174 protein-coding genes, 1 tRNA gene, 5 pseudogenes, 2 riboswitches and 1 other annotated feature (1 of these 183 cut by a window edge) are annotated in these 230,686 nt (G+C 61.4%); of the genes and pseudogenes, 82 read left to right on the top strand and 98 right to left on the bottom strand.

Going from position 1 to position 230,686, the window contains the following annotated elements:
- The 3 genes in view from ABEG21_RS00900 to ABEG21_RS00890 are tightly spaced (at most 42 nt apart) and all read right to left on the bottom strand, a layout consistent with a single transcriptional unit that may run on beyond the window.
- Positions 1-668, bottom strand: partial view of a GMC family oxidoreductase gene (locus ABEG21_RS00900; protein ID WP_347555430.1) — the 5' portion only. The gene continues 1,105 nt to the left of window position 1, outside the view; 668 of the gene's 1,773 nt are visible here — the first part of the coding sequence; its start codon is at positions 666-668; its stop codon lies beyond the left edge, outside the window.
- Positions 669-710: 42 nt separating this feature from the next.
- Entirely contained in the window at positions 711-1,436 is a 726-nt protein-coding gene (locus ABEG21_RS00895; protein ID WP_347555429.1) for a gluconate 2-dehydrogenase subunit 3 family protein, read from the bottom strand.
- On the bottom strand, positions 1,433-1,897 hold the full coding sequence (locus ABEG21_RS00890) for a hypothetical protein (protein WP_347555428.1): 465 nt from the start codon (positions 1,895-1,897) through the stop codon (positions 1,433-1,435). The genes ABEG21_RS00895 and ABEG21_RS00890 overlap by 4 nt, the downstream gene beginning before the upstream one ends.
- On the opposite strand from ABEG21_RS00890, the gene ABEG21_RS00885 reads away from it, so the two are divergent.
- A complete protein-coding gene (locus ABEG21_RS00885) occupies positions 1,876-2,874 on the top strand; it encodes a LacI family DNA-binding transcriptional regulator (RefSeq protein ID WP_347555427.1) in 999 nt (332 codons plus the stop codon). The genes ABEG21_RS00890 and ABEG21_RS00885 overlap by 22 nt on opposite strands.
- Before the next feature lie 35 nt (positions 2,875-2,909).
- On the opposite strand, the gene ABEG21_RS00880 is transcribed toward ABEG21_RS00885, so the two are convergent.
- Complete coding sequence (locus tag ABEG21_RS00880; protein ID WP_347555426.1) at positions 2,910-4,238, bottom strand: MFS transporter; 1,329 nt, start codon at positions 4,236-4,238, stop codon at positions 2,910-2,912.
- 55 nt (positions 4,239-4,293) lie between these two features.
- Positions 4,294-5,355: a lactonase family protein gene (locus tag ABEG21_RS00875; protein WP_347555425.1), complete on the bottom strand. Its 1,062-nt coding sequence runs from the start codon at positions 5,353-5,355 to the stop codon at positions 4,294-4,296.
- A 267-nt stretch (positions 5,356-5,622) separates the two neighbouring features.
- On the opposite strand from ABEG21_RS00875, the gene acnA reads away from it, so the two are divergent.
- Genes acnA through ABEG21_RS00860 form a run of 3 tightly spaced genes read left to right on the top strand, consistent with a single transcriptional unit; the run spans position 5,623 to position 9,978 of the window.
- Positions 5,623-8,253: an aconitate hydratase AcnA gene (acnA, locus tag ABEG21_RS00870; protein WP_347555424.1), complete on the top strand. Its 2,631-nt coding sequence runs from the start codon at positions 5,623-5,625 to the stop codon at positions 8,251-8,253.
- Positions 8,254-8,308: 55 nt separating this feature from the next.
- On the top strand, positions 8,309-9,202 hold the full coding sequence (locus ABEG21_RS00865) for a GntR family transcriptional regulator (protein ID WP_347555422.1): 894 nt from the start codon (positions 8,309-8,311) through the stop codon (positions 9,200-9,202).
- A gap of 38 nt (positions 9,203-9,240) precedes the next feature.
- The gene (locus ABEG21_RS00860; protein WP_347555421.1) at positions 9,241-9,978 is read left to right on the top strand and encodes an ABC transporter substrate-binding protein; all 738 of its coding nucleotides are present in this window, start codon (positions 9,241-9,243) and stop codon (positions 9,976-9,978) included.
- A 74-nt stretch (positions 9,979-10,052) separates the two neighbouring features.
- Here the strand turns inward: ABEG21_RS00860 and ABEG21_RS00855 are convergent, their stop codons facing one another.
- The 4 genes from ABEG21_RS00855 to ABEG21_RS00840 form a co-directional block, all read right to left on the bottom strand.
- Positions 10,053-10,457, bottom strand: a complete 405-nt coding sequence (locus tag ABEG21_RS00855) for a PIN domain nuclease (RefSeq protein WP_347555420.1) — start codon at positions 10,455-10,457, stop codon at positions 10,053-10,055.
- Entirely contained in the window at positions 10,454-10,648 is a 195-nt protein-coding gene (locus ABEG21_RS00850; protein ID WP_347555419.1) for a type II toxin-antitoxin system VapB family antitoxin, read from the bottom strand. Before ABEG21_RS00850 ends, ABEG21_RS00855 begins: the two co-directional genes overlap by 4 nt.
- Positions 10,649-10,833: 185 nt before the next feature.
- A tRNA-Arg gene (locus ABEG21_RS00845) sits at positions 10,834-10,909 on the bottom strand.
- A 195-nt stretch (positions 10,910-11,104) separates the two neighbouring features.
- Positions 11,105-13,180, bottom strand: a complete 2,076-nt coding sequence (locus tag ABEG21_RS00840; protein ID WP_347555418.1) for a UvrD-helicase domain-containing protein — start codon at positions 13,178-13,180, stop codon at positions 11,105-11,107.
- A gap of 216 nt (positions 13,181-13,396) precedes the next feature.
- A riboswitch (glycine riboswitch) is annotated at positions 13,397-13,549 on the top strand.
- 10 nt (positions 13,550-13,559) lie between these two features.
- A riboswitch (glycine riboswitch) is annotated at positions 13,560-13,735 on the top strand.
- 68 nt (positions 13,736-13,803) lie between these two features.
- On the opposite strand from ABEG21_RS00840, the gene gcvT reads away from it, so the two are divergent.
- The 4 genes from gcvT to ABEG21_RS00820 all read left to right on the top strand — a co-directional run bounded on the left by gcvT (position 13,804) and on the right by ABEG21_RS00820 (position 20,072).
- Positions 13,804-14,913 carry a glycine cleavage system aminomethyltransferase GcvT gene (gene gcvT, locus ABEG21_RS00835; RefSeq protein WP_347555417.1) on the top strand — a complete coding sequence of 370 codons (1,110 nt, stop codon included), beginning with the start codon at positions 13,804-13,806 and terminating at the stop codon, positions 14,911-14,913.
- Positions 14,914-15,023: 110 nt separating this feature from the next.
- A complete protein-coding gene (gene gcvH / locus ABEG21_RS00830) occupies positions 15,024-15,404 on the top strand; it encodes a glycine cleavage system protein GcvH (protein WP_347555416.1) in 381 nt (126 codons plus the stop codon).
- A 169-nt stretch (positions 15,405-15,573) separates the two neighbouring features.
- Positions 15,574-18,561, top strand: coding sequence for an aminomethyl-transferring glycine dehydrogenase (gene gcvP, locus ABEG21_RS00825; RefSeq protein ID WP_347555415.1), 2,988 nt, complete (start codon positions 15,574-15,576; stop codon positions 18,559-18,561).
- An 89-nt stretch (positions 18,562-18,650) separates the two neighbouring features.
- Positions 18,651-20,072 carry an L-serine ammonia-lyase gene (locus ABEG21_RS00820; protein ID WP_347555414.1) on the top strand — a complete coding sequence of 474 codons (1,422 nt, stop codon included), beginning with the start codon at positions 18,651-18,653 and terminating at the stop codon, positions 20,070-20,072.
- 4 nt (positions 20,073-20,076) lie between these two features.
- Here the strand turns inward: ABEG21_RS00820 and ABEG21_RS00815 are convergent, their stop codons facing one another.
- The 6 genes from ABEG21_RS00815 to ABEG21_RS00790 form a co-directional block, all read right to left on the bottom strand.
- Positions 20,077-20,715, bottom strand: coding sequence for an NUDIX domain-containing protein (locus tag ABEG21_RS00815; protein ID WP_347555413.1), 639 nt, complete (start codon positions 20,713-20,715; stop codon positions 20,077-20,079).
- 26 nt (positions 20,716-20,741) lie between these two features.
- Positions 20,742-21,428, bottom strand: coding sequence for an HD domain-containing protein (locus ABEG21_RS00810; protein WP_347555412.1), 687 nt, complete (start codon positions 21,426-21,428; stop codon positions 20,742-20,744).
- A 16-nt stretch (positions 21,429-21,444) separates the two neighbouring features.
- On the bottom strand, positions 21,445-22,563 hold the full coding sequence (locus ABEG21_RS00805) for an NAD-binding protein (protein ID WP_347555411.1): 1,119 nt from the start codon (positions 22,561-22,563) through the stop codon (positions 21,445-21,447).
- A 223-nt stretch (positions 22,564-22,786) separates the two neighbouring features.
- Entirely contained in the window at positions 22,787-23,341 is a 555-nt protein-coding gene (locus ABEG21_RS00800) for a GAF domain-containing protein (protein ID WP_347555410.1), read from the bottom strand.
- Positions 23,338-24,726 (bottom strand): MFS transporter, encoded by a 1,389-nt coding sequence (locus tag ABEG21_RS00795; protein WP_347555409.1) that lies wholly within the window; start codon positions 24,724-24,726, stop codon positions 23,338-23,340. Before ABEG21_RS00795 ends, ABEG21_RS00800 begins: the two co-directional genes overlap by 4 nt.
- An 82-nt stretch (positions 24,727-24,808) precedes the next feature.
- On the bottom strand, positions 24,809-26,053 hold the full coding sequence (locus tag ABEG21_RS00790; RefSeq protein ID WP_347555408.1) for an amidohydrolase family protein: 1,245 nt from the start codon (positions 26,051-26,053) through the stop codon (positions 24,809-24,811).
- Between the two features lie 133 nt (positions 26,054-26,186).
- Here ABEG21_RS00790 and ABEG21_RS00785 point away from each other — a divergent pair, with 133 nt between their 5' ends.
- Together ABEG21_RS00785 and ABEG21_RS00780 are read left to right on the top strand one after the other, a co-directional pair.
- Complete coding sequence (locus ABEG21_RS00785) at positions 26,187-27,287, top strand: LysR family transcriptional regulator (RefSeq protein ID WP_347555407.1); 1,101 nt, start codon at positions 26,187-26,189, stop codon at positions 27,285-27,287.
- 161 nt (positions 27,288-27,448) lie between these two features.
- Entirely contained in the window at positions 27,449-29,077 is a 1,629-nt protein-coding gene (locus tag ABEG21_RS00780; protein ID WP_347555406.1) for a Na+/H+ antiporter, read from the top strand.
- A gap of 57 nt (positions 29,078-29,134) precedes the next feature.
- Here the strand turns inward: ABEG21_RS00780 and trpS are convergent, their stop codons facing one another.
- The 21 genes and pseudogenes from trpS to ABEG21_RS00675 all read right to left on the bottom strand — a co-directional run bounded on the left by trpS (position 29,135) and on the right by ABEG21_RS00675 (position 57,905).
- Positions 29,135-30,211 carry a tryptophan--tRNA ligase gene (trpS, locus tag ABEG21_RS00775; protein WP_347555405.1) on the bottom strand — a complete coding sequence of 359 codons (1,077 nt, stop codon included), beginning with the start codon at positions 30,209-30,211 and terminating at the stop codon, positions 29,135-29,137.
- Between the two features lie 172 nt (positions 30,212-30,383).
- Positions 30,384-31,517 carry an MBL fold metallo-hydrolase gene (locus ABEG21_RS00770; protein ID WP_347555404.1) on the bottom strand — a complete coding sequence of 378 codons (1,134 nt, stop codon included), beginning with the start codon at positions 31,515-31,517 and terminating at the stop codon, positions 30,384-30,386.
- On the bottom strand, positions 31,514-32,134 hold the full coding sequence (locus ABEG21_RS00765; RefSeq protein ID WP_347555403.1) for a YigZ family protein: 621 nt from the start codon (positions 32,132-32,134) through the stop codon (positions 31,514-31,516). Before ABEG21_RS00765 ends, ABEG21_RS00770 begins: the two co-directional genes overlap by 4 nt.
- A gap of 376 nt (positions 32,135-32,510) precedes the next feature.
- A complete protein-coding gene (locus ABEG21_RS00760; protein ID WP_347555402.1) occupies positions 32,511-33,671 on the bottom strand; it encodes a branched-chain amino acid ABC transporter substrate-binding protein in 1,161 nt (386 codons plus the stop codon).
- A 256-nt stretch (positions 33,672-33,927) separates the two neighbouring features.
- Positions 33,928-37,947, bottom strand: coding sequence for a trifunctional transcriptional regulator/proline dehydrogenase/L-glutamate gamma-semialdehyde dehydrogenase (gene putA / locus ABEG21_RS00755; protein WP_347555401.1), 4,020 nt, complete (start codon positions 37,945-37,947; stop codon positions 33,928-33,930).
- Between the two features lie 199 nt (positions 37,948-38,146).
- The gene (gene priA, locus ABEG21_RS00750) at positions 38,147-40,585 is read right to left on the bottom strand and encodes a primosomal protein N' (protein ID WP_347556840.1); all 2,439 of its coding nucleotides are present in this window, start codon (positions 40,583-40,585) and stop codon (positions 38,147-38,149) included.
- 470 nt (positions 40,586-41,055) lie between these two features.
- Entirely contained in the window at positions 41,056-42,162 is a 1,107-nt protein-coding gene (hemE, locus tag ABEG21_RS00745) for a uroporphyrinogen decarboxylase (RefSeq protein WP_347555400.1), read from the bottom strand.
- Between the two features lie 1,103 nt (positions 42,163-43,265).
- Positions 43,266-43,685, bottom strand: a complete 420-nt coding sequence (locus tag ABEG21_RS00740; protein WP_347555399.1) for a F0F1 ATP synthase subunit epsilon — start codon at positions 43,683-43,685, stop codon at positions 43,266-43,268.
- A 180-nt stretch (positions 43,686-43,865) separates the two neighbouring features.
- The gene (gene atpD / locus ABEG21_RS00735; RefSeq protein WP_347555398.1) at positions 43,866-45,269 is read right to left on the bottom strand and encodes a F0F1 ATP synthase subunit beta; all 1,404 of its coding nucleotides are present in this window, start codon (positions 45,267-45,269) and stop codon (positions 43,866-43,868) included.
- Positions 45,270-45,304: 35 nt separating this feature from the next.
- Complete coding sequence (gene atpG / locus ABEG21_RS00730; RefSeq protein ID WP_347555397.1) at positions 45,305-46,177, bottom strand: F0F1 ATP synthase subunit gamma; 873 nt, start codon at positions 46,175-46,177, stop codon at positions 45,305-45,307.
- A 157-nt stretch (positions 46,178-46,334) separates the two neighbouring features.
- The gene (gene atpA / locus ABEG21_RS00725; RefSeq protein ID WP_347555396.1) at positions 46,335-47,876 is read right to left on the bottom strand and encodes a F0F1 ATP synthase subunit alpha; all 1,542 of its coding nucleotides are present in this window, start codon (positions 47,874-47,876) and stop codon (positions 46,335-46,337) included.
- Positions 47,877-48,037: 161 nt separating this feature from the next.
- Positions 48,038-48,595 carry a F0F1 ATP synthase subunit delta gene (locus ABEG21_RS00720; protein ID WP_347555395.1) on the bottom strand — a complete coding sequence of 186 codons (558 nt, stop codon included), beginning with the start codon at positions 48,593-48,595 and terminating at the stop codon, positions 48,038-48,040.
- A gap of 2 nt (positions 48,596-48,597) precedes the next feature.
- Complete coding sequence (locus ABEG21_RS00715; RefSeq protein WP_347555394.1) at positions 48,598-49,068, bottom strand: F0F1 ATP synthase subunit B; 471 nt, start codon at positions 49,066-49,068, stop codon at positions 48,598-48,600.
- Between the two features lie 282 nt (positions 49,069-49,350).
- Positions 49,351-49,629, bottom strand: coding sequence for a F0F1 ATP synthase subunit C (gene atpE, locus ABEG21_RS00710; protein ID WP_347555392.1), 279 nt, complete (start codon positions 49,627-49,629; stop codon positions 49,351-49,353).
- Positions 49,630-49,712: 83 nt separating this feature from the next.
- The gene (atpB, locus tag ABEG21_RS00705; protein ID WP_347555391.1) at positions 49,713-50,561 is read right to left on the bottom strand and encodes a F0F1 ATP synthase subunit A; all 849 of its coding nucleotides are present in this window, start codon (positions 50,559-50,561) and stop codon (positions 49,713-49,715) included.
- A 150-nt stretch (positions 50,562-50,711) separates the two neighbouring features.
- Positions 50,712-51,338, bottom strand: coding sequence for an ATP synthase subunit I (locus tag ABEG21_RS00700; protein ID WP_347555390.1), 627 nt, complete (start codon positions 51,336-51,338; stop codon positions 50,712-50,714).
- Between the two features lie 475 nt (positions 51,339-51,813).
- Positions 51,814-52,722 (bottom strand): ParB/RepB/Spo0J family partition protein, encoded by a 909-nt coding sequence (locus ABEG21_RS00695; protein WP_347555389.1) that lies wholly within the window; start codon positions 52,720-52,722, stop codon positions 51,814-51,816.
- Positions 52,723-52,841: 119 nt separating this feature from the next.
- Positions 52,842-53,597: pseudogene (locus ABEG21_RS00690) on the bottom strand (ParA family protein); the annotation flags it as partial.
- Positions 53,598-53,879: 282 nt separating this feature from the next.
- The gene (gene rsmG / locus ABEG21_RS00685; RefSeq protein WP_347556839.1) at positions 53,880-54,506 is read right to left on the bottom strand and encodes a 16S rRNA (guanine(527)-N(7))-methyltransferase RsmG; all 627 of its coding nucleotides are present in this window, start codon (positions 54,504-54,506) and stop codon (positions 53,880-53,882) included.
- An 83-nt stretch (positions 54,507-54,589) separates the two neighbouring features.
- Entirely contained in the window at positions 54,590-56,575 is a 1,986-nt protein-coding gene (mnmG, locus tag ABEG21_RS00680; RefSeq protein WP_347555388.1) for a tRNA uridine-5-carboxymethylaminomethyl(34) synthesis enzyme MnmG, read from the bottom strand.
- A gap of 856 nt (positions 56,576-57,431) precedes the next feature.
- Positions 57,432-57,905, bottom strand: coding sequence for an Lrp/AsnC family transcriptional regulator (locus tag ABEG21_RS00675; RefSeq protein ID WP_347555387.1), 474 nt, complete (start codon positions 57,903-57,905; stop codon positions 57,432-57,434).
- A gap of 282 nt (positions 57,906-58,187) precedes the next feature.
- On the opposite strand from ABEG21_RS00675, the gene ABEG21_RS00670 reads away from it, so the two are divergent.
- Positions 58,188-58,481: a 4a-hydroxytetrahydrobiopterin dehydratase gene (locus ABEG21_RS00670; RefSeq protein WP_347555386.1), complete on the top strand. Its 294-nt coding sequence runs from the start codon at positions 58,188-58,190 to the stop codon at positions 58,479-58,481.
- 360 nt (positions 58,482-58,841) lie between these two features.
- Here ABEG21_RS00670 and ABEG21_RS00665 read toward each other — a convergent pair whose 3' ends face one another.
- Positions 58,842-59,063, bottom strand: coding sequence for a DUF3717 domain-containing protein (locus tag ABEG21_RS00665; RefSeq protein ID WP_347555385.1), 222 nt, complete (start codon positions 59,061-59,063; stop codon positions 58,842-58,844).
- 171 nt (positions 59,064-59,234) lie between these two features.
- Here ABEG21_RS00665 and ABEG21_RS00660 point away from each other — a divergent pair, with 171 nt between their 5' ends.
- Positions 59,235-59,915 carry a response regulator transcription factor gene (locus ABEG21_RS00660; RefSeq protein WP_347555384.1) on the top strand — a complete coding sequence of 227 codons (681 nt, stop codon included), beginning with the start codon at positions 59,235-59,237 and terminating at the stop codon, positions 59,913-59,915.
- A gap of 391 nt (positions 59,916-60,306) precedes the next feature.
- Positions 60,307-61,842, top strand: coding sequence for a sensor histidine kinase N-terminal domain-containing protein (locus ABEG21_RS00655; RefSeq protein WP_347556838.1), 1,536 nt, complete (start codon positions 60,307-60,309; stop codon positions 61,840-61,842).
- A 3-nt stretch (positions 61,843-61,845) separates the two neighbouring features.
- Here ABEG21_RS00655 and ABEG21_RS00650 read toward each other — a convergent pair whose 3' ends face one another.
- The 6 genes from ABEG21_RS00650 to mnmD all read right to left on the bottom strand — a co-directional run bounded on the left by ABEG21_RS00650 (position 61,846) and on the right by mnmD (position 71,518).
- Positions 61,846-62,427, bottom strand: coding sequence for an SET domain-containing protein-lysine N-methyltransferase (locus ABEG21_RS00650; RefSeq protein WP_347555383.1), 582 nt, complete (start codon positions 62,425-62,427; stop codon positions 61,846-61,848).
- Between the two features lie 19 nt (positions 62,428-62,446).
- On the bottom strand, positions 62,447-63,568 hold the full coding sequence (locus tag ABEG21_RS00645; protein ID WP_347555382.1) for an NADH:flavin oxidoreductase/NADH oxidase: 1,122 nt from the start codon (positions 63,566-63,568) through the stop codon (positions 62,447-62,449).
- 287 nt (positions 63,569-63,855) lie between these two features.
- On the bottom strand, positions 63,856-64,548 hold the full coding sequence (locus ABEG21_RS00640; RefSeq protein ID WP_347555381.1) for a MarR family winged helix-turn-helix transcriptional regulator: 693 nt from the start codon (positions 64,546-64,548) through the stop codon (positions 63,856-63,858).
- 769 nt (positions 64,549-65,317) lie between these two features.
- Positions 65,318-66,445 (bottom strand): YbdK family carboxylate-amine ligase, encoded by a 1,128-nt coding sequence (locus ABEG21_RS00635; RefSeq protein WP_347555380.1) that lies wholly within the window; start codon positions 66,443-66,445, stop codon positions 65,318-65,320.
- Between the two features lie 62 nt (positions 66,446-66,507).
- Complete coding sequence (locus tag ABEG21_RS00630; protein WP_347555379.1) at positions 66,508-67,875, bottom strand: cation:proton antiporter; 1,368 nt, start codon at positions 67,873-67,875, stop codon at positions 66,508-66,510.
- Between the two features lie 1,294 nt (positions 67,876-69,169).
- Positions 69,170-71,518: a tRNA (5-methylaminomethyl-2-thiouridine)(34)-methyltransferase MnmD gene (mnmD, locus tag ABEG21_RS00625; RefSeq protein ID WP_347556837.1), complete on the bottom strand. Its 2,349-nt coding sequence runs from the start codon at positions 71,516-71,518 to the stop codon at positions 69,170-69,172.
- 542 nt (positions 71,519-72,060) lie between these two features.
- On the opposite strand from mnmD, the gene ABEG21_RS00620 reads away from it, so the two are divergent.
- A complete protein-coding gene (locus ABEG21_RS00620) occupies positions 72,061-72,339 on the top strand; it encodes an HU family DNA-binding protein (protein WP_347555378.1) in 279 nt (92 codons plus the stop codon).
- A 323-nt stretch (positions 72,340-72,662) separates the two neighbouring features.
- Here ABEG21_RS00620 and ABEG21_RS00615 read toward each other — a convergent pair whose 3' ends face one another.
- Positions 72,663-73,142, bottom strand: a complete 480-nt coding sequence (locus ABEG21_RS00615; protein ID WP_347555377.1) for a lytic transglycosylase domain-containing protein — start codon at positions 73,140-73,142, stop codon at positions 72,663-72,665.
- 44 nt (positions 73,143-73,186) lie between these two features.
- Between ABEG21_RS00615 and ABEG21_RS00610 the strand changes: the two genes are divergently transcribed.
- The 4 genes from ABEG21_RS00610 to gspF all read left to right on the top strand — a co-directional run bounded on the left by ABEG21_RS00610 (position 73,187) and on the right by gspF (position 79,220).
- A complete protein-coding gene (locus ABEG21_RS00610; RefSeq protein ID WP_347555376.1) occupies positions 73,187-73,528 on the top strand; it encodes a hypothetical protein in 342 nt (113 codons plus the stop codon).
- Positions 73,529-73,839: 311 nt separating this feature from the next.
- Complete coding sequence (gspD, locus tag ABEG21_RS00605; protein ID WP_347555375.1) at positions 73,840-76,455, top strand: type II secretion system secretin GspD; 2,616 nt, start codon at positions 73,840-73,842, stop codon at positions 76,453-76,455.
- Positions 76,452-77,897 carry a type II secretion system ATPase GspE gene (gene gspE / locus ABEG21_RS00600; RefSeq protein ID WP_347555374.1) on the top strand — a complete coding sequence of 482 codons (1,446 nt, stop codon included), beginning with the start codon at positions 76,452-76,454 and terminating at the stop codon, positions 77,895-77,897. Before gspD ends, gspE begins: the two co-directional genes overlap by 4 nt.
- A 75-nt stretch (positions 77,898-77,972) precedes the next feature.
- Positions 77,973-79,220, top strand: coding sequence for a type II secretion system inner membrane protein GspF (gspF, locus tag ABEG21_RS00595; protein WP_347555373.1), 1,248 nt, complete (start codon positions 77,973-77,975; stop codon positions 79,218-79,220).
- A gap of 5 nt (positions 79,221-79,225) precedes the next feature.
- Here gspF and ABEG21_RS00590 read toward each other — a convergent pair whose 3' ends face one another.
- Positions 79,226-79,645 (bottom strand): type II secretion system protein N, encoded by a 420-nt coding sequence (locus ABEG21_RS00590; protein WP_347555372.1) that lies wholly within the window; start codon positions 79,643-79,645, stop codon positions 79,226-79,228.
- 220 nt (positions 79,646-79,865) lie between these two features.
- Between ABEG21_RS00590 and gspG the strand changes: the two genes are divergently transcribed.
- From gspG to ABEG21_RS00545, 9 genes are all read left to right on the top strand, one after another.
- A complete protein-coding gene (gspG, locus tag ABEG21_RS00585; RefSeq protein ID WP_347556836.1) occupies positions 79,866-80,294 on the top strand; it encodes a type II secretion system major pseudopilin GspG in 429 nt (142 codons plus the stop codon).
- A gap of 50 nt (positions 80,295-80,344) precedes the next feature.
- The gene (locus tag ABEG21_RS00580) at positions 80,345-80,809 is read left to right on the top strand and encodes a GspH/FimT family pseudopilin (protein ID WP_347555371.1); all 465 of its coding nucleotides are present in this window, start codon (positions 80,345-80,347) and stop codon (positions 80,807-80,809) included.
- Between the two features lie 2 nt (positions 80,810-80,811).
- Positions 80,812-81,285 carry a type II secretion system minor pseudopilin GspI gene (gspI, locus tag ABEG21_RS00575; protein WP_347555370.1) on the top strand — a complete coding sequence of 158 codons (474 nt, stop codon included), beginning with the start codon at positions 80,812-80,814 and terminating at the stop codon, positions 81,283-81,285.
- Positions 81,263-81,940, top strand: coding sequence for a prepilin-type N-terminal cleavage/methylation domain-containing protein (locus ABEG21_RS00570; RefSeq protein ID WP_347555369.1), 678 nt, complete (start codon positions 81,263-81,265; stop codon positions 81,938-81,940). Before gspI ends, ABEG21_RS00570 begins: the two co-directional genes overlap by 23 nt.
- On the top strand, positions 81,937-83,064 hold the full coding sequence (gene gspK, locus ABEG21_RS00565; protein ID WP_347555368.1) for a type II secretion system minor pseudopilin GspK: 1,128 nt from the start codon (positions 81,937-81,939) through the stop codon (positions 83,062-83,064). The genes ABEG21_RS00570 and gspK overlap by 4 nt, the downstream gene beginning before the upstream one ends.
- A gap of 15 nt (positions 83,065-83,079) precedes the next feature.
- Entirely contained in the window at positions 83,080-84,813 is a 1,734-nt protein-coding gene (gene gspL / locus ABEG21_RS00560) for a type II secretion system protein GspL (protein ID WP_347555367.1), read from the top strand.
- Complete coding sequence (gene gspM, locus ABEG21_RS00555) at positions 84,810-85,355, top strand: type II secretion system protein GspM (RefSeq protein WP_347555366.1); 546 nt, start codon at positions 84,810-84,812, stop codon at positions 85,353-85,355. Before gspL ends, gspM begins: the two co-directional genes overlap by 4 nt.
- 104 nt (positions 85,356-85,459) lie before the next feature.
- Entirely contained in the window at positions 85,460-86,242 is a 783-nt protein-coding gene (gene gspN / locus ABEG21_RS00550) for a type II secretion system protein N (RefSeq protein WP_347556835.1), read from the top strand.
- 94 nt (positions 86,243-86,336) lie between these two features.
- Positions 86,337-87,854, top strand: coding sequence for an efflux transporter outer membrane subunit (locus tag ABEG21_RS00545; protein ID WP_347555365.1), 1,518 nt, complete (start codon positions 86,337-86,339; stop codon positions 87,852-87,854).
- Here ABEG21_RS00545 and ABEG21_RS00540 read toward each other — a convergent pair.
- Both ABEG21_RS00540 and gshA read right to left on the bottom strand, forming a co-directional pair.
- The gene (locus ABEG21_RS00540; RefSeq protein WP_347555364.1) at positions 87,799-88,557 is read right to left on the bottom strand and encodes a glutathione S-transferase; all 759 of its coding nucleotides are present in this window, start codon (positions 88,555-88,557) and stop codon (positions 87,799-87,801) included. The genes ABEG21_RS00545 and ABEG21_RS00540 overlap by 56 nt on opposite strands.
- A 152-nt stretch (positions 88,558-88,709) precedes the next feature.
- Positions 88,710-90,338 carry a glutamate--cysteine ligase gene (gene gshA, locus ABEG21_RS00535; RefSeq protein WP_347555363.1) on the bottom strand — a complete coding sequence of 543 codons (1,629 nt, stop codon included), beginning with the start codon at positions 90,336-90,338 and terminating at the stop codon, positions 88,710-88,712.
- Positions 90,339-90,906: 568 nt separating this feature from the next.
- On the opposite strand from gshA, the gene ABEG21_RS00530 reads away from it, so the two are divergent.
- Positions 90,907-91,143: a hypothetical protein gene (locus ABEG21_RS00530; RefSeq protein ID WP_347555362.1), complete on the top strand. Its 237-nt coding sequence runs from the start codon at positions 90,907-90,909 to the stop codon at positions 91,141-91,143.
- A gap of 174 nt (positions 91,144-91,317) precedes the next feature.
- The gene (locus tag ABEG21_RS00525; protein ID WP_347556834.1) at positions 91,318-92,310 is read left to right on the top strand and encodes a serine/threonine protein kinase; all 993 of its coding nucleotides are present in this window, start codon (positions 91,318-91,320) and stop codon (positions 92,308-92,310) included.
- Positions 92,311-92,709: 399 nt separating this feature from the next.
- On the opposite strand, the gene ABEG21_RS00520 is transcribed toward ABEG21_RS00525, so the two are convergent.
- Complete coding sequence (locus tag ABEG21_RS00520; protein WP_347555361.1) at positions 92,710-93,474, bottom strand: phytanoyl-CoA dioxygenase family protein; 765 nt, start codon at positions 93,472-93,474, stop codon at positions 92,710-92,712.
- Between the two features lie 298 nt (positions 93,475-93,772).
- Here ABEG21_RS00520 and katE point away from each other — a divergent pair, with 298 nt between their 5' ends.
- Both katE and ABEG21_RS00510 read left to right on the top strand, forming a co-directional pair.
- Positions 93,773-95,920: a catalase HPII gene (gene katE / locus ABEG21_RS00515; RefSeq protein WP_347555360.1), complete on the top strand. Its 2,148-nt coding sequence runs from the start codon at positions 93,773-93,775 to the stop codon at positions 95,918-95,920.
- Between the two features lie 357 nt (positions 95,921-96,277).
- Positions 96,278-96,484: a hypothetical protein gene (locus ABEG21_RS00510; RefSeq protein ID WP_347555359.1), complete on the top strand. Its 207-nt coding sequence runs from the start codon at positions 96,278-96,280 to the stop codon at positions 96,482-96,484.
- Here the strand turns inward: ABEG21_RS00510 and ABEG21_RS00505 are convergent.
- The 5 genes from ABEG21_RS00505 to ABEG21_RS00485 all read right to left on the bottom strand — a co-directional run bounded on the left by ABEG21_RS00505 (position 96,477) and on the right by ABEG21_RS00485 (position 103,897).
- Positions 96,477-97,856, bottom strand: coding sequence for a hybrid sensor histidine kinase/response regulator (locus ABEG21_RS00505; RefSeq protein ID WP_347555358.1), 1,380 nt, complete (start codon positions 97,854-97,856; stop codon positions 96,477-96,479). The two genes, ABEG21_RS00510 and ABEG21_RS00505, sit on opposite strands and share 8 nt — an antisense overlap.
- Entirely contained in the window at positions 97,853-98,584 is a 732-nt protein-coding gene (locus ABEG21_RS00500; RefSeq protein ID WP_347555357.1) for a chemotaxis protein CheB, read from the bottom strand. Before ABEG21_RS00500 ends, ABEG21_RS00505 begins: the two co-directional genes overlap by 4 nt.
- A gap of 4 nt (positions 98,585-98,588) precedes the next feature.
- The gene (locus ABEG21_RS00495; RefSeq protein WP_347555356.1) at positions 98,589-99,416 is read right to left on the bottom strand and encodes a CheR family methyltransferase; all 828 of its coding nucleotides are present in this window, start codon (positions 99,414-99,416) and stop codon (positions 98,589-98,591) included.
- Between the two features lie 117 nt (positions 99,417-99,533).
- A complete protein-coding gene (locus ABEG21_RS00490; RefSeq protein ID WP_347555355.1) occupies positions 99,534-102,851 on the bottom strand; it encodes a response regulator in 3,318 nt (1,105 codons plus the stop codon).
- A 113-nt stretch (positions 102,852-102,964) separates the two neighbouring features.
- The gene (locus ABEG21_RS00485; RefSeq protein ID WP_347555354.1) at positions 102,965-103,897 is read right to left on the bottom strand and encodes a LysR family transcriptional regulator; all 933 of its coding nucleotides are present in this window, start codon (positions 103,895-103,897) and stop codon (positions 102,965-102,967) included.
- A 278-nt stretch (positions 103,898-104,175) separates the two neighbouring features.
- Between ABEG21_RS00485 and ABEG21_RS00480 the strand changes: the two genes are divergently transcribed.
- The 3 genes from ABEG21_RS00480 to ABEG21_RS00470 all read left to right on the top strand — a co-directional run bounded on the left by ABEG21_RS00480 (position 104,176) and on the right by ABEG21_RS00470 (position 106,488).
- Positions 104,176-104,769 carry a cytochrome b gene (locus ABEG21_RS00480; RefSeq protein WP_347555353.1) on the top strand — a complete coding sequence of 198 codons (594 nt, stop codon included), beginning with the start codon at positions 104,176-104,178 and terminating at the stop codon, positions 104,767-104,769.
- Positions 104,770-104,828: 59 nt separating this feature from the next.
- Positions 104,829-105,419 carry a YceI family protein gene (locus ABEG21_RS00475; RefSeq protein ID WP_347556833.1) on the top strand — a complete coding sequence of 197 codons (591 nt, stop codon included), beginning with the start codon at positions 104,829-104,831 and terminating at the stop codon, positions 105,417-105,419.
- Between the two features lie 175 nt (positions 105,420-105,594).
- A complete protein-coding gene (locus ABEG21_RS00470; protein ID WP_347556832.1) occupies positions 105,595-106,488 on the top strand; it encodes an SDR family oxidoreductase in 894 nt (297 codons plus the stop codon).
- On the opposite strand, the gene ABEG21_RS00465 is transcribed toward ABEG21_RS00470, so the two are convergent.
- A complete protein-coding gene (locus ABEG21_RS00465) occupies positions 106,468-107,442 on the bottom strand; it encodes a LysR family transcriptional regulator (protein ID WP_347555352.1) in 975 nt (324 codons plus the stop codon). The genes ABEG21_RS00470 and ABEG21_RS00465 overlap by 21 nt on opposite strands.
- 156 nt (positions 107,443-107,598) lie before the next feature.
- On the opposite strand from ABEG21_RS00465, the gene rocD reads away from it, so the two are divergent.
- Positions 107,599-108,840, top strand: a complete 1,242-nt coding sequence (gene rocD, locus ABEG21_RS00460; RefSeq protein WP_347555351.1) for an ornithine--oxo-acid transaminase — start codon at positions 107,599-107,601, stop codon at positions 108,838-108,840.
- A gap of 28 nt (positions 108,841-108,868) precedes the next feature.
- Entirely contained in the window at positions 108,869-109,966 is a 1,098-nt protein-coding gene (locus ABEG21_RS00455) for an arginase (protein ID WP_347555350.1), read from the top strand.
- A gap of 234 nt (positions 109,967-110,200) precedes the next feature.
- On the opposite strand, the gene ABEG21_RS00450 is transcribed toward ABEG21_RS00455, so the two are convergent.
- Together ABEG21_RS00450 and ABEG21_RS00445 are read right to left on the bottom strand one after the other, a co-directional pair.
- Positions 110,201-110,932: a helix-turn-helix domain-containing protein gene (locus ABEG21_RS00450; RefSeq protein ID WP_347556831.1), complete on the bottom strand. Its 732-nt coding sequence runs from the start codon at positions 110,930-110,932 to the stop codon at positions 110,201-110,203.
- Between the two features lie 315 nt (positions 110,933-111,247).
- Positions 111,248-112,591, bottom strand: coding sequence for a hypothetical protein (locus ABEG21_RS00445; protein WP_347555349.1), 1,344 nt, complete (start codon positions 112,589-112,591; stop codon positions 111,248-111,250).
- Between the two features lie 109 nt (positions 112,592-112,700).
- Here ABEG21_RS00445 and ABEG21_RS00440 point away from each other — a divergent pair, with 109 nt between their 5' ends.
- The 3 genes from ABEG21_RS00440 (at position 112,701) to hemF (ending at position 116,156) form a co-directional block, all read left to right on the top strand.
- Positions 112,701-114,155, top strand: coding sequence for a PAS domain-containing sensor histidine kinase (locus ABEG21_RS00440; protein WP_347555348.1), 1,455 nt, complete (start codon positions 112,701-112,703; stop codon positions 114,153-114,155).
- Complete coding sequence (locus ABEG21_RS00435) at positions 114,152-114,868, top strand: response regulator transcription factor (RefSeq protein WP_347555347.1); 717 nt, start codon at positions 114,152-114,154, stop codon at positions 114,866-114,868. The genes ABEG21_RS00440 and ABEG21_RS00435 overlap by 4 nt, the downstream gene beginning before the upstream one ends.
- Before the next feature lie 187 nt (positions 114,869-115,055).
- The gene (gene hemF, locus ABEG21_RS00430; protein WP_347555346.1) at positions 115,056-116,156 is read left to right on the top strand and encodes an oxygen-dependent coproporphyrinogen oxidase; all 1,101 of its coding nucleotides are present in this window, start codon (positions 115,056-115,058) and stop codon (positions 116,154-116,156) included.
- 42 nt (positions 116,157-116,198) lie between these two features.
- On the opposite strand, the gene ABEG21_RS00425 is transcribed toward hemF, so the two are convergent.
- The 3 genes from ABEG21_RS00425 to ABEG21_RS00415 form a co-directional block, all read right to left on the bottom strand.
- Positions 116,199-118,391, bottom strand: a complete 2,193-nt coding sequence (locus tag ABEG21_RS00425; protein WP_347555345.1) for a glycoside hydrolase family 15 protein — start codon at positions 118,389-118,391, stop codon at positions 116,199-116,201.
- Complete coding sequence (locus tag ABEG21_RS00420) at positions 118,384-119,223, bottom strand: glucose 1-dehydrogenase (protein WP_347555344.1); 840 nt, start codon at positions 119,221-119,223, stop codon at positions 118,384-118,386. The genes ABEG21_RS00425 and ABEG21_RS00420 overlap by 8 nt, the downstream gene beginning before the upstream one ends.
- A gap of 214 nt (positions 119,224-119,437) precedes the next feature.
- Positions 119,438-119,749 carry a hypothetical protein gene (locus ABEG21_RS00415; protein ID WP_347555343.1) on the bottom strand — a complete coding sequence of 104 codons (312 nt, stop codon included), beginning with the start codon at positions 119,747-119,749 and terminating at the stop codon, positions 119,438-119,440.
- Between ABEG21_RS00415 and ABEG21_RS00410 the strand changes: the two genes are divergently transcribed.
- The 5 genes from ABEG21_RS00410 (at position 119,748) to ABEG21_RS00390 (ending at position 127,713) form a co-directional block, all read left to right on the top strand.
- The gene (locus tag ABEG21_RS00410; protein WP_347555342.1) at positions 119,748-121,490 is read left to right on the top strand and encodes a penicillin-binding protein 2; all 1,743 of its coding nucleotides are present in this window, start codon (positions 119,748-119,750) and stop codon (positions 121,488-121,490) included. The genes ABEG21_RS00415 and ABEG21_RS00410 overlap by 2 nt on opposite strands.
- Positions 121,491-121,662: 172 nt before the next feature.
- The gene (locus ABEG21_RS00405; RefSeq protein ID WP_347555341.1) at positions 121,663-122,703 is read left to right on the top strand and encodes an alpha/beta fold hydrolase; all 1,041 of its coding nucleotides are present in this window, start codon (positions 121,663-121,665) and stop codon (positions 122,701-122,703) included.
- 1,190 nt (positions 122,704-123,893) lie between these two features.
- A complete protein-coding gene (locus tag ABEG21_RS00400; protein WP_347555340.1) occupies positions 123,894-124,919 on the top strand; it encodes a SagB family peptide dehydrogenase in 1,026 nt (341 codons plus the stop codon).
- Positions 124,916-126,505, top strand: coding sequence for a carbamoyltransferase C-terminal domain-containing protein (locus tag ABEG21_RS00395; protein WP_347555339.1), 1,590 nt, complete (start codon positions 124,916-124,918; stop codon positions 126,503-126,505). The genes ABEG21_RS00400 and ABEG21_RS00395 overlap by 4 nt, the downstream gene beginning before the upstream one ends.
- Positions 126,502-127,713 (top strand): MFS transporter, encoded by a 1,212-nt coding sequence (locus tag ABEG21_RS00390; protein WP_347555338.1) that lies wholly within the window; start codon positions 126,502-126,504, stop codon positions 127,711-127,713. The genes ABEG21_RS00395 and ABEG21_RS00390 overlap by 4 nt, the downstream gene beginning before the upstream one ends.
- A 26-nt stretch (positions 127,714-127,739) precedes the next feature.
- Here the strand turns inward: ABEG21_RS00390 and ABEG21_RS00385 are convergent, their stop codons facing one another.
- From ABEG21_RS00385 to ABEG21_RS00375, 3 genes are all read right to left on the bottom strand, one after another.
- On the bottom strand, positions 127,740-128,792 hold the full coding sequence (locus ABEG21_RS00385) for an alkene reductase (protein ID WP_347555337.1): 1,053 nt from the start codon (positions 128,790-128,792) through the stop codon (positions 127,740-127,742).
- Positions 128,793-128,924: 132 nt separating this feature from the next.
- Positions 128,925-130,094 (bottom strand): MFS transporter, encoded by a 1,170-nt coding sequence (locus ABEG21_RS00380; RefSeq protein ID WP_347555336.1) that lies wholly within the window; start codon positions 130,092-130,094, stop codon positions 128,925-128,927.
- Positions 130,095-130,206: 112 nt separating this feature from the next.
- Complete coding sequence (locus ABEG21_RS00375; RefSeq protein WP_347556830.1) at positions 130,207-130,512, bottom strand: metalloregulator ArsR/SmtB family transcription factor; 306 nt, start codon at positions 130,510-130,512, stop codon at positions 130,207-130,209.
- A 587-nt stretch (positions 130,513-131,099) separates the two neighbouring features.
- Here ABEG21_RS00375 and ABEG21_RS00370 point away from each other — a divergent pair.
- Positions 131,100-132,755 carry an alkaline phosphatase family protein gene (locus ABEG21_RS00370; protein WP_347555335.1) on the top strand — a complete coding sequence of 552 codons (1,656 nt, stop codon included), beginning with the start codon at positions 131,100-131,102 and terminating at the stop codon, positions 132,753-132,755.
- A 5-nt stretch (positions 132,756-132,760) separates the two neighbouring features.
- A complete protein-coding gene (locus ABEG21_RS00365; RefSeq protein WP_347555334.1) occupies positions 132,761-134,416 on the top strand; it encodes a cytochrome c peroxidase in 1,656 nt (551 codons plus the stop codon).
- Between the two features lie 100 nt (positions 134,417-134,516).
- Here the strand turns inward: ABEG21_RS00365 and dbpA are convergent, their stop codons facing one another.
- The 5 genes from dbpA to ABEG21_RS00340 form a co-directional block, all read right to left on the bottom strand.
- Positions 134,517-135,950 carry an ATP-dependent RNA helicase DbpA gene (dbpA, locus tag ABEG21_RS00360; protein ID WP_347555333.1) on the bottom strand — a complete coding sequence of 478 codons (1,434 nt, stop codon included), beginning with the start codon at positions 135,948-135,950 and terminating at the stop codon, positions 134,517-134,519.
- Positions 135,951-136,021: 71 nt separating this feature from the next.
- Entirely contained in the window at positions 136,022-136,924 is a 903-nt protein-coding gene (locus tag ABEG21_RS00355) for an alpha/beta fold hydrolase (RefSeq protein WP_347555332.1), read from the bottom strand.
- 3 nt (positions 136,925-136,927) lie between these two features.
- Positions 136,928-137,707: a DUF4118 domain-containing protein gene (locus tag ABEG21_RS00350; protein WP_347555331.1), complete on the bottom strand. Its 780-nt coding sequence runs from the start codon at positions 137,705-137,707 to the stop codon at positions 136,928-136,930.
- A gap of 386 nt (positions 137,708-138,093) precedes the next feature.
- The gene (locus tag ABEG21_RS00345) at positions 138,094-138,765 is read right to left on the bottom strand and encodes an amino acid ABC transporter permease (protein WP_347555330.1); all 672 of its coding nucleotides are present in this window, start codon (positions 138,763-138,765) and stop codon (positions 138,094-138,096) included.
- 99 nt (positions 138,766-138,864) lie between these two features.
- Positions 138,865-139,725, bottom strand: coding sequence for a transporter substrate-binding domain-containing protein (locus tag ABEG21_RS00340; RefSeq protein ID WP_347555329.1), 861 nt, complete (start codon positions 139,723-139,725; stop codon positions 138,865-138,867).
- A gap of 407 nt (positions 139,726-140,132) precedes the next feature.
- On the opposite strand from ABEG21_RS00340, the gene ABEG21_RS00335 reads away from it, so the two are divergent.
- The gene (locus ABEG21_RS00335) at positions 140,133-142,544 is read left to right on the top strand and encodes a glycogen debranching N-terminal domain-containing protein (RefSeq protein ID WP_347555328.1); all 2,412 of its coding nucleotides are present in this window, start codon (positions 140,133-140,135) and stop codon (positions 142,542-142,544) included.
- Between the two features lie 71 nt (positions 142,545-142,615).
- On the opposite strand, the gene ABEG21_RS00330 is transcribed toward ABEG21_RS00335, so the two are convergent.
- On the bottom strand, positions 142,616-144,241 hold the full coding sequence (locus tag ABEG21_RS00330) for a diguanylate cyclase (protein WP_347555327.1): 1,626 nt from the start codon (positions 144,239-144,241) through the stop codon (positions 142,616-142,618).
- A gap of 415 nt (positions 144,242-144,656) precedes the next feature.
- The gene (locus ABEG21_RS00325) at positions 144,657-146,093 is read right to left on the bottom strand and encodes an MFS transporter (protein WP_347555326.1); all 1,437 of its coding nucleotides are present in this window, start codon (positions 146,091-146,093) and stop codon (positions 144,657-144,659) included.
- A gap of 965 nt (positions 146,094-147,058) precedes the next feature.
- Here ABEG21_RS00325 and ABEG21_RS00320 point away from each other — a divergent pair.
- Positions 147,059-147,352 (top strand): hypothetical protein, encoded by a 294-nt coding sequence (locus tag ABEG21_RS00320; protein ID WP_347555325.1) that lies wholly within the window; start codon positions 147,059-147,061, stop codon positions 147,350-147,352.
- 28 nt (positions 147,353-147,380) lie between these two features.
- Here the strand turns inward: ABEG21_RS00320 and ABEG21_RS00315 are convergent, their stop codons facing one another.
- On the bottom strand, positions 147,381-148,286 hold the full coding sequence (locus ABEG21_RS00315; protein WP_347555324.1) for an aspartate dehydrogenase domain-containing protein: 906 nt from the start codon (positions 148,284-148,286) through the stop codon (positions 147,381-147,383).
- The gene (locus tag ABEG21_RS00310) at positions 148,283-149,329 is read right to left on the bottom strand and encodes a 2-oxoglutarate and iron-dependent oxygenase domain-containing protein (RefSeq protein ID WP_347555323.1); all 1,047 of its coding nucleotides are present in this window, start codon (positions 149,327-149,329) and stop codon (positions 148,283-148,285) included. The genes ABEG21_RS00315 and ABEG21_RS00310 overlap by 4 nt, the downstream gene beginning before the upstream one ends.
- Before the next feature lie 379 nt (positions 149,330-149,708).
- Here ABEG21_RS00310 and ABEG21_RS00305 point away from each other — a divergent pair, with 379 nt between their 5' ends.
- The 5 genes from ABEG21_RS00305 to proC all read left to right on the top strand — a co-directional run bounded on the left by ABEG21_RS00305 (position 149,709) and on the right by proC (position 154,429).
- Positions 149,709-150,560 (top strand): transporter substrate-binding domain-containing protein, encoded by an 852-nt coding sequence (locus ABEG21_RS00305; RefSeq protein ID WP_347555322.1) that lies wholly within the window; start codon positions 149,709-149,711, stop codon positions 150,558-150,560.
- A gap of 21 nt (positions 150,561-150,581) precedes the next feature.
- Positions 150,582-151,247 carry an amino acid ABC transporter permease gene (locus tag ABEG21_RS00300; RefSeq protein ID WP_347555321.1) on the top strand — a complete coding sequence of 222 codons (666 nt, stop codon included), beginning with the start codon at positions 150,582-150,584 and terminating at the stop codon, positions 151,245-151,247.
- An 83-nt stretch (positions 151,248-151,330) separates the two neighbouring features.
- Positions 151,331-152,089, top strand: coding sequence for an amino acid ABC transporter ATP-binding protein (locus ABEG21_RS00295; RefSeq protein WP_347556829.1), 759 nt, complete (start codon positions 151,331-151,333; stop codon positions 152,087-152,089).
- A gap of 82 nt (positions 152,090-152,171) precedes the next feature.
- Entirely contained in the window at positions 152,172-153,590 is a 1,419-nt protein-coding gene (locus ABEG21_RS00290) for an FAD-dependent oxidoreductase (RefSeq protein WP_347555320.1), read from the top strand.
- Positions 153,591-153,613: 23 nt separating this feature from the next.
- Complete coding sequence (gene proC / locus ABEG21_RS00285; protein WP_347555319.1) at positions 153,614-154,429, top strand: pyrroline-5-carboxylate reductase; 816 nt, start codon at positions 153,614-153,616, stop codon at positions 154,427-154,429.
- Between the two features lie 48 nt (positions 154,430-154,477).
- On the opposite strand, the gene ABEG21_RS00280 is transcribed toward proC, so the two are convergent.
- The 6 genes from ABEG21_RS00280 to ABEG21_RS00255 all read right to left on the bottom strand — a co-directional run bounded on the left by ABEG21_RS00280 (position 154,478) and on the right by ABEG21_RS00255 (position 163,204).
- Complete coding sequence (locus ABEG21_RS00280) at positions 154,478-156,235, bottom strand: tetratricopeptide repeat protein (RefSeq protein ID WP_347555318.1); 1,758 nt, start codon at positions 156,233-156,235, stop codon at positions 154,478-154,480.
- A gap of 61 nt (positions 156,236-156,296) precedes the next feature.
- Positions 156,297-158,567, bottom strand: coding sequence for a xanthine dehydrogenase family protein molybdopterin-binding subunit (locus ABEG21_RS00275; protein WP_347555317.1), 2,271 nt, complete (start codon positions 158,565-158,567; stop codon positions 156,297-156,299).
- 20 nt (positions 158,568-158,587) lie between these two features.
- Entirely contained in the window at positions 158,588-159,625 is a 1,038-nt protein-coding gene (locus tag ABEG21_RS00270; protein ID WP_347555316.1) for a xanthine dehydrogenase family protein subunit M, read from the bottom strand.
- A 69-nt stretch (positions 159,626-159,694) separates the two neighbouring features.
- Positions 159,695-160,204 carry a 2Fe-2S iron-sulfur cluster-binding protein gene (locus ABEG21_RS00265; RefSeq protein ID WP_347556828.1) on the bottom strand — a complete coding sequence of 170 codons (510 nt, stop codon included), beginning with the start codon at positions 160,202-160,204 and terminating at the stop codon, positions 159,695-159,697.
- Positions 160,205-160,868: 664 nt separating this feature from the next.
- Positions 160,869-161,891, bottom strand: coding sequence for a substrate-binding domain-containing protein (locus tag ABEG21_RS00260; RefSeq protein ID WP_347555315.1), 1,023 nt, complete (start codon positions 161,889-161,891; stop codon positions 160,869-160,871).
- A 29-nt stretch (positions 161,892-161,920) separates the two neighbouring features.
- Complete coding sequence (locus tag ABEG21_RS00255) at positions 161,921-163,204, bottom strand: serine hydrolase (protein WP_347555314.1); 1,284 nt, start codon at positions 163,202-163,204, stop codon at positions 161,921-161,923.
- A 350-nt stretch (positions 163,205-163,554) separates the two neighbouring features.
- Here ABEG21_RS00255 and ABEG21_RS00250 point away from each other — a divergent pair, with 350 nt between their 5' ends.
- From ABEG21_RS00250 to ABEG21_RS00225, 6 genes are all read left to right on the top strand, one after another.
- Positions 163,555-164,265: an FCD domain-containing protein gene (locus tag ABEG21_RS00250; protein ID WP_347555313.1), complete on the top strand. Its 711-nt coding sequence runs from the start codon at positions 163,555-163,557 to the stop codon at positions 164,263-164,265.
- 703 nt (positions 164,266-164,968) lie between these two features.
- Positions 164,969-166,171 carry a UDP-N-acetylglucosamine 2-epimerase (non-hydrolyzing) gene (wecB, locus tag ABEG21_RS00245; protein WP_347555312.1) on the top strand — a complete coding sequence of 401 codons (1,203 nt, stop codon included), beginning with the start codon at positions 164,969-164,971 and terminating at the stop codon, positions 166,169-166,171.
- A gap of 188 nt (positions 166,172-166,359) precedes the next feature.
- Positions 166,360-168,957, top strand: coding sequence for a cellulose synthase (locus ABEG21_RS00240; RefSeq protein ID WP_347555311.1), 2,598 nt, complete (start codon positions 166,360-166,362; stop codon positions 168,955-168,957).
- 63 nt (positions 168,958-169,020) lie between these two features.
- Complete coding sequence (locus ABEG21_RS00235) at positions 169,021-171,228, top strand: glycosyl transferase family protein (RefSeq protein WP_347555310.1); 2,208 nt, start codon at positions 169,021-169,023, stop codon at positions 171,226-171,228.
- Positions 171,225-172,259 carry a hypothetical protein gene (locus tag ABEG21_RS00230; RefSeq protein ID WP_347555309.1) on the top strand — a complete coding sequence of 345 codons (1,035 nt, stop codon included), beginning with the start codon at positions 171,225-171,227 and terminating at the stop codon, positions 172,257-172,259. Before ABEG21_RS00235 ends, ABEG21_RS00230 begins: the two co-directional genes overlap by 4 nt.
- Positions 172,256-175,060, top strand: coding sequence for a hypothetical protein (locus ABEG21_RS00225; RefSeq protein WP_347555308.1), 2,805 nt, complete (start codon positions 172,256-172,258; stop codon positions 175,058-175,060). Before ABEG21_RS00230 ends, ABEG21_RS00225 begins: the two co-directional genes overlap by 4 nt.
- Before the next feature lie 12 nt (positions 175,061-175,072).
- Here ABEG21_RS00225 and ABEG21_RS00220 read toward each other — a convergent pair whose 3' ends face one another.
- Complete coding sequence (locus ABEG21_RS00220; protein WP_347555307.1) at positions 175,073-176,023, bottom strand: ketopantoate reductase family protein; 951 nt, start codon at positions 176,021-176,023, stop codon at positions 175,073-175,075.
- A 281-nt stretch (positions 176,024-176,304) separates the two neighbouring features.
- Between ABEG21_RS00220 and ABEG21_RS00215 the strand changes: the two genes are divergently transcribed.
- Complete coding sequence (locus tag ABEG21_RS00215; protein ID WP_347555306.1) at positions 176,305-176,898, top strand: DUF2844 domain-containing protein; 594 nt, start codon at positions 176,305-176,307, stop codon at positions 176,896-176,898.
- A 78-nt stretch (positions 176,899-176,976) separates the two neighbouring features.
- The gene (locus ABEG21_RS00210) at positions 176,977-178,290 is read left to right on the top strand and encodes a DUF3443 family protein (RefSeq protein ID WP_347555305.1); all 1,314 of its coding nucleotides are present in this window, start codon (positions 176,977-176,979) and stop codon (positions 178,288-178,290) included.
- Here the strand turns inward: ABEG21_RS00210 and ABEG21_RS00205 are convergent.
- The 3 genes from ABEG21_RS00205 to ABEG21_RS00195 all read right to left on the bottom strand — a co-directional run bounded on the left by ABEG21_RS00205 (position 178,271) and on the right by ABEG21_RS00195 (position 181,559).
- Positions 178,271-179,098, bottom strand: coding sequence for a deaminated glutathione amidase (locus ABEG21_RS00205; protein WP_347555304.1), 828 nt, complete (start codon positions 179,096-179,098; stop codon positions 178,271-178,273). The two genes, ABEG21_RS00210 and ABEG21_RS00205, sit on opposite strands and share 20 nt — an antisense overlap.
- A 204-nt stretch (positions 179,099-179,302) precedes the next feature.
- Positions 179,303-179,647, bottom strand: coding sequence for a DUF3597 domain-containing protein (locus tag ABEG21_RS00200; protein ID WP_347555303.1), 345 nt, complete (start codon positions 179,645-179,647; stop codon positions 179,303-179,305).
- 376 nt (positions 179,648-180,023) lie between these two features.
- Positions 180,024-181,559 carry a methyl-accepting chemotaxis protein gene (locus tag ABEG21_RS00195; RefSeq protein ID WP_347555302.1) on the bottom strand — a complete coding sequence of 512 codons (1,536 nt, stop codon included), beginning with the start codon at positions 181,557-181,559 and terminating at the stop codon, positions 180,024-180,026.
- 700 nt (positions 181,560-182,259) lie between these two features.
- Here ABEG21_RS00195 and ABEG21_RS00190 point away from each other — a divergent pair.
- Complete coding sequence (locus ABEG21_RS00190; RefSeq protein ID WP_347555301.1) at positions 182,260-182,841, top strand: hypothetical protein; 582 nt, start codon at positions 182,260-182,262, stop codon at positions 182,839-182,841.
- Positions 182,842-182,891: 50 nt separating this feature from the next.
- Here ABEG21_RS00190 and ABEG21_RS00185 read toward each other — a convergent pair whose 3' ends face one another.
- The 4 genes from ABEG21_RS00185 to atzF form a co-directional block, all read right to left on the bottom strand.
- Complete coding sequence (locus tag ABEG21_RS00185; protein WP_347555300.1) at positions 182,892-183,650, bottom strand: GntR family transcriptional regulator; 759 nt, start codon at positions 183,648-183,650, stop codon at positions 182,892-182,894.
- A gap of 85 nt (positions 183,651-183,735) precedes the next feature.
- Positions 183,736-184,401 (bottom strand): isochorismatase family cysteine hydrolase, encoded by a 666-nt coding sequence (locus ABEG21_RS00180; RefSeq protein ID WP_347555299.1) that lies wholly within the window; start codon positions 184,399-184,401, stop codon positions 183,736-183,738.
- Positions 184,402-184,478: 77 nt separating this feature from the next.
- Positions 184,479-185,171, bottom strand: coding sequence for an isochorismatase family cysteine hydrolase (locus tag ABEG21_RS00175; protein WP_347555298.1), 693 nt, complete (start codon positions 185,169-185,171; stop codon positions 184,479-184,481).
- Positions 185,172-185,181: 10 nt separating this feature from the next.
- Positions 185,182-187,107: an allophanate hydrolase gene (atzF, locus tag ABEG21_RS00170; protein ID WP_347555297.1), complete on the bottom strand. Its 1,926-nt coding sequence runs from the start codon at positions 187,105-187,107 to the stop codon at positions 185,182-185,184.
- A gap of 152 nt (positions 187,108-187,259) precedes the next feature.
- On the opposite strand from atzF, the gene ABEG21_RS00165 reads away from it, so the two are divergent.
- From ABEG21_RS00165 to ABEG21_RS00150, 4 genes are all read left to right on the top strand, one after another.
- Entirely contained in the window at positions 187,260-188,336 is a 1,077-nt protein-coding gene (locus ABEG21_RS00165; protein WP_347555296.1) for an ABC transporter substrate-binding protein, read from the top strand.
- A gap of 117 nt (positions 188,337-188,453) precedes the next feature.
- Positions 188,454-189,203, top strand: coding sequence for an ABC transporter permease (locus ABEG21_RS00160; protein ID WP_347556827.1), 750 nt, complete (start codon positions 188,454-188,456; stop codon positions 189,201-189,203).
- A 90-nt stretch (positions 189,204-189,293) separates the two neighbouring features.
- On the top strand, positions 189,294-190,103 hold the full coding sequence (locus ABEG21_RS00155) for an ABC transporter ATP-binding protein (RefSeq protein ID WP_347556826.1): 810 nt from the start codon (positions 189,294-189,296) through the stop codon (positions 190,101-190,103).
- Between the two features lie 405 nt (positions 190,104-190,508).
- Entirely contained in the window at positions 190,509-190,829 is a 321-nt protein-coding gene (locus ABEG21_RS00150; RefSeq protein ID WP_347555295.1) for a hypothetical protein, read from the top strand.
- A gap of 76 nt (positions 190,830-190,905) precedes the next feature.
- Here ABEG21_RS00150 and ABEG21_RS00145 read toward each other — a convergent pair whose 3' ends face one another.
- Positions 190,906-191,868, bottom strand: a complete 963-nt coding sequence (locus tag ABEG21_RS00145; protein WP_347555294.1) for a hypothetical protein — start codon at positions 191,866-191,868, stop codon at positions 190,906-190,908.
- A 404-nt stretch (positions 191,869-192,272) separates the two neighbouring features.
- Here ABEG21_RS00145 and ABEG21_RS00140 point away from each other — a divergent pair, with 404 nt between their 5' ends.
- The 12 genes and pseudogenes from ABEG21_RS00140 to ABEG21_RS00085 all read left to right on the top strand — a co-directional run bounded on the left by ABEG21_RS00140 (position 192,273) and on the right by ABEG21_RS00085 (position 209,928).
- Entirely contained in the window at positions 192,273-195,092 is a 2,820-nt protein-coding gene (locus tag ABEG21_RS00140) for a type VI secretion system Vgr family protein (RefSeq protein ID WP_347555293.1), read from the top strand.
- The gene (locus ABEG21_RS00135) at positions 195,092-196,498 is read left to right on the top strand and encodes an N-acetylmuramidase domain-containing protein (protein ID WP_347555292.1); all 1,407 of its coding nucleotides are present in this window, start codon (positions 195,092-195,094) and stop codon (positions 196,496-196,498) included. Before ABEG21_RS00140 ends, ABEG21_RS00135 begins: the two co-directional genes overlap by 1 nt.
- 4 nt (positions 196,499-196,502) lie before the next feature.
- Positions 196,503-197,219: a hypothetical protein gene (locus tag ABEG21_RS00130; RefSeq protein ID WP_347555291.1), complete on the top strand. Its 717-nt coding sequence runs from the start codon at positions 196,503-196,505 to the stop codon at positions 197,217-197,219.
- A gap of 316 nt (positions 197,220-197,535) precedes the next feature.
- Positions 197,536-198,623 (top strand): IS3 family transposase gene (locus tag ABEG21_RS00125; RefSeq protein ID WP_347555290.1). Its coding sequence is split into 2 segments (ribosomal slippage): positions 197,536-197,788 and positions 197,788-198,623, totalling 1,089 coding nucleotides; the frame shifts between segments, so codons are not numbered across the junction.
- Positions 198,624-198,760: 137 nt separating this feature from the next.
- Positions 198,761-199,393 carry a hypothetical protein gene (locus ABEG21_RS00120; protein ID WP_347555289.1) on the top strand — a complete coding sequence of 211 codons (633 nt, stop codon included), beginning with the start codon at positions 198,761-198,763 and terminating at the stop codon, positions 199,391-199,393.
- A gap of 155 nt (positions 199,394-199,548) precedes the next feature.
- Positions 199,549-200,752 (top strand): annotated as a pseudogene (locus ABEG21_RS00115) (IS3 family transposase).
- An 88-nt stretch (positions 200,753-200,840) separates the two neighbouring features.
- The gene (locus ABEG21_RS00110; protein WP_347555288.1) at positions 200,841-201,485 is read left to right on the top strand and encodes a hypothetical protein; all 645 of its coding nucleotides are present in this window, start codon (positions 200,841-200,843) and stop codon (positions 201,483-201,485) included.
- Between the two features lie 176 nt (positions 201,486-201,661).
- Entirely contained in the window at positions 201,662-202,903 is a 1,242-nt protein-coding gene (locus ABEG21_RS00105) for a pyridoxal phosphate-dependent aminotransferase (RefSeq protein ID WP_347555287.1), read from the top strand.
- 293 nt (positions 202,904-203,196) lie between these two features.
- Positions 203,197-204,651, top strand: a complete 1,455-nt coding sequence (locus tag ABEG21_RS00100) for a DUF3375 domain-containing protein (protein ID WP_347555286.1) — start codon at positions 203,197-203,199, stop codon at positions 204,649-204,651.
- Between the two features lie 27 nt (positions 204,652-204,678).
- Positions 204,679-205,362 (top strand): DUF4194 domain-containing protein, encoded by a 684-nt coding sequence (locus ABEG21_RS00095; protein WP_347555285.1) that lies wholly within the window; start codon positions 204,679-204,681, stop codon positions 205,360-205,362.
- Positions 205,355-208,747, top strand: a complete 3,393-nt coding sequence (locus tag ABEG21_RS00090; protein WP_347555284.1) for an ATP-binding protein — start codon at positions 205,355-205,357, stop codon at positions 208,745-208,747. The genes ABEG21_RS00095 and ABEG21_RS00090 overlap by 8 nt, the downstream gene beginning before the upstream one ends.
- Positions 208,744-209,928, top strand: a complete 1,185-nt coding sequence (locus ABEG21_RS00085) for a DUF3322 domain-containing protein (protein WP_347555283.1) — start codon at positions 208,744-208,746, stop codon at positions 209,926-209,928. Before ABEG21_RS00090 ends, ABEG21_RS00085 begins: the two co-directional genes overlap by 4 nt.
- A gap of 184 nt (positions 209,929-210,112) precedes the next feature.
- Here ABEG21_RS00085 and ABEG21_RS00080 read toward each other — a convergent pair whose 3' ends face one another.
- Positions 210,113-210,607, bottom strand: a complete 495-nt coding sequence (locus tag ABEG21_RS00080) for a lipocalin family protein (RefSeq protein WP_347556825.1) — start codon at positions 210,605-210,607, stop codon at positions 210,113-210,115.
- Between the two features lie 821 nt (positions 210,608-211,428).
- Between ABEG21_RS00080 and ABEG21_RS00075 the strand changes: the two genes are divergently transcribed.
- Together ABEG21_RS00075 and ABEG21_RS00070 are read left to right on the top strand one after the other, a co-directional pair.
- A complete protein-coding gene (locus tag ABEG21_RS00075; RefSeq protein WP_347555282.1) occupies positions 211,429-211,698 on the top strand; it encodes a hypothetical protein in 270 nt (89 codons plus the stop codon).
- A gap of 436 nt (positions 211,699-212,134) precedes the next feature.
- Complete coding sequence (locus tag ABEG21_RS00070) at positions 212,135-213,367, top strand: nuclease-related domain-containing protein (RefSeq protein WP_347555281.1); 1,233 nt, start codon at positions 212,135-212,137, stop codon at positions 213,365-213,367.
- A 351-nt stretch (positions 213,368-213,718) separates the two neighbouring features.
- Here ABEG21_RS00070 and ABEG21_RS00065 read toward each other — a convergent pair whose 3' ends face one another.
- From ABEG21_RS00065 to ABEG21_RS00035, 7 genes and pseudogenes are all read right to left on the bottom strand, one after another.
- Positions 213,719-215,848, bottom strand: a complete 2,130-nt coding sequence (locus tag ABEG21_RS00065; protein WP_347555280.1) for a peptidase domain-containing ABC transporter — start codon at positions 215,846-215,848, stop codon at positions 213,719-213,721.
- Positions 215,845-217,005, bottom strand: coding sequence for an HlyD family efflux transporter periplasmic adaptor subunit (locus ABEG21_RS00060; RefSeq protein WP_347555279.1), 1,161 nt, complete (start codon positions 217,003-217,005; stop codon positions 215,845-215,847). Before ABEG21_RS00060 ends, ABEG21_RS00065 begins: the two co-directional genes overlap by 4 nt.
- 104 nt (positions 217,006-217,109) lie before the next feature.
- Positions 217,110-218,078, bottom strand: a complete 969-nt coding sequence (locus ABEG21_RS00055) for a hypothetical protein (protein ID WP_347555278.1) — start codon at positions 218,076-218,078, stop codon at positions 217,110-217,112.
- Positions 218,075-219,259, bottom strand: coding sequence for a radical SAM protein (locus ABEG21_RS00050; protein WP_347555277.1), 1,185 nt, complete (start codon positions 219,257-219,259; stop codon positions 218,075-218,077). The genes ABEG21_RS00055 and ABEG21_RS00050 overlap by 4 nt, the downstream gene beginning before the upstream one ends.
- Before the next feature lie 76 nt (positions 219,260-219,335).
- Positions 219,336-219,491 (bottom strand): hypothetical protein, encoded by a 156-nt coding sequence (locus ABEG21_RS00045; protein ID WP_347555276.1) that lies wholly within the window; start codon positions 219,489-219,491, stop codon positions 219,336-219,338.
- 643 nt (positions 219,492-220,134) lie between these two features.
- Positions 220,135-221,364 (bottom strand): annotated as a pseudogene (locus tag ABEG21_RS00040) (IS256 family transposase); the annotation flags it as partial.
- 118 nt (positions 221,365-221,482) lie between these two features.
- On the bottom strand, positions 221,483-221,932 hold the full coding sequence (locus ABEG21_RS00035; protein WP_347555275.1) for a hypothetical protein: 450 nt from the start codon (positions 221,930-221,932) through the stop codon (positions 221,483-221,485).
- A gap of 167 nt (positions 221,933-222,099) precedes the next feature.
- Here ABEG21_RS00035 and ABEG21_RS00030 point away from each other — a divergent pair.
- Positions 222,100-222,375 (top strand): annotated as a pseudogene (locus tag ABEG21_RS00030) (transposase); the annotation flags it as partial.
- Positions 222,376-222,384: 9 nt separating this feature from the next.
- On the opposite strand, the gene ABEG21_RS00025 reads toward ABEG21_RS00030, so the two are convergent.
- Positions 222,385-223,542, bottom strand: coding sequence for an IS30 family transposase (locus tag ABEG21_RS00025; RefSeq protein ID WP_347555274.1), 1,158 nt, complete (start codon positions 223,540-223,542; stop codon positions 222,385-222,387).
- A 64-nt stretch (positions 223,543-223,606) separates the two neighbouring features.
- Positions 223,607-223,723: a sequence feature (AL1L pseudoknot), on the top strand.
- On the opposite strand from ABEG21_RS00025, the pseudogene ABEG21_RS00020 reads away from it, so the two are divergent.
- Positions 223,610-224,563: pseudogene (locus tag ABEG21_RS00020) on the top strand (IS3 family transposase); the annotation flags it as partial. Its footprint overlaps the feature before it by 114 nt.
- Before the next feature lie 78 nt (positions 224,564-224,641).
- On the opposite strand, the gene gyrB reads toward ABEG21_RS00020, so the two are convergent.
- From gyrB to dnaA, 3 genes are all read right to left on the bottom strand, one after another.
- Positions 224,642-227,122, bottom strand: coding sequence for a DNA topoisomerase (ATP-hydrolyzing) subunit B (gene gyrB / locus ABEG21_RS00015; RefSeq protein WP_347555273.1), 2,481 nt, complete (start codon positions 227,120-227,122; stop codon positions 224,642-224,644).
- Positions 227,123-227,569: 447 nt separating this feature from the next.
- Positions 227,570-228,673, bottom strand: coding sequence for a DNA polymerase III subunit beta (dnaN, locus tag ABEG21_RS00010; protein ID WP_347555272.1), 1,104 nt, complete (start codon positions 228,671-228,673; stop codon positions 227,570-227,572).
- Positions 228,674-229,117: 444 nt separating this feature from the next.
- Positions 229,118-230,686 (bottom strand): chromosomal replication initiator protein DnaA, encoded by a 1,569-nt coding sequence (gene dnaA, locus ABEG21_RS00005; RefSeq protein WP_347555271.1) that lies wholly within the window; start codon positions 230,684-230,686, stop codon positions 229,118-229,120.

Genomic DNA, 230,686 nt, shown 5'->3' with positions numbered 1-230,686 from the left:
GCACCGATGGTTCCCGCAGGAATCGGAAATGGGTGATAGCCCATCTTCTCGGTGGTCGCGGCAAAAATGTCGTTCCAACGCGAACGCACCAGCGGCGGTGTCGGATATTCGTTCTGACGTGAGCCTTCGAACGGATTGCCGCCCGCTTGCTTCTCGCCGTTCAGTACGCCCGCCTTCCCGCCGATACCGGCGATCTTCTCCCAACGGTCATAGTGCGGCTCGAGGTCGTTATAGGAAACGCCCCAATCCTGCACGATCAGGCCGTCCGCGAGCTTCATGCCGTGGTATTTATCGCGCCAGCGGGTTGCCATCTCGAAATCGGCCGGATTGAAACGCCAGGCATTGGCGGCCCAATGTTTACCGGCGCCGCCGACGCTATAACCCATTTGCCAGATATTCCAATCACGGCCGGGGAGCGCCGTTTCGCTGGGCTTATTCCGAAAGGTCAGGGTTTCGACGCGCGGCGGCTTCAGCACTTCGCGACGGACGCCGTAGCGCAGCTCATCCGCGGCGATATTGGGCGAGAAATTGGTATGGGTCTGTTCCCATGCGCCGCGCTCTACGGCAACGACATTCAGTCCTGCCCGCGTCAACTCTTCGGCCATCAGCGAGCCGGCCCATCCAAGGCCGACGATGACCGCATCGGCCTTTGGTCGTTCGTAATTCATGTCAGCGTTTCCTATTGTGTTCTGTACGCGATGGAGGACCGCTTAGATGTGCCCGGCGATGCTGACCGGTTCGATATCGAGCTTCTGGCCCTTTTTCTCGGCGTAATCGCGATAGTCGTAACGCGCACCTGGAAAGCCGATCATCTTCCAGCCGACCATGTCCTTGTTTCCGCCATAGATGGGATCGGCGAAATAGCCTTCCTGGACGTTTGCGAGAAACTGCTTGAACAGAACACCGGAATTCACCGACGGCAGCGACAGCTTTCCCGCTTCCATTTCTTCGAGGAGCTGGTCCTGTTGCGCGTTGCTCAACCCGTCGAATGACTTGCTGAAGGTCTTCTTGCAATAGGCATCGATGTCCGCAAGGCCCTTTCTATAGCATTCGGCCGGCGTCAACGGGCTTTGGTCACCTTGTGAATCTGTGCCGGTCTGGAAGGGGCCCGCCTTGTACTTCCAGGAACCATGGCCATAGGGGCCATCGAGCTGATGGTCGATGAACACGACGCAGCCGGCATCGGTCGCGCCCGCGCTCACTTCATCTGCCGGAATCAAGCGATTGAAAATGGCACCGATCTGCGCGGCTTCCTGCTCAGTGAAAAACACGCGCTTGGTCGGGTCGACAGGCACCGGCGGCGGCGTTTCTTTGGCGAGCCATTTGGTGCCGCCCATCAGGATTCGCGTCGCCGCACCGACGGGACGGTAAACGGCGGCCGCGGTCGCCGTGCTGATCAGCGCGAGACCGGCTTTCAATATGCTTCGACGTTTCATCTGAATTTTTTAGCAGGGATCTGGCCTAACGGGCCCGAATACGCGCGATACCACGCCATTGCATCGGGTAAGGCATCGACGCAATGGCGCGAGTCGGCAACGCGGCGTAGCACGGACGCAGTGGGAGCTCGCATCTTTTTGAGAGCGCTCTCTTTTATTGGTTTTAAAAAAAGAGAGCGCTCTCTTTCTTTTATATCAAAAAAGGCTCGGGACTGCCGAACCTTGAATGTCATGCGCGCGGAACGACTGCGGCATGCGGCCATACGACCACCGGGCGAAGAATAAAAGTAAAGCGTTGCAGTGTCAACTGGTCGCATGGACACGCCGGAACAGACGAAGTAGTCGCGGTAAAATAACGGGTGATGACGGCGCAGCTCGCGAAATGCCTTCTTCGCGCGATGATGCTGCTGCGGCGACAAACCTTGGCATATGAGGGCAAGTGAAGACAAAATTTGCGACATTGAGCGACGTCGCGCGCGTGGCGGGTATGTCGCGAGCACAGGTGTCGCGGGCCTTGCGCGGCGATCCGGGCGTCAAGGAGACCACGCGCGAGCACGTTGCATCGGTCGCGGCGGGCCTCGATTATCGTCCGAACCTGGCTGCGCGAAACCTGGTGTCGGCGCAGACCAGTACCGTCGGCGTCGTGATCGGCGAACCGTACAATCCCTTCCATATTCAGCTGGCCACCTCGATAGATCACGCGCTTGCCGAAGCGGGGTTGGACCCCGTGCTGTCATTGCGGGCGCTCGACGACGCGTCCACGCTGCGGGAAGCCGAGCGCTTCATCAATTTGCGCGCGGTCGGTGCGATCCTGATCAGCACACCGCGGGACCCCAGGGCCATCCAGGCAATGGCGCAGAAGTTGCCCTGTGTCTACCTGGGCAAAAGCGTCGACTACAAGAACGTCTCGACGATCGATATCGACGACGAGGCCGCCACGGCGGAGGCGATCCGCTATCTCGTCGGCCTCGGGCATCGTCGTATTGCCCACTTGGCGGGTACCGACGAAATCTCGGCGAAAGAGCGGACGGCCGCCTACACGGCCGCCATGGAAGCAGCAGGGCTCAAGCCGAATATCGTCTTTGGCAGCCACGACTCGGTATCGGGTCATCGCGGCGTCGACGCGTTGATGAAGGGAACACGCGCGCCCACGGCGATCTTTGCGTCCAACGACGCCATCGCGATCGGCGCGATCGGTCGGCTTCGCGGTATCGGGCTGCGCGTACCGCAGGATGTTTCCGTCATCGGCATCGATGACATTCCGGCGGCGTCGGATGCCGCGTTCTCGCTGACGACGATGCGGCAGGACAGCGACGAACAAGCGCGGCTCGCGGTTCAAGCATTGGCCTTGATGACGGCCAATACCAAACGGCATACGACGAAATTGGTGCTGCCGATGAAGATGGTCGTGCGGGATTCGGTTGCGCCGCCCAAATGACTCGGCCGGCGGCGTCCTCACCGGCTCCGGACACACTATGCCCGTTTGCTCGCGGGCGTGAGTTCGCGCTCCGGTCCCGACGGTGTCTCGTGGATGCGGATGAAAAGCGTCATGAAAAACGAGATGACCAACAGCGCCGACAGGAATAACAAGCCGGTCGTGGAACTGCCCCCTTGCCCCTTTACATAGCCGATGGCGAAGGGGCCGACGAATCCGCCGAGATTCCCGATCGAATTGATGACCGCGATCGAAACGGACGCGCTCGAACGCGATAGAAACAAGGTCGGCAACGCCCAGAACGGGGATTTAAACGCGTACAGTCCGGCGAGGCTCAAACTGATCATCGTGATCGACACGTACGGATTGCCCGTCATGCCCGCGCCGAACAGTGCGGCGGCCGCCACGGCCAAGGGAATGGCCGAATGAAGCCGGCGCTCGGCGCGACGATCGGAGCTACGTGACCAGAGCACCATCACGATCGTCGCAAAAATATACGGCACCATCGCGATCAGTCCGATCTCCGTATGACTGAGCGTATTCGAGAAGCCTTTGATGATCTGCGGCATCCAATATCCAACGCCAAGACTGCCGCACTGATACACGAAATAGATAAACGCAAGGTAAAGCACTTTCGGATTCGCCAGCACGCGCATCGATGGCACATGCTTTACCGTAGGACGCGCTTTCTTATCGCTCTCCAGTTCCGCGAGCAGCCAATCCCGCTCCTCCGGCTTCAGCCATTTCGCATCTTTTGGGCGATCCGCGAGATAGAGAAAGCACAGCACGCCGCCGATCAAAGCCGGCATGCCTTCCAGCACCAACATCCAGCGCCAGCCACTCCACTGGAACCAGGCCACATGGTCCATGATCCATGTGCTCAATGGGGCACCGATGATATAGGAGACAGGTATTGCCGCCGTGAACAACGCGACGGTGGTGGCCAGTTCCTTCATGCGGAACCAATACGTCAGGTAGACAATGATGCCGGGGAAAAATCCAGCTTCCGCAACGCCCAGCAGGAAGCGCAGGATATACAGCTGCGTCGCGGTCTGCACAAAGGCGGAGAGGATCGCGACCGCCCCCCAGGTCATCAAGATACGCGCGATCCAGACGCGCGCGCCGAACTTGTTGAGAAAGACGTTGCTCGGCACCTCGAACAGAAAATATCCAATAAAGAAGATGCCCGAGACGAAACCGAAGGCTTCGCTGCTCAAGGCCAATTCTTTATTCATCTGCAGCGCGGCGTAACCGATATTCGCCCGGTCCAGGTAGGACACGATATACAGCACGAATACGAAAGGAATGATGCGCCATGAGATCTTGCGGACAAGCGCGGTCTCGTTGATCGATTGTGAAGCTTGCATAGTGATGCATCCGCGACCAAGCCGCGCGATGTCCGTGTTAGGTCAGTGGGCCGGCTCAAGCCTGCTGTTGCGAGAACACCATGCAAACAGGGCTGCCCGTTTCAACGCTCGCACCCGTGGGGCGGATGCGTCCCGACGCGTGATCGACGGCGAAGGTGACGATGCTGTCGCTGTCTTCGTTGAGTACGTACATCAGCCGACCGTCGGGCGTCGAGGTGATGAAGCGCGGCGTGCGGCCGCGACTTTGCGCTACGTCGATCAGCGTCAGCGCGCCCGTTTCCTGATTGATTTTGAAGACGGCGACACTGTCATAGCCGCGATTCGACGCGTAGACGAATCGTCCCGTCCTGTCGACTTCGATCTCCGATGCCCGGCTATTGCCAGTGAAGGTATCCGGTAGCGTCGACACGATTTGCAGCGGTTGCAGCACGCCGGTCTGGGACAGATAGCGATACGTCGTCACGGTGGAATCCAGCTCGTTGACGCAATAGGCGAAGCCGGCCGTCGGATGAAACGCGATATGCCGCGGTCCGGACGTTTCTCGCGCTTGCACGAAGGCCGGCGTTGCACGCGTCAGCCGCCCTTCAGCGAATCGATACGACAGAACGCTGTCCGCGCCTTTGGCCGGAACAATGACGAATTCGCCCGACGGGTCGAAGGGATTGAAGTGCGGCTTCGGCACCTTCTGCTCGATGCGATGCGGCCCGAGCGTTCCCTCCACTTTTACCAGTTGAGAGACCGCTTGCAGCGAGCCGTCTTCCGCGATCGGCAAGACCGCGAGCGTGGAGCTGATGTGATTCGAGACGACGATGTATCGGCCCGTGGGATCGATTGCCAGATGGACCGGATTGTCGCCCTCGGTACTTTGTTTATTGAGAAACGTGATTTTGCCCGTCGACTTATCGACGACAAATGCACTGATATCCCGCAGATCGCCGTGGACCACATAGAGGCGCTCGCCATTGGCACTCAGTGCGAGAAACGACGGATTCACTTGGCCGCCGAAGAGCTGAACCAGTGCCAGCGCGCCTGACACCGGGTCGACGGAATAGACGCTGATGCCATCGCCTCGGGCATTGCGCTCTCGCGTGGTACGGCATCCAACATAAGCAAACATGCGATTTCCTTTCATCTTGGAGGGGGGCAGCGCCCCAGAATCGGCCGCGAACGCCGACGGACTCCACCGCGACAGCGCCGCACACAGGGCCGCACACAGGGCCGCCGAGGCCGCCGTCTGCAGCACGCTGCGACGACGGGTCCGGTGGCGGCGCGCGTTGGGATCGCCCCGTTCATCCGTCGGTTCCACGGCATCAGTCTCCTGTTTTATTCTTCTGGGGTTTGTACTATATTGCACTTTGCACGAGTAAAATGCAAAAATACAGCTATGGAAAACACTTACTCCCCCCCAGAAGCGCGCCTGCAATCCGGCGACCTGTCCCTCCGCTACATCGATCTGCCATCGATGTTTGGTGAGGCGCTCATGCGCCTGCCAGTCGTGCTGCGTTTGCTATTGGAGAATGTCATCCGCAACACCGACGGCGACGAACGTCGCGCAGCGGTGGACGGGATCTTTGCCTGGCTGGCGCAGGGCAGCAGCGAGGTCGAAATTGCGTTTCAGCCGAATCGCGTCTTGATGCACGACACGACGAGCACACCGGCACTGGTGGACGTGGCGGCGATGCGAGACGCGCTGGCAGAGGCGGGGGCGGACCCGACGGTGTTGAATCCTGTATTGCCGGTCGATTCGTCGGTCGATCACTCGCTGGCGGTCGAGTACTTCGGTCGCGCCGACGCCGCGCCTAAAAACCTGGCGCTCGAACTGCGACGCAACGAAGAGCGTTACACCTTCCTGCGCTGGGCCTCGAAGGCGTTGAGCAATGTGCGCATCCATCCGCCCGGCACGGGCATCATGCACACGATCAATCTGGAGCAGCTCGCTACCGTGGCGACAGTGGTCGATCGCGCGGGCGAGCGCTGGGCCGTCCCGGATACCTTGATCGGCACGGACAGTCATACGCCGATGATCAACGGCATCGGCGTATTGGGATGGGGCGTGGGCGGGCTCGAGGCGCAAACCGTCATGTTCGGCATGCCGGTCATGCAACGTATTCCGGACGTCATCGGCGTGTGCCTGATCGGCGCCTTGCGTCCGGGGTCGCTAGCCACCGACCTTGCCCTCACGGTCACGCAGCGTCTGCGGCAGATAGGCGTGTCGGGCGAGTTCGTCGAATTCTTCGGGCCCGGCGTGAGTACCTTGAGCGCCGGGGAGCGAGCGGTCGTCGCCAATATGGCGCCCGAATACGGAGCCAGCACCGGCTTCTTCCCGATCGACGACGCCACGCTGACTTACCTTCGCGCCACCGATCGGCAACCGGAGTCCATCGCCTTGGTGGAGACCTTGTCGAAGCGGCAAGGGACGTGGTTCGACCCGGCATCGGAACCGGTCTATACGCGGCAGATTCTGATCGATCTGAACGAGATCGGTATGCATGTTGCCGGCCCTCGACGGCCGCAGGATCTGCTGCGTTACGACGAGATCCCCGCCACGCTCGCGAAGTTGGCTTTCCTACCCAAAGGCGACGGCCATACGATGCCGAAGCATCCGATTGCGATCGCCGCCATCACCAGTTGTACCAATACGTCCGATCCCGCGCTGCTGATAGCCGCGGGACTCCTCGCGCGCAAAGCCCGGGAGCGAGGGCTCACGGTACCGTCGTGGGTCAAGACCTCACTCGGCCCCGGTTCTCCTGCCGCTGCGGCCTACCTTGCACGCGCCGGCTTGATCGACGATCTATCGTCGGTCGGATTCGACATCGTCGGCTATGGCTGCACCACCTGCATCGGCAATTCGGGGCAACTCAGTGAACCGATCAGCGCGGGCATTGCCGCGGGCGCGGCCTATCCGGTCGCGATGTTATCGGGAAATCGCAATTTCCCCGGCCGGATCCATCCGGATCTGGATCTTGGATTTCTGATGTCGCCCCCGCTCGTCATTGCCTTTGCGCTAGCGGGCGACGCGGAGATCGACCTTCGCGAGAAGTCGGTGCAGATCGGCCGCGACGGCGAAGCGGTGTATCTACGCGATCTCTGGCCGAGTCGCGAAGAAGTCGCGGCGCTGGTCGAACGCGCAGCGGAGCCGACCGACTATCCCAAGGCCTTCGCCATTGCGAGCCGGAATCCGCTGTGGCACGAGATGCGCGTTCCAGACAGCGCGCAGTTCCCGTGGCAGGCGCAGTCCACCGCGCTGCGCAGGCCGCCCTTTGCCGCGCTGACGGAGGGCAGTCAGTTGGGCGTGTACCAGGCGTATCCGTTACTGGTGCTCGGTGACGATGTGACCACGGACCATATATCGCCGGCGAGCGCCATCCCCAAGGACAGCAATGTCGCCGACTTTCTGGTCGAGCGGGGTGACGATCGAAACGACCTCAATGTCTTCGCGTCGCGTAGGGGAAACTGGGAGGTCATGGTGCGCGCCGCGTTCTATAACAAGACCTTGGTCAACCTGCTGCAGCCGGACGCGCCGGTGGCCAACACCTTGCACGTGCCGAGTGGCGAGGTCGTGCCGATTTTCGAGGCCGCCAATCGATATCGCGCGGCGAATGAGTCCGTCGTGCTGATCGCCGGCGAGCGATACGGCACCGGATCGTCGCGCGACTGGGCTGCCAAGGGCCAGCGTCTGCTCGGTATTCGCGCGGTATTGGCGGTCAGTTTCGAGCGGATTCATCGATCGAATCTGATCGGCATGGGCATTTTGCCGATACGGCTGCCTAAAGGCGTCACGCCCGACAGCCTGGCCATCCGCGCGGGCGACCGGATCGAAGTGAACGCTGCGCCCGATACGATTTCGCCGCGTTGTAAAATCAATGTCAGAATCATCCGTGCGGACGGCAGGATAGAACCGTTCGACGCAGTGGCGGGGGTGGAAACGCAGTTGGAGACGGCTTTGCTTCGTGCGGGCGGCGTCATTCCCCTGATATTACATAAGACACTCGCGGCGCAATCGCTCCCGGCCTGATGCTGAAGGGGCGGCGGAGGCGTCGCCGCGCAACCCAGCAGCAGCCAGCATTGCCATGACCGAGAATTCCATCGCTTCGCAAATTGTCGCGCTCATTCACGCCGAAGGGATGGCTGTCGGCAGCCATCTGCCCGCGCAGTTGATTGCTGATCGCCTGAGAGTCTCACGGTCGCCGGTCAACGATGCGCTTGCCTTTTTGCACGATAAAGGCGTATTGACGCGGCAACGCAATCGCGGCTTCTTTCTGGCACAGCCGGTAGATGCACCGCTTGACCAGATCGTGGATCAGCTCGGGCTGAGCGAATCGGATGCCGTCACCAGCGTTTACTTTCGTATCGCCGATGATCGTTTGAAGGGGCTGATTCCCGAGGAGGTCTCGGAGCAGTTGTTGAAAACGCGATACGCGTTGACGAGCGCACAGCTTAGCGCGGTGCTCAGCCGTATCGCGCAAGAGGGGTGGGCGCAACGCAAGCCCGGCTATGGATGGCAGTTCTCGTCGATGCTCACCACACCGGACAGTCTGCTGAAATCGTATCGGCTGCGTCTCGCGCTCGAACCGGCTGCTTTACTGGAGCCCGGCTATCGACTCGATGCGAAGGTATTGGAGCGTTGCCGCGCCGCGGAAATGCATTTGCTGGAAGGCGGTATCGAAACGGACAGCGCCGATCAGCTTCACGATCGTGGCGTACGGTTTCACGAGTCCTTGGTGGAAGCATCGGGCAATTCGTTTTTTATCGATGCCATCAAACGCGTAAACCGCGTGCGGCGGCTGCTTTCTTATCGCTCGATGCAGGATCGCAAGCGTTACACCGAACACTGCAAGCAGCATCTGCATATTCTCGATCTTCTGGAGCGCGAACGTAATGCGGAAGCGTCGGAAGCACTGGCCGACCATCTTCGACATACGCTCGATGCGCTTTCGAATATCAGCGACATTCTTAGACCCTAGACCGACAGTGCAGGCCGGTCGCTTTACCGCTTCTATCCATGGCTATTGATGCATCCATCGTTCGTGCCTTCGCGCCGACCGGCAATCTGCGCGCTTCCATCAATCTCGGCAATCCGATTTTGGCAAATCGGGATGCGGCAACCGGTATGCCCTTTGGCGTCTCGGTCGATCTCGCACATGCATTGGGCGAACGTCTTGGCGTGCCGGTCGAGTTAGTGGTATTCGATGCGGCGGGGAAGTCCGTTCAGGCCGTCAGCGACGAGCAGGCGGACTTTGGATTTTTTGCGGTGGATCCGAAGCGCGGTGAGAGCATCGCGTTTACCGCACCTTATGTATTGATCGAAGGGTTTTATATGGTGCGCGATGCATCGCCGATCAAGACGAACGAGGCGGTGGATCGGACGGGGATTCGGGTGGTCGTTGGAAAGGGCAGCGCCTACGATCTGTTTTTGACGCGGGAATTGCAGCATGCGGAAATCATCCGTGCGCCCACGTCGCCGACCGTCGTGGCAACGTTCCTTGAGCAGAATTTGGAGGTTGCCGCTGGGGTGAAGCAGCAACTGGAAAGCGACGCGGCCAAACTTACGGGCCTACGGCTGCTCGATGAGCGCTTCATGGTGATTCGGCAAGCGATGGGCCTGCCGAAAAGTCGCGGGCCTGAGGCGGCCAGCTTCCTGGCAGCGTTTGTGGAAGAGATGAAGGCGTCGGGATTTGTTGCCGATGCTTTGGGACGGCATAAGATTGCAGGGGCGTCGGTGGCACCGAGGGAGGTTTGATTAGGATTGCATAGGATCCGCAAGATTTTCTTTCGATGCGCTGCGTGTGATGCCGTTATACAAACAGAATGGGATTAATCATTGTGTAACGCTGAGCGGAGACCCAAGCTATCCACAAACGGACGAAAGTCTCTGTCACTGAACAGCAGGGATACACCGTTCTCGATACAGTAGGTTGCTATCAACGTATCGATCGTCTTGCGGATTGTGACGCCCTGCGCCCGCAGCGTGCGATAGTTTCGCGCTGCCTGGATTGCGTTCTGCGACCCGACAAGCGGCACGACAACCAGCCCCTTGGTCATCAATTGCTTCGCAACGTTGAAGTCTGCCTCAACGGGAAACCCTTGCAACACTTCCGCCAAGATCAAATCGCCAGTCTGCAAGACCTCGGTGCCCAACAATATATCCAACTTATTGGTTTCCGGCGATTTTATGCCGCGAAAATAGTCGATCCAGACACTCGAATCGACTAGCGTCATTGATCGACTCTCATTGCTTCAAGATCGCCTTCCCACTGCAACTTGCCTCGATATTGGCGAATTTGCTCCTGCTGCTTGAGCCGGATCAGTGTTTTAAGACCCAATTCCACCGCTTCCCGCTTAGTCTTTACGCCGGTCACGGACAAGGCTTCGCCCATCAACCGATCATCGATTTCGATGTTGGTCCGCATAACCGTCACCTGATATGTGTATAGATCTGATTAATTATACACACTCGCGCTAGCGCTACGCCATCCGCGCAGCGGTGTCGCTTAGAGACTCGTCGGGCCGCCGGAACTGGACCAGCGATAGCGGCGTTTTCGACATTACTAGCCGAACGGCACACAACTTTCACTTCTGACCACTGGATTTTGATTGGTGCGTCCGGCTGGGATCGAACCAGCAACCCCTGCCTTCGGAGGGCAGTACTCTATCCATTGAGCTACGGACGCAGATGAGGCAAAGCTAATAGTTCGTGGCGGCTGTGGGTGCGAAAGACGAAAAACAGGTTCGCAGCGCCGACACGTTTGTTGGTTGCCAAAAAACCACACCAACAATAAGACGGCTAGTCTAACACAAGTCGCGAGGAAGCGACCAATTTTGTACACATCCCCGCGCAAGTGCAACAACGAGCAGGAAAGCTAGCCTCACGTCCCCAACAACGCCTTCAACGCGGCCATCCGATCCTTCGGCGTCATCGGTGCTTCATCGGCCGTAGGGGGTGGGGCTTCCGCCAGCCCCATCTCCTCGATAAACCGTGACGCCTCGCAGACCACCGTCTCACGCGCCCGCTTCCGCTTCTTGCACCACGAGAGGTGCAGACTCCGCTGCGCCCGCGTAATCGCCACATACATCAGCCGACGCTCTTCCTCGATCCGCGCATCATCGGCCGGCGCGTCGTCGCTGCCGCGGTGGGGCAGAATCCCCTCCTCGCAGCCCACCAGAAACACGTGCGGATACTCGAGCCCCTTCGACGCATGCACCGTCGTCAGGCGCACCGCATCTGGATCTTCTTCCTTGCCTTCCAGCATCGACATCAAAGCGACGGTCTGGATCAGTTTCATCAGATCCTTGCCCTCGTCCGCGAGGCCATTCGCCGTGTCATAGCCGGTGGCTTCCTCCTCGTTCTCGACCGTCGCCTTCGTACCCTTGCGCTTCAGCCATTCGAGGAATTCCAGCACATTCTGCCACTTGGTCTGCGCCGCGCGATCGTCGTACGCGTCGTACAGATAGGCCTCGTAGTGCATGCCCTCCATCAACTCGTCGAGCAGCGTGTTCGCCGCTTCTTTCTTCGCACGATCGGTCAACCGTTGCAGGAAGTCGCAGAAGGCGCGCAGCGGTTCGAGCTGGCGCGGGCTCAGCCGCGCCTCGATGCCGCCCATATAGACCGCCTCGAACAGCGACACCTTCGACTGCCCCGCATAACTCCCCAGCACCTCCAGCGTCGCATTCCCCACTCCGCGTCGCGGCGTCGTCACGGCCCGGATAAAAGCCGGGTCGTCATCGGCGTTTGCGATCAGGCGCAAGTACGAACACACGTCCTTGATCTCGGCCTTGTCGAAGAACGATTGGCCGCCCGACAGCACATAAGGGATGCGCTCGCGTCGCAGGATCTGCTCGAAGATTCGCGCCTGGAAATTGCCCCGATACAACAAGGCATAGTCCCGAAACTGCGCGCGGCGCTCGAACTTGTGCGCGGACATCCGGAACACCACGGACTCGGCCTCGTGCTCCTCGTCGTTCGCGGCGTTGACGGTGATCGTGTCGCCCATCCCGTGCTCGCTCCACAGCTTCTTCTCAAAAAGCTTCGGATTGTTCGCGATCACGTTATTGGCCGCGGTCAGGATCCGCACCGTGGAGCGGTAGTTCTGCTCCAGCTTGATCACCTTCAATTGCGGGAAATCCACCTGCAACTGCGCCAGATTCTCCAGCGTCGCGCCGCGCCAACCGTAAATGGCCTGGTCGTCGTCGCCCACCGCAGTGAACGCCGAACGTCGTCCGGCGATCTGCTTGACCAATTGGTACTGGCAGGCGTTCGTATCCTGGTATTCGTCGATCAGCAGATAGCGCAGACGGTTCTGCCACCGGTCCCGCACTTCCTCGTTGCGCGCGAACAACTCGGCCGGCAGTCGGATCAGATCGTCGAAATCGACCGCCTGATACGCGTGCAAGGTCGCCACGTAATTCCGGAAAACAATGGCCGCCTGATGCTGATCGACGTCTTCGGCAACCGCGGCAGCCTGCTCCGGCGTCAGCATCGCGTTCTTCCACAACGAGACCTGCGTCTGAATCTTCCGGATCATCCCCTTGTCGGTACTGCCCACCTGCTCCTGAATCATCGAGAAGCAGTCGTCCGAGTCCATGATCGAGAACTGCGGCTTCAGCCCGACGTGCTCCGCCTCCTGGCGCAGGATCTGCACGCCCAGCGAGTGGAACGTACATACGGTGAGCTGGTTGACGGGCACCTTCCGCCCCTCCTTGCCCGGCGTGGTCAGCGTCTTGCCTTCGAGCAAGGTCGCAATCCGCTCGCGCATTTCCGCCGCCGCCTTGTTCGTAAACGTCACGGCGGCAATGTGCTTCGGCTCGAAACCTTTGTGCTCGATCAAATGCGCGATCTTCTGCGTGATCACGCGCGTCTTGCCACTGCCGGCACCCGCCAGCACGAGGCACGGACCGTCAAGATAGTGCACCGCTTCACGCTGTGCGGCGTTCATGCCCGACATGGGTAACTCTCTGAAAAAAAGGCGATATCGCCCGCCCGGTCAACACGGCAGGATCGATCACGGAAGGGTCAGGAAGAGTGGCGATGTTAGCACGCGGAGGCCCCCTTTTCCGGGAGCCAGTACGCCAGCGAGGGCCGATTTGGCTGTTTGGTCTGTCAGCCGGATGGGGCAATACTTTTCTCTATTTGACTTCGCCGCGCGGCTGCCTTACAGTCGCCGGGCGCATCGGGAGAGCGCGACGTCATGGGCCAGCGGGCATGCGCATTGCGCACCCCCTTTACCGAATTCCACTGTTTTCGGTAATAGCCGACGTCGCCGCCGAAGGGGTAATACCCACAAACTCTCAGGCAAAAGGACCGATCGCGCCGGAAGCTCCGGCTTCCGCATCTCTGGAGAGCGGCAGCGGACGCGTGTATCGCGCGTCTAGCCTGCCCACCGAAGGGGCGCGCATGTAAACGCCGCCGGATCGGATCGAACGCTTGGGACCTGTCCCCGTTCGACCGCTGGCGCACGATTCCATGCAATCTCTCAGGTATCGAGGACAGAGGGGTCGGCACTGCGCGCCTGCAAAGGCGGCGCGGCGTCGACCCCTTTTTTCGTTTTCGATGCCGCTGGGGCCCCAAATGACCGAATTGAATAAGACCGCACTGAACGCCGTCCATCGCGCCGCTGGCGCCCGCATGGTCGACTTCGGAGGCTGGGACATGCCCGTCAACTACGGCTCCCAAATCGAGGAACATCGCGCGGTCCGCACCAGCGCCGGCATGTTCGATGTCTCCCATATGCGCGTGGTCGACCTGACCGGCGAAGCAGTCCGGCCCTTCCTGCAACGCGCGCTCGCCAACGACGTGGCAAAGCTGCAAACGCCCGGCCGCGCCCTGTATTCCTGCATGCTGAACGGCGACGGCGGCGTTGTCGACGACTTGATCGTCTACTTCTTCGAGGAAACGTCGTTCCGCCTGGTCGTCAACGCCGGCACCGCCGATAAGGACATCGCCTGGCTCGGCCGCTTGAACGCCGAGGGCGACTTCAACGTCTCCGTCGTGTCCCGCCCGGACCTCGGCATCATCGCCGTCCAAGGGCCGGAAGCACGCGCCAAGACCTGGACAGCGATTCCCGGCTCCCAGGCCGCGTCCGAGCCGCTGAAGCCGTTCCACGCGGCCCAGATTCCGGACTCGCCCTTCGGCGAGCTGATGATCGCCCGCACCGGCTATACCGGCGAGGACGGCTTTGAAATCGTCTGCGATGCCAACGCCAGCGCGGCACTCTGGCAGGCCCTGGTCGATGCCGGCGTACGCCCGGCCGGCCTGGGCGCGCGCGACACGCTGCGCCTGGAAGCGGGCATGAATCTGTACGGCCAGGATATGGACGACACCGTCTCGCCGCTCGACGCGGGCCTTGCCTGGACCGTCGATCGCTCGACCGACCGCGCTTTCATGGGCCGTGGCCAACTGGATTCGGATGGCCAGCGCGCCGCCTTCGTCGGCCTGTTGCTGCAAGGCAGCGGCGGTGTGCTGCGCAGCCATCAGAAGGTGCTGACCGCATCCGGCGAGGGTGAAATCACCAGCGGCACGTTCTCGCCGTCGCTGCAGCGCTCGATCGCTTTCGCGCGGGTGCCCATGGACGTCAAGCCGGGTGACACCGTACAAGTGCAGATTCGGGACAAACAATTGCCCGCGACCGTGGTTAAATTACCGTTCGTGCGGCAAGGCAAGACATTGGTCTCGCTCTAGTCGTACGCCGGTTCGGGCGAATCGGACGTTTCCGAGCACAGCGGACGCACACCTTATTTAGCGCAGCAGCCTTGCTGCACAACACAATTCGATTTAAGAGAGAGGATGCCATGACCACCCCAGCCGACCTGAAGTACACGGAGTCGCATGAATGGATCCGCACCGAAGCCGACGGCACGTTGACCGTGGGTATCAGCGACCACGCGCAAGAAGCCCTTGGCGATATCGTGTTCGTCGACCTGCCTGAAGCCGGCCGCCAAGTCAGCGCCGGCGAAGCCATCGCCGTCGTGGAATCGGTGAAGGCGGCGTCGGACATCTACGCGCCGGTGGCAGGCGAGATCGTCGCCGCCAATGGCGATCTGGGCGATGCGCCCGACTCCGTCAATGCCAAGCCCTACGAGGCATGGCTGTTCAAGATCAAACCGACCGATGCCGCTGCGACGGCCGCGCTGCTGAGCGCCGACCAGTACAAGCAGTCGATCGGCGAGTAAGGCGGGACGCGCGGCAACCGCCGCGTTGCCGCACACGCTTTACCCGGATTGGCGACGACGACGTGCTTCGTCGATGCCCTTCCGGTGCCGTCCCTTATTTTTTGCAGCATTCGTCAAAGTCGCGCTCATGTGGGCGCGACTGTGCTCCGCTTCCTTCGCCCGTCCCATCATGACCGATCTCTCCGTCCCGTCGGCACTGCCGGCTCAGGATTCCGCCTCCGCCCCCGTGCCGCCGTCGGCCTTGCTGCCGCTGTCGTCCGTGTCCCTGTCCTCGCTGGAACGCCATAACGCCTTCGAAGCGCGTCATATCGGCACCATCGACGCCGACGAACGCGCGATGCTCGACGTGCTCGGCTATGCCGACCGCGGCGCGCTGATCGATGCGGTGATTCCGCAAGACATCCGTCGCACCGAAGCGTTGCCGCTCGGCGCGTTCACCGAGCCGCGCGACGAAGCCGAGGCCATCGCGTTGCTGCGCACCCTGGCGGATCAGAACCAGGTCATGCGCAACCTGATCGGCCAGGGCTACTACGGCACACACACGCCGAACGTGATTCTGCGCAATATCCTTGAGAATCCGGCTTGGTACACGGCCTATACGCCCTACCAGCCGGAAATCTCGCAAGGGCGTCTGGAAGCGCTGCTGAATTATCAGCAGATGATCACCGATCTGACCGGCCTGGACGTCGCCAACGCATCGATGCTCGACGAGGCCACCGCGGCCGCCGAGGCGATGACGCTGGTCAAGCGTGCCGGCAAGTCCACGTCGACGGTGTTTTATGTCGCCGATGACACGTTGCCGCAAACCATCGAAGTGCTGCGCACGCGCGCCGAGCCGCTGGGCATCCAGGTCGTCGTCGGCCCCGCCGCCGACGCCGCGCAATCGGCGCCGTTCGGCGTACTGCTGCAATACCCGGGCGTCAATGGCGATGTCCGCGACTACCGCGCGTTGACCGAGGCGCTGCACCAAGCAGGCGCCAAGGTCGTGGCGGCCGCGGATCTGCTCGCGCTGACGGTGCTGTCCGCGCCGGGCGAATGGGGTGCCGATGTCGCCGTGGGCAATAGCCAGCGCTTCGGCGTGCCGATGGCCTTCGGTGGCCCGCACGCCGCCTTCATGGCCGTGCGCGACGAACTGAAACGTCAACTGCCAGGCCGTCTGGTGGGCGTCACCGTCGACGCACAGGGCCAGCCGGCGCTGCGTCTGGCGCTGCAAACGCGCGAGCAGCATATCCGCCGTGAAAAAGCGACGTCGAACATCTGCACCGCGCAAGCCTTGCTGGCGATCATGGCAAGCATGTACGCGGTCTACCACGGGCCGGCCGGCCTGCAAGGTATTGCGGCGCGTGTGAACCGCATCACCGCGATCGCGGCGCAAGGGCTGCGCGCGCTCGGTTGGACCGTCGTCAACGAGACCTACTTCGATACCTTGACCGTGCATACGGCAGGCGCGACGTCGCAGTTGCACGACGCGGCCGTCCAGGCCGGCTACAACTTCCGCCGGATCGACGACGCGCACCTCGGCTTGTCCTTCGACGAAACCAGCACCCGCGCGGATCTGGACACGCTGTTCGCCCTGTTCTCGAACGCCGGCACCTCGGCCGCCTCGAATGTCGACATCGGCGCACTCGACGCGACGATCACGAAGGCCGCCGCGCTGAGCTGGCCGGACGCGCTGACGCGCCGGACCGCGTTCCTGACGCATCCGACGTTCAACCGCTATCACAGCGAAACCGAGATGTTGCGCTATCTGCGCAAGCTGGCCGACAAGGACCTGGCGCTCGACCGCACGATGATCCCGCTGGGCTCGTGCACGATGAAGCTGAACGCCACGGCCGAGATGCTGCCGGTGACCTGGCCGGCCTTCGGCGCGATCCATCCGTTCGCACCGTCGACGCAGACGCTGGGCTATCAGACGATGATCGCGCAGTTGGAAGAGATGTTGGTCGCCTGCACCGGCTATGCGGCCGTCTCGCTGCAGCCGAACGCCGGCTCGCAAGGCGAATACGCCGGCCTGTTGATCATCCGCGCCTACCATGCTTCGCGTGGCGAAGCGCAGCGCGACGTCTGCCTGATCCCCGCATCGGCCCACGGCACGAACCCGGCATCGGCGCAGATGGTCGGCATGAAGGTGGTGGTGGTGGCCTGCGATAGCAACGGCAACGTCGATCTGGACGACCTGCGCGCCAAGGCGGCGCAGCACGCCGACAAGCTCGCGGCGATCATGATCACCTACCCCTCGACGCATGGCGTGTTCGAATCGCGCGTCCGCGAAATCTGCGATGTCGTGCACGAGCACGGCGGCCAGGTGTATGTCGATGGCGCGAACATGAACGCGATGGTCGGCCTGGCCGCGCCGGGAGCGTTTGGCGGCGACGTCTCGCACCTGAACCTGCACAAGACCTTCTGCATTCCGCACGGCGGCGGCGGACCGGGCGTCGGTCCGGTGGCCGTGGGCGCGCATCTGGCGAAGTTCCTGCCGAATGCGACGTCGGTCGGTTATCAGCGCGGCGAAGACGGCATCAGCGCGGTCTCGGCAGCGCCCTTCGGCTCGGCCGGCATTCTGCCGATCTCGTGGATGTATATCGCGATGATGGGCGCGGCCGGCCTGCGTCGTGCCAGCGAAAACGCGATCCTGTCGGCCAACTACATCGCCAAGCGTCTGTCGCCGCACTTCCCGGTGCTGTACGCGGGCCCTGGCGGCCTGGTGGCGCACGAGTGCATCATCGACCTGCGTCCGATCAAGGACAGCAGCGGCATCAGCGTCGACGACGTGGCCAAGCGCCTGATCGACTACGGTTTCCATGCGCCGACGATGAGCTTCCCGGTGCCGGGTACCTTGATGATCGAGCCGACCGAATCCGAGTCGAAGTTCGAATTGGACCGCTTCATCGATGCGATGATCGCGATCCGCGAAGAGATCCGCGCGGTGGAAAGCGGTGCGCTCGATCGCGAGGACAATCCGCTGAAGCACGCACCGCACACGGCGCCGGTCGTCACCAGCGATAGCTGGTCGCATGCCTATACGCGTGAACAGGCGGCCTATCCGGTGAAGTCCCTGCGGGCGACGAAGTACTGGTCGCCGGTCGGCCGTGCGGACAATGCGTACGGCGATCGGAATCTGGTGTGTTCCTGCCCCGATATCACGTCGTATCAATGACGTGTGCAGCACCGGCCGCGACGTGCCTCGCAGCGTCGCGGCCCTTTGACTGTGCGATTTGCGCCCCCTTGATCTAGGAGCGACACACCATGGCCGTCAGCGTTTTCGATCTGTTCAAGATCGGCATCGGCCCTTCCAGTTCGCACACGGTCGGACCGATGCGAGCTGGCCTGCTTTTCGTGACAGCGCTGGCCGAAGACGGCTTGCTGACATCCGTCGCGAAGATCGATGTCGGCCTGTACGGCTCCCTGGGTGCAACCGGCCGAGGACACGGCACGGACCGGGGCGTGATGCTCGGCCTGATGGGTGAAGCGCCGGACACGATCGACGCCGCGTCGATCGGACCGCGCCTCGAGGCCGTGGAACGCGAGCGCCAATTGGCTTTGATGGGCACGCACGTCATTGCCTTTGTTCCGCGCGAGCGCATCGGTTTCTTCCGGCAGGCCTTGCCGGCGCATCCGAACGCGCTGCGCATCACCGCGCGCGATGCGCTGGGTTCGGTCTTGCGAGAGACGACGTATCTCTCGGTCGGCGGCGGCTTTATCGTCACCGAAGGCGCCGCCAATACCCAGATCCTGCGCGCGCCGGATAAGCTGCCCTACGCCTTCCATTCCGGCGACGAACTGCTTACGCTTTGCGCCACGTCGGGGCGTTCGATCGCCGAGTTGATGTGGGAGAACGAGCGCACCTGGCGCGATGACGCGGCGATTCATGCCGGTCTTGCCCGTATCTGGGACGCGATGCAGGATTGCGTCCGGCAGGGCTATCAACGCAGCGACGCTGCGACGCCGAACGCCAACCCGTTATCGATCGCCACCTTGCCCGGGCCGCTCAATGTCCGGCGTCGCGCGCCAGAGTTGTACCGCAGCCTGATGCAACGCGAAGAAGCGACGCGGACGGGCGCGGTGGGCGATCCGCTGGCGCAGCTAGACTGGTTGAACCTGTTCGCCATGGCGGTCAATGAGGAGAACGCCGCCGGTGGCCGCGTCGTGACGGCGCCGACCAACGGTGCGGCGGGTATCGTTCCCGCCGTCCTGCATTACTACATGCGCTTTATCGACGGCGCCAATGCGGCAGGAATGGAAACTTTCCTGCTGACGGCCGCCGCCATCGGCATCCTGTACAAGATGAACGCGTCGATCTCCGGTGCCGAAGTCGGATGCCAGGGCGAGGTCGGCGTGGCCTGCTCGATGGCGGCCGGCGCGCTGGCGGCCGTGCTCGGCGGCACGCCGCGTCAAGTCGAGAACGCCGCCGAGATCGGCATGGAACACAACCTCGGTCTGACCTGCGATCCCGTGGGCGGCCGCGTCCAGATTCCCTGCATCGAGCGCAACGCGATGGGCGCGGTGAAGGCGTTGAACGCCGCACGGATGGCGTTGCAAAGCGATGGCGCGCACTACGTGTCGCTGGACTCGGTAATCAAAACGATGCGCGAAACGGGCGCCGATATGAAGACCAAGTACAAGGAAACGTCGCGCGGCGGTTTGGCCGTGAATATCATCGAGTGCTAAGGAATCACGCGCTCAGCGAGGCGTGCAGTTTCGGCAACTTCGCCAACGCCCCCAATAGCCGAGGTTCGTCGATGTCCGCGATGTCGACCCATTTCACCGGCAACTCCGGCGTCGTGACTTTCTCCAACGGTGCGAAGACGTAGAGAAAGTCGTAATGCCAATGCGCGGGCTCGCCTTTCTTCGAATTTTCCGGAATGGCGTGAATATCGATATCGAGCAACATTGGCGTGCCCTGGCCGTCGATCACCGGCGCGACGCGCCAGCCGGTTTCCTCTTCCGCTTCGCGCTCCGCCGCGCTATCGGGTAATTCATTTCCTTCCAGATGACCGCCGGGCTGTAGCCATCGGCCGATGATCGGGTGACGAATCAACAACGCCCGCCCCGCCTCGACGACAATGCCGCTGCCGGTGATGTGACCGGGGAAAATACCGCGGGACGACAAACCGCGCGATGCTGCTGCGTCGCTCGCCAGATCGCCACTGAGGCGTTGGAGTCGCGTCGCTTCCTCGGGAAAGACCTGCAGATAACGCTGCAACGTCGTCTCGACCGTTTTGTGCCAGTCGTCCTGATGCGAGGCCTCCACCCCCGTTCGCACGGGGAAGGCATAGGCTTGCCCGTTCACGCTTAACTGAATCTGCTTCATCGCTTTTTCCATCTCATCCGGGATTGTCACGCCACGCCCGCCGACGCATACGATAACTCACGTTCCAGCACGCGCAGGTAATCCCGCATATAGTCCGTGCGTCGCCTGGCTTCCGCGGCGCCCGCGTCCGTCATGAACTCGGCCTCGAGTCGCAGTAATTTTTCATGGAAGTGGTGAATCACCGAATGGGCTTTTCCGTGTCGGAACTGTCCCTCCAAAGGCGTGTCGGACCGCAGCGGCTGCCCCAGCTTCGCACCGAACATCATCGCCCGCGCGATACCCACGGCGCCGAGCGCGTCCAGCATATCGGCATCTCGGACGATCATCGCTTCGCGCGAGACGTCGAGGCTGCGTATATCGTCACCGGCGCATTTAAAGCGCTCGGTGAAGTCGATGCACTCGCAGATCCGGTCGACGTCCGCTTCCGGCGCGCCGGCCTTGGCCAGGACAACGCGAACCAGCGGGTCGGCAACGAGCGGCGACACATGGGAGCCGGTCTTGATTTCCAGGAAGCGATGATAATCATGCAGCAGAGCGGCGCTCCGTACGATATCGACGTTGACCGGCCGATCGACATCGACCGCTTCGTGCTCGGCAATCCACTTCGCATGCTGCTCGACGCGCATCAGATGATCGAAGTCGTGCGCCACCACGCTCGTGTCGAAATCATCCCGCACTTGCGCACGAATTCGCTCCAGATACGGCACACCCATATTTCACCTCGCGGATTTAGTTCACGGCGTTCATGTGATGTTTCAGCCAGACCTTTGAAATCGAGGCGCGACTGGATCGGTCCAACTCGGAAATCTCGCCCGGCAGAAAACGATCGACCCGGGATGCCGCGACCAATAGCTCCGCCTGCACTAGCTTGACGTAGGGTCCCAGACTGCCGTTATGCAGAAAATTGACGGAATGACCGTGATTACAGATCGACACCGTACCGCGACAGGGCGTCTGCACGATGCCCCAGATGCCGGTTGGATCCATGACGCGCTTGATGGCATCGAAGTCTTCCAGCTCATCGTCTCCCGACGTGGCGCAAAACACATATTTCCGGCTGCTCGTCCGGTCGAAGTCCTGCATGCCGATACAGTGATTCCCCGTCGCGCAAAAGATCAATTCCGCACGGCGTAAGGCATCGTCCTTCGGAAACACCTGGAAACCATGGGCCAATGCCAGCGCTTCGCGCGCGGGGTCTCGTTCGCAGACGAAGACGATGGCGCCCCGCTGTTTCAAGCATTGCGCGATGCTCGAGCCCACTTTGCCATAGCCGAACACAACGGTTTTCATTGCCGGCAGGATGACGTTCTGTCGCCGCAGCGCCGCGTCGGCGGAAAACACGACCGCTTGCCCTACCAGGAAGTCTTCCGGCTCTTTCAACGCGCTACGCGCCACCGACACGACCGGCTTGCTGAGGCCCATCGGCGCGGCCGGCAATCGCGCAAAGGTCCGTTCGTATCGCTGATGCCCGTTTTCCGTATCCTCGACAATACCGATCAGGTTGCGTTGAATTTTTTCAGGAAAGTGGGAAACGGCATCGGCGAAATAGCCGCCCATATCGACGATGACGAACTTTCCTGCTGCGTCGAGATGCGCGAGGAGATCGAGATAACGCGTACTGCGGTTGTCGATGTCGCTTCGACTGACATTAAAGACGGCCGTCAGCGACGCCAATTGCTGTAAGGTCCGCTTATCCGCCGTGTTGGGCTTCGGAATGACACCGATCAACCTGTCTCGTCGGACCATCGCGGTCACATATTCACTGACACCGGGAACCGCGTGCGTCACCAATAGTACCTTCGCGCCACCGTCACACATCCCATCGAGTATGTCCAAGAAGAAGTGCATGGCAGCGCCTTTGTGGATGACCGAGTGATTTTTATTATCATGGCAATTCTCTCGGAAATATATAGGAGGATTCCTAAATATCTGCAGCGATAGAAGGGTTACCGACGGCGATGTGCCTATCGGAAAGTCATGTATCGAAGGGGATGGGATAAAGCGGAGAGCAGGCGCCTGCAGCGCCTGCTTAAGACATCGTGTCGAACGACGTTCGACACGTAAAGGGAAGTCAGGCCGCGGCGGTAGCCGGATCCTTCGGCACCGGGACCGTCATCAACGCCGGCGCGACGAGCTGTGCGATCACCGCTACCGCCGCCAGATCGACATCTTTGTACCAGTTCGCCTCGTGCAGTAGATTGAGCGACCCGACGGTCTTTCCTGCCCAACGCACCGGCATGTTCAACACGCTCTCGCACCCCAGCGATGCGATCAAGGCGTGATCTGAAAACACCTCGCGCAAATCGTCCGCCGTATTGCCGATAAACGGCACGCCATCCCGAACGACCTGATCGCCCCATCGTTGCGAGACGATCTTCTTGCGTCCGCCGAGCGGATAGTCGCCCGCCAGATTCGCGTACACGCGGATCGACTCGGTGACGGCTTCGTCGTACAGCAGAATCGTGAACAGCTTGAAACCCAGTGCCTCCTGCAAGGCCGCATCCGCCGCCTTGAATACCGCGTGAATCGCCGAGTCCCGATCCGGCTCGCGATGCGCGGCCGCCAGCGCCTGCAGCAATGGCGCGGTGGCTGCAATATGTCCCGAGAGCTGTTGCCGTGCCGTCATGAATTCAACTCCTTTACAGCAATCGCTTCGAGGGACAGGCCCTTGGTCTTCACGCCCATGATCAACACGGTGGCCGCACCCGCGATCAGCACGACCGTCGTCACACCGAACACGCCGCCGAAACCGAACACCGGGAAGATCGCACCCACCAGCGTCGGCGACACGATCGCGCCGATACGTCCCACCGCCGACGCGACGCCGGTGCCGGTCGTGCGGATATTCGTCGGGAACACCTCCGACGTATAGGCATAGACGCCCGCATAGGTCCCGTTCATGAAGAAGGACAGGCACATGCCTGCCACCATGATTGCGGCGTTGCTCTGCAATACCGTCATCGACAACGCAGCCACACCGCCCAGCACCATGTACGAGGCGATCGTCGTTTGCCGACCGAAGCGCTCATTGCACCATGCCGCGGAGAAATATCCGGGGATCTGCGCGACATACATCGCCAGCGAATACGCGAAGCTCTTCGTGATGCTCATGCCGTGTTGAATCAACAGGCCCGGAATCCAGGTGAAGAACGAGTAGTAGCTGAATGTGATCGCCAGCCACATTGCCCACGTCATTGCCGTGACCTTGGCCTGTTTGCCTTGCCACAATGCCGCGAAGTTGGCGATGAAGGACGCGCGCTTGGTCGGTGCCAGTGCGGCCGATGCGGCAAACGCCGCTTCCGCTTCCGCGGCACTCTGCACATCGATCGCCACGCCAGCGGCGCGCAGTTCGCGTTCGATACCATCGACGGTGTCGCGCGCTTCCTGTTGCCGGCCCTGGCTTTCGAGCCAGCGCGGCGATTCGGGCAAGGCACGACGCCACCACAGCAACATCACCACCGGCAACGCCGTGATGACCATGACGATGCGCCAGCCGTCGTCGCTCGCCGGCACGATGAAATACCCCAACAGCGCCGCCGCGACGAAGCCGAACGAGAAGAAGCCCGCCAGCGATCCGACAAAGCTGCCGCGATACTTCTTCGCCACGAACTCGGTCAGATAGGGCGCGATGATGACGCTCTCGGCACCGCTGCCGAAGCCCGCGCAGATCCGCGACGCCAGGAAGGTCGGCCAGTCATGCGTCATCGCGCTGCCCAGCGACGCGACGCAGTAAAACAGCAGCGCATACATCATCACGCGCTTGCGACCGATCAGGTCACCCAGCAAGCCGGCGCACATCGCACCGAAGAAATAGCCGATATAGGTCGAGCTGCCGAGATAGCCCGTCTGCAGACTGGTCAAATGCCATTGCGTGCGCAACACGGGCAACACGAAGGCCATGACCGCCGCATCCATCGCGTCGAACGTATAACCCAGCCCCCCGATCAACAACAGGCGCTTGTGAAAGCCGCTGAACGGCCAACTTTCGATTCTGGACGAGATCGACGACATCGAACGCGCTCCGGTCAAAGGTGAAAGGAAAAGGCAAATGGGCAGGCCCGGATGGCATCCCCGGGCACCGCCCCTCAAATAATCAAGCGGCCAGACGGTTCGAATGGAAACAGCCGTCCTTCATGACGGCACGCAACGTATCCGGCTGCTGGAACAACGCCAGATCGGCGGTGGGATCGCCATCGACGACCAGCAGGTCCGCCAAGGCGCCCGGTGCGATCACGCCTAGTCGGCCTTGCTGATGCATCAGCTCGGCATTGACCGATGTCGCGCTCATCAGAATGTCGACGGGCTTCATCGCTTCCTGGCGCAACGTGAATTCCTCGTACTGCGAGCTGTGCATATCGCCGAGCAGATCCGAGCCCAGCGCGATCTTCACGCCGGCGCGCTGCGCGATGCGCACCGCCTCGATGCCCTGGCTCTTGACGCGGTCCGTCTTCTCCAACATCGGCTCGGACCAGCCCAGCGCTTTGCCGTTGCGCGCGATGGCGGCATAGGTCGACAGCGTCGGGACCAGGAAGGCGCCGTGCTCGGCCATGACCTTTGCCGCTTCCTCGTCGAGCAGATTGCCGTGCTCGATCGACCGCACGCCGCAACGCACGGCGCGAATGATCGCTTCCGGCGAATAGGCGTGCGCCATCACATAGGTGCGTGCCGCGCGCGCTTCCTCGACAATCGCCGTCAGTTCCTCGATCGAATATTGCGTGCCTTCCAAGGGATCGTTCGGTGACGAGATGCCGCCGCCCGCCATCACCTTGATCTGCGTCGCGCCATTACGGATCTGCTCGCGTACCGCACGCCGCACTTCCGACACGCCGTCGGCGATAAAGCCGAGCAGACCCACCGCGCCGCAACAGGCGCAATTCATGCCTTGGAAGTAGGCGGGCCGCGCATCGCCATGGCCGCCAGTCTGCGTCAGCGCCTGGCCGGCGATGAACATCCGCGGACCGGCGAAGATGCCCTGCGCCACCGCTTGCGCCAGCCCGGAGTCGGCGCCACCGGCATCGCGCACGGTGGTGTAGCCGCGGTCGAGCATGCTGCGGAGGATGTCGCTGGACTGCGCCGTGATCAGCGACTGCGGCATCATCGACAGCTTGAAGAAATCCGGAATGGTCGCGGTCACGTGCACGTGCGCGTCGATCAGCCCCGGCAGCACGATGCGGCCGTCTAGGTCATGAACTTGCGTCGCGCCCGCCGTGTCGACAGCGCCGCCGACGTGCGTGAAGATGCCCTTTTCGACGACGATCGTCGTATCCGGACGCAGTTGGCCCGTAAGGCTGTCGAAAACGGTGGCACGGCGAAATACGATACGGTCGGGTGTGCTCATGGCGGCGGCCCTCTGTGGCTGACAATCGAATAACAATCTTCTGATTCTGGGTAGCCAATTTACTGACTACAATGACAGCGCTTCGACAATTTCGTTGCCTTGGAGGCAACATCACTGTTCATCGGTGCGCTTTATGGAAGGTTTGACGATCACACGCCTGCGTTATCTGTACGAGGCGGTCCGCTTGGGCGGCATCCGCGCGGCGGCGGACCATCTCGACGTGGCGCCGTCGGCCGTGAGCCGGCAACTGGCTATTCTGGAACGGGCCGTGCGTTCGCCGCTACTGGAAAAGAATCGTCGCGGCGCAAAGCCGACCGAGGCCGGGGCACTGCTGATCGAACACTACCGCGCGCACCTGACGCGGGAAGAAGTGCTCGTATCGAAATTGGAAGGGATCCATGGCCTGGAATATGGCACCGTGGCCGTCGGCGCGATTCAGGGGTTCACCGAAGACCTGATGAATCATGCGCTGCGCGTGTTCCATCAGCGCTATCCCAAGGTATCGATCACCCTCGAACTCGGCGGTGTCAGCGATATCCAGCAATGGCTCGAATCCGATCACATCCATCTGGGCCTGACCTACGGGCCGCCGTTCGACAGCCACGCGATGCGCTTCAAGGAAATCGCCGCCGCCGATCAACCGGTCTGCGCGATCGTGCGGCGCGATCACCCGCTCGCCCAACGTCGCTCGGTGACGATCCAGGATCTGGTCGATTACCCGTTCGCGCTGGCGCGTCGGGGCTATGGCACGCGCGATATCGTCGAGCGCATCGAGTTATCGGGCGATCTGGGGACCTCGTTGGGCGCGCCTTCCGCGGCAATGGCGTCTAGCTCGGAACCCGAGACCGATCCGCTATCGGCGTCCCCGCCCTCGTCGGAGGCGCGGTCGATCGCGTCGACGGCGCCGACGGCGCCGACGCCACTCGCCGGGGCCCCCTCCGTGCCGCGCCTGTTCAATGTGCGGCTGGAGACGGACCATTTGATCGGATTGGCCGGTTTCGTCAGGGCCGGCATGGGCATCACCTTGCTGCCGGCCTTCGCCGTCGGCGACGATCTGGAACGCGGCACGCTCGTCGCCATCGAAATCGATCATCCGCTGATGCGCAATGTGCAAGCCCGCGTGATCAGTCGTCGTGGCCGGGAATTGCCCTTGGCGGCGGTCGCATTGCAACGGCTTCTGATCGAGCAGATGCGCGCGTTCCATCCCGGCTATTCGCGCACGGCGACATCGTGATCCCCGAAACGGCCGCTCCTCTTACGCCCATCCGCTGCGCAGGCAACGTACACTGAACGGACCTGACAATCCTGACACCGCGGCCCCTCGCCCTCGGTCGCCTCGAACCCGTTTTCTCTCACGCCGACGTCCCGACGCTCCGCCCCACCCGCGAAACGCCAATGTCCTCAGTCTCTGCTTTCGAAGTCGTGCTGCTTTCCCTGGTAGCGATGGTCGTGCTCCAACTGCTCGCACGGCAATTGCGCCTGCCGCCCGCGGTGGCCCTGCTCGCCGGCGGTATCGGCATGGCCTTCGTGCCCGGCCTGCCGGCGATCGATCTCGACCCGGATCTGGTCCTGGTCGTGATCCTGCCGCCGTTACTGATGTATGGCGGCTATTTCACCGTCTGGGATGATCTGAAGCGCAATCTCGGCGGCGTGATGATGCTGGCGATCGGCGCCGTCACCTTCACGACGCTCGCGGTGGGCTGGGCCGCGCATTGGCTGGTGCCGGGTCTGCCGTGGGCGGTCTGTTTCGCCCTCGGCGCCATTGTCTCGCCTCCCGACGCGGTGGCTGCCAAAGCGATCCTCGAACGCCTGGCACTGCCGCGGCGCTTGATGGTGCTGCTGGAAGGCGAGAGCCTGCTCAACGACGCCGCGGGCTTGACGCTCTTTCGTTTCGCGCTGGCCGCCGCCTTGACCGGCGGATTCAGCTTGCGCGAGGCGTCGCTGAAATTCGGTGAGCTGGCCATCGGGGGCGTGGTAATCGGCATGGTCTGCGGCTGGCTGCTGCTGCGGGCCTGGCGCTATATCAAGGACGATTATCTGGTCATGGTCACCTCGCTGCTGGTGTCCTGGGGCAGCTATATCGTCGGGGAAAAACTCGGCGTTTCCGGCGTGATCGCCGCCGTGTCGTGTGGCCTGGTGATCGGCCGAAACCAGCATGGCGTCTTTAGCGCGGCCGCCCGGCTGCGCGCGACTTCGTTCTGGCAATCGCTGGTCTTCGTCTTCGAGGCGCTGGTCTTCATTTTGATCGGCCTCTCGCTGCACGGCGTGATGCTGCGGGTGGCGCAGGGCACCGATCACGACGCGTGGTATCAACTGGCCTTAGTGTCCGGCAGCATCGTTCTCGTCGTGATCGGTTCCCGCTTCGTCTGGATCTTTGCTGTCGAGGCGATGAAGGCGCTCGTGGATGCCTTCCGCGTGCATGTGCTACGCCGCCCACCGGCCAGCGCGCACGCCTCGTTTGGCGCCGCCGATTGGCGCGCGGCCACCGTGATGAGCTGGGCCGGCATGCGCGGCGTGGTGACGATCGCGATCGCGCTGTCCCTGCCCGAAGGATTACCGGGACGCGACCTGATCCTGGTCTGTTCCTTCGCGGTAATTCTGGCGACGGTGGTCGTCCAGGGCGTGACGATCGGCGTATTGATCCGCTGGCTGTTGCCGCCGCGATCGCACCAGCGCGAGTCACGCTATATGAGCGAACCGCAGGCATGGGCCCATATTCACGAAGCGCAATTCGCCGCGATCGATCCGCTCGTGCATGACAAGGGCGGAGAACTGATTCATCCCCGCTTGTTCGAGCAGTATCAATATCGGGCGAATCTGGCGAAAAGCCACAGCGATCAGGAAGACTTCCCGCGCGAAGCGCTGGAAGCGCACTACGATATCGTGCTTGCCGCGATCGCCGCCGGGCGACACACGCTGTTGCAGCTGCATCGGGACGGACGCATCCACGATGAGTTGATGCACGCGCTGGAACACGATCTAGATCTGCAGGAGATCAGCGCGCGACACCAACGCGACGGCTGATGGCCGGGCCGCCGAGAGCGGCCACGCCGCGAGGCACGCAGCGCGGCCGAGGCCGCGTCAGAAGTAGTTCAGACCCAGAACGCTCTTCACTTCGTCCATCGTCTTCGCCGCTACTTCACGCGCCTGCGCGGTGCCGCGCTTGAGCATGTTCATGACTTCGCCGCGGTCCTTCGCATAGTGCTCGCGGCGTTCACGGATGGGGGCGAGCATTTCCTGGAGCACGACGTCCAGCCGCTTCTTGACAACGCTGTCGCCCAGGCCGCCGCGCTGGTAGTGCGCCTTCATTTCCGCCAATGCCGCCTTTTCCGTATCGAAGGCGTCCAGGTAGATGAAGGCCACATTGCCTTCCAGATGCCCCGGGTCCGACACCTTCAGGTGCAAGGGGTCCGTGTACACATTCTTGACCTGCTTGCTGATCTGCTCCGGCGAATCGCCGAGGTTGATCGTGTTGCCCAGGGACTTGCTCATCTTCGCCTTGCCATCGACACCCGGCAGGCGTCCGATGGCGGGCACGCGCGCCTCGCACTCGACCAGTACCTCGCGCCCGGCCATGCGGTTCAGGCGGCGCACGATCTCGTTGGTCTGTTCGATCATCGGGATCTGGTCTTCGCCCACCGGCACGATCTTCGCCTTGAAGGCGCTGATGTCGGCCGCCTGGCTCGCCGGATAGGTCAAGAAGCCGGCCGGAATATCGCGTTCGAAGCCCCGCAGGATGATCTCCTGCTTGACCGTCGGATTGCGTTCCAGCCGCGCGACCGTCACCAGGTTCAGGTAGTAGAACGTCAGTTCCGCGAGTTCCGGGATCTGCGATTGCACGAAGATAGTCGACAAGGACGGATCGATACCGACGGCCAGATAATCCAGCGCCACCTCGATCACGTTCCGATGCACCTTGTTGGTGTCATCCATATTGTCGGTCAGCGCCTGCGAGTCCGCCAACATGATGAACTGCTTGTGGTCCTGCTGGTAGGCGACGCGGCTACGCAGACTGCCGACGAAATGGCCCAGGTGCAGCGCACCGGTGGGACGGTCGCCGGTCAGAATCACCGGTTTCCCCGCCGGCGTGGCGGAGGCGGAAGCGGTCGTACCGGGAGCGGCTGCCGCGGCGTTCAAGGAATCAGTGGACTCGGTCATGGCGTGAAATTCTGCTGTTTTCTGCAAACGAGAGGCGCGGTCATGGTAACACCGAACGCCGTTCGCGCCGACTCGGCTGAAAGTCCGCCCCCTTCCCGGCGGGCGTCGCCAAGCGTGGCCGCAATGGCGCCGTCAGGCGAGCGGCAAGGCATCGATACGGCGTCGGCCGCGCTCAATGCACGGTATGGGCGATGCCGGGCGGTTCGGCGGGCACATCCCATTCGCCACCGGGTTGCAGCGCGCGGAAGGCGTCAGCCGGCAATCCGCGTCGGTGCACCGTCTGCGCGAACAGGCGCGGCGGATCGAATTGCCCCTCGTCGGTCAGACGGAACGTGCCGAAATGGATGCCGAGAACGGATTCGGCATCGAGCGCCTGCGCCGCGTCGACGGCTTCCTCCGCCGACATGTGGCTGCGCTTCATGAACCAACGCGGCTCGTAGGCGCCGATCGGCAAGGCAGCAAAACGCATTGGCCCGAAGCGCTGTCGAATCTGCATGAACTGCCCGCCCGCACTGGTATCGCCGGCAAATAGAAAGGGACCGTCCGGCGAGGTGAAGACAAAGCCTTCCCACAAAGTCGCGTTGACGTTCCAGGGCATGCGCTCGCTCCAGTGGCGCATCGGCACCGCCGTGACGGCGACATCGTTGCGCAGGGGCACGCTTTGCCACCAGTCGGTCTCGTGAACATGACGGAAGCCCACCGCGCGCAAGGGGGCGCCATTGCCCAAACCGGTGACGACGATGGCGTCCGGCCATCGCCGCGCAAGACGCTTCAGCGTCGGCATGTCGAAGTGGTCGTAATGATTGTGGGACAGCACGATGACGTCGATGCGAGGCAGTGCGTCGAAGGGAATTCCCGGCGGCGTGTGACGGATCGGACCGAAGCGACCGAATGGTCCCGCATGCTCGCTATAAACCGGGTCCGCGAGGATATTCAAGCCGCGATGCTGCATCAGCACGCTCGCATGATTGATGAACGTCACGCGCAGCCGCGCGCCGTCCACCTGGGGCGGCACGTTCGGCGTCAGCGCGGGCTGGTCGATCCAACGGTCGGGCGTGCGGTGCGTCTGCCATTGCAGCAGGTCGCCGAAGGTGTTGCGCGGCGTCGGCGGCACCGTGTGAAAACGCGCGCCGTCGAAATGATCGCTGACCGGGCCACGATAGGGATGCGCGGCGATGCCCCAGCCTTCGGTGCCCAGCGTGCCGGTTTCGATCGCCACCGCCGCGATGGCGATCACTGCCAATACGATCGCGGCGATCCAACGCAAGGTCTGCCGGACGCGACTATAGCGACGCGAGGCGCTCATGGCGCGACCTTCAGCGTGCCCGTGTCGGCATCGGCGGGCAGCCAGCCGACGCGGCCCTGGCCGCCTTCATCGATCGTCGCGATGAAGGCCGACGCGTCCGCATCCGGGAGGCGCACCGTGAAAGCGACAAGGCTGCCGTGCGTTACCTCCTCCAGCACCGCATCGGCCAGTGTCACTTGCCGTCGCATCCAGCCTTCCTGCGCGTAGGGCACCACGCAGCGCACCGTGCGCATGGCGCGCAGCGGCACCTTGTCCACGCCCAGCAAGGCCTGCGCGACGGCATCGGTGTAGGCGCGCACGAGGCCGCCCGCACCCAGCTTGACGCCGCCGAAATAGCGCACGACCGTCGCCAGTACGCCCTCCAGGTCTTGATGCCGCAGCACATCGAGCATCGGCCGGCCGGCGGTACCGCTCGGCTCACCGTCATCGACGGCAGCGGACTGGCCGCCCGCCAGCAGCGCCCAGCAGACATGGGCGGCGCCTGGGTGCGCGGCGCGCAATGCCGCAACACGCGCCTGCGCCTGCTGGCGATCGGCCATCGGTTCGACGCAGCCGAGAAAGCGGCTTTTCTTGATCAGCAGATCGCTGTGGACGGCAGTGGCGAGCGTGTGGGGCATTCGGCAATCTTACCCCAGACGTTCGCCGGCTCCGTCCGCATGGCGCGCGGCACAGCACGTCCGCAAGCGCGTGCTGTGTATAACGCAGGGGATAACATCAGGGATAAGCCTGGAAAAACCTGTGTGCATGCGGTGCACAACCCGGGATAGAAGGGACGCCGCCGCACTACTCTGTGCATAAGTCCGTGCAAAAGCAGGGGAAACCTTGTGCACAACCCGGGATAACTTCCCGAAAAAAACGAAAACCCTTCCGTAAAAATGCCAACGCGCCGCATGAAGCGGCGCGTTGTTTTCCCTTATTTCACCGAAGGGCAGGCGTACGGGATGGCACCGTTGCCCTCCCGTACATCCGGCAACAGACATCACACGGAGGCGCTTACTTCGCGCCGACGCTCTGCAGCACGGTCCATTGGCCGTTGACGACCTTGTACATCGTGATGCCGCCGTTCTTCAGGTCGCCCTTCGCGTCGTACTGGAGGTCCGGCGTGGTGACGCCCGCCATCTTGATCTTCGCGAGGAACGGCAGGTACTTGCTCGGCTCGGTCGAATCGGCTTGCTTCATGGCCGTGAACATCGCCATGGCGCCGTCATAGGCGTACGGCGAATAGGTCTGCACTTCCGAACCGAAGCGCTTCTTGTACTCGGCGATATACTTCGCGCCGCCCGGCATATCGGACAGCGGCACGCCGGCCAGCGAAGCGATCGTACCGTTGGCGGCATCGCCACCGATCTTCAGGAAGGTCGGCGTCTTGACCATTTCACCGCCCATCAGCGGTGCCTTGATGCCCAGCGTGTACATCTGCTTGACCATCGGTGCGGCTTGCGCATCGGCGCCGCCGTAGAAGATCATGTCCGGACGCGAAGCCTTGATCTTCGTCAGGATCGAGCGGAAGTCGACAGCCTGGTCGTTCGTGAATTCACGGTCGACGATGGTCGCGCCGGCAGCCTTCGCCGCCTTTTCGAACTGCTCGGCCAGACCTTGGCCATAGGCCGTGCGGTCATCGATGATCGCGATCTTCTTGTACTTCAACGTCTTGACGGCGAACTCGCCATCGACCGCGCCCTGCTGGATGTCGGACGTCATCATCCGGAACGTGGTCTTGAAACCCTGCGTCGTATATTCCGGTGCCGTCGCCATCGCGATTTCCGGGATGCCGGCCTGCGCGTAGATGCGCGAGGCCGGAATCGTCGTGCCGGAATTGAAGTGGCCGAGCATGCCCTTGATGCCGCTGTCCACCAGACGCTGTGCTACCGACGTCGCCGTGCGCGGGTCGGCCTGGTCGTCCTGCGAATCGAGCACGATGCGAATCGGCTTGCCGCCGATCACCGGCTTCGTCGCGTTGAAGTCCTCGACCGCCAGCGTCAGACCATTGGTGAAGTCGGCGCCGTAATGCGCTTGCGGACCCGTCAACGGACTGGCTGCGCCGATATGCACGTCGTCCGCGTGGGCGACATTGGCGAACGCCAACGTCGCGCCGAACGCCACTGCCGCGACCGTCGCGCCGCCCAACCGATTATGCTTATTGTTGCCTTGCATCCCTGCTCTCCTTGAGGGCTGCCGGTTCGTCCGGCGCCACACTTCACGAATGCCGACGATACCCGGACCGAGTGCATCCGATCTCGCCGTCTCTCCTTGCCTGTCGTCTCGCCGATCCTGCAAGTTCGGCAAACGCGCCAAGCTTACCGCAACGGAAAGCGCTGCTCCACTGCACGCCTCGCCGTTTTGCCTTTGCGCGAGCCGCCGCGTCAGCGACGCCTCACGCGCCTCCTTACTGCCTTTCGACAACGTCCGATCAGCCGATCGTCATCAGGTTCGCATTGCCGCCCGCCGCTGCCGTGTTGACGCTGACCGAGCGTTCGAGCACCAAACGCTCGAGCACGTAATCCTCGCCCTGCTCGATCGCGCCGACGTTCAGACCCTGAATCGTGACGAGCGGTCCGTCCCGCTGCGCCAGCGTACGCGACAGCGCACGCAAGGCATCGCCATCGCCCTCGAACAGCACCGCGTCGAACGTCTGCGCGTCGATCCCCTTGCCGTCCACCGCGGCCAGATAGGGTTGCAGGACCGCATCGGTGCGCAGGCTCTCGACAAAAGCGATGCCCGCCGGCCCGTCGAACAAGGCGCGATTGCCACTGCCCAGCGCTGCCGCGAATTGCGCGCGGGCACCCGCCTCCCGAGCCGGAACGCATAGTACCGTGCCACGGCCGGCCAGCGAATAGGTGTTTCGCTCGCCCGTCGGGCCCGTCAGCGTCTGCGTCAGGCCATCGATCGAACGGGCAAGGTAGGTATCGCAACGCGCGGCGATGTCGGCATCGCCCTGCGCTTGCAGCCAATCGCGGTAGTGCGCCAGTGCTGCCGTCTTACCACCCCGGCGATTATCGGACGCATGCCCGGCCTGCGTGCTGCCCGTGACGGCCGCATTGGCGGTGCCGGTCGGCGCCGACGGCACCGTGGCACTGTCCAGCAAGGCCGGCAGTGGCTGCGGACGCGTGGCCAGCAAGCGATACAGATACAGCGGCCCGCCCGCTTTCGGCCCCGTGCCGGACAGACCTTCCCCGCCGAACGGCTGCACGCCGACGACCGCGCCGATGACATTGCGGTTCACATAGATATTGCCCACGTGCGCACCGGCGATGACCCGGCTGATCGTCTCGTCGATCCGCGTATGGATGCCGAGCGTCAGGCCATAGCCGGTATCGCGAATCCCGGCCATCAGCTTGTCGAGCGCATTGCGCGAGTAGCGCACCACGTGCAGCACCGGACCGAAGACCTCGCGCTTCAACGAGGCCAGGTTGTCGATCTCGATCAGCGTCGGCGGCACGAAGGTGCCGTTGGACGCGTCGTCGGTCAACGGCACCTGATGCACGGGGAAGCCCTTCGCCCGCATCTGCGCGATATGGCTGTCGATGCCGCGCTGCGCCGCGGCGTCGATCACCGGGCCGACATCGGTCGACAGGCGATCGGGATTGCCGACGTGCAACTCCTGCATCGCGCCCTTCAACATCGTCAAGACGCGGTCCGCCGCCTCTTCCTGCAGGCAGAGCACGCGCAGCGCCGAGCAGCGTTGGCCAGCCGAATCGAACGACGATGCCAGCACGTCGCCAACGACTTGCTCCGCCAGCGCCGACGAGTCGACGATCATCGCATTCTGTCCGCCCGTCTCGGCGATGAACGGAATCGGACGACCATTGGCGTCCAGCCGGTCGGACAGCGTGCGCGCGATCAGACGCGCCACCTCGGTGGAGCCGGTGAACATCACCGCCCGCACGCGCGCATCGGCCACCAGCCGCGCGCCGACCGTCTCGCCATCGCCTGGCAGCAGTTGCACCGCGCCGGCCGGCACGCCGGCTTCACGCAAGATGCGAATACCTTGGGCGGCGATCAATGGCGTCTGCTCGGCCGGCTTGGCCAGCACGGTATTGCCCGCCGCGAGCGCCGCTGCCACCTGACCGATAAAGATCGCCAGCGGGAAATTCCACGGACTGATACAGACCACGGGACCGAGCGGGCGATGCGTATCGTTCGAGAATTCATTGCGGATCTGCACGCCGTAGTAGCGCAGGAAATCCACCGCCTCCCGCACTTCGGCCACGGCATTCGACAGGGACTTTCCGGCTTCGCGGACGATCAGACCCAGCAATACCGGCATCTGCGCTTCAAGCAGGTCCGCGGCGCGTGCCAGGCAATCGGCGCGCTCCGCCGGCGGCGTCGCCTGCCAGATCGGCGCGGCGGCGAGCGAATGCGTCAAGGCGGTTTCGACATCGCGGGCCGTGGCGTCGATAACCTGTCCGACGATGTCGCGATGATCGGCCGGATTGCGCACCGGCTGCAGCGTCTGGCCCTCACCCGGCACGGCATCCGCGACCGCGCCTTCATCCGAGCGGTCGAGCATCGGCGCGGCGCGCCAGGTCATGCCGACGCCGCCCAACAGCGCCGACGACAAGGATGCCAGCCGATGTTCGTTCGACAGGTCGAGCCCCATCGAATTCGGCCGCGCGCCGCCGTACAACTGACGCGGCAGCGGTATCTTCGCGTGCGGCGCGCCTGGCGGCGAGATCTGCAGCGCCTCCTCGACCGGATCGGCGATCAGATCGTCGACGCTCAAGGACTTGTCGGCAATCCGATTGACGAAGGACGTGTTGGCGCCGTTTTCGAGCAGTCGGCGCACGAGGTAGGCCAGCAGGGTTTCGTGCGTGCCCACCGGCGCATAAACGCGGCAGGGGCGATTCAGCTTGTCGCGATTCGTGACTTCCTCGTACAGCGGCTCACCCATGCCGTGCAGACACTGGAATTCGTATTGGCCGCTGTAGTAATTCTGGCCGGCCAGATGATAGATGGCCGACAGCGTATGCGCGTTGTGCGTGGCGAACTGCGGATAGATCGCATCGGTCGCGCCCAGCAGTTTCTTCGCGCAGGCGAGGTAGGACACATCGGTATAGACCTTGCGCGTGTAGACCGGATAGCCTTCGAGACCATCCACCTGCGCCCGCTTGATCTCGCTGTCCCAATACGCGCCCTTGACCAGACGCACCATCAGGCGGTGACGGCTGCGGCGCGCCAGATCGATCAGGTAATCGAGGACATAAGGGCAACGCTTCGAATAGGCCTGCACGACGAAACCGATGCCGTTCCAGCCGGCCAACGCTTCGTCGAAGCACAACGCTTCCAACAGATCGAGCGAGATTTCGAGACGATCGGCTTCCTCGGCATCGATGTTCAGGCCGATATCGTAGCGACGCGCCAGCAGCGCCAGCGCGCGCACGCGCGGCAACAGCTCGGCGGTCATGCGCTCGTACTGCGCACGCGCATAGCGCGGATGCAACGCGGACAGCTTGATCGAAATGCCCGGACCTTCGTAGATGCCTCGGCCGTTCGATGCCTTGCCGATTGCATGAATCGCTTGCTCGTACGATTCGAAGTAGCGTTCCGCGTCTTCCTCGGTGGTGGCTGCCTCGCCGAGCATGTCGTACGAATAGCGGAAACCCCGCGCCTCGAACTTGCGGCTGTTCGCCAACGCTTCCGAGATCGTCTCGCCGGTGACGAACTGCTCGCCCATCAGGCGCATCGCCATATCGACGCCCTTGCGGATCAGCGGCTCGCCGCCCTTACCGATCATCCGCGTCAGCGCCGCGGACAGACCCGCTTCGCTATTGGTCGATACCAGCTTGCCCGTCAGCATCAGGCCCCAGGTCGCCGCATTGACGAACATCGACGGCGCATTGCCCATATGCGACTTCCAGTCGCCGTGGCTGATCTTGTCGCGGATCAAGGCATCGCGCGTGGCACGGTCCGGAATCCGCAGCAACGCTTCGGCGAGGCACATCAGCGCAACGCCTTCCTGGCTCGACAGCGAGAATTCGTGGATCAAACCCTCGACGCCACCGCCCGACTGCTTGCCGCGCAACGCGGTCACAAGACGAGCGGCCAGCGTCTTGACCTGGGCAGCGACCGATTCCGGCAGCTTCGCATGACCGATCAGGAAAGGGACGCACTCCGGTTCCGGGCGACGGTAGGCCGCCGTGATCGCGGCGCGGAGTACCGATTGCGGTTGCACCCCCTGCGCGAACTCCATGAAGGGGTGATGCGCCGCTTCTTCCACCGCCTGGTCGGCGCCAAGGTGATCGGAGAGGTCGCTTGCGGGCATGATCGCGCCCAGCTCGGGTGGCATCTGGCCGGCTTCGATCCGCTCCAGATACGCGAAAATTGCCTGTTTGATCAACCAATGCGGGGTACGATCGATGCGCTGCGCCGCGTCTTTAAGGCGTGCACGCAAGGGTTCGTCGACCTTCACGCCGAGGGTGGTGCTGGCCATGTCTAGTGGATCCGGAATGAAACGATGAGAAATGCCGGCGTGCGAGAGCGGGTGAAAATTCCGACGGTCTGCCTCGCCGCAGCATCGTACTGTTCGCGATCCTACTAAACAAAAAAAAAAGGTGCAACCAATCTGGACCGGGTTGCACCTCAGGGTTGTAGCGGATTGCAGCGACGGCGCTTAATGGTCTCGCCGCCCCTTAAATATCCAGCGGGTCCACTTCGACGGCCCAGCGTACGACGCCGGATTGGTCGGCGCGCAGCGCCTGTTGCCACGCCGGCAGCAGGCGTTGGAGCGCCGCCCGCGAGGCACTCTCGATCAGCAACTGCGCACGGAATGTGTTGGCGATCTTCACCAGCGCCATCGGCACCGGATCGAAGCGGTGCACCTCGTGCGCATCGCTGTGGCCAGACGTTGCCTTGGTTTCAGCGTCGGCGACGACGGCATCGAAGTGCGCGGTGGCGCGCTGCAGAAACGCCATCGCCTGTTCGAGCGTCTTCGCCTCGGCACGCAGCAAGGCCTGGTAGATGAATGGCGGCAAGCCCGCCTGGCGACGCTCCGTCAGCGATGCCGCGGCGAAGCCGGGATAGTCGTGCCGCGTCAGCGCCTGAAACAGCGGGTGCGTGGGATGGCGCGTCTGGATCAGCACATCGCCGCCCTGGCCGCCGCGGCCGGCGCGTCCCGCCACCTGCATCAGCTGTGCAAACAGCCGCTCGGTCGCGCGAAAATCATGCGAGAACAGCGCGGAGTCGGCATTCAGCACCCCCACCAGACTGACCCGCTGGAAATCATGCCCCTTCGCGATCATATGCGTGCCCACGAGGATATCGACATCCCCGGCGTGAACGTTCGCGAACAAGGCCGCGGCACTGCCTTTCTTGCGCGTACTGTCGGCATCGATGCGCAGCACCCGCGCACCGGGCACCAGTTCGGCAAGCGTCTCCTCGGCGCGTTGCGTACCGCGGCCCATCGGCGCGATATCGACATTGCCGCACTCCGGACAGGCGGGCGGAATACGTTGCTGCCAGCCGCAGTGATGGCAACGCAGCGCGCGATCCAATTTATGCAGCACCAGATAGGCGCTGCAACGCGGGCAGCCGCTGACCCAACCGCAGGAATCGCACGACAGCACCGGCGCATAACCGCGACGGTTCAGAAACACCAGGCTCTGTTCGCCCTGCTCCAAGCGCTTGCGCAAGGCCGCCACCAGCGGCGCACTGAAGCCATCGATACTCGGACGCTTGCGCTGCCGTTCCAACTCCGTGTCGATCAAGGTCACGCGCGGCAGCACGTGCGGCTGCGGTACGCCCGGCGCGGCATCGGGCGGGGCGGCGTCGCGCGGGGCAGCGTCGGTTGGTGCGTTAGCGGTTGGTGCTGCGTCGGGCGGCGCGATGACCACCTGCGCCGCCCGTGCCGCGGTCGCCGGCCGCGTTGTCATCGATAGCCGCCGATAACGCCCCTGCTCGGCCTGCGACCAACTTTCGAGCGACGGCGTGGCCGAGCCGAGCACGATCGGCACACCCAGTTGCTTCGCGCGCCAGACAGCCAGATCACGCGCCGAGTAACGCAGCCCTTCCTGCTGTTTGTAAGCGGCCTCGTGTTCCTCGTCGACGACGATCATCGCCAAGCGGGTAAAGGAGGCCATGACCGCCAGCCGCGTCCCGAGCACGATGCGCGCGCGCCCCAGATGGGCCGCGAGCCAGTGACGCGTCCGCTCGCCGTCGGCGAGGCCGCTGTGCAAGGTGGCCACCGCGCCATCGCCCAGATGCGCGAAACGGCGGCGAAACAGCGCGTCGAACTGGGGCGTCAGATTGATTTCCGGGACGAGCACCAGGGCCTGTGCCTGGGGGGCGCGTGCCAACAGATGCGAGAGCGTCTGCAGATAGACCTCGGTCTTGCCGCTGCCGGTTACGCCATGCAGCAGAAACGGCGCGAAGCCGCCGGCCAATGAGGCGGCATCGATCTGCGTGACGGCTTCCTGCTGCTCGGCGCTGAGAATGCGGGTCGCGGGGACGGCATCGCCGGCGGCGGACAGCCCGGCGCCGGCATTGATGTCGACTTCGTCGCGCCGCAACAGGCCGGACGCGCACCATGCATCCAACTGGGCCGCGGCACGCGGGTGCAAGCGCCGGGCCGTGGGCAAACTCAGCGGTCCGAGTGCCAGGGCCTCCACCAGACGGCGCAGCGCCGCAGCGCGCTTTGGAACGTCGGCATCCAGACGCGCGTACGCTTCCGGTACATCGCCGCGCAGCGCATAGACGATCTCGCGCGGCAGTAAATGCCCCCATCGCGACGGATCGCGCAGGCCCTGGGGTAGGGCCGGCAACGCGACCTCGCCGATGCCGCGCTGGTAATACCCGGCCGCGAAGGCGATCAGCGCCCGCCAATCGGCGCCCAGCGGCGGGCAATCGTCACACAGTGCCTCCACCGACTTCAAGCGCTTCAGCGGCACCTCCGTCTGCGCGACGACGGCCCAGACGATGCCGGCATTCCGCCTTTTTCCAAACGGGACCCAGACCAACGTCCCGGGTACCGGGATCACACCGCCGAATTGCTCGGGGCGGTAACGATAGTCAAAGAGTGCCGGGATCGGCTGGTCCAATGCGACCCGGACGTACAGATCATCGGCACGGTCGATGCCGTCGCGCCCCTCGGTCCCGGTATCGTTCGCGTCGTCGCGTTGGCCGTTCGAGGTCAGGGTAAAAACCTCGGCATCGCCGCCTTGCTCCGTCACTCCGGCGGTGTCCCCGAATGTTGTCCCCAACCCGGTGCCGCGCACTGTGTTTTGCGAGGGCTTTCCGGAGTTAAAGTGGAACATCGATTTCAACGCTAAATCCCGGTTTACAAAGTCGTTTTCAAGCTGACGTCATGCTGTGGATAACTTTGTGGAGAAAGCGCGCGTTGTCATGCGAACGTCATGCCAGAATCACGTTCCGGAACCCCGTTCGCCATGAGAAATCAGCTAAGAAAGTTCTCGATAAGCTCATGAATAAACACGCATTCCAACGGAATCGACCGGATTGAGACCCGGGGTTTTCCTTATGATCCTCGGCCCTTGAGGGGGGGCCGATTTTGTGCATAAGTCAAGCCTTGACAGGCGAAAAATGATCACCCAACGCGCTGTTGGCGGCTATAGGTATGCACTTCGTCCACCAGGGCAATCACATGGTCCGGCGGCGTAAACTGCGATATGCCGTGTCCGAGATTGAACACGTGGCCCGGTGCACTGCCGTAGGCATCCAACAGCGACCGCGCCTCTGCGCGAATAGTTTCCGGCGGGGCAAAGAGGATATTCGGATCCAGACTGCCCTGCAAGGCGACGTGCTGTCCCACCCGTGCCCGCGCCGCGCGCGGGTCGACCGTCCAGTCCAGGCCCAGTGCATCGACCCCGGTCTCCGCCATCGCTTCCAGCCACAGGCCGCCGCCCTTCGTGAAGGCGATCACCGGCACTTTGCGGCCCTCATGCTCGCGAATCAAGCCGGCGACGATGCGCTTGATGTAGGCCAGCGAGAACGTCTGATACGCGCCGTCGGCGAGCGCGCCACCCCAGGTATCGAAGATCATGGCGGCTTGTGCGCCGGCACGGATCTGCGCATTCAGATACGCGATCACCGCATCGGCATTCACCGTCAGGATTTGATGCATCAGATCCGGTCGCGCATACAGCATCGTCTTCACGTTGCGGAAGTCGGTCGATCCACGGCCCTCCACCATGTAACAGGCGAGCGTCCACGGGCTGCCCGAGAAACCGATCAGCGGCACGCGCTGGCGACCTTGGCCATCGATCAGCGCCCGACGGATACTCGATACCGCGCCGGTGACATAGCCGAGCGTTTCGTCGATGTCGGGTACGCGCAGCGCCGCGACATCGGCCTCGGTACGCACCGGCTTGGCGAACTGCGGGCCTTCCCCCTGGGCGAAGGTCAAACCCAGACCCATCGCGTCGGGAATCGTCAGGATGTCCGAGAACAAAATCGCCGCGTCGAGCGGATAACGCTCGAGGGGCTGCAAGGTGACTTCCGTTGCGTAGTCCGGATTCTTCGCCAGCCCCAGGAAACTCCCGGCGCGAGCGCGTGTCGCATTGTATTCGGGCAGGTAGCGGCCCGCCTGGCGCATCAACCAGATCGGCGTGTAATCTGTGGGTTGGCGGAGCAATGCGCGCAAAAAGGTATCGTTGGCCAGCGGGGCCACGGCGGACGTATCGGACGAGTGCATGGACATCGGAACCTGTAAGTGCGAATCGCAAGAACCGTGCGGGACGGCTAGGCGGAAGATTGGAATTGCAGAGCCTGCGATGCGAACGCCGCACGAGACAAAAGCGGCATTCTACCGGACCCACCGCGGTACGGACATCGTCCCGGCCACGCAGCGCACCGATTGGATGCATTCCGACACAGCGCAGCCCAGTCTTAGTGCGCATTGCCAATCGGTGATGTGGTGACAGACTGTTACCTTCCGCCGGAAATACGCCGACGAATTCGGCACTCCGCACGGCGACCCGGTGGCGGATACAAAAGCATAGCGTCAGCGCGACGATTTACAACAACGGCACCCTTGCCAATGGGGCAGACACTCCGTCGTGCTTGCCGAAACACGCGCGGCGCGCCTGCATCGTCACCCTAACAATTAAGTCTAAGTATCTGATTATTAAGCGCACTCTCGTTACAACCGGATACACTTTGTTACCGTGATCTCCTTATCGATGGCCCAGAATGGTTTCAACGGTAGCAACGCAGCCTACCTGACGGTGTGCGCAACCGATACATCGGTTGACCTACCGGTTTCATCGGAATGTTAGCGACATGCAATGCATCGCAGTCGCGCCGATCAGGTATGCAGCGTTGATATCGTCGCATTCGGGCGGGAGTGCCGCAAGCGTGGGCGATTGGGTGATCTTACCTCTCGCCACCGCGTTTCACGGCGCTGTTTTGTTTCGCACAGCGCCTGATGGGAAGCATCACCGGGTTACAAGGTGCTTCGCCGTCGCAGCGGCATCGCCTTGTCATTCCATCGTGTATAGCCTGCGGCCTTTACGATGTACGCAGATCCCGGGCAGGATTGGCCGGGTACGACATGGATCGCAGCCACATGCTGCACGCCCCGATGTGTATCCCAAGTGGTCTCCTCGCGCTAACCCCGTAGCGTGTGGTTTTAAGCGGGCGCCATGCCCGCTTTTTTTTTGCTCCGCGCTCTGGCGCGAGCCGCCGTTCGCGGCGACGTTCCTCGCCTTTTCCCCGCGCCGCCAGAATGAAAAAAGCCGCATCCTGCGACAGGATGCGGCTCCGTGAGTGCGCCGAACACGGCGCACTGTCACACGCTTAATTCCGGCGACGACGCAGTTGCTGAATGGCGGTCAATTGCGCCACCGCAGCGGCCAGCTCGGCCTGTGCTGCAGCGTATTGCAGATCCGATCCACCATTTGCCAACGCTTCTTCCGCTGCGCGACGTGCTTCTTCTGCCTTCGCTTCGTCGAGATCCTTGCCACGGATAGCCGTATCGGCCAGCACCGTGACGCCATTCGGCTGGATGTCGAGGATACCCCCGGCGACGAAGACGAATTCTTCCTGACCGTTCTCCGCCTCGATGCGCACTGCACCGGGACGAATACGCGTGATCAACGGCGTGTGGCCCGGCAAAATGCCCAGCTCACCCGATTCGCCCGGCAGTGCGACAAACTTCGCCTGTCCCGAGAAAATCTCGCCTTCCACGCTGACGACGTCTACTTTGATGGTTGCCATATCGATTCCTGATCGTGTGGGCGGCGCAGGGCCCCCATTCCGCGCTCGAACGCTCCCCTATGCCGTGACGGCATTCAGGACGCCGAGCGGCTTGGAACGGCGCCACGCGCCGCCCACCGTTCGCCCTGCATCGTTTATCGGAGACACCCGAAAGTGCCCTGCTAAACGATGCGCGTCGTATTACATCTTCGACGCTTTTTCGTGGGCTTCCTCGATCGCGCCAACCATGTAGAACGCCTGCTCCGGCAGGTGATCGCACTCGCCGTCGACGATCATCTTGAAGCCCTTGATCGTGTCCTTCATTGAGACCAGCTTACCCGGCGCGCCCGTGAAGACTTCGGCGACGTGGAACGGCTGCGACATGAAACGTTGGATCTTACGAGCGCGTGCCACGGCTTGCTTGTCTTCCGGCGACAGCTCGTCCATACCCAGAATCGCGATGATGTCGCGCAATTCCTTGTAGCGTTGCAGCGTTTGCTGAACGCGACGGGTGACCGAGTAGTGCTCCTGACCGATGACCAGCGGGTCGATCTGACGCGACGTCGAATCCAGCGGATCGACGGCCGGATAGATACCCAGCGAAGCGATATCACGCGACAACACGACCGTGGCGTCCAAGTGACCGAACGTGGTCGCCGGCGACGGGTCGGTCAAGTCATCGGCAGGCACGTACACGGCTTGCACCGAAGTGATCGAGCCCTTCTTCGTCGACGTGATCCGCTCTTGCAAACGGCCCATTTCTTCGGCCAGCGTCGGCTGATAACCCACTGCCGACGGCATACGACCCAGCAGTGCCGACACTTCCGTACCAGCCAGCGTGAACCGGTAGATGTTGTCGACGAAGAACAGCACGTCACGACCTTCGTCACGGAACTGCTCGGCCATCGTCAGGCCGGTCAATGCCACGCGCAGACGGTTGCCCGGCGGCTCGTTCATCTGACCGTAGACCAGCGCGACCTTATCCAGGACGTTCGAGTCCTTCATTTCGTGGTAGAAGTCGTTGCCCTCACGGGTACGCTCGCCCACGCCGGCAAACACGGAGTAACCACCGTGCGCCTTGGCGATGTTGTTGATCAATTCCATCATGTTGACGGTCTTGCCAACGCCGGCGCCGCCGAACAGACCCACCTTACCGCCCTTCACGAACGGGCAGATCAGGTCGATGACCTTGATGCCGGTTTCCAGCAGTTCGGTCGACGGAGCCAGCTCGTCGAACGCCGGGGCCAATTGGTGGATCTCACGGGTGAATTCGTGCGAGATCGGGCCCGCTTCGTCGATCGGACGGCCCAGCACGTCCATGATACGACCCAGCGTTGCCGCACCCACCGGCACCGTGATCGGCTTGCCGGTGTTCTTGATGGCCAGGCCACGGCGCAGGCCGTCGGCCGAACCCAGGCAGATCGTGCGGACCACGCCGTCGCCCAGCTGTTGCTGCACTTCCAACGTCAGCTCGCTACCTTCCAGCACGAGTGCGTCGAAGATCTTCGGCAACTGGTCGCGCGGAAATTCCACGTCGACGACCGCGCCGATGCACTGAACGATTTTGCCGACTGCGGCAGTCCCACTTTCAATCGCGGTACTCATCGATTTTCCTTTAGATGCTCTGATTCGTGCGTGGGTCAGACAGCCGCGGCGCCGCTGACGATTTCCGACAATTCCTTCGTGATCGCTGCTTGCCGACTCTTGTTATAGATCAGCTGCATTTCGCGGATCACCGTCTTCGCATTGTCGGAAGCCGCCTTCATCGCGACCATCCGCGCCGACTGCTCGGACGCCATGTTTTCTGCCACGCCTTGGTACACCAATGCTTCGACGTATCGCGTCAGCAGGTCGTCGATGACCGTTTGCGCGTCCGGTTCGTAGATGTAGTCCCACGGATGGTCGGCGCGCTGTTCAGCGCTGCGGGTGATTTCCGGCAACGGCAACAACTGCTCCAACACCGCTTCCTGCTTCATCGCATTGATGAACCGCGTGTACCCGAGGTACACCGCGTCCAACTCACCGGCCGCATACGCGTCCATCTGAACCTTGATCGTACCGATCAGCTTGTCCAGATGCGGCGTATCGCCCAGATGCGTCGCCTGCGACACGATCTTCGCCTTCAGGCGGTTCAGGAAACCGGCGCCTTTGCCGCCGATCGCCGTCGCTTCCAGCGTGATGCCCTTTGCCTCGTTCTCGCGGAACTTCGCGAGCGCCAGGCGCAGGATGTTCGTGTTCATGCTGCCGCACAGACCCTTGTCCGTCGTGATCAGGATCAGGCCAGCGCGCTTCGCATTCGTCGGACGCGACATGAACGGATGGCGATACTCCGGATTCGCCTCGGTCAGGTGCGCGACGATGTCACGTACGCGGTCCGCGTACGGACGCGATGCGCGCATGCGCTCCTGCGCCTTGCGCATCTTCGACGCGGCGACCATTTCCATCGCCTTGGTGATCTTGCGCGTGTTTTGCACGCTCTTGATCTTGCCGCGGATTTCCTTCATTCCAGCCATTGCTCAACTCCTGTCGGTACCGGCATCACCGTGCTGTCCGGGGGGAACCAGGCGTCGGACACATCGCTCGCTTCGGTCGATGCGTCCAACGCTTTGCATGCCTGTCGTTCACTGCAGACGCATGCCGCACTGCGCTGCCGGTTTAACCCGCAACGTGTCAGTAAGCGCCGGACTGCTTGAAGTCCTTGACCGCCGCATGCAGCAACGGCTCGTCGTCCTTCGTCAGTTCCTTCTTGTCTTCGATGCGACCGATCAGATCTGCCTTGTTCGCCTTCAGGCTCTCACGCAGATTCTTGCCGAACGACAGCACCTTCGCGACATCGATGTCGTCCAGATAGCCGTTGTTCGCGGCGAACAGTTCGACGGCCATTTCCCAGACTTGCAATGGCTGGTACTGCGGCTGCTTCAGTAGTTCGGTCACGCGACGGCCGCGCTCGAGCTGGCGACGGGTCACTTCGTCCAGATCCGAGGCGAACTGCGCGAACGCAGCCAATTCGCGGTACTGCGCCAGATCGGTACGGATACCGCCGGACAGCTTCTTGACGACCTTCGTCTGCGCCGCACCACCCACACGCGACACCGAAATACCGGCGTTGATCGCGGGGCGGACGCCGGCGTTGAACAGGTCCGTTTCCAGGAATATCTGGCCGTCGGTGATCGAGATCACGTTGGTCGGCACGAATGCCGTCACGTCGCCTGCTTGCGTTTCGATGATCGGCAGTGCCGTCAGCGAACCGGTCTTGCCCTTGACGGCGCCGTTCGTGAACTTCTCGACGTAGTCGGCCGACACGCGTGCCGCACGCTCCAACAGGCGCGAGTGCAGATAGAACACGTCGCCCGGATAGGCTTCACGGCCCGGCGGACGGCGCAGCAGCAGCGAGATTTGGCGATACGCGAAGGCTTGCTTCGTCAGATCATCATAGATGATCAGCGCGTCTTCACCACGGTCGCGGAAGTATTCGCCCATCGTGCAACCGGCGTACGGCGCCAGGTATTGCATCGCGGCCGGAGCCGACGCCATCGCAGCGACGACGGTCGTGTATTCCAACGCGCCGGTTTCTTCCAGCTTGCGCACGATGTTCGTGATCGACGACGCCTTCTGACCGATGGCGACGTAGATACACTTCACGCCCTTGCCCTTCTGGTTGATGATCGCGTCGATCGCCACCGCGGTCTTGCCGGTCTGACGGTCGCCGATGATCAACTCGCGCTGACCGCGGCCGACCGGCACCATGGCGTCGATCGCCTTGATGCCCGTTGCCAGCGGCTGGTCCACGCCTTGGCGCCAGATCACGCCCGGCGCGATCTTTTCGATGGCGTCGCGCGTTTGCGTCGCGATCGGGCCCTTGCCGTCGATCGGGTTACCGAGCGTGTCGACGACACGGCCCAGCAGTTCCGGACCCACCGGCACATCCAACTGACGTCCCGTGCACTTCACGGTGTCGCCTTCGGAGATGCTGTCGTATTCACCCAGAATGACCGCGCCAACGGAGTCGCGTTCCAGGTTCAACGCCAGGCCGAAGATGTTGCCCGGGAATTCGAGCATTTCACCTTGCGTCACGTTCGACAGGCCGTGGATACGCACGATGCCGTCGCTCACCGAGATCACGGTGCCCTGATTTTGCAGATCCGCGCCCGCTTCCAGACCCTGGATACGGGTCTTGATCAGCTCGCTGATCTCAGATGGGTTGAGTTGCATTTTGCTGCTCCTGATAGTCAATTCTTTGCCGCCGGCAGACCCATTGCCTGCTATCGGCTTCATGTCGGTCTTATCACCGACGGCATCAGCGCGTTCGCGCCCCGGGGCCGCATTGCTGCGAAACCCTGGGGCGCGAACTCAGTCAGTGCTGTCGCAGCGGATTACGCGGCCAGCGTGGCCTGCATCCGCGTCAGGCGCGCACGCACCGACGTATCGAGCACTTCATCCCCAACCGCCACACTGACGCCACCGATGAGCGCCGGGTCGACAACGACCTGTGCTTGCAGCTTGCGTCCGAACTTCTTTTCCAGCACCGTCACCAGATCCGTCAACGCCGCGCCCGAGAGCGGGAATGCGCTGGTGATCACGGCATCGGAAATGCCTTCGCTGGCGTGCTTCAACGCTTCGAACTGCGCGGCAATCTCCGGCAGCAACGCGATGCGGCGATTGTCGACCAACATCTGCGCGAAGTTGCGCACCGGTGCATCCAGCGTCACGCCGGCGCTACCAGCGAGCAGCTCGAACAGCTGCGCACGGCTGATCTTCGGATCATTCGTCAGCGAGCGGACTTCAGGTTGGCTGGCCACTTGCGCCAGCGCCTGCAGTTGCGTCAACCAGGCTTCGGTGGACACGGCGCCCTGGCCAGCTTCGGCTGGTGCGCGCGCGACGTCGAAAGCGGCTTCGGCGTAGGGGCGGGCGATTGTCGCGAGTTCAGCCATGATCAGAGCTCGGCCTTCAGTTGGTTCAGCAGGTCGGCGTGAGCATTGGCATCGATCTCACGGCGCAGGATCTGCTCGGCGCCCTTGACTGCCAGGACGGCGACTTCACCACGCAGCGTTTCACGGGCACGCGCGATCTGCTGATCCGCCTCGGCCTTCGCCGTAGCGATGATCCGAGCAGCGTCGGCTTCCGCCTTCGCCTTGATTTCGTCGGCTGCCTGCTGCGCACGCTTTTCTGCGTCGGCGATGCGGCTTTGACCTTGGTCGCGTGCTTCCGCCAACGACTTGTCGATACGCTTCTGCGCATCGGCGAGGTCGGCCTTGCCCTTTTCGGCGGCGGCCAGGCCGTCGGCGATCTTTCTCGCGCGTTCGTCGAGCGCCTTGATCAGCGGCGGCCACACGAATTTCATCGTGAACCACGCAAGGATCAGGAACACGATCAACTGCGCAATCAGGGTTGCGTTGAGATTCACTGTGTTTCCTTTACGAGTACTGCACCGGACTGGAGAACGCGCTGCCGCTGCTACCGCCGCGCCCGATACCTGGGTTACCACTTGCCGCCGCCCCTCCCATCGACGGGCCGGAGAGCCGCCTGACGGCGGTTCCCGGCGGCGTCGCCGGCGGAGTGGAGCGGGGTGCCGCTAACGCGGCGGCCAACGCAGGATCGAAATCGCCTGGCAGTGGGCAACGGGTCCGTCATGCCGACGCCGCCGCCTACTTAGGCGCCATCCTCCACTGGACGTCAAGCGACGCGATTACGCGCCTGCACCGCCCAGGGCCGTCAGCAGCGGGTTCGCGAAAGCGAACAGCATTGCGATACCCACGCCGATCAGGAATGCTGCGTCGATCAGACCAGCCAACAGGAACATCTTCGTTTGCAGCGGGTTGATCAGTTCCGGCTGACGCGCGCAAGCTTCGATGTACTTGCCGCCCATCAGGCCGATGCCGATACAGGCGCCAATCGCACCCAGGCCAATGATGATGCCGATGGCGATTGCGGTGAAACCCTGGATGTTGGCGATGAAAGCTTGCATGGTTACTCCTGTGGAAAAGTCTTAAAAACGGGATAAATAACGACTAATGGTGAAAAACGCGATCGATTCCGCAAAGAGTCCGATCAATGTTTATCGTGAGCCTGGCCAAGATACACCAGCGTCAACATCATGAAAATGAAGGCTTGCAGCAAGACGATCAGGATGTGGAAGATCGCCCAGACGCTACCGGCCACCACGTTGCCGACGAAGCCCAGCACGCCGGCACTTGCGTCGAAGTGCCAGATGCTGCCCAGCAAAGCGATCAGCAGGAACAGCAGCTCGCCCGCATACATATTGCCGAACAGCCGCATGCCCAGCGACACGGTCCGTGCAACGTATTCGATGATGTTCAGTGCCAGGTTCGGGATCCACAGGACAAAGTGATTGCCGAACGGTGCACTGATCAATTCCTTACCCCAGCCGCCGGCACCCTTGATCTTGACGCTGTAGTACAGCATCAGGATCAGCACGCCGAGGGACATACCCATCGTGGCGTTCAGGTCGGCGGTGGGAACGATACGGTGATGGCTGACGACGCCGCTCAATCCGATCCAGCTAATAACGTGGCTCGGCAGATCGACCGGGATCAAGTCGAACGAGTTCATCAGTGCGACCCAGACGAAAACCATCAGGGCCAGCGGCGCGATGAAGCGGCGGTCACCGTGAACGATCGACTTCGACTGATCTTCGACCATCTCGACCAGCATTTCGATCAGGCACTGGAAACGCGTCGGCACGCCCGGCGATGCACGGCGTGCCGACGAGATCAGCAGCGTCATCGTGATGACGCCAGCGACGATCGACCAGAACATCGTGTCGATGTTGATGATCGAGAAATCGATCAGCTTGTGCTGATGGCCCGTCGCAAAGTTTTGCAGATGGTGCGCAATATATTCAGAAGGCGTCAGCGCAGTTTCGGATCCAGCAGCCATAGGATTAAAGCACCAATTTTAAGAATTCGGACAGCCAAGCAGCGGGCAGCGCCTACTGATGGCAGGGTACGGCGACACGGTGCCACGTTACGTCGGTCCGGCGCGCCGGTTCTCCCGACATGCCGTCCTGCAGGTCTTGCAACCTGCCACTTACCGCCATGCCAGCGCGAGCCAATAAGTCTTCAGCGCCAACACATAGGTCAGGAGCAACGGCAACCACCGCACTTCCCGGTACAACACCGCGACCGCGATAAACATCGCGATCGTCAGTCCCAACTTGACCCCTTCAGCCAACATCCAGACGCCCACCGAATCGCGCCCGCGACGGCGCAGATACGCGGCGAAGGCACCGCCCGGAATCCAGCAGATCATCCCGCCGATCAACGCCGACAGTGCCGCCGCCGTTGCATTGGCGCTCAGGACCGCCGCCACGCAGGCCGCGACGATCGTCAACGCAATCTGCGCAAGCACCACCCGCAGCGGGGTGACCCGCGACGGACGCCCGACATCGGGCCCGAACAACTGTTGTGCCTGCTCTCGCGTGAGTGGCACCACCGGCGGCGGGGTTTCCTGCCAATCATCCCAATCCTCGGTGACAACCCCGGGGCTGTCGAACTCGGATGAGGCGGAAACGGAAACATCGCTGCGGTGGGCGCTTCGCCCCGAGGAGTCGTGCTCGGCCGTCATAGACGACTCGCCACGTTCGGTCCGGTGGGAAGGCGCGCTGCCCGCGTCGCGCGTCTTTTGCGCGCCGGCGTCATCCGCCGTTCCAACCATACACTTGCACTCCCGCGGCTTTCAGCACGCTTTCGAATAGACCTGGCTGACAGATAAATCCGGGCGATTGTAAGCGATTATCTCAGGCGATTCAAGCGATTATCGCCGCCTGGCCCCTGTCTTGCGATTCCGGAAAAACGCTTGGTTTTTCCCGCCTCGCGTGCCCTAAGAGGCCTCATCCGACAAGCACTGCCAATGCTGCGACACGTCAACCCGATCCGGCCCGAATTCGCGCCATTATTCGCCCTACTGCGCATGGTAAGGGACGCAGCGAGGGGCAAGAGTAAACGTTTGGCCGATTGCGCCCTTGCGACGTATTGCCGCATGTCGGCAGTTTCAGACATTCGCTTGTTTGACACGTGCTTATAGCGTAATGCACGCATCTTCCGCCATGCTCCACGACCAGGACGTCGCACGCCTCGACAGGAATTCAGACTGTGCGCCTATATCCCGCTCGGTTCACCCAGGAAAGCGCTCAGCGCGATGCGGTGCCTTCTTCCGGCATCGGTTGTCGCAGCCGGACGATGATACCTTCCAATGCATCCAGGCTGCCGAAATCGATCTTCAGCTGGCCCCGCCCGCCTCTACCAACCTTGATGTCGACGGAGGCGGACAGCAAATCGGCCAGCTCGTCCTCAAGACGTGACAAATCGCGAGATTTGCGTGCCTTGGGGGCTTTGGGCGAGCCCTTGTCGTCCTGCGCTGTCAGCGCGACGAGTTTCTCCGCCTCGCGCACCGACAGGCGTCGATTCACGATTTGATTTGCCAAGGCAACTTGTGTGCCGGCATCGACCGACAGCAATGCGCGGGCATGGCCCATGTCGAGATCGCCGGCCAGCAGCATCGTCTGGACCGGCGCGGCCAGATTGAGCAAGCGCAGCAGATTCGATACCGCGCTACGGGAGCGCCCTACCGATTCCGCGGCTTGCTCGTGCGTAAAGGAAAATTCGTCGAGCAGTCGCTGAATGCCCTGCGCTTCTTCGAGCGGATTCAGGTCTTCACGTTGGATGTTCTCGATCAGCGCCATCGCGGCAGCCGCTTGATCGGGAACGTCCTTCACCAGAACCGGTACTTCACTGAGGCCGGCCAGATTCGCGGCGCGGAAGCGACGCTCACCCGCGATGATCTCGTAGATATCGCCGCCGATCGGACGAACCAGGATCGGCTGCATCAATCCCTGGGCACGGATACTGGCCGCGAGATCCTGCAGTGCGCCTTCGTCCATCCGCGTGCGCGGCTGGTATTTGCCCGGCACCAATTGGCGCAACGGCATGGTGCTGGGATGTGCTTCGCGTTGCATCGCATCGGCGATATCGGCGTTACCACCCAGCAGCGTTTCAAGCCCGCGTCCCAAACCTTTCTTTTTTGCGACCGTCGGTTTCATAGTGCTCCTGCGGTACCGGTTTCATTGCTCATGGCGGCGCCTTGTGCGGCCTCGTCGCTCGAGGCAGTAGCCCCCTTGGACGACGTGCTGGCCGTATTCCCTACCGCGGTCTTTCCGTGCCGACGGATCATTTCTTCGCCGAACTGGGTGTAGGCTTGCGCACCCCGGGAGCTCGGATCGAATGTGGTGCCCGGCAGGCCATAACTCGGCGCCTCGGCCAAACGCACATTTCGCGGAATCACGGTATCAAATACCTTGTCGCCAAAGTGCTGCTTCAGCTGTTCGGAAACTTGCTGTTGCAGCGTAATCCGCGGATCGAACATCACCCGAAGCAAACCGATGATCTTCAAATCGCGGTTCAGATTGGCATGCACTTGCTTGATCGTATTGACCAGATCGGACAGTCCTTCCAAGGCGAAGTATTCGCACTGCATCGGAATGATAACGCCATGTGCCGACACCAGGCCGTTCAATGTCAGCAGCGACAACGCCGGTGGACAATCGATCAGGATGTAGTCGTAGCGGGACTGCACGGATTCCAACGCCTCGCGCAGTCGGCGCTCGCGACGCTCGACGTCGACGAGATCGACTTCGGCACCCGCTAACTCGCGGTTGGCCGGCACCATGTCATAACCGGTGTCGCCGGCCGGAACGATGGTATCCGCGATGGGTATGTCGCCGATCAGTACCTGGTAGATCGTGTGGACCAGTGCCTGCTTGTCGACGCCACTGCCCATCGTCGCATTGCCCTGCGGATCCAGATCGACCAGCAACACGCGTTGATTTTGCGAAGCAAGACTCGCCGCCAAATTGACGGCTGTCGTCGTCTTTCCTACCCCACCCTTCTGGTTTGCCACGCAAAATATCTGTGTCATCTTTCCTCTTCCTGCTCGGCGACGATCGCATCGGCATGCTGCTTTCGCATTACACCGCATCGACCGCCAACATGCCAGTGTTCCATTCGCCTAACGATATGGGCCCACCACGCACCTGATATTGGTCTGGCAGCGGTGGCGCACCTGCATCGCTTATCGGCGTCAGGCGATTGTTTCACGTGAAACATCGTGGTTTTCAGGCTACCCATCTGCCCTTTGCGCACCGAATCTTACAGCGTGCGGCGCTCAAGGCGAAGCACTCTCGCGCATTCGCCGAGCGAATTACCGTGATGCCTCACTGATAATCGATTCCGGCGACGCAAACGTCACCACAACCAAATGTCGCTCCGCGGCGAGATGTGGCACCGTCAACGGTGTGATGGCCCGCACCGCGGCGCCCGCCGGCAGGCGCGCTATCTCGTCATCGGGCTGCAGCCCTTTCATCGCGTACATCGCCCCTTCCGGAGCGACAAGGTGACCCGCCCATCGCGCGAAATCTGAGAGGTCCGCAAAGGCCCGGGATGTCACGGCGTCAAAGCCCGTTTCCGACTTTACTTCCTCGACCCGTGCGTTGATGACCTCGACGTTTCCCAACTGGAGCGTGCTCTTGACCTGTGTCAGAAAGGCGATCTTTTTCTGAACGATATCGTTCAACGTGATGCGCCAGTCGGGGCGCATGATCGCCAGGATCAGGCCCGGCGTGCCGCCGCCGGTGCCGACGTCGATAACCGAGCCCACCCGAGCTGCGTCCAGATGCGGCAGCAAGGAAAGCGAATCGAGCACGTGCTGCACCCGCATCTGTTCCGGGTCGCGAATCGCCGTCAGGTTATAGACGCGGTTCCACTTCGACAGCAAGCCGATATACGCGGCGAGGTTTTCGGCTTGGACATCATCAACCGAGATGCCCATCTGCGCGGCGTCGAGTGCGATTCGTGCCGCGACACTGCCCTGCGGCAAGCTACCGCCGCCCTTCGGGGATTGCGCACGATCCATCACGCCTCACCCACCGACGCACCGGTTGCAACGGTCGCCGACGTCGAAGACACATCGGTTCCGACAACACTCCGACCACCACGCTTCTTCATGTGCACCATCAACAAGGAAATGGCGGCCGGGGTCACGCCGGATATCCGCGATGCCTGGCCAATGGTTTCCGGACGATGGCTGTTCAGCTTCTGCGACACCTCAAAGGACAAACCACGCACCTCACGGTAATCCAGATCCTCCGGCAGACGCGTGTTCTCATGGGCATCGTTGCGCGCGATTTCGCCGCTTTGCCGCTCAATATAGCCACGGTACTTGATGCCGATTTCGACCTGCTCCTCGATCTGGGCCAATAACACGGGATCCGTTGCCAATGCCTGCTCCGGAGCCGCTTGCGCGACGCCCTGGGCGCCGAGCGCGATCAGGGCGCTGTAGTGCACCGCGGGACGTCGCAACAGCTCGGCCAGGCTATATTCATGATCGATGGCCTTGCCCAGCAACGCGATCGCGGCGTCCGCCGGCAGCGTTTTGGGCGTCACCCAGGTCTTTTCCAGACGCGTCGTTTCACGTGAAATGGCGTCGCGCTTGGCTTCGAATGCGGCCCAGCGCACATCATCGACCAATCCCAGCTCGCGCCCGATCTCGGTCAGCCGCAAATCGGCATTGTCTTCCCGCAGGCTCAAACGGTACTCGGCACGACTCGTGAACATTCGATAGGGTTCCGACACCCCGCGCGTGACAAGATCGTCCACCAGGACGCCCAGATAGGCCTGGTCACGGCGTGGCACCCATGCTTCCTTGCCCTGCGCATGACGGCCTGCATTCAAGCCAGCCAGAAGGCCCTGCGCAGCCGCTTCTTCATATCCGGTCGTGCCATTGATCTGCCCGGCGAAGAACAGTCCGTGAATCGCCTTCGTTTCGAGCGAGGCCTTCAGGCCGCGCGGGTCGAAATAATCGTATTCGATGGCATAGCCAGGCCGCAGAATATGCGCGTTTTCCATCCCGAGCATCGAGTGGACAAGGTCCAACTGCACGTCGAACGGCAGGCTGGTCGAGATACCATTCGGGTAAAACTCGTTCGTCGTCAGGCCTTCCGGCTCCAGATAAATCTGGTGCGAATCCTTCGACGCGAAGCGATGGATCTTGTCCTCGATCGACGGGCAATAGCGCGGACCTACCCCTTCGATCACTCCGGTGTACATCGGCGAACGATCAAGGCCGGCGCGGATGATATCGTGCGTGCGCTGGTTTGTATGGGTTACCCAGCACGGCATCTGCTCAGGGTGTTGTTCCACCCGCCCCAGGAAAGAAAACACGGGTACGGGATCGGCATCACCGGGCTGCATTTCCAGCTTCGAAAAATCGATGGTACGACCATCGATCCGCGGTGGTGTTCCGGTCTTCAAACGCCCCTGCGGAAGCTTCAGCTCTTTCAATCGCGCCGACAGGGAGACGGCAGCGGGGTCGCCAGCGCGACCGCCGGTGTAGTTATTGAGGCCGACGTGAATCTTTCCGTCGAGGAACGTTCCAGCGGTCAATACGACGGACTTAGCCTTGAATTTCAAGCCTATCTGCGTCACCGCGCCGACGACTTTGTCCCCTTCCACCATCAGATCGTCGACAGCTTGCTGGAAAAGCCATAGATTCGGCTGATTCTCGAGACGCGAGCGAATGGCCTGCTTGTAGAGCAGCCGGTCCGCCTGGGCACGCGTCGCCCGGACAGCGGGGCCTTTCGAGGAGTTCAGAATGCGGAATTGAATGCCGGATTCGTCGGTGGCAGCGGCCATGGCCCCACCGAGGGCGTCGATTTCCTTTACCAGATGGCCTTTGCCGATACCGCCAATCGACGGATTGCAGCTCATCTGACCGAGCGTCTCGATGTTATGGGTCAACAACAACGTTTTGCAGCCCATTCTCGCCGCAGCCAGTGCGGCTTCCGTGCCGGCATGTCCCCCACCGACTACGATGACATCGAATTCGCTCGGAAATTGCATTGTTATCAAGCGCCTTGGCGCCGACCTCTTTCTAGACAATGGATGTCGACCGACGCCTGGCGGCGGTCGACCAAGGGCGCGATTATACGCCTTGGATGAATGTGATCGAATTAAGACCGCAGTGGTGACGCGGAATGCATGTCGCTCACGACATCGGCTGAGACGGAGGTCAGAGACCAAGCCATGAACCGTGCATGCGATACACCGGCCCATCGATCAATGTTTCACGTGGAACATCGCGCCGCACGTGGAACGGCGGCCCCCGCGTTTTCACGGACATCCGCACAATGTTTCACGTGAAACATTGCACTCGAATGAACCCCACGTCCGCGCGTCTTCTCGGCACGGCGCCGAGGCAGATAGGGACGTCAAACCATCCAAAATGGGATCGATGAAACCGCCAGCGATGGCACAAATACTAGCATATCCGGCTAAACACTTGATTAGCATCGGTATTCCAGCGGCCACGAGACATTAGATACGTAGGATATTCCCGACAGTCGCGCTAGTAGCGCGACGGAACCGCGCCAACGGTTCGGGAACTACAAAAAATTAGCGTAAGCGCGGACGGCAAAACGATCACGGTGATTGCGGCGCCGAATGGGCCTCACCTTCTCTCCACAGCCGTCGCAAGGCCGCACTACCCTGCCACACCGTGCAACAAATGCGGAGCACAAAATAAAAGCGCCATCGGCAATCCGATGGCGCTTCGTTTTTTATTTGGTACTGAGTACCTATTGTCTCCTCGTTCTCCACCACAAATGCTGTGCTGCAATCTGAGATGAAGTGTACTGAGTGCGGGCCGCAGCAACAAGATAGCATTTACCCTAGGCACGTCATAACGAAGGATCCTTTTCTACTTTAGATGGTCAAGGGGCAAAGGTCCGCTGCGTTTCAGCGCCTTCAACACAATATGGGAACGGACGTTATCGACACCCGGCACTAACATCAGCTTTTTCATTACAAAGTTCGACAGCGTGTTCAAATCGGGCGCAACGATCCGCAAAAGGTAATCCGCGTCGCCGACCACCGCATGGCATTCGAGCACTTCGGGCAGTTGATCCACGGCCTGCTGAAATTGCTCGATACTCAAATCATTCTGATGCTTCAGCTTCAAACTGGTGAACGCCATCACGCTTAGCTGTAAAGCCTCCGGACGCAACACCACCTGATAGCCGTCGATGACGCCGATCGACTCGAGGCGTTGCAATCGACGCCCGATCTGCGAAGGCGATAGCGGTACCTGTTCGCCCAATTGCTGGTGCGTTGCACGCCCCTGGCGCTGCAGCACATCCAACAGCGCCAAATCGAAATGGTCCAACTCGATCATCGTGCAATCCCGCGTAAAGGAGAGGTTTCATGCATGGTTCTCGCATGATAGCGCGAATGCGGTCCATGCTGTCATGGACGGCTCACGCCATAGCGTCGCACGGAAACGGGCGCCGTATATCGAATGGCTCAAACGCGCATTCCGCGCATTGGCGGCAGCACGATACGCACTGTTTTATGGAACAATGCCTAGAGGGTTCGGCGGCGCCGCGCGACCGCTCCAGCTCTTATGCGCAGACGGACCCACGATACGATTCTAACGAACGGGACTACGACGATCATCATGCCGGAACTGCTTTCGACAGACGCTCGCGCCGCACTGGCGGCGAGCGGGTGGGCTCCAACCGCTGGCCGCGATGCGATCCGCAAGCGCTACCAATTTGCCGATTTCAACGCCGCCTTCAGTTTCATGACGCGCGTTGCGCTGAAAGCGGAACAGATGAATCACCACCCGGAATGGTCCAACAGCTGGAATGTGGTCGATGTCACACTATCGACGCACGATGCGAACGGTCTGACCACGCACGACGAGACGCTCGCGCATTTCATCGACAAGGCCGCGCGTATCGCGAACTGAGCCGCAGCCTGTGCCGCGCCCCGTCCACTCCACGTCGAGGGGCGCGACGCCGTCATGGAATGCAATATAACGGTGCGGCGAACCTTACCGCCTTTTAAGTCAGCTTTAAGCGAACCGTCGCACTATAGAAAGAAAGCCCCGTGTAGGAAGTTCACTGTCGGCCCCCGTCAACCGTTTGCGGTTGCACGACGTTATGTCAGTACCTCCGCACATGCCTCCGGGCCAGCGCGACCCATTTTTTATCGACCCTACCCGATTGTCAGAGACCTGATGCCGCCGTTCGCACGCCCTGCAGCACACCACGACGCGATGCCCCGCATCTCCCGTGGCGCGCAGGCGCGGCGTGTCGCCTCGCGGCCATCAAGCGGTATCGGTGCTTGCGCGGTAGTCGCACCAGGCCGCGCGCGCAGCCGGCGCCAGTTCATCCAGCAGAATCGAGGAACGACGCTCGTAGATCATGTGCGCGTAGGCGCCGCTCAAGGCGCTGGCTTGTGGGCAGAGGCGCAATTCATCTCCCGTCGCGGGCGAACGGTTGCGCCAGAAATTGATCGCGGACTCGATCTGGATCACGGACAGTTCCATCTTCGCTTCTTCCCTGCGTCTGGTGTAGTCGCTGCGGCGCGCAATCTCGGCGCACAGTCCCCTCCAATGCGTCGGCATCGGCATCGCGTTTGCAATGGCGCGATACCCATGCCGATCGCGAAACGTGGTGCGGTGGTACGCATCCCCTTTTGCCTTAATAGAGCATAAACGATGAGACTCCTTCTAGTCGAAGACGATCGGCCAATCGCGCGCGGTATCCAAAGCAGTCTCGAACAGGCAGGCTTCGTCGTGGACATGGTCCATGACGGCATCTTTGCCGAACACGCCCTGACGCAAAATCGGCATGACCTGATCATCCTCGATCTCGGCCTGCCCGGTATCGACGGCATGACGCTGCTGAATCGTTTCCGTCAGACGAACCGCCATACGCCGGTCATCATCCTGACCGCGCGCGACGAGCTGCACGATCGCGTTCAGGGTTTGACGAGCGGTGCCGACGACTATATCGTCAAACCATTCGAACTCGCCGAGCTCGAGGCGCGCATTCGTGCCGTGGCACGTCGCAGCGGCCCGCAGCAGGACGCGCCCCGTCCGGAAGTCTCGCTCGGCGGCTTGCGCCTGTCCGGCGTCGATCGGCGGATTTTCAACGACGACAAACCGGTGGAGCTCTCGCCGCGTGAATTCGCCGTGCTGGAACTGCTGCTCCTGCGTCATGGTCGCGTCGTCAGCAAGGCGCAGCTTCAGGATCACCTGACGCATTTCGGCGGTGACCTCGGCGACACGGCGATCGAAGTGTACGTCCACCGCGTGCGGAAAAAGCTCGAACACTGCCGCGTCGAGATCGTGACCGTTCGCGGCTTCGGTTATCTGCTGCAGGAAATCCGTAGCTGAGCCCTACCCGGCCGCGTTCACACCGTCATCCGCGCCGCCAGGCGCATAAAGGACGACGGCGATGGCTCGCCGGCCGTACGCACCTGAAGGAATGCCGATGACGGACCGCGCCTCCGACAGCGTCGACGACCACCGCGCGCGTCACAGCACGCCGCATAACCCGCTGCATGGCGCGCAACACGCGCACGGCCCCGACACCCAAGCCGGGGCCCAGGCCGACGAGCGTACGACCGGCATCGCTTCGGCATCCGAACTATCGCACGGACCCGCCGACGATACACGGCGCCCCTCGACGCCCCCCTCCTCCGGGCATAAAGCTGTCGCGTCGTTCCCTGCCGATCGTGCGTCCACGCCTGCACCGGCACCGCGCGTCTCGAGCTTGCGCCAGACCATGCTGCGGCGGCTTGCCGGCCCGCTATCGATTCTCGCGCTTGCAAGCGGCACGTTTGCCTATTGGCTGGCCTGGCAATACACGGCCCATGTCGTCGATCGCTCTTTGGTCGACCTGGCGAATGCCGTGGCCCAACAGATCCGAATTTCCGGCGACGATGCCACGCGGACCGTTCCACCGCTTGCCGAGGCGATGTTCTCGGACCCGGTGGATCAGCTTGTTTACCGCATCCGGCGCGACGGGACCGAGTTGGCAGGCAATGCCGATCTCCCGAGCGTCGGCGCTGGCATCGTGCATATCCATAACGCGACCGTCTTCGACGCCCGCTTTCTCGGCACCGATGTCCGAATCGCGCAGGTCATCGTCGCCCAGCCTGATGGCCATAGTGCCGTGGTCGAGGTGGGGCAGCGTATCGAGCGACGCCTGCGCCTCGCGGCGGAGTTCCTGATCGCCATCATGACACCGCTGCTGCTGTTGCTATTCGCCGGCTGGCTGATCGTCTGGCGCGTCGTCAATCAGCAGTTGCTCCCACTGACGGTTCTCGCCGATACCTTGAATCGTCAGACCCATATGTCGCTCGAGCCGGTCGACGAGACCGACGTTCCGGTCGAGATTCGACCGCTGACCAGCGCCCTGAACGCCTTGCTCGAACGCCTGGGCCAGGCGCTCGATGCGCAGCGCAAATTCATCGCCGATGCGGCCCATCAATTGCGCACGCCGCTGACTGCCGTCAAACTGCATGCGGATCAGGCGGGCACCGCAAAGGACCCCGAACGAATCAAACAGGCAATCGTCGAGGTACGTGCATCGGCCGACCGCGCGGTGCGTCTGTCGAACCAGTTGCTCTCCCTCGCGCGAGCGGATCCGAACGAACAGATCGCCCGTTTCGTCGATATCGATGCTGGCGCGCTGGCGTTCGAAACGGGTGCCGAATGGGTGCCGCGCGCCTTGGACAAAGGCATCGATCTCGGCATTCAATTGCCTGGCGAACCCGAGCCCTCGCTCGCCGAGCTCGACCATGCCCTCGACGACGATGCGATTGCGGGCCGCGCGGACGGTATCGGCAGCGAGCCGCCCCACGAGCCGATGATGATCCGGGGCAATCCGGTGCTGCTGAGGGAGATCGTCGCCAACCTGATCGATAACGCGCTGAAGTATGTCCCGCCCCATCGGCCACGCGGTGGGCGCGTGACCGTGAGCGTGGTGGCGACGATGAAGCGCCTGCCAATTCCCACACCCTACCCGACCACCACGCCGACACTCGGGCCGCGCAGGCCGTGCGTCGACCTGATAGTCGAAGACAACGGTCCGGGCGTACAACAGGCAATGCAGGGGGAGTTGTTCGAACGCTTCTTCCGCGGCGACGCGCATGCCGGGCAGGAAGGCGGCGCCGGACTCGGTCTCGCCATCGTGCGCGATATCGTGCGCCTGCATGGCGGCTCGGTACGTTATGAGGATGCGACGGGGGGTGGGTCGCGCTTTATCGTCAGCCTGCCGCTGATCCATCGACCGCCCCATGCCATCGGACGTACCTGACGATCACGCCTTGGCGCGTGCCTTCTTCTTGACGTCCTTGCCGGATTTCGAAGACTTTTCCGACTTCTCGGACTTGGTCTTCTTTTCGCTCTTTTCCGCCTTGTCGGCCTTCGCGGCCTTTTTCTCGGACTTGCTGCCTTCCTTCGGCGCCAGCATCGTGCCACGGCACTTGGGCGCGCCGCACAGGCACAGGTAGTCCCGTTTCACCTGCTTCGTATGCTTACCGTCGAGGACGAGGCCGTAGTCGTAATACAGCTCTTCACCGGCGGCGATATCGCGGCCGGCGTGAATAAAGACCCGGCCCTCGATCTCCTCGGCTTCGCAATTCGGCGCACACGAATGATTGATCCAACGCGAGCTGTTGCCGCCGATCAAGCCATCGATGACGCGACCGTCTTCCAAGGCGAAATAGAAGGTGTGATGCGGCTGCGACGGATCGTGAGGATGGCGCCGCAGCGCTTCCTTCCACGAAATCCGCTCGCCCTCGTATTCGAAGATCCGCTCGCCTTCGGCCAATGCCGCAAGCGCGAATACGCCTCTGCCGTGAATCCCTGACCGTCTTACCGCGATTCTGCGTCCGCTCATCACACACTCGTCACTTGAATCAATAAGCCGGCTTAGCCGTATCGAACAGCCCCTTGACCCCATGCGGCTGGGAGCGCCAGTACTGTGGCGGCGCCACCACCTGCGCGCCCAGCGTCGCTGCAGCGTGCCAGGGCCAACGCGGATCGTACAACATCGCGCGGGCAATGGCGACCATATCCGCCTGCCCCGTCGCCAGGATCGTCTCGGCCTGCGTCGGGTCGGTGATCAAGCCGACCGCCATCGTTGCCATTCCGGTCTCGCGTTTCAGGCGTTCGGCGAACGGCACCTGATAGCCAGGCCCCACCGGAATCTGTTGCGCGCCCGATAGACCACCCGACGAGGCATCGATCCAATCGCAGCCGCGCGCCTTCAGCGCCTCGGCAAATGTCACCGTTTGCTCGATATCCCATCCGCCTTCCACCCAGTCCGACGCCGAGACACGCACGCCGACGGGAATGGCCTCCGGAACGGCCGCGCGCACCGCATCGAACACCGCCAATGGGAAACGCATGCGATTTTCCAACGCGCCGCCATAGGCATCGTCGCGCCGATTCGACAGCGGCGAGAGGAATTGGTGCAACAGATACCCGTGCGCGGCGTGGATTTCAAACGCGTCGATGCCTAGCGATACGGCGCGCGTCGCGGTGTCGACGAAGCGTTGCACAAGGCGATCGATCGCCGCCGCATCCAGCGCGTGCGGTGCCCGATCACCCGGTGCGAACGCCACGTCGGACGGCCCGACGGTCTGCCAGCCCCCCTCGGCCACGCCCACCTGCGCGCCACCCTCCCAGGGCACCGCGCACGACGCCTTGCGGCCCGCATGCCCGATCTGCATGCCGATCGGCATATCCGAATACTTCCGCACCGACGCCAGCACCGACGCGATTGCTGCTTGCGTCGCGTCGTCCCATAGCCCCAGATCGCGCGCCGTAATACGTCCCTCGGGCTCGACCGCCACCGCTTCGGTAATGAAAAGGCCCGCGCCGGAATAGGACAGATGGCCCCAATGCGCACGATGCCAGTCATTGGCCTGACCACTTGCGGCGCCATCGTCACAGGCGTATTGGCACATCGGCGAGACGATGATCCGATTACGCAGCGTCAAACCGCGCATCGACAACGAAGAAAACAGCGCGCTCATGGCAGCTCCTAGGCAAACGCTTCATCAAGACGGGAACCGTTATTTTGCGGGAGATGGGCGATTCGCGCTGAGCAACGCCGTCGGTGGGATCCGGCACTGCGGCGATCGACATCGCGCAGGCCGTGGATCGGCAGTGACGGCTCTGCGCGTCGATATGCCGCCCGAACGGGCAGCGAAGCGTGGCGCGTGGAGACGATACGGGCATCGCGACAATGTGCCGCACCCTGTTATATTGCTTAAACCACTTACCGAGATCGCATGGCGATTCCGTTCGAACGCGATTTCGCTCAAGCGCCTTGGACGAACAACTTCCAATGCTTCTTGCGCTTCGATTCGCTCGCCTCTTCCCATGCCGCGCAATCCAAACGGATGCCGGTATCGGGATAGTCAATCTTCAAGGCCGTGCAGTGGTGCACTGGCGCGACGGTACGGACCTTACGGGTGGTCTTCTTCGCGGCCTTGCCGTCTTTCGCCGACTCGCCCAACGGTTCGAAGTGCTCGCAGCTCAGACACATCCGGTGTGCCGGAATATGCGCTTTCACTTCGAGCTCATTGATCACCTTCAACAACGAGCGATACAAAGCGCCTTGCTCTTCGGTCGGCAGCGACGACGCAGCGGACTGCAGGAAATTCGGCCACAGCGCGGCACGTTTGGCAGCAGTACGACCTTTCGCGGTCAAGCGCACGGCCAGGGCACGTCCGTCATCGACGGCACGACGCTTTTCCACCAACCCCTTTGTTTCGAGCGTGCTGACCGCATCGCTCGTCGTGGCCGCGGTCAGCGCCGTCTGTCGCGCGATCTCGCCCAAGCGCAACGCCGACTTGCGTTGCATCAGCAACACCAGGATCTCTCCCTGCGTGGGGGTCAGGCCCGCACCTTCCGCCCAACTCCACGCTTGGCTACGCATGGCCGTACTCAGCCGCAACATGCCATGGGTGATGCGTCCCATCACCTCTTCGCCGTACACCGCTTCACTCATCAATATTCGCTCTTATCTCTGTTTAGCAGGTCTAATACGTTTTCATGACAACCGCTTTGCGTCGATCGTCACTTTGTTTGCATCCCCGATGACGAGGCAAAGTTCGGACCATGGCATCACGCCAATTTCGTCAAGCGACTATTTAGACACAAACCCGTATTCAAGCAAATCGGCACTTCAATCCACATACGCCTTTTTCACAAACCATCCGCATTCAGACAGTCATCATGCCGCATCTCGCAACGCGACGAGGCTAATATCCAGACCCACGCCGATTAAAAGGACACCCTGCACCCGCACGCCCATTCGGCGAAGCTTATCTTAAAAAGGACAAAAAAATATTACGCCATATCGCTGCGCTGTCGGAAGCTTTTACTGTCGCCGACGGCGAAACTGTGACAAATGCGCATCTCGCGCCCGTTAAGACAAGCACAACCTTCCGCACGCCTGAGCAAACGTTGGCAACCATTCCCCGTGGCTTTTTCTACAACAATATCGTGCCCGACAGCCAACTCGTCGGATAAGCCGCAAGCATTCGCTGCGAACCGCACGCACCGAATCTCGAATGCAGATCAAGCATTTCGACACCGGGGATTCGTTATTCCCTTCATTTACCATGCACTTCGCGTCAATCCTTCGGATTCAACGGCGAGCGCGACCATTTTAAGCGAGTATTGAAAAATATTCAGAACAGAGATGGCGTTTCGATTCACCGAATTTCGCAACAACGTATTACCCGGCATACGCGATATCGGCGTTCGATTCCCTTTCAACGATCCGGCGTGCCGCGCCAGCGATCGCACTGCTGACGAACCGCTTCGTCGAGCGCGCCCTCACGCAACACTGTCTGCCGCAAACGGGTCGCATCGTTTATACGAGACCTTGCGGCCGATTGGATCATGCTCAATGCCGCTTGACCGTCGAGGGCCTCGGCATGCGGCGCAATCTGGTCGAGCGTTGCCAGCACCGCGTCGGCGATGGACGTGCGTGCATGGGAGCGCGGGTCGACCATCACGCCGTCGAGGCCGAATCGGCAAGCTTCGAATCGATTGAAGGTGTAGACCAGATAGTCGTCCTCGGTCGGCACGAAGGGGCGGTCGTGCAGGATCCACCGGGCAATGGCTTGGATATAGCAGGCGATCGCCGCCGCGTGCTCGACGGTGAAGGGCGTGTCCATGACCCGCACCTCTATCGTGCCGAATCCCGGCTTGGGCCGGATATCCCAGTAGAAGTCCTTCATGCTGTTGACCACGCCCGTTTCGCGCATCTTGTCGAAATAGATGACGAAATCGTCCCACGTCAGCACGAAGGGGGCACGACCGCTCAAGGGAAAGGCAAAGACGGAATTGAGGCGTGCCGAATGAAAGCCGGTGTCCTCCCCCTGCACATACGGCGACGACGCCGACAGCGCAATGAAGTGCGGTACGAAGGCAGACAGCGAATGCAACAGATACAACGCGTCATCGGCATTCGGACATCCGACATGGACGTGCTGGCCGAACACGGTGAATTGTTTGGCCAGATAACCATACAATTCCGAAATGTAGTGAAAGCGCGGGCTGTCGTAAATTTGACGATCATGCCAACGCTGGAAAGGATGGGTGCCCCCTCCGGCAAGTCCCACGTTCAGCTGATCGGCGCCTTGCACCAGCACATCGCGCGCGGCACCGAGCTGACGCACCACGTCGCTGTAATCGGTACAGATACCGGTCGACATTTCTATCATGCTTTCGGTGATTTCGGGCGTGATCAATCCGTCGATCGGCACGTCCTTCACCAAAGCCAGCAGATCCGACGCGGCATGCGTCAAGTCGTAATGCAGTCGGTCGACAATCTGGATTTCCAACTCGACGCCCAGCGTGAACGGACGCGATTCGACAAAAGGTTCCAATGCCATAGACTATTCGGATTACATAATGATGTAAGGCGGCGCACCCAGAAAGAACGCCGATAAAAACGTCAGCCGATACTGCCCGCCTCGCCGGCGGCGCCGCCCTTGCCACCGCGTCCAGCCTGACCGCCGTCGGTCGCCTGCGTATTCCCGGGCAACCGAGGGGCTTCCTGGATCCACTGCAAGGCGCGGTAGACGCAGACCGGCAGCACCAGTTGCGAGATAACGACCGTACACAGCACGATGGCTTTCAAGCGCGGGTCAAACGCTGGATACATCAGAAAAGTATCGCTCATCAGCACAAAGGCCAGCGATGACATGGGCGTCAATGCAATGCCGAGCGCCACCCCTTTTCGTACCCCGATACCGCTGCGACGCGCCAGCAACGACGTTACCCCAATCTTTGCCACCGCACGCGCCGCCAGTACCACCACCGCCACGAGCGCACCAGACGAAAAGTCCGTCCAGCGGAACGTTTCCGTCGTCAACACGAACAGAATCACCGTGATCAGCCAGGTCGCCGAACCGGTTTCCCGAGCCCAGCCGCGCGGCCGCTCGCTGTGATTGCTGAACACCATGCCGGCGACCAGCATTGCCAAAATAGGCGACAACTTCAGCAAGTCACAGACGCCGATGCCGATCAGAACCGGTCCATAAAGCATCACGACGCCGGCCGTCCGATCACGCGCGCCGGCCGGAACGAAGTCCGGCCTCAGCTGGCGGTTGCCCGGCCCCGATTCCACACCAGCCACCACATAAGCGCCCAGAAAGTGGAACGCCGCGGCCAGCGCAAGGCCCACGACCAGGGAACCCAGGACCAAATACGCCGGCTGCAGCAAGGAGGCGGCCAGGTCGCCGTAAAACACCTGGTGGGGCCAGGCCGAGCCCAGTTTGACCACCAGCACGGCATAGATGCTGTTCAGGCCGCTGAGCACCAGCATGCGCTCGCTGACCTGCCCTTGCGCGCGTAATTCCCCCCTCAGGTGCAGCAGCATCGCCGGCGCGCTTGCCATTGCGAGGCCGCCGAGAATCCAGGCCGTCATCGCCGCCACGCCGCACAGCATCGCCAGCCCGGCCACCAGGACCAGGGACAGCGTCGCCTCGGCCACGCTCATCACGATCAGCCAGGGATTGTTTCGGATCCAACGCAGCGAGACGTGGCCGCCCAGCTGAAATAAGAGGACGCCGAGTGCCACATCGACCAGAAGCCGGGCGTCGGGCAACAGCGTTGCCACTGCCCCGCTGTCTCGATTGAACACGCCGCAGAGTCCGGCGAGCACGCCCACCAGGCCGTAACCACTCACGCGCGGAATACGCCAGCGGCGCCAGCCGAGTTCGCCGAAAACGCCGGCGAACAGTAAAGCGATCCCGGCCCACAGCACATCGTCGGCCACCCAATGCGAGGTGGTGGGCAAAAACGAAAAAGCGGCATTCATGTGGTGCTGTCTCCCTTGACGTCCGGGGACTCTCGCACGGCGGTGCGGCGCCCCTCTTGCTCTTGGAGGATGGTTCGAAATCGCCGGCGTGAACCGAATTGGTTCAGAGGCTCGCTACGGGCCTCGCATACCGAGTCCACCCGACGGGTTGTCGCTGGGGCCCGCAAAGCCTTCCAGGGGCTTTAGGGCGCTTCCTGCACACCCGATGGAACGATAGATCTGCGATTTGCGCACAGCGAGGTGCGACAACTATTCGACAGCGCTATCCGACGGTTCGTCGCTGGGAAGTCATTTTGCCATAGGACCCAGGGATAGCTTATCCCTGTCCAAGCGGACAGGGGCGCAGTGCATGCAAACGCTATGAACGCAATTCATAGCGCCAAAACGCACCAGTTGGTGCATTTACTGCGTTTCGCTATTAATCGTGAAATCCCGCTTTCAGTGCGCGCCGCGTCCGATCGGCGTCGCGCCGTCACTCTACCTCGCGGCACGCGGCCTGGATTTCTTCCGCGAAGCGCGGTTTTCCAGAGACGCGATGCAATCGATAGTGTTTACACGGTTTACGTATGTATACGATAGTAATAGTTAACAAAGGAGACCGGTTTCTGTGGATAACCCGGTTAACTTCCCTGTTAACAACGTGTTGAATCGACTGTATACCCCGGGACAAACGCGGTATGAGTCGTGCATGGTATCGCGTTCTTTTCGTGGAAGCATCAGAAAACGTCAGTTCTCCAGAATCCATCCACACGTAATACCCAACTTTCAGCCCAAAAATCGCTTTGGAATCCGCTACTTTGCCGGCCCATCCCCGTTTTCGAGGAAGCATTCACATTTTTCGCGAAACGAGGGTTGAAAGGGCGGATGGGGTATGCGGCGCGACGTGTTTCGATTGCTCTCGCGCCTGCCCATTTTTTGAGCGCGGGCAAAGGGCGCGAGCAGTCGGGTCAACGCGGTTTTACTGGCTGTCCGGTCGACGTCAGGGCAGCGGTTCCGCGCGTTCTTCACATTGTCAACAGAAACGAGAAAGCCTCTCTGTCGTTAACTCTGGTTTACCTTAAGTAAACATAGTAGTAGTTAACAAAGGAAGGCGTTTTCTGTGGATAAAGGTTCAAAGTCGATATTTATCATCGACTTAGGAAATTCATAAGGACGGTATGCCGGCGGGATTGTTGCATGGAAAAGTGGCTAATCTCGCCTACACCCGCAGGCTGTTTCCGGGTTATGCAGATATCGTCAACGCTGCGCCGCCCCATTACTAACAAAGTTATCCACAAGATCGGGGCGGGATTTTTCAGTCGACTTGGCGTCTGAGCTGGCGCAGCAGGAAGCGAGCGGGATCCATCGCATCGAGCAGATCGCTCTCGATGGGCGTGGGCTCACCTTCGATCAGATTGACGACGCACTCGGCCGCGAGGGCGGACCAGAGAATGCCGCGCGACCCCAGACCGAAAACGCCAAACAGCCCGGGCACCCTCGGAAGATCGGCAAGATGGGCGCCACGTAATGCATGGGCCTTGGCAAGGGCTGCGGCACTATCGGCCAACTGTCCTACATAGGGCATTCGGTCGCCGGTGACGCAGCGTACGGCCGCGCGACCGAAAACGGCTTTGTCGATTTGCAAAAGCAGGGAGTCGTGATCGGCGCCCGGGGGCGCGTTTTCCTCGTCGAGGGACGGGCGCGGTGCCGAGAGCAGCGGCGCTAGCGTGGCGTGCGGTTGATCCAGCAGCGCCGCGAGACGCATGATGTTCTCGCGATGTTCGGCTGCCGTGATTTCTGTCTTGGAAATGCCGACTTGGTAACTGGCGCCCGTTAAGAGATGGGGTCCCACAAGCGATGCGGCAGGCACTTCGGTGGCGTTTTGGCTTGGATCCTCTTTGGCATATCGATCCTCGATCGGCACCGCGGCAGGCAAGGGAATCGCATAGGCGCCGCCGATCAGCGGCATTTTCAGACGCAGTAGGCACGTTGATGCGCGGGATGTTTTCTCGTCTTTTGACTGCGCGTTGAGTGGCAATACCGTTAATTGACCACGAACCGGTTCGGTCGGCAGGCAATCGATCCCGGCAAGCCTGGCCGCGTCGGAGGCGTTTGCGAGCACGACGACGTCGGCCCGCGCAATGATCCGGCCATCTGCATGATGCGCACACCATTGCCCGGCGTCGCGAGATAGACGCGCGACGTGCGTGGCATGGCATCGCGCAAGTCGACTTTCCGCGTTCGACACATCACCGCTGGCTGTTTCGTCGTGCGCGTGCGCATCCGCATTTCCCAGCATCTGCGCAATCAAGGAGCGCGGGTCGATCCATCCCCCTTCCTTGAACCACCAGGCGTCGCCGCCCACCGGCATGCCGGTCAGGGTCAGGACGTTTTCTGCCGAAATGCGTTCAGCAATGGCGGTTGGCAAGCCGGGTGCGAAAGAGAGGTTGCTGCCTTCTTCTTCTGCCGCCACCGTCGATGCCGTGTCGGTCTCGACCGACGACGCACCGGCGTCACCGCCCGGAGCGATCCGTTGTACCAGGCCGGCATCCGACCATCTCAGTGTGCGGGCGCCGTTCTCCTGGCGTCGGTCGAGGCCGCGCCAATAGCGCAAGGCGTATAAGAATGCCGCACGACTCCAACGCGTGGCACGCCCCTCGTCGCGGGTGACGACCGGGTGAAAAATCCCCGCGGGATTGCCGGAAGCGCCACTCGCAGGCTGCTCGGCCTGATCGATCAATGTGACGTGCCAGCCGCGTCGAATCAATTGATCGGTGACGGCGCACCCTGCCACACCGGCCCCAATGACCAAGGCACGGGGATACGACGGCGCGCGGTCGGCCGCGTCGGACGAGGTAATCGATGCTGTCGGTGGCGGATGTCGCCGGACCCGCCAGCGCGGCGCGAAATGCCCGAGCGTCATCGTGCGTTTGCCGCCGAAGCCGGGCGCACGTCGAACGGCAAATCCCGCATCGGCGAGATCGCGTCGCACCTGGCCGGCACTGGTGTAGCTTGCTACCGTTGCCTGCTCATCGGCCAGTCTCGCCAGCGCCTTGAACAGGCGCGGCTGCCACATTGCCGGGTTGCGGGAGGGTGAAAAACCATCCAGATAGAAGGCATCGGCGCGCAGTTTGAGTTGCGATGCACAGGGATAGGCATCGCCGAAGACCAGTGTCAGAACGATGCGATCGTCGTCGAACGACAGCCGGTGCATGCCGCGCGTCAATACGGGCGGCCAGGCCGCGATCAGGGCCTCGGCCAGCGGCGCGAGCGCGGCGCGATCGTCGGCGTCGGGATCCGCGTCCAATCCCCGGGATCGCGCCGTCGCGCGTGCCGTGTCGGCGCATTGATGCCGACGCAAGGCCTCTGCCAAGTCGGGACGCAGGAGAGGATGGCTTTCTAGCGAGACGAAGTGCAGACGCGCACTGTCCGAGCGGCTTTTCCGCCAGGCCAGCCAGGTGGCGAGGAAATTCAGGCCGGTGCCGAACCCCGTTTCGACAATTGTGAAGCGTCGTCGCCCGGACCAGCGTTGAGGCAGACCGTTACCGGCAAGAAAGACGTGCCCAGCCTGGCCGAGCGCGCCTGCCGCACTGTGATACACGTCCCCGTAGGCATCACTGAACGCCGTGCCATCGACGCGAAAGGATAGGCTGGCCGTGGCCATGGCCTGCGGGTCTTGCGCTGGGACGGCGCTGCGCTTCGAGTCGGAGCCGTCTCCCGTGGAACCCGTTCGGGATGCGCTTACGACGTCTTTATCCATGCGGGACGGCCTGTTTCATGCGTTTGAGGACGAGGGGAGGCCCACGCCGCACGGTTGCGTCGTTCTGTGGAATAGACCGCGCAATCGGTGAAAGGTAGCGCAATCTGCCACTAATTGCATGGCGTTGCGTGATTTTCCGGCGCTTTTGCGCGATGATCGGGGATCTGCGCTGGGCCAGTCCGCCCTCGATCGGCGCGCGACATTGCTCATGACGTACCGAAACCAGGGCAAAACCGCCGCATGCGGTACGGTATGATAGCAAGCGCCCCTATTCACGGGGCCTCCAGCGTGTATCATGTGTCGCTGAGATCGGACTGGTTGGTGTCTGTGCCCCGGCTGCCTGGGGCGGGATACGGGTTTTGCCGACTGTCGGTCGATGTTGAACGACGGGGCCCACTGGGTCCCGGACCGGTCCACGTTTTACCCTAATCCGAGAAAGGAGCCTTATGAACAAACAAGAACTGATCGACCAAATCGCGAAGACGACGGGCCAAAGCAAGGGCGCCGTGACGGAAACCGTGGACGCATTCATGGACACCGTGAAGGTCGCCGTTGCCAAGAGCGACACCGTGCAACTGGTGGGCTTCGGCAGCTTTGGCTCGGGTCAGCGCGCAGCACGTGAAGGCCGCAACCCGAAGACGGGCGAAACGCTGCAGATCGCAGCGGCCAAGACGGTGAAGTTCACCGCTGGCAAGGCTTTCAAAGACGCTGTCAACGCGAAGTAAAGCCGCTTGGTCGAGTGAACGGGGAAGCCATTGCTGGCTGTCCCGACGCTCGACTGAATGGCCTCACCGATCAGGCTCGCGGCATCGACGGCGATGCCTGTATCGAGGCTATGCCATGTCGTGCAGCGCGCGAAACGCGCGCTTACACATGGTCTAGCCCTCTCCTCTCCGCATTGCCCCCTGGCTGCCGTCGATGTCGATCGCGCGGTCCGGTCTTCTCCCCTATTGCATTACGCTCCCATTTGCCCAATGCACGTGAAGCGTTCGCCATACGCCCCTTGCTTTCGCGTTCTACCGTTCCGTTTCGGCGCGTAACGACCTGCTCATTTCCCGACGGCCGGCAACACATTCCAGCGTCGCAGGATCGCCATGATCTGTCGTGCGTATTGGTCGCGTAAGGTAGGCGTCTCCGAATGGTAGGCACCCACGGCTGCCCAACTATTGCCGTATTTGTCCATCTTCTGGCGCAGATGCCAAGCCGCCACATAGACGTTGGCGCAGGGATTCATCAGTTTGTCGGCAGAGATGCCATACTGCGCGAGCCGCGGCAGATGAATCGAGTTGATCTGCATCAGGCCGTAGTCGATCGATCCGTTACTGTTCACGTGCTTTGCCGTCGTGGCGTCATGCGATTCTTGCCAGGCAATGGCACGCAGGATCAACGGATTGACCTTCTGGTACTGGCCTGCCGCGGTGAAGCAGTCCAGCGCCGCGTGCGCGGACTGACTTGCCGCGCTCAGCAGTGTCGCCGTGGCTAACGCGTGCCAGAGCCTTGCCGTGCGTCGAGGGGTGATTCGGGTCATTCGCGTCGTGTGATCCGGTTCAGCGGCGGGCAGCATCAATGCGTATGCCGTTTGCCGTCTTGCGTCGTGCTGCGTATTTCGCTCTGGCGCAAAGTCGATGGTGCCGATGGGCGGAGCGTGTCGATCTCGGCGCCGCTATCTTAGCGCCATTACGTAATGGGTCATCGCGCAATCATGCGATCGCGTGGTTCGATTCGGACACTTCGCCGATGCTCGCGTCGACGACATGTGCCGACATGATGCATGTCGACCGAAGCGCCCGCTGTGCATCGTCGTTATTCGACGAATTCTCTATAAATCACGACATTATTTTGTTTGGTCAAACGCATGACATAAACAAACGCATAATTGATGGATTTTCAAATGCGTTCTTGGTACTGGTCTGAAAGGTTAGATCGGCCGCCGCGAGCGTCGGCGTTTCGTGTAACCCGCACCGTCGATTTGCCGTTATCGTATGCAGCGCGCCCGCGTAGGGGTGTTATTGACGTATTCCAATCACAGAAATGAGGGGCGTTCGCCGATTGTGAAAAATTTGTCTTCGAAACCTGCTAATGTTTCGCTGTTCATTCAGTGCTCTTGAAAATCCCGCGCCTGAATTTTCACGCCCGCGTGTTCGGGGGCGTCGTCCTTGTCGCTGCTGCGCGTGTTGCCAGCGGCACGGCGCGCGCCGTGCTTTTGCCCTCTGTTGCCTGATTCTATGACGACTCATTCTTGGACGGGATGGCCGCTGCGCCGTACCGTGCTGGCCGCCTCGTTGCTGTCGGTACTCGTCGTGGCGCCGCTTGCGCACGCCGATGTGACGCTGAACTTCGCCAACGCCGATATCGACCAGATCGCCCGTGCGATCGGCGCGGCGACCAATCAAACGATCGTTGTGGATCCACGGGTCAAAGGTCAGCTGAGCCTTCAGTCCGATCGTCCCGTATCGAACGATCAGGCACTGAAAACCTTACAGGCCGCGCTGCGGATGCAAGGATTCGCACTGCTTGAGGACCATGGCATATTGAAGGTCGTGCCGGAAGCCGATGCGAAGTTGCAAGGCGTACCGACCTTCGTCGGAAATGCGGCGCAGGCGCGCGGCGATACGGTGATCACGCAGGTCTTCGCGCTGCACAATGCCTCGGCGACGAATCTGTTGCCGGTGTTGCGGCCGCTGGTCTCGCCGAACAATACCGTCGCCGCCTATCCGAATACCAATTCGATCATCATCACCGACTACGCCGACAATGTGCGACGGATCGGGTCGATCATCGCGGGCATCGACGGCGCGGAAGGCAGCAATATCGATGTGATCCCGCTGTCGAACGCCAATGCGCAGGACGTCGCGGCCGAAGCTGCCAAGTTGCTCGATCCGGGTGTGATCGGTGTGACCGACTCGACATTGAAAGTGAATGTCAGCACCGATATTCGGACCAACTCGGTGATCCTCCGTGCCAGTAATGCGGCACGGTTGCGGATGGCGCACACGTTGGTGATGAAGCTCGATTCGCCCACGCGCGAGCCCGGCAATATCCATGTCATCCCGCTGACCAATGCCGATGCGACGACGCTGGCGAAGACGCTGCGCGGCATGATGGGGCAATCGTCGGATAGCAAGGGGGCATCGGGAGGCAACAGCCTGTTCAGCAATAGCAACAGCGGCCAATCGGGCAGCAGCGGTGGGGGCTTGTCGAACAGCAACGGCTCCTTGCCGCCGCTCCCCAGCGGGACGAGCAGCACCAGCAGCCTCGGCAGCTCCAGCGGTTCGTCGAGCAGCATGGGTAGTCTCGGCGGGAATAACGGCAGTAGCGGCAGCAGCAGCGGAAACGGCACGGGGAGTGACGACAACTCGGATCAGGGCAACGCCGGCATGATCGTGGCTGATGCGTCGACGAATTCGCTGATCATCACCGCCTCCGAGCCGGTGTATCGCAATCTGCGCAATGTCGTCGCACAGCTGGATCAGCGCCGTGCGCAGATCTATATCGAGTCGATGATCATCGAAGTCTCGTCGACGAAGACCGGTCAGTTCGGCGTGAACTGGCTGTTCGGCAGCAGCGGTAACAACAGCGTGGTCAGCGTGGGGACGTCCGGCGCCACGACCGGTTCCACCACCGTCGCCAATTTGACGACCGTGGCGAACGCGGCCACGGTCGGGACGACTACGGCCGGCACCGCGCTCTCGGCGATCACGTCGACTTCTACGTACGGCATCGGCATCCTGCGCAACTTCGGAAGCTTGCTGGGGGTTGGCGGTTTTCTGGAAGCCGTACAGACCAACAAGGACATCAATATTCTGTCCACGCCGAATCTGATGACGTTGGACAATCAGGAAGCCCGCATCATGGTGGGTTCGAATATCGGCGTTCTGCAAGGGACGATCGGCACCGCGACTGGTACCACCAGTGGCGTCTCGCAATACAACAGCTACAACCGCATCGATATCGGCACGATGTTGAACGTGCGGCCGCAGATCAATTCGGGCGGCACGATCAAGCTGCAGATCTATCAGGAAGACTCGAGCCTCGCGTCTGCCGCGGGCGATACGAATCCGACGATCAACAAGCGTTCCCTGCAAACAACCGTGTTGGCCGATAACGGCGAAATCGTCGTGCTCGGGGGCTTGATCGGAGACAACGTCACGCAGTCGAACAGCCGGGTGCCTTGGCTGAGCAATATCCCGTTCCTGGGCGCGCTGTTCCGTAGCGAAGCGAAGACGCGCACGAAAACGAATCTGCTGCTGTTCCTGCGCCCGGTGATTATTCGCGACCAGAATACGCTGCAGGACGTATCGATGAATCGATACGACTATATCCGTGCCGAGGCGGCGAACTACAAGCCGGATAACTGGATCATCAAGGAAAAGACCAATCCGGTGCCGGCACCGATCGCGCCGAGTAGCGAAGCGCCCATGGGCCGGGCAATGCGCAACCCGGACGGCACGCCGGGTAACCAGGTCAACGGCCTGACCGATCTGCGCGATCGTGAGCGCAGTGTCGGTGCGCCGCTGGTGTCGCCGAATGTCGGCCAGCAACCGCCTTATATGCCCGATGAAGGCGTGCCCTCGCGTGGGCAGATCGATCCGCCCGCGCCGATGCCGCCGGCCAACGTGACACCGGACGGGACGGTGGTGCGTCCAGTGCCTCAATCGTCATCGACGGTTCGTCCGAGCAATGGCGTGACCGGCCCGACGCCGTATATCCCCGCGCCGTCCGCAGCAGACCTGCAGCAACATGCGCCACTGACCTATCCGACGGCACAAGTGCCGGGCGGCCCGGTCTATACCCCGCCGCGCAATACGTCGGGCGCGTCGTCGGGCACGAGTGCACCATGAGCACGCCCGATGTTCCGTCGCTGGATGCCACGCGGCTGATCGGCTATAGCTTCGCACGCAGTGCGCAAGTGCTGGTCGCGCATCGGCATTCGGACGGGCTCGAAGTGTGGATCAGCAGCCGCACGCGCTCTTCCGCCCTCGCGGAAATGGGGCGTCGCTTCGGTGCGATGCGTCTGGTGCGCAAGTCCGACAAGGAACTGTCCGAACACATCAACCGCGCCTATGCGATGCAGGACAGCAGCGCCGCGCAGGTGGTCGGCGAGGTCGAGGGCGAGGTGGATCTGTCGCGGCTGATGCAGGACATTCCCGAGATCGAAGATCTGCTGGAGTCCGAGGACGACGCGCCGATAATCCGGATGATCAATGCGCTGCTGACGCAGGCCGCACGCGAAGGGGCGTCCGATATCCATATTGAACCGTTCGAGCAGTCCTGCGTCGTCCGCTTTCGCACCGATGGCACCTTGCGCGATATCGTGCGACCGAAGAAGGCGCTGCACGGTGCGTTGATCTCGCGGATCAAGATCATGGCGCAGCTCGATATCGCCGAGAAGCGCCTGCCGCAGGATGGGCGCATCACCTTGCGCGTGGGGGGGCGTCCGGTAGATGTGCGCGTGTCGACGTTGCCCACGGGGCATGGCGAACGCGCGGTGCTGCGGTTGCTGGAAAAAGACGCGCAACGGCTGAATCTCGATGCGTTGGGAATGGCGCGTGAAACGCAGCAGCGTTTCGATACGCTGATCGGCAAGCCGCACGGCATCGTGCTGGTGACGGGTCCGACCGGCTCCGGCAAGACCACCACGCTGTATGCGTCGATGAGCCGTCTCGAGACGGCATCGACGAACATCATGACGGTGGAGGACCCGATCGAGTACGACCTCGCCGGCGTGGGTCAAACGCAGGTCAACGATCGAATCGGCATGACGTTCGCGCGGGCCTTGCGGTCGATCCTGCGGCAGGATCCCGACATCATCATGATTGGCGAAATCCGCGATCTGGAGACGGCGCAGATTGCCGTGCAGGCGTCGTTGACCGGGCACTTGGTCCTGGCGACGCTGCATACGAACGATGCGGCGTCGGCCGTGACGCGGCTCGTGGACATGGGCGTCGAACCCTATCTGCTCGCCTCGAGTCTGCTCGGCGTGCTGGCGCAGCGACTGGTCCGCCAGCTCTGCCCTGCCTGCAAGGTCGAGCGCGATGGGCAATGGCATCCGGTGGGATGCGAGCGTTGCGCGCGGACCGGTTATGCCGGGCGGCGTGGCGTCTATGAATTACTGGTGCTGAACGATGCGATTCGCAAGCAGATCCACGACGGCCGCAGCGATGCCGAGATTCTGACCGCCGGTCGGGCCAACGGCATGCGCACCTTGCGTGAGGATGCGGACCGTTGGCTCGCCGAAGGAACGACATCGCTGGAGGAAGTCCTGCGTGTGACCGGGGCCTAGCCTCGACCCCTCTTTTCCGGAGTTTCGTTGCGTCGTCGGCAGGGGGACGCAAAGGATTTCCCAAGGTTTTTCACCATGCCAGCATTCCGTTTCGAAGCGATCGATGCACGGGGCAAGACCCAGCGTGGCGTGATCGATGCCGAAAGCGCCCGTGGCGCGCGCGGCGCGTTGCGCACGCAGGGGCTGACGCCGCTGGTCGTCGAACTGGCGGGCCGCCATGCGTCTGGCGGCGGTACGTCGGGATCGGCCGACGCGTCGGGCAAGCGCGCCCGTCTCGCGTTCGGCCGTCGGCTGTCCGCTCGGGAACAGGGTCTGTTCACGCGTCAGTTGGCCAGTCTGTTGGTGGCCGGTTTGCCGCTTGGTGAGGCGCTCGGCGTGTTGTCGGAGCAATCGGAGCGCGACTACGTCCGCGAGCTGATCGCGGCGATTCGTGCCGATGTGCTGGCGGGCCAATCGATGGCCGGTGCGCTGGCGCTGCACCCCCGCGACTTTCCCGATATCTATCGCGCCCTGGTGTCGGCCGGCGAACATACCGGGCAGTTGGGTCTCGTGCTGACGCGCCTGGCCGATTACGTCGAGCAACGCAATGCGTTGCGGCAGAAGATCCAGTTGGCCTTCACCTATCCGGTGGTCGTCACCTGCATCGCCATCGGCATCGTCAGCTTTTTGCTGAGTTACGTCGTGCCGCAGGTCGTCAGTGTGTTTTCAAACAATAAGCAGGCCTTGCCGACGATCACGGTGGTCGTGCTGGGTTTGTCCGATTTCTTCCGCCATTACTGGTGGGCGATGCTGCTGAGCGTCATCGTGTTGGGATGGGCCGCGCGCAAGATCCTGCGCATGCCGGGTCCCCGGCTGGCCTTCGACCAATGGTTGTTGACGGCGCCATTGGCCGGACGTCTGGTGCGAGGCTATAACACCGTGCGCTTTGCCAGCACGCTCGGCATCCTGACCGCGGCAGGGGTACCTATCCTGCGTGCGCTGCAGGCGGCGGGCGAAACGCTGAACAATCGCGCGATGCGTCAGGTGGTGGACGAGGCCATCGTGCGCGTGCGCGAAGGGACGGCGCTGTCGCGCGCGCTGCATGGCACGCGGACGTTTCCGCCCGTGCTCGTCCACCTGATTCGGTCCGGCGAAGCGACCGGCGACGTGACGACGATGTTGGATCGCGCCGCCAGCGGCGAGGCGCAGGAACTCGAGCGTCGCACGATGTTCCTCACCACGCTGTTGGAGCCTTTGCTGATTCTGGCGATGGGTGGCATCGTGCTGGTGATCGTGCTGGCGGTGATGATGCCGATCATCCAGCTTAACCAAATGGTGCAGTGATGCGCTCAGCGCATATAAGCGATGCCGCCCGGACCGCTGATGGGCGCGGTGACGCGAATGTCACTGCGCACGCCATGTTGCTCGACGACGATGTGATCCGCGTACACTTCCCGAAGGATCGTCTGGTCGTCGATCGCTTGATTGAGACCGATCGCGCGGCCGGCTGCGCCGTTCTCGCTGATGATTGCCGCAGCGCCGCGGCCCACGCCCAGCGAGAGGACGCCGGCCACGCGCAAGCGAGCCTGCTGGGTGGCATCGCCGCCGAACAGTTGGCTTGCCGCCTGGACGGAAGGTGGCGGCGCCACGGTGGCGGCGTCATCCGGCGCCTGCCGCGAAGCGGTCAGTTTCACGGTCCAAAAAGTGGCGGTCGCGCAAAACAGCGCGCAGGCGGCCAACGTAGCGAGGGGCATCACGAGTCGGTTCATATTTGGCATTCTACGGTCAAATCATGACGACAAATACGGTGCACAAGTGGATGGAGGAAATTTCGGAATGCGCGCTCTTATGAATCGCTTTTTTGTGTCGTCGGCGCATCGTGCCGACGCCGGTAATGTTGGTGGGAATGTTATCCCCCCCGCCCTGTCTGCATCATTGTCCGAGGTGCGTCTCACGGCGCGCGCGCGCTTACAGCGCACTCCGTCGCGCTTGGCGGGGCGGCGCCGCGCACGCGGCTTCACCCTGATCGAAGTGATGGTGGTGATCGCGATCATCGGCATTCTCGCAACCTTGATCGTACCGAAGATCATGAACCGACCGGATCAGGCGCGTCGTGTGGCGGCGACGCAGGATATCGCCACGGTGATGCAGTCGCTGAAACTTTATCGCCTGGACAACGGCCGTTATCCGACGACGGAACAAGGGCTGCGAGCATTGGTCACGAAGCCGAGCACGGACCCGGTGCCGAACAATTGGAAGGATGGCGGCTATCTGGAGAAGTTGCCGAACGATCCGTGGGGCAATGCGTATCAATATCTGAATCCGGGCGTCCACGGCGAGATCGATGTGTTCAGCTATGGCGCCGATGGCAAGGCGGGCGGCGACGGTAACGACGCCGATATCGGTTCGTGGCAGTGATCGTCGCCGCTTGACTCATGTCGCTGACGAATAGGCGGAGGCCGTCTCCGGTGCGCGCGCGTGGCTTCACCTTGCTCGAGATGCTGATGGTGCTGGTGATCGGCGGACTGCTGGTCGGCCTGGCATCCTTATCCCTCTCGCACAACACCGGGAGTGCCCTGTTGGAACAGGGGCAACGCCTCGCGCTCGCTTTTGAGACCGCGGGCGACGAGGCTCAGTTGCGCAACGCACCAATCAGTTGGGAGCCGGTGGATGGCGGCTATCGCTTTTCGGTACGGGACGGCGCGCGTTGGCGGCCGCTGAGCGACGACGTGCTGGGCGGCGCACGCTGGATGACCGCGGTCTCGGGCGTTGCGATTCGATATCCGGGCGTGTCGAGCGCGGTGAAAGTTTTGCGCTTCGGCACGGAAAGCATCGGCGATGCCGCAAGTGTCACGCTGTTCTCGGACAATGGCGCCGTGACTATTTCAACCAACGGCGACGGACAGTTCCTCGTTCGCAAAGGGACCCGCTGACGATGCGTCTCTCCTTCGTCCGTCGATCGATCGATATGCGGCGCCCCCCCTGTGCTTCGCGCGCGGGGCCGCGCCGACGCGCGCGCACGGCACGCGCCGGGTTTGCGGCCGGTTTTACCTTGATCGAAGTCCTGGTCGCGTTGGCGATCGTCGCGATCGGTCTGGTCGCGGCCTTGCGCGCCGTCGGGAGTGTGGCGACGAATACCGCCGCCTTGCATGCGCGCCTGCTGGCTGGCTGGAGCGCCGACAATACGATCACGATGTTGCATCTGCAACGCAGTTGGCCGTCGTTCGGGGTGACGTCCGTCCCCTGCCCGCAAGGCGGGCTGGCGCTGGTCTGCGATATGACGGTAACGCCGACGCCGAATCCGGCGTTTCGGCGAGTCGAGGTGTCCGTGCGTAGCGCGGTTACCGGAAAAACGATGTTGGCCGATCTGGTTACGGTGGTGGCGGATGAAACGCACAGGCCGCTCTGATACGCCGCGCCGGGAGGCCGGCTTCACCTTGATCGAGCTGTTGGTGGCGATCACGCTGCTGGCGGTGGTCGCGCTATTGAGCTGGCGTGGCTTCGACCAGATCGTACGGGGACGTGAGATCGTCGTGGCGACGATGAGCGACGAACGAACGATCGCGCGTGCTTTAGGTCAGGTCGGTTTCGATCTGCGCGCAGCCGCCAGCGATGACGATGCGCGCGGCAGTGCGGTGATATTGCAAGGCAGCGGTTTTACCGTCGTGCGCTATCTCACGCAGCCGGAGCAGCCGCGACGGTTGCAGGTGGTCGTGTATCAAGTGCGGGAAGGACAGTTGCTGCGCCGTGCCTCGGCCCCGGTCGCAACGGTCGGCGCCTTGCAACAGGCGCTGTCGGGAAATGGCGACCAAGGCGATTGGCGCGAAGTGGTGTTGCTGCCGCATGTGGCGACATTCCAGGCGGAGGCTTGGCTGGAGGCACAGGGGTGGACCGGTGCGCAATCGTCGGTGGCGGCGGCGGTGACCCGCTCGCAACGCGCGTTGCGGGACGCTACCACCAGTTCCGCGCCGTTGGAGCGCGCGGCCCGCGGCGTACGACTGACGTTGTCGACGAACGACGGCGGTCTGCGGCGTTATGAACGTGATTATCTGGTGGCGCAATGAAACGAAGCCCGCCAAGGTCCAGATATGAAGGGGACGCCGGCCGTCGGCGTTCGCGCGGCGCGGCCTTGATCACGGCGCTATTGGTCACCACCTTGGCCGCGGTGCTGGTATCCGGATTGTTATGGCGGCAGCAGGTGGAGATTCGTCGCGTGGAGAATCAGCGCGAGGCGGAACAGGCTCGTTGGGTATCGCGTGGCGTCATGGATTGGGCGCGTCTGATTTTGCGTACGCAGGCCGATGCCTTGCCGGTGACCTATCTCGGCGGCGCCTGGAGCGTGCCGATCGCGCCGACGCGGCTGTCGGACTTTCTCGGAAAAATGGGGATCGCACGCTCGCAAGAGGGCGCGTCCACCTGGTTGTCGGGCGGGGTCGTCGATGCGCAATCGCGCTTCAATCTGCGCAATCTGGTGGGCATCGCGCCGGTTGGGGGATTGCGTATCGATCCGCAGGCCTTGCAGCAGTTTCAGAAGCTGCTGTCCTTGCTGGGTTTGAACGGTGACTTGGCGACGCCGACGGCGCAATATCTGATGACGACGTTGTTGTCGTCGGCGACGAAAACGCAGCAGGCGCAGACGGGCGATATCGCGTCCGATGCGCAAGCCGCGGCACTGAACAACAACGCCTCGCCGAACAGCAGCAGTGGTTTCAGCGATGACCCTGGTTTGAGCAGCGGCAATGCGGCGGCGGAGATGACGCGGCCCATCCAGCTGCACGATGTGGACGATCTCGCGGTGCTCCCCGGCTTTACGCCGCAGATCATCGCGCGGCTGCGGTCGTTTGTGACGATTCTGCCGGTGCCGACCCAGATCAATCTGAACACGGCGAGTGCCGAGGTGATTGCGTCGGCGTTGCCGTCGTTGACCGTGACGGCGGCGCAGGCGGTGGTGGCGACGCGCGACCAGGCGTTTTTCGTCAATCTGGGCGATGCGCAGACGCGCCTGGCGCGCTTCATGTTGGCGTCGGATACGCTCGATGCGAGTCGCTTCGACGTGACTACACGTTATTTCGAGATTCACGCCCGCGTGACGCATGAACGGGCTGTGGTGGACAACGTTGCGCTGGTGTATCGCGATGCACGGACGCATGCGACGCGCATCGTGCGGGTGGTTGAAGCACGGCAATGACGAATTGGAGAGTGTGTGAGTACATTGACCGTATTGATTCCGCCGCGTGACGCGGCGGAGACATCGGCGGGCGCCGGCCTGCCCGGTGCGGCGGGGACGTCGGAGGCGCAGCCCGGCGCGGATCGGCTGCCCGCATCCGCGGCCGGCGGCTTGCGCTATGTGCTGACCGATCGGCGCGGTACGGTGTTGCAGTCCGGCACGGCGCCGCTGGGCTTGTTGCCGGCGGCGCAAGCCACCTGTCTGGTCCTGGCCGCACGCGACGTGCTGCTCGTCGATGCACCGGTGCCGCCGTTGCAAGGCGCCCGCCTGCAGCAGGCGCTGCCGAACATCATCGAGGACTGGCTGCTGCCCGATACGGCGCCGGTGCATATCGTGGCAGGTCCGCTGCCCGGCGCGGGGGCGGCCGCATGGACCGGTGTCGGCGGAATCGGCCGGTTCACGCGCCGTGCCGCACCGCGTCGTCCGCGCCTGGCCGCGGTGGGCAAAGCCGCATCGGTCCGTACGCTGGCGGCCGTCGATCGGACCTGGTTGCGCGACCTGCTGACGCGTTTCGCCGCGGCCGGTCACAAGGCGTTGCGGGTCGTGCCGATGAGCGGTTGCCTGCCCTTGCCCGGTTTGTCGAGCGGCGTCGGTCTGGCGACCGACGGCAGCGACGATGCGTCGGTATCGGTGCTGCTCGACGACAGCGCGCATGCCGCTACGGTCGCTCAGGATGGCACCGTCGAAGTGACGTTGCGCCGCCGCCCGCATGCCGGCGGTGAGCGCGTCGATGTCGCCGATGCCGGACCGGACACGCTGCTTACGCCGGCCGCGGGTGCCGGTTTGGCACGTGCCGCCGCGTCTGCGGAATCGGCAGTCGATGGTCGTGACGTCGTGTCGCTCGCCGATATCGGCACCGCGGCGCCTGTCGAGGGGAGCGCGACGCGCGACGATGCAGGCCACGCCCGCGCACTGGCCGACGCCAGCGGCGCCGCGCGGATCGATGCCGCGGCCGTGGCGGCGCTCGACGAAGACGATGCCGCTTCCTTGGAGGCGCATCGCCTATGCGGCGAAGGTCTGCGGATCGCGCGCACCGATATCGATTTGACGCTGGACATGATCGCGCCGCATCGGACGCTGTATTACCTGGTTGCCGGCACCGACGACCAGGCGATGGCCGGTGCCGCGCTGCGCCTGCGTCCGGGGGCGCGACCGTACACGATGGCGCAGTTGGCGCAGGCGGCGCAACGGTGCGTGATCGACCTCTGCCAATTCGAATTCGCGCCGAAAGGTCTGCGTCTCTCCGGCGCGCTCTGGCGACAGGTGCGTTGGCCGGTGATGCTGGTGCTGGCCAGTGTCGTGGTGACGTTGATCGGCTTGAATCTGCGTTGGGCGCAACTCGTGCATCAGCGCAATGCCGTGCAGGCGGCGATGACGGAACGCCTGTTGTCGGCCTTCCCGTCGACGACAGTCGTGCTCGACCCGGTCGTGCAGATGACCCGCTCGCTGGACGCGCTGCGGGTAGCGGCCGGCGAGTTGTCGCCGAACGACTTCCTGACGCTGACGAATGGCCTGTCCTTGTCGATGGGCGGCATCTCACCGAACGGTATCGGTGCAATGACATACGACGGCAGCAGCCTGCAGGTGCTGTTCCGCAGCGACGCGCAGGTGGATGCGGGGCTGCGTGACCGATTGGCGCGACAAGGCCTGGATGCATCGATGGAATCGCGGCCGGATGGTCAGCGTTGGACGATCAGGAGCCGTCGATGAATACGTGGCAGATGATGGTGGGCGCGTGGTGGGCGCAACGGCAGCCGCGCGAGCGTCGCCTGTTGTCGATCGGCGGCGTGGTGGTGTTGCTCGCGTTGCTGTACCAGATACTGGTCGCGCCGGCGCTCGACGGGATTGCACGGATCGAGGCGACGTTGCCCGGCATGCAACAGCAACTTGGGCAGATGCAGGCGCAGGCGATGGTCGCGCAGCGCTTGTCCGGCGCGGCACAGGGCGCGGCGCCCAGTGGCGAGGCGCTGCGCACGGGCTTGGCCGCCGCGTTGAGCGATGCCGGCCTGGGCGATGCGGACGCCGTGCAGACGGTGGGCAACGGCGTGCGGGTGACGGTGAAACAGGTGTCCTTCGCCGCACTGGTGCACTGGCTCGATCAGATGCGCACGCAGTTGAAGGTCAAGGTCAGCGATGCGCAGATCGCGCCGGTGCGGGCGCCCGACGGCGCCATCGATGGCCGCGTGGATGCGACGGTGACATTGGCAGGACAGCGTGACGGTGCCGGCCAGAGCGGGAGCGCGTCGCGATGACCCCTTTGCATGGTCGCCGCCGCGCGAATGGCGGCGGTGGCGGCCGGCTGGGGCGCGATCGCATCGACGACGCGCCGTGGGGTGCCCGACCGCCCCTCTGGTGTATGGCGCTGGTTGCCGTGCTGGCAGTGCTGCTGACGATCGGGATCCTGTTGCCCGCCGCGTGGGTCGCACCGCTGGCCACGCGTTATACGCAAGGGCGGCTGGAACTCGTCGATGTGACCGGTTCCTTGTGGCAGGGTTCGGCCTTCCTGGTACTCGCGCCAGGCGGACAGCCGGACCCGTCGCTCCCATCGACGGATGGCCGCAGCGGCGCGCCGATGCTGATGGCGGCACGTCTGCCCTATCGGATCCTCTGGCAGGCCGCGTTCTGGCCCTTGTTTACCGGTGAAGTCCGTCTCGACGTGCGCGAGGATCGGCCCTTGTCGGAGAAAGTGCGCGTGGTCGCGGGCCTGAACGGGGCGACGGTGAGCGCGGGCGGCATCGCCGTGCCGGCGAGCTTGCTCAGCGGGCTCGGTGCGCCGTTCAACACGCTCGATCTGCAGGGCGATACGCGTCTGGAATGGACCGAATGGCATTTGCTGCGCAGCGGCGCCTACGGACAACTGACGGTGATGCTGGCCGATATGTCCTCCAGCGTGTCACGCGTTCGTCCGCTCGGCAGCTATCGGGCGATCATCCGGGCGAACGGTGCCGGCATCGCGCTGCAACTGTCCACGGAAAAAGGCCCCCTGTTCCTGAGCGGCAGTGGCGATGGCAATGCCGCCGGCTTTCAATTCAGCGGGCAGGCGCGCAGCGGCGACGAGGCCAAGGCCAATCTGTCCGGGCTATTGTCCTTGCTCGGACCACGCGTGGACGCGAATACCGTGGCACTGCGTTTTCCCTGAAATCGTTCGAAATGCACGATTGCCGGTGAACGGCTCCTTCATTTCGCGGATGCGGCGATAATGAAGGGTGGAGCGAAATGCGAAGGAAAGGGCTATGAGAAAGGATGTCCGCGGACCAACGTCGTCATTGCTGGCGCTGAGCGCCGCATTGGTCATGGCGGGTGCATTGGCTGGCTGCGTCGTCGGGCCGAATTACAAGACACCGACGACGGCGGTGCCGGCCGCTTTCAAGGAGGCGCCGCCGGGATGGAAAGTCGCGCAACCGTCCGACCACGATCCGCGCGGTGCGTGGTGGGAAGTGTTCGGCGATCCGACGCTGAATGGCCTGATCGAAAAGGCGAACCAAGCGAATCAGTCGATCGCGCAGTACGAGGCCGCCTATCGTCAGGCCACGGCTTTGATCGATCAGGCGCGCAGCAGCTATTTCCCGACGCTGGGTGCCACCGGTAGCGCAACGCGCTCCGGGACCGGCCGCAACGCTTCGTCGACCGGTCGCTCCAGCATCGGCAATAGCTATTCGGCCGAGGCGCAGGCGTCGTGGGAGCCCGATCTCTGGGGCAGTGTGCGCCGGAGCGTGACGTCCGAACGCGCCAGTGCCCAGAGTGCGCAAGCCAATCTTGCCAATGCGCGGTTGTCCGTTCAGGGCACGCTGGCGGAGGACTATTTTCAACTGCGCGCGCTGGATGCGGCACAAGCCTTATACGACGAGACGGTCAGCAGCTATCAGGATTATCTGAAGCTGACGCAGAACCGCTATGCGCAAGGTGTGGCCGCCCGTTCGGACGTGCTGCAGGCACAGACGCAATTGCAGACGGCGCAGGCTTCGGCGGTCGACAACCAGGTCAGTCGCGCCCAATACGAGCATGCGATCGCGGTGCTGGTGGGCGAACCGGCGTCGGTGTTCACGCTGGCGGCGGCGCCTTTGCATGCCGAGCCACCGACGATTCCATTGACACTGCCCTCCTCGCTGCTGGAACGCCGCCCCGATGTCGCGGCGGCCGAGCGTAGCGCGGCATCGGCGAACGAGCAGATCGGCATCGCGCAGGCAGCCTATTTTCCGACGCTGACGCTGTCCGCCTCGGGCGGTTTTGCGAGCAGCGCCTTCTCCGATTGGCTGACGGCACCGGCACGGGTCTGGACCATCGGCCCACAGCTGGCGGCCACCCTGTTCGACGGCGGCTTGCGTCGGGCGAAGGTCGCGGAGGCGCGGGCCAGTTATGACCAAGCGGCGGCCACCTATCGCGCGGCGGTATTGACGGCCTTCCAGGACGTGGAGGACAACCTGTCGAGTCTGCGCATTCTCGCCAACGAGGCCACGATCCAGCGTGACGCCGTGTCGTCGGCGCAGCAGTCGCTGACGATTTCGACCAATGGCTACAAGGCTGGCACGAATCAATACCTCGACGTGTTGACGGCCCAGGCGACGCTGTTGTCGGCGCGCCGTAGTCTGGTCGATGTCGAGGGTCGCCGCATGGTGGCTGCCGCCGGTCTGATCAAGGCGCTGGGCGGCGGCTGGGATGGCCTGTCCGCCCCGGTGGATCGGAATGGCGAGCCGGTTATCGCGGCGGGCGATCCAGCTCCGGATAGTGCCGGAAAATCCCTTCCTCGTTGAAGGCGATGCGGCGCGGCGAGGCCAGATAGGCCGCGATGCGCGGGCGCTGCGCCACCTGCCCGTGCAAGGTCTGCAATGCCGGATAGTGTTGCTTGAAACCCTGCAGACCGCGGGGAAAGGCGTAGTGCAAGCCTTCGATCAACTGGAACAGCGACAAGTCCGCATAAGTCGCCTTGTCGCCTGTCAGCCAACCGCCTGCGCCCGCACCGCGTGTGATCACGCGCTCGAAATAGCCGAGAAACTTCGGGATGCGATTGTCGATGAAGTCGCCGGCGCGGGCCTTCGCCTCCTTCTTCTGATCTTCATAGTAAAGACTGCTGGCGATCGGGTGATGCGTGTCGTGCGCTTCGGCGACGACATCGGCGATTGTCAATTGCAGGCCGTTGATGAAGGCCCGTTCCGCCAGCGCGGCCTCGCTGTGGCCGTCGGGTGCCAGATTCAGGCGTGGTCCGAGCCAAGCCAGAATATTCGCCGTCTGGGAGAGGATCTGCGTGCCGGCTTTCAGAAACGGCGGGGCGAACGGCAGTTGCGGTACGTCGCTGGCGGCCGCCTGTGCCGTCGTGTCCAGGATCGCCTGCATCTTGTCCATGCCATGCGTTTCGCGCGCGACATCGGTGTAATCGGCGCCGGCATCTTCCAATGCGAGACGGACAAATTCGCCGCGACCCTGCAGCATCGGCCAATAGTAGAGCTCGTAGTGCATCGTGTGCCTCCTCGGTGACGCCGACGCGGGACGCGCGGCATCGGTGTTTTCTCACCGGATCAGATAACACGATGCGTGCCTAGACGGAGAGGACGGCGATACCCGTCTGCCGTTCTTTCCGCCTAACGCGAGCGCGCGGAGGGTCGTTGCACTCAGTCCGTCGTACTCAGGGTCTTGCCGAAGCGGCTGACGAAGGTATCGAAATCGATATCGTCGGCCGCCTCGATCTTCCGCTGCTCGGCAAACGACGAGACGGCCAGCGCATCGAGCGTGGCGGTGCATTCCGGATCCAGCGGCGCGGCGGTGAACGTGGCCGCATGCGCGCGGCTCTGCTGCAGCCCGAACGCCGCATAACTCCCCGCGGCGCGCACCGCCTCCAGGACGCGCGCCGACGGCAGTTCTGCCGGCGTATTCAGCAGGTGCCGCTGGCGCGTCAGCGCATCGGTATGCGATACACCGCCGCGGTGCTGTCCCGCCTCGTCCAGCAGGCCGGCCGTGATGCCGATCTGATCGAGCAAGGCGCTCGCCCAGGCATCGAGACCAATGGTCTCGCCGGTGCGCTGCAATTGCTTGCCGGGTCGGCGGCCATCGCGCGCGACCGCGAGGAAATTCGCATCGGCTTCCCGTTGCAGCGCTTCATCGTCCGGGCTGTCCTCCAGCGCGCACATCAGCAGGAAGGCATCCAGGAAGCGGGCCGTGGTTTCATCGATACCGATGGCATCGAAGGGATTCAGATCCAGGCAGCGGATCTCGACGTATTGGATACCGGCACGCGTCAAGGCATGCGTCACGCGCTCGCCCGGCAGGTTGACGCGTTTGGGTCGGACGGTGGCGTACAGCTCGTTCTCGATCTGCAGCAGATTGGTGTTGAGCTGGATCCACTCGCCGTCCTGATGCGTACCGATGGCGGCATATGGCGCGTACGGTGCGGCGATCGCCTCTTCCAGGCCGCGGATATAGCGCGGCAGCGAACCGAAATCCGGCCGACGCTCGCGCATCGCGTCGTTGTGATACCCGAGATCGCTCATCCGCAGGCTGGTGGCATAGGGCAAATAGAGCGTCTGATCATCGAGCAGTGCCAGGCCGCCCGGATGCGCATCGCTATCGGCCCGCGCTTGCTTCGCCAGGCGTTCGGCGAAGAAACTGCGGTCCAGCGTGGGCGAGGCGCCGAACAGATAAAGCAGCAGCCAACTGAAGCGACGGTAATTGCGCATCAATCGGATATACCCTTCCGACTGGGTATCGTGCGGCGGCACGTCGGCATCGCGCTGGCCGACCAGCGGTGCCCACAACGCATCCGGCAGCGAGAAGTTGTAGTGGATGCCGGCGATGCATTGCATCGCGCGGCCGTAGCGCACGGCCAGCCCCTGCCGATAGACGTGCTTGAAACGGCCCTGGTTCGAATGACCGTAGTCGGCGATCGGGATCTCCGTGTCGCGCGGCAAGACGCCCGGCATCGACAGATCCCACAGGTATTCCCCGTCCAGGCGCCGATGCACGAAGCCGTGCAGTACCCGCAGGCGCGACAACGCGGCGGCCGGATCGGCAGCCGGCGGCGTGATGAATTCCAGTAAAGCCTCGGAATAGTCGGTCGTCAGTTCCGGATGCGTCAGGGCGGCGCCCAGCGCGGCAGGATGCCCGCTCGTCGCGAGGCTGCCGTCGCTGCGCACGCGCAGACTTTCTTTTTCGATTCCGCGTCCGCCTTTCGCGAGCAGCCCCGAGCGGGCCGCATCCTGCAAAACGGCCAGCCGCTGCAAATAATCCGATGTGCTCTTATTCATTCTGTGACAACCGTAAGCGGGTCGTCCCGGCATGGCAGCATCCTGCGGGACCCCTGATTCATCGGGCACTTTATCATCTTGGCGAACCTGCCGCTGACGCCACCGTTGCGCGGTACAAGGCGCGCCCCTGGCACCGTGCCATCCCGCCCCACGGTGCGCTCCTGTAACGCGCCTGCGCCCGCCTGCCCGACCGATTGCCATAGGCGCCTTTTGTCGTGCGAAAAATCCGACAATTTCCCTCCGGGTCAACCCTTTTAGAGTTAACCCTCTATCGATCCCATTGCGCCGCTGTTTTGGTAGCACTACATTAAAAGCGTCTCCTCCATGTCTCCTCCTGATATGGATTCCACCCGCCGCAGGCGGGTTTTTTTTTGCCTGCCGCGTCCGTATCGTCGCGCGGAACGCAGCCCGACCGGGGCGCACGCGAGCGTTGCCGCGCGGCATCAACGTTTTGGGTGTGCTCCGCCGTTCCGTATAATGAAAAACGGTTGCAGCAGGACCGGCGGTTCGTGCTGGCCTTATTATTAGCAAGACGGATTCCCTATCCGTCTTTTTGGGAGAAGCCTCGATGAAGATCGGTACCATTGTGCGATCCAACCATATCGCGGTTCCCTCCGGCGCCTTGGGCATCATCAAGCGCGTGATTGGCGACATGGCGATGGTGACGTGGTACGCGGGGATGCCGGGGGCATCGCGCGAACTGAACACCGAGCCTTTTTTTGTCGCGGACCTGATCGACACCGGCGACGCCTTGCCGTTGACCGCACTCACCTCGGATGCCGCAGCGGGCGGCGCCTTGCACTGAAAGTAAGCGTCGCGTGCAACCGCATGCGACGTCATACAGGCCGATGCGCGGGGCGGGCCCTCCGGGGTGACGCCCCGCGCTGGCCTATTCTCGAGAATCACCGTGCAAGACCCCAATGGCAGGAACGACATCGACGACGTGCCGGAACCGCCGGATACGCCTGAAGCGCCGTCGATGGGCAAGCCCTACGCCACGCTCAACCCGGACCTCGTGCTCGATGCGATCGAATCGACCGGCATGCGCGTGGACGGCCGTCTTCTTACGCTGAACAGTTTCGAAAACCGCGTGTACCAGGTCGGTATCGACGATGCGCCGCCGGTCATCGTGAAGTTCTACCGTCCCCATCGCTGGTCCGACGCGGCAATTCTGGAGGAGCATACGTTCCTCCAGGAACTGGGCGACGCGGAAATCCCGGCTGTCGCTCCCTTGGTGCTGCCGCTCGGCGATGCCGCCGGCACGACGCTCTCAACCTATAACGGCTTTCGTTTCTCGGTGTTTCCGCGTCGCGGTGGCCGCCCGCCGGAACTGGAGCAGTCCGACACATTGGAATGGCTCGGTCGTTTCATCGGCCGTATCCATCAGGTGGGCGCCCGCAAGCCCTACGCCGAACGCGGCGTGATCGATTTGCCGACGTACGGCACCGCGCCCCGCGATTATCTGCGTGACAGTGGCGTGGTTCCGGAGAATCTGCGCGAGGCCTATTTCGCCATCGTCGATCTCGCGCTGGCGGCCATTGCACGCGGGTATGAACGAGCCGGCGATATCGCCCTGCTGCGCCTGCATGGCGACTGCCATCCAGGCAACGTGTTGTGGACCGACGCCGGCCCGCACTTCGTCGATTTCGACGATAGCCGCATGGGGCCGGCCGTGCAGGATCTCTGGATGCTGCTGCCGGGCGATCGCGACGGCCAGCGCCGCGCATTGGGCGATGTGCTGGCGGGCTATGAGGATTTCTGCGAATTCGATCAGCGATCGTTGTATTTGATCGAACCGCTACGAACCTTGCGCCTGATTCACTACAGCGCCTGGCTGGCACGCCGCTGGGACGATCCGGCCTTCCCCGCCGCGTTTCCCTGGTTCAATACGCAGCGGTATTGGGAGGAGCGCATCCTCGAGCTACGTGAGCAGGTCGCGCTGATGGACGAAGAACCGCTCTGGCCGATTTGAGGCCGTCTCCCGCCTGCCGAACGTTGGCTCTGGCTGCGGCCGCAAGGCGCGATGGGCGGGGTATTTATCCACCACTTGTCAGCCACTTATCCGCAGCTTGTCCCCGTCGAGGGGGTGACTTATCCCGATGTTATCCAGTGCCCACCGAAGCGCATTGGCCCGTCATGGCGGGACGATAGGACATCAGACAGGGAAAACGGCTGCAAGCCTTGTGTGCTGGCGAAGCGATGCCATTGTCGGGTAAGGATTTGGCGCGTTATCGACGCGTCAGGGACCGCGCGCCACTCGGGTTTTCACGACCCTTTCCACAGGATTATCCACAGCTTGCCGGGGAGCCCTTGGCAAGCTCCCCGGGAGCGCATCGACGTGACGTACCCGCGTCGGTGCCGGCGCCGCGTGTCAGAGCAGCGGCACGGCTTCCTTCGAAGTCGACCGGGTTCCGGGTACCGGCGGATTGCTCGCGCCGTGGTAGGTAAAGACGAGCGAAAACTTGACCGCTTCGGTGACGTTTTTTCCGGCCGAATGCAACGTATTGCAATGGAAGAACAGGACGTCGCCGGCCGCCAGCGTCGGACAGACGGCGCGGGCAATCAGGTCTTCGTTCTCCGCCGTGTTCGGCACGAAGAATTTGGCATCATCGAAACTGTCCGCGCCGAATTGACGCTGATGGGAGCCGGGAATCAACCACAGTGCCCCATTGCTGGCGGTTTCATCGCCGAGCGCCAGCCACACCGAGACGAGATCGTCGCGGGCAAAGGACCAGTACCGCGCGTCGCGGTGCCACCCGGTCAGGCTGCCGTACTGCGGATGCTTCGTCATCAGGCAGTTGTGATGGGCGCGCGACAATAGCGTCTGCTCGCCGAAATAGCTGCTGACCCAGCCGGCGATATCGGGTGACTTTGCAAATGCGGCGAAGCTCGGTTCGCGGCCATAGGCGTCGAGCAGGCGTCGTACCGTCTTGCCACCGGGCGCGTCGATCGAGACGGGCGCGCCCGGATATTGCAACTGGGCTTCGAGTTCGAGGGGACTGTGTCCTTCCGCCAACTGGGCCTGCGCGCGGGCGCGCATTTCGGCACAGGTGGTGGCCGGGACGAGGCCGCGCACGACGACGAAGCCGTCCCGTTGCAGGGCGTCGATCTGCTGTTTCTTAGTTTCTGCTGACATGCACGCGGTTCCTGCCAGAGCCCGCCGTGCGGCTGCACGGCGTGAGCGAAAAGAGCATTGTAAAACTCCGAACGACGCAGCGCATCCATTACGGGATGCCGCGTCGCCGATAGCGTGCCGGCCTCTCGCGCGACGTGCCTTGCTCGGGATCAAACATATTGAAGGAAACTATCGAGATGGCGAATCAGATCGCCTTTTCAGGTACGCGGATTGCTAAGAGAGCAGCTCGTCCCCACACACGGGCGTGCGCGTCGCGGCTTATCCGAATCGATCACCGGAGCAGGTCGGCCGACAGCGCATGCCGCATGCCAAGGAGCATAAGATGGCCAAGTCGCCCTCCGAATCAGCACAGCAAGGCAGCAGCAAAGACCAGCAACTCGCCACGTTCAGCGTCAGTGTCGAGAACGAAGCGTTGCGCACGAACCAGGGCGTCAAGGTCTCCGACAATCAGAACACGCTGAAGGCCGGTGCACGCGGCCCCTCGCTGCTCGAAGACTTCATCATGCGCGAGAAGATCACGCACTTCGACCACGAGCGCATTCCCGAGCGAATCGTGCACGCGCGCGGGACCGCCGCCCACGGTTATTTCCAACCGTACGAATCGCATGCCGAGTTGACCAAGGCCGGCTTCCTTGCCGATCCGGCAAAGCAAACGCCGGTCTATGTGCGGTTTTCGACGGTGCAAGGCTCACGCGGCTCCGCCGACACCGTGCGCGACGTGCGCGGTTTTGCGGTCAAATTCTACACAGACGAAGGCAACTTCGACCTGGTCGGCAACAATATGCCGGTCTTCTTCATCCAGGACGCCATCAAGTTCCCCGACTTTGTTCACGCGGTGAAACCGGAACCGCATAACGAGATTCCCCAAGGCGCGACAGCCCACGATACCTTCTGGGATTTCGTCACACTGGTCCCGGAAACCACGCATATGGTGATGTGGGCGATGTCGGATCGCGGCATCCCACAATCGCTGCGCCTGATGGAAGGTTTTGGCATTCACACTTTCCGCTTCGTCAATGCGCAAGGCAAGGGCCGCTTCGTCAAATTCCACTGGCGTCCGGTGCTGGGCTCGTACTCGTTGATCTGGGACGAGGCGCAGAAGCTGTCGGGCAAGGACCCGGATTTCCATCGTCGCGATTTGTGGGAGTCGATCGAAGCAGGCAACTTCCCAGAGTGGGAGTTCGGCGTGCAGATCGTCGAGGAAGAGGACGAGCACAGTTTCGCATTCGACCTGCTCGATCCGACGAAGATCATTCCGGAAGAGCTGGTCCCCATCAAGATGCTGGGCAAGATGGTGTTGAACCGCAATCCCGACAACTACTTCGCCGAGACCGAGCAAGTGGCGTTCTGTCCGGGCCATATCGTGCCGGGCTTGGATTTCAGCAATGACCCGCTGCTGCAGGGCCGTCTCTTCTCCTACACGGACACGCAGATCAGCCGCCTGGGTGGTCCGAATTTCCACGAGCTGCCGATCAACCGGCCGGTGTCGCCGAATGTGAACAACCAGCGCGATGCGATGCATCGTCAGGTAATCCATCGCGGCCAGACTTCGTATGAGCCGAATTCGATTTCCGGCGGCTGGCCGAAGGAAACGCCGCCGGCAGCCAGCGATGGGGGCTTCGAGACCTATCCGGAACGGATCGATGCCGCGAAGATCCGCGAACGGAGCGAATCGTTCGGGGATCACTACTCGCAGGCCACGCTGTTCTGGAACAGCATGAGCGAGCCGGAGAAGGATCATATCGTCGCCTCCTACCAGTTCGAGCTTGGCAAGGTCGAACGGGAATACATTCGTCAACGCATGGTCGATAACTTGGCCAATGTCGATCCCACGCTGGCTGCCCGAGTGGGGGACGGTTTGGGCTTGATTCCGGCGAAGGCGACGACGCCGGGCGCCGATGTGCTGGCGAACCCGGGCAAGGGCAAGAAGTCCGTCAAGACCTCGCCGTCGTTGAGCTTGATGGCGAAGGTACAGCCGGGAATCAAGACGACGAAGATCGCGATCCTTGCCGCAAAGGGCGCTGACCCCCTGAGCATCGCCACCGCGAAGATGGCGTTGGAGAAAGCAGGCGCGCAGGCGAAGGTCATCGCGCCGATGTTGGGCGAAGTCGCGCCAGGCGTCTACGCCGATGCGACGATTGCCGGCATGCCATCGATTGCGTTCGATGCAGTGTTCGTCGCCTGCGGGCAAGACAGCGCCACGTTGCTATCGAAGAACGGTGATGCGCGTCACTATCTGCTTGAGGCGTACAAGCATCTGAAGGCGATTGCTGCCGTGGGGTATGGTCGGGATGTGATCGCCGCGGCGAATCTGCCGGTGAGCGAGGAAGGCGTGATCAGCGACGAGACCGCGCATATCGACAAGGTTCTCACGGACTTTATCGATGCGATCGCGCAGCACCGTGTGTGGGCGCGTGCGCCGAAGGCGGAAACCGTTCCGGCATAACGTCGATGTCTTAGCAGTGCGCGAGTAAAACGAAAAGGCCAGCGATCGGTATCACGCTGGCCTTTTCATTGCACGATCGGGTGGGTTTCGTGGGCAAGCTCACCTAGGGTAAGTCTCTAAGTGTAAATCCCTGGAACGTCGCGGCTTCCGATCGAATATGCCTCTGACAAAGGCACTTTTCTCGATATGACGTGGAAGTGCGCTGTCATGAATCGTAAAAAACGACCGGCCGTCCTTTTACCTGTTCCCCCTGTCTTCTATAATAAAGACGTGCTAGCGAGATTGTCTCGTGGTTCCGGATGATCTGCTTCGCACCCCAAAAAGAGCAAAGCAACAATGACGGAGACGGAGGGTGATATGGAATTCCTAACACAGATGGGCAGTATGTCGCTGAACAGCGCCAATCTCATTTTGCTGCTGCCGATGGCCTTGGTCGGCGTCGTATTGGCAGGCAATATTCCTTATCACCATCGCGCGGCGCATTACTCGCTGGAGATCGGCGGCGCGGTGCTCGGTGTCGTCGTGGCGCTGGGTCTGTTGACGCTGCTGCAGATCTTTATCTAGGCCCCGCGATCGCGAAAGCGCTGGCCTGTCCGTCAATCGCCGTCCCGGTGTCGTGCAGACGACGCCATTCGGATTGCCGGGGCAGTGCCACTTCAAAGGTTGTCGTGCCGCTACCGGCCAGCGAGCGGGCGTCGATCGAGCCCGCATGCAATCGCACCAGCTCGTGGACGATAAAGAGTCCTAAACCGAGGCCAGCAGACTGACCGATGGATGTCAGTGAACGGTCGCCCTCCACGACGGCGGCAGTCGCGTGAGTCTGATTTTTCGAATCATCGGGCTGTGCGGCGCCTGAATGGTCGCCTTCGCGAAGGGGTTCCCTCTGGTGCGCGTCATCCGAGTTGGCCTCTGTCGGTGTCTCTAGGCAGTCACTCCCGGAGCGGAATGGCGTGAAGAGATGCGGCTGGATTGCCGCCGGTATCTCGCCACCATTCGATACCCGTAACCTGACCTCTTCGCGCTGCGTGCCATCCACTTCGATGCTGACCGGATGGAGCGCATCGCCATGTCGCAAGGCATTGCCCACCAGATTCGAGATGATCTGGGCGAGACTGCCGCGATCCCATACGCCATGCGTATCGCCCCTGGCCTCGACCCGCAATGTGGGCGGGTGTTCGACGGTCTGGAACTCGTCCGCGATGGCGCGTGCCACGGCATGCAGATCGAAACGTTCGGGGGCGATCTGCAATTGCCCGGACCGCACGCGGGCGACGCCCAGCAACTGATCGATCATCTGCGCCATGCGCTGGCCACTCGTGAGGATGCGATCGGCGGCCTTGTGCAAGCGTGCCGATTTGTCGGCCAGTGCGGTTTCCGTCGATGCCGCACCCTCCCCCTTCCCGGCGTTCTCGACCGTTCGGCGCACGATTTCGGCGTTCATCATCACCGACGACAAGGGATTGCGCAGATCGTGACCGAGTACGGCAACGAACATATCGTTGGTGCGGACCAGTTGCTTCATCGCATCCAACTGCGATGCCAGCTGCCGTTTCTGTTGGTGCAGCTGGACGAACACATCGACCTTGCTCGACAGGATATGCGGATCGAACGGCTTGTAGAGGAAGTCGACCGCGCCGGCCTCGTATCCCTTGAAAACGCGCTTCGTATCCCGATCGGTGGCGGTCAGGAAAATAATCGGTACGTGACGCGTGCGCGGGCTGCCCCGCATGAACTCGGCCAGCTCGAAACCATCCATCCCCGGCATCTGCACATCGATCAAGGCCAGCGCGATGTCGTGTTCGAGCAGTAATTCCAACGCTTCGGCACCATCGGCCGCATGCAAGGGCAGCACCTCGTCCCGACGCAGCAAGGCGTCCAGCGCGACGAGGTTCTGGCCGACGTCGTCGACCATTAATATTTTTACTGCCGATGTCATTGCCCGTCCTCCTTGGATGGCTCGGATGGCGTAGCGAGCGCGTGGGACGCCGTGAGCGCCGATCGGCGCGCCTTATCCGCCACGGCATCGGACGCGACATCGGCGGCGTGGCGCAAAGCCCGTGCGATATCTTCGATCGACAAAACACGATCCGTCGCGCCCAGGGCGATCGCCGCCAGTGGCATCGTGTCGGCGAGCGCGGTTTCGGGCGTTTGTACCCAAGCCAGGCCTCCGCGCGAGCGGATCTGCACGAGGCCGACTGCGCCGTCGGCACTGGCGCCGGTGAGCAGGATGCCCAGCACGCGCGATTGATACGTCCAGGCGGCGGATTCGAACAACACATCGATCGACGGACGCGAGAAGTTCACCGGCTCGTCGATCGACAGGGAACAAGTGAGGTCGGCGCCCACCAACAAGTGATAGCCCGGCGGCGCGATATGGACGGTGCCCGGTTGCAAGGGCTGCCGGTCGTTCGCTTCGACCACGCGTAGCACGCAGCGCGCGCCGAACAGCTCGGCCAGCTCGCTTTGCACGTCCGGCAGCAGATGCAGCACGACGAGCACCGGCACCGGCAGCGAGGCCGGCAGCGCGGGCAGGAGCCGGTTCAAGGCTTCCACGCCACCGGCGGAGGCACCGATGACGATCGCATCGATCTTGTCGAACAGCGCATCGTCGTCACGGTCTCGTTCGGGGTCGGCTGCGCCGTGATAGGGGCTGGAATCCTTCATCGGCTCACCGTTTTTGATAAATCCGCTCGGCGCCGGCGTATTCGTCGAATCGATCGGCATGCGCGTTGAAACGCATGCTCTCTTTGCTGCCGAGACCGAGGAAGCCGCGACGCACGAGCGCGTCGGCAAACAGCCCGGTCGCCCGATTCTGCAGTTCCTCGTTGAAATAGATCAACACGTTGCGGCAAGACACCAGATGGACTTCCGAAAACACACTGTCCGTCGCGAGGCTGTGATCGGCAAAGACCACCTGCCGCTTGAGCGCGCGCGTGAACGTCGCCGCGCCATAAGCCGCGTGATAGTAGTCAGACAACGATCGTTTGCCGCCCGCGGCAATGTAGTTTTTCGAGAAGCCCGCGATCCGATCCAGGGGATAGATGCCTTCGGCCGCGGCTCGCAGCGCCTGCGGGTTCACGTCGGTGGCATACAGGACCGTGCGATCGGCCAGCCCCTCTTCTTCGAGCAGAATCGCCAGAGACCACAATTCCTCGCCGCTACTGCATCCCGCCACCCAGATCTTCACCGACGGGTAGGTTTTCAGGATCGGAATCACCTTCTCGCGCAACGCTCTGAAATACGATGGGTCGCGGAACATTTCGCTGACCTGCACCGTCAGGTATTGCAGCAGCCGCGAAAACGCCGACGCGTCGTACAGGATCTTTCCCTGCAGCTCCGACAGGGTTTCGCAATGGAAATCCTGCCGTGCCTGCGTCATCCTGCGGCGCAACGAGGCGAGCGAGTATTTCCGGAAGTCGTGCTGGTACTTGAGGAAGATCGCTTCCAGCAACAACTGCAGTTCGATATCGAAATCGTGCTTCGCGTGCGCGGTCATGGCGGACGGGGCGTTATCGGTTCAAGGCGCGCATCGACGCGCGGCGCATTGCGCGAGTCGAGGCCGCACCGGGCAGGTCGAAGGGGTGTGAGGCGCCGGCGGTGGCGGCGAATGGATTCAATGCGGCATCCATACGCGGCATAGCGACAGCAGCTTGTCGACCTCGATCGGTTTCGAGATGTAGTCGTTCGCGCCCGCCTCCAGACACCGCTGCCGATCCGACGACATGGCCTTCGCCGTCAAGGCGATGATCGGAAGATGGGCGAAGGCCGGACGTTTGCGGATCTCCTGGATGGCGGTCAGGCCATCCATCTCCGGCATCATGATGTCCATCAGAACCAGCTCGATGTCGCTGTCGCGCTCGAGTTTCTCCAGCGCTTCGCGGCCATTGCGTGCGATTTCCAAGGTGGCGCCCAGCGGCTCGATGACGTGGGACAGCGCGAAAATATTGCGCACGTCGTCCTCGGCCAGCAAGATCTTGCGGCCCTCGAAGGCCGCGTCGCGCTGGCGCGCCTGGCGCAGCATCCGTTGCTGGTCGGCCGGGAGGTCGGATTCGACGCTGTGCAGGAATAGCGTGACTTCGTCGAGGAGGCGTTCCGGCGACTTCGCGCCCTTGATGATGATCGACTTCGAGTAATAGCGCAGGCGCCGCTCCTCGTCCGCGGTCAGCGAGCGGCCCGTATAGACGATTACCGGCGGATAGGTCTGCGGCTCCCGGTCGGCCAATTGCTTCAGCAGATCATAGCCGGAGCCATCGGGCAGCGTCAGGTCCATCACCACGCAGTCGAACGGCGTTTCGGCCAGCTTCGCGAGCGCATCGGCGATCGTGCCGACGGCGTCGATTTCGACGCCATTCGCATCCAGCAACAACGTGATGTTTTCGCGCAGCAGCGGATCGTCCTCGACGACGAGGACGCGCCGGCTGCTCTGACCCAACCTCGCTTCCAGGCGTTCCAGCGCCGAGATCAATTCATCACGCGCGGTGGGCTTCAAGGAATAGCCGATGGCGCCGAGATGCAGCGCGGCCTCGGTATGATCGTTGACCGAGATCATATGGATCGGCAGGTGTCGCGTCTGCGGGTCGCGCTTCAGGCGCTCGAGCACCGTCAGGCCCGAATCGTCCGGCAGGCCGACGTCCAGCAGGATGCCGCTGGGTTGCAGTTGCCGCGCCAGCGCAATGCCGTCGGCCCCGGTGCTGGCGTGCACGCAATCGAAATCGAGCTCGTGCGACAGGTCGTACAGGATCCGCGCGAACGCGAAGTCATCCTCGACGACCAGGATCAGCCGATGCTCACGCGTGCGATTGTCGCGGTCGTCTTCGATCCCGGTGCGCGCCGGCAGCGTCTGGCGCGCCTGCGCCATCTGTGCGAGGTGGGATGCCCCGGCGTTGTCGCCGTCCGCTGTCGAATCGCTTCCGATGCGCGATGCGGGCGACGGCGTGCGATTGGAGGGGACTCGCGCGTCGCGTGACGTTTCGGCGCCGGGCTGCGTCCGCCGCTCGGCAGCGCCGCCATGCGCGGACGCGTTACGCTCCCCGCTGCCAAGCGACGGCGGCACCGCCCGCTGGATGCCGTTGCGCGGTGCGTCGGCGCGCGGCGTGTCATCGCCGGCCAGGCGCGGCGGCGCCTTGCCGTCGCCGGTATAGACGACGGGCAGCGTCAGCGTGAAGGTGCTGCCCTTGCCCAGTTCACTGCCGACGCTGATATCGCCTCCCAGCAGCGTGGCGAACTCTCGTGATATGGAGAGGCCCAGGCCACTGCCGCCATACTTGCGGCTGGTCGTGCCGTCGGCTTGACGGAAGGCATCGAAGATCGCGTCCAGATGCTCGCCGGCGATACCGATGCCGGTGTCCTGCACGGCGAACTGAATATGCGCCGGTGCCGCTGCCGTGATCCACAGGCTGACCTCGCCGGTGGGCGTGAATTTGAACGCATTCGACAGCAGGTTCTTCAGCACCTGCATCAGGCGCTGGTGATCGGTCGTCAGCGACAGCGGCGCATCCGGACCGCGTTCGATCCGGAGGGCCACGCGTCGATCCAGGGCAATCGGATCGAAGGTGCGGCGCAACGACTGAACGATCGATTCCAGCGTGATCGGCTCGGGCTCCACTTCCATATGGCCCGACTCAACCTTTGCCAAGTCCAATATGTCATTAATCAGCGACAGCAGATCCGTATTGGCCGAGTAGATCGTGCTCGCGTAGCGCACTTGTTCGGCACTCAGATTGCCTGGCTTGTTGTCCTGCAGCAGCTTGGCCAGAATCAAGGAGCTGTTCAGCGGCGTGCGCAGTTCATGGGACATATTCGCCAGGAACTCGGACTTGTACTGATTCGTCCGTTCCAGCTGGCCCGTCTTCTCTACCAGGTCGCGCTGCGCATCCACCAGATAGCGCTTCTGCTGTTCCAGGCGTTGCGTGTGTTCTTCGAGCTGGACGTTCGTCTGTTCCAGCTCCGCCTGCTGCGATTCCAGGCGCGCCTGGGAATCCATCAGCGCCCGGCCGCGTTCCTCCAGCTCTTCGTTGGAGACGCGCAGCTCCTCCTGCTGTACCTGCAGCTCCTCGGCCTGATGTTGGGTTTCCTCGAGGAGCATTTCCAGGCGAGTGCGGTAACGTGCGGTCTGCAGCGCGATGCCGGCGGGCTCCGCGGACGCGTCGAGCAATTGGACCACGCGCGCGAGCATCTCGTTCTCGTTGCCATAGCCCAGCGTGCTGCCGGCAAAACCGAGTTCGATCACGCCCACCACTTCACCGTCGGCCAGCAATGGCGCCGCCGTCACATGCGTGGCCGGCGAGGTGCCCAGCGTCGTGCCGATCTGCAGATGCGTTGCCGGCAGGTCGCGCGCGGTCAGCACGGTCTTGGAGACGATCGATTGCCCGGCCAGGCCCTCGCCCGGCAGCAGCGTCGGCGGCGCGACATTGTCCGGCAGCGCCCACGTGGCGAGGCGTCGCAACTGCCCCTTTTCCAGCTGATAGACGGTGCCCACCTTGGCGCCGGTATAGGTCAGCAGCGATTTCAATATGCCGTCCGCCGTCTGCTGGGCTGTCGGCGTGCCGCGCGTCGCGGCCGACAACTGCATCAGGCCGGCCTGCATCCAGGAGAAGGTCTCCACGCGCCGGCGCGAGAGGATATAGCGGTAGGCGACGACGGCGATCACCCAGGTGGTCACATCGCTGACCACGCGGTTTGGAATCGCCCATGTGCCGGTCGCGCCCGTTGTGGCGACATAGCCGATGATCAGCAGCACCGTCCCGACAAAGGCGATGATCAGCGGCATCAGCGCATCGGTCGCGAACAGGCACAGTGCCACCGGGAGCATATACATAATCCAGATGGCGAAGCCATTCGGGGTGTACATGTCCACGAGGAACACCAGGACCAATGAGGCGATGATCGTGGCGTAGAGCAGCGTGATGCGATTACGGCTGGTCTGCAGCATAGTTATTCTTTGCTTCGGCAGTAAATAAGGGGGAAGGCTGGCGGTTTTACGCCGCTCCGGACTATCGCGATGCCGCTTCGCGCGCAATGAGCACCGGACATCATACTAAACGTTCAGACTTTCCATTCGGGCGGGTCCAACGGCGCCACCAGCGCAATTCGTTCGTGAAGCCAGCGCGTGGCCGGTCCCGGATGGGTATCGGCCCGCGTGATGCGGTGCAATTTATATTCGACGGCCAGCCGGTCGGCCGGGCGGATCCGCTTCAACCGCCCGGCTTTCAGGTCCGCCGCCACCAGATGTTGCGGCATGCTGCCCCAGCCCAAACCGGCGATCAGCAAGCGATGTTTCGCGCCCAGATCGCCTATCCGCCAGGCGCGCGTCGCATAGACGCCGTACATCTGGCCTTCGGTGCGATGGGTGCGATCGGTCAGGATCAACTGCGTGTGGTCACGTAAATCGCGTGTGGGAATCACGCCGTCGTAGCAGGCCAGCGGATGCTGTGGCGCCGCGACATTGATCAGGCTGATGGCATCCAGATAGTTCGGCGCGATGGGGTCGGGCCAGGATTCGGTCGGGCCGGCTATGCCGAGATGGCATTCCCGATCCAGCACCAGTCGTAACACGCCGCCCATCGGGCCCATGCGGAGTCGCAAGGTGACCGTCGGAAAGGTGGCGGCGAAATCTTCGAGCACGCCGAGCAGTTTGTCGATTGGGAACATGACGTCGACGCCGAGCGAGACCTCTGCCTCCAGACCCATCGTCAGGCCTTCCGCCCGGGCCAGCAGCTCGTGCATATGGCCGTCCACGCGCCGTGCGTCGGCCAGCACCACCCGCCCTGCCTCGGTTAGTACCGGGCGCCGATGGGTGCGCTCGAACAGGGTCAGACCCAGCAGCGCTTCCAGGTTGGCCACCGTGTAACTGACGGCGGATTGCGCGCGTCCGAGCTGCTGCGCGGCCAGTGAGAAGCTGCCGGCGTCGGCTACTGCGGCAAACACCTGCAACTGGTCGAGCGTCGGCGTACGACCTCGATCGGGAGTTTCGCTCATCTGCTATCTATAAATTCGATATTGATAATCGATTTTAAACGATTGATTCGATGGTTGTCTTTGATTACATTAGGCACCTAGCAAGAACGGACGTCTTAAAAAAACGTGTGCCGACATGGAATTCCTTGCGGGAAATCCCTAGGCGTCATGCCCCGGTCGTCCTGCGATGCTGTCGGACTGTTTGGGAGTCCGTGCTTTAGTTGCCGTGGCATGGTCCCCGCCCTGATCAACGGTTCCACCGAATCCATAACCATGCGCCGCGCGAGCGGACCTCCGTGATGACAACGCCTCCGTCCTCTTCCTCAACGACCGAATCCGCCGCTCAGGCGGGGTCGGGCGCGCGCAAGTATTCCGGCACGGCCATGGCCTTGCACTGGCTGATCGCCCTGCTGATCATCGGCGGTTTTGCGCTGGGTTGGGTGATGACCGATATTCCAGGCTTTACGCCGGCCAAGTTGAAGTACTTCTCCTGGCATAAGTGGATCGGGGTTACGGCGTTGGTGTTGATCATAATCCGTCTCGCCTATCGTGCGACCCATACGCCGCCCGCGTTGCCGGCCGGCATGGGGCGCCTCTCGGCCGTGGCCGCGCATGGCGTGCATCATTTTCTGTATCTGTTGATGGTCTGCGTGCCGCTATCGGGCTATCTGTATTCGTCGATCGCCGGTATTCAGGTGGTGTATCTGGGCCTCGTGCCGCTGCCCACGCTGGTCGGACCGCATCCCGAGCTGCGCCATTTGTTCCGTAATATCCATGTGTATCTGGACTGGACCCTTTTTGCGGTCGTGATTCTGCATTTCCTGGCGGTGTTGAAGCACCAACTGCTGGATCGCGACCGTTTGCTGTCCCGGATGTTGCCGTTTGGCGATTGACGGTGGCAATCCGCAGCACCCACGCATTTATTCATTCATTAAACGGAAGACAAGACATGCTGAAGCTTCGTTCGATCGTTGCCGCTACCGCCGTTGCCGGCCTGGCTGCTGCCGCCCTGCCCGCCGTTGCCGCTCCGGCAACCTACAATCTGGACCCGACGCACACCTACCCGAGCTTCGAAGTCGACCACTTCGGCGGCGCATCGGTGTGGCGCGGTAAGTTCCTGAAGTCGAGCGGCAAGGTCGTGCTGGATCGTGAAGCCAAGACCGGCAGCCTGGAAGTGACGACGGACACGAGCTCGGTGGACATCGGCAACAAGACGCTCGACGGCGAGATCGTCAGCGACAAGATGCTGGACTCCGCCAAGTTCCCGACCGCGACCTTCAAGAGCACGAAGTTCGTCTTCAAGGGCGATACGCCGTCGAAGATCGAGGGCGAGTTGACGCTGCACGGCGTGACGAAGCCGCTGACGCTGACCGTCGATTCGTTCAAGTGCTACCAAAACCCGATGCTGAAGCGCGAAGTGTGCGGCGCCGACGCGAAGGGTGAATTCGACCGTTCGGACTTCGGCGTCGACTTCGGCAAGAAGATGGGCTTCAAGATGTTCACGCGTCTGGAAATCCAAGTCGAAGGCGTGCGCGCGGACTGATTTCGCTCGAACCCGCTTTCCGGTGCGGTGGCGCGCAGGTCTGCGCCGTCGCACCGACGATCCCCCTGCAGCTCCGGGTTTGCGCAAGCGGCCCGGGGCTGCACTTCTTTGTGCCTCCCGCACTCGCCTATAATCAGCACGACGCCCCCACCATCGTGATTGCCTGATGTCCGAGATGACCCGCCGCACCGTTGCCGATTCCCCCACCGATGCCGCGGCCGCCGATGCGCGTCCCGTCGTGCTGGTGACGGGGGGCGCCAAGCGCGTCGGCCGTGTCATCGCCCTGCGGTTTGCGCAGGCGGGCTATCGCGTGGCCGTGCACTACGGCCAGTCGGCGCGCGCCGCCGAAGCCTTGGTCGCCGCCTTGGAGGCGGACGATGCCGGTGCCGGTGGCGATGCCGCGCTATCGGACGGGGCTGCCGAGCTGGCGCATCGTGCGTCGGGGGCGCCGCGCGCGCGGGCCTTGCAGGCCGATCTGGCGCATCCGTCGGCCGCCGATGTGCTGGTCGACGGCTGTATTGCGGCGTTCGGGCGCCTCGACGTGCTGGTGAACAGCGCCTCGGTCTTTCCCGACGATCATCTCGACGACTTCACGCTGGACACCTTCGACCACGCATGGGCAGTGAATGGCCGTGCGCCGCTGCTGCTGACGCAGGCCTTTTATCGTCGTGCGCGGGCAGCGAACCGGACCGGTGTCGTCATCAATGTGGTGGACCAGAAGGTGCGGGATAACTTTCATCCCGACCACTTCTCCTACACGGTGGGCAAGGTCGCCATCGGGCATATGACGGCGATGCTCGCGAAGTCGGCGGCGCCGGTGCTGCGGGTCAATGCGGTCTATCCGGGGCTGATGCTAGAGAGCGGCGATCAGACCCCGCAGGATTTCGATCATGCGAAGCGCCACGCCACGCCTTTGCATCGGATCGCGACGCCTGACGATCTGGCGTCCGCGATTCTGCTGCTGACCGGGCCGGCGTATAACGGCGTCGATTGGGTCGTGGACGGCGGGCAGAACCTGTTGCCGGTTGCGCGCGACGTCGTGTTCTCGTTACGGGCGCCCGACCTCTGAGCTTTCCTGCGCCTGCGCGACCGCGTCCAGCAGCATGACGGTGGCGCTGTCGCGCAGCGCACCCTCGCGGGTGACGCCGTACACGGTATCGAGCGGCGGCGGTTTTGCCTGTTTTCCGATGCCCTGCGCGTGCGACTCGACTGCCAGTGTGGGCTCGGCGACGATCGCGACCCGTCCCAATGCCAGCGCATCGTCCAACATATAGCGCGGCACGATCGACAGACCCCGTCCGGCTGCCACGAGGGCGATCGCCTCTTCGATCTCACTGCAGCGGCCGCGCGTGCGCAACGCCGACGGCATCGTTCCCAACTGTGTCTCGAACCACCGCGTGAACGTCACTTCGCAATCGTCGTAAGTAATGAAATCCGACGCGGCAAGCCAATGGGCGAAGGTGGCGCCGTGTGGGGTGCCGTTCGGGCCGTCGCCGATGCCGGCAGCCACACCGGCACCGATCAACACCAGCGGATAGCGATAGGCCAACGCGAAAGACAGCGTATTCGACGCGGTCACCGTATAGGCAAAGCCGATATCGGCGCGGCCGCTTGCCACCGCCTCCCAGGTTTCCTCGTCCGAGCCGAAACGCAGATCGACGACCGTCTGTGCGAAGGCCGGCTGCGCAAGGATCGGCGTCAGCACATACCGTCCGAACGAGGAGCCGGTCGCGATACGCAAAACCTCGCGCGGCGTGCCGGCCTGCCCGCGTGCCGCGGCGCGCAGACTGCCCATCGCGTCGATGAAGCTGCCGCAGATGCCATAGAGCCGGTCGCCGAGCGCTGTGGGCAATACGCGACGACCGCTGCGCTCGAACAACGGCGCGCCCACCCACTCCTCCAATTGCCGGATCTGATAGCTGACGGTCGAGGGGGTCACGTGCAACTGTTCGGCGGCACGAACGAAGCTGCCCGCCTCGATGGCAGCGACGAAGGTATCGATGTATTTGGTCTGGGTGCGCATGGCGCCGATTATGATGCAAAAAATTAGCATTATGTATGCGAAACGTTTCGCTGGATTCGAACGAATGGCTTTCCTATGATGCGGGTCAACAGGCGCGGATACGTGACGGACATGGGCCCGGCGCCTGACGACGCACCAACCACTAGGGGAACGGCGATGAGCGAGACGACGATGCAACGCGGCACCGACCCGGCGACGGCGGCGTTGCTGGCGCTGGACGCCAAGGTCAACGCCCCGATCTACACCTCGCTGCCGCTGGTGGCTACGCGAGCGCAGGATGTCTGGATTTGGGACCTTGCCGGCAAGCGTTACCTGGACATGATGAGTGCGTATTCGGCAGTGAGCTTCGGGCATGCGCACCCTCGCCTGCTGGCGGCGCTGACCGATCAGGCCGGCCGGTTGTCGGTGACCTCCCGGGCCATGCATTCGGACCAGTTGGCGCCGTTTTTGGCGACCTTGGTCGAGATGACGGGCCAGGCACGCGCTTTGCCGATGAATTCGGGCGCGGAAGCCGTGGAAACCGCGATCAAGGCCGTCCGCAAGTGGGGTCATACGGTGAAAGGGATTCCCGATGATCAGGCGGAGATCATCGTTTTCGATGGGAATTTTCATGGGCGCACGACGACGATCGTCAGCTTCTCGTCGCATCCCGAATATCGGGCCGGCTTCGGGCCTTTGACGCCGGGCTTCGTCAGCGTGCCCTTCGGCGATATCGCGGCGGTGCGTCGGGCCATCACGCCGCGCACCTGTGCCGTGCTGATCGAGCCGATTCAGGGCGAAGGCGGCGTCATCGTACCGCCAGCGGGTTTCCTGAAAGCACTGCGCGCACTCTGCGACACCGAGAACGTCATGCTGGTGGCCGACGAAATCCAGACCGGCCTGGGACGCACCGGCGCGATGCTGGCCTGTGATCACGAAGGCATCCGCCCGGACGCGGTCTGCCTGGGCAAGGCGCTGGGGGGCGGCTTTCTGCCGGTCTCGGCCGTGGTGGGCAGCGAGGCGCTGATGTCGGTGTTTCATCCCGGCGACCATGGCAGCACCTTCGGCGGGAATGCGCTGGCGGCGCGTGTCGGGCACGAAGCGTTGCAGGTCTTGCGTGACGAAAGGCTATGCGACCGGGCGCAGACGAGCGGCGCCTTGCTGACCGCGCTGTTGCGCGAGGCCGCGCATCCGGCCATCGCCGACATTCGCGGCAAGGGGCTGATGATCGGCGTGCAATTTGCGGACGGCATCGACGCGGAAGCCGTCTGCCATGCGCTGATGGCGGCCGGCATTATCACGAAGGTGACGCATCACGCCACGATTCGCCTGTCGCCACCGCTGACGATCGATGCCGACACCTTGCGATGGGCGGCCGGCGTGCTGCTGCAGGTGCTGGACCATTTCACCGCAGCCTAATTTATTTCAAACAAAGGGAGTGCGCATCATGACCTTGCAAAGCACGGTACCGCCCGTCTCGACGAACCGCGCGGCGCTGCCGCCGTTGGAACTGGTACGTGCCGCGATCGGCGCCGGCGCGCAGATTACCGGCTGCCGTCTGGGCCCCGACGCGCTGTTGGCGGCCGGCATTGCCACCGATCTCCGCTCCGGTGGTCATGGCAAGGCGCGCGACGTTCAATTGGGCGCCGCGCTGGTCGATACGCATTACGTCGCGCATCGCGATCAGGCGCAGGCGGCGACGGCCCCGTCGAAGCTGGACGCCGTCGCATCGTTTGCACCGGGCTTGGCGGCCGTGACCGCCGATATCGTACGGCGCGGTGCCTTCCCGTTGATTCTGGGCGGCGACCATTCGGTGGCGGCGGGCACGTGGAGCGGGATTGCCGATGCCTGTCGCGAACGGCTCGGCGACGCCGGCCGCATCGGGTTGATCTGGATCGATGCGCATCTCGACAGCCATACGCCGGAGACATCGGAAAGCCAGGCGCCTCATGGGATGCCGCTGGCGGCATTACTCGGGCACGGCGCGTCATCGCTGACGGATCTGCGCGGTTGGCGCGGCAAGGTCCGCCCGGAAAACGTCGCCGTGGTGGGAGTGCGTAGCTACGAGGAAGGCGAAGCGGCGCTGCTGGCGCGCCTGGGCGTGCGGGTATTCAGGATGGATGAAGTGCAGGCGCGCGGCGTGGATGCTTGCCTGGAAGAGGCGGTGGATATCGCCACGCGCGGCACCTGTGGCTATGGCGTCAGTTTCGATGTGGATGCGATCGATCCACGGGAGGCGATGGCCGTGGGTTCACCCGAGGCCGACGGCATTGCCGCCCGCGATGCCATCGCCGCCATGCCGCGCTTCGCCGCCGATTCGCGACTGCTTGGTTTCGAACTGGTCGAATACAACCCCGAGCGTGATGGCGGCGCGTCCGATGCCACAGCCGGCGGCAGTGAGGCGGCGCTGGAGGCGGGAGAGCCCACCGCCGCGATCTGCCGCGCCCTGCTCTGCGCCGCGCTGTGTCCTGGCTGGCAAGAGGCGGACACGCGTCGATTACTGCAGCAGGCAGCGTGCGCCGGAGCCGCTATCGCGACGGCGTGATTGCTGACGGAGTCTGTGTATAAGTCTGGGGGTAAGTGGGCTGCCGTCCTGTGGAAGAGGTGTGAGCAACACGGTGCATAAGCGAGTGGATAAGCGGCTGAATAAGTCTGTGCATAACAGTGTGGGCAAGTGCCGGTCGGCGTGTTGGTGACAGCGCTACTTGCTCGACCCTCGGAGACACGGCCTTGCAAAGCGACAGGCGCCGCGGTCGTTTTCTACCCGCCGCCGCCGCAGTCAAATCGCTTTCAGACCGGCGATATCGAGCAAGCGCACACGACGGCCCGTCGCGGAGATCAAGGCCTCGCGCTGGAAGCGTGACAAGGTCCGGCTGACCGTTTCGAGCTTCATGCCGAGATAGCTGCCCAATTCCTCGCGGCTCATCCGCAGCTGGAATTCGCTGGCGGAATAACCGCGCTGCTTCATCCGCTGCGAGATATTCAGCAGGAACGCGGCCACGCGTTCGTCGGCGCGCATATTCCCGAGCAACATCATCTGTCCCGATTCGCGGACGATTTCCCCGCTCATCATCTTGTGCACATGCCGTTGCAACAGGCGCACTTCACGGCACAGCAATTCGAGCAAGTGAAATGGAATGATGCAGACGACGCTGTCTTCCAGCGCGACGGCATCGCAGGTGTGTTCGTCGGTATAGACACCGTCCAGACCCAGCGCCTCACCGGGGAGGTCGAAGCGCGTGACCTGTTCGCGACCGTCGGGATGCGCAGCCACCGTCTTGAACGAGCCCAGGCGGACCGCGTACAGATTATGGAAGGCATCGCCGGCGCGATACAGCGTTTCGCCGCGCCGAACGCGCCGCGAGGTACAGATCACCGCATCGAGTTTCGCGTAGGCGCTCGCGTCGAGGCCTTCGGGCATGCAGATGTTGCGCATCGCGCAGTTCGAGCAGCGGACACCGGAGGCCGTCACCATCGGCGCGTCCTGCGTGGCGGCATGCGTCGCGCGCATCTCCGTATTGCGATGAATCCGGATCGATTGGTCGGCGGTGCCGTTCCCTTCGGGGGCGACGGGTGGTTGCGCGGTAGTCATTGGCTGTCTCCTCAACTGCAAAGGCGAACGCATGGGCAAAGGGTCGGCATCCAGCATCATCCGAAGCGAAGAGAGGGCCGCCCAGGCGCTGATGAGCCTATGCGTCGCAGTATCCGCTCGCGGTGCAGCGGGCGCCATCAGCATCGGATGGATCGCCTGTAGGGAAAATGTCCGTCTTGTCAGGAAATCCCTACATGCGTGTTTGTATCGTTACCGCCGTTGCTGCAGCGCCCTTTAAAGCGGGCCGGGAAGCGGCATGCGCAGACGCGCTTGATTCAGCGGGTCGTCGAACACCATCGCGATGCTGCCGGCAATGAGGCGGCCGGCATCGGTCAATTCGATCATCGTGTCGTCGAGCAGCAACAATCCGGCTTCTTCGAACACGCGTAGCGTCGCGCACTCCTCGGCGAAGCAAATCGAAAAGTCGATCCGATGTGTGTTTTCGATGGCGGGGATATCGACAAAGAGATCGGTCACCAGCGCCTGGATGATGGCGCGGCGCGCCAGATCGAGCGCGCCCAGAAAGGTGCCGCGCTTGACCGGCAATCGGCTTTCCAGCAGCGCGTCGCGGTAGGGTTGCCAATCGCCGTGGTTTTGATAATAGGCATTGCCGACGGTCCCGATCGCACCGGGCCCGAGACCCAACACCAACGACACCGGCCGCAACGATGCGCCGTGCGACTTGCGCAATAGCCGTCCCTGGCGGTGCGCGACGGCCAGCGGGTCGTCGGCGCGGGCGTAGAGATCCTGACCGATGCAGCGATAGCCCGCCGTCGCGAGCACACGTGCCGCACACACCAGCAGCGTCATCGTTTCCACCGTCGAGCGGTCGCTGCGCGAGCGATCGAGCACGGCGCGAAAGCCGCGTCGACGGTCGTCGGCGTGGCGTAGCACGACGTAGCTCGGGCCGCTGTCCAGAAGCGTGCGCAGGGTATCGCGGACGGTGCCGGAAGTCTGACCGGCCGCGCCGTAGACGAAGCCGGCGCCGATCGAGGGAAAGTCCATCATGCTGGCGGTCTGCACCCAGTTTCGGACTCGCGTCGGACCACCCGCCTGCGTGCCCGCGCTGTCGTCGATGATCTCGATGCGCTGGAAACCCTGGGCGCGCAAAGCGTGAATCGTGCTCGGACGACGACTCGATGCGTCGACGGTCACGCTGCAATGCGCGTGCGGCGAGACACCAAAATGATCGCGCAGCAGCGTCAGCGGTAGCGCGGGATCGAGCGCCCGCGTCGTGTCGGCACCGCCGTGTCCCGCGTCATGCCAGCTCAGTCGGACTTCGTCGACCGGGATGGCGCGGCTGACGCCGCCGGCGGCCAGCCGCGCCGCATGTAACGCGATATCGCGACCGAGCAGCGCCGGTAGATCGCGCCAGGCGCGCGTGGGCCAGCCGGCGCCGGGCACGGGGAGGCGCAGATCGATGGCGGCCCGCATCGGGCCGAGCGCGGCGGAGGCCGCGAGCGTCGCGTCCAGCGCCGACGCGTCGAAGGCTTCCACAAACCATTCGCTGGCTGGGTAGATATCGTAAGGCGGCGCGCATCGGCGGTGCCGTTGGATCACGGCGGTATCGACGTCCATGAGAGGTATACTCGTGCTCGGGCAAACGGGAAGGGCTGTGGTCAGGACCTTACCGCGCCGGCGCCTTTCGTCGATTGACCTGCATCAAGGAATATACCGGCCCCTCGCCATGTCTGATTCTTCCTCCGCCAATTTTCCCGCGACCGCGCCGTCGCTGGCCGCGCCGTTCTCGAATGCTGGCGATATGCAGCAGCAATTCGAAGGCATAATCCGCTCGGCTACCGAAGCCATCATTACGATCGACGAATCGCAGACGATCCTGATTTTCAATCCGATGGCGGAGAAGTTGTTCGCGTGTGCGGCGCAGGACGCGATCGGCACCTCGCTGGATCGCTTTATTCCGCAGCGCTATCGCGATGCACATGCCCGACAGGTACGGGAGTTCGGCGTCACCGGAATCAGCCAACGGCAGATGGGAAAGCGCCTGCCGCTGTTCGGCCTGCGTGCCGACGGCACAGAGTTTCCGATCGAGGCATCCATCTCGCAATTCGTCGCACAGGCTGCAAGCGATCGATCGGATCCTGTGTCGCGCGGTATCGGCGGCCGCCGTCTGTACACGGTACTGCTGCGCGATATCACGGCGCGTCTGCAGGCGGAAGCGGAATTACAGGCATCGCGCAATGAATTGCGGCTGCTGTCGGGCAGTATCCAGACTGCGCGTGAGCACGAGCAATCGCGCATTGCGCGCGAATTGCACGACGACCTCGGGCAGCGCCTCACGGCGCTGAAGGTCGATCTGTCCCTGCTGGAAGCGGAATTGGACGAGCAGGCGACGCACGGGGTCGAGGCCGCACCCGGTGCCGCGGACACGGTGAGCGTGCCGACATCGTCGACGGATGGGACGCCCGCGCGATGGCGTAAGCGCACGCGGGCGATGCAGCACCTGATCGACGACACGGTGCAGGCCGTTCGCCGGATCGCGGCGGATCTGCGGCCAGTGATGCTCGACGACCTGGGCCTGGTGGCCGCAATCGATTGGCTGGCGAGCGAATGGCGCGGCCGTCACGGCATCGTTGTAACGGTGTGTCCGGGGACGCCGAGCGGCGATGCGCATGACGCCTGCGCCGATGCCTGGCCGATCACCGACGACGCCGCGACCGCGTTCTTTCGCATCGTCCAGGAAGCGCTGACGAATATCGCACGCCATGCGAATGCGACGCGCGCGATCGTGACGCTGGAGCAGACGGACGCGTCGCCGACGCCAGGGGCAGCGCGCCAGCCGTGCTATCGGATCTGGGTGGCGGATAATGGCGTGGGCCTCGCGGCCGCCAAGGCCGCCAAGGAAGCGACAGCGGCACACCCCTCTGAAAGCCATCGCTCCTTCGGCTTGATCGGGATGCGAGAGCGTGCGACGTTGATCGGCGGCGTCTTGGACTACGGCAGCCCCGACGAGGTCGCGGCGGTGTTGGCCGCGGGGGAGCGCGATGCGGCGGTGTCCGACGTCTCCTCGACCGGGGCGCACGGGATGTCGCAGACGACGGGAACGTCTGCCGTGTTCGATGCGGGATTCGTGATCTGCGTAACGGTGCCGTGCGCGGCCGTGGCTCGGAGGACAGCGGGATGAAGGACGATGCGATGGCGCCAGGTTCGGGAGCGGAATCCGGTGGGTTGGACGAGCCGGTTATCCGGGTATTGATCGCCGACGATCATGCCTTGGTGCGTGAAGGGCTGGGGCACATTCTGCGCAAGTCGCGGCGCTTCGATATCGCCGGCGAGGCGGCGGATGCGGAGAGTACCCTGGCATTGGTCGATCGGGCATTTGCGCAAGTGCTGTTGCTGGACCTGTCGATGCCGGGTGCGAATGGCCTCGATCTGATTCCCAAAATTCGTGCGATGCGTCCTGCGTTGAAGATCCTGGTGCTGACGATGCACGCGGAACGCCAATATGCGATGCGCGCCTTCAAGGCCGGCGCAGCGGGGTATCTGACGAAGGAAAGCGCCTCGACGGAACTGGTCAACGCGGTATCCCGCGTCGCGGCAGGGCATCCCTATGTCAGCATGACCATGGCCGAGAACATGGCCGTGGCGTTGACGCGCACGGCGAACGATGCCGAGGGTCCGCCGCCCCAGGAAACGCTCTCCGACCGCGAGCTGGACGTGTACCGACGCATCGTCGCCGGCGAGGCCATTAACGAGATAGCGGCCGCGCTGCACGTCAGTCCGAAAACCGTCAGCACCTATAAAGCGCGCATTCTCGAAAAAATGGCGATGACGACCGATGCGGCGCTGATCCGCTATGCGGTCAAGCATGGGCTGTTCGACGATTTGGCGGATTGATCGACGTCGGCGTGGCCATCGGCATTGACGTCGCGATCGGCATCAAACGCCCGGTTTCCGTACCGGCACCGTTGGCGCGCAACGGCACCTGTCCCGTTTGACCCAGATCAATGCCCCGCCCACCCCCTCTCGCTAGACTGGCTGCATCTCCTTAGCCGAGGCGCCGTTCGATGCGGTGCACTTGATCATGTCCGTTCCGTTCGCCACTCCGCCGGTGCGCCGTGTCCCCGTCTCTTATCCGCGCCGGCGGCGTCCGGCCGCCGTGCCGACGCCGCGCAGTCGCGAGATCGGTGATACCGGTCAGGGGCAGGCCGCGTCGATCACGTTGCCCCCGCCTTCGGCCATCGACATCCAAGCCGTCCGTCGCTACCTCGTCGATTTGCAATCGCGCATCGTCGAAGCATTGATCGACGTCGACGGCACGCCGTTTCGCCGCGACGTGTGGACGCGTACCCCCGAAGACGCATTGCAAGGCGACGGTATGACGTGCGTGATCGAAGAGGGCGGCGTCTTCGAGCGCGGGGGCTGTAATTTCTCGCACGTGCGCGGTGCGTCGCTCCCCGAGTCGGCAACAGCGGGACGTCGGGAGGTGGCGGGGCGGCCATTCGAAGCGCTTGGGGTATCGCTGGTGCTGCACCCGCGCAATCCCTATTGTCCGACCACGCATATGAATGTGCGGCTCTTCGTCGTGCATCCAGCAGAAGGGCGTAACGACGCGCCGGTATTCTGGTTCGGCGGCGGGATGGATCTGACGCCGTTCTATGGTTTCGAGGAAGACGCCCGGCACTTCCATCAAACGTGCGCGGATGCCCTGGCACCGTTCGGTCCGGACTGCTACCCGGCATTCAAGCTCTGGTGCGACACGTATTTCTATCTGCCGCATCGAGACGAGTCGCGTGGCGTGGGGGGCATCTTCTTCGATGATTTCGCCGACTTCGATTTCGCCGCGAGCTTTGCCATGCTGCAATCCGTGGGGAACGCGTTTCTGCCGGCCTATTTACCGATCTTGAAAAAGCGTCGCGCCATGCCTTACGGCGAACGCGAGCGTGATTTCCAATCGGTCCGACGCGGGCGATATGTCGAGTTCAATTTGCTGCAGGATCGCGGCACGGTCTTCGGTTTGAAGAGCGGCGGGAGAACCGAGTCGATTTTGATGTCCTTACCGCCAAGACCGACGTGGCGCTACGATTGGACGCCCGAACCGGATTCCGCCGAAGCGTCGTTGAGTCGGTTTCTGAAGCCACGGGATTGGCTTGTTCGGACGCCGACATCGATGCGGCTCACATGATCCGCTCGTGGCATGGGCCTTCAGCGCCAGATTCGCACCACGCTACAGATTACGATCCAGTTCGTACGCGGCGCTGATCAGTGCCAGATGCGGCAGACCCTGCGGGAAGTTGCCGAGCGGCTCGCCGGCGGCCGACAACTCCTCCGAATACAAGCCCAGGTGATTCGCATAGCCCAGCGTTTTCTCGAAAATCAGCCGGCCCTCGTCCACGCGGCCCGCCCGTGCAAGCGCTTCCGCATACCAGAAACTACAGGCGAGAAAACTGCCCTCGCTGCCGTCGAGGCCATCGCCACCGTCGGGCGGATAGCGATATACGAGCGGATCCACCACCAATTCCCGTCCGATGGCATCCAGTGTGCTGAGCCAGCGCGGGTCCTTTGGTGAAATAAACTTCACCAACGGCATCATTAGGGCGGCCGCGTCGAGACGGTCCCCCCCGCGTGATTGCACGAAGGCCTGCAAGTCCGCGTTCCAGAAATTGTCGAAGATATCTTGATAGATCTCGCCGCGCACGGCAGTCCAGCGCTCGACCGGCGCCGGCAGGGAACGCTTGCCTGCCAGGCGCAGCGCGCGATCCACCGCCACCCAACACATCAATCGTGAATGCAGCAAGGGCTGGTTGCCCGGACGGAATTCCCAGATGCCGGCATCCGCGTCGCGCCAATGTTCGACCACGTACTCGATCATCTTGGTGACATTGCGCCATCCGTCGTACGAGGTGGGTGTCCCGTATTTGTTGTCCAGATACAGCGCATCCATCAATGCGCCGTAAATATCCAATTGCAACTGGTCGGCCGCCGCGTTGCCGATCAAAGGCGGCTGCTGCGCATGGCCGTCGGCGAGCGACGCCAGTTCCACTTCTTCCGCCGGGCAATCGCCTGCCACGCCGTAGACCACCTTCAGCCGACCATCGAAATCGGGATGATCGACGCGTCGGTTCATCCAGCGCACGAATGCATCGGCCTCGTCCGCGTGTCCTAGTCGGATCAAGGCATAGATCGAAAACGCCGCGTCGCGGATCCACGTATAGCGGTAGTCCCAGCGCCGGTGACCTTCGGTCGTTTCCGGCAAGCCGAAGGTGCCCGCGGCGATGATGGCGCCATGGTCGCGCGAGCTGAGCAGCTTCAACAACAGGGCCGATCGGTTGACCATCTCGCGGTAGCGGCCGCGATAGGTCGCGCGATCGCTCCAGGCGCGCCAGCCGGCAATCGTCGAACGCAGGCAAGGCTCGATCGCGGCCAAGGTCTGGCGCCCCGGCGCGATCCAGTCGGGATCGTCTTCCGGACGCCGGTGGTTCGTTTCTCGTGCATCACGCGGCGCGTGCTTGCCGCCGGCGTGCTTGCAAGCATCCGCGTTCGAACGCGACGGCGCCGCCAGCGACGCATTGATATCCGCCTCCGGGCTTTGAATCGCACGTGCAATGTCGCCGGATACGTCATGGCGCCAACCGTCGTCGTCGGCGCCGAGCACAAAGGCGATGCGGGCGCCTTCGCTCAGGGCGAAATGCGCCTGCCCGTCGCCATTGACGACCGACAACGGCACCGACGCGCTCAGCCGCAGCGCCGGCTGCCGCACCTGATCCTGTGACGGGCCTTCCTCCGCGCCTGGCGCGGCGGCGGGCGCCGGTGCGTCGGCGTAGCACGGCGTAAAAATCAGATCGCCGTCTTTGACCTGCGTCGTTTCATGCGGCGTGCGGGCATAGTTGAAACGTGGCGCGCAGCGCAGATCGAAACCGATCGTGCCGCGGATGATCGATACGATGCGCACCAACTGGTTCGCATCGGCGCCCAGGGACGATGCCTCGTGCGACAGCGGGGCACCCGCTTTCGGGCCGCCTTGCTGGCCGTGCGGCGCCGCGTTCAGCGGCATGAAATCGATGATCTCCGCCACGCCTTCCTCCGACATGAAACGCGTCAGCAGCACATTTGTCTCGGGGAGGTACATCTGGCGGACACGAGGCTTTTTGAGGCGAGGTTCGATGGCGAAATAGCCACCGCGCTCGGCATCCAGCAGGGACGCAAACACTGTCGGAGAGTCGAACGACGGATAGCAGAGGAAATCGACGTGCGCGGCCGTGCTGACGAGTGCCAGCGTGCGCATATTGCCCACCACGCCGTGATCGCCGATCGCTGCGCTGACCGGGGCCGCGCGATCCCCGCCGTCCGTTGGATCGTCACTTTGCGCCGACGTGTGCTCGCGTGTGGATGCGCCTCCCGGCCTGCATGAATCAGCCATTGTTTTCGAATCCCGGATACAAGGTCATGCCACCATCGACATACAGCGTCGTGCCGACGATGTAGTCGCTGTCGTCCGACGCCAAAAAGACGGCCGCATTGCCGATATCCTCGGCCTCGCCAATGCGCTTGTACGGGATGAGCTTCATCATCTTTTCGAGCGCTTCGGGGGATTCCCATCCCTCCTTGTTGATCGGCGTGCGGATCGCGCCAGGGGCGATCGCGTTGATGCGAATCCGCTGCGGTGCGAACTCCTGTGCAAGCGTGCGCATCATCATGTTGATGCCCCCTTTGGTGGCGGCATAATTCACGTGCCCTGCCCACGGGATCACGTCGTGGACCGAGCTCATGCAGATGACCTTGCCGAGTGCTTTCGAATGCGGCGGGTGGCCGTCGGCAAACTGCTGCTTGCGTTGCCGCGCCACGAAAGCACGCACGGCGGCCTGAACGGTCAGGAACTGGCCGGTCAGATTCGTTTCGATCACCTTGTGCCAATCTTCCAGCGTCATATCGATCGAGGGAGCGTCTTTTTGGATGCCGGAGTTGGCAACCACGATATCCACATCGCCCAGTTGATCATGGACCGCGCTGAACATCCGCGCGATGTCGTCCGGCTGGCCGACATCGGCCTTGACGGAAATGGCGCGGCCGCCGCTCTTGCGGATGTCGTCGACCAGCGCGTGTGCGCTGTCGGCGTTCGAGTGATAGTTCACGGCGACAGCCGCGCCGGCCTTCGCCAGGGCGGCGGCCACACCGGCGCCGATACCGGAGCTGGCACCGGTCACCAGGGCCACTTGGTTCGCGAGTTTCGCGGTGGCTTTCGCTTCGTTCATCAGTCACTCCTGGGTAGAGGCATGGTCGGATGGCAGGCGGGGCCCGTGCCGGGGGGGGCCTGCTATTTCGGGATAAGGCGGCGAGCCGGCGCTATCTCAGCGCGTCGGCTCGGATTGGAATGCACGGGAATGCAGCATTCGTGCCACGTCGTGCCAATGTGTAAGCCATGGCGCTAGCAGCCCGCGCCGACATCTTCAACATATAGGGCAAGCCTTAGTGGTCTTTCAGCGTGGTGCCCATGGTGTTTTCGGGATCGATGGGCAGTATGGGCGGCGTCGACATAACGAACGGATTAGGCATGGGGTACTGGGAAGGGCGGGATCGAATCGGTAAAAACAGACGTTTGGATAGTCGTGTTGGCAGATCCGGCGCGGCGCGGCGGCAGGGCGCGGCTGCGGCGGAGTCCACCGATGCGTCGCGGGCATCTCGGATATCGGCGAGCGCGGGATCGTCCGGCGCGACGCATGGCGTGCGCTCGCCGATCGTACCGGGCGGCTTGCCGCGTTGGCGCTCGGCCGTGGTCATGGCGTTGTTGACCCTCGCCTTTGCGGGTTTGGGTGTTCGCGCCTTATGGATCCAGGTCATCGACCAGACGTTCTATGGCGCCGAGGGGAAAAAGCGATTCTTCCGCGAGCTCGCGATGCCGGCGGCGCGCGGCGATATCGTCGACCGGCATGGCCGCCTGCTGGCGATGAGCCGGCCGGTGCGGACGATCTATGCCATGCCGTCGGCGATGACCGATCCATTGCCGATGGAAAAGCGCGATGCGCTGGCGGCGCTGCTCGATCTGCAACCGGCGCGGCTGGACGCCTTACTCGCCGCCGATCGGCATTTCGTCTATCTGAAACGTCAGGTGCCGCTGGAGATCGCCGAAAAGGTCCGGGCTTTGGGGATCCCCGAGATTCGGTCGTCGGAAGCCTGGCAGCGGGTGTATCCGGACGGGATTGCGAGCGCGCAGTTGCTTGGTTTCACCGATATCGACGGGACGGGTCAGGAGGGCATCGAGGCCGCCTACGACGCGCAATTGCAGCCGCATCCAGGCGCGCGCGCCGTGATCCGCAATCGGCGTGGCGAGATCGTCGACAACGAAGTGCTGCGTGAACCGGTCATGGGCCAGCAGCTGCAGCTGACGATCGATGCACGGCTTCAGCAGGCCAGTTACAAGGCATTGGAGCAGGCCGTGCGGGCGCATGGCGCCGTTGGCGGCGGCGCGGTGGTCTTGGATGCGCGTACCGGCGAGGTGCTGGCAATGACGAATTGGCCGTCTTTCGATCCGGGCAAGCCGCGCGCGCGCAGTGGCGATGCAGTGCGCAATCGCGTGATTACCGATCAATTCGAACCCGGTTCGACGATCAAGCCGATTCATGTGGCCAATGCATTGCAGCGAGGCTGGGTGAAGCCGGACACGATCATCAATGTCGCGCCAGGATGGGAGCGTGTCGGACGCTTCGTGATTCGCGATACGATGCCGCGCGATGCGCTGAGCGTGGGAGGCGTGCTGCAGTATTCGAGCAACGTCGGCATGATCCGACTGATGTCGCGCGGGACGGCGGCGCAAGTGCATCAGGGCCTGGAGGAGGCGGGCTTCGGCACCCGCCCGGATTTGCCGTTTCCCGGTGCGTCGGCGGGTCGTCTGCGCGCCGTGTCGGCGTGGAGCGGCACCGATAAGGCGGCGTTCTCGTACGGCTATGGTTTCTCGGTATCGCTGCTGCAGTTGGCACGCGCGTTCACCATGTTCGGCCCGGAGGGGCGCGTCCTGCCGCTGGCGCTGACCGTTGCGCCGCCGCGCGGTGGCTTGGCCGACGGAGCAGATACCGCAGCGGCGGCCGCCGCGGAAAAGGACGCGGCCGTCAGCGTTCCGACGCCCACGCAAATGACGCAACTGACGCAGCTGTCGCCGAAGACGACGCAGGCGGTGCGTCGGATGCTGCGGGATGGCGTGGACGGTGACGGCTCCGCCAAACGTGCCCGCGTCGCGCATTACGCGATGGCCGCAAAGACCGGCACGACGCGAAAGCTGGCGGGCAAGCAGTATGCGCAGAACGCCTATCTCGCGACAGCGGTCGGCCTGGCTCCCGAGGCCGATCCGCGTTATGTCGTGGCGGTCATGATCGACGGCCCGACGGGTGCGGTGCGCGGCGGCGGCACGGTGGCCACGCCGGTGTTGTCGCAAATCATGGCCGATGCGCTGCGCTTCGGTGCGGTGATGCCTGACAGGATGCCGCCGCGCGATGTGGCGGTCGTGCTGCCGGAGGCGGAGGGGTGATGGGAGGTTTCAAAACGAGGCTTTACGGCAGAGAGGCTGCAGCGGGCGGCAAAGGGCGGCAAACGTTAGACTGACGGTTGCGAGACGATCGCGTTCTACGCGTGCCGGGGGTGAGGCGCGGACAGGGCGCGAGCGGCTTCGCGTCCGTTGACACCTCGATGCCGGATAGCCCATGACAAGCGCAGCAAACGATGCCAAATTTCCCCATTTCACCGATGGGCAACTGGACGTCGGCGACGGCCACGCCCTTTATTGGCGCGCGCATGGTCGACCCGACGCGCCGGTCGTTCTGATTGTTCACGGCGGACCGGGCGGTGCATCGAACCCGTCGTGGGCGCAGTTCTTCGATCCCGAGAAGTGGCGCGTCGTCCTGTTCGACCAGCGCGGCTGCGGGCGATCGACACCGTTCGGCAAGACCGAGCACAATGGCCTGAACGATCTGGTCGGCGATATCGAAGTGCTGCGTACGGCCTTGGGCGTCGAGAAGTGGGCGCTGTTCGGCGGTTCCTGGGGCACGACGCTCGCGCTGGCCTATGGCATCGCCTATCCTGCGCGCTGCACCGGTTTCCTGCTGCGGGGGATCTTTCTGGCGCGGCGAGAGGATATCGATTGGTTCCTTTGGGATGTGCGACGCGTCTTCCCGGAGGCGCATGATCGCTTTCTGGATGCGATCGAGCGAGCCGATGGGCGCCGCCCGAGGAACCGCGATCAGATCCTGGAATACGCGGCAGCGCCGCTGAAGCGCTATGACGCGGCCGGCGTGCTGCTGGCCAAGGCGTGGGCGGGCTTCGAGGGCAAGTTGTCGTCGGTGGGGAGCGTGAAGCCGAAAGCGCCCGCCGAGGGAGCCGCGCCCGCTACGCCTCCTGCCGCGGCGCCGGCACCGGCGCCGGCGGAGGACAGCAATCCGCGTGAGGCCGAGCGGCGCGCAGTATCGATGGCGCTGCTGGAACACCACTATATGGCGCATGACCTGCCGGCGCCCGATTTCCTGTCGCGGCTGCAGGCCTTGCAGAATCACCCTTGCATCATCGTGCATGGACGCTTCGATATGGTCTGCCCGGCGGAACAGGCGGTGGCCTTGCACGCGGCCTGGCCGTCATCGCAACTGCGGATCATCGACGCGTCCGGGCATTGGACATTCGAGCCAGGCATCGAGGCGGCGCTGCATGAGGGGGCGGGCGCGTTGGGACGGGCGGTGGGGGTGAAGGGCTAAGTGCCGGTTCTTTCAAGGGAACACACATGAAGAAAAATATGGTGTGATTCCCACCTTTTGATGCGGCCCAAATTGTTTTTTTCTTCGCCCTACCTTTTCGAGCATTTGCGAGTCGTAAAGGCGTGGTAAATACCTAAATAGGGCAACGAAACATAGCACTTGTGCGCGGTTCGGAAACTCAACGGGACATGGTCCCTAATGCCACAAAATTTAGTCAAGATCGATGATGATGTGGGTTTGCACGAGCACGAGCACGAGCACGAACGCGTGACAGTGTCCGGTGAAGCCCGATTTGGCCCATCGAATCGCCGCTGTTTTTTCCATCTGAACTGATGATGCATCGGTTGAGGCCGTAGCGCGCTGAAATAGGGCTGCCATTGTGGGCCGTTCAATCGTTTATCAAACGATGAGGAAGCCGTCACGGGTCTTCCTTCCGTGTCCCTAATTCGAAATAAGATCACGCGTACCAATTACTTGTTGGATCCTCGAAGTGCGAAAAGAACTCGTGCGATGCAATGCGTGCCTGCTCCAGCCAATACTGAAAATTGGCTTAAGGGCTGGCCGATATAATCCAAACTATCTATTGGCTGTTTTATTCGGTAGAGCCGCCATGACGATCCGCTGTTTGATGTGCTTGGCGCGAAGATTTCGCGTTACCGCATTTATTTTCCTTGGGAAATCTAGAGTCGTTTTTTTAATCTGCGAACCTGCCGGATGTGAACTATGAATCGCATGGATCTTGAATAGTAACCCACTATCGGCGCCTGTGATGCGAACTTCTGCGAAGTTAGGGTAATTGGTTACCTAATTTTAGGTATATAAAATTTTACTTAATATTGAAATAGAAATAAATAGGAATCGTCTGATTGTATTGGTTTGGCTTAACGGGTAGTTTCTAAGAGCGGGAGCAGCTGGCTGGCGCTGATCGAGAGCGCTGTGCCTGGGTCTCAGCTGTTTTACCCGCAAAACCTTATCATTAGGAGTATTAAATGAAAAAGATCGTGTTAGAACCTACGCTTTCATATCAATCGAACGACGCATATCAGAGGCCTATCACTGCGCCGGCACGCCTATCTAAAGCTTAAGTAAAGTCAGCGCCGCGGGGATCCCTCGTGGCGCTTCATAGCTTCGCCCTTGGACGCATAATGACTCCGGCCATATTTCTTCGGATTATCGATGGGAAACTGATCTTGTGGGACTACATTAACCATAGGCAATATGAGATAAAGCACGAACATCTTGATCGACTTATTGCGATATCGGGGGGGGATGAGTTGGGGGCGACTGAAGTTGATTCTGAAATTCGAAATTCCGGCATTCTAGATGAGTTCGAGCCCGATTTATGGGGGTGGGACTGTTTGTCACGGATTTTTCATCTCGGGACTCAAATAGGACGGAATGATAAATGCGACGCGAAAAATGTAAATCCCTATCGTGGATATGTCGACTATTGCGAGTCGATCGCTAACAGCGTACCCGAGATGTTTCCCACGCGCTCTGGTGAATCACTTGCGTTGCCTCCTCCGAAGTTAGACGACCTTAAGACGATATCTCTCAAGTGTGCGCTTTGGCAGCGGAGTACCTGCAGATCTTTTCATGGGGAAAAAGTCGGTCTTGCGACGCTCTCAGACGCACTCTATGCGACCTTTGGGGCTGTTCACGGCGACGACCGTCAAGACCTTGAGAAGCTTGGGTTGCTACCCGTCGGTTACAGGCGCACCTCTCCATCAGGCGGAAGCCTGCACCCGAGCGAGCCATATTTAGTCGCGCTTCAAGTTGAGGGCCTTGAGCCAGGTATCTATCACTACAGAGCTGATGCGCACGAATTAGTTCGAGTTAGGGAGGGGCTGCATCGAGGCGAGCTCGGCGAGCTTTTGTGTGCGCAAAATTTCGCTGAAGACTTGAGCTATGGGGTTTTCATCGTATCTGTCTTCAGCAAAATGTGGTGGAAATACCCTCATTCGCGAGCTTACCGAGTTGCGCTATTGGACGTTGGGTGTCTAACACAAACATTTCAGCTGGTATGCACTGCGCAAAACGTTCAGTCGTGGCCAACAGGGTATCTGAATGATCACAAAGTAAACGCGCTTTTAGGTCTTGATGGTGTAACAAGTTCCGTTGTCTTTTTCTTAGGTGCTGGCTACGGAAGCGGCAGCGTCGCGCCTGAAGCGCTTCAGGTGATTCGGGAAAAGCGGGACAAGGAGGAGCACAAATGAAGATTTTTGCCTTAAAGCCCGGGCATGACGGGCATGTTGCATATGTTGAGAACGGTCATCTCGAATTTTCCATAGAAGCGGAAAAAGATTCGGGACTGCGATTCGCCGTAGTCGACGGATTAGGGTTTTTTGAAGCAATGCAGCGCTTAAAAGAGCCGCCGGATGTATTTGCTTTAAGTGGATGGACGTCTGGGGCCGAGCACGTGGGAAGGCGAATCGGCTCAGGATACATGGGCATCGATAACGTTGAGAAAGGACGTTGTAGCATGACGGGAAGCGAGATTCGTTATTTCTCGTCTTCACATGAGCGCTCCCATATTATGTGTTCTTACGCTCTATCACCGTTTGCGCAAGGAGTCCCATGTTATGCGCTCATATGGGAAGGGCACATCGGAGCCTTCTACGAAATTGACGCAGCGGTACGCATCAGGCGCCTGTCGCAGATAATGGCGGGACCTGGGATTCGCTATGCGTATGCGTATGCAATATGTGACCCAACATTCGATCTTCCTGACGGGCATGTTCGTCTGAGCGACGCAGGTAAGCTTATGGCGTTGGCTGCTTATGAGAAAGACATCAAACCGACTTCGGAGGAGGAGCTTATAATAAAACGACTTATGGCTGATCCGGGGAAAATACCAGAGCTTAAAAAAGATAACTTCTCTGAATTCTCTGCGTTCAACTGTGGGGTTGAGTCGGTTGCCGCGAAGCGTTTGGCTCGGCTAATATCCGATGCATTGTGGCTTTTTTTTAAGTCAAAAATATTGAGTCTGGTTGATGGAAAGCGTCCGCTTTTGATCGGCGGCGGATGTGGCCTAAATTGCGATTGGAACCGAGCTTTTCTCGATTGTGGCCTCTTTTCTGATGTCTTTGTGCCGCCATGCACTAATGATTCAGGTTCGGCAATAGGAACTGCGGCTGATGCCCAGCTGACTTTCACTGGAGAGGCTAAATTAACCTGGAATGTTTATTGCGGATTGCCTTTCCTCAACGAGTCAAGCGCGACGCAAAAAAATATCGGTGAATTTTCTTATATTTCGTCAGATCCACTACACGCAGCTCGTTATCTGAAATCTGGAGCAGTACTGGCATGGGTCGCGGGTAAAACCGAGGTGGGTCCGCGCGCTCTAGGCAATCGTTCTATTCTTGCAGAACCATACCTCGCCGAGACAACTCGGCGTTTGAATACCATCAAAAACCGAGAGTCATTTCGTCCAATCGCACCGATATGTTTGGAAATGGACGTGGGGATTCACTTTGACATTGCGCGAGCCAGTCCTCACATGCTCTATTTTGCTCGAGTACATAACGACGCATTGCGAGCGATCACGCACGTAGACGGTTCGTCGCGAGTACAAACTGTAAGCCGTAAGCAAAACCAACTGCTACACGATTTGCTTTGCGCATTTAAAAAGGAGGCTGGAGTCGGTGTTTTATGTAACACATCCTTAAACTTTAATGGAAAAGGATTTATCAATCGGACTTCTGACTTGTTGGCCTATGCACAGGAAGTGAACCTCGATGGTTTCGCGATTGAAGGCGCTATGTATGTCCGTGACCCGGCGCGTGCTCAACATTGGATATGAAGGATCTGCCATCCACCCCGTGGCCGCACGGCTATGCTTATCTCTTAATGGCGCGGGCCAACAGCTCGGTTATCCTTTGGGTCGACTTCACGTTGATCTTCTCCGCGTTGAGCTATGTCTGGCACGCAACTGCGACGACGATTGGCATCGCGTCGGCGCTCTATGGTTTGCCGGGTCTGCTATTCGGGCCATTTTTTGGACGCCTCGCGGATAAACATCCGCCGTTGTTATTCCTACGCTTTAGTTATCTTGCCAGAGGCGTGGCGTCGTTGTGCCTGTTGTTCGCACCGAATGTAGAGATATTCGTGTTTTTAGTCTGCGTAAAAGGCCTCAGCAACCTCGGAGCAATGCCAGCCGAACAGGTTCTTATTCGGTCGATGCTTACCTCAAGTCAACTCGTCGATAACGCGCGTTGGATGACGCTGATCGACCAGGGCATAAAGATCGCGGCCCCATTACTGGGTGCCGTCATTGCGAATCAGACGATGTCGCTCGCTGGCTTTGGATTCTCGGCGACGCTGGCCATTCTTGGCGGTGTGTTGCTTCTCGTGTTAGCACGCGTCTCAATACCGGTCGGTGAGTCGACCGTCAGCCGCAGTGTGCCCAGTATGGGCGAGCTTTGGCGATTCGTCCGAACACACGAGGCATTTCGCTACGCCCTGCTCGCTTCGCTTGTGCAGACGATGACCTTGGGACTGTACGATCCGATGCTTGCACTGTTCCTACGTACGCAAGGCTTTGCCGCTTCGACGTTTGGCGAAATCGTCAGCTGCACCGCAGCGGGCGGGATTGTAGGTGCACTGCTCTTCAAGCAGGTCTTTTCGTTGTGGCGCCCGACATTGGTCGTGACGGCGGCGCTTGTGGGCTTTGGCTCGACGGTATTGGCGCCGGGGGTGCTTGTGATTGCCAGCGTGCCATTGGATAAATTCGTGCTATTCGCATTGTGGGTCGCAAACGGTGCCTGTTTTGGCATCGCCGCCATGACCTTCGGCGTGCTGATGCAGACTGCATCCCCTGCGCACGCGCTAGGGACTATTAGTGCAACGGTCCGCAGCGCGCAATTGGCTGCGTTGGTGATCGGCCCTTTGATCGGATCGAATGCAATCCGATGGATTTCCTTACCAACGCTATTCGTTGCAGCCGGTGTGTTGGCCATTGCAACAGGCCTGCTTCTCGCCGGCGCCACCGCGCGTGAAAATGGTACCTGAGCGCCTCACGCGGCAGCCGCCTGCGCTCACGCCACCGTCGGATAATCCGTGTACCCTTCGGCGCCCGGCGTATAGAACAGGTCCGGCTTGGCGGCGTTCAGCGGCGCGCCGTCCTTTAATCGTGCCGGCAGGTCCGGGTTGGCGATGAAGGGCACGCCAAACGCGACCGCATCGGCTTCGCCCGCATCGATCACCTGCTGGGCCGTATCGCGATTGAACTTCTCGTTCGCCACGTAGACGCCACCGAATGCCTTCTTCAGCGCCGGCCCGATCCGTTTGTCGCCCAGCGATTCACGCGCCGCGATAAACGCGATGCGGCGCTTGCCCAGCTCTCCAGCCAGATAGGAGAACACCGCCAATGGATCGCTGTCGCCCATCGTGTGCATATCGCCGCGCGGCGACAGATGCATGCCCACGCGATCCGCGCCCCAGACATCGATACACGCATCGGTTACTTCCAGTGCCAGACGCGCACGGTTCTCGATCGAGCCGCCGTAATCGTCCGTGCGCTTGTTCGTGCCGTCCTGCAGGAACTGATCGAGCAGATAGCCGTTCGCGCCATGCACTTCGACGCCGTCGAAACCCGCCGCCTTGGCGTTCTCTGCCGCGCGTCGGTAATCGGCGACGATGCCCGGCAGCTCCGAAGCGTCCAAGGGGCGCGGCGTCTCAAAATTGGTGATCGGGCGCACCAGGCTGACATGGCCGCCTGCCGCGATCGCGCTGGGTGCCACCGGCAAGGCGCCATCCAGAAAGCGCGAATGCGAAATCCGGCCCACGTGCCACAGCTGCATCAGGATATGGCCGCCCTTCGCATGGACGGCGTCCGTTACCTGGCGCCAGCCGGTGACCTGATCGTTGTTCCAGATGCCCGGCGTGCCGGCATAGCCGACGCCCTGCGGGCTGATCGAGGTCGCTTCGGTCAGGATCAGCCCGGCCGACGCACGCTGTGCGTAATATTCGGCCATCAAGGCGTTCGGTACGCGGCTGTCGCCGGCACGCGAACGCGTCAGCGGCGCCATGAAGACACGGTTCGGCAGAGACAGTGCGCCTACTTTGATCGGATCGAACAACGAAGTCATTACACACTCCTGATTGGGAGAAACTCGGAAAAGACCGGTGCCGGCGACGCATTCGCGCATGCATTGGCGTCGGCCTCGAGGAAAAGCGTATCGCGCAGTAGGGTGCTAGCCGCACCCCTTCCTATTTCCACTTTACGCGCCCGCCGCCATCGTCATCTGCTTGGCACGCGCGATCCGGACGGACTGCGACGTTGCCAACAGCGCGAGAATGGCCAGCGCGGCGGCGGCGATCGGGACGTAACGCAGATGATGCGTCTCAGCAATCACGGTGCCACCTACCCAGGCGCCCAGCGCATTGCCGATGTTGAAGGCGCCAATATTCAACGTTGCGATCAGATTCGGCGCCGATTCGCCGAAGGTCATCACATTGATCTGCAAGGCCGGCACGGCGCCGAACGTGAAGATCCCCCACAGCGCCAATGTGATCACGGCGGCGACCACGCCCGAACTGGTCCAGTAAAACGCGATGCTGGTCACGGCCATGCCGATAAAGGCCAGGCTCAGCGTTCGGCCCAACGATGCGTCCGCCATCCGACCGCCAATGTAATTGCCGACCGTCAATCCCACGCCGATCACGAACAGCGTAAAGGTGACGGTCCGGGGCGAGACATGGGTGAGCTGTTCCAGCATCGGTGCGATGTAGGTAAACAGCGCGAACATCGCAGACGAGTACAGCGTTGTCGTCAGCAACGCACAATGCACCCCCGGATTCTTCAGCCCGCTCAACTCGGCAATCAGGTTGATCTGCGGTTCGTTCTTGTTGACAGGCATCACGCGCCACAAGCCGATCAAAGACAGCACGCCGATACCGGCAACGGCCCAGAACGGGGAGCGCCAGCCGGCAAGCTGCCCCAGGGCGGTCCCCAGCGGCACGCCGAGCACGTTCGCCAGCGTCAGCCCGGTGAACATCAATGCCACCGCCTGCGCACGACGGTTGGAAGCGACCAGATTGGCCGCCGCGACGGAACCGATCCCGAAAAACGCACCGTGGCAGAGCGAGGTGATGACGCGGGCGATCATCAGAAAGCCGTAGTTCGCCGCCACGGCACAAAGCGCGTTGCCGGCGATAAAGATGGCCATCAGCATCAGCAGCGCATTCTTGCGCGGCAGCCGGGCCGTGAGCAGTGCCATGATCGGTGCCCCGATCGCCACGCCGAGCGCATAGCCGCTGATGAGCCAGCCGGCGGTGGGAATCGAGATGTCGAGGCTGCGCGACACATCGGGCAGCAGCCCCATGATGACGAATTCGGTGGTGCCGATAGCGAAGGCGCTGAGGGCAAGGACAAGTAGAGCGATTGGCATAGTGTGGGAAGGCTAAAGGTGAAACAGACCCATTGGGTTGACGCGCCGCGAGCACAGCGAGCGCGGCGATGCCGTGGCGTCGTGCAGATCGCTCGGCGCGAAACCAGGGTTCTTAAATCAATGCGTCGATCCGCTGCTTGAACGCGGCGATGGCCTTGTCGTCACGGCGGAAAAAATGCCATTGTCCAAACCGCGTCGACGTGATCAGGCCGGCTCGAACGAGCGTGGCCAGATGCACGGAGACTGTCGATTGCGAGACGCCTGCGCGCGCATCGATCTGGCCGGCGCAGACGCCCAGCTCGTGGGCGTGCTCCTGGCCGGGAAATTCGTTCGCCGGGTCTTTGAGCCAAGTCAGGATCTGACGCCGCAGCGGATGGCTGAGCGCTTTCAGCACCGTCTCCAGATCGGCCTCGGCCATGTCGGCAAGCCATCGCTCGGCCTGCATGCCCGCGGCCTGCGGTGTCCCGCTGTCGCGAGGTATCGTCGGCTGTCGCTTATTGCCTTTCGGCGCGGTATCAGGACCGGTCTTGGTGGTGCGCATCGCTATCGGCAAAGTCAAAGGTGTGTCGCCGAACCGACGCATTGCGTCTTCAAGCGCGGCAAACGGCGATCACGCGGAAAAAAAGAAAGAAATTCGCCGCTTTTTTCTCGGGCGTTTCTCGCGCCGAAAGCACGCGGAAACCGAGGCGATGTGTCTCGATATATCGTCGAGGCACGAATTTCATATCGCCATATTACGATATAAGAAAAAGCATTATCGGCGTAGGGGTTTTCCATCGGATGGTCGATTAATACGGCAATCGGCTAACCCTGCAATCCGCATGCCTTTTTCTTACATTTGGTCCGAATTCGAACGTATTAGCGTCACTGTAACGACAGCTAGTCGTTCATATTTTGTAAGGCTTACGTCAGTAAGCCGTCATGCGCAGGCCATGTGGCATGGCTAGTCTTACGTCGCATTTCCCCATAAGACTCTACCTACGTACCGGGAACCCCGAGGACGACATGCCACGCCTAAAATCGACTGCCATCGCGGCAGCGCTCTCCGTCGCTCTGGCGACGGGCATACTGGCCGCCTGTGGCGGCTCAAACGGCCATCAAGCCAGCACCGCCGCCACCTCCCTCAGCATCAGTGCGCAAAATGCGCTGTCGACGAAGACGCCGATCAAGCACGTCGTCGTGATCTTCGGCGAGAACATCGCGTACGACCATTACTTCGGCACCTACCCGAACGCGACGAATCCGGAAGGCGAGCCAGCCTTCACGGCGCTTGCGGGCACGCCTGCGGCAAACAACTACACGGCGACCCCGACGCTGCTGACGGCGAATCCGAACTCGACCAACACGGGCAATGGCACCGGTGCGTCGAATCCGTTCCGTCTCGATTGCTCGCAGGCGTTCACGGCGTCGATGAACCACAACTATGGTCCGGAGCAGCAGGCGTTCGACGGCCTGGCCATGGATCTGTTCCCAAAATATACCGGCAAGGCCGGCGCGATCGGCTCCGCCACGTATGCCACCACCGGTCTCGTAATGGGGTATTACGACGGCAACACCGTCACGGGGCTGTGGAACTACGCGCAGCATTTCGCGATGAACGACAACTCGTATGACTCGCAGTTCGGTCCGTCCACCCCCGGCGCGATCAACCTGATCTCGGGTCAAACGAACGGCGCCACGATCACGGGCACGCAATCGACGAGCTATACCGTTGACGATGGTCAGGGCGGCTATACCGTCGTCGGCGATCCGGATCCGACCGGCGATGTCTGTTCCTCGTCCACGGCGACGGAAACGGTGACGATGCAGGGCAAGAACGTCGGCGACTTGCTGAACGCGGCCAACATCACCTGGGGCTGGTTCGAAGGCGGTTTCGACCGCACGAAGACGAACTCGAACGGGACGACTGGTTGCGCGCGTTCGTCGTACTCGTCGGTGGTCGGCGGTTATAAGAGCGACTACGTTCCGCACCACCAGCCGTTCCAGTACTACGCGTCCACGGCCAATCCGACGCACGCGCGTCCGACGTCGACCGCGAAGATCGGCTACACCGATGCGGCAAACCACCAATACGACACCGACGATTTCTTCACGGCCGTGGCAGCGGGCAATTTCCCGTCGGTCAGCTTCCTGAAGGCGCCGGCGATCCAGGATGCGCACGCAGGCAACTCGGACCCGCTGGACGAGCAGGTGTTCGTGACGACCGTCATCAACTTCCTGCAGAAACAAGCGGATTGGAGCAGCACCGCCGTGATTCTGGCCTATGACGATTCGGACGGTTGGTACGACCACGCCTACCAGATCGTGAACCCGTCTTACTCGACGCTCGACGCACTGAACGGTACGGCAACCTGCGGTACGGGAACGGCGCTGAACGGTGTCAACGGTTCGCCGGTCAATGGCCGCTGCGGTTATGGTCCGCGTCTGCCGCTGCTGGTGATCTCGCCCTACGCAAAGACGAACTACATCGATCACACCTTGACGGACCAGTCCTCGGTGCTGCGCTTCATCGAAGACAACTGGCTCGCAGGACAACGCATCGGACAGGGTTCGTTCGACGCTCGTGCCGGCACGATCGAAAACATGTTCAATTTTTCGAATAACGGCGCGACGCCGAAGTTGTTCCTGGATACCGGTACCGGTCTGCAAGTTTCGAGCTGAGCAATATGACGATCCTTCCTCGGCGGCTCGTTGCCGCCACGCTGGGCACCGCGCAAGCGGTGGTCTTGAGCGCCTTCCTGGCCGCATGCAGCCAGCATGATGGCGGCAACGCCACCACCCAGCAGCCCGTCGCGGCCTCCGCGGCGGCAGTCTCCTCCGCGGCCGTGACCGCTGCGGCAGTCTCCTCCGCGGCCGTGACCGCTGCGGCGTCGAACGCGCTGGCAGCGGCATCGCCGGTGATGGCGATACCGGCGGCTGGCGCGTCGGGCGCTTCGGCGGCGTCGCCTGCAGCCACGCCGCAGACGGCCCGCTCGACCGCGCCGTCGACGGGGCCCGATGCGGTGTTGAACACCGCCGCGCCGACGGCAGGCGCGAGCCAGCCGTACGAGGTGGCGCCTTGGAAGGATCATCCGGTCAAGCTCAGCGCGATGGCCGAGTTGGGCAAGCAGTTGTTCTTTGAAAAATCCTTGTCCGGTTCCGGCAAGATGGCATGCGCCTCCTGCCACGATCCGGCCAATGCCTACGGGCCGCCGAACGGCCTCGCCGTTCAGTTGGGCGGTCTCGACATGCAGCAGCAGGGCGCTCGCGCGGTGCCGTCGCTGAAGTATCTCGAACACAATCCAGATTTCACGATCGGGCCGAACAGTTCGGTGCCCGATACCGATGTCGCCACCGCCACGCCGGCGGCGCCGACCAGCGACGTCAAGGTCGCGTCGGTGGCGAAGGGCGGCAACCTGACCGGTGCCGCCGCCGTAGCGCAACAGGCGGCCGCCAACAACGTGCCGCAAGGCGGTTTCGATTGGGACGGTCGTATCGACACGTTCCAGGATCAGGCCACCGGGCCCTTGCTCGATCCGCATGAAATGGCGAACAAGAATGCGTCGGAGGTCGTGCACAAGCTGCGTGATCTGCCGTATGCGGCCAAGTTCAAGCAGCTGTTCGGCGATCATGTGTTCGACGACGAACATCTGGCCATCAGCGAAGCCCTGTTCGCGCTGACGCGTTATCAGTTGGAAGAGCCGAGTTTCCATCCGTACGACAGCAAGTACGATTACTACATGATCGGCCAGGCGACGCTGACCGAGGCCGAAGCGCGCGGGCTGAAGTTGTTCGAGGATCCGGCCAAGGGGAACTGCTCGTCATGCCATATCGACAAGCCGTCGGTGGATGGCAAGTTCCCGCCGGTGTTCACGGACTTTCAGTTCGAGGCCTTCGGGGCGCCACGCAATATGAACATCGCGGCCAATCGCAATCCGCATTACTACGATCTCGGCCTCTGCGGTCCGGTCCGCAAGGACTACACGCATGTCGATGCGTATTGCGGCCTGTTCAAGACGCCGACGCTGCGCAATGTGCTGTCGCGGAAAGTGTTCTTCCACAACGGCGTGTTCCGCGCGATCGACGATGTGATGCACTTCTATGTGCAGCGCGAGACCGATCCGGCGCGGTGGTATCCGTTGGGCAAGAACGGCAAGATCGACGTCTATAACGACCTGCCGCCGAAGTACAAGAAGAACGTCGACGTGGCCGATGCGCCGTTCGACCGCAAGCGGGGCGATGCGCCCGCGTTGAACGATCAGGAGATCAAGGACGTGATCGCCTTCCTCGGCACGCTGAACGACGGCTATCGCCCGGAGCAGGCGCAGACCGCGGCGAAGTAAGGAAGTAACGACGGGAGGGGCCGGTTCGAAGGGCCCAGTAAAAAGGCCGGATGCATCACCACGCATCCGGCCTTTCGCTTTCCCTCGATCAGGCGAGCGCTTATTCGCGCAGCAAGCGCACGCGTACGGTCTTACCCTTGATCGTCCCGGCATTCAGACGCTTGACGGCTTCCCGCGCAATGTCGCGCCCGACAGCGACATAGGTCGAGAATTCGGTCACATTGATCTTGCCGATCTGGTCGCCGGCGTAACCGGCGTCCTTCGTCAGCGCGCCCAGCACATCGCCGGGACGGATCTTTTCCTTTCGGCCGCCCAGGATCTGCAGCGTCGCCATCGGCGGCAGCAGTCGCGTGCTGTCGTCCGCCGGTAGCGTGTCCAGCTGTTCCCACTTCGCGTCCTGCCCGCTCTGCTTTTCGATAGCGGCCACCCGGGCAATTTCCTCGCCGGCGGCCAATGTCACCGCGCTGCCGTGCTGATCCGCGCGACCGGTACGCCCGATCCGATGCACATGCACCTCCGGATCCGGCGTCACGTCGACATTGATCACCAACTCCAGATCGGCGACGTCCAGACCGCGCGCGGCGACGTCGGTGGCGACCAGCACCGTGCAGCTGCGATTCGAGAACTGGATCAACACCTGATCGCGGTCACGCTGCTCGAGATCGCCGTGCAGCGCCGCCGCTTCCAGGCCGATGCCGCGCAAGTATTCGACCACTTCGGTGCAACGCCGCTTGGTGTTGCAGAAGGCGATGGCGCTGACCGGTCGGAAATGCAGCACGACCTGGCCGACGGCGGCCAGACGCGATCCGGCATCGATTTCGATAAAGCGCTGACGGATCTTCGACGGCGCGTGCGGCGTATCGATTTTCACTTCGCGCGGGTCGCGCAGGAATTGCCGGCTGAGTTTGCCGATGCCATCGGGATAGGTCGCCGAGAACAGCAGCGTCTGACGCTTGACCGGGCACTGCTGCGCGATGCCGGCGATATCGTCATAGAAGCCCATATCGAGCATCCGATCCGCTTCGTCGAGCACCAGCGTACGCAGGGAATCCACCACCAGCGAGCCACGGCTGAGGTGATCGATGATCCGGCCCGGCGTGCCGACGACGACGTGCGCGCCGTGTTCGAGGCTGGCCATCTGCGGGCGCATCGTCACGCCGCCGCACAGCGTCAGCACCTTGATGTTTTCTTCGGCACGGGCCAGGCGTCGGATTTCCTGCGCGACCTGATCGGCCAGTTCCCGCGTGGGGCACAGCACCAGCGCCTGCGGATCGCCCATGGTGCGGGTATCCAGGCGCGAGAGCAGCGCCAGCGCGAAGGCCGCAGTCTTGCCGCTGCCGGTCTGTGCCTGCGCAATCAAATCGTGCCCGGCGAGCGTCAGCGGCAGGCTCTGCGCCTGAATGGGCGTCATCGCGTGGTACCCCATCCGCGCGAGGTTCTCGCGCATGGCGCTGGAGAGCGGCAGGGTGTCGAAGCGCAGCGCGGCGGGGGTGCCGGATGCGGCTTGATTGTCGGTCGGCAGGGGGGCGGTCATGATGGTCAACTCTTGGGCAGGCGGGGGGACGCCTCAAGGCCGCAAGGGTAGCAGATTCGCCGGTCCGACCGCTATTTACCGATGGATGCCAACTGCCGCAGGCGCCGTGCCAGTGCTTTCGACACCACAGCGGACGAGGTGCCTCCCGCGCGCGATGCCGCCTCGCTCTCCCGCAAGAACACGACGATTTCGCGGGCGACGATCTCGCGCTCGTTGTCGACGGTGATCATATGATAAGAGTCGTCGAGAAAGATCATCCGTTGAAACGCGGATCGAATCGACGATGTCACTAGTTGCGCGTTCTTCGGACTGGCCGTTTCGTCGTCGATCGCATGCACGACCAGGCAGTCGCGTTCGATCGTCGGCAAGATACGTTTGACGTGTCGCGCCAATTGACTCGCCGTGTTCAGCGCCGGCATCGAAATGGTGGCCGGTCCGACCTCGCTCAGTTGCCCGCTTTCCATCGCACGCGCTACCTTGGTGCGCAACGCCTCGTTCTTCAGACCGAAGGGCGCGCTTTCGCGATAGCGCCAGAGATGGCGCATCGGCGTGTGATAAGCGTAATCCAGCAGAAAGCGATACCAGGGAATGGCCCAGCCATCGTAGTGGATCGTCGTCGATAGCAGGGCGATGGCCTGGGCCTGCGGTCGCGCATGCAGGAGCGCCAGCGACAGCGTCGCGCCCATCGACAAGCCGCAGATCGAGACCCGCTCGCAGCGGGACGCCAGCGCATCGAAAGCCTGCGTGGCCGCCGCCATCCAGCGCTGCAACGACGGGCCGTCCGGATCGAGGCTGTAGCCATCCAACACCGGCACATCGACGGTGAACCCTTCGCGATGCAGCGCGCGGGCGAGGAATCGCATTTCCAATGGCGAACTCGACAGCCCGTGCAGCAACAGCACGCCGTGCGAATCCCCGGTGTATTGAATCGGCGCGACGGTCGCGCCCGTCGAACGGATGGAGGAACCGGTCATGCGTCAGGCCTCCAAGCGCAGAATCAGGAATTGCCCGCTCGGGGTGGTATAGCGTTCACAGACCGCGTCGACGAGATCGGGCGGCGGGCCGCTGCCGTCAGACGCGGGATCCGCTGACTGCGCCGATTCGCGGCGCAGCCTGACCTTATGCGCGCCCAGGGTCTGCAGACTGGTCAGTCGCGCGATGTCGTCGGGGTGGACGTCGTCGAAGCGATTGCCGGGCTGCATGGCGGCCGCGGTGCCGGGCGCCTCGTCCGGCGACAGCACCTGGATGAAGACCAGCTTGTCGTTATTCTCGGTCAGCGTGCGAAGGAGCCGGTGCGTCTCGCCGGCATCGCGGCGTGCCAGCAGGCGATCGTTATCGGCCCGCAGCAGCATCTCGTAGCGGCAATGCGCGACGGCTGCCAGCATCTCGGAATGATATTGGCCACGCCGCAGACGCTCGATCAGGCCGATGATCACCGCACCCAGCAGCGGGAAGCTGACGGCCAGAATGACGTCGTGCCGGTCGATCTCGTAGATCTGCCCGTAGGGCGGCACGAACATATAGTCGGTGATGCAGAAGCCGATGACCATCACGGCGATCGCAGGCCACAGGCCGAAGAAATACTCGACGATGGCGGCGGCGATGTAGAAGGCAAAATCCGGTCGGGCAGGTCCGAGCAATGGCTGCAATGCCAGCCGGACTGCGGTCGCCACGACAATGGCGATAGCGGCGAAATACCACCCGCGCGGGCCGCCAGGTGCCCAGCGCCGGGCGTTCTTGATCGAAGACGTGGTCATGCGCAATATCTGGGTAGTACGGGAACCTCGGCACGGAGGCCGGAATCAATCGCACGCAGGGGAAAGCGAGCCGGACGGCATGGCATCGATGTCAGCCCCTCTGCCATGGCCGCGATGATCGGAGTCGCGGGATAACGCAGAGCGCGATTTCTTAAAATGATCGATGCAGGCCGCAGAGACAGGATAGTACGACGCGGCCGAATGGTGTTTCACAAATCATCTTGCGCGCACGAAGGTCGGTATTAATTGCCGAAATTGTTGGTAATCATACGGGCCCGTGCACCGAAATGTATAGTTTTTGAGACAGTTACCGGGTTTTCCCGATGGCGTCTGACGCACGCGCGGCCGGTCTTTTTTGCCGGCCTCGTTGTCCTATCGTGCGCTGTTCAACGGCCGCGGCCACGCCGGGAGAGGCGCACTTCGAGCGCCCGTACCGCGAGCGTCGCCGGGAACAGCACGACGAAGTAGCAGATGCCGACGATCGTGTAGATCTCGAGTGGCCGATAGGAATCGTGCGCGGCCGATTGCCCTTGGTACAACAGGTCGGGGACCGCCAGCACGGACAGCAGCGACGTGTTCTTCAACTGCATGATCGACTGGCTCATCAAGGGCGGCAGCATTCGCTTGAAGGCTTGCGGCAGGATGATGTGCCGCATCAGTTGCCAACGGCTCATCCCCAGCACCTGGCCGGCTTCCGTCTGACCGCGATCGAGGGAATCAATCCCGCCACGGACGATTTCCGAGTAGAACGCACCGCCATAGAGCGATAGCGCCAGACCGGAGGCCATCGACGGCGACATCGCGATGCCTGTCAGGATCGGCAGGGCGTAATAGAACCAGATCAGCTGCACCAGGAGCGGCGTGCAGCGGAAAAGCTCGACGTAGGCATGCATCGGCCAGGACACGATCTTCCATCGCGAGCGACGGCCCATGCCGGAGAGCACGCCCACGGCAAAGCCCAGAAACACGCAGACGATGGTGAAAAGGACCGTAACCAACAGACCCTGGGCCAACAGCCAGCGATAGACCCAGATGGATCCGAAATCCCAGTGATACACGACAACTCCTACACGACAAGCGACGATGCGCCGGCACGACTCAGCGGAAAATAGCCGCGCATTATCCGTCAGAGAAGGCGGGCGCGGGCGGGGAAAGCGTTAGAACGTGATTTCTTTCGGGAAGGAATCCGGCGCGATATTGGCCAATTTCTGCATATTCGCCAGGATTGTCTTGCGGATATCGCCGCTGGCGTGGGCTTTGGCCAGCCAGGCATTGATGGCGTTCGTCAGGCCGGGATCGCTTTCCTTCTGCACGCCGATCGACGTCGGTGCGCCGCTGGCCGGCGTCGGCAGGACCAGATGACCCAGCGTCGGTGCCTTGGCGAGCACATTGGTCGCGAGCAGCACGACCAGCACCTGCGCATCGACCTGGCCGGTCTGCAGCGCCAACGTCGCGTCGCCGGACGTCTCGAAGCGTCGGATCGACGCGTTCTTCAAGTTTTCCGTCGCGAACGTATCTTGATTCGAGCCGACGTCGACCGATAGCTTGACGCCCGGCTTGTTGACGTCGGCCCAGCTCTTCGGATCGAAGCCCTTGCGTGCGACCAGCGTGAACGTATTGCGGAACAGCGGCTCGGTGAAGCCGACCGTCTTCATCCGCTGCTCGGTGGGCGCGAGTCCGAACATGCAGTCGATCTTGTTCGATTGAAGATCGAGCACCGAATTGCCCCAGGTCGTATCGACGATTTGCAGCTTCACGCCCATCGACTCCGCCAGTTGCTTGGCGAAGTCGACGCAGAAGCCCTGCCACTCGCCGGTGGCCACCGATTTGACAAAGTAAGGCGATGCGCCGGCGATGAACCCGGTGCGCAGGACGCCGGTGCGCTTGACCCGTGCGAGCGACGATTCGCCCGCCGCGCCCTGCGCCCACGCGGCCTGCGGCACCAGCGCAGCCGCGCCCGTTGCCGCCAACGCCGCTGCCGCGCCGATGCCCGAAATACATTGCCTGCGAGTGACCATCTGAATGCCTCTTCGTGTTTTGTAGGAGGTTATGGGTAAGTGCCGCGCGAAAGTGCCCCCGAGTGCACCCTGTTTGCGTCCGCGACGGCGGTCCTGCCGATTCTCTCAAAAATGGGCGCATTGCCACACTGCTGTCGCGGATATTCGATCCGGACGCGGCATCATGCCGCCCGCGCCATTGTAGTGCGTCGAGGCGTCCTGACAAAAAGCATCGCGGGTGATAACGTCGGAGCATGATCGGTTCGCGGCGGACCTTGCCGCGAATCAACGCTCGGTCGTTTGACCTTTCTCGGCGCGCTTCAGCTGTTGGTTCCGCCGGGCCACGCTGCCCGCTCGCGCCGTCACGCTCTTTGTCTGACTTTCTCAAAAAGTCCAGGTCGAACCCCGCTTTGCAGGAGTGATCTCGTATGACTGATAGTGCCTTCCCCTCAACATCCCCCACACCTCCAGGTAGCGGCCCGACCGGCGCCAGTACGACGGGCCAGGGCGAGGCCCCCGCTGAAAAAAACGGGCCGTCCGGCACGCAACTGGGCACCCGTTTCGTTCTCAAATCGGATGACACCTTTATCGTGAACGATGTGTTTGGCGATATCGGTGGCAACGAGGACGGCTTATTCGTCGACGATACGCGGGTGCTGTCCCGTCTCCATTTGACGATCGCGGGCGAGCTGCCTTCGTTGCTTTCGGGCAACGTCAACCATGGCAATACGGTGTTCACCTCGCATCTGACCAATGTGCCGCTTCCCGGCCTGGGCGACGACCGCGTGGCAAAAGGCGTCGTCCATATCAAACGGATGCGCGTGTTGACGTCCGGCGGTGTCCATGAAGCCATCGCGCTATCTCATTTCGGCACCAGCCCGGTAGCGGTGCCCTTGTCGATCGCATTCGATGCGGATTTCAAGGACATGTTCGAGGTGCGGGGGCGTGCGCGCACGCAACGCGGCACGCAGGCAGTGCCGAAAGTGGAAGCGGACGCGGTGGCGCTGGGGTATCGCGGTCGCGACGACGTCGAGCGGACCGTGCGACTGACGTTCTCGCCGGCCCCGCGCGCGCTCACGGCCGGGGGCGCCGATTACTTGATCGAATTGCAGCCGCATCGCTGCGTCACGCTTTATCTGACGGTCGATGTGTCGATGCGGCCGGCCGGCGCTGCGGCAGCGGCGCCACTGAAAGGGACGGGCGCAGACAGCACCCCGGTCCGGGCGCCAGCGCCCGTGTCCGTCGTGCCCGACGCCCACGACAAGCCGCCCTCTCTCGGCGCGCCGTCGTCGAACCGTGACAAGGGCCGTCGCGCCTTTCGCGATGCCTTGGTCGAGGCGCATCGCACGATGCGCAATCGCCGGCATCAGAGTGCGGCGGTCCGCAGCAGCAATACCTTGTTCGATGCCTGGCTGGCGCGTTCGAAAGCCGATCTGGACCTGCTGACGTCGGATCTCCCGACCGGGCCCTATCCTTATGCGGGCATCCCGTGGTTTTCGACCGCGTTCGGTCGGGACGGCATCCTGACGGCGCTGCAAATGCTGTGGCTGCAGCCGTCGCTCGCGCGGGGCGTGCTGCGCTTCCTGGCATCGCGCCAGGCCAAGGAAACGTCGTCGTTTCAAGACGCGGCGCCGGGCAAGATTTTGCACGAGACGCGCAAGAACGAGATGTCGGCCACCGGCGAGGTGCCGTTCGCGAACTATTACGGCGGGGTGGACACCACGCCGCTGTTCATCGTCCTGGCCGGCGCCTATGCCGCGCGCACCGACGACCAGGTGCTGATCGATGAATTGTGGCCGGCGCTGACGCTGGCGGCGCAATGGATCACCCGGGTCTGCGACGAGAGTCCGCTCGGTCTGCTGGCGTACCAGCGCGGCGAGGCATCGGGCTTGGCCAACCAAGGCTGGAAGGACAGCCAGGACTCCGTGTTCCACGCCGACGGCCGCTTTCCGGATGGGCCGATCGCGCTTGTCGAAGTGCAGGGCTATGCGTGCGCGGCATTGGAAACGATGGCGCGCTTCGCCGCCACCCGCGCGCATCCCGAGCATGCCGGCGCGGGGCCTGACGGCGGGATCGGTGCCGACTATGCGACGCGCGCCGCGGCGCTGCGTGACAAGATCGAGACGCTGTTCTGGATGGAGGAGCAACGCTTCTACGGCATTGCGGTGGACGGGCATGGCGCCCTGTGTCGGGTGCGGGCGTCCAACGCCGGGCACCTGTTGGCTTTCGGCCTGGTGCGCGAGGATCGTGCGCAGGCGGTTGCCGCGCAGCTGCGCGGAAGTGCTTTCGATAACGGATGGGGCATCCGGACACTGGCCTGGGATCAGGCCCGCTACAACCCGATGTCCTATCACAACGGCTCCGTCTGGCCGCACGATACGGCGCTGTGCGCTCAGGGTATGGCGCACTATGGCGACAAGCGCAGCGCGGTCACCTTGCTGCAGACGTTGCACGAGGCGGCCACCGGCTTCCATCTGAGATTGCCGGAACTGTTCTGCGGTTTCCCGCGGATGCACGGTGAGCCGCCAACCGCCTATCCGGTGGCGTGTCTGCCGCAGGCCTGGGCATGCGGCACGCCGTTCATGTTGTTGCAGGCATGCCTCGGCGTCGAAATCGATGCGGCGCGAGAAGAGGTGATCATTCGGCGGCCCGAGTTGCCGCCGGGCGTCGAGCAGTTGACGATCCACGACCTGTCGGTGGGATCGAAGACGGTATCGCTGCGCTTTACGCGGATCGACGGTCGTGTGGTGCCGTCGATGCTCAGCAACAGCGAAGCGCTGGCGGCCGACCGGCCGCGCGAACAGCCGCTAGACGTGCCACGCGTTGTGACCTTGTTATAAGGGTCGCCCGGGTGGTCGCCCTTTCGCGCGCAGGCCGCACGAGAGGGGCGGCGGATTCGGCTGGCCGGTTTTCAGCCGATCGCTGGCGCGGCCGTCGAGGGCACCGGCAACTCGGACACCACGCGATTGCGCCCTTCCGCCTTCGCGCGATAGAGGGCATCGTCAGCGGCTTTGATCAGGGCCGGGATCGACCGGTCGGTCTGTGCCGACCAGGTGACCATGCCGATGCTGGCGGTGACGCGCGCATACGTGCTCAAGTCATGCGGTATATGCAATGACCGGATGGCCTGCAGCACCTTGTGCGCGACGCCGTTCGCTGCCACGGGGCCGGTGTCCGGCAAGACGATGACGAACTCCTCGCCGCCATACCGGGCCGCGCTGTCGACATCGGCGCGGATGCTCTCGCGGATACAACGTGCAACTTCAGAGAGGGTGACATCGCCTGCCTGGTGTCCATAGGTGTCGTTGAACATCTTGAAATGATCGATATCGACGAACAGCAGTGAGAAAGCACTGCCGCTAACGTGTGCGTTGGCCCATTCTCGATCGAGGATTTCCGTCAACATGCGGCGGTTGCTCAGGCCGGTCAATCCATCGGTACGCGCCATCACTTCCAATTCGACTTCGGCTGCCATGCGTCGGCGCAATTGCTTGCCGAGCGTGGCGGCCATTGCAACGAAGCCGATTCCGCTCATCAACATCAGCAGACCGATCGTCATCGTCCGGCGCCACCATTCGGCATAGATGTCGTCGAGCGATGAGGCGACGGCGACGATCATTGGCAAGCCCGGAAGACGGTGATACGCATAGAGTCGATCCGTGTTGTCCGAGCGTGAGTGCGCGACGAACGAGCCTTCTTGCGTGGCATTGAAATGTTCGAATGCCTGACTGCCGGCGAACGATTGACCGATGACCGACGGATCCACCAACGGCTCGCGCATGACGAGCTCGCCACTGTCCTTGACCAGCGTAACGGACATCCCGTGTCCCAGATTCAAGCTGGAAAACAAGTAGCGAAAGTATTGCAGTCGCACGCTCAACGTCGCGACGCCGGCGAACGATCCGTCGGTGTGGTTCAAGCGACGCGACATCGCGATCGTCCACGCTTCTTCGCGCAACCGGGATTTAAAGGGATCGCTGACGTAGAGGCCGACGCCGGTGTTTTCGCGCTGTACCTGGAAATAATCGCGATCGGCAAAATTTCCCGCACGCGGGATGTCGTGTTCGGAGTCGATGATGATATCGCCCTCCGGATTCAGGATCAGCATCGAGCCAAGGAATTGCGCCGATGCGGCACGATCGAACAGCACCTGACGTTGCAGACCGGGTGGCAAGCGCATGACCTGTGGCTGCTGCATGCCGTCGACCGCTGCGTCGAGCGACAAGGAATAGAGCTCGAAATTTCGCTCGATATCGCGTTCGACGACGGACGTGATGCTCTGCAGGTGCGCCTGTGCGTTATGGAAGGTATCGAGCCGACTTTGGTACAGCGACCATGCGCAAAGCGCCATCATCACCACCGCGCATGTCGTCCCGCCCGCAACGACGACATGCGACCAAGCCCACAATATCCAGCGCCGATGCATGGCGATGCGTGCGCGCAAACGCGCACGCATTCCTCGCAGCGAGCCGCCGCCAAGCGACCCCTGCCACCAATGGTCATGCGCATGCACGACGCGATCGGGGCTGCTGTCCATGCTCGAGCGCTCCACATGTTCGCGCTGAATAAAAGATCCGAAATTCATTTAACACATGCCGTGTCAATCATTCTACACAGCGGTTGCTGTGTTAGTGAGAGCATAGGGCATAGCTGATTCCCGCTTAAAGCAATCCTGATCAGTTTGGCGTGTTAAGCGTTTTCTGCGCAGGAAGTGTCGCGTGCTGCTCACGTGCGGACGTCCGATTGAATCGGGCGTTTACAATATACAGCTGTATTTAAGGGGGTTTTTACCGATTCCCCTGCTGGAGCAAGCAGCTTGCCTTGCTGGCGGGGGCGGTTGGAACATGCGAGGGGAAAAGCGATGTCGACACCGACGAATGCGTTCTGCGGGGCATCGTCGGCGCGGTGTGCGGGCCAGGAAAAGGCCCGCGAAATGATAGCGCGTGCGTCGTTTAATGTGCCAACGACGGGGCGCCGTCTGCATCCGGATTTTCCGCGGCGTAGGCCTTCGCTTCCGGCGAGACGCTGAGGAAGAAGGTCAGGAATGCGGAGAACAGATACATGCCCGAGAAGACCCAGATCACGCCACCGATACCGACCGAGCCTTGGAACAAGGTCACGACCAGCGGACCGAGCCAGACGCTAACGCCGGCGCCGAGGCCGAGAATCGACAGGGCCGGCCCCTTTTCTTTCGGGCACAGTTGCGGCACCAGACCCGACAGCGGTACGAAGCAAGCCAGCGTTGCGCCGTAGAGCACGCCGAACACGGCGATCATCGTGAAGTCGCCCTTGAACATCAGCGGCATGTAGTACATCAGCGGCACGGTGATCGCCGAGCCGATCCCGCCGGCAAAACCGATAACGCGACGATAACCGACGCGATCGGCCACGACGCCCGATGCAAGATTGAAAACGATGTTGCTGAGGAAGATGATCGACAGCAAGTGCAGCCAGTCTTCCAGCGTCAGGCCGATCACCTTCGTGAAGAAGGCCGGCATGATCACCAGGAAAGCGTATTCCGACGACGTATTGATCGCACGCACGACACCGGCCATCGCGATCTTCGGTTCGCGCCAGAGGATGGTGACGCTGCCCAACACGACCTTCACCGGGTGCGTATTCGGATCGGCCATGCGCAGCGTGCCCGACTTGTCGCGGCAGCCCACCAGCGTGATCACGCCGCCCAATGTCACCAGACCCAGGGACGCCCAGAAGGTCTGAACCTGACCGATCATCGGAATGGCGACGCTGGCGAACAGCGAACCGAGCGTCGGCAAGCCGGCGGCGAACGCAAACCAGAACCAACCCACCGCGGAGCCCATCTGCCGTGCCGGCGTTGCGGCGGCGATCCATACCAGGAAGCCGAAAGCGAACAGCGGATAGCCAAGTCCACGCACCGCATAAGCGAGCAGCATCATCGAATAGCTTTGCGTCTGCACGCCGAAGACAAGGAAGATCACTTCGAAGACCATCCAGATCGCCAGGCCGATCGTCATGACGCGCTTCGGTCCCCACAGGTCCGACAAGGCGCCGGACAGCCAGGACGAGATCGACACGGTCACGCCGTAGACGGTGAACAGCAAGGCGACTTTGGCATTCGAGACGCCATGGCTATGCAGGAAAGGCGCGAGATAGCCGGCTTCCACGCCGTCGCCGATCATGAATAGCAGCAGGCCTAAAAAGCCGATCGATAGGGAGCGCGGCAAACCGATCCGTTCCAGCAGGCCTTCGCGGGCTGCCGGTGCGCGGGAGGCGGACGCGCCCAAGGAGGCGGCGCCTGCTTGTTGCATCGGACGTTGTGCGGACGCCTGCTTTGGGCGTGTGTCTTTTGTGTTGCGCGATGGCCGATCGTTCGAACGGTCCAGCGTGTGGTTTTGATGGGCTGACATCAGCGAGAAGACTCCGTGGTGGGGTTCCAGGACCCGTCGCGAAAATTCGGGACGAGCGAGGCCACACTCGGCATGGCACGCGTTCTGCGAGCGATGGACGAGCACGGGCACGTCGGGCAATCGGCACGAAGCGATCCGGCGGCGATAGGCCGCTTTCTGCCGCGAGCGCGATGGCGCGACGGGTACTGCGCGATGGCAAAGACGCCGGACTAATGGGGCGTTATTGCCATGAAACCAGTTCCAATGCGAGGCAAAGGTCGGGCTGCGCAAGGCGAACGACGATGCTGATTTGTTGCTGATGCCGCCAAGCGTTGCCGGACCTGCGACGAATCGAAGGTTTGACTACCGATTGAGCACGATCTGAAGCCGCACTTCGGGGAAGTTGCCAGTGTCTCCGCTGGCCCTTCACCGCCTGCTTTGCAGACGACAGTCCAGCCTTATTTGGGGCTGGACCCTAGGCGTACCGGTATGGGCCCCTCTCGTTTTGACGGACGGGCGTCCCACGCGGTACAGGTGAATCACAATGGTCTCGTTCTGTCGCGGACCCCGGCTTTGCCGGAAGTGCTTTGATGCACCCTGAGGTGCGACAAACATCGAGCGCATTGGCGACGGTGCCCTCACGACACCCGGCCGGCGGAGCCGGTCGCGATGCACGGAGAGCGCGGCAAGTCATTGCCGTTTCCATCCACTACTGAGACGGATTATACAGAAGATTGCTCGGGCATCAAATTGGTCAGAAAGAAGATGCTGGAGAAATCCCGTCAGATAGCGCGAAGATCGACGGCGTTCTGGAAGTGGGACGCGAGGGACGGGCTTGTGCCCTTGCGGCACGTTGCCACAGCGCCACGTAGAAAGCTGTTAAAAAAGGGCGACGTTCCCGGTAATTTATGAGACGTTACTGAAAATTACGCTTGCGCGCCGCCACGCGTTGGCGCGTGACCCACCCCTGCAAAAAGGAGTCTCTTATGACCCCGGAATTCCTCTCGTCGCTGATTTCGCTGTCAATCACGTCCCTGGCCTTTGCGGCCGTGGCGGGATGCATTGCGCGAGACAAGGGAAGGAAGGTGGTGCCATGGGTCGTCGTCTGCGCCATTCCGCTCGTCAATTTCTTCTGCATGCTCTATCTGGTCGCCGCCTCGAACCTCCGTCTCGAACGAAAGCTCGATGCGATATTGGCGCAAGCGAGTCGACATCCGGGCGGGACCCTTGCAAGCAGCGACGCGCTCGGAAGCGGTCTGCGTTCCGAGACGGTGCTGTAAAAAACGCCGCGACGCTGCGTGGCCGGGATTAGGACCCGACTTGCAGCACGTCGACGAAATTGCGCAGCGCCGCCATCATGCTGGGGGCAACGATACGTGACGTCCGCGGATTACGCGATGGGCGGTTGCGGCTGATCAGCGTCAGATCGGCCGCATAGGCTTTCACTTCGATTTCCTGAACGGCGCCTTCCACGGCGCCATCGACCCAGACTTCGATATCGGTCTTGTCGAAGCCCACGCCGCACAGGCTCAATGCGATGGCGACATTGAAGTGACGGGGGAAGGCGGCGGCCGCTTCGCGCGCGGTGCCGGCAAACACTTTCGTCGAAGGGACCGATGCCGCCGGCATGCTGCCGAAGTCGAAACCCAGGCCGATCACGAACGGTTCATGCGCAAGCGATTCCGGGCGGAACGTCGTTTTCAGCCGGATTCGCTCGATCCCATCCTCCTTCACGGCGCGGACCGCGTCGAGACCGGGCAGGCCGCCGCTGGCCACGCGAATGCGGCCGCCGTACTGTGCGGCCAGGTCCATCAGATCCGGCGTGTTGGGCAGGCCCGCGACGCTGACGGTGATGATCGTCTTGCCGGCGCGCACGACAGCGCGCGCGATCTCCGGGAACGATTCGGCGGTGGCGCATTCGCAGACGATATCGACATCGCGCAACATCGCCTCCAGCGACATGACCGGCACCGATGCCCCGGCGCCGTCCACCTCATCCAACGCGTCCAAGCGTGCGCGAGCCGCATCGAGGCGATTCGCGCACACAGCGACGAGCGCCGCGCCAGGCAGATCGCCACGCAACAGCCTGCGCGCCAGGTCCTGGCCCACGGCGCCGAAGCCGGCAAGGCCGACGCGCAATGGCGGCCGACCCGTGGCGTCGGTTTTCGGGACCGGGGTCGTGTCCGACAGCGTCGTCGGTGTCGATGGGGTCATTTCACCGCTCCATATTGCGTAAAGTTCTTGCGATTCTTCCCGTGGATATATTCCGACGTCGTCACGGGGGGGTATTTCTCGCGGCCGCCAGGGAAGCCGAGATCGGCCGGATCGATGATGGCGTCCGGATCGGGATCGAAGAACACCACGAGCGAATGCCGCTCCTTGCCGGAGCGGTTGATCACGCGGTGCAGATTCGAACTCAGCGTTTCATTGGACCAGCGGTTCAACAGGTCGCCGATATTGCACACCAGCGTGCCCTCGATGGGTTGGGCCGCAATCCATTCGCCGGCACGGTTGCGCACCTGCAGGCCGCCATTGGTGTCCTGCAGCAGCAGCGTCAGTACGCCGAAATCGGTATGCGGCGCCGAGCCGAAGCGTTCTTCGCGCTCGTCGTCCGCGGTCGAGACCGGATAGTAGACCAATTGTCCACGCGCCATCGGCGACGTATAGCGATGCTCAAAGAACGCCGGATCCTGTCCGAGACCGGCAGCAATCGCCGACAGCAATGCCCGCCCGACCGCCTGCGTCGCATCGTAATAAGGCAGCAGGTCCTGACGCAGGCGCGCAAAGTCTTCGTCGGGCCAGACGTTGTCGGCGATCAGCGAGTCCGCTTGTTTGCGCGCGGCCAGCCGCTCCGCCCATCGTTCCGGACCCCAAAAGAAAATTTCCTTCAGATCGTGCGTCTTGGAGCCTTCCAGGCGCGCAACGCCGGTTGCCATCCAGCCGCGTTGGCTCGTATTGACCGGATGCTTGGCTTTTACCGGACCGGGCAAGGCGAAATAATCGCGCATCGCCGCCGTCGCGCGCGCGGTGATCTCGGTCGGAATGCGATGACCACGGATATAGAAGAAACCGATGCGGCGCGATGCCTCCATGACCTGTGCCGCAACCGCATCCAACGCCCCGGGCGTGCCGTCGATCAAGTCGCCGATATCGATCACCGGGATGTCGGCCGTGTCGACGACGCGGGCCGCGTAGTAAGAGGCGGAGGACGCGGCGTCTGCGTCGGCGGGGAGGCGCGATGAGGTCGGATCGGTCATGGTCGTGGCTGGCAGGCGGGTTGGGTCCGCAAAAATCCTCTCTCAAAAAAATAAAAGGTGCAACCCGAAGCTTCCACGGCTTGCCGCGCGGTAAGGCATCAGCAATGATTGCGCGCCGGTTGTCGTCGATGCAAAAGCGGTCTTTTTCATCGGATTCCGAAGAATCGCAACCGTAATTTGCCCGAGGGGCAATGTCGGGTTGCGCCGATGCGGTTTTGTAAGGACATTGATTGGCGCGATTTTCGTGCGGAAGTTGCACCTTTATTTTTGGCTTCCTAGCATCGGACCGACCGGGAGCGAGGTAGCCAGGCTTGCAGCATGCCATGCCGCGTCTATCGACGCTTATGACGGCACAACATCACAAGAGAGGCCTTTGACGATGAACAGGCGGGACATTCTGCAGCGTTCGCTGGTAGCAGGCGTGGGTGTGGCGGCGGTGGCCGGTGTGGCGAAGAGCGCCAGTGCGCAGGCTGCGCCCGGTCAAAACACCTTCGATCGCGTGAAACAGAGCAAGACCTTGCGCATCGCCGCGTTCGCCGGCGAGGAACCGTACTTCCACAAGGACATTGTCTCCAACGAGTGGTCGGGCGCCTGTATCGACATGGCGAAAGACATCGCGTCGAACTTCGGCGCGAAGGTCGTCGAGGTCGAGTCGACCTATGCCAACTCCATTCTCGATCTGCAGACCGGCAAGGTGGATTTGGCGTTTGCGCTGAATCCGACGCCGGCACGCGCGATGTCGATCGATTTCACGACGCCGATCATCGTGCACTCCTTCACGCTCATCGGTCGCAAGGGCGTGCCGAAAGTGGCAAATTGGGAAGACATCAACAAGCCCGATATCCGCATCGCGGTGGACCTCGGCACGACGCATGAAACCATCGCACGTCGCTATCTGCCCAAAACGCAGATCTCCGGTTTCCCGCATCGCGCCGAAGCCTTCCTCGCCTTGGCGAGCGGCCGCGCCGACTATGTCGTCGTGCTGACGGTGCTGGCGATCGACGCGTTAAAGAAGAATCCGCAACTGGGCGATCTGTCGATTCCGAAGCCGGAGCTGACGATGCCCGCCAATATGGGCGTGCGTATCGAGGCCGATCATCGTTGGCGCGACTTCCTGAGCACCTGGGCCGATTACAGCCGACTAATGGGCTCGGTGCGGGAATGGATGCTCGCCTCGCTCGGGCAGGCCGGCATCAAGCCGACCGACATCCCGCCGCAAGTGCATTTCTGATCGCATCACACTGGGCGAACGATGGGTTATCACTGGGATTTTTCGACGATCCTCGCGTATAAGGTGCTGTTCCTGCGCGGGTTGGGCCTGACGGTCCTGTACACGGTCGTCACCGTGGCGGTGGGTCTGGTGCTGGGCCTGATCGCCGGCAGCGCGCGCGCCTTCGGCAACAAGTGGGTGGCGGCGCCTTTCCGTCTGTATATCGAAATCTTTCGCTGCACGCCTTTGCTGGTGCAGTTGATCTGGATGTACTACGCGCTGCCCGTGCTGATCGGCGCGTCGATGTCGCCGGCGACGGCATCGTTTCTGACGCTGTCGCTCTACACCGGCGCCTTCTATGCCGAGATCTTCCGGGGCGGCATCGCGGCCGTCGACAAGGGGCAGTGGGAGGCCGGCAAGGCGACGGGGATGCTGTCCACGACGGTCTTCCGTCGTATCGTCCTGCCGCAGGCGGTTCGCCTGATGATCCCGTCGTTCATCAACCAGACCGTGATGCAGTTAAAAAACACCTCGCTGGTGTCGACGATCGCCGTGGCGGATCTGGTCTATCAAGGCAGCGTCGTCACGGCCACGACGTATCGGCCGCTGGAGGTCTACACCACGGTGGCGGTGCTGTATTTTGTCGTGCTGTTCCCGGTGACGTCGTTTGCCGAATGGCTCGAACGCCGTCTGGGAGCGCATAAATGAGCAATACGAGCACGTCCATGACGCACCGCGTCGACGCCGATGCCGATGGTCACGCGCAGACCCTCGCGGGCCTGCCGGTGCCGATGATCCGCGCGCGCGATATCGGCAAGTCTTTCGGCACGCACAAGGTGCTCAGCGATATCTCGCTGGATATCGCCACCGGGCAGGTCGTCTCGCTGATCGGGCCGAGCGGATCGGGGAAGTCCACGCTGCTGCGTTGCCTGAACCTGCTCGAAGTGCCGGAAGAAGGGCGTCTGACGGTTGCCGAGCATGACTTTACCTTCCGCCCGTCGGTGGGGCGGCCGGGCCGCGTCAATCAGAAGGCGGCCGCGCTGCTGCGGCGCGACCTCGGCATGGTGTTCCAGCACTTCAATCTGTATCCGCACAAGACGGTCCTGCAGAACATCACCGAAGCGCCGACGCAGATCAAGAAGATGCGCACCGCCGAGGCGAACGCGCTGGCGATGGATCTGCTGAACAAGGTCGGTCTGGCGGAAAAGGCGCAGCAATATCCGAATCGCCTGTCCGGCGGCCAGCGTCAGCGGGTGGCGATCGCGCGTGCGCTGGCCATGCAGCCGCGCGCGATGCTGTTCGACGAAGCCACGTCGGCATTGGATCCGGAGTTGGTCGGCGAGGTGCTGCAGGTCATGGCCGATCTTGCCCGGGACGGCATGACGATGATCCTGGTCACGCACGAAATGTCGTTCGCTCGGGACATCTCGGATCGGGTCTGCTTCATGGACCAGGGTAGAATTGCCGCGTCCGGCACGCCGAAGGAGATCTTCGACGCGCGGGACAATCCACGCATCGTCTCGTTCCTGGAGCGTTTCCAGCGGCATTGAGGCGGCGCGCTTACTGACTTTTTCCTTCGCGCATTTGTCCCGGCAGACGCCGGCCGGCGGCAGTGCGCGCGGCTTGCGGATCATGCCTCAGAGAGATCAATCGATCGCCGTCGTCGGCGCTGGCATCGTCGGCGTTTGCGCCGCCTATCACCTGCAGCAGGCAGGCTATCGCGTCACGTTGATCGATCGCGACGGCGTGGCCGCGGGCGCCAGCCATGGCAATGCCGGTTGCATCAATCCCTCGTCGATCATTCCCGTCGCCATGCCGGGCGTGCTGAAGAAAATGCCGGGCTGGCTGATGGATCCGGACGGTCCCCTGGTGCTGCGCCCACGCTATCTTCCGACGATGCTCCCGTGGTTGATGCGCTTCCTGGCCGCGTCCGATGCGACGCGCGTGGCCGCGCAGGTCAAGACGTTGCGGACGCTCGCCGGCAGCGCGCTGCGAGAGAGCACGGCATTGGCCGACGCGGTGGGTGCCGGACATCTGCTACGCTCGGTCGGCCATCTGACCGCCTACAGCACGCAGGCCGCGTATGACGGTGACAGCGGATCGATGCAGCGACGCGCCGCCGAAGGCATCGTCGTCGAGGATGTCGATCGGGACGCGCTTCGCGCCCGCGAACCGCATCTGGCCGATACGTTCCTGCGGGCCCGCTATATCGGCGAAACCGGCCACGTGATCGATCCGGCTGCCTACGCGAAACACATCGCCGATCATGTGCGCGCGCATGGCGGCACGATACTGCGCGCCAATGTGACCGGTATCGCCACGCGCGACGGACGCGCGATCGGCGTACAGACCGATACCGGCCTGATCGCCACCGATGCCGATGCGATCGTCGTGGCGGCGGGTGCCTGGTCTGGCGCGCTCGCCCGGGGCGTCGGCGACAAGGTCCTGCTGGACACCGAGCGCGGCTACCATATCGAGATTCCGCATACCCTCGCACTTCCGGATAGCCTCGCAGCGGTCGGTCCGCGGATTCCCACGCTCTGGGCCGAAGCGAAGATCTTCGCCACGCCGATGGCGGGCCGGGTCCGCGCGGCGGGGACGGTCGAGCTGGCCGGGATGAGCGCGCCGGCAAATTGGCGCCGTACCGATCTGCTCGCGCGGCAATTGGCGCGGATGTATCCGGCGCTCGCGCCGGCCATCGCGACAATCGACACCTGGCAAGACAGCCATCGGGACGGTGCGCCACCGGGGACGGCATCGGTCGGAATGGCGTCGGGCCATGCCGATGCCCGCGCAGCCGCATCGACGTCCGCTGCTAACGCGGTGGCGTCCGAGACGCCGAGACGTTGGCTCGGCTTCCGACCCAGCACGCCCGACTCGCTGCCGGTGATCGACCGTTCGCCCCGCGTGTCCAACCTGATCTATGCGTTCGGCCATGGCCATATCGGCCTGACCTGCGCGCCGGCGACCGGCCGTCTGGTGGCTGCGCTGATCACGGGCGAGACGCCGACGATCGATCTGCGGCCGTTCGCGATCACCCGGTTTCAATGACTTTTCGAAATAGGAAGGACAGCATGAACATCGTTTTTATCGGCGGCGGCAATATGGCCAGCGCGATGATCGGCGGCTTGATCAAGCAGGGTCATGCGGCGGACAGCATCCATGTCGTCGGTCGTAACGACGAAGGGCGCGCGAAGCTCGCCGCCACATTCGGCACGCCGGTCAGCAAGGCGGTGACGGACCAGGCCGCCATCGACGCGATCGGTGCCGCCGATGTCGTGGTGCTGGCGGTCAAGCCGCAAATGCTGGAAGCGCTGGCCGCGGAATTGGCCGGCTTGCTGAAGCATGCGCTCGTGCTGAGCATCGCCGCGGGCGTGACGGTGGCGTCGCTGCAGAAATGGCTGGGCGGCTATGCCAACATCCTGCGCGTGATGCCGAACACGCCGTCGTTGATCGGCAAGGGGATGACGGGCGGCTATCTGCCGGCCGGCGTCGCCGATGCCAGCCGCGACGCGGCGCAAACCGTGCTCGAGGCGGCGGGTCAGGTGGTCTGGTTCGACAATGAAGATGCGCTGGACACGGTCACGGCCTTGTCCGGCAGCGGCCCGGCCTATGTCTTCTATTTCATGGAAGCGATGCAGCAGAAGGCGATCGAACTGGGATTGCCGCCCGAGGCGGCTCATCAGATGGTGCGCGCGACGTTCGTCGGCGCCGCCGAGATGGCGAGCCAATCACCGCTGGAACTCGAACAGTTGCGTAAGAACGTGACGTCGAAGGGCGGCACGACGGCCGCCGCGATCGCCGCGCTGGATGCCGGTGATTGTTTCGAGACCGTCAAGGCCGCCGTGGGCGCGGCGCATGCGCGCTCGGTGGCGATGCGCGGCGGCTGATCGCTCTCTTCTCGCGGGCCAACGCATCCGGTGTTGGCGGAGCGGACCTTATACCGTCGCCAACGCCATCTTTATCGCGTCGAACACGTCGGACCATTCGCCGCGCACCGTCTGGCGGAACAGCCGCGCGGACGGATACCACGGCGTATCGGTGCGCGTGAGCAGCCAACGGAAATCCGGCGTGAACGGCAAGACGATCCACGCCGTCTTGCCCATCGCACCGGCCAGATGCGCGACCGCGCTATCGACGCTGATGACCAGATCCAGCGTTGCCACCTCGCGCGCCGTATCGGCGAACGTCTTCAGCATCGGCCGGCTGTCGCGGATCAATCCGTCCCTATCCCACTGCTGCAACAGCACGGTTTCGGTATCGGGCACGCGATCGTGCAAGGCCAGCCATTCGATGTCCGTCTGCGTCTCGCGCAGCAGCGATTCCCATTGCGCCAGCGCGATCGAGCGATTGTGATCGTTGACGTGTTGCGGGTTGCCGCGCCACACCAGGCCGATGCGTCGTCGCGCGGGCGCTCGCGCCGCCGTGGCGGCGGCATGCGCTGACGCGGCGTGATCGTTCGCGTGTCCGGCAAGCGTGGGATGATGATCGTGTGTGGATGCGCCCGGCGCGAACAGATAAGGGATCGGCGTCGGTATCGCCAGCAGCCTTAGGTTCAGCAGATGCGGAAGGCTCATCAGCGCGGCTTGAACATCGAAGTCGGGCAGCGGGGCCGCGTCGGACAGGATGACGATGCCGGCATCGATGAACGCCGGCGAGGCCTCAAACAACGTCACCAGCGCCGCCTGTACGCGCAGGACGAGGCGGCCTGGCTGTCGTGCGGCCACCGTCAGTGCAAGCCGCGCGAATTGCATCGTGTCGCCGAAGCCTTGCTCGGCGAACAGCAGTATCGTCTTGTCCGCGAGCGAGGACTTGCCATCCCATTGATTGCGATCGTCGGCGAAAGCCGGCCGCGTCGGCGGGCCGTCGCGCCAGCGCCATTCGTATTCGCGCCAGCCGTGCTCGAATTCGCCCCGCATCAGATTAGTCTGCGCGCGGTTGGTGCGGGCTTCGGCACTCGAGGCATCGCGTTGCACGGCGCGCTTGAACGATTGCATCGCCTCGTCGAAGCGATGCAGATCGCGCAGCGCGACGCCCAGATTCACCTCGGGGGGGACCGCGTTCGGCGCGATCCGCAGCGCGTGCCGATACGCCGCGATCTCTTCGTCGTATCGGCCACGCATGCCCAGCAATCGGCCAAGGTTGTAGTGCAGCTCCCAGGCCATCGGTTGCGCGTGGATCGCGCGTTCCAGCAAAGGCTGAGCGGCATCGTATTCCTGCAGGGCGATATGGCCCATGGCCAAGGCCAGCAGGTTTTCCGGGGACGGCAGCAGCGCCGCCAGCTGCGTGAGTAAGGTACGACTGCGCACGAGATCGCCGGCGCGTTGATGCGTCAGTGCCGCGTCGCGCAGCAGGCCGATGCGTGCCTGCGTGCTGGCGGCGGCGGGCGATTGTTCAACACCTCGCGCCTCGGTCGCGAGCGCGCGATCGAACCAGGCGGACGCATCCGCGTAGGCGTCACGCCGCATCGCCAGATAGGCGAGGCCGGCCAGCGCGTCGAGGTGTTCCCGGGCCTGCGCGAGCACGGCCATCAAACCGTCTTGCGCGTCGTCCAGCCGGCCGGCCTGTGCGTCGATCTCGGCGCGCCGGATGGCGGCGGCGATCGCCGCAGCATCGGCCGCCGTATCAACCGCCGCCGGCGGCGCGTCGGCAGCGTTGCTGAGGGGCGATACGGGGCGAGACGGAGAAGAGGACACGGATGACATCGCTACGGAAGAAAGCGGCTTCGAGCAAGCGCCGACGACAGCAGCGAAGGTATCACGCTTTCACAGTCGATCCCAGCAAGGTCTCCACATGCACCGGCAGGTCGCGCACTCGCACGCCGGTGGCGTGATGCACGGCAGCGGTCACCGCGGCCGCGAAGCCGGCCAGACCGATTTCGCCGATACCGCGCGCGCCGAGTTCGTTCAGGGCCGTGTCGGGATGGTCGAGAAAGGTCACATCGATATCGGGCGTATCGGCATTGCTGGCGACGATGTAGTCGGCCAGATTGCTGTTGATCGGCGCGCCGCTCCGTTCGTCGTATTCGGTGCGTTCGAACATCGCCATGCCCACGCCCATCATGATCGCGCCTTCGATCTGGTTTGCACCGGTCTTCGGATTGATCACCTTGCCGCCGTCGATCACGGTGACCACGCGTCGCACGCGCAGCCGCGCGATCTCCGGTTGCCAACCCACCTCGACGAAGTGCGCGCCGTAGGAGTGGATCGAGATCTGTTTGGCATTCGGATCGCTGCCGCTGGCGCCCGACTTGCCTTCGCCTTGGACGCCGTCCAAGCGCGCCGCGCGCAGCACTTGTGCAAACGGGACGCCGGCCGCGGCCGGTTGGCCGTTCAGATGCACGCGCCCTTCGCCGAAACCGAGATCGCTGGCCGCCTTGCCGGCGAACGGCGTCCCTTCGGCTCGAGTTGCCGCTTGCAGCAGCTTGCCGATCGCGTCGCGCGCGGCTTGCGACACCGCCGGCACCAGCGAGGCGGTCGCCATCGATCCGCCCGACATCGGTCCCGACGGCAACTGCGTATCGCCGATGGCGACCACGACCTGCGAGAGCGACACGCCGGCCTGCTGGGCGGCCATCTGTGCCAATACCGTATAGGTGCCGGTGCCGATATCCTGCGTGCCGCTGGAGACGCGCAAGGTGCCGTCGTCGCGGAACGCCACGGCCGCCTGCGCCGGCACGCGCTTCGCCATCCAGGACGCCGATGCCATGCCCCATCCCAGGATCTCATCGCCGGCGACGCCGGTGATCGGATTCGGGGTGGCCGGCGCGCGCATCGCCCCGATGGCCGGATCGCGTTTCTCCCAGCCGAACTTGTCGGCCCCCCGCTGCAGGCATTCGACCAGATGCCGCGACGAGAAGGGGACGCCGAGGCTTTCGTCCTGGGTCGGTTCATTCTTCAGCCGCAGCGCGACCGGGTCCATGTTCAAGGCCAGCGCCAATTCGTCCATCGCCGATTCGACGGCAAACAGGCCGGGCACCGCGCCGGGGCCGCGCATCGACGTGTCCGGTGCGATGTCGCGGCGGCTCGTGCCGCCGGTTACGCGCAGATTGGCGGTGGAGTAGAGATAGGGCGTGGCTTCGCCGCAATTCTCGGCGCGCTTGTCGAGCGCTGGCGCATGACAGACGAAGTCCTGCAGCAGCGCGGTCAGGCGGCCATCGCGGTTTGCGCCCAGTCGCAAGCGTTGCTGCGTATTGGGACGATGGCCGACCGTTTCGAACATCATCTTGCGCGTGACGACGAGCTTGATCGGACGGCGCAATTGGCGCGCCGCTCCGGCCGCCAGCACCGTATGCGTCCACGGCCAGAGCTTGCCGCCGAAACCGCCGCCGAGATATTCGGTGACGATACGGACGTGGTCTTTCGGCACGCCCAGGATCTGCGCCATCGCGCCCTGATGATTGACGATCGCCTGCGTCGACTCGTACAGCGTGTAATGGCTACCGTCGAAGACGGCAACGCTGGCGTGCAGCTCGATCGGATTATGCGTTTCGATCGGCGTCGTATAGGTGTGGTCGATCTTCACGTCGGCGCTTTGGAAGGCGCCTTCCGCATCGCCCCGTTCGCTGCCGACTTCCGGTTTCTCGTCGGGCGTCATGTGCGTGGCGACATTCGGCTGCCCGGCGCTGCGATACGTTGCCTGCACGGCCGATACGGCGGCGCTCGCTTCTTCGAACGTATCGGCCACGACCAATGCGATGTATTGCCCGTAGTAGCGGATCGTCGTGTCGTCGAGCGGCGGGCGCGACTCGTCGATCTTGATGCCGCTTTTCTTGTCGACGCGGTTGAAGCCGCCGATGTTCTCGTGTGTCAGAATCGCTCGCACGCCGGGCATGGCCGCCGCCGCGCGCGTATCAAGCGCGGTCAACTCGCCCTTGGCGATCGTCGCGGAGACGGGCACGGCGATCAGCATGCCGTCGAGCCGGCGATCCGAGGTGTAGTGGGCCCGGCCACTGCATTTCAAGGGGCCATCCACGCGCGTGATCGCGCTGCCGACGGCCATGGTCATGTCGCGATAGGAATCTCTCACAGTGCTTGCTCCGTTCGGGTTCAGACGCTGGCCGCGCCGGCGACGCGTCCGCAGGCGATGTTCAGCGCATGGATCAGACAGCGCCGGGCCATTTCCACCTTGAAGCCGTTCTGCGACTGCGGTTGCGCATGCGCGAGCACCGCATCGGCCGCCGCCGCAAACGTCGCGTCGTTCGCCTGCGCGTTGTTCAGCACGCGCTCCGCTTCCACTGCATGCCACGGCTTCGTGCCGACGCCGCCCATGGCCAGCCGGGCGAAGCGAATCCGCTCGCCGTCCATCGACACGATCGCGGCCGTGGATGCCAGCGCGAATTCGTACGATGCCCGGTCGCGCAGTTTCAGATAAATCGATCGGGTGCCCGTCAACGGCGGCGGCAGAATGACGGCCGTCACCAGTTCGCCCGGTTGTAGCACCGTTTCCTGCGACGGCGTATCGCCGGGCAGCAGATGGAATTCGTCGATCGGTACCTGGCGCTCCCGGTGCGGACCGCGGATGACGACAGTCGCGCCCAGGGCCACCAGCGCGACATTCATATCGGACGGGTTGCTCGCGATGCATTGCGCGCTGGTGCCAAGAATCGCCATCATCCGGTTTGCCCCGGTGCGCGCCGCGCAGCCGCTGCCGGGCACGCGCTTATTGCACGGCATTGCCGTATCTCGAAAATACATGCAGCGCGTGCGTTGCAGCAGATTGCCGCCGGTGCTCGCCATATTGCGCAACTGCGCCGACGCGCCGGAGAGCAGTGCCTGCGACAGCACCGGATAGTTACGCTGGACGATGGGGTGATTGGCAAGATCCGAATTGCGGACCATCGCGCCGACGACCAGTGCGCCGTCGGCACGCTGCGTGACTGCCGTCAGGGCGGGATCGGATTGGCCGAGCCGGTTCAGGTCGACCAATTGCTGCGGTTGCTCGACATCGAGCTTCATCAGGTCGACGAGCGTCGTGCCGCCGGCGAGAAAGCGCACGCTGGCGCCTTGCTGTGCCGTGGACGACTGGGCCGCCGCGTGGATCGCCGCCGCTGCGTCGACGGGGCGATCGAAAGTAAAGGTGCGCATCGTGGCACTCCGGAATCGGTAAGGGGAAGGCGATGGTCGCTGTGACCGATCGCGTCGCGGTGTCTGCGGTCAGGTCTTGCGCATGAAGCGCACGGATTGCACGGCCGAGACGATGTTCTTGTACGCGCCGCAGCGGCAAAGATTGCCGCTTATCGCTTCCCGCACTGCGGCATCGCTGTTGCCGCAAGGCTCCTGCAGCAATGCGGCGCCGGACATGATCTGTCCCGACGTGCAATAGCCGCATTGATAACCGTCGTGGTCGATGAAAGCCTGCTGCATCGGATGCAGCTTTCCGGGTTCGCCCAGCCCTTCGATCGTCGTGATCGTGTCGCCGTCATGCGCCACAGCGAGGCTCAGGCAGGCGTTGACCCGTCGGCCGTTCACATGGATCGTGCAGGCGCCGCACTGACCGTGGTCGCAGCCTTTCTTCGTGCCGGTCAAGGACAGCGATTCGCGTACGCAATCGAGCAAGGTCGTCCGCGGATCCAATTGCAACTGCGTGTCCTTGCCGTTCAACGTGAAGCGCACCGGAACGGCGCCGCTGCCGATCGGCGCGGCCGCCTGCGTGTGCGTGGCAATGTCCGGTTCGGACGGCAGCGGCGCATCGGCGCGCTCGGCGGCGGTATCGGCGTGGGCCAGATGCGAGACGGCAACACCGCTGACGCTGACCCAGGTCATGAAGGAGCGCCGGGTCATTTTCGATTGCAGGCCGTCGCTGTCGAGACCGCCATCGCCATCGGGCGGCATGTCCGTACCGTGGGCGGCACCGTTCGCTCGGCCGCGAGAGGCCGTGTGGGCACCTCCCTGTTGGGAATCGGTATGGGGGCCGAGCGTCGGGCAAGAAACGGCGGTGCCAGCCGGGGGGCGGCGCGTGATGTCGTTCGACATGGTCGTCCTGGATGAAAGTAGTGCGGGAAAGACTGCGGCGAGCGCAGACGATGCATCGGATGCAGTGCGGGTCACTGCCCCTCGCGGCCGTTCATCGACGGCTTTCGATCGTCAGGGTCTGAGCAAGTTCGATGCCTGGCATGCCGTAATCCCGCTCGGATAAGCCGTTGTATACCAAGGGAAATAGCGATTTCGAGCGCAGGAGAGACGGCGCCAGGGCGGCGCGGAATACGGCAGTGCAACGGGGAAGCGGAAGGGCGGCGCAGCGCTAAGCCGATGTGCCGAAAGGATAAACGTGAACCTGGCGGCGACGCGGTCGAGGGCGGTCCTCGACGCCGCGCCGCCGGGCGCGTCATTACGGGCTACGCTGCAATTGCGGCGACAGGCCGGCGGCGATGAAGGACAGCAAGGCGCGCGACTCGGTGGGGTGCGTCGATCGCGCGGTGACCGCGCCGGCATAGCGTGTGAAATATTGCACGCCGGCCGGCAATTCGCCGACGTATTGCACGCCCGGCGCGTCGCGCAACAAGCGTGCTTCCTCGATGACGAGGTCCGCATGCGCATGCGTCAGCGCGTGTCGGATATCGTCGGCGGGCACCATCTTCGAGCGTGACTTCATCCGGTCCGCCACGCCAAGTCGATCGAACAGCTTGACGACGTTGGCGCCGCTCGGGCCGCCCATTGCCGGGTCTTCGAAGACCACCGTGTGGGCGGCGAGCAAGGTGCGACGGAGCGCGGCGATCGTGCGGATATCGGGAATCGCCTGGCCCTTCGGCACGGCCAGGCCGATGCCGACCTTCGGCAGCGCGGTGCCGCTGTGCGGTGCGATCAGGCCCTGGCCGAGCATCTGCGCGATGTCGGCCTCGGTGGCGATGACGATATCGAAAGCGTGCGTCTGCGATGCATGTGGGCCGTGCGATGCACTCCCCGCCTGTCCTGCATCGGCCGGCTCGCTCGATCCCTCGCGCACGCTGGCGGGCGCGTTGCCGGCCGTCGTGACATGCACGGTGACCGGCAAGCCGGTGTGCGCCGTAAAGGTCCGCGCGACATCGCGTATCGCATAAGCGTAAGCGGTCGGTACGACCACGCGCAATCGGGGCCCGGTAGCGTTGCGTGCGCCGCCGCTGCCGTGTTCGTGATCGGTGCCCGCATCCGGCGTGGCAGGCGCTCCGGCCGCCGCCGGTGACGATGCTGCCGTACCGGACGCTACTGCGGCAACGGTCGCCGGTGGCTGGCTGCCGGTTATGTCGATCGTGCCGACCGGCGCGGCGGCAGGATTGCCATCGGCATGGGCGATGCTGGTGAACAGCGCGAAGGCCGCGGCGATAGACGCGGCGCGCGCGGTGTAGGTGACTCTGGAAATCGGCAAATAGGGCATGACATCCTTTTTAGCTACATCCCGGGTTGTCACGACTGCAACGAGCAGTCGAGCCAATGGCGGATCTTGATCGCGTCATCGACATCGCCTTGCGGCGTCGGCGAGCCTAGCAGGACCATCGTGATCGGATGGCCGTGTACATCGAGCCGCATCATCATCGAGTGACCGGCTTCGTTGATGAATCCGGTTTTCTGCAAGGCCACGGGCCAATGGCTCAGCCGTACCAGGCGATTGGAATTCACATAGACCAGCTCACCATGGCCCGGATGAACGATGTCCCACTTATCGGTGCTGAAGCGACGCAGTAGCGGATCCAATGCCGCGTGGTCCACGAGCTTCGCCAGATCTTCGGCCGTCGACACGTTGTGCGGCGAGAGACCGGTCGGGTTGTCGAAGTGCGTGCGTCGCATACCGAGTGCCCGCGCCTTCGCATTCATCGCCTGCATGAAGGCCGGGCGTCCGCCGGGATAGTCGCGGCTCAAGGCCGCCGCGGCGCGATTCTCCGACGACATCAGCGCGATATGGAACATATCGGCGCGCGACAGCGTCGATCCCACTTTCAAGCGCGAGTGCGTGAACTTGATGTAATCCTTGTCGGCGGCGGTGACGGTGAGTTTGTCGGACAACGGGCGATGGCTATCGCGTGCCACCACCGCCGTCATCATCTTCGACAAGGAAGCGATCGGGCGCACGCGCGTGGCGTCCTTCGTCAACAGGACCTTGCCGGAGCGCGCGTCCCGCACATAGATGGCGCGGGTCCGCAGCGCGTGGCGCGCATGGGGCGTATAACCGCAGCGCGCCAACAGCGTCGGTCCGCTTGGCGCCAGGCGCGATGCAAGCGATCCGCTCGGCGCGACGCGCGTCTGAATCGGCCCGCGTGCTTCCGCCGTGGCGCCCATCAACGCGGCCGCCGTGGCGGCACTCGGGGACACGCGCGGCACCTGTACTTTCGCATGGCGCGTCGCCCTTTGCGCTTTGCTCGGCCGCTTTGCGATACGGGTGTGTGCCGGCGTCGTCCGTGGATGATGTCGGGGTTTGAGCGTCTGTTTTGCTTTCGGCTTTGCCGTTGCCTTGAGCGTGGGCTTCGGCGCCGCGACATGGGTCCGATGGTGCGTGGTGCGACCATGCGGCGAACGGGGCGGCTTCTGCGCATGCGGACGACTCTTGACGGCCGGTGCTGCCGCACGGTGTGGGGAGCGGTGCGCCGTGCGGGCATCCTGCGCGAAGGTCACATGCGGCCAGACCATCGCGGCAATCGACAAGCAGAGGGAGAGAGACAGTAAAAGGGCGGAGGGGGCGGCTAGGCCGGTCAATGCGGGTACTCCTTCGTTCGGGTGTGCGGCGTTTTAGGGACGCCGCTCAGGGAATGGAAAAATCGCGCGGGTAGCGGGATTTTACGCCTCATGGTTTGGGCGCCATCTCGTAATACCGTCCCGACGTCGACATCGCACCGTCCGTCGATCCCCGTGTCGTCGCGCATCTGTTGCTTATCGGTGTGCAATTCGTTCGACGCGCTTGCCGTGGCGTCTTTCTCTCTAATCGATTCGGTTACACTGATTTCATCAAACGCCGGGCGCCTTTTCAGGGACAGATATCGACCGCCGACGCCCGGTGACAATATCTGAAACGGATATGTCCGATTCCGTCAAAAAGAAGCAGAGGAATGATGGAGACCTTACATCGGCGCGTGATCACGCAATTGGGTGAACGTATTTGCGCGGGCGATATTCCGCCCGGCGGTCTGCTGCCGGCAGAGCCGGTCCTGGCGCAGCAATACGATGTAAGTCGCATCACGATTCGCGAGGCCGTCAAAGGCTTATCGGCAAAAGGAATGCTCGCGGTGCGCCGCAAGCTCGGTACCATCGTGCTGCCGCGTTCCGAGTGGCAGTTGTTCGATCCCGATGTCATGCGCTGGCGTGCGGCAACCGGTGCCGTCGATGCGCAACTGTTCGCGGATCTGCTGGAGTTACGCCGCCTTATCGAGCCTGCCGCCGCGCGAATGGCCGCCGTCCGTGCGACCGACGAAGATCGTCGTGCGCTCCGTGCCGCCTTCGACGCGATGGCACGCGCGGTGGAGGGCGAAGGCGAATATGTCACTGCCGATGTGACCTTTCATGGCGTGGTGCTCAGGGCGTGTCGCAACCAGTTCGTCCAGCAAATGCAAAACGCGATGTCGGCGATCCTGCAGGCCAGCTTCGATATTGGGATAAAGGCGCATGGTGCAGCCGAGCGGTCGCTGCCGATGCACGAGGCGCTCTGCGTCGCGATCGAGGCCAAGGATCCGGAAGCATCGGCGGTCGCGGCACTGTCCGTGCTGCGCCAGGCGGAGTTGGATCTGGAGGCGCATTTCGGCTTGCTGGGCGGCGGCGTGTAACAGAGTTCCCTTCGAATTGTAAAAATCCGTAACCAAGCGGACTGATCGGTACATTCCCAGATAATATTTTCCCAACATGCTGTAGAGTGAGACGGTACCTTGCATCGGCGCGATGGGTTTGCCGATCGCTATTAGCGGGCCCCTTTTCACGATGGCGGATGTCGCCGCGCAGTATCGATAACGATTGAGCCGGTCGTGAATCCGTGCGCGAACGCTACGCGCCAAGCAGGGATATCACGCTAAAAAGCACGGGCAAACCGTGCAACCGGCAGAGGGAGACGGCCGTTTTTTTCGCACTCGGGGCATCACCGGCGACGCAGCCCGGCATCCCCCGCGCAATGATGTTCAGCGCTCGAAAACGATTCATTTATGGGTATTTGCCGAGGCTTGCGCAATGGACTACGTCGTTGCCATCGCCATAACCCGTTTAACACGGGCGAATACCCTACTCGGGGGATTGGCGCGAAAGTTTTCGCGCAACGGGCCTGCGCTGGATACATTTGATAACAAATCGATCGATCTGCTGCATTCCTTAATTAAATCATAGGCATACGGAATTCTGCCTCGCCTGTTTCGCAATCGAGGTTCGGATGCGTTAGGGGCGCTGTGCCTATGATAAGACAGACGTTCGGAGTATCGCGCTCGTGTTTTCGGTGCGGTACTTCGAAAAGCGATTTGCATCACCAGAATCAGGGAAGCCCGAATGACTACCCGTATCCTCTCGATTTTTGGCACACGACCGGAGGCGATCAAGATGGCGCCTCTCGTCCACTTGCTATCGCGAGAAGCAGACATCGAATCGATTGTCTGCGTGACCGGCCAACACCGCGCCATGCTGGATCAGGTGCTGTCTATTTTTGAGATAACGCCGACGGTCGATCTGTCCGTCATGACCGAGAACCAATCCTTAAACGGGTTGGCCGGGCGCATGCTGTCCGCGCTGGATGACGTGCTGGTCGAGCACGCGCCGGACCGCGTCTTGGTGCATGGCGATACGACCACGGCCACCACGGCGGCCATGGCGGCATTCCATCGCCGAATTCCTGTGGCGCACGTGGAAGCGGGATTACGCACTGGCGATCTGGCCTCGCCCTGGCCGGAAGAAATGAACCGGCGCGTGATCGACGTCATCAGCGACCTGATGTTCGCGCCCACGCCATCGGCGCGCGACAAATTGCAGGCCGAGTCATTGAGCGGTCGTATCGTCGTCACCGGCAATACCGTTATCGATGCCTTGCGCGTCATCGCACAAAAGATCGAAGCCGACCCGGCATTGCGCGCACGTCTCGATGCGGCGCTGCCCACGCTCGATCCGGCGTTGCCGGTGCTATTGGTAACCGGTCATCGCCGCGAGAATTTCGGAGATGGTTTCGAGCAGATCTGCGGCGCGCTGCATGATCTGGCACGTACTAATCGTATCCAGATTGTTTATCCGGTCCATCTCAATCCGCAGGTTCAGGAACCGGTCAATGCAATCCTTGGCGACGCGCCGAATGTCCATCTGATCCCGCCGCTCGATTATTTGAGTTTCGTGCGTTTGATGCAGCGCGCGGCGATTATCCTCACCGACTCCGGCGGCATCCAGGAAGAGGCGCCCTCGCTTGGCAAGCCGGTCCTCGTCATGCGGGAAGTGACCGAACGTTCCGAGGCCGTCGAGGCCGGGACCGTGCGGCTCGTCGGGACGAATCGCAAAGCCATTCGCAATGGCGTGCTGTCCTGTCTGGAACGGCTGGCCATGGCCGATCCGGCTGCCGCCAGCGCTACCTTCGACATCAACCCGTATGGGGACGGGCATGCCTGCGAACGCATCGCAGGCGTGTTGGCCGGGCGCGATGTCCACGAGTTCGAACCGATGCCGGTGAAGGCGCGTGGAAATGTCTCGCCGTTGTTTCGCGCGATTGCCTGACGACGACATCCGCCGCAGCGCGTGTCGCGCCCGCGGAAGAAACACACCGATAGCAAGCAGACCGCCAAGCAAGGCAGGCCGCCCTCTCTGTGTCTCGTGGTGCCGACGTATCGATACGTCGCGACGGGTGCTGCCGGCCGGCTGGCCGACACCCCTTGGCCCCTTTTTTTGCCGAGTAAGGAGTTCCCTTGAAAGCCGTGTCCCTGTCCCTTCAAGCACGTTCAGTCATACGTCACGCGATTGGCGCGTCACTGGTAACGGTGCTGTGCGCGGAGGGCGCGGTCATGGCCGCACCGTACGACGCCCACGGTGCGCATCGGACGCCGGTAAAGGCGAGCCGGGCGGCTTCCGCGACGCCGGCAACGCAGACATCGGATACCGCTGCTTCGGGCACGGTCGCCACCGATGCGCCGTCCCCGGCATCCGCGGTTGCGGCGGCCGATACCACGCCGCGCACCCCGGTGGGCGGCAACGGCAGCCTCGCCGATGCCTTCGCCGGCGTGGGGCAATCCATCGTCAGCCGCACGGTGGCGCTGCGACAGCTGGGCGTGCCGGAGGTCGATCCGCTCGATACCACCAGCAGCGTGCGCGAATATTATTTCCCAGTGCCCGAAGGCGTGCCGCTCGGCAAGCCGACCTTGAATTTCGATGGCAGCTATATGCGGGGCGATGGCGGGCGGACCACGCTGGTGCTGTCGCTCGACGGCTCGCCGGTGTCGTCGCGTGCGATCACCGCGACCGATGGCGATGCCGGCCTGGCCTTGGGCGTCAGCGGTGCCGCGCGGGATCGCGGCTTTCTGCGCTTCGGCGTCCGCTGGTGGACGATCCTCGATGTGTATCGCTGCGTGAACCAGCCGTTCCGCGGCAACATCCTGCGCGTGGATACCGGCACGCGGCTGAACTATAGCTACGACACCCGTGCCGTCCGCGATCTGCGCGCAGCGTGGAGTGCCTTGCCGCGTGATCCGGCCGTGATCGTCGGATCGGGCTCGGTCTCGGCCGGCGCGTTCGATGCCGCATGGCGCACGGGCGAACTGCTCGAACAGGATGGCACGGCGCCGCAATTCCACGCCTTCCCGAAAGCCGGCGACACGATCGACCTGAGCAAGGTCAGGGTGCCGGCGGCACTGCGATCGATCCCGGCCTTTGCTGCGTTAAACGGCAGCGGCAACCACACGCTCGCGAACGATGCCGAGGCTGCGGCCTTGCTGGTCGTCGGCTCGTCGCGCGCTTTCCAGGCCGACTTCGTCGTCATGGACGACGCCTTGCGCAGCCTGTTGAACCGCGAAGTCGACGCCTTGGGCACCGAAGTGAACGCCGCCGGCCCGCAAGCCACGCAGGCTTTCGACGGCTGGCGCAACGGCGCATTGAATGGACTGACCGCGCCGCTGGAGCAGGGGCAGGCACGCGTCGCGCATGTCGCCGGTCAGGCGATCATCGTGTTGGGCGACCGTCAGGCGGTGGATACCTTCTCGGCAATCTGGCGCCCGATCGATGTCTCGAACAATCTGGTCGTGCATGATGCGGTGGCGCCGATCATGGGCCAGAGCGACAAGATCTCGCTTGCCGCACTTGGTGCGCAGCCGGAGGCGGTGGGCGTGCAACGTGTCACCGACTGGTCCGCGCTTTTCGATCTCGGTGCCGTCAGTTCGAAGGGACGGCAGCCGAAGCAGGTCGTGCTCGATCTGGCAGGCTCCCCCGATAGCGAAAACACGCCAGTCGTGGCATCGGTCTTCATGAACGACACGCTGGTGGGCGCCAAGCTGCTGAATATGGACGGCCGCGAACAGCGCGTCAGCTTCGATATCCCGCAATACACGCTGGGCGCGCGCAGTCAGCTGCGCATCCATTTCGAGCGCGAATCGAATACCGGTTGCCGTAACTCCGAGGGCGGCCCGGTCGCGATTCTGCCGACCAGTCATCTGCTGCTCGGCACCGCCACGCCGACGGCGGACTTCACCGGCATGGCGTCGCGCTTCGCCGACGGCGTCAATGTGATCGTGCCGGCTGCGTCGCTCGATACGGCCCCTGATGCATTGGCGCGTCTGACGCGGATTGCCACCGTCTCGGCGGTTTCGCCGCATCATGCGACGTTGACGGTCGTGCCGGCCGGTCAGAAGGCCAGCGTCTCGGGCACCTTCCTGGCCGTCGATGCGCCGATGGACGCGCTGTCGGGGGCACCGTTGTCGCTCTCGGACGATCGGATGAAGATCACCGCGCCGAACAATCGGGTGATCTGGGATGCCAATGGCGTGGGGCAGCGTGATGGGGCGAACGCCGGCGTCGGCTTGCTTGACGTCGAGCATACCGCCGACCATTACGGCATCGTGTATCGGCATGCCGGTCGGCAGAACGTGTCGATCGCCAACAATCTGGATATCGGTCCGGGCAATGTCGCCGTCTTCGATCACAGTGGTCTGCTGAAGGGCATGGACACCGATCACCTCGACGGCATCAACGAGAGTGGCCTGGCCAAGGCCGCCGCCTGGACGCGTCTGCGGCTGAGCTGGGTCATTCCGCTGGCCTTGCTGCTTGCCTTCCTGCTGCTGGTCATCGTGGCGGCGCTGGCGCGCAGTCGCGCAAGCCGTCGACGCGAACTGGCAGCGCATAACCGTGGCTTGGCCTACGACGATGTCGGCGACACGCGCAACGGGAACGGCAACGGCCGGGCCAATGGCAATGGCAATGGGCATGCGAACGGTAACGGTAACGGTAACGGTAACGGCAACGGGGCATCGGGAAGCACGGCCAAACCGCCTGCCAGTCCCACGGATCGCAAGCCATAAGCGGGGCGCCAATGAATGATGTCGATTGCGGTCGTCATGACCGCATCCTGAAGGGCGCCGCGCATGACGGTCTATAGCGCCTACTACGTCGCGGAGTACTACAAGGTCCTTGAGTACTGCGCGTCCTTTCTCGCCACGCTGATCCTGTTTTCCAGCCTCGACGACCTGTTCATCGATGCCTGGTTCTGGGTCCGCGAGATCTACCGTTCGCTGACGATCAAGCGCAACTATCGTCCGTTGACGGTCGCGCAATTGCGCGGTCGCGACGAGCAGATGCTGGCGATCATGGTGCCCGCGTGGCACGAGCACGATGTGATCGCCGCGATGATCGAGGATGCGGTGCGGGTGCTCGAATATCGCAACTACGTGATCTTCGTCGGTACCTACCAGAACGATGCCGCCACGATCGATCAGGTCGAACGGATGCGTCGTCGCTATAAGCAGTTGCGCCGCGTGGAAGTCCCGCACGACGGTCCCACGTGCAAGGCCGACTGCCTGAACTGGGTGGTGCAGGCGGTGCTCCACTACGAACAGCAGCACGGCATGCTGTTCGCCGGCATGGTCATGCACGACAGCGAGGACGTGCTGCATCCGCTCGAATTGAAGTTCTTCAATTACCTGCTGCCGCGCAAGGACATGATTCAGTTGCCGGTGGTGTCGCTCGAGCGGAACTGGTATGAGCTCGTCGCCGGCACCTATATGGACGAGTTCGCCGAGTGGCACGGCAAGGATCTGGTCGTGCGCGAAAGCATCACGGGCACCGTGCCGTCGGCGGGCACCGGCACCTGTTTCTCGCGTCGCGCGATGCAGCGATTGATCGAGACCACGGACCGCCAACCGTTCAACCCGGACAGCCTGACCGAAGACTACGACGTCGGCACACGACTCGGTCGCATGGGCATGACATCGATCTTCGCGCGTTTCCCGGTGCAGTTCCGCACCCTGCGCACGCGCCTGTTCGGGCTGCTGCCGCCAAAGGAATTCACGCTGACGATGCCGCTGTGCGTGCGCGAATATTTTCCGGACAATCTGCGTGCCGCCTATCGGCAGAAGGCCCGCTGGGTGATGGGGATCGGCCTGCAGAATTGGCAGCAGACCGGCTGGACCGGCACGTTCGCGCAACGCTATTTGCTGTTCCGCGATCGCAAGAGCATCGTCACCGCCTTTATCGGCATGTTCGCTTATGTGGTGGCGATTCAGTATCTGGTGCTGATCATCGTCGCGGGGATCGGCTTCGATTGGCTGCCGATACCGTCGCCGGTGATCGAGGCGCGGTGGCTGCGTTTCGTGCTCGTCGTCAATGCGGTGATGGTCATCCTGCGCGTCACGCAACGCGCCTATTTCGTTTCGCGGCTGTATGGGTGGGAGCAGGCCTTGATCGCCATCCCCCGCAGCGTGGTCAGCAATTTCGTCAACTTCCTGGCGGTCACGCGCGCCTGGCGCCTGTTCAGCTATCACCTGTTCACGGGCAAGCGTCTGGTCTGGGACAAGACGATGCACGACTTCCCGTCGGAAGACGGCCTCGTCGCCGGGCGCCATCTGCGGCTCGGGGAATTGCTGGTGTCCTGGCAGGCCATCGAACCAGCGCAATTGGAAGAGGCGTTGCAGGACGACTTCGCGCGGCAGGTGCCTTTGGGGCGTGTCCTGATGACGCGCGGCTGGCTCGACGAAGAGACGCTGGCCGAGGCGATTGCCTTCCAGGGCGATATCGAGCGCGCGCATTTCGATCCCGCCATTATCGAAGCGAATCGAGACCGTTTGCCGCTCGACGTCGCCACGCAGCACAGCGTGCTGGTGCATGGCGAGGACGAACTGGGCCATACGATCCTGCTCAGTTCCAGCGTCCTGTCGAACGAGACGCTGGCGGAACTCGCCGCCGCGATGGGCTATGACGACGTGCATCGCGTCGCGCAGCAGGTCGCCAGCGAGAGCGAAATCGCGACCGGCATCCGGATGTTACGCGGCACGCGAACCGACGAGGCGGTCAAGCAAACGCGCGTGCCCTTGCTCGGCGACTTGTTGATCGAATTCGGCTATGTAACGCGCGAGCACTTTTTTGAGGTGCTGTCGCGCTACAAGCCGGAGCGTCATGGACGGATCGGGGACTTCATGGTCGCCGAGGGCGTGATCACGCCGGAGGGCTTGCAGGCCGCCATCGCGGCGCAGGCGCGCGCCCGGGAAGTCACCGCCGCGCAGCCGGTGCCGGCGTGGGCGCTGCCGCATCCACCGGGCGACGATATGCCGGCGGGCGCGATGTTGGGGGCCACATGAAGGCCGGGCGTCGCACGGTGCTGCGAGCCATGGCGCGTCATGGCTCGGCGGCCTTGGTGCTCGGCCGTGGCGGCTTGTGGAAAACGCTCGCCGGTACGCCGCTCGGCGTCTCGACGGCGTCCGCGTTCGCGGCGTCGTGCGCCACGCCGCTATTGGGCGGCTGCCAGGCACCCGGGCTGGCGCAAGGATTGGTCTGGCAGCTCGACAATGCGCACATCGATCCGGCGGGCCGATGGGATGCCTTGGGCGTGACCGACCTGATGGTGCAGTGGAGCGCGGTCGACGGCATTGCCTTCGTGCCGCTGCCCGATCCTGCGGAATCGGCGGCATTCAGCCCGGCGCCGCGCCTGCCCGAGTGGCGTCGGATCGCCGACATGCCCTGGGCGCAGCGCATCCTGATGGGGCTGGCGGGGATGTCGAGCGAGCCGCACGCGCGGGCGGCGATACCGACGCTCGTGGCGCAATCGCGGCAGTTGGCCGAGGCGATCCGACGGCAGCGCAGCGACAACGGCACGATGCCGTTGGACATCGAGGGATGGTATTTCCCGGTCGAGGTCGATCCCACGTGGGCACAGGCGCCGCAGTTGCGCGAAGCGCTTGCGAACCTGCCGCGGCCCTTGTGGATCAGTGTCTACGACCGCTCGAATATCGGCGGCGCGGCGTTGGCGCGCTGGCTCGCCTCCTGGCTAGCCGACGACATCGGCGTGCTGTTTCAGGACGGCGTGGGCGTGTACGCCCGTACCGCGCCCGTGGCGCGCAGCTATGTGGATGCCCTCGTCGGCCGTTTTGGCGCCCAGCGCGTGCGCGTCATTGCCGAGGCGTTTCGCCCGCTGCCGCCCGTGCGAGGGGACACGCCGGCAAGCGCTGCGGCAGCGGAGACGGCGGCGGCCTCCGCGCCCGCGCCGCTTTTTCGTGCCGCGACGGCCGACGAACTCCGGCCGCAATTACTGGCTTATCAAGGCTATCGCGTCTATCTGTTCGACGGACCTCACTATGTTTCCAATCAACTCGTCGAGCGGCTATTGCAATGACTGATCGACGCATTCCTCTTGCGCTGCGCCGCGTCGCACCGCTGCTGCTGGGCGGCGTGATCGCGCTTGCGCATGCGGACGCGACGCTGCCCTTGCCGCTAAGCGGTTCGGCCTATGCGGTGGCGCAACAAGCGCAAGACGATTACAACGCGCGCCGGTACGACGCCAGCGCGTCGCAGGCACGTGAAGCGATCCGGCAGCGCCCGGACGTGCTCGCGCTGCGTCTGCTGCTGGCCAATGCGCTTGCGGCGGGCGGCCATCAAAGCGATGCGATCAAGGTCATCGATGACGCGCACAAGGCCTTTGGCGATCAGCGTGCGCTCACGGCCCGACGGCAGCAGATTCTGCTAGCCGGGCGACCCTATACGCCGACGCCAGCGTTCCTTGCCGCTCAGGATGCCTATCGGGCGTATGCGCGACAGGATTATCCGGCTGCGCAGGAAGCGGCGCGGCATTCGCTGGATCTGGATCCGAATTCGATGGCGATGCGCCTGTTGATGGTCGACACGCTGGCGGCGCAACACAAGGACGCGGAGGCCTACACGGCGATCCAGCGCGCACTGGCGATGGACCCAAGCGCGCCGCAAACAGCGGCTGGCACTGCGGGGACGTCAGGTCGCGGCGATGCCAATACGGCGGCTCTGTCACAAGCCGATGCGGCGCGCGATTTGGCCGACCGACGCGCGGTGGTCGGTGCACGCCTCGCCATTCCGGACGCGAGTGCCGCCGCGCTTGCCTTGAAAACGGGCGACACGCCGCAGGCCGTCAAGGAGGCCAAGACCGCCGTGATGTTCGCGCCGAACGACCCGACGTATCGCGAATTGCTGATCGCCGCCTTGCTAGCGGACAAGCAGCCGGCCTTGGCCGACGCGGCGGCGACCGAGGCCATGGCGCTGCACAGCGCGACCGGCGCGAGCGATAGCGATCCCGCCGGCGCGACGTTCTGTGTATGGCGTGCTTTCGCCCGCGCCCAGCAAAGCCAGCGTGCGGAGGCGATCGCCGATGCGAGGTCGGCACTCGGCAAACTGCCGTCGCTCGACGCGACGCCCTATCCCGTCGCCGCGCCGCGTCCCGACAATGCTGACAAGGCCGCCGATGCGACGCCGGCCGACACTGCCGTCAATGTCGCCCTGGCGGCGCGGACACGCGTCATCAACGCGCGCCTCAGTATTGCCGACCTCGCCTTGTATCTGAGCGATGCCCCGCTGGCACGCGCCGCGCTCCAGCCCTTGCACGACGCCCTCGCACGGTCCGGTGGCGGCGCGAGCATGGCGCCGACCGACATCAATTCGGTGGCGGTGACGCAGCGCTGGCACGAAGCGGAAGCGTTGACGGCCGGCCACGAACCGACACTCGCGCGCCTGTATCCGCCACCGCCGCGGCCCACGCCCGACACCGATGCCGGCATGACCCCGGATCTGATGGCCGCCTCGTCGCAGCAACGCGCTATCGCGATCCCGGCGCCGGGTTCCGCATCGATATCGGGCGTTGCAAATCGCGGTCCGGTCGCGCCGCCGATCCTGGACTGCACGCTGAGCACCTATGGCCCGGCGTGCATGACCTATCCCTACGATCCGGCCTACGACGCCTATCAAGCCGGCGCGCGCGCCTTCGATCGGCGCGACTATGCGGCGGCGGTCCGCGGCGCGCGCGACGCGGTGCGCATCGCCCCCGACGACGCATCGCATCAGCTCTTGCTGATCGATGCGTTGGATGCCGATGGACGGCAGTCCGAGGCACGCAGCGTGGCCGGCAATGCGGTAGCGCATGGCGTGCTCGATGCGGTGCCGGATCTGCAGGCCGGCTATCTGGCCGCGGCGGCGAATCGGCCGAAGCTGGCTGCCGCCCGCTTTCAGCGCGCCGATGCGAATGGCGACCTGCCGCCGTCCGGCTATCTCGACGCGGGCTATGCAATGTTGCAGACCGGCGATGCACCGCTGGCCAGTGGCTATTTCAAACGCGCGATCGATGCGCACGACGCCGGCACGATCACGATCCCGCCGCCGGTATTGCTCGACACGCGCCGCACGGAAAGCGAGATCGATCGACGCGGCGGCGTCACCGTCTCCACCAGCTACCGGCCCGGCGTTGCATCGGGGCTCGAGAACAACCCAAGCGCCAGCGGCTCGAACAAATCGCTACAGACGTCGGTAGAAGGCTATTGGCGTCCGTGGGGCTATATGGGCGGCCATATGGTCGAAGTCTACGCGCGCGTCAGCGGCACCTTGTGGGATGACCGTTCCGGCTTCGCGTCGGCATCGAATAGCGGCGCGCGCGATGCCGGTATTGCCAGTTTGTCGGGTGCCGTGGGGATCCGCGGTCGGCCTTTCGCCCGACAAAATCTGGTGCTCGCCTTGGAGCGCGAGATTCCGATCGGCCGCAACGCCACGTCGGACTGGCTGGCGCGGGCCGCCTATTCGAATGGCTTCGGCACGCAGATTCGTTACGACGTGCCGAGTTGGTGGACTGGCACGTTCTACGGCGAAGTGGGGCGTTATCTCGAGGCGGGCAAGAACTACTGGACCACCGAAGCCGATCTGGGACGGACCTATCGTATCGATGCGATCAAGCCGGAAGCGACGATCTTCCCGTACGCGGTTATCGGCGGTGACTACAACCAGTTGACCAACAACGGCTATGGCGTCGGTATCGGGGTGGGAGCGACGTTCCGCTACCAGTTCCGTGAGGACCGCTATCACGCGCCGCAATCGTATCTGCAGGCCAGCGTGCAGTATCGCTTCCGCATTGCGGGCGATGACCGCGCGCAGGGCGTCTTCATCAATCTGACCTACGGCTATTGACGCGTCGCACGCTCATGCAGGGGCGTGCGGCTTCGCTTCGATTAGTTTCACCAGCGCATGCAGGGTGCGGTTCACCGGCGTCTCGATACCGTGTGCCGCACCTTTACGAACGATCAAACCGTTCAGATGATCGATCTCGGTCAGCTTGCCGCGCGCCAGATCCTGCGCGGTCGAGGAACGCTGCCCCGGCATCGTCTCGGCAATCAGCGCGACATCGGCATACAAGTCGCGCGTCAGGCGAATGCCATCGGCGTGGGCGACGGCAAGACATTCGCCCACGACCGCGCGCATGGTTTCCACGACGCCGGCGCCGGCATAGAGGAGACCATAGGGCAACTGCGTGATGGCGGACAAGGCGTTATACGCGCAGTTGATGATCAGCTTGGTCCATAGCGCCGCTTTGACATTCGCCGATACCTCCGTCGGCACGCCGGCGGCAATCATCGCTTCGGCCACCGCGCTGCTGGTGGCCGAGGGCTCGATGACGAGTTCACCGCGGCCGTGATGAACGACGTGGCCGTTGTCGCCCATCGCCGCCGCGACATACACGACTGCCGCGGCAACTGCTACCGAGGCGCGTCCTGCATCGGGCGCCGCGCTGTCCGATTGGACGTGCGGATGCAGCACGGCACGCAGTACGTCGGCGTTTTCCACGCCATTCTGCAGCGACAAAATCAGTGCGCCGTCTTTCAGGAAGGGCTGCATTGCACGGGCCGTGCTTTCCGTGTCCATCGATTTGACGCAGAACAGCACCAGCTCGGCATCGGCGATGGCGGCGGTTTCCGTACTCGCACGCAAGGCAATGCTTTCGTCGAAGCGTGCCGTCTGGAAGCGCAGCCCCTGCGCATTGATCACGTCCACGTGTTGGGGCCGTCCGATCAGTACGACATCGTGACCGGCACGCGCCAGCATACCGCCGTAATAGCAACCGACTGCGCCGGCGCCCATGACCGCTACTTTCATGATCGTTGCCCTCCACAAAAAGACGCTAGGGTGAAACCCGATGCCGCGACGATAGCATTAATCGCGCACTGTCACGCCGTGCGAGGACTGTTGCATCTTCACTGCACGGTGCGCCGCAGCGCGCCGGTTCGGGCACAATAAAGACAGCAGATAGAAAGGTGCCATGAATCACACGTTCGATTGGGTATCGATGTGCGCTGTCGAAGAAATATGACAGTCACGAAAGCCTGATGTGCTGGCCCTCTAGCTGATACGGTTTATTTAATAAGCAGGTCGTACCGATGAATTCATTGGCATTTCTTTCGACGCATTTCGATAGCATCCGAGCGCAACGGGGCCGCCGGCAAGCGATGACGCTCGCCGCGTTGTCGGTGCTGGCGATTGCCGTTAGCCCGCTCGCGCATGCCGATCTCGGTGGCGCGCCACAACTCCCCGCTTCGGCACAATTGTCGGCCACCGCGGTGCGATCATTCCAGGCGCGCACCGGGACAACGGCGCTAGCCGCCGTCACAAGTACGGCGGCGAGCACCGCGTCCACCTATACGGTGCGTCAGAGCACCTTGGCGGATGGGACGGTCGAGCGCGAATATCTGAACGTCGACCAGACCGTCTTTGCTGCCGCGTTTGCCGGGCGCTTCATTCCGGATTTGCAGTCCTTGCTTGGTAGCAATGCGTTCACGCAGTATGCGAGCGCTCGCGCGGCCGAACACGAATCCGATATCGCGAATGGCGCGCAACGGAGCCGCGGCACGCCGGTCAATGTGCAAACGGACAATATGGTGGTGCAGATCACCGGCCATCCGGGCGCTTTTTCAGGACGCGCTTGGCTCCCCGCCCTGGTGCCCACCGGCATGGACACCGCCGACATCAAATAAAGAGGGCGCGCCGCCTGGCAATACGGTGTCGGCGCACCGTTCGTTCCCGCTTAGCTTGCCGTTCACCCGTACTGAATCATGCGATTTTCTTCTTTCCCGAGCGTGCGTCGCTCGCGTCTTTCGACCGTATCGACCTGGCTGGTCGGCTTGCTTGCCGCCTGCATGCTGTCGGCCTGCGGCGGCGGCGGCGGCGGCGGCGGTGGCGGTGGCGGCTCGTCGTCCAGCAGCACATCGACAAGCGCCGCCACCAGCACGATCGCCGCGGCGGCCAGCAACGTTCTGACGATCAACGTTCAGCAAGGGCCGGAAGCCGGTCTGATCAATGCGCCGTTCGTCACCATCACTGTATGCGCGCCGAACAGTAGCACCTGCGACACCGTCGATAACGTGATCCTCGACACGGGCTCGGTCGGCTTACGCGTACTGGCGTCGGCCGTGCCGAACTCGCTGAGCGCGCTGTCGCGTATTCAATTGGCGTCGAGCAGCCAATACCTGGCCGTCTGCGGCCAGTTCCTCAGCGGTTATACCTGGGGCACGGGTCGCCTCGCCGATATCAAGATGAGTGGCGAATCGGCATCCAGCGTCCCGATCCAAGTGATCGCGGACTCGGCGGCGGGCTCTGCACCTAGCGGCTGTTCCTCTGGAAGCGCGAATAATTACACGACGGCGGCGTCAATGGGCGGTAACGCCATCCTGGGCGTGGAAGGTATGATCCTGGATTGCGGTTCGGCCTGCGCCGCTACGCCGACATCGTCGTATTGGGGATGTACGTCGGCGACCGCTTGCGCCAGCCCCGTGTCGACAGCCGTGCCGATGTCGCAGCAGATGACGAATCCGGTCTCAAAATTCGCCGTCAATAACAACGGCGTCATTATCGAGATGCCGACCATCTCGGATTCAGGAGCGGCCACGGCGACCGGGGCCGTGGTATTCGGTGTCGGTACGCAATCGAACAATGCCGTTGGAAGCGCCACGGTCCTACAGACCGACAGTGCGTTCAATTTCAAGTCGACCTATAACGGGACGACGAACTCGAGCGCCTTCGTCGACACCGGGTCGAGCGTCTATTACCTGGACGATTCGATTGCGACTTGTACGTCCAGCGGGCTGGCCAATTGGTTCTGTCCGACCAGTACCGTCACGCGCAGCGCCACGTTCTCGTCCAATGTGTCCGGCGCGACGGGAACGTATGCGACGTCGATCAATATTGCCAACGCGTCCAGCACGATCGGGAGCAAAAACTATTACGCCTTCAACGATCTGGGCTACAAGCAAAGCGGCACGATGGACTTCGGTCTGCCGTTCTTCTATGGCAAAAACGTGTTCGTGAAGATGGAAACGGCCAGCGGTCTGGCCAATGGCTATCTCGCTTTCATCTCGAATGTGAATTGACGGCCAGCGCCGGCGTTTCGAAGCGTCGGTTCGCCAGCGACGGCAACGCGGCGCGGGCCTCGGCGATGCGTTGCGGCAGCAGTTCCGCGAACAGCAGCGCCGGGGTTTCCGCGGCACGCGCGATGCAGACGCCCAGCGGATCGATGACCATGCTCGCGCCGATATTGCGCGGCCCACATTCGCCGCACGCCACCATATAACAGGTATTTTCCAGCGCGCGGGCGGTGCAGAGCACTTCCCAATGCCATTCCTTCATCGGCCCCTTGATCCAGGCCGAGGGCAGCACGAGGACGTCCGCACCATCGATCGCCAGCCGACGCGCGAGTTCCGGGAAACGGACGTCGTAGCAGGTCATCATGCCGACCTTCATGCCGTCGATATCGAGCAGAGGCGGAACCGCGTCGCCCGGCGCAATGCGCTTCGACTCCTGCATATTGAAGGCGTCGTAGAGGTGAATCTTGCGGTATTCGGCGACGATCTTGCCGTCGCGCAACGCGAGCTGCGTGTTATAGGCCTTGCCGCCGTCCTGCGTGTCGTTGCCTTCGACGGGCACGGGGACCGTGAAGACGACGGTCAAGCCGGGTGCATCGGCACTGGCGTGACGCAGTGTAGTAACGAAGGGCCCCGTCAAGGGCTGTGCGCTGCGGCGGGCGAGATCCGGGTCCGCCGCATCCAGCGCCAGCGCCATCTCCGGCAGCACGAGTAGATGCGCGCCTGCGTGATGCGCTTGCACGATGGTCGCCGACGCCTGCTCGGCATTGGCAATGGGGTCCTTTCCGACGACGTACTGTCCGATGGCGACTTTCATGGCGGCATCTCCTCCTGGCGCATGCCGCAGCGCGGTGCGCTGCACGAAGGAAGCAGCGGGGCGCGCGGCCGGGTTGCGGTAGCGAAGCCCTATTGTCGCTTATGTCGCGGCGCGGTGGCGGAATCCGGTCTTGGGGCGAAGCACACTAACGACGTCGGATCCCGCCGCGGTCCCGTGACGAACCGGCGTTGTTGCTATAGCCGCTCAGATGCTGCCGCGTTTGGCGATGGAGTCCAGCACTTGTTGATGCAACCAGACATTCATTGCCGCGCTGTCGCTCATATCACCCGGATACTTCTGTTCTTCAGCCATCTTCTTGCGCGCCTCCAGGCTGTGATCCATGCCGACCAGCTTCATCAGGTCGACGATCGAATGCTCCCAGTCGAGCTTCTCGGGATGCTTGGCGGCTTTTTCGCGGAGCAGAACCAGGGGATCCGCGTGGGCGTTAGCCGCATCGCCGCCTGCCGCAGGCGTACCGGCCGGTGCATCACCACCCTTGGCGTGGGCGGTACCGAACAATTTTGACGTCAGGGTATCGAACAGTCCCATTTGGCTATCTCCCAGGAAGGTGCCACCGAAGGGGGGGCGTTGGCCAGAGATTAGCGGGAAGCGAGCCGCCGACGCGGAAGCTGCTTCGCGCGCCGATAGCAGGCGTCGCAGTGGGAAAGCCCGCTTCGCGCAGCGCACGCGTCGATAGCGCTATACGGGCCGGGATGCCCAATCTAGATAGCCGTAGGCGAGCGCCATCATTGTCCCGACAGCGGAGGTCGTGCTCGACAGAAAGTCGCCGCCCCTTTGATGGCGAGCGACGCAATGGTGCTGAAAACCGTGCGTATCGACCGTCGCTTCAGTAACACGCGCGGGGAGGTGGTTCGCCGATTTGCGCAATCGAACAGCCGTCGACGGCGCCCGGCGATGACGACGCTCAGGCCAGGCGGAACACGCCGACCGTATCGCGGAGGCGATCGGCCTGTTGATCGAGCGATGCGGCTGCTGCTGCGGCTTCTTCGACCAGCGCGGCGTTCTGCTGCGTGACCTCGTCCATTTGCGAGACGGCGAGATTCACCTGCTCGATGCCATTGCTCTGTTCCGACGATGCCGCGGCGATCTCGTTCATGATGTCGCTGACGCGGCGGATCGATTGCACGATTTCCGTCATCCGTTCGCCGGCCACTTCGACTTGACCGGTGCCTTGATCGACGCGGGCGATCGACTGACCGATCAGGTCCTTGATGTCCTTCGCGGCACTGGCGCTGCGTTGCGCCAGGGTGCGCACTTCGCCTGCGACCACGGCGAAGCCACGGCCTTCCTCGCCCGCGCGCGCCGCTTCCACCGCGGCGTTCAATGCCAGGATATTGGTCTGGAACGCGATGCCTTCGATCACGGAGATGATGCTGCCGATTTTCTGCGATTGTTCCGAGATATTGCGCATCGTGCCGATGACCTGATCCACCGCTTCGCCGCCGCGTGACGTCGCGCTCGACGCTTCCGCCGCCAGACGGCTGGCCTGCTGCGCGTTGTCGGCATTCATTTTCACCGTCGCCGTCAGTTGCTCCATGCTCGACGCCGTTTCCTGCAGCGAGGCGGCCTGTTCCTCGGTACGTTGCGACAAATCGGTATTACCTTGCGCGATTTCGTTCGAGCCTGTTGCGATCGAATCGGTCGCGTGCTTGATCTCCTCCACCAAACCGCGCAGACGCCCGCGCATGCCATGCAGTGCATACATCAAGCTGCTTTGGTCGCCCTCGCCGAGATGCACGTCGGCGGCAAGGTTGCCCGCGGCGATTTGTGTCGCGAATTGGGCTGCTTCGTTCGGCTCGCCGCCGAGCGTTTTCTGGACGCTGCGGGTGATCGCCCACGCGATGACGGCCACGGCGACAAACAGCGCAGCGGACAAGCCGATCAACACGCGCGCGACGCGCCAGAAAGCGGTATTGATATCGTCATAAAAGAAGCCGGTCCCCACGCGCCACTGCCAATCCGGCACTTCGAACACGCCTTGCAGCTTCGGCACGGCGGGCGAGTCGGCGCTGCGCTTCACCAGCAGGTCGATCATCGCGAAGTGACTGGCCGCCAGGCCCTGGCGATAGGCATCCACATCGCTCATGCCGCTGGTGGTTTGATTTCCCGCCAGTTTCTTGCCGATGAGATCCCCGTTCGGGTGAACGATGTTGACGCCCCCGCTGTCGGTCGCCCAGTAATAGCTGACGCGATCGGGATTGGCCAGGTTCAAGGCCTGCACCGCCGCGGCCTGCGCTGCTTCCTTCGTCAGGGTGCCATTGGTTTGTTGGTCGTGATAATACTGAACGATGTGCTCGGCCTTCTTCAGCAGGTTCACGACCTCCGCGCGACGGCCGTCAAGCAGCGACGCATTGAGGAAATACAGCGCGATGCCGGCGATAGCGGCCACGCCGATCAGGGCGGTGCCTACAAGCGACAGTAATTTCGTAGAGGTCTTCATCGCGAGGCGACTCCGGGGGCAGGGTATTTCCCATGTAAACGGGCTTACATCGCGCTTTCTTGAGGGCTAATTGCATAGTCGTAAACCCTTGAATTCAGACGTTTGTTACGTCATTTGTATGACCTGAATAGCCCTTGCCCGGGCGGCCCATCACGGCGAGGAAGCGACCGACGAGCGCGCGCAATAGTGCGATCGATTTCGGGTCAAGGCGGCCGATACGCGTCTGATTGATTGTCGTGCTGCAACCATACTTTTCTGTATCGGGTGACGTTTCAAAACGACTGTTTCAATTGCGAGAAAATTTTCCGTTACAAATTCTTACTGTTCTCGTTTATGCTACGCAGCACGTTCAACCGCAGACCCTTCATCGAATTCCATGGTTTCCTGTGCTCGTCTTGCCAAGTCGTCGCTGCTGCCTGAAAGCTTTTTTTCTGCGATCCGAATGACCCGTAAGCGTGAAAGTCAATTGCGTCGTGGGCTCTCTTGCCTGTTTGCATCGATAGGCTTGGGCGCTGTTGTTACTGCGCATGCCGACAATATCTTTCAAAGTGTAAACACCCAATTAACGGCATCGGCGGGCGGCCAATATACGAATTACAAAGAATCGGCGCGAAACCAGACGCTGGATTCGGAAACGGGATACCAAGGTTCTTACCAAGGAACGGTCTCGGTACAGCGCGATATGCTCGGGATTCAAGACGTGTACCTAAGCGCAAGCTTTGCCTATTCCAAAGGCCGTACGGACTATGACGGCGCGTTGCAAAACGTTTTCACCGGCGCCACCATTCCGTACGAGGCGGGTACGCGGGTCTATTCGACCGATATCAATGTGAAGGTGGGTAAGGCGTTTCCGTTCACGCCGACCGGTCAGGTCATTTACTACGCGTATTACGGCTATCACCAATGGCTACGTGATTCGACGGACAAGGTCTTCGGCTATGACGAGCATTATCGCCACCATAGCGCCGGAGTTGGTTTGATCGGCCAATGGGCTGCGACGCCTAAGTTGGTCTTCAGTATCGAAGGGCAAGTTGGCGGCACGTTCGCAGCCACGATGAATGCCGATAATGTGTCCGGCAAGTTCAAGCTCGGGTCTGATCTGACGGAGATGGGGTCGCTCGGCATGGATTACGCTATCACGCGCCACGTCCACGTCAATGCGGCCTACCAGATCAGCCATTTCAAATACGGCGCGTCGAACGTCGTGGATGGCTTGGTGTATGAGCCGTCTTCGAGCACGACGAACCAGACGCTGCGAGCGGGTGTCGGCCTGGCGTTTTAAATTCGGGATACGGCGATCGAGGCGCCACGCGCACCTTTATCGAGACAAGCTTAGTTCACGAACGGTTGCTTGCTCTCGCGCGCATCGGTCAGCATCGATAGCGTAATCTTGCGGACCTCGAGCTTGCTCTGGGTGACATGAGAGCGGAGCAGAATCACCGCCTCGGTTAGCCGATTCCGCGAGATCAGGTTTAACATCTTCGCGTGCTCGTCATACGTCGCCGTCGTGCGATGCTGCTTCAGGAAGTCCAGGCGCCGCACGATGCGGATACGCTCGGTGATATCGTTATGGACGCGCAGCATCTCGGCATTGCCTGTCGACACGATCAACTGCCGATGGAAATGCTCATCCATCGCGAACATCGTCACCGGGTCACCCTCGCGCGCCTCCGCCGGCACGCACCAGACCTTTTTCAATGCATCGATCACCTGACGCGCCGTCTCGCTTGCCGACGTCATGCGCTCCAGCGCCGCCGTTTCCAGCACGATGCGTAGATCGTAGAGCTGGTCGAGCTGTTCGAAATTGATCGGCGCGACTTTCCAGCCACGACGAAATCCTACTTCGAGATAGCCTTCGCGTTGCAGACGGAACAAGCCGTCACGCATCGGCGTACGAGAAACGCCGTAGTGCTGTGCGATATCGCTTTCAGAGAAGCGGTCGCCGGGGAAGAGGCGAAAACTGAAGATATCGTCCTTCAGCTTTTGATAGACCTGTTCGGCAAGCGGGTTCGCCGCATTCCTGAGGCTCGTTGTCTTGCCTGGCGCGGGCAACTCGTCAGACGCATCCGACGCCTTCGAATTGTCATTCATCGTGCGATTCTCTTCTCTATACCGGCAGCAAAACGGTCAAGCATCCAGACGGTGCCATGTTCGGCCCCGCTTCCAGGCGATCGCGTCAATCGGCCCCGCGTACGGCCGCGAAGGGCGCGGTCCAACCGATGATCCCGCCTTGCGAGGCCAGCATGTCTACTGTCGATTGCCAGAAGGCCGGGAAATAGCTGGCCGTGGCGTCCGTCACCAGCAGGCATGCATAGCCGCGATCGTTCGCCTCGCGCATCGACGTCTGCACGCAAACCTCCGTCGTGACACCGGCGAACAGCAGGTGCGTAATGCTGCGTTCTGCCAGATTTTCGCCTAGCCGGGTGGCGTAAAACGCGCCCTTGCCCGGCTTGTCGATGACAATCTCGCCGGCGACCGGCGCGAGTTCGGCGATGATAGCATTGCCCGGTTCGCCCCGAATCAGGATCCGCCCCATCGGGCCAGGATCGCCGATGCGAATATTGGGTTCGCCGCGGAGTCGCTTGGCGTCCGGACAATCCGACAGGTCGGGTGCATGCGATTCGCGCGTGTGAACCACCAGGATGCCCAGGCCGCGCGCCCACGCCAGCAGGGCCTGGACGGTCGGAACGATGTTCGACAACTGCGTGACATCGTTGCCCAAGGCCGCACCAAAGCCGCCGGGCTCGATAAAGTCGCGCTGCATATCGATGATCACCAAAGCGGTGGTCGCCGTGTCGAATTCGAACGGTCCCGGTAGTGCCGCGATAGTGCATGTCGTCATGATCGGTTGCTCGCTAGAGTCGGTTCGTCGCGGATGCGGTCATCTCGATAATATCGCGCCACACGCCTGGCGCCGAATCACGCAGCCAGGGTTGCCAGCAAGGCCTGCGAGTCCGACACAGTGCCGAACACGCCACCTTGCATCTGGATCATCTTCAGGGCGGCGTCGTGATTGTCGACATCGGTCGCGCCGCAGCAATCGGCGAGCACGGTGCATTCGAAGCCGCGATCGTTGGCTTCCCGCATCGTCGTATGCACGCACACATCGGTGGTGATGCCGGTCAGGATCAGGTTGGCGATGCCGCGCGTGCGCAGAATCAATTCGAGATCCGTCGCGTAGAACGAACCTTTGCCCGGCTTGTCGATGATGACCTCGCCGGGAAGCGGCGCGAGTTCGTCGATGATCTGCCAGCCAGGCTCGCCACGCACGAGGATCCTGCCGCAGGGCCCATCATCGCCGATACCCACGCCATCGGTCCCGGCTGCGCGGCTTCGCCAGCGCTTATTGGCCGGCAGGTCCGACAGATCGGGACGATGCCCTTCGCGCGTATGAATGATCGTATAACCGAGAGGGCGCATCGCATCTAGAACGGCGGAGATCGGTGCGATCGGCGCGCGCGTCAAACGCAGGTCATAGCCCATCTTATCGACGTATCCGCCATGGCCGCAGAAATCCGTTTGCATGTCGATGATGACCAGCGCCGTATTGTTCGGACGGAGATCGCCATCGTAAGGCCAGGGATAAGGCTTCGCTGCGATGAACTGCTTCATGGTGAACGCTCTAGCTTTGTAGATAGGCACGCCATCCGACGAATGACGTGATGTCGGGCGTGATGGCTGGATCCCCGCTTAGTGCCGCCGCTTCGCAGATGAAGCCTTTCACCGTATTGCTGGCTGGCGTATCGCCGATCTGTACGGCATCTTGTAATTGCACGGTGCCGATGCCGAGCGGCGCCGGAACGTCCATGACGAACTTGCCGAAGGTGCGCAGGGGCACTTCCCAGACTTCCACCTCGATGGCTTGTCCTGCGGGTGCGGCGCTGTTTGCCGCATCGACTCGCATCAGGCCGGGTTTCATCGGTACGGTATTGCGCAGCGCGTAGAGACGGTAGATCGGCGCCGTATGTGCTGTCTTGATAAAGCGTGCGCCGGCCTCTTGCAGTTGCCAGTTCAGCGGCTGTCCGCGTAGATGCGCCCCGACGACGGCGAGTGCGACCGTTGGCTCCTGAAAAGGTAGCGGCATCTCGTTTGGAGAGAAAGCGTCCGCGGTAGCCGCAATGCCCTGCGTCGTGAGGGCGGCGGCGTGGCGCGATGCGCGCCCTGCGAACGAGGCCTGGATTTGCGCGCCGAGTACGGCGAGGCGTCGATCCGCGCCGCTCGGCGCGATCAGGGTCACGCCTGCGGGCAAGCCATCGTCGCGCGCGAGGCAGGGCACCGACAGCGCGGCCAGATCCAGCAGATTGACGAAGTTCGTGTAATAGCCAAGCTGGCTGTTCAGTGCGATCGGATCGGCTTGGACATCGGCGATCAACGGATGCGTCGGCGTTGTCGGCACGAGTAAGACATCGATTGTCTCAAAAAGGGCTTCCGCAGAGCGACGTAGTTCGGCCAATTCGTAGAGGCCGTTGAACGCATCTACCGCGCTGAAGTTGTCGGCCTTGGCGATGACTTTTGCGACGGTCGGATCGATAGCGTCATGTGACTGATCGAAGAACGCGCCTACTGCGGCCCGTCTTTCCGCCACCCAGGGTCCGTCATAAAGCAACGCCGAGACGCGGGCCAGTGGCGCGAAGGGGATCGTTTCGGCGGCACACCCGAGCGTATCCAGGATCGCGGTGCGCGTGTTGGCGAAGGCGGCTTCCGCGTGCGTGTCGCCATAGAATGCGAGCGTGTCCGGCACGCCCAGACGGAGCGGGGCGTGAGGAAGGCCCAGCGGCGTCACGCGCCGTGCGTAGGCATCGTTCTCATCGAAGCGGGCCATCTGGGTCAGCACGCGCCAGGCGTCGTCGACGTCATGGGCGAAGATCGAAATCGTATCGAGTGTTCGGCAGGCCGGCACCACGCCCGCCTTGCTCACCAGCCCGAGCGATGGCTTCAGCCCGACCAGGCCATTGAAGCCGGCCGGCACGCGCCCGGAGCCTGCCGTATCGGTGCCCAGCGAGAAAGCGACGCACCGTCCCGCCACCGCCACGGCGGAACCTGAGCTCGAGCCGCCCGAGACGCGTTCCGGCGCGAAGGTATTGCGGACCGCGCCGTAGGGCGAGCGGGTACCTACCAGGCCGGTGGCGAATTGATCGAGGTTCGTTTTGCCGATCGCGATCGCGCCACTGTTCAGCAGGCATTGCACCGCGAAAGCGGATCCGGCCGGTTCGTACGCAAAGGGCGGGCAGCCGGCCGTGGTTTGCAGCTCCGCCACGTCGATATTGTCCTTTACGGCGAAGGGAATGCCGAACAGCGGCATGCGTTCCAGAATTGCCGCGCCATGTTCTGTGAGCAAGGCGTCCAATGCCGCTGCCCGATCTAACAGAATCGACGGCGCAAAGCGCGCGATCCAAACCTCGTCCCGATCAAACGCGTCGATGCGAGCCAGCGTCGCGCGCACGATGTCGCTGGGCGTCAATTGCCCGAGGCGGTAGGCGGACAGGATGCCGGAGATCGTAAAAGGCAGTGCCGCGTCGGCGGAAGGGGAAGCAGAAACGGTGGCCATGGATTCCGTCTTGCATACAAGTTTGGATTGAGAACAGCTTCAATCGTCAAAAATACCCTGTCGAGAATTTTTCTATCTTGTACACAAGTTTGTATTTTTGTCCGATTAGTATGCGAAAAAGAAGATGTTCCATCGACCACTTGGAGTCTGCAATGCGTCGCTCTCCGTCCTCCGCTCCTGCCGCACACTCCGCTGAATCCCTGACCGCGTCATCAGACGCCCCTATTGGAACGACTGCTTCCGAGATCAGCAACCCGACGCGCCGCCGCCTTCTGCTGACGGGCGCGGCGACATTGGGTGCGCTGGCTGCGCCGGCGATCGTGCGTGCGCAAAGCATGCCGAAGATCCGCATTGGTTACTGGCCGGTAGCCGCGGGCCTGCCGTTTTTCGCGGCAGTCGAAAAGGGGTATTTCAAAGACGCAGGGTTGGACGTCGAGCCGCTGCGTTTTGCCGGTGCGCAGCAGGTGATGGAAGCGATGTTGTCGGGGCGCGGCGATGGCAGTGCAAACGGTGTGGGCACGGCGAATTTGGCGATCGGCGCGATCGCTCAGCCGGGTCTGTTCAAGATTTTCTGTACGAACCCGAGCAATGCGAAGGACGTGCTCGAAGAGTTCCTTGTCCCGAAATCCAGTACGATCTCAAGCGTCGCGGGACTTGCGGGGAAGAAAGTCGCCTGCGGCCCCGGCATCCAGAACGTCACGCTCGCCAAGACGATGCTCGAACGGGCCGGCGCGAAGGGTGCCAACGTCATCGAGTTGCCCATTGCCCAGCACGTCGCCGCCATCGCGGCGGGGCAGGTGGACGGCTGCTATACGCTTGAGCCGACAGGCACGGTGGGACGCTTGAACGGCACGACGCGCGTGTTGGAGGCCGGGGTTGTCTCGCATTACATCCTGGGTGACCCCATGGCGCCGTGGCATGGTGGCGCCGCCTCGCTCACCAGCGACTTCATCAAGAAAAATCCCGAAGCCTCAACCAAGTTCATCGCCGCGTATAAGCGCGGCGTCACCTTGGTGCGGCAACAGCCGGACGAGGCGCGTCAATATTTGAAGGGCTATACGGCGATCGAAGGCGCGTTGACGAAGGAAGTCCCGCTGGCTGCCTACATGATGTACGACGAATTCAAGGCCAGCGACGCCGCCTACTTCCAGAAGTTCTACGACTTGTTCACCGAGAAGAAAATATTCTCGCAGAAAGTGGACGTCGGTCCGCTGATCTACAAGGCTTGAGCGATGAACAAGGTGCCTGCCCCAGACGCCGTTGTGTCATCGGCGCAAGCCGAACCGGTCTTGCGCCCTCCTGGCTGGACGCCGCCCGCCTCGACCGATGCCGCGCCCAAACCGCCGATGATCGATCGCGTGCTGCCGTTCATCGGTCCGATCGTGCTGTTCGTCATCTGGGACCTCGTCGTGCGGGCCGGGCTGATCAAGGCGATCCTGCTGCCGAGTCCCGAGGACACGTTGATCGCCTTGGTCACGGGGTTGGCAGGCGGTGCCTTATTACAGGACTTCCTGATCACCTGCGGGCGCACATTGGAAGCGTTCGCGATTGCCGCTGTTATCGGGATGCCGCTCGGTATTCTGCTTGGCAGTAACGAGCGAGCGTATCGGAGCGTCGAGTTTCTGATCGACTTTTTCCGCTCGACGCCTTCGTCGGCATTGATTCCTTTATTCCTGTTGATTTTTGGGACGTCGGATATCAACAAGGTCGCGATTGCGGCATTCGGCGCCGTGCTGATTGTCATTTTCAACAGCGCGTACGGCGTGATGAATGCGCGTAAACAGCGTGTGATGGCGGCCAAGGTGATGGGCGCATCGCGGTGGCGGATTTTCAAGGACGTGTTGTTGTGGGAGAGTTTGCAGCCCAGTTTCGTCGGCTTGCGCTCGGCGGTATCGATGGCGCTGGTGATCGTGATCGTCGCGGAAATGTTTATCGGCTCGGAAAGCGGTTTGGGTCACACGATCATCGACGCGCAGCAAGTGCTGAATGTCAAAACCATGTATGCCGCCATCCTCTCGGCGGGCATGCTGGGTTATGTGTTGAACATCGTGTTCCTGGTGCTGGAGCGACGGGTAGTGCATTGGAGCGGCCGATAATCATGAAGCAAGCACAGTGAGGCGAGCGCGATGAGCCTGGAAAAGACGGAACCGAACGGCACGCTGCTCCGCGATGCGGGGAGGGGCGGCATGCGTCCAACCGCGTACGCCGATGTCCCGACGCCGCCATTTCGGCCGGGCCCTGCGGGCACGCACATCACCATCCGCGGCTTGACCAAATACTTCGCCGGATGGCCGCTGTACGACAATTTCGATCTCGATATTCCGAAGAACAAGATCATCTCGATATTCGGGCCAAACGGCTGCGGCAAGAGCACGCTGATCAATATGATTGCCGGGTTGGTGCCCATCGATCGCGGCGAGATCTTGTTCGATGGAAAGTCCTTGCGCGATACGCGTGTGGGGTATGTGTTTCAGAACTATCGCGAGGCGCTCTTTCCGTGGATGCGCACGATCGACAACATCGCTTATCCGTTGATACTGGAGGGGAAGAGCAAGGCGGAGGTGGATCGTCGGATGGCGGAGCTGGTGGCGTCGTTCGATGTGAAGTTCGATCTGAAGCGCTATCCGTATGAGTTGTCGGGCGGACAGCAGCAGACGGCGTCGATCATGCGAGCGCTCGCGCCTGGGCCGGAAGTGCTATTTCTGGATGAACCGTTTTCCGCGCTGGATTTCGAGATGACCTTGTTCATCCGCGAGAAGCTGCAGGAAGTGTTCATGCAGACGGGGACGACGATGATGCTCGTGTCGCACGATCTGGAAGAAGCGGTGTATCTGGCCGATTACGTGCTGCTACTCACCAAACGCCCGACGCAGGTCGCCGAGATGTTGCCGTACGATGCAGTGCGGCCCAGGACGGTCGATACCTTATCGACGCCGGGTTTTGTTGCGACGAAAAAAGAGAGTTTGAGGATTTTTCAGCAAGAGATGCGGCGCTAGGCTTCGACGTTGTGCAGCTAGGGTGGTGCTGGAAGTTTCGTACGGAACCATCGCACGGCACGGGTGACGAACTGCGTGTTGGCGATTGGCGAACCCGCTTAATTGCCCGAACCGTCAGTGGGGGCAATATACCGTGATTGCTTTGATCAATCCGCTTCAGCAGACGTCGCGCGTGGTTGGTGGCGGAGGGGGCCTATTCGGGGCGATTGCCTGCGCTCTACTTCCTGCTTTTTTCCTCGCGTTTTATCCAGGCCACGTAGTCGGGGCCGCTGATTCCGTATTCCTTCTGACGATGACAGCGTTAGCGGCAATGTGCGCTACGCGGGTCGCATTTCGCCTCTGGCGTGAAGATGCCATGGGTGTGGGTGCGCGGTCTGTGCACGTCGTTCGGAAGGAGAGAAATCCATGGCGGTAATCACCTTCCCCGAGAGAAAGTCCGAAAGCGTCTTTATCCCCAGTCTGTGTTTGATGATTTCGCTCTGCCTTGGCGCAGTGATCGCGCTTTTCTTGAAAATGCCGCCCACGGACTTTCCTGGTGTCAGGCCGAGTGTGGCGCATCACGTCGCCTTCTTGATCGGACCGGTGGCGTATGAAGCGATGAATGTGCTGTCCGTGATATTTGCGTTTGACGCGATTTCATCCGGAGAGCGACACAAGCTTCGGCGATGGTCGATCTGTCAGGCGCTTGGGTTGACTTGTTTCGTGGTGGGGTTAGTGTTGGTTTGAGTTCGGGGCGTCGCCGATAGCCTCGGCGGCTGCCGGTCAACTGCTTGAGCGTGAACCGGAATGTTTCAGAGGCAAACTATCTATCGCCGTTGACCATTTGAGAGAAGCTCAGTATCGTGCCGCCGCAACAAGTATTTGCCTTAAGGTAAATGTCGAACGTCTTATCGACGATGGAATAGCTCACCGTCACAATGCCAGCATTGTCGTACTCGTCGTTATGCAAATAGCGCCCCGAAATCGTCGGTATAGAATCCGCTTTGTCGCTTGCCAGTAGGTATAGGGTTTCATTTTGAACAATAGACGAGGAGGGCAGATTTTTAAGGTCTGCGTCGGTCACGCTGTCGTGCTGCCGTGTGATTTCATATTGCATCCCTGAATCGCGGTACGGTATGGTGAGCAGCACCTTTCCCGCCAGACTCAGTTGAGTCGTGAGCGATCGGTCGACAGTGACCGTCATATTGTTAAGCTGCCATCGGTCATCGGGCGTGAGCGGCACATCCGATTCCTCACGTCGTCCCGAGCCGATGTTCGATATGTCAGATTTCCATCGGCCATTTCTTATGACCGTGTCCCACATGGTGTTGATGCCGCCGCTGCCACTCACTTTAGCGAGCTTATAGGTCCCAATCGCGTTTGTGAGAATGTCTCGCTTCGAGCCGATGGTAATTTCTGATGTCTGATGCGCGTCAACGCGCAGACGACGGTCGCCATTAGGTGAGGTCCAGACGCCGTTCATTTGATCTCGAATAACAGTGACATTGAACGTGCCGGTGCGTTGACCCTCGGGCCCAACCTCTTCCATTGTAAAGACACCGGACGCGTCGATCTTCCCTTGCAAAGAGAGATATCGTTGTTTCCCGGTGTAGCGATAGTAACCGCTCAGCTTCCCATCCACTTCTTTGAGATCCATCGTGAAAGCCAAACGACCATCTATTCGACCTGCGAATTTCTTATGGAAGTAGTGAGTGTCAGCGTGCGCCGTACTGACTAAAGCTGCAGACAGAAGCGAGGCGATGAATTGCAATAAAAGCCGATTCATGGGATGTCGTAGTATTGAAATGTGCATTGTGTCTGCGCGACCCGTTGCGGACGGCCGAGCGTCAAATGAGGCACTGCCGCGTGAATTTTCAGCCCATAGTCAAGGGTTTGACCGGTTTGGGGCGAGGAATAGGGTATCCCAAGCTATACATCCGTGTGATTACTGAGTCGGGCGTGGTGTTGTAGGCGCATCGCCGCAGTTGTACGGCAGGTCGTCGAATCGTTAGGTATATCAACATCGAATAAAAAATCGTGCACTTATTTAATGTTTTTGAAAGGAATAGCCATCTTTCGATAAGTATCTGGTTCTGTCGGATTAAGACAGACCGTCCTTGCTCGCATACTGGCCTTTCTCTACAATGTTCGGCATCGCCCAGGCCTGGGCTTTCTGCACTACGTTAAGACATGGCACTGGGGGACGCAATTTCCGCGCTGACGTCGGGCACTTTGCAGGCGCAGCGGCTGTTGAAGCTCGATACGGGATTATCGAACGTGTCGCTGGTACCGGTGCGCGCAATAGGCGAGAGCCGCGTTGGACGGCAGTTTTCGTTCACGATCGACGCCGTTTCGACCGCGTCCGATATCGCGCTCAAGCAGCTGATCGCGCAGCCGGTGACGCTGTGGGTCCAGCAAGCTGATCAGACTTACCTGCCGCACAACGGTTACGTGCATCAGGCGCGCCGGCTTGGCTCGGATGGCATGCAAACCACTTACCAGCTGTCATTCTCCAGCTGGTTGAATTTTCTGAAGTTTCGGAAAGATGCGAGGATCTGGCAAAACCGCACGACGGACCAGATCATTACCGACGTCTTCAATGAACATCCGCAGGGTCGTGGCGCATTCCAGTTCTCCCTGAGTAACACGTTGCCATCGCGGTCGTTCTGCGTGCAATACGAGGACGACTGGACCTTTGTCCATCGGCTGATGGAGCAGGAGGGGCTGTTCGGATATTTCACACAGGCCGCCGACGGGAAGTCGCACACCCTGATCGTTACCGACAACCTCTATGCTTTCCCGCAGATCTCGTCTGACTCCATCGACTTCTATCGCGCCGGCGCGGGCAGCGAGGCGAATGCACTCACGCAGTGGTCAGGTGAGCGGACGTTGCAAAGCGCGCAACTGACGACGCGTACCTACGACTACAAGAGTCCCTCTACCGGCTTTGCAAAAGGCACGGATACGCCGACGATGCCGAACCAGGGCAACTTACCATCGCAGACCGAGGTGTACGAGTACACGGGGCCGTACACGTACAACGTTCAGGATCGAGGCAATTCGCTGTCGAAGATTAGGATGGAGGAATGGGAATCGCGAGCGAAGCGGTTCTTTGGCAGCGGTGGCGTGCGTGGGGTGGATGCCGGGCAATGGTTCACGCTCCAGGACCACGATGTGCATATGAACGGCGGCGCGCAGGAACGCCAGTTTGCCGTGCTCGACGCCCGCTGGGTCATTGAAAACAATATTGCCGTATCGGTCGATGCGACCGATTTCCCATTCAGTTTGAAGCAAGAGGTCAGCGCGATTCGCGCCGCGCAGGAAGCGCAGAGCGGCGAGGTGCATACGCTCGGGTCGGCTGCGTCGGGGTTACTGTCGCGCGTGACAGGATCGGGCACGAGCAGCAGCCCGACTAGCAGCGGCGACGGATTCTATCTCGTGGAGATCGAAGCGCAGCGGCGCACGGTGCCATTTCGCAGCCCATTCGATCATCAGAAGCCGAAGATGCAAATGCAGACGGCGACTGTGGTCGGGCCGTCGGGGCAAGAGGTCTACACGGACAGCTTGAACCGGATCAAGGTGCGCATGCATTGGGATCGGCTGAACCCTGGTGACGAGAACGCCTCATGTTGGATGCGTGTGGCGCAGTCGGACAGCGGAGGGAAGTACGGTGGCGTTCATACGCCGCGTATTGGCGAGGAAGTGATTGTCTCCTGGCTCGATGGTGATTGCGATCGACCGCTCGTGACAGGGCGTTTGTATAACGGCGGTACTACGCCGAATTGGCATTCGAACGGAATCCTCTCGGGCTTCAAGTCGAAAGAGTATGGCGGCAGTGGATATAACCAGCTCGTGATGGACGATGCGACTGGGCAGAATCGGGCGCAGCTTTATAGCAGTACGGCGAATACGGGTCTCCACCTAGGCTATTTGATCGATCACGTGAACAATTCGCGTGGCGCGTATCAGGGGACAGGTTTTGATCTGGTGTCGAATGCGTACGGCGCATTGCGCGCTACCCAAGGCTTGTATGTGAGCACGTATCCGACGACAGCGCAGCCGATGGATGCGAGTGAGGCGCGTAAGCAGTTGGCGTTGTCTGAGAGTGTGATGAACGGCATGTCGAAGCTGGCGACGACTGCACAAGCTGAAGGACTGGATGCTGGGCAGGAGGCGCTGAAGCGGTTTGCCGCTGCGACACAGCGAAGTGTGGAAGGGGCTTCGGCGTCGGGAGGAAATACCGCGGGCGGCGGTACAGGAAGCGCAAACCAATTCAACGAACCGGTAGTGCTGATGGCGAGTCCCGGTGGGATTGGGCTGTCTACACAAGAGTCCGTGCATCTTGTCGCAGACAAGCAGGTGAACGGCGTGAGCGGTGGGAACACGACTCTCGCCATTGGGAAGTCACTACTGGCTAGCGTGAAAGAAACAATTAGCCTATTTGCGCAAAATTCGGGGATTAAAGCTTTTGCTGCGAAGGGTAGGGTTGAGATTCAAGCTCAATCGAACAGTATTGATATGATCGCGCGGAAGGCTGTGATGGTTATATCTGCGACGGACGTTGTCGAGATAGGGGCAAAGAAAGACATACTTCTGACCAGCGGCGGCGCGTATATCCGAATCGCCAACGGCAATATCGAGATTCATACGCCAGGACAGGTGGATGTGAAGGCTAGCGCTCATGATTTCAGTGGTCCGACGAACATGCACTATCCGTTTACAGCCTTGCCGCTGACCAAAGATCAGCAGCGTTACAGCAATCTGCTCGATTTATCGGGACTCGATGCCATCGACGACCGGTCCGTGCATGAGTGGGCTCACGCTTCGTATTACATCGTCGATGATACTGGCACAACTCTCGCATGTGGAGAAACAGATCAATACGGTGTCGGGTCCCGATTTTTTACCGCATCGGAACAGCCGGTCCACGCCTGGGTCGAAGGTGACGAGTGGTTGGTTTCGGAGGAAATTCAACTCGATGCGATTGACCCTAGCGAGGAAAGCGTTTGATGGCAAATGAAAGCACGCTTTATACGATCGAGTCTGGCGATACTCTGTCGGGTATAGCGCATAAAGAGGGCGTTGCCTGGCAGACTATCGCTAACATTAATAATATTCGGGATCCTCGTTCCCTGCGTATCGGCCAGGTTCTCAAAATCCCTCGCAAAGTGGGCAAAGTAAAGGCGCATGTACTGGACGCCGATCATAACCCTCTGCGCAACGTCAACTACAAGATCGTAAGCGGTGGGAAAACTGTATCGGGAACGACCGGTGCCACCGGCGAGACGCAAGAGGTGACCCCTTTCGCAGTCGGTGACCTGGTCGAGTTGGTCGTTCAGAAGCTGGATGGTACCTGGAAGAAGATCTATCAGACGGAAAGTGACGCCGTCGACAAATTGGTCACACTGGTCAGCCCGCGTTTGAAGATATCGATGCAAACGTTGCTTCATCCCCCTGAGAGCAAGTCGCCGGGTGAAAGCTCAGACAAGAAACGGCAGCCGAAAGCTCCTGCACAGGGCGCGCAGACGCTGTCGACTTTTGCGCCGGGAAAGGGAGTTAAGACGGAGCAAACAAAAGATGCACAGGGTGCGCCAGTAACCAAGGTGACGAGTGATGATGCATCGTTCGACGACTTTCTCGACACGTATTCCGGTGAGACGATCACGGAGCAGGACTTCATTGATGCAGCCAAAGCCTTGGGCTGTGAAGTGAACGTCATTAAGGCTGTCCACGAGACCGAAGCAGGTGCGGGTAGTTTCAAAAAGGTGGATGGTCGAATGGTACCGACCATTTTATACGAACGTCACTACTTCTATAAGTATAACGGCCATAAATACTGGGACACAAATCCTGATCTTTCTTATCCGTACGGATATTACGCGATGGGGACCAAATACATCAAAAAAACGGTGCATATGGTCAAGACCGATGGAACTCCAACTGACGTAGATATGTGGGTTCGATTCAATAAAAAGAAGGACAAGGAACACGCAGATGAGGCTGAGACAGGCGCAAAGCTTTTGAAAGACGGCGACATAACAAAAGACCGTGATACGTACAGTACATTGAGCTATAAACGGCTGAAGAAAGCTTATAAGCTCGATGCATCGGCAGCGTTAAAGTCGTGCTCGTGGGGCGCGTTCCAAATTATGGGAGCAAATTTTGCCGCGGTTGGGTACGCGTCCGTGGAAGCCATGGTCAGGGAGTTGTCGAAGTCTGAGCGGCCACATTTGAAAGCGTTCATTGCTTTCATCAAATCGAACAAAAAACTGATGGATGCAGTTCGAAACAAAGATTTCACGGAATTCGCCTTGAACTACAACGGACCAGGTTATAAACAAAATGACTATGACGGGACGATGAAAAAACACTATGACGCTTTAGTGGCGAAAGACGCCGCTGTTAAAAAAGGATGAACTTATGCACGGCATGCTCAAGGATACCCGCGAACTATCCTATTCAGTGCGGCGGCTCGCGGTGACTGTTTTGTCGCTTGCGGCGCTGGGAGGCGCCATTGTAAAGCCCGCCCAGGCCGACGATAGCGGAACTTTGCAGTCAGGTGTTTATACGCTTCGGACCGACCCGAATAGTCAATTGGACTCTCGCAAGGTATATCTGGCCGTGGATCAAGGCGAGGTCAGCGGATATTTTGATAACCCCTACACGCAACCCGCTCGTAACGTTCCTGACCTCGACCCGACCTGTCGATTTCTATTGCACGGTTCGGTAAGTGATGGCACTCATATCGTGCTGCAGTCTTCCTATCCTGAGAAAGAAAGTGGAAAGTCAGAGTCTGGTGGAACGCTGACGCTGACCAAGAACGACCGAGGATGGGAGGTTACCGTCAATGGCGACCTTCCGAATTGCGAGGTCGCAACGGTTAGCGATGGCGAGACTTTGACGTTGAGCAAAGTGCAGCCTGACTGGCGTGGATTTGGTTACGTAGCGGTGGCGAAGGCTCCTCTTTATACATCCGCCTCCGAGAGAGCGAAGTCGGCTGCGTATCTTGTGCGTTACGATCCGGTGGCCGTGTTGCGTCAGTCAGGGCAACCTGGCTGGTTATATGCGGAGTATCTCAATGCGCGAAAAGGCGTTTTGAAACGTTGGATGAAATCAAGTGACGTTCAGGAAAAGTGACGCAGATTGAATCGAACCGATAGGCGCCGCGCGCTTCAGCAACCTCTTCGATAAATGGCTGACAAGATCTGGCCAATCCACATTACGCCAGAACTTGTCTCGGCCAACTATTGCACAGGATGGTTCGCAGCCCCCAGGTCGGCGGGACGGCAGCGGATGACTGCGATGTCGAAACGCGCTCATCAATAGATTTTCAATGGGACTGTCAGATATTTTGTGTTCGAGGCGGGGAAGTCCTCCCACAGGTAGTCTCCCCACAGAATAGCGGTCGTTCAGCGTAGAATTTTCTCGCAGCAGCATCGATAGGAAATTTTGCATGAAGACGTCCCGATTTACGAAAAGCCAAATCATCGCGATATTGAAGCAGGCAGAGGCCGGAACGCCTGTGCCGGAGCTTTGCCGTGAGCACGGAATGAGCAGCGCGAGCTTCTACAAATGGCGCTCGAAGTACGGCGGCATGGACGCGGCGCTAATGACGCGAATGAAAGAGTTAGAGGCCGAGAACGCTCGACTAAAGAAGATGTATGCCGAAGAGCGTCTGAAAGCGGAGGTCGTGCGCGAGGCGCTTGAAAAAAAGTGGTGAAGCCATCTCGTCGACGCGAGATGGCCCAACGAGCTGTACGGGAACGCGGGATGAATATTCGCCAGGCGTGCATGGCGTTCGGCATCAGCGAGACCTGCTACCGCTATGAATCCAAGCAATGCGCCGAAAACGATGTCATCGCTGATTGGCTGATGAAGCTGACGCACAATCAGCGCAATTGGGGCTTCGGCTTATGTTTTTTGTACCTGCGTAACGTCAAAGGGTTCGGCTGGAATCACAAAAGGGTTTATCGGATATACCGGCAGTTGGAACTGAATTTACGTATCAAACCGCGCAAGCGCCTCGTGCGTGAACAGCCTGAGCCCTTGGCGGTGCCGACGGCATTGAACGAATGTTGGTCGATGGACTTCATGCACGACCAACTGGCCGATGGCCGTAGCATCCGCTTGTTCAATGTGATTGATGACTTCAATCGCGAAGGATTGTGCATTGATGTGGACTTCTCGTTGCCAGCACTGCGCGTGATTCGTTCGTTGAATCAAGTCATCGAGTGGCGTGGGGCACCGCAAAAAATTCGGTGCGATAACGGCCCGGAATATGTCAGCGAGGCACTGAAAGACTGGGCTGAAAAGCGTGGCATCGTGCTGCAATTTATCCAACCGGGTAAGCCACAACAAAACGCCTACATCGAACGCTATAACAAAACCGTGAGATACGATTGGCTTGCCCATTACCACTTCGACACAGTCGCCGAGTTGCAAGACTATGCGACCAAGTGGCTATGGTCATACAATCCCGAACGTCCGAACACAGCTATCGGCGGTATTCCGCCAAAACAGAAGTTGGCCATTGCAGCCTAGCCGCTACCCACGACAGCCATTAAAAATGGGGGGACTACCCCCGTTCGTAATTGACAGACGTAACCCGCGGACCAGCGCAAAGGAAGATCCGGAAACGAGAACCGATAAAGTCCGGGAGACCACAGCTAGCCTATTTCATGAACTTTAAACGATACGCTACACGTTTCTTAGGTGCATTGCACTTGCTCACGGCGGCTGGCTTTGCGTCAGGTAATTCATTCGCCGCCGAGGCTCTTCCTATCGGTTCGGATAACGAAATATATGCAAAAATAGGAAGTTGCAACTTTCGATTCGCGTCAATGCAGGGAGTCCGATATGCCAATCCTGAGGAGGGGAAAAACCCTCAGATTGGGGCAATTTTATTTGATTACGGAGGGAAAACGGCATTGTCTCGTGTTGGCTTGCCGATTTCGCTGACCTGCGAGGATGCGAAAGAGCCGGATGCGATCGCCAATCTCCTGGCCGCCGTATATCGAGACGGGCAATGGGAAGCTAAGGACGGGGACGGGAACTGGGTTGTGCAGTTTGACAGAACCGCCAGAGTTCAAACCTTCGAAATTCACGGGAGAAATGCTTGGGGTAAAGCACTGCTGTATAACGACGCGGTCGGAGACGAAGATCAACGGTCACGGCATATTAATTTTTGCATGATTCATAACTCGGTCGCGCTGTGTGGCCGCGGCAGTGTTCAGTGGCTGAGAAACCCAAAGGTCGACTCAACAAGTGAGATGAAGCAATTGATTGAGTCCATCCAATTCATTGATCGTTGATGTTATTTGATGGCCTTCGATCCGTGAAGCGATCAGTCGATGTAGACCGTTCCGGCCTTGCTGGAACATCCCCTTGAATCTCCGGACATAGTCTCTACCGTAAAATAGCGGGTAGGCATACGGTTGTGTTTAAGACTAACGGCAGGCAGGAAGTGATGGAAGTGTTGACGAGGCCGGAGCGCCGGCGACGATGGTCCGCCGAAGAGAAAGCGGCGATGGTGCGAGAGAGCGTCGAGCCCGGTAAGACGGTCTCGATGGTTGCTCGCCAGAACGGGGTAAATCCGAACCAGTTATTCCACTGGAAGAAACTGTACCAGGACGGCAGCCTGTCGGCCGTGTCGGCTGGCGAGGAAGTTGTACCGGCCTCGGAGCTGTCGGACGCGTTGAAGCAGATTCGTGAATTGCAGCGATTGCTTGGCAAGAAGACGGTGGAAGTCGAAATTCTGAAGGAGGCGGTGGAATACGGTCGCCAAAAAAAGTGGATTGCGCGCTCGCCCTCATTGCCGGAGGACGAGCGGTGAAGCAGGTCTGCGACGCTCTGGGCGTTGCGCGTTCGAACGTCTCGGTGAAACGTACTCGAGCTGCGGATTGGCAAGATGGGCGTTCGGCCGAGCGAGGCAACGATACAGCGTTGGTTGCTGAAATCCAGCAGACCGTGAAGGACTTGCCGAGCTATGGTTATCGGCGCGCCTGGGGTCTGATGCGTAGCGAGCGGGAGCGTTCGCAGGCAGCGCCCGTGAACCACAAACGCGTCTATCGCGTGATGCGTGCTCACGGGCTGCTGCTGCAACGCAAGCCGAGGCGGCCAACCATCATTCGGCGACATGACGGTCGAGTGGCAGTCGACAAAAGCAATCAGCGATGGTGCTCCGATGGCTTCGAGTTCCGATGCGAGAACGGCGAGCCATTGCGTGTGACGTTCGCCTTGGACTGCTGCGACCGAGAAGCGATGAGCTGGGTGGCGACCACTGCGACTATACGGGGAACGACGTGCGTGACGTGATGCTTGCGGCGGTGGAGCATCGATTTGGGAATGTCGATGGCGTGCCCAGCGCAATTGAGTGGCTCAGTGATAATGGTTCGGGCTATATTGCGCACGAGACGCGGGCATTTGCGAACGGTATCGGTCTTACGCCGCTCACAACGCCGGTGTGCAGTCCGCAAAGTAACGGGATGGCGGAGAGCTTCGTGAAGACGATGAAACGTGACTACGTCGCCTTTATGCCCAAGCCTGATGCGATGACGGCCGTACAAAATCTGGCGCTCGCCTTCGAGCATTACAACGAGAAGCACCCACATAGCGCGTTGAAGTATCGCTCCCCACGCGAGTTTCGACGCAAGACAGAGTCATTAACCTAGGTGTGATGCTGTGTCCGGTTATGCAGGGGCAAATCCATGGACCGACTTCCATTTCCAGACGTGCATAGTTCCTTGCAAGATCTTCCTGATGCGTGACAATTCTATTATGACTATCTGGAAACTCCTCTCAGCATTTAGGTCCATCCGTTTGTTTACTGCATTGCTTCTGCTAGCGTCGAATCATGCATTCGCTGCAGACGCGTCGCCTCTAATGAAAGAGATATCCGCGAAAATTGGAATGTGTCAAGTCCGTCTCCCGTATGTGCCTGACGCAAATTTTTCAAAGCCTGAGCCAGGAAGCTATCCGCAAAACGGATCAATTTTTTTTGATGATGGTGGTAAGTCGTTGATGTCACGGATTGGGGCTTCGATTGTGTTGAGTTGTGTAGATGCAAAGAACAAAGATTTTATGAGGATACAGCTGGGCGCTTCGTTCGAGAATGGACGTTGGCTCAGTGAAGATGACGACGGGCATTGGACAGTCCCATTTAGTAAAAACGAGCATGCTGCCGGACTAGAACTACACGGGAAAAACTCAATAGGTGAGGCGTTTCTATACAGCGATGCAAGTGGAGACGAAGATAAGCGCGTTCGTCATATGAATTTTTGTTTGGTGCACGATGGGGTCGCGTTGTGCGGTACGAGTAATGTCCAGATGCTTCGTCATCCAGAGATTGACTCAACCCAAAGTTTGAAGACGCTAGTCGAGTCGATTGAATTCATTAATCCGTAGGAGAATAGCGGCCGTACACGATCTGACCTCCTCCCGCTTAGACCTGCCGCTTGCTTTGCGAGGCATCGAGTTACGCTGAATTTCCCACATCGTGGTATCTGGTGTCGAAAAGACGTCAAACGCTATTTTGACCGGATGCAATGGGTCGCGGCTGCTGAAACAATGTTGGGCTGACGATGGCCGTCATCGGCGCCCTGTCGGTCTGCCGTGATGTAACGAAAGTGCGTCTCCGAGCAATCAACCCAGTTCCTCCCATGCCGCTAGTAAAAGACTCAATCCTCGCCGTCCAAGACTCCCCTATCATCGAAATCTGGAAGCTGGCACCTCAGCGTCCCGACGTGATTCCGCTTTGGGCGGGCGAAAGCGATCTGCCAACGCCTGACTTCATCTCGAATGCCGCCATCGCTGCGTTACAGCGCGGGAATACCTTTTATTCGACGATGCGCGGAATCCCGCCGCTGAGAGCTGCAATCGCGCGGTACTACAAGCGACTCAGCGGTGCGGAGATCGAAGACGACCGTATCGCAGTCACGTCGTCGGGAATGTTAGCAGCGATGTTGATCGCACAGACCGTGGTCGGCCCGGGGGACAACGTGGTTTGCGTGACGCCATCGTGGCCGAACATCCTGCGGGCGATCGAGGTAGCAGGGGGCCAGGTACGGAGCGTATCGTTGCATTCCGATGTTACGGGTTGGTCGCTGGACTTGGACAAGCTCTTGGCAGCCTGCGATGAGCGCACAAAAGGCATCTACTTCGCCTCCCCGGGCAATCCGACGGGCTGGATGATCGACCCTGAGCAACAACGCCGACTTCTTGATTTCGCGCGTGAGCGGAATATCGCCTTGATCGCGGATGAGGTCTATCAGCGCATCGTGTATGACCGTCCTTTCGCGGCATCGCTGCTGGATATCTGCGGTCCGGACGATCCCGTATTTGTTATCAACAGCTTTTCCAAAGCCTGGGCGATGACGGGATGGCGCATGGGGTGGATGGTCTATCCGCGAGCGCTAAAAGGCACGATGGAAAAGCTGATTCAGTTTAGCGTCAGCGGTGGGCAAGCGTTTCTGCAAGAAGCCGGGATTGTCGCGCTGGATGAGGGCGAGCCGTTCGTCGAGTCCTTCGTCGCACGTTGCAAGCAGGGGCGAGAGTTCGTACTGAAGAAGCTGGCAGAGATGCCGAAGGTGAAGGTCGTCCCGAACGCTGCGTCGTTCTATTTAATGCTCGCGGTTGAAGGGGAGACGGACACGCTGGAGTTCTGCAAAAGGGCGCTGCTGGAAGCAGGCGTCGGCCTTTCCCCAGGGATCGCATTCTCGCAGGAATCCTCGGGGCAGATCCGTATTTGCTACGCGAAGAGTAATACGATGCTGGAGTCGGCGATGGAGCGGTTAGGGAATTTTCTTGCGTCGCAGCCGGGGTAGCGTTGCGTCCGTTACCACATTACGTCAGAAATGACTCCCGTCTTCAACGAAACCAGCGCTGTCTTTTAATAGGAGGACGCTCTTCGCGGTATCGCTAGCTCGGCGGCAGCCTTTAGACGGCACGCCCGCGTCATGCCACTCACGGATGCGCAAACGATAGACATGGCACATGGCCTATATCCAAGGGACTGCCCATATCGCATCAAGACTGTGTAAAAATACAGCTTTCCGGCATGATTCGAACGTCGAATGCGGAATCTTGATCTTAATGAGCGCCGTAGAGGCACTGTGCCATGACTCCAGACTTTGCCACGTTATCCGCTTTGCGGATGAACCATCCGGCTTGGCGCCTCCTTCGTTCCGATCATGCACCGTTGATCGCTAGTTTTTTGCACCGCATTTTCATTGCACCAAACCTGCGCGAGATTACCGCAGCCGATCTTGCCGAGGCTCTCGAAGACGAGCTCTTCATGCTGCGACAGCAGCTTGGTGATGACGCATTCCCCAAAGCGGCATCGGCCTATTTAAACGATTGGTCGGCGGCGGATAAGGGCTGGCTACGCAAATTCTACCGTGCAGGCAGTGACGAAGCCCAGTTCGACCTCACGCCGGCGACAGAGAAAGCGATCGCTTGGCTTCTCGAACTCGATGCGCGGGAATTTGTCGGCACCGAATCCAGACTGCTGATGTTGTTCGATCTGCTCAAGCAGATGAGTCAGGGAACGGAGCCCGACGCGAACAAGCGCATTGAAGCACTGCAGGACCAGCGCGACGCGTTGGACCGCGAGATCGAGCGTATCCGTGACGGCGACGTGTCGTTATTGGATGAAACCGCCGTCAAGGAACGCTTTCAGCAGTTTGTTCAGGGCGTACGGGCCTTGCTGATGGATTTTCGAGAGGTGGAGCATAACTTCCGGTCATTGGATCGACGGGTACGAGAACGCATCGCCCTATGGGACGGAAGCAAAGGCGCCTTGTTGGAAAGCATCATGGGTGAACGTGATGCGATCGCCGATTCGGATCAAGGGAAGAGCTTCCGCGCTTTCTGGGAATTTCTCTTATCAACGAGCCGTCAAGAAGAGCTGACGCGCCTCATCGATCAGGTGCTGGCACTCCCCGCAGTTGCGGCACTCAGTCCCGACAAACGTACCCGACGTGTCCATTACGATTGGATCGAAGCGGGCGAATACGCCCAACGTACCGTTGCGCAATTATCGCAACAATTGCGCCGATTCCTCGATGAACAGGCGTGGCTCGAAAACCGACGGATCATGGAAATCCTCCGAGGTATCGAAGGCCATGCACTGAACGTGCGCGATATGCCACCCGCCGGCGCGTTTATGGAGATTGATGATACGCAAGCGGCTATCGAATTGGCAATGGAGCGAGTGCTGTTCAATCCGGCGCTAAAGATCTCGCTCGCAAACGTCGTCGTTGCGTCCGGGGAGGAGGACATCGACCCTGCAGCGCTGTTTGACCAAGTGATTGTGGACAAATCCGTGCTGTCAGGGAACCTGCGCCAAGCGCTGCAGGACCGCGATCAGATTACGCTGACGGAGTTACTGGACCGCTATCCGCTCCGTCAAGGTCTCGCCGAGATCGTCGCCTACCTGCAGATAAGTAGCGAATCGTTTTCGAGTCGTATCGATGAAGATACATTGGAGCAGATACATTGGCAGGCGCAATCGGTTGACGGAGAGACGACAATGCGAAGCGCCCGGATGCCACGTGTTATTTTCTTGCGTTAGACGGATAGGAACAAAGGTGGGGCAGCAATGTTAAGAACGGATACAGCGGAAGACGACGCGTTGGCATCGGACCGCGCGACTGGCCAGGATGCGAATTTATCCGTTACCCTGATAACGCTTCTCAAGGGCGTCCAATATCGGGAAGCCGACGAGCGGCAGTGGAGCGCATTGATCGATTTGCAGGCACGCTTGAGAGACTATGCTGCCGTCTTGAACCTTGACCTCATTGTGGATGAGGCCGAAGGTTATGCGTTTTTGAAGAGCCGACCGGAGCCCGAAGATGGGGACGCGGCGCCTCGCGTGCCCCGCCTTATCGCGCGCCGGCCGCTGTCGTTTCAGGTCAGCCTAATGATCGCGTTGCTGCGCAAGAAACTGGTCGAATTCGATGCCGGCGGATCCGATACGCGGCTGATACTGAATCGTGATGAAGCGGTCGAAATGGTCCGTGTGTTTCTACCGGACGGCAGTAATGAAGCGAAGCTGATCGATCAGATCGACACGACGCTGAATAAGGTCGTCGATCTTGGTTTTCTGCGCAAGTTGAAACCGACGAGCGGTGCGCTGGCCGGGGTGCCCAGTTTCGAGGTCCGACGTATTTTGAAAGCCTTTGTCGACGCACAATGGTTGGCAGAGTTCGACGCACGGTTGGCGCAATACCGGGCGCACCTTTCCGGTGGCGTGGGAAACGACAAGGCGGAAGACGATGAATGATGTCCACAGCCTGGGGCTGGATTTCCTAGCAGACGAAACGCTGTCGGGCTTCCGCTTGATGCGGCTCGAAGTATTCAATTGGGGAACGTTCGACAGCCGGGTATGGACGCTGGAGTTGGATGGCCGAAACGGCCTGTTGACCGGTGATATCGGCTCGGGCAAGTCGACATTGGTCGACGCGATCACTACCTTGCTGGTACCGGCGCATAAGATTGCGTACAACAAAGCCGCCGGCGCGGAAAACAAGGAGCGCACCCTGCGCTCATACGTGCTCGGTCACTACAAGTCCGAGCGTAACGAGGTTACTGGCGTTGCCAAGCCGGTACCACTGCGCCAGCCGAACAGCTATTCCGTCATTCTCGGGGTCTTCAGGAACGAGGGATATGACCAGACGATCAGTCTGGCTCAGGTGTTCTGGATGAAGGATGTCCACGGCCAGCCCGCGCGTTTCTTCATGGGTGTGGAGCGTGCCTTATCCATCGCTGCGGATTTCTCGGATTTCGGCCCGGACATAGCGCAATTGCGAAAAAAACTGCGCAACGCCGGCGCCGAACTGCACGATAGCTTTCCGCCTTACGCGGCATGGTTTCGTCGACGTTTTGGCATCGAAAACGACCAGGCGCTCGAGCTATTCCACCAAACGGTGTCGTTGAAGTCTGTTGGTAACCTGACCGATTTTGTTCGTAGCCATATGCTGGAGCCTTTCGACGGCGCGCAGCGTATCGATGCATTGATTCACCACTTCGACGACTTGACGCGCGCGCACGAGGCAGTCTTGAAGGCGCAGCGGCAAGTGATGCTGCTCACGCCACTGATTCAGGATTGTGCTCGTCATCGGGAGTTAGACGCGGAGATCGACGGCTTGCACCGGTGCCGCGACGGGTTGCGGACCTACTTCGCGACGTTGAAGCGGGATTTGTTGGATAAGCGTAGCGCGCTGCTGGCTGAGCTATGGGCCAAGGCTGACGGACGTGTTGTGCGCTTCGAGGCATTGCACGACGAGCACAGTGTGCAAATCGATGCCTTGAAGCAAGCGATCAATGTGAATGGCGGAGATCGACTGGAGCGATTGGCTGTCGACATTCGTCAGAAGCGTGGCGTTCGGGATGTCCGAAAAGGAAAGAGCGATCGATATCAGACTTTGGCCGCTGTGCTAGACGCGCAAGTGCCGGAGAGTCACGCAAGCTTTACCGCACAGCACGACACATTCCAGTCTTGGCTGCAGGAGGCACGCGACAGCGAAGCCGACCTGAGAAACGAGGAGACTGAACATGCCGTAACCTTGCGCCAAGGGCGGGGCGAGCATGATGTGTTAGCCTCGGAGATCGACAGCTTGAAGCGCCGTCGCAGCAATATCGACGAGCGTCAGATTCAGATCCGCGCGACGTTGTGCGAGGCCCTGTCGATTCCTGTCGAGACGCTGCCCTTCGCGGGGGAGCTAATCCAGGTTCGCGATGAGGCGCGCGATTGGGAGGGAGCGGCAGAACGGCTATTGCATGGTTTCGCGCTAGGGCTCCTCGTGCCGGACCAACATTACAAGGCAGTCACGGAGTGGGTGGACAGCAGTAATCTCCGTGGGCGCCTAGTCTATTACCACGTGCGCGAACGCGCCGGAGGTGAAGCGCCCGATCTTCATGCTGACTCGCTCGTGCGAAAACTGTCGATCAAGCCGGACTCAGTTCACTATGCGTGGCTGGAGCGTGAAATAGGCCGTCGTTTCAACGTGGCTTGTTGCGTGACGCAGGAACGGTTCCGACGTGAGCCTCGTGCGATCACCCGTTCCGGACAAGTCAAGGACCCCAGTGGGCGTCACGAGAAAGACGACCGGCATCGTATCGACGATCGGAGTCGGTATGTCCTTGGTTGGACGAACACCGCGAAGATCGCTGCGTTGGAAGGAAAGCGCGACGTGCTGGCCGCGGCGATGGCAGCGGTGGGTGCAAAAATCGCCGAGATTCTGCGCGCCCGAGAGCAAGGCATCAAGCGTATCGATGCCTTGACCCGATTGCAGGAGTTTGTCGATTTCGACGAATTGGATTGGGGAACGATCGCCGTCGAGATCGCCGTGTTGGAGGAGGAGCGTACAAAGCTGGAGAACGCCTCCGATGTTTTGCAGCAACTCAACGAGGAATTGCGCACCCGGCAGATCGAATGGAAGCAGAGCGCAAGCGACACCCAAGCGGCACGCGACGAGCGATCGAAGGTCGAACAGCGGCAGACCGATAATCAAGCGCTGCAAATGCAGACTGCGGCTACACTCGCGGATGCACCGGAAGACGAGGCGCTTTCGGCTCAGCTCGCGACGTTACGCGAGGAAATTCTGGGCGAGCATGTGCTATCGATCGAGTCCTGCGACAATCGCGAGCAAGACATGCGAGGCGCCCTTCAGACACGCGCCGACAATCAGGGCAAGGTACGTGGGCGTCTTTTGGAAAGGATCATCCGCGCGATGACGGGTTTCAAAGAGGAATACAAGCTCGAAACTGCCGAGATGGATATCAGTATCGGCGGCGCGTTCGAGTATGAGAACCTCTTGACGCAATTGCATCGCGATGACCTACCGCGCTTTGCCCAGCGATTCAAAGAGCTCTTGAACGTCAATACGATCAATGAAATCGCGAACTTCAATGCGCAGTTGAATCGCGAGCGGGAGTTGATGCTGGAGCGCATCGATCATATCGACACGTCGCTGAGGGGTATCGACTATAACGAAGGGCGCTATATCACGCTAGTGTCGCAGGTTAATCCGGATGCTGAAATTCGCGACTTTCAACAGGATTTGCGCGCTTGCACGGAAGGTGCCATGACGGGCTCCGACGACAGCCAATATTCCGAAGTGAAATTTCTGCAGGTCAAATCGATCATCGACCGCTTTCGAGGACGCGAAGGGCTAACGGAGCTAGATAGGCGATGGACCGCGAAGGTCACGGATGTGCGCAATTGGTTTATGTTCGCTGCCAGCGAGAGATGGCGGACCGACGATGCCGAGCACGATCACTATTCCGACTCGGGCGGAAAATCCGGCGGTCAGAAAGAAAAACTCGCCTACACGATTTTGGCGGCGAGCTTGGCCTATCAATTCGGTTTGGAATGGGGGGAAGTCCGCTCGCGATCGTTCCGTTTCGTTGTGATCGACGAAGCATTCGGTCGCGGATCCGATGAGTCGGCGCAATACGGTTTAAAGCTATTCCGCCAACTCAATTTGCAGCTATTGATAGTTACGCCACTGCAGAAGATACACATTATCGAGCCGTATGTATCGAGTGTCGGATTTGTGCATAACGATGCCGGGAAAGCATCGAAATTGCGTAACCTCTCGATCGAGGAATATCGGGCGCAGAAAGGGGCGATGATGCGGCGTGCGGACGGGAGTGCGGACGCGTGAGTTGGACCGGACACGACGATGTCGTCGAGCAGCTGTCGCGTCTTTGGGCGAAAGGCGATTTGCTGCGCGACGTCGTATTGCCGGAGGGGCGTTTCCCGTTCCGTCTCGTATTAAAAACACCCGGAACGACCGATATCGCTAATCGCTTCGATGAGGTGAGGACCTGGGCCGCTGTCCTTCGAGAGATACCGAACGTCCGCATTGAGTGGCGTGAGGTCCGGCATCGTGTGCAGGGTTTGCAACGCGTGCCTTCGAGCGTATGGATCGATTCGATCGACGATGCTTTGATTTTGCTCCAGAAAGTGCCGGCGTCACGGGCGTTTGCTGAATTGGTAGCAACGACTGAATCGACGCTGCCGGCGCTTGTGCCGTGGTTGCTTCGGCGGCCATTGATAGCCCTGCAATACGCGGCGGAATGGCCGAAACTGCTTATCGTCGTGTCTTGGCTGCGTGCCCACCCGCGTCCGGGGGTGTTTCTCCGGCAAGTCGATTTGCCCGATATCGACACGAAATTCATCGAACGCCATCGCGGCTTGCTCCCTGAACTGTTGGACCTGATTTTACCGCCCGAGGCGATCGATTCGACAAAATCGGGCGTTGCGCAATTCGCCGGGCGATATGGCTTCACCGAGAAGCCGACGCGAATACGGTATCGTGAGCTCGACCCTCAAATCGCGTCGCTTCCGGGTCCTGTCTGTGCCGATATCGCACTGGACGCGAAAAGCTTCAGCGAACTCAAGCTAAGCATTGACCGCGTCTTTATCACCGAAAACGAAACAAACTTTTTGGCATTTCCTTTGGTGCCCCGCAGCATTGTCGTTTTTGGCGCGGGTTACGGCTGGGATGCGCTGTCTCTGGCGCGGTGGCTTGATTGCTGCACGATTTACTACTGGGGGGACATCGATACCCATGGCTTTGGGATTTTGAATCAGCTGCGCAGCCATTTCAGCGCCGTCGCTTCTTTCCTTATGGACCGGGAAACGTTAGATGCCCATTCGGCGTCCTGGGGACGGGAGACGGCGCCGCTGATGGTTGATTTGCTCAGATTGACTTCCGATGAATGCCGCGTCTACGATGACCTGCGATATCAACGTATTCAACCTGACGCGTGCCTGCGATTGGAGCAGGAGCATATTGGATATCACTGGGTGATGACGCGGTTGGCCGCCTTGCTTCGGTAATCCGGCATAGGTATCGCGGCCATCGGTGGCGGACGGCAACGATGGCCGACGACTGCGACGTCTCGCCATAAGACGTTGCGGCACCCTGCTGCGTAGCGTGGGACACACGTAAGCGGTTGTTGCGTGCTTTTGTGTCCCGTCTGTGGCACGTCCGTTAGAAGGAGCGCAGTCAAGCCTACTTATCTTAATGCTTTGTGCGACGAATCATCGACGCGTCATAGCCGAGCTTGGTTGCCCGTGTAATAAGTTCAGTCGCTAGTGCTTCGCTGGGTTTGGCATCGCGCGTCAGAATCCATAAGAATATGCCCGTTGGTTCGCCGACGATCGACCAGCTATAGTCGTCGGCATGATCGAGTACCCAGTACTTCCCGACATAAAACGGACCGAAGAACGACACCTTCAGTTTTGCGTCGCGTGAGTTAGGGACGACTTTGGCTTTGCCTTCGATTGCACGCGTGGGTCCCGACACACTCCCTTCGTGACAGGTATTGACTACCTTGATAAGGCCGTCATCGCGCTTTTCATAGTCGGCCGTCACCCCCTCACAGTTTTTTTCAAAAAGGTTTTCATATCGCGCGAACTCATACCATTTACCTACATACCGCGACAGATCGACGGCTTTAGCCGGCTCCGGGACATTGTCGTTCCCGGACAGCGAGGCGTGAGCGGCAACCTGCATAAACGAGAGTGCGCTGGCAATGGTGCAGCTGGCCATGATTTTGATCCATGATTGTTGACGCATAGCGCTATCTCCTATTTCAGTGAATGATATCTCACACCAAAGTAATGTTCCGTAAGTGACGTTGTACTAAGAAAATTACCATCGATGTGAGGTCTTCATTGAATCAAGATCGACACGTTATTTTAAGATTGGCAAGAAGTAATACGCCGCTGAGGGGTAGCGTTTAATTAAATAGTGAAAGTTGTCCCGTATGCGGCATCGTTCTATTTTATGCGCCCACTCAAAGTGGTAAGCGGACATGCTGGAATTCCTTAAGCAGGCTTGGGAAGGCTGCTGTTAGTTTTGCCCGCAGGGGCGCGTTTTTGCTGGAATCTGCGGGTCCGGTTCGGATTGGATACGCAAAGGGTAATACGATCTCGGCAATGCCGCAGCTCGGTCATTACCTTGCGACTGCATAACGTGATCGCATCGATTTGAATTTGTGGGTGCGTAATCGCTCGCACAAACGATAGGCCGTTTGGCCAAAGACTCAGTAAATGAGGGGTTTTTCGGAATCGTCCGATTGTGCGTGCATTCGATGTGGACCTATCCTAGGGACGTCGCTGCAACAACAGCGTCCGGGCGTAGAAACCCGAAAACATGCGCCCGGATCGATTCTTTAACGTTTCGATCCATATTTTGCACGCTCTCTATGGGCGGGCTAGGTAAGGGAGCCTTCGGGCTGCCGGGTGTTGGGCGCATGTTCCGGTTTTCTACCCCTTTCCTTGTCCCGCCCACCTCGTTTTTCGCGAGATGGACATTTTTATAAGGTCCGCATCGTGTCTACTCTGTCCGACAACTCCCGCGCCGCAGCCCCTTCGTTTGATTCCTTCATTGACCGTGTCGACGCAGTCTCAGTCAAGCTTCTCAAGGTGATTAATTCGCTTCGATTGCAAGCGGACCTTGTCGGCATGGACGAGTTCCGCCAAGTCACGCTGGATGCCGATACGCTGAGTATTGCGATAGATGATATCGCTGATAACTTGGATGACACGCGGCGGTCTGTGCTGGCATTGAAGCACGATGGCGACCATACACCTGCGATGTGAACGTCAGGCGTGAAAGCTTTCATTAAGTCCCGAGGGAATTCGCTCGAATCTGAGAATGGTTCGGGCGTGGTTTACGTACCTTGCATGCCTGTATCGATACCGACAAAGCGAGGCTGCAAAAAAACTGCGTTCAATTACCTCATCGTGCGCTTTCTGCCTAAAAAACGGCAATCTCCCATTCGGCATTGCTCGTCTACGGCAGTCGTAGAGACAGTTTCAACGCGTCCCAACGTGTCATCGCATTGAGGGTCTAATGCAAGTTCTCGGATTGTATATTAGTGGACAGATCGGTTAGTATTTGACCGGGCGATGTCTTCGCTATGCTAGTGCGAGTCTGATCATCACCGCTTATGTGATGCAGAGTCGCTCACACAACTCATATAAGATTAATCCTAGGTGCTTCTAGAGGCGCGGCGCCTCGGAATTTCTCCGGCCTATGCAGAATATCGAGCAGTATTACGGCGACCGTCCGATTTTGTCGTCTGAGAAAGTAGTTCTGTCCTGCGCCATAGAGTGGCTTTCCGCTCATGACGTGCCCGCCGTCATCTATACCAATGTGAAGTTTGGAATCAATGAGATCGACATCCTCGTTGCAACGCCAAATACGACGCTGGTCATTGAGGTAAAAGGTTACCGTAACCCCGTGATTGGACGTGAAAACGGACCCTGGCAGAGCACCAATCCGCTTGGTCAAATTAAGAACCATACGAACGGCTATGCCCAGGTTCTGCGCACGTATCGCGCGCTGAAGAATAGCATGGCGCGTAAACAGGGCCATGGTACCTACGTCTCCTATCCGCAGGGCGCGGTCATTTTTGAAGGTGGGATTCCAGCCGGCTCGGACCTTTTCACGCCGCCCGATGAACGTGTTGTCATTGCTGGCATCGAGCACCTGGAAGTATTGCTCGCAGCTAAAAGCAAAAGACCCTGGCCGTTGGAATGGGTGCGGGACCTCGCCATAGAACTCAACTTGGTGCGCCGCGATGCTTTGTGTACGGACACCAGCACGGCTCCGAATCCCAATAAATACGTTGCCAAGGCCTCGCCGCTCGCCGTAGTGCCGGCAACGAAGCCTGTTCTGGAAGAGGTTGCCGAGCGTTCGGTTGTATCCATGCCCGCTCCAGCTTACCCGCGAAGCGAGTCGTCAATTCGACAAGCCGAGGGCCCCGTCGTAATCAGCTCGAATTTGATCACATCGGTGCAAGATCGAAACGCCAACCTTGGGAAAAGTAACTCCGGGCATAGAAGAAGGCGGAGTCTGCTGTTCTATGCTGGATTGCTACTCGTCTTCTTGTTAACTATCACGGTCATTCAGTATGTAAGAGTCAAGTCGCCGCCGGACCTGACCGCAAAGCCAGCAGCATCATTGCCGACTGCTCATTTGACACGGCACGAGGCAGAGACGCGAAGTACGCGGCACCTGCAGCATTCGGCCGCCCATGTGCCACCGAAAGTGCCGCAGGACCCAATCGGGCCAGCGAGTAGAACAGTGATCGTGCCGCAAGTTCCTGCTGAACCGCTTCCTACCATCGCACCAACCGAGCCCATTACGTGTCCGCCTGGGGTTGATCGACTCGGATGCAATGGACAGACGGGGACATTGAGTGCGCCTATCTGTCCGAGTGGTTTCGTGGCAAGCGGTGATACATGCGTTGCGGTCGAGCAGTGATGGTAGTCCCCCCCCACAGAATAACAGTCGTTCGGGGTAGAGTTTTCTCGCAGTGGCACTGACAGTAAATTCTGCATGAAGACGTCTCGATTCACGGAAAGCCAAATCATCGCGATATTGAAGCAGGCGGAGGCCGGAGCGGCTGAACACTGCCATCGGCGGCATTCCGCCGAGGCTGAAGTTGGTCGCAGTAGCTTACCCTCTACCCCAGGCGGCCGTTAGAAAAGCGGGTATTACCATGCCGAGTCCGCAGCATTCGAAGAGGGTTTAACGTAAGTCAGCATGAACGGCCGCTCGCGGTGCGCTCTCCCGAGACAGTAGGATCAACGATCGTCGCTTTCCACCGTGACGTTATGCCACGATCTTCCCGCCGTCCAGACGCAATACACGATCTGCGCTCGCGATTGTCTCTGGACGATGCGCGATGATGATCCGCGTCATGTTCAGCGAGCGTACAGCGGCATTCACGTGACGTTCGCAGACAATGTCGAGATGGCTCGTCGATTCGTCGAGCAGAAGGCAAGAGGGCATTTTGTACAACGCTCTAGCGAGTAACAAACGTTGCTTCTGCCCGCCGGACAGGATATTTCCCATGTCACCTATCAGCGTGTCGTACCGCATCGGAAATCCCGCTATCTCATCGTGAATGCAAGCCAACTTCGCGCAGGACAACACGCGCTCTCGATTGTAGTCGGGGTCAAAAAAGCTGATATTTTCCCAAATCGACCCGGCCAATAGCTGGTCGTCTTGCATAACAGTGCCAAACGCCTGACGCAAAGAGACGACATCCTCCAGTGTCCGCTGCGCGTTCGTTAAGACAACGGCACCGCTTGTCGGTGACAAGATACCAACCAGAAGTTGCGCCAGCGTGGATTTTCCACAGCCAGACACGCCGGTGATCGCAACGGACTCTCCCGGCTGAACAGTAAAGCTGACATTGTCGAGAACGAGCGGTTCCGCGTTGCCATAACGAAAACTCAGATGCTTCACATCTACCGCGAGTGCGTTGTCGCATCTGGCGTGGATTTCTGCGTCCTGTGTAACTTCGGTCGTCTTTTCGGGCGTGGCAAGCACAATGTCGGCGAGCCGGTCAGCTTGCACGGAGAGCGTACGAAACTCGGTAATCTTATCGATCAGAGACACAATTCTTCGTTGGAAGAGCGTCTTGTAGGCAATGAAGGCCATCAGTGCGCCGACGGTCAAGCGCCCATTCATGACATAGCTCGCACCTAGCCATACGACCAGGATATTTTCTAGCCCCGCGAGGAGGCCATTCGCATGGGTATAGAAGAGCGCCAGCCGTTGCACACGTACATCCGCGTTGATCTGATCGACCAGCAACGAAAGCCATGCTGTTTCCCGATGCGATTCACGCGAGAAAAGCTTGATCGCACGAATACTACGCAGCGTTTCTACAAAATGACTTTGCTGATTGGCCGACCGTATCAACTTTGTCTGTACGGCCGCACGCAATGGCGTGTAGGAGATCACGCGGAGCATGCCGTACAGGGCCGCGGAAAACAGCACAATCAAGGCGAGGGTCGGGCTGTACAGCAACAGCAGTGTCATGATCAGGAGCGTCATCAGGCCATCAAGTGCACCTTCGAGGAACGCGGTCGTAATCGTACGTTGAATTTCGTCGATCGCACCAAATTTCGACAACAGATCACCGAGATGACGCTTCGAAAAAAAATCGACAGGTAGACGAATGAGGTGTGAAAAAATATTCGCTCGCGATCGAGCGCTCCAAGTTGCGCTCAAATGCATGAGTAAGCAAGACCGTGCAATCGCCGTTGCGTGTTGACAAAGCATCAGGACGAGGAAGCCCACCCCTAATACCTGCATCAAGTCCAGATCTGCCGATGGCAGCACGTGATCGACGGTCCACTGTACATAGAACGGAACAGCCAAGACGAATACCTCAAGCGAAACTGACAGCGTCAGTAACTGCACGAACGTTGTGCGCAAATCCCGGATGGTGCCAATCAGTGAAAAGAGGCGCACGGACGGCGCGGGTTTGTGCTGTACGAATCCTTCTATTGGCCACAGTTCCATGGCCACACCGGTGAACTTATCCGACACTTCGGACATGGGTATCTTTCGATAACCATGCGCAGGATCGTGGACGTGCGCAACGCCAGATTTGACACGCTCCAGCACGAGAAAGTGATTAAATTCCCAGTGCAAGATACAGGGCGTCTTTAGGCGCCCGAGTGCACGCAATTCAAGCTTTATCGCACGGCTTCCCAAGCCGATTTCGCCAGCGATCCGGGTGAGACCGGCGAAATTTCCCCCTTTCTCCGAGAGCCCGTAGCGTTGGCGCAATCCTGCTAGACCAATGCGTTGCCCATGATAACCCGCGATCATCGCCAAGCATGCCAGGCCACACTCGGCGGCTTCGATCTGAAATAGCGTATCGATGCGTGGCCGTCGATTAAACAATGCAGAACGTTTTGCCGACTTCGTAAGCTCGAATGTCACAACGTGTCTCTCAGTCGATAGAGCGGCTCGAACGCCCATTCGTAGATGCGACGCGACTCGCGCGCCAGACTGGCATGCAATAGCATGCCTGCACGCAGAGGCCGTGAGACGCCACGCGTATCGTTGAAGTGCTGACGAAGGAGTTTTACCTTCACTAGATACAAGGAGCGACTTGCGCTCGCATGTTTCGCGCTCGTATCCGACAAATCGTCGGGCGGCGAAGCCGATTCGGCGACATTGACGATTTGCCCTGCTTGAAAACCAAAGCGTTGGTACGGGAAAGCATGATAGCGAAGCCGTACCGGATCTCCGGCTGCGATATAGCCTACTGCTGTACTGTCGACATATAAGTGTGCTTCGAGTGTGTTCTCGATGGGTACAATCGATACGAGCGGCCTGTTGCTTCCAACGCGTTGTCCCACTTGCGCGATGATGGTGCTTGCGGTGCCGTCGATGGGTGCGGATACGACAAAGTCACGTGGTAACGCATGCTCTGCCAGCGTCTGAGAGACTGCTGCAATCTGCCGTATAAGTTGAGACTTCGCTTGCTGGTGCTTGTAGGGCAAACCCCGGAGCGTCTCCTCGGCGATCGTGCGGCTTTGACGCACGGTCAGGTGTTCTCTCTCAAGTGCATGCAGCTTGTTTTTCTTCTCATGGAAATCGGCCTCGGCTTGCTCAGCGCGTTGCAGCGAAATCGCGCCCGTGGGGACAAGCTTAAGGTATCGCGCCATATTGTTCCGTGCAATCGTGACGAGCCGATGCTGTGCAATGATTTGTTCGTGTGCTTTTGCGATAGTCTGCGCGTGGGCAACCAATTGATGCTGCCATTGCCGAAGTTCACTTTGATGGTACTTTTCGAGCGTGCCAATATCTTCCACAAGCTGCCGTTTTTGCGCTGCCATATGCTCGATAACCGCCGCGGACGTGACATGCCCGCTTCCGTCGCGTGGTTCGCTGGAGACAACATATAACACGTCGCCTGCTACCACGCGTTGACCGTCGCGCACGCGCTTCTCTTTTATCGTTCCGATAAACGGGCTGAAGACTTTTGCGACCCCGCCTTGCGGCACCAGTTGGCCAACGACGGTGATATGGTGCGTGTACCTCCCGAGGATGACTGTCAACAACAGAGCGGAAGCGAGTGCGATGAACAACATCGTCACGATCCACCCAGACGGTGGTTGGGCAGTCAGTACACTACCGACCCAACGTTGACGATTGGCTTCGATCGCGGCCATCCGAAAAGGAGATGTCGGCAGTGTCACGTTTCCGGGGCAGTGGTCTTGTCGGTCAAGGGCATCGGATTCAACAAGGAGAGGCGACGTAGCGTGAGAAGGGTGTGTTGCGGACCATGGTAGTAAATGAGGTGATTTTTCAGCACATCCATGCCGATATAGCCGGCCCGATAGACCCCCTTGCTGTGTATCTTCTTTATAGACGAGACGGGAAGCCCATGAAAATATTCACCATTCAAATTTAAGTCGATGAGTCGAAACGGCGAGGAGCGGGGTAGTTCTGCGCCGTACATATCCATCGCGCGTGGACTCTCTTTCCCCTCCGGTGCCGAGGCGACGAGGGATGTCAAAACCATCGTGTGTTGTGCGCCGGAGTCGATGATAAAGGGTACTATGACGTTGCCGAGTTTCGCCTGTACCGCCATTTCTCTGTACGGATTTTCGATGATCTTTCCGGGATATATCTTCAATTCATTGCTAGCGCGAATGGGAAACGGTGCACTTGTGAAAAAGCAGTTCTTTTCAAAGTCGATCAGCAAAGCGCTATGTCCGGCAATGGCCTGAGGGCTCAGTATGCCCGCATAACCGTCGCGGGCCAGGATAGATGCTGTGGATGGGATATAGAAATCTCGATGAAATGCGTTCCCATAGCCATCCGCTACTTCAGCCGAAATTTTTTTTGCTCGGGCTGACGCGACGTGGGCATCGACGTCGAGTGCGTCCTCGCCAAGCGCCTGTGGGAAAAAACCGCTGTCCCATAGGATGTTTGCATTGGCGCCAGTGTCGAACATCATCTTTGCAGGCCTGCCATTAATCCAGACGTGTACCGTCGGGTTTGCTTTACTCATTAGATCGTCGTATTCGATCGTGCTCTCGAAATAGGCTCTGCCGCGTGACAGATCATTGGCGCAACTTTCTCCGTGCGTGCGACTGGCATGCGAAGCGCCCGTCACCGTCAACGAGAAGGTCAATACAGCGATTGGCGACCATTTCATCGCACGTTCTCTACATGAAGCGTGTTCAAATTCTGGGATATCGTCTGTATAGGGACGCCGCGTTTCGCAAGATAGGATGCAGATCGTCCGTAGACCTTCTGCAATGCCTCACAATAGATAGAAGGCTGGTTTGCGATACGCTTTTGCATCCGATGTAAGGGTGTGTAGGAACGGCTGACGTCCTCGCATACGTTGCGCCATCCGCACGCAGCACAGGATGTGGCAAGATAAGAGGGTTGGACGATGCGCGAGATCATTTTGTGCCAAGCAAGGAACTTGGGAAAAGCTGCAGCTGATACATTCATCCCGGAATTAAACAACTCTGGCACCACGTTGCGGAGCGTGTCGTCATGGCCCAGATCTCCTGCACTCGATAGGGTGAATACAACGATATCCGCATGCGATACGCCTGGATTATTCGCACGAAGGGTTTTGTCGTGTAACAGCGCGCGCATTGTCTGATCGACCAGCTTGATACGCACCTTGCGGTTATCGTGTTCCCAGCAGTCGAATATATCTTCGACGAACTTTACGTAGTGTGCCGTGTGGGCGACGTTAAACGAGTCGTGGGTGTCATCAGGAAAGAGAAACTGCATCCTGTCGAAGCCTAATTGACATGCGAGTGCGATGTAAGTGTCGCGACCATCGGATTCGGGCGTTACCACGCAGATCGATCCAAAGCCAGGAATACGTCGCTCGCTGCTTGCTTTTTTGATTGCTGCGATTTTTGGCACCATGCTGTCGTAGGTGCCCCGTCCACGTCGATCAATGCGATTTGCGTCATGGTGTGCCTTGGTGCCATCCACACTAATGCCGACGAAGATGTTATGTTTTTCGAAGACATTGATCCAAGCGTCGTTGATCAGGACCGCATTCGTTTGGACCGTGAAGCGGACATCTTGTGCATCGTGGAGACCGTCTGAGATGAGCGAGACCATCGCAGAAAATCGTCTCGTGCCCATCAGTAGAGGCTCGCCCCCATGGATGTCGATCTGGAATATGGTTTCGGATAGATCATACGGTGCGCTACGTAGAAACCGGACGAGATGATGAATGGTGTCGGTGGCGATAAGTGCTGGATGATCCTCGAAGTCTTTGTTCTCTTTATTGAAGAAATAACAGTAGCGGCAGTTCAGATTGCAGCGTTCCGCAACCTTCAGAATGATCTCTATATGATTCACGGGCGACGCCGCTCCTTGGTAACAGCATGGGGCCATGTGGACCCATGCCTATGCACCGAAAATTACGGTTTAGAAATCAGAAAGACTTGTTCCACGTTGCGTTAACGAATCCGCCGGAACCGGCGCCGCATATATTTTCGAGCTCAGCTTGCGTCATTTCCTCGATGCCGTCGGATTCTGAGGCGCGGCGCTTTTCCGCTTCGAGATTTTTGATGATGTCGTGCGTCGTCATAGTTCTATTCCTTTTTTCCACTGTGGTAGGCCGGCATCCAGGGTTGGGGGGGACTTGGATCCGGATTGACAAGGTACGGGGATACATTAATATAAGGAGAGCGAATTAAGCAAATAATGGGATCGAAGTCGTTTTGATGGGCTGTGGATGATATCTTGAAGTTGATCAAAGAGGCGTGCTACTGTGAACGCATCAAGCGAATAAAAAGCCGCTTGAGATAGCCTGATGAGCGGTCTATTGCGCTGCATGACGAGACGTTGGCCTATAGCAAGGTTTCTTCGTATTGTCGCGAAGTGATCTCTGAGATGCGTCGATCGTGATACGTATCATCGAAGGCTTGTTGCCTTTGATGCAGAGGGTACTCCATACGAGGGAGCTTAGACGACACGCCGCAGTTTTGCTATCTGCTGTTTTCCGGAAAACAGCAGATTTTTGTTTTGTGTGTTTGACTAGGCGCTACGTGCTGGCCGGTTGGTGCGGTTCGATGCGCTATTGGTACAGGCAAGTTTGCTGCCTGTGCGTGTAATTGGGAATGGGGAGATCTCGATGCGGGGACTGTCAGATTTTTTGTGTTCGAGGCGGTTAAGGCGACCCGCTTTTCAGCGGGCAGCGGTGTGAGGATATCTCCGTCGTAAGGGTGCGTGAAGCGCTCCTCGTACAGTATCGCGAATTGATTCATGGCGGCTTTCCAGTCGTGTGCGGCACGCGTCCAGCCAGCGGTGATGTTGCGTAATACCAGCCACAGCAGCTTCGTCGCCGCTTCATCGCTTGGGAAGTGACCGCGCGTGCGGATGATCTTGCGCAGGCCCGCATTCACGCGCTCAAGTGCGTTCTTTGTGTAAATCACTTTGCGCACGGCCGGCGGGAAGGTAAAGAAGGGGATCACCCGCTCCCACACTCTTCGCCATGCTGCTGCGACTGTCGGATATCGACGGCCCCATTCGCCTTCGTCGAATGAATCGAGTTCGGCAGCAGCGGCTTGGGCACTCGGTGCGGTGTACACCGGCTTGAGCGCGGTGGCTAACGCGTTACGGTCCTTCCAGTTCGCGTAATCCAGACTGCTGCGAATTAGGTGCACGATGCAAGTCTGCAACGTGGTCTTCGGGAACACGGCTCCAAGCGCTTGCCCCATGCCTTGCAGACCGTCCGTGACGGCGATCAAGATGTCGTGAACGCCGCGAGTCTTAAGGTCATTAAAGACCTTCATCCAGAACTTGGCGCCTTAGGTGTTCTCGATCCACAAGCCCAAAATATCGCGCGAACCGTCCAGTAGGACGCCCTACGCTAGATAGACAGCCTTGTTGCGGACTAAGCCGTCTGCGCGGATTTTACCCGTAAAGCGTCAAAGAAGACCACCGGATACATCGGCTCGAGCGGACGGCTCTGCCAGGCAAGCACCTCGTCCATTACGGCGTCGGTGACCGAGCCGATGAACTCCGGCGACACCTCCGTGCCGTACTGCTCTTGCAACAACGCCTGAATCTCGCGCACCGTCATGCCGCGTGCGTACATGGCGATAATCTTATCGTCGAAGTCTGTAAAACGGCGCTCGTGTTTCTGGATCAGGATCGGCCCAAAGCTTGAATCGCGGTCTCGCGGAATCTGCAAATGCAGTGGACCGTCGGATGTCAGCACCTTCTTAGCGCTATGCCCGTTGCGCTGATTCGTGGCTGTTGCTGGCTTCTCAGCCCCTGGGCTCGTAGCCCAAATGCTGACCGAGTTCCGCACACAAGGCGCGCTCGAGTGCCTTCTTCAAAGCGGCGGACAGATCCTCGATTGAACCGACAGTCATCGGGCCTGATGCCAATTGATCAATCAGCTCTTTAGGGATTGACGGCAGTTCGCGAGGTGGTGTCTTGGGTTTGCGTGGCATAACTGCTCCATTTCCATAATGGTAGCCTCACACACAAAATTCCTAAGACTCCCATCTGTCGTTATGCGGTGTCCAGTCCGATCCAAGCAGCACTTTTGTCAAAAGCAGTTGCCGCCACTTAAACGGCAGTTTCCCGCGTCAAAAATTCGAACGACGTAACATCAGATAACTGCCTTGGTTGCCGACCCGGCCGAAGCCGGCCTACAACCCGCACATAGGCACCACTATTTTTGTGCGCTGTAATTGCTCGTTCGTAGTCCTCGGAATTCAATACGATTTTGGCTCGAACGGTTTTCCCTTCGTCGGGAAGCAAGAGAGACAGTATGACGTCACCAGAACGTCGGCCATCCTCTTCAATCTCTCCATCAAGGCGTTCGACCGTTCCAATAAAGGTATCGTCTCGCGCGAGCTCAACGGAGCGTAACTCTCGGCGAACCGCATCGATACGCGGGAAATAATCCCGTTGGATACGGATGCGACTTGAGGATCTGGCTATCTCAGGGACGGCATGCAGCAAAGACCAGTCAAAACTAACATCAAGGGAATTCGCAACGGTCTCGTCATACATGCCAGCGATTGCTTCACACAAGTTCGAAGAGATGACCGGCGCATCGCTTGCCTTCAGGTCATCAATTAAAGCATCAAGCTTATCGGCCTCAATCGCGGTCGTGAGCTTTGACAGTGACTGAACCGCGCCGGATTTGAGGAGGCTCCAATCTTTGAGAGAATGGAGCTATGAACAAGAAATCGAAGTTTTCCCCGGAAGTGCGCGAGCGGGCCGTTCGCCTAGTTCGCGAACAGCGCGGCGAGCATTCATCGATGTGGGCGGCGGTCGAGTCGATTGCCCCCATGATCGGGTGTTCCAGCGCGACGTTACTTGCCTGGGTGCAGCGTGAAGAGGTCGACTCGGGCGAGCGTGACGGCGTGACGAGTACCGAGCGTGAGCGCGTAAAAGCGCTGGAGCGCGAGGTCAAGGAATTGCGCCGCGCCAACGAGATCTTAAAGCTCGCCAGGGTGGGTTCAATGGGTCGTCGCAACAGCCTCGCGTAGTTTATCGGCCGGAGACATGAAGCCCAAGGTCTTTCTCGGCCGTTCATTGAGGCGCGCTGCGATTTTGTTCAGTTGCGCCTGCGAGTATTGATCAAGCTGCGTACCATGGAGCAGATACTGTCGCAGAAGTCGGTTCGTATTTTCGTTGGTGCCGCGTTGCCAGGGACTTCGTGGGTCACAGAAGTAGACCTTCACATCCGTGGCGATCGTGAAGTCTTTGTGGTTTGCCAATTCCATGCCACGGTCCCAGGTGAGCGTCTTGCGTAGATGCTGCGGCAACCGCTTTACCTCGCGTTTAAGGCCCGCCACAACGCTCACCGTGTCCTTGCCTTTAACCTTGACGAGGATGGTGAACCTTGAGCGCCGCTCGACCAGCGTGGCGACGTGAGTATTGTTCGCGCCGCTGACAAGATCGCCCTCCCAGTGCCCAGGCACGGCGCGGTCGGCCGCTTCGGGCGGGCGCTCATGAATCGAAACAGCCCCAGCTATCTTGTTGCGCGCGCCCTTGGTGCTGGAGAAGCGCGAATGACGCATCTTGCGTTGCGTGCGCAAATGATACTGCAACTCTTTCTTTAGAACGCCGCGCGCCTGCACAAACAGGCTGCGATAGATCGTTTCGTGTGACACGCGCATCGACTCGTCATCGGTATATCGGAGCTTAAGCCAGCCGCTTACTTGTTCCGGAGACCATTCGCGAGAGAGCTTCCGTTCAACAGCGTAGCGCAAGCGCGGGTTGCGCTCCAGCAGGCAATCTTTGGGACGCAAGCTAACCTTCAAGGCTCTCTCATCGGCGTCCAGAGCCCGATAGTGGCCCGTTCCACCGTTACGCGCAATCTCACGCGAAATGGTGGATGGCGCACGATGCAACTCACGCGCTATGGCCCGAATGGAAAGCCCGGCTGACACGCCGCGCGAAATCTCTTCACGTTCACTGAGAGTCAATGCCCGCAACGATCGCTTGCGCACAGCAGGGCTGTAACCTCCGCATAGCCGGATTACGCCGTAGATCGATCCGGCTGGTTTGCCCAGCGCTTTGCCGATGCCAAGAAACGATTCTCCGGCGCGCCACCTCCGCCAAACTTCCGCCTTGCCTTCTGTCGGCAACCCAGGCCTTCCCATCTGTGCCATTCTTCAACCCTCCCTCATTCGATATTAATAGGAAGGTGTTGCAATGACCCATTGAACCCACCAGCGCTTTTTTCGCCCAGGCGGAGCTCGACCGCCGGCTGAAGTCCTAAAGGCGTTTGTCGATCAGCATCGCGACACGTTTGGGGTCGAGCCGATCTGCAAGGTTTTGCAGATGGCCCCGTCGGCTTACTGGCGCCATGCAGCGCGTTTGCGGGATCCTTCGCAACGCCCACCCCGCGCAGTACGCGACGAGATGCTCAGCCCAGAGGTAAAGTTGGTCTGGGAGGCTAACCGTCAGGTCTACGGCGTGCCGAAGGTCTGGAAGCAGCTCAATCGAGAAGGGATTACGGTCGCGCGCGGTACCGTGCAACGTCTAATGAAACGACACGGTCTGCGCGGTGTAATGCGAGGCAAACGCGTTCGCACGACGATACCCGATCAGAGCGCGCCGTGCCCCCTGGATCGCGTCAACCGCCATTTCAAGGCCGAACGCCCGAACCAGCTGTGGGTTTCGGATTTCACGTACGTGTCTACTTGGCAAGGGTGGCTGTACGTGGCATTCGTCATTGACGTCTTCGCGCGGCGGATTGTGGGATGGCGGGTAAGCTCTTCGATGACGACCGATTTCGTTTTGGATGCTTTAGAACAGGCACTTTACGCAAGGCAAGCGTCAAACGATGAGAAATTGGTGCATCACTCGGATCGCGGATCTCAATATCTAAGCATTCGCTATAGCGAACGATTAAGTACTGCGGGCATTGAACCATCGGTTGGAAGTCGCGGCGATAGCTATGACAACGCGCTCGCTGAAACCATCAACGGATTGTACAAGGCAGAGGTGATTCACAGGCGCGGTTCGTGGAAAACGCGCGAATCGGTGGAAGTCGCAACGTTGGAATGGGTCGCTTGGTTCAACCATCATCGTCTGATGGGGCCACTCGGTTATATCCCTCCAGCCGAAGCTGAGGCAAACTACTACCGTCACGGCAAAATCAACGTCGCCGAGGCAGTATTAACTTAAACCAACCGGCCTCCACGAAACCCGGCGTGGTTCAGACGAGTTCTATAAAGCTTTTACGGCCCATGGCTACAACACCAATTAAACATCAATATTCCCAGCCCGCAACGCATTACTCTCAATAAACGCGCGACGCGGTTCGACCTCATCCCCCATCAGCGTCGTAAAGATTCCATCCGCTGCAATTGCATCTTCAATCTGAACGCGCAGCAAGCGACGCACATTGGGATCCATCGTCGTTTCCCAAAGCTGCTCGGGGTTCATCTCACCCAGCCCCTTATAGCGCTGGATGGCAACGCCACGATCCGCATCGGCGAGCAGCCATTTCATTGCGCTCTTGAAGTCGGTCACGGCTTGATTGCGGTCGCCGCGGGCGATCAATGCACCTTCACCGATCAGGCCTCGGAAGATATCCGCGGTCGCAACCAGCTGACGGAAGTCCGCAGTCACCAGGAACTCAGGATCGATCACGGAAATTTTGATGTTCCCGTGATGGCGACGCGAAACGCGCAGCGACCACGTTTCACGCACTTCGTCATGCATGGTGGTGACGCTGATCTCCGGCTTCAACGGCGTAGCCGTAATAGCAGCCTGTAGTGCAGCGGCAGACGCTTCGGCCTTTTCCTTATCGCTGAGATTGACGGTAACGCCGTCCATGATAGCTTCCAGCGCCGCCGCATCGACATGCCGGCGAATACGCTCGATCACCGCTTCAGACAAGAGGTAGCTTCGTGCCAACTCGCCCAACGCGTCACCGGTAATCGGCTCGGCACCTTCATGCGTCGTCAGTCCCGCACCATTTAGCGCGAGCTTGAGCTTGTACTGACGCAGTTCGGACTCATCCTTCAGATACCGTTCTTCCTTGCCGTGCTTGATCTTCAGCAGCGGCGGCTGCGCGATATACACATAGCCCTTCTCGATCAGATCCGGCAGTTGACGATAGAACAGCGTCAACAGCAGCGTCCGAATGTGCGCACCGTCGACGTCCGCGTCGGTCATGATGATGATGCGGTGATAACGCAGCTTCTCGACGTTGTAATCGTCCTTCCCGATCCCGCAACCCAGCGCGGTAATCAAGGTCACGATCTGCTCGGACGACAGCAACTTGTCGTAGCGTGCCTTTTCAACGTTCAGCACCTTACCGCGCAGCGGCAAGATAGCTTGGAACTTCCGATCCCGACCTTGCTTGGCCGAGCCGCCCGCGGAGTCACCCTCCACCAGGTAGACCTCGGACTTCGCCGGATCTTTCTCCTGGCAGTCGGCCAACTTACCCGGCAGACCCACGCCATCCAGCACGCTCTTCCGACGCGTCATTTCACGCGCCTTCCGGGCTGCATCACGTGCACGCGCCGCATCGATGATCTTCGAGACGATGATCTTCGCGTCGTTCGGCGTTTCCAGCAGATAGTCTTCCAGCGCCTTCGCAACGACTTCTTCCACCGGCGCGCGCACTTCGGACGACACCAGCTTGTCCTTCGTCTGCGACGAGAACTTCGGCTCCGGCACCTTCACCGACAACACGCAGGACAAGCCTTCGCGCATATCGTCGCCAGCCGTTTCGATCTTGGCCTTCTTCGCCGCTTCCGTTTCAACGATGTACTTGTTCAGCACGCGCGTCATCGCCGCGCGCAGGCCGGTCAAGTGCGTGCCGCCATCGCGTTGCGGAATATTGTTCGTGAAGCACAGCACGTTTTCATTGAAGCTGTCGTTCCACTGCATCGACACTTCGACGGTGACGTTGTCCTTCTCGCCCACCGCGTGGAAGATCGTCGGATGCAGGACTTGCTTGGACTTGTTGATGTACTCGACAAAGCCTTTCACGCCACCGGCGAACGCGTAGTCGTCTTCCTTGCCGGTCCGCAGATCCTGCAGGCGGATACGCACGCCATTGTTCAGGAAGGACAGTTCGCGAATCCGTTTCGCCAGGATGTCGTAGTGGAAATCGACATTGCCGAAGATGTCGACGTCGGCCAGGAAGTGCACTTCCGTACCGTTGTGCTCGGCTTCGCCTACGACAGGAATCGGCGAGACGGTTTCGCCATCGCGCTGTTCCAGCGTGCGGTTGATGACCACGCCGCGATTGAATTCGAGGAAGTGCTTCTTGCCGTCGCGGCGCACCGTCAGGCGCAGCCAGGCGGACAGCGCGTTCACGCAGGACACGCCCACGCCGTGCAGACCGCCCGAAACCTTATAGCTGTTCTGGTCGAACTTGCCGCCGGCATGCAGCTCCGTCATCACGATTTCGGCCGCACTGCGCTTCGGCTCGTGCTTGTCGTCCATCTTGATGCCGGTCGGGATGCCCCGGCCGTTATCGACGACGGATATCGAGTTGTCGGCGTGAATCGTGACCAGAATATCGTCGCAATGACCCGCCAAGGCTTCGTCGATCGAGTTGTCCAGCACTTCGAAAACCAAGTGATGCAAACCGGTGCCGTCGGACGTGTCCCCGATATACATGCCAGGGCGCTTACGTACCGCCTCCAGTCCTTCCAAGATCTGGATCGACGATTCACCGTATGCGTTGTCGCCTTGCGGTGCTTGCGGTTTCTGCTGTTCAGTCATGTTCTGTTCCGGTTCTGCTCGATGGTGCACGGCGGTAAAAAAAGCCCTGCCCATCTATATGACGCTGCGATCGGCAAACGGAGCGCAACGGGTGCGGCATACTGCCAGTGCCGCACTGGCGTTCATTCCGATCCTGCGACGGCACTCCAACGCCAGGAAGGAGAAAATCCAGATGCATCCCGTCTTAGGCATTTCCGCGGACAACCCCTCTCCCCGGCGATGCCGCACGGGTATCTGAAGCGAGGGGAGAAGTCTTTCCGCCGGTTCTTTATTGCTGCCTTGTGAGGGCATCGGCACGCGACGCGGTGGTGTTCCGCATGGGCAAACGCCGATACCGCATAGCGTTGCCGCGACCGATGACCCGGCCGGGATGTCAGGCGTGAGGAGGCGTGTCGCCTTTTCCTTCCTCGCCGCCCACCGCCGCTCCCGGCCATGCACCTGCGGACGTCAGATGCGCATCGGCATCACCACGTACTTGAAGTCATCGTTCTCAGGGATGGTGATCAAGGCGCTGGAGTTCGAGTCCTTCATGCCGATGTTCAGCATGTCGGCCTTCGTGTTGGCCAAGACGTCCAGCAAATAGCTGACGTTGAAGCCGATGTCGATCGCGTCGCCGTCGTACGCGATCTCCAGCTCTTCGCTGGCGTCTTCCTGGTCCGCATTGCTTGAGGTGATGCCGAGCACGCCCGGCTTCACCTGCCAACGCACACCCTTGAACTTGTCGGTGGTCAGAATCGCCGCACGCTGCAAAGCGCGCTGCAATTCTTCGCGACCGATCAGGAAATGGTTGTCCTGACCCTTCGGGATCACGCGCTGGAAGTCCGGGAACTTGCCCTCGACCAGCTTCGAAATCAATTCGACCGGGCCGAACTGGAACTTGATCTGCGACGCACCCAGCGCGATCTCGACCGGATCGTCGATGTCCTCGAGCAGGCGTTGCAGTTCCAGCACCGTCTTGCGCGGCACGATCACGTCTTGCTTCGGGAAGTTGCCTTCGATCGTCGTCGAGCAGTAAGCGAGACGGTGGCCATCGGTGGCCACGGCCATCAGCTTGCTGCCTTCCACCACGAACAGCATCCCGTTCAGGTAGTAGCGAATATCCTGCTGCGCCATCGCGAAGTGCACCGCCGACAGCAACTGGCGCATCGCGCGTTGCGGCACCTTGAAGGTCGCACCGAATTCTTCGACCTTGGCAAGCGTCGGGAATTCGTCGGCGGCCAACATTTGCAGGCCGAAGCGACTCTTGCCGGACTTCACGGCCAGGCGCTTGTCTTCAAGAGTCAGGCTGACGTCACCGCCCGGGAGGGCCTTCAGAATATCCAGCAACTTGCGGGCAGCGACGGTCGTGGCCGCCGTATCGGCGCCCGCGGCGCACTCGGCCGATGTGGTGATCTGAACTTCGAGGTCAGTCGACAGGAAGGAAAGCGACGCACCATTTTTCTTTATCAGCACGTTCGCGAGAATCGGCAGCGTGTGGCGCCGCTCGACGATACCGCATACCGTCTGCAGCGGTCGCAGCAGCGTATCCCGTTCAGTCTTGACCAATAGCATTCGACATCCTTCTTGTGTAGAGGCAATCAACCACCGTACCCGCCGACAACTCCGCGCCACGGCGGTTGACAGTTCAGGTTCGAATCGCCCGTCAGAAGCGTTTAAAGCGACCTGGAAACCCTCGCCCGAGGCCATGCGCGCTTCTTCCGGCGCAATACCGTATTGTGCCTCAAAATGGCCCGAAAAGCCTTATAAAACAGGAGATTCAACAGGCCGGATAGGCCTAATCAATGCGCATTGCGCACGGCAACGCTTGCCGTGGCATGGACTCGCGGCAAGTGCTCCCGCAATTGCGTGGTAGCGGTCGCACGTAAGCCTCTGAAAATCCAGAAATGATCGGAATCGACGGGAATGTCGCGGGCGCGCGAACAAAAACGCGCGCCAGAAAAAGCAAAGGGCGGCTGCGAGAAACCCCGCGCCGCCCTTTCTACGCCAGCAGGCCGATCAGCCCTTCAGCGTCTGTTCCAGCACGTGCAGCTCGTGGTTCAACTGCGGATCCTTGCTGCGTTCTTCGGCAATTTTCCGCACCGCGTGCAGCACGGTGGTGTGATCGCGGCCGCCAAACAATTCACCAATTTCCGGCAAGCTCTTCTGCGTCAATTCCTTGGCTAGATACATCGCGATCTGACGCGGGCGGGCGATGTTTGCCGGCCGCTTCTTCGAGTACATATCCGCGACTTTGATGCTGTAGAAGTCTGCAGTCGTTTTTTGGATGTTTTCGACCGAAATCTGGCGATTTTGGACCGTTAGCAGGTCTTTTAGCGCCTCTTTCGTCAATTCGATCGTAATCTCGCGGCCGTGGAATTTCGAGTACGCCAGGATCTTCCTAAGCGCGCCTTCCAGTTCCCGAACGTTCGAGCGCAAGTGTTTCGCCACGAAGAAGGCGACGTCCTCGGACACCATCGCGCCTTCCGTCTGCGCCTTGCGCATCAGGATGGCCACGCGCATTTCCAGTTCCGGCGGCTCGATCGCCACCGTCAGGCCGGAATCGAAGCGCGAGATCAGTCGGTCGTCGATGCCCGAGATTTCCTTCGGATAGGTATCGCTCGTGATGATTACCTGCGCGCGATTGGCCACCAGCGCCTCGAACGCGTAGAAAAATTCCTCTTGCGTCCGGGACTTGCCGGAGAAGAACTGAATATCGTCGATCAGCAACAGATCGAGCGAATGGTAATACCGCTTGAATTCGTCGAATGCCTTGCGCTGATAGGCCTTCACGACGTCGGACACGTACTGTTCCGCGTGAATGTAGCGAATCCGCGCGCTGGGGTTATCCACCAGCATCTGGTTGCCGATCGCATGGATCAAGTGCGTCTTACCCAGGCCCACGCCGCCATACAGAAACAGCGGGTTATAGGAAATGCCTGGATTGTCGGCGACCTGAATTGCCGCCGCGCGGGCCAGCTGGTTCGCCTTACCGGTCACGAAGGTTTCGAAGGTCAGCGCATTGTTCAGCTTCGAGCGATCCACCGGCTGCGTGTTCTCCGCGCCTGCGGCCGGCGCGCGCCAGTTACGGCGTGCCGCCGCCGCCTCGGCGGCGTCCAGGCTGGGCGCATCGGGATCGGCTTCGGCGGTTTCCGTGCCGCGCTCGCCCGGAGGCGATGCCAGCACTTGCGACGGCTGCACGCCGGTGGGCGACGCCGGCGCCTGGCCATTGCCGCGCGAGCCGCCATTCGCGAGGGGCGTGCCGGGGCCGCCGCTGTTCAGTGCCTGGCGCAGCGGCATCCGCACGCCGCTGGGCGCGTTCGCGGGCATGGCGGCGCCATTGGGCGAGCCCAGAACGAACTGGACTTCCACGGGAGCCTGCCAAAAATCGCGCGCCATGTCCGAGATCCGTCCCGAGAACTGACTCTTGACCCAATCCAGCTTGAAGCGGTTCGGGGCGGCAATACGCAACAACTTGGTGGACGCGTCGAAATCTACCGGCGCGAGCGGTTTGATCCAAGTCTGGTACTGCTGAGGAGTCAGCTCGCGCTCGAGCTGCGCGGCGCATTGTTGCCAAAAATTAATCAT

It is taken from the genome of Robbsia sp. KACC 23696 (assembly GCF_039852015.1).
Taxonomy (GTDB): Bacteria; Pseudomonadota; Gammaproteobacteria; order Burkholderiales; family Burkholderiaceae; genus Robbsia.
Note: the sequence above shows the minus strand (reverse complement) of the source record. Positions and strands in the feature narration are given on the sequence as shown.

Bases quoted from the DNA above. Each gene is read 5' to 3' on its own strand.
- gspM (WP_347555366.1), top strand. From the start codon at position 84,810: ATGAATACGTGGCAGATGATGGTGGGCGCGTGGTGGGCGCAACGGCAG.
- ABEG21_RS00485 (WP_347555354.1), bottom strand. From the start codon at position 103,897: ATGAGCGAAACTCCCGATCGAGGTCGTACGCCGACGCTCGACCAGTTG.
- ABEG21_RS00230 (WP_347555309.1), top strand. From the start codon at position 171,225: ATGAAGGCCGGGCGTCGCACGGTGCTGCGAGCCATGGCGCGTCATGGC.
- gcvT (WP_347555417.1), top strand. From the start codon at position 13,804: ATGACCGAATTGAATAAGACCGCACTGAACGCCGTCCATCGCGCCGCT.
- gspN (WP_347556835.1), top strand. From the start codon at position 85,460: ATGGCGCTGGTTGCCGTGCTGGCAGTGCTGCTGACGATCGGGATCCTG.
- proC (WP_347555319.1), top strand. From the start codon at position 153,614: ATGAACATCGTTTTTATCGGCGGCGGCAATATGGCCAGCGCGATGATC.
- ABEG21_RS00250 (WP_347555313.1), top strand. From the start codon at position 163,555: ATGATGGAGACCTTACATCGGCGCGTGATCACGCAATTGGGTGAACGT.
- ABEG21_RS00260 (WP_347555315.1), bottom strand. From the start codon at position 161,891: ATGCCCTATTTGCCGATTTCCAGAGTCACCTACACCGCGCGCGCCGCG.
- ABEG21_RS00780 (WP_347555406.1), top strand. From the start codon at position 27,449: ATGTCCTCAGTCTCTGCTTTCGAAGTCGTGCTGCTTTCCCTGGTAGCG.
- atpA (WP_347555396.1), bottom strand. From the start codon at position 47,876: ATGCAACTCAACCCATCTGAGATCAGCGAGCTGATCAAGACCCGTATC.
- ABEG21_RS00140 (WP_347555293.1), top strand. From the start codon at position 192,273: ATGGCACTGGGGGACGCAATTTCCGCGCTGACGTCGGGCACTTTGCAG.
- ABEG21_RS00235 (WP_347555310.1), top strand. From the start codon at position 169,021: ATGACGGTCTATAGCGCCTACTACGTCGCGGAGTACTACAAGGTCCTT.
- atpB (WP_347555391.1), bottom strand. From the start codon at position 50,561: ATGGCTGCTGGATCCGAAACTGCGCTGACGCCTTCTGAATATATTGCG.
- ABEG21_RS00495 (WP_347555356.1), bottom strand. From the start codon at position 99,416: ATGACCGCGCACGCGAAGCACGATTTCGATATCGAACTGCAGTTGTTG.
- ABEG21_RS00215 (WP_347555306.1), top strand. From the start codon at position 176,305: ATGAATTCATTGGCATTTCTTTCGACGCATTTCGATAGCATCCGAGCG.
- ABEG21_RS00530 (WP_347555362.1), top strand. From the start codon at position 90,907: ATGAAGATCGGTACCATTGTGCGATCCAACCATATCGCGGTTCCCTCC.
- ABEG21_RS00340 (WP_347555329.1), bottom strand. From the start codon at position 139,725: ATGGTCACTCGCAGGCAATGTATTTCGGGCATCGGCGCGGCAGCGGCG.
- ABEG21_RS00135 (WP_347555292.1), top strand. From the start codon at position 195,092: ATGGCAAATGAAAGCACGCTTTATACGATCGAGTCTGGCGATACTCTG.
- ABEG21_RS00650 (WP_347555383.1), bottom strand. From the start codon at position 62,427: ATGAGCGGACGCAGAATCGCGGTAAGACGGTCAGGGATTCACGGCAGA.
- ABEG21_RS00645 (WP_347555382.1), bottom strand. From the start codon at position 63,568: ATGAGCGCGCTGTTTTCTTCGTTGTCGATGCGCGGTTTGACGCTGCGT.
- ABEG21_RS00545 (WP_347555365.1), top strand. From the start codon at position 86,337: ATGAGAAAGGATGTCCGCGGACCAACGTCGTCATTGCTGGCGCTGAGC.
- ABEG21_RS00150 (WP_347555295.1), top strand. From the start codon at position 190,509: ATGGCGGTAATCACCTTCCCCGAGAGAAAGTCCGAAAGCGTCTTTATC.
- ABEG21_RS00080 (WP_347556825.1), bottom strand. From the start codon at position 210,607: ATGCAGGTTGCCGCTCACGCCTCGCTGTCCGGGAACGACAATGTCCCG.
- hemE (WP_347555400.1), bottom strand. From the start codon at position 42,162: ATGCACTCGTCCGATACGTCCGCCGTGGCCCCGCTGGCCAACGATACC.
- ABEG21_RS00380 (WP_347555336.1), bottom strand. From the start codon at position 130,094: ATGCCAATCGCTCTACTTGTCCTTGCCCTCAGCGCCTTCGCTATCGGC.
- ABEG21_RS00635 (WP_347555380.1), bottom strand. From the start codon at position 66,445: ATGGCATTGGAACCTTTTGTCGAATCGCGTCCGTTCACGCTGGGCGTC.
- ABEG21_RS00865 (WP_347555422.1), top strand. From the start codon at position 8,309: ATGACCGAGAATTCCATCGCTTCGCAAATTGTCGCGCTCATTCACGCC.
- gspK (WP_347555368.1), top strand. From the start codon at position 81,937: ATGAAACGAAGCCCGCCAAGGTCCAGATATGAAGGGGACGCCGGCCGT.
- ABEG21_RS00435 (WP_347555347.1), top strand. From the start codon at position 114,152: ATGAAGGACGATGCGATGGCGCCAGGTTCGGGAGCGGAATCCGGTGGG.
- gspI (WP_347555370.1), top strand. From the start codon at position 80,812: ATGCGTCTCTCCTTCGTCCGTCGATCGATCGATATGCGGCGCCCCCCC.
- mnmD (WP_347556837.1), bottom strand. From the start codon at position 71,518: ATGGCCACGGCCAGCCTATCCTTTCGCGTCGATGGCACGGCGTTCAGT.
- ABEG21_RS00795 (WP_347555409.1), bottom strand. From the start codon at position 24,726: ATGTCGTCGATCTCGTCCAGAATCGAAAGTTGGCCGTTCAGCGGCTTT.
- ABEG21_RS00895 (WP_347555429.1), bottom strand. From the start codon at position 1,436: ATGAAACGTCGAAGCATATTGAAAGCCGGTCTCGCGCTGATCAGCACG.
- ABEG21_RS00310 (WP_347555323.1), bottom strand. From the start codon at position 149,329: ATGACCGATCCGACCTCATCGCGCCTCCCCGCCGACGCAGACGCCGCG.
- ABEG21_RS00445 (WP_347555349.1), bottom strand. From the start codon at position 112,591: ATGGACGTCGATACCGCCGTGATCCAACGGCACCGCCGATGCGCGCCG.
- dnaA (WP_347555271.1), bottom strand. From the start codon at position 230,686: ATGATTAATTTTTGGCAACAATGCGCCGCGCAGCTCGAGCGCGAGCTG.
- ABEG21_RS00765 (WP_347555403.1), bottom strand. From the start codon at position 32,134: ATGCCCCACACGCTCGCCACTGCCGTCCACAGCGATCTGCTGATCAAG.
- rocD (WP_347555351.1), top strand. From the start codon at position 107,599: ATGAGCGAGACGACGATGCAACGCGGCACCGACCCGGCGACGGCGGCG.
- ABEG21_RS00490 (WP_347555355.1), bottom strand. From the start codon at position 102,851: ATGCTGCAGACCAGCCGTAATCGCATCACGCTGCTCTACGCCACGATC.
- ABEG21_RS00025 (WP_347555274.1), bottom strand. From the start codon at position 223,542: ATGGCACAGATGGGAAGGCCTGGGTTGCCGACAGAAGGCAAGGCGGAA.
- ABEG21_RS00060 (WP_347555279.1), bottom strand. From the start codon at position 217,005: ATGTTGTTCATCGCACTCGCTTCCGCTCTGTTGTTGACAGTCATCCTC.
- ABEG21_RS00225 (WP_347555308.1), top strand. From the start codon at position 172,256: ATGACTGATCGACGCATTCCTCTTGCGCTGCGCCGCGTCGCACCGCTG.
- ABEG21_RS00070 (WP_347555281.1), top strand. From the start codon at position 212,135: ATGCAGAATATCGAGCAGTATTACGGCGACCGTCCGATTTTGTCGTCT.
- ABEG21_RS00640 (WP_347555381.1), bottom strand. From the start codon at position 64,548: ATGAGTGAAGCGGTGTACGGCGAAGAGGTGATGGGACGCATCACCCAT.
- ABEG21_RS00615 (WP_347555377.1), bottom strand. From the start codon at position 73,142: ATGACCCGAATCACCCCTCGACGCACGGCAAGGCTCTGGCACGCGTTA.
- ABEG21_RS00110 (WP_347555288.1), top strand. From the start codon at position 200,841: ATGCGTGACAATTCTATTATGACTATCTGGAAACTCCTCTCAGCATTT.
- ABEG21_RS00375 (WP_347556830.1), bottom strand. From the start codon at position 130,512: ATGGCCGAGGCCGATCTGGAGACGGTGCTGAAAGCGCTCAGCCATCCG.
- ABEG21_RS00325 (WP_347555326.1), bottom strand. From the start codon at position 146,093: ATGTCAGCCCATCAAAACCACACGCTGGACCGTTCGAACGATCGGCCA.
- ABEG21_RS00610 (WP_347555376.1), top strand. From the start codon at position 73,187: ATGCCGTTTGCCGTCTTGCGTCGTGCTGCGTATTTCGCTCTGGCGCAA.
- ABEG21_RS00145 (WP_347555294.1), bottom strand. From the start codon at position 191,868: ATGAATCGGCTTTTATTGCAATTCATCGCCTCGCTTCTGTCTGCAGCT.
- ABEG21_RS00670 (WP_347555386.1), top strand. From the start codon at position 58,188: ATGCCGGAACTGCTTTCGACAGACGCTCGCGCCGCACTGGCGGCGAGC.
- ABEG21_RS00365 (WP_347555334.1), top strand. From the start codon at position 132,761: ATGACGATCCTTCCTCGGCGGCTCGTTGCCGCCACGCTGGGCACCGCG.
- ABEG21_RS00200 (WP_347555303.1), bottom strand. From the start codon at position 179,647: ATGGGACTGTTCGATACCCTGACGTCAAAATTGTTCGGTACCGCCCAC.
- ABEG21_RS00815 (WP_347555413.1), bottom strand. From the start codon at position 20,715: ATGAAGCAGATTCAGTTAAGCGTGAACGGGCAAGCCTATGCCTTCCCC.
- ABEG21_RS00810 (WP_347555412.1), bottom strand. From the start codon at position 21,428: ATGGGTGTGCCGTATCTGGAGCGAATTCGTGCGCAAGTGCGGGATGAT.
- ABEG21_RS00165 (WP_347555296.1), top strand. From the start codon at position 187,260: ATGCGTCGCTCTCCGTCCTCCGCTCCTGCCGCACACTCCGCTGAATCC.
- atpD (WP_347555398.1), bottom strand. From the start codon at position 45,269: ATGAGTACCGCGATTGAAAGTGGGACTGCCGCAGTCGGCAAAATCGTT.
- ABEG21_RS00385 (WP_347555337.1), bottom strand. From the start codon at position 128,792: ATGACTTCGTTGTTCGATCCGATCAAAGTAGGCGCACTGTCTCTGCCG.
- ABEG21_RS00470 (WP_347556832.1), top strand. From the start codon at position 105,595: ATGACCCGCCGCACCGTTGCCGATTCCCCCACCGATGCCGCGGCCGCC.
- ABEG21_RS00525 (WP_347556834.1), top strand. From the start codon at position 91,318: ATGGGCAAGCCCTACGCCACGCTCAACCCGGACCTCGTGCTCGATGCG.
- ABEG21_RS00820 (WP_347555414.1), top strand. From the start codon at position 18,651: ATGGCCGTCAGCGTTTTCGATCTGTTCAAGATCGGCATCGGCCCTTCC.
- ABEG21_RS00195 (WP_347555302.1), bottom strand. From the start codon at position 181,559: ATGAAGACCTCTACGAAATTACTGTCGCTTGTAGGCACCGCCCTGATC.
- acnA (WP_347555424.1), top strand. From the start codon at position 5,623: ATGGAAAACACTTACTCCCCCCCAGAAGCGCGCCTGCAATCCGGCGAC.
- ABEG21_RS00175 (WP_347555298.1), bottom strand. From the start codon at position 185,171: ATGAAGCAGTTCATCGCAGCGAAGCCTTATCCCTGGCCTTACGATGGC.
- ABEG21_RS00675 (WP_347555387.1), bottom strand. From the start codon at position 57,905: ATGATCGAGTTGGACCATTTCGATTTGGCGCTGTTGGATGTGCTGCAG.
- ABEG21_RS00800 (WP_347555410.1), bottom strand. From the start codon at position 23,341: ATGACGGCACGGCAACAGCTCTCGGGACATATTGCAGCCACCGCGCCA.
- ABEG21_RS00210 (WP_347555305.1), top strand. From the start codon at position 176,977: ATGCGATTTTCTTCTTTCCCGAGCGTGCGTCGCTCGCGTCTTTCGACC.
- dnaN (WP_347555272.1), bottom strand. From the start codon at position 228,673: ATGCTATTGGTCAAGACTGAACGGGATACGCTGCTGCGACCGCTGCAG.
- ABEG21_RS00590 (WP_347555372.1), bottom strand. From the start codon at position 79,645: ATGAACCGACTCGTGATGCCCCTCGCTACGTTGGCCGCCTGCGCGCTG.
- ABEG21_RS00350 (WP_347555331.1), bottom strand. From the start codon at position 137,707: ATGACCACGTCTTCGATCAAGAACGCCCGGCGCTGGGCACCTGGCGGC.
- ABEG21_RS00805 (WP_347555411.1), bottom strand. From the start codon at position 22,563: ATGCACTTCTTCTTGGACATACTCGATGGGATGTGTGACGGTGGCGCG.
- ABEG21_RS00785 (WP_347555407.1), top strand. From the start codon at position 26,187: ATGGAAGGTTTGACGATCACACGCCTGCGTTATCTGTACGAGGCGGTC.
- gyrB (WP_347555273.1), bottom strand. From the start codon at position 227,122: ATGACTGAACAGCAGAAACCGCAAGCACCGCAAGGCGACAACGCATAC.
- ABEG21_RS00630 (WP_347555379.1), bottom strand. From the start codon at position 67,875: ATGAATGCCGCTTTTTCGTTTTTGCCCACCACCTCGCATTGGGTGGCC.
- ABEG21_RS00045 (WP_347555276.1), bottom strand. From the start codon at position 219,491: ATGACGACGCACGACATCATCAAAAATCTCGAAGCGGAAAAGCGCCGC.
- gspF (WP_347555373.1), top strand. From the start codon at position 77,973: ATGCCAGCATTCCGTTTCGAAGCGATCGATGCACGGGGCAAGACCCAG.
- ABEG21_RS00130 (WP_347555291.1), top strand. From the start codon at position 196,503: ATGCACGGCATGCTCAAGGATACCCGCGAACTATCCTATTCAGTGCGG.
- gspD (WP_347555375.1), top strand. From the start codon at position 73,840: ATGACGACTCATTCTTGGACGGGATGGCCGCTGCGCCGTACCGTGCTG.
- gshA (WP_347555363.1), bottom strand. From the start codon at position 90,338: ATGAATAAGAGCACATCGGATTATTTGCAGCGGCTGGCCGTTTTGCAG.
- ABEG21_RS00105 (WP_347555287.1), top strand. From the start codon at position 201,662: ATGGCCGTCATCGGCGCCCTGTCGGTCTGCCGTGATGTAACGAAAGTG.
- ABEG21_RS00305 (WP_347555322.1), top strand. From the start codon at position 149,709: ATGAACAGGCGGGACATTCTGCAGCGTTCGCTGGTAGCAGGCGTGGGT.
- ABEG21_RS00480 (WP_347555353.1), top strand. From the start codon at position 104,176: ATGACAACGCCTCCGTCCTCTTCCTCAACGACCGAATCCGCCGCTCAG.
- ABEG21_RS00425 (WP_347555345.1), bottom strand. From the start codon at position 118,391: ATGGCTGATTCATGCAGGCCGGGAGGCGCATCCACACGCGAGCACACG.
- ABEG21_RS00335 (WP_347555328.1), top strand. From the start codon at position 140,133: ATGACTGATAGTGCCTTCCCCTCAACATCCCCCACACCTCCAGGTAGC.
- ABEG21_RS00415 (WP_347555343.1), bottom strand. From the start codon at position 119,749: ATGACCACGGCCGAGCGCCAACGCGGCAAGCCGCCCGGTACGATCGGC.
- ABEG21_RS00320 (WP_347555325.1), top strand. From the start codon at position 147,059: ATGACCCCGGAATTCCTCTCGTCGCTGATTTCGCTGTCAATCACGTCC.
- ABEG21_RS00100 (WP_347555286.1), top strand. From the start codon at position 203,197: ATGACTCCAGACTTTGCCACGTTATCCGCTTTGCGGATGAACCATCCG.
- ABEG21_RS00505 (WP_347555358.1), bottom strand. From the start codon at position 97,856: ATGACATCGGCAGTAAAAATATTAATGGTCGACGACGTCGGCCAGAAC.
- ABEG21_RS00355 (WP_347555332.1), bottom strand. From the start codon at position 136,924: ATGACCGGTTCCTCCATCCGTTCGACGGGCGCGACCGTCGCGCCGATT.
- gcvH (WP_347555416.1), top strand. From the start codon at position 15,024: ATGACCACCCCAGCCGACCTGAAGTACACGGAGTCGCATGAATGGATC.
- ABEG21_RS00205 (WP_347555304.1), bottom strand. From the start codon at position 179,098: ATGAAAGTCGCCATCGGACAGTACGTCGTCGGAAAGGACCCCATTGCC.
- atpG (WP_347555397.1), bottom strand. From the start codon at position 46,177: ATGGCTGGAATGAAGGAAATCCGCGGCAAGATCAAGAGCGTGCAAAAC.
- ABEG21_RS00520 (WP_347555361.1), bottom strand. From the start codon at position 93,474: ATGTCAGCAGAAACTAAGAAACAGCAGATCGACGCCCTGCAACGGGAC.
- ABEG21_RS00440 (WP_347555348.1), top strand. From the start codon at position 112,701: ATGTCTGATTCTTCCTCCGCCAATTTTCCCGCGACCGCGCCGTCGCTG.
- ABEG21_RS00665 (WP_347555385.1), bottom strand. From the start codon at position 59,063: ATGGAACTGTCCGTGATCCAGATCGAGTCCGCGATCAATTTCTGGCGC.
- ABEG21_RS00055 (WP_347555278.1), bottom strand. From the start codon at position 218,078: ATGAAATGGTCGCCAATCGCTGTATTGACCTTCTCGTTGACGGTGACG.
- ABEG21_RS00270 (WP_347555316.1), bottom strand. From the start codon at position 159,625: ATGCGCACCTTTACTTTCGATCGCCCCGTCGACGCAGCGGCGGCGATC.
- atpE (WP_347555392.1), bottom strand. From the start codon at position 49,629: ATGCAAGCTTTCATCGCCAACATCCAGGGTTTCACCGCAATCGCCATC.
- ABEG21_RS00850 (WP_347555419.1), bottom strand. From the start codon at position 10,648: ATGCGGACCAACATCGAAATCGATGATCGGTTGATGGGCGAAGCCTTG.
- ABEG21_RS00180 (WP_347555299.1), bottom strand. From the start codon at position 184,401: ATGACGACATGCACTATCGCGGCACTACCGGGACCGTTCGAATTCGAC.
- ABEG21_RS00740 (WP_347555399.1), bottom strand. From the start codon at position 43,685: ATGGCAACCATCAAAGTAGACGTCGTCAGCGTGGAAGGCGAGATTTTC.
- ABEG21_RS00035 (WP_347555275.1), bottom strand. From the start codon at position 221,932: ATGTATGACGAGACCGTTGCGAATTCCCTTGATGTTAGTTTTGACTGG.
- dbpA (WP_347555333.1), bottom strand. From the start codon at position 135,950: ATGACCGCCCCCCTGCCGACCGACAATCAAGCCGCATCCGGCACCCCC.
- ABEG21_RS00300 (WP_347555321.1), top strand. From the start codon at position 150,582: ATGGGTTATCACTGGGATTTTTCGACGATCCTCGCGTATAAGGTGCTG.
- ABEG21_RS00695 (WP_347555389.1), bottom strand. From the start codon at position 52,722: ATGAAACCGACGGTCGCAAAAAAGAAAGGTTTGGGACGCGGGCTTGAA.
- ABEG21_RS00220 (WP_347555307.1), bottom strand. From the start codon at position 176,023: ATGAAAGTAGCGGTCATGGGCGCCGGCGCAGTCGGTTGCTATTACGGC.
- ABEG21_RS00570 (WP_347555369.1), top strand. From the start codon at position 81,263: ATGAAACGCACAGGCCGCTCTGATACGCCGCGCCGGGAGGCCGGCTTC.
- ABEG21_RS00120 (WP_347555289.1), top strand. From the start codon at position 198,761: ATGAACTTTAAACGATACGCTACACGTTTCTTAGGTGCATTGCACTTG.
- ABEG21_RS00880 (WP_347555426.1), bottom strand. From the start codon at position 4,238: ATGCAAGCTTCACAATCGATCAACGAGACCGCGCTTGTCCGCAAGATC.
- ABEG21_RS00420 (WP_347555344.1), bottom strand. From the start codon at position 119,223: ATGAACGAAGCGAAAGCCACCGCGAAACTCGCGAACCAAGTGGCCCTG.
- ABEG21_RS00760 (WP_347555402.1), bottom strand. From the start codon at position 33,671: ATGCAAGGCAACAATAAGCATAATCGGTTGGGCGGCGCGACGGTCGCG.
- ABEG21_RS00405 (WP_347555341.1), top strand. From the start codon at position 121,663: ATGACAAGCGCAGCAAACGATGCCAAATTTCCCCATTTCACCGATGGG.
- hemF (WP_347555346.1), top strand. From the start codon at position 115,056: ATGTCCGTTCCGTTCGCCACTCCGCCGGTGCGCCGTGTCCCCGTCTCT.
- ABEG21_RS00790 (WP_347555408.1), bottom strand. From the start codon at position 26,053: ATGAGCACACCCGACCGTATCGTATTTCGCCGTGCCACCGTTTTCGAC.
- wecB (WP_347555312.1), top strand. From the start codon at position 164,969: ATGACTACCCGTATCCTCTCGATTTTTGGCACACGACCGGAGGCGATC.
- ABEG21_RS00500 (WP_347555357.1), bottom strand. From the start codon at position 98,584: ATGAAGGATTCCAGCCCCTATCACGGCGCAGCCGACCCCGAACGAGAC.
- ABEG21_RS00855 (WP_347555420.1), bottom strand. From the start codon at position 10,457: ATGACGCTAGTCGATTCGAGTGTCTGGATCGACTATTTTCGCGGCATA.
- ABEG21_RS00660 (WP_347555384.1), top strand. From the start codon at position 59,235: ATGAGACTCCTTCTAGTCGAAGACGATCGGCCAATCGCGCGCGGTATC.
- ABEG21_RS00620 (WP_347555378.1), top strand. From the start codon at position 72,061: ATGAACAAACAAGAACTGATCGACCAAATCGCGAAGACGACGGGCCAA.
- ABEG21_RS00455 (WP_347555350.1), top strand. From the start codon at position 108,869: ATGACCTTGCAAAGCACGGTACCGCCCGTCTCGACGAACCGCGCGGCG.
- rsmG (WP_347556839.1), bottom strand. From the start codon at position 54,506: ATGGGCATCTCGGTTGATGATGTCCAAGCCGAAAACCTCGCCGCGTAT.
- ABEG21_RS00540 (WP_347555364.1), bottom strand. From the start codon at position 88,557: ATGCACTACGAGCTCTACTATTGGCCGATGCTGCAGGGTCGCGGCGAA.
- ABEG21_RS00290 (WP_347555320.1), top strand. From the start codon at position 152,172: ATGCCTCAGAGAGATCAATCGATCGCCGTCGTCGGCGCTGGCATCGTC.
- putA (WP_347555401.1), bottom strand. From the start codon at position 37,947: ATGGCCAGCACCACCCTCGGCGTGAAGGTCGACGAACCCTTGCGTGCA.
- ABEG21_RS00465 (WP_347555352.1), bottom strand. From the start codon at position 107,442: ATGCGCACCCAGACCAAATACATCGATACCTTCGTCGCTGCCATCGAG.
- ABEG21_RS00890 (WP_347555428.1), bottom strand. From the start codon at position 1,897: ATGTCGCAAATTTTGTCTTCACTTGCCCTCATATGCCAAGGTTTGTCG.
- ABEG21_RS00295 (WP_347556829.1), top strand. From the start codon at position 151,331: ATGATCCGCGCGCGCGATATCGGCAAGTCTTTCGGCACGCACAAGGTG.
- gcvP (WP_347555415.1), top strand. From the start codon at position 15,574: ATGACCGATCTCTCCGTCCCGTCGGCACTGCCGGCTCAGGATTCCGCC.
- ABEG21_RS00720 (WP_347555395.1), bottom strand. From the start codon at position 48,595: ATGGCTGAACTCGCGACAATCGCCCGCCCCTACGCCGAAGCCGCTTTC.
- ABEG21_RS00160 (WP_347556827.1), top strand. From the start codon at position 188,454: ATGATCGATCGCGTGCTGCCGTTCATCGGTCCGATCGTGCTGTTCGTC.
- ABEG21_RS00185 (WP_347555300.1), bottom strand. From the start codon at position 183,650: ATGAATGACAATTCGAAGGCGTCGGATGCGTCTGACGAGTTGCCCGCG.
- ABEG21_RS00770 (WP_347555404.1), bottom strand. From the start codon at position 31,517: ATGAGCGCCTCGCGTCGCTATAGTCGCGTCCGGCAGACCTTGCGTTGG.
- ABEG21_RS00155 (WP_347556826.1), top strand. From the start codon at position 189,294: ATGCGTCCAACCGCGTACGCCGATGTCCCGACGCCGCCATTTCGGCCG.
- ABEG21_RS00315 (WP_347555324.1), bottom strand. From the start codon at position 148,286: ATGACCCCATCGACACCGACGACGCTGTCGGACACGACCCCGGTCCCG.
- ABEG21_RS00330 (WP_347555327.1), bottom strand. From the start codon at position 144,241: ATGGACAGCAGCCCCGATCGCGTCGTGCATGCGCATGACCATTGGTGG.
- gspE (WP_347555374.1), top strand. From the start codon at position 76,452: ATGAGCACGCCCGATGTTCCGTCGCTGGATGCCACGCGGCTGATCGGC.
- ABEG21_RS00395 (WP_347555339.1), top strand. From the start codon at position 124,916: ATGAAGATTTTTGCCTTAAAGCCCGGGCATGACGGGCATGTTGCATAT.
- mnmG (WP_347555388.1), bottom strand. From the start codon at position 56,575: ATGCAATTTCCGAGCGAATTCGATGTCATCGTAGTCGGTGGGGGACAT.
- ABEG21_RS00655 (WP_347556838.1), top strand. From the start codon at position 60,307: ATGCTGCGGCGGCTTGCCGGCCCGCTATCGATTCTCGCGCTTGCAAGC.
- ABEG21_RS00510 (WP_347555359.1), top strand. From the start codon at position 96,278: ATGGAATTCCTAACACAGATGGGCAGTATGTCGCTGAACAGCGCCAAT.
- ABEG21_RS00875 (WP_347555425.1), bottom strand. From the start codon at position 5,355: ATGTTTGCTTATGTTGGATGCCGTACCACGCGAGAGCGCAATGCCCGA.
- ABEG21_RS00370 (WP_347555335.1), top strand. From the start codon at position 131,100: ATGCCACGCCTAAAATCGACTGCCATCGCGGCAGCGCTCTCCGTCGCT.
- atzF (WP_347555297.1), bottom strand. From the start codon at position 187,107: ATGGCCACCGTTTCTGCTTCCCCTTCCGCCGACGCGGCACTGCCTTTT.
- ABEG21_RS00700 (WP_347555390.1), bottom strand. From the start codon at position 51,338: ATGGTTGGAACGGCGGATGACGCCGGCGCGCAAAAGACGCGCGACGCG.
- ABEG21_RS00090 (WP_347555284.1), top strand. From the start codon at position 205,355: ATGAATGATGTCCACAGCCTGGGGCTGGATTTCCTAGCAGACGAAACG.
- ABEG21_RS00840 (WP_347555418.1), bottom strand. From the start codon at position 13,180: ATGTCGGGCATGAACGCCGCACAGCGTGAAGCGGTGCACTATCTTGAC.
- ABEG21_RS00450 (WP_347556831.1), bottom strand. From the start codon at position 110,932: ATGCGCGCGACGCATGCCGCCACGCAGGACGCGCCGATGGTGACGGCC.
- ABEG21_RS00095 (WP_347555285.1), top strand. From the start codon at position 204,679: ATGTTAAGAACGGATACAGCGGAAGACGACGCGTTGGCATCGGACCGC.
- trpS (WP_347555405.1), bottom strand. From the start codon at position 30,211: ATGACCGAGTCCACTGATTCCTTGAACGCCGCGGCAGCCGCTCCCGGT.
- ABEG21_RS00390 (WP_347555338.1), top strand. From the start codon at position 126,502: ATGAAGGATCTGCCATCCACCCCGTGGCCGCACGGCTATGCTTATCTC.
- ABEG21_RS00410 (WP_347555342.1), top strand. From the start codon at position 119,748: ATGGCGTTGTTGACCCTCGCCTTTGCGGGTTTGGGTGTTCGCGCCTTA.
- katE (WP_347555360.1), top strand. From the start codon at position 93,773: ATGCCGCATGCCAAGGAGCATAAGATGGCCAAGTCGCCCTCCGAATCA.
- ABEG21_RS00860 (WP_347555421.1), top strand. From the start codon at position 9,241: ATGGCTATTGATGCATCCATCGTTCGTGCCTTCGCGCCGACCGGCAAT.